Origin of the sequence: Niveispirillum lacus (assembly GCF_002251795.1) — a bacterium.
GTDB lineage: Bacteria > Pseudomonadota > Alphaproteobacteria > Azospirillales > Azospirillaceae > Niveispirillum > Niveispirillum lacus.
Map to the genome: position 1 here is coordinate 1 of NZ_NOXU01000025.1, position 191074 is coordinate 191074.

Below are 191074 nucleotides of genomic sequence, written 5' to 3' on the forward strand. Positions count from 1 at the left end.
CACGCGAACTGACTACACTGAACTGCAATCAAGTCGCACTTCAGCGTGACTCCAACGCCGTTGGGCCTCTCCTGCCATGGGCATGGGTGCCGCCGCCCCCTCGCGCGTCGGGCTCACACCTCCACCCAACGCCGCAGCAGATTATGGTAACAGTTTGTCAGGGTCAGGATGCCGGGATGATCGGGCATGTCCTTGTTCAAGGCCAAGATGGCCATGTCCATATCAAACAGGATACGGCGGTCGCCATCATCGCGTACCATGCTTTGCAGCCAGAAAAATGAACAGACACGGGCGCCGGCTGTCACGGGCCGCACATGGTGCAGGCTGGAGCTCGGATAAAGCACCATGTGACCAGCGGGCAATTTCACCGCATGATGGCCATACAGGTCCTCCACAACCAGCTCCCCGCCCTCATACTCTTCCGGATCACTGAAAAACAGGGTGCAGGACAGGTCGGTGCGGATGCGGGGGCCGCCGAACGGGGCTTGGCGGACGGCATTGTCAACATGGGCACCGAAATGCTGTCCCCCGGCATAGCGGTTAAACAAGGGGGGAAAGACACGGGCCGGCAGGGCCGCCGACATGAACAGCAGGTTCTTCGACAGGGCGTCGAGAATGATCTGCCCCAGGTGCTGGGCGACCGGATGGCCTTCCGGCAACTGGCTGTTTTCCTTCACCTTGGCGGATTGAAATCCCGCCGTGCCCTTGCCATCGACCCAATCGGCATGATCCAGGGCCTGTCGGCATTGCCGAACCTGTTCGGGCGAAAGCAGCGCGGGAATACTGATCATCATGACAAGGCACCCTAACCGAAAAGCGAAACACCGCTTGGATCAAGCATAATGCGATCTACTCTGATTTGCACTCTATGGCCTCTGAGAGAAAGGCAGCGGCCGCCTGAAGCCGCCGCTGCCCTGCCCCAGCTTCCAATCCCGTGGGACGGGCGGATCAGAAGCTGTAATTGACCGTCAGCATGGCGTTGCGCGCCTCGCCCGGTGTGGCCCAGCCGCTGGCCGCAACATTGCGGACACGGGTATAGTAGGTCTTGTCGAACAGGTTGTTGACGTTCAGACGCAATTCGACCTGATCAGTGACGAAGTAAGAGGCCGAGGCGCGGTGTACCCAATAACCGGGCACCGCATTCATCAGCGTGGTGGAATTGCTGGGATAAATCTTGCCCTGATAGGTGGCGCCATAGCCGAGTTGCACACCGGTGGGCAGGTCATAGGTGGTCCACAGGCTGAAGGCGTGTTTGGGGGTGCTGGTCAGCGGAGCACCCTTGCGGCCATTATTGGCGGCCAGCGCCGTGGCGCAGGCAGCAACCGTCGGGTTGGCCAGACAGAAGTCGGACACACCCTGCAGAACCTCGCTATCGAGATAGGTATAGTTGGCGAAGACGTTCCAGCCCTCGCTCACCATGCCGGCCACACCCAGCGCCACACCATCCACCCGCGACTTGCCATCCAACTGCTGATCCGGCACGGCCGGGTCGTTGGAGGTAACCTTGTAATTGGTGCGCTCGTTACGGAACAGCGCGGCGGTCAGGGCCAGGCGGGCATCCAGCAAATCCCACTTGGTGCCGATCTCGTAATTCTTGGCGGTTTCCGGATCGACATTGCAGGTGGCACCTGCGCCGGTCGCCGTACAGGCGCCGTTGACGGCACTCTGCGACGGGGTTTTGGAATTGCCGACGGCGATATAGACACTGCCATGGGGCAACGGCTTGAACACAGCCCCGGCACGCCAGGAGAACAGGTTCTCCTCATTGCGGGCCACCGGGGCCGCCGTGGTGGTCACGCCGCTGGTGGCATAGGTGAAGCTGGTGGTCTGGTAGCTGCCCTTATTATGCTCCCAACGCACGCCACCATTCAGCTCAAACTGATCGTTGAGCTGTACGCGGTCGAACAGGTACAGCGCCTGGTTCTCCAACTCGCTGTCGGCATCGGTACCCACGGCGAAATTCACCGGACCGTTCCAGACATTCTCGGGGTTGGCGATGGTGATGGGGGTAAAGCTGGCCGTCGGCACCGTGCCATTGGCATTGCGCAGGCGGTTGCCCGACTCCTGGTCAAAGTTCTCCGACGAGATCGACGCCCCCAGCACCAGATCATGGGTGATGCCGCCCGTCACGACCTTCGCCTTCAGGTCGGTCTGGTTATACAGCATCGTGGTGGTGGCATCGCGGGTGATCCCGCGATTGGTATTGGGCGTGTACAGGCCCGGCGTGGTGCAGGCCGCCCCCGTATAGGCATTGATGCCGCTGGACAGGCACCAGGTCCCTTGCAGGTAAGAAGTGGTCACGAACGCATCCACCTTCTGCCAACGCGACAGATTGCTGACCGACAGTGTGTCGTTGAACCGGTGGTCGATCTTCACGGTCCCGCTGTTAACCGTGCTTTCCTGGGTGTCGACATTGCGATAGCCGTAATAGGCTTCGCGGTCCGCACCTGGCAAAATGCCATTGGACACCGCGTTCAGGGCGTAGGGCACGCCATATTGCGGGATGTTATTGTCCTCCTGATGGAAATAGCTGAACGACACCTGTGTGTCGCTGCGCAGGCCGAGGGTCAGTGACGGCGCAAAGCCCCAGCGCTTGAATTCTTCGACATCGCGGCCGGGCACATCATTACGGTGCCACATACCATTGATACGCAGCGCGGTGTTATCATCCAGCTTCTGGTTCGCATCAACGGTGGCGCGATAGTAATGATCCGTGCCAATACCGGCACTGGCCTGGGTAAAGCTGTCATCCTTCGCAATCTTGGAGACAAGATTGATGGTGCCACCGACCGAGCCGGAACCCGAATAGACGGAGTTGGCGCCGTTGGTGACCTCCACCTGCTCCAGGTTAAAGCTGTCGGAGCGAACATAGGCACCGCTGTCACGCACGCCATCGACGGCAATATCACTGGTCGCGCTGTAACCACGCATCGTGATGCTGTCGGATGCGCCAACCCCGCCTTCGCCGGCGGCAAAGGTGATACCGGGCACGTTGGACAGGATCTCCCGCAGGTTCAGCAGGTTCTGTTCCTTGATCACCGTGCTGGGGATGACCGTGATGGTTTGCGGGGTTTCCCGCAGCGGCGCTGTATATTTCGGCGATGCCACCGTTTCCGGCTTGTTCGCCGGGGCCACCGCCTGCCCTTCCACCCCCAGCGTCGGGAGGATGACCGTCTTTTTATCACTTCCCGCAGCCGCCTGCTGCGCCATAACCGGGGCGGTCGACGCTGCAACACCGACCGACAGCGCGGCCATCAGGGCCATGCGCCCACGCATGACCTGGGAATGTGTGTTCTCATCCATGTCTTTAGACCTTTCATCCGGCATCATATGCCAATAATTCTTAGTCGCTTTATTAACGCGGCGGCCGGATCAGCGGCCGCGCCATCCCGTCGCGCGGACTATATTGCGAGCCATTCGCATTCGCAAACCATGAAGCGGGAAACACCATGCGATGGGCGCATGACTTAACCGGCTAGCCTGCATGGCTGCGTGGGTTCACCCGTGAATACCATAGCAGCTATAGATTGTTCCAAAGTCTAAATCGCACTTCCGGAACCAATGCCAAAATCTAATTTAGCCCTTCTTCCTCAACAGATTGCGCCCGTAGACCGAATGCAGTTAGCGTTAACCAACCGATTTATCATACCTTTGCAGCAGGAAATATTTACCTATCTTTACCATCTTCGGGAGAGTTTAGATCAGCAATTACAGATGAAATATCCTTGTATCACGCCTGACAAAGTTTATCCGTTGGGGCGATGCACGGAAATAACGGAAACGGTTCTGACGGTGTTGGTCCAGCGCCTGGCCCGGCCAACGGCGCCGGCTGAACGGGCGATGGCCGCCTTTGTGCGGTCTGGTGGCATTATCCGGCCGATCTGGGGCGCCTTGCGCGGCCAGTTTTTCCAAAATGCCACGCAGATGGGTGCCCTTTATGTGGATGTTGCCAATGATACCGTGACAGTGACCAAGCCGAAGGTAGAGATCTTGCCGCTGGCCAGGGCGGATATTGTCAATATCGCGGACCTGACGCATTTTGCCGAGATTGCGGGCAAATACTGGAACGCACAGATTGTTGCCAATCATGTGGCCCCGGCCCTTGCGCCCCTGCTGCCCATGCTGGCGATTTTCGGGGAACAGGAGGCCCGGCTGGTCTCTGTCTGCGATTACATGATCTCGCTGATGATGCGGGATCGTTTCCATATGGCGGAACGCTGGGTCGCCGAGATGCCCGCACCGCCACCTGCCCTCCTGGCGCATTACCGTACCCGCCTTCCGCCATGCCTGCGGGTGACCGAAGATCAGGATGGACGCGCCGCGGCGATCCTGGCCTGTCGTTCCAGCCGGGCACAGGGGCACTGGAAAGACCAGGCCTGGCTGCGGGCGCGCATGCAGGACATTGGCGGACTGGTCAATCTCTGAGGGGACGACCACGCGATCAGGGCGGGCTGTCCAGCGCGAACAGCAGGACCAGGCCCGTGGTTGCCGTCCCCTGCCCGATACCCGCCTGTCGCAGATCAAGGGATCGGCAGGCCGGGTCCATCGGGGCGGCCAAGGCGCTGTTGACGAAACGGGCAAAGGTCGCATCGGTCATTTCCCGGTTGCCACCCAGGAAAGCAGCCCCGCGCACCTGCCCGGTCGCGGGATCAAAATAGATGCCCACTTCCGCCCGATAGCTGCCCGCACCGGTCGGCAATGGCGGCGGTGTCCAGCAATCCATGATTTGGCTGCGCAGCAACGGGTTGGCCCGCCCGGACAGATCGTCGATCTTGGCCCAGTTCACCGGCGGTGCCGGCGCTTCCGTGATGGTCGGTTCCCCCTGCTGGTGGCTGGGGGGCAGCGCCTGCACCTTGGGGGTCGGGGGTTTGGCGCGCGGCGGCGCCGGCGTGGCGGCCTTTGGGGCCGGCTTGGGTGTCAGCGCGTCAATCCGGATTCGCGCCAATGCGGAAAAACGACCCGCCGGATAGGCCTGCAAATAGGCGTAGTATTCAGCCACATCCTTACTGTCGCGCACACTTTCCCAGAAAACCAGTTCGGGGTCAGCGGGGGCCGGGGCGACGGGCGGTGGCGCCACCGGCGGTGGGCTGCCGCAAGCCGTCACCAACAGCAGGCCGGCGGCAACAAGGCAGTGACGAAACAGACGGGTCACCGGCACATCCTTGGTTCTGGGGCAAGGTTCGCGAAAGAAAACCGACACGAAATAGGCGAAACCAGAGAGGGGCCGACGCTAGCGCTTGGCAGGTACCCCCCCGGGCGGGTTATAAATGAGCAATGTCCATCGCGGAAGGCCTGCCGAACGGGGACGGGCTTCAGACACCGGTCAAAAGGAAAAAACATGAAGCGGGCACGTAAGCGGGTTCTGGTTGCCGGTGGCGCTGGCTTTCTCGGCTCCCACCTGTGTGAACGTCTCCTGAAGGATGGCCACGAGGTTCTCTGCGTCGATAATTTCTTTACCGGCTCGCGGGAGAATATCCGGCATCTGCTCGCCAATCCCTATTTTGAAGTCATGCGCCACGACGTCACCTTCCCGCTTTTTGTGGAAGTTGACGAGATCTACAATCTGGCCTGCCCGGCATCGCCCATTCATTACCAGTTCAATCCGGTCCAGACCACCAAGACCTCCGTGCATGGGGCGATCAACCTTCTGGGCCTGGCCAAACGCACCAAGGCTAAGATCTTCCAGGCCAGCACCTCGGAAGTCTATGGCGACCCGACGGTCCATCCCCAGACCGAGGATTATCGCGGCAATGTAAACCCGATCGGTCCGCGTGCCTGTTATGATGAGGGCAAGCGCTGCGCCGAAACGCTGTTTTTTGATTACCACCGGCAAGCCGGGGTCAATATCCGGGTGGCCCGCATCTTTAATACCTATGGCCCGCGCATGCACCCCAATGACGGCCGTGTCGTATCGAATTTCATCGTTCAGGCCCTTCAGGGCCAACCCATCACCATCTATGGCGATGGCAGCCAGACCCGGTCCTTCTGTTATGTCGACGATCTGATTGACGGGTTCATCCGGCTGATGGCGGCCCCCGATGACGTGACTGGCCCCATCAATATCGGCAATCCGGGTGAATATACGATCCGGCAGTTGGCAGAGAATGTGGTGCGGCTGACAGGGGCAAAGTCTGACTTCGTGGTGAAGCCCCTGCCCCAGGATGATCCCTTGCAGCGCTGCCCCGACATCACCAAGGCACGGACCTTGCTTGATTGGCAGCCGACCATCCATCTGGAGGAAGGGCTGAAGCGGACGATTGCCTATTTTGCCGACCAGTTGGGGGTGGAGGTCGCCTGAGGCGCGCCGCCTACCCACCGTCTGCCGCTCCTATCTTCTCTCCGACATGCCCGGTATCAGGTGCCATGAATATCTTTGAGCTGTTCGCCGCTGCACAGAACATGGAACGGTCCGGGGACCGGGCTGGTGCCATTGCCCTTTACCAGCAATGGGCAGAGGAGAACCCGACAGACCCATCGCTGCACGCCTGTCATTTCAACCTGGGCACCTTGCTGCTGAATGCGGGCGAGGTCCATTCGGCCCTCTTGGCCTTCAACGAATCTGTGCGTTTGCGGCCCGACTTTATGCCATCGGTGATTTCTTTGGGCAGCGCGTTGGAGCGGTTGGGCCAGATGGATCTGGCGATCTCGTACTGGCGTCAGGCGGTCAACCAGCTTTCAACGGTCGCTTCAGATACGGTCAGCTACAAGGTGACTGCTCTGAAGCAACTGGCCCGTGTGTTGACACAACAACAGCAAGTGGCCGATGCGGAAGAAATGCTGCGCCTGTCGCTGGATGTGGCGCCTTACAATCGTGAGGAGCTGCAGCATTGGTTGAATGCCCGGCAACGGCTGTGCAAATGGCCGGTACCGTCACCGGTCGGGCCGATCAAGCCCGCCGAAATGGTCGCCGGCATGGCGCCACTGACCCTGGCCTATTACACGGACGATCCGATGCTGGCGCTGGCGGTGGCCGCCAACTATTGCCGCCGTGACGTGGGCTGGCCGGAGACCTTCAAGACCAGTGCGGATTTTGAAGGACGGCGGCGGCGGGAGGATGGGCGTCTGCGGATCGGCTATGTCTCTTCCGATCTGCGTGGTCATGCCATCGGTTATCTGACGTCGGAAATGTTTTCCCTGCACGACCGTTCGCGGGTCGAGGTGTTTGCCTTCTTCTGCGGGTTCCAGATGGAGGACCCGACCATGCTGCGCATCCGTGGCAGTGTCGACCACTGGTACGATATCAATGGCCTGGATGATGAAAAGGCCGCCGCCCTGATCGAGGAACTGGGCATTGATATTCTGGTCGATATTAACGGCCATACCAAGGATGCCCGGACCCGGATGCTGGCCCGGCGCCCCGCCCCGGTCATCATCAACTGGCTGGGCTTTCCCGGTACCGCCGGTAGCCCCTATCATCACTACATCATTGCCGATGATGTGATCATTCCGCCGGGGTCGGAGAGATATTACTCTGAACAGGTGATGCGCCTGCCTTGTTATCAGCCCAATGACCGTAAGCGTGTGGTGTCGCCCAAGGTGCCAACACGGGCCGATTGCGGGCTGCCGGAGGAAGGGACAGTATTCTGCTGCTTCAACGGCATGCAGAAGCTGACCCGTTTCACGCTGGAACGCTGGGTTGAAATTCTGCGCCGTGTGGACAATAGCGTGCTGTGGATTCTGGCGGCGGGCAAGGAATCCGATGGGCGCTTCCTGGAATTGATGGCGGCAGGGGGCATTGATCCATCCCGGATCATTTTTGCGCCCTATGCCGCCAATGCCGACCATATGGCCCGGTACCCGCTGGCCGATCTTTTCCTGGATAACAGCCCCTATGGGGCGCACACCACCGCGTCGGATGCCCTGTGGGCAGGTGTGCCCGTGCTGACGGTGCCCGGCCGTGGCTTCCATTCGCGTGTCTGCGCCAGTCTGGTGATGGCGGCCGGCATCCCGGAACTTGTGTGCCTGGACCCGCGGGAATATGTGGAAAAGGCGGTTCACCTGGGCAATGACCGTCCGGCACTGCTGGCCCTGAAACAGAAGCTGCTGGCACTGCGTGGACAGTCGGTACTGTTCGATACCGACCTGTTTGTCCGGTCGATGGAGGATCTGTTTGATCAGGTCTGGTCGGAATGGGAAGCCGGACAATTGCCGGTCCCTGACCTGACCAATCTGGACACCTATCTGGAAATCGGCAGCGCATTCGACCATGATTTAGAAGAATTCGCCTTCGTTGCCGATTATGAAGAACGGTATCGGGCCCGGATGGCGCATCGCCACGCCCTGACCCCGCAACCCTACGATACCCGCTTCTGGCTGCGGCCGGAGTGAGGAGATGGACAGCCCGCTCGCGCTTCTGCGGAATGCGTTGCACAGTGCGTCGCATCTGGCAACTGATCCGCAAGGTCAGGCGCCCTGGCGGGAATGGCTGCACGGGCTGACGGTCCCCGATATGCTGTCCCTTTCATTTGCTTGTCCGCCCGCAAGCCGCTCCTTGCTGGTGCAGATGCTGCACGGCTGGCTGCTTTTGCAGGGTGAAACCACACCGGCGATCGGGCTGGTCTGGTTCAACCTGGGTGTTGAACTGTCCAATCTGAATCGGCCGGTCGATGCCGCGACCGCCTACCAGAACGCGCTGATCCTGCGTCCTGACCTGTGGCAGGCTGCCGTCAATCTGGCCAATCTGCGGGAGGCGTCGGGGGACCTGGAGGGGGCCGCCACCCTTCTCGGACAGGCTTTGCAGGATGATGGGGCCCGGACCACGCTGCTGAACCAGCGGGGCCGGGTTTTGGAGGCGCAACGGCGGTTGGCCGACGCCGAAGGATGCTATTATCGCAGCTTATTGATCAACCCGGACCAGCCGGACGTGGTTCAGCACTGGGCCTTCGTCCGGCAAAATATCTGTGCCTGGCCGATCTTTGCTCCCCCGGTTCCCGGCCGCACGGCAGCAGACCTGATGGCGCAGTCCGGGGCGTTGGCCACCTTGTCCCTGTTTGACACGGTGGCGGCGCAACGGCTCGCGGTGGCCAATTGGCTCGACCGGCGCTGGGCCCGGCTGCTCGCGCCGACCCATCGGCTGGCCCCGGCGCATGGTTACGCCCATGACAGGCTGCGTATCGGGTATCTTTCATCGGATTTCTGCCGCCATCCGATCAGCTATCTGATGGCCGAACTGCTGGAACAGCACGACCGCACCCGCGTTGAGATTTATGGCTACTGTTCCAGCCCGGAAGATGGCAGTGACATCCGGGACCGCATCCTGGCGGCGCTGGACCATCGGCGGATGGTGCGGTCCTTGGATGATGAAACCCTTGCCCGCCTGATCCGTTCGGATGAGATCGACATTCTGATTGATCTGAACGGGGCGACGGCGGGCGACCGTCTAGGGGTGCTGCGCTGGAAACCGGCGCCGGTCCAGGCGACATATCTTGGCTTTATTGGGCCGGTGCCGGTGCCGGAACTCGATTACATCCTGACCGATGAATATGCCATTCCGCCGTCGCTGGCCGCCGACTATTGGCCGCGTCCGCTCTACCTGCCCGGTGTCTATCAGGCCAATGACAGCCGTGCGTTCCAGTTGCCACCGGTCAGCCGGGCGGCGGAAGGGCTGCCGGAGAAGGCCTTCATCTTCTGCTGCTTTTCCAATCCCTACAAGATTTCCGACAGGATGTTTGACGCCTGGATGGAGATTTTGCGCCGCGCACCCGGTTCGATCCTCTGGGTGTTGGCCGATAATGAATGGGCCGTGGCCCATATGCGGGCGCGCGCAGCAGAACAGGGTGTGGCGGCGGACCGTCTCCATTTCGCGGGCCGCACCGACCCCGCCCATTACCGGGCCCGCATGGCGCTGGCCGACCTGTTCCTGGATACGACCCCTTATAATGCCGGAACCATTGCCAGTGATGCCTTGCGCATGGGATTGCCGATCCTGACCCTGTCTGGCGAACCGTTTGCCAGCCGGATGGCCGGTAGTCTTTTACAGGCGATGGGGTTGCCCGACCTGATCACCACCACCATGGTTGATTATGTGGACCGGGCCGTCCGCCATGCAACGGATGCGGCTTGGCATGCGTCCGTCACCGCACGTGTCACCCCGGCGGCATGGCGGGCCACCCTTGGTGACACCGCCCGGTTCGCCCGCGGGTTCGACGATACCTTGGCGCAGGTCGCCCTTCGGGGGACGGTTTAACCGCCCCCCGATCAAGGCTCTTTCAGCGACTCATCCAGGCCACGCAGGATCGGATACAGGAAATAGGACATCAGGCTGCGGCTGCCGACCTTGATCTCTGCCTGCACCGACATGCCGGCGGTCAGGGTCGTACCCTGTGGCATCCGGTCCAGATGCATCGAAACCAGATCGACCTGCGCCCGATGGATATAGCTGGCTGACACCACCGGCATACGCAGGGCGTCGGACTGTTCGACCGTTCCGGGCGCGAAACTTTGCCGGCTGACCGAACGCAAGGTCCCTTTCAGCATGCCATGGCGTTGGAAGGGGAACGGATCGACCTTCACCTCCACCATATCGCCGGCCTTTACATAGCCGATATCGCTGGAACTGATGGTGACATCGGCGATCAGGGGCGTATCCAGCGCGACCAGGGTAATCAGCGCCTCGGCCTCGCGGGCGACAGCGCCCGGCGACATGCGGGCAACCTCCTGGACAATGGCGTCGGCGGGGGCGGCCAGTTCCACCAGATCATTGCGGCGCACGGCTTTGGCCAGATCTTCATCAACCTGGCTGGCCTGATGACGGGTCTCAACCAACTGTTCCAGCAACTGGCGTTGCCAGTCATCAATGAAATTCTGACGTTCAGCCCGGCGCGCGGTCAAGGTGGCCCGCAGCTCCTCAATCCGATTGGTCATGGTCTGCAGGCTGCGTTCCGCCTCCATCCGCGCCGCCTGTGACTCCAGCAATTGCAGACGTGAACCGGTCTGCGCCTTGAAAAGCTGGTCCCGGACATTCTCGACATCCCGATAAACAGCAAGCTGCCCTGTCAGGGCCTTCTGTTCATCCATCGTCGACCGCAGGCTGGCTTCCAGGCTGGCGATATCGCCGTCAAAACTGGCAAGACGGGAGGCATACTGGGCCTGGCGCCGACGCATCAGGCTGGTCTGCAACATCATATCCGGGTCGGGATCAGCGGCCATGCTTTCCGGCACATCCTTGCCCGCACTCTCCAGTTCCAGACGCCGCAACTGTGCAAACAATGACCGCTGACGGGACGAAAGGGCCGCGCGATCAGCTTCGGTGAATGTGGGGTCCAGCGTGGCCAGCACCTGACCTTTGCGCACGATGTCACCGGGCTGAACCCGCAACTCCCGCACCACCGACCGTTCGATCGGCTGCAGCAGGATGGGCGCGGCCTGGGTGACAAGGCGGCCCGGTGCCACCACGATCCTGTCCACCTGCACAAAGCAGGCGATGACCGCGATGATGACCAGCATCGCGGCGGCCGCCAGATGCGGCGCCCCCAGGATGGCCGGCGGCGGTTCGCGCACGATGATCTCAAGTTCCGTTTGGAACTCCAGAGCCTCGGGCGCCACGGGCATGCGGGGGGCCGGCGTGCCGACAAACAGCCGCCAGCGCTCGCGCAATGCCCGCCAGGGCCGCGTCAATGGATGTGCTGTGTCTGGGTTTCCCATAGGTGCCGGTAAATGTCGCAACGTTGCAGCAAGGTGGAGTGCGGGGCGCAATCGACCAACCGTCCCTGTTCCAGCACCATGATCTTGTCCGCCTTCACCAGCGAGGAGAGCCGGTGCGAGACGATGACCATGGTGCGGCCCTGGGCAATGCGGGTCAGGTTGCGCTGGACGATGGCTTCGCTGTCTGGATCAAGCGCGCTGGTGGCTTCATCAAAGATCAGCAGACGGGGCTTGGTGACCAGCGCGCGGGCGATGGCGATACGCTGACGCTGACCACCGGAGAAGTTGGACGCATTCTCCTCCACCATTGTATCATAGGACATTGGCAGCCGGTCGATGAATTCATCGGCACCCGCCATCTGGGCCGCCTGCAGGATTTCCTGAAATGGCGCGTCGGGCCGGGCGGCAGCGATGTTTTCGCGGATCGTGCCGTGGAATAGCAGATTGTCTTGCAGAACCACGCCGATGGATTGGCGCAGATGGTTGAGGTCGATATGGCGCAGATCAACACCATCCAGCTTGATCAACCCCTCCTGTGGCAGGTGGATTGACTGGATCAGGCGGGTGATCGTGGTTTTGCCCGATCCGGACCGTCCCACCACCCCAACCACCTGGCCTTCCTCAACCTCGAATGACACACGGTTCAAGGCCGGGCTGGCGCCGGGATTATACCGGAACGTCACCTCATCGAAGACCATCTTGCCGGTGATCACGGGTCGCGACTGGCGTGTATGGCCATGTCGTTCCGGCTCGCTGTTCATGACATTGCCCAGCATGTTCACCGACAGCTCGGCCTCCTGATACTCGTTGATCAGGGCCACCATCTGCAGCAACGGTCCGGTCACCCGGCTTGACAGCATGTTAAAGGCGATCAGGGCACCCAGGGTCAGGTGCCCGTCAAAGACCTGGACCGCACCGATCGACAGGATGGCGATCTGCATCACCTTTTCCAGGCCTGTGGTCAGTACACTGCCAAGGGCACTGATCCGGCCGACATTGGCATGTCGGCGCACCGCCTGCGCTACCTTCTGGTCCCAGGCAATCTGCCGGTTATTCTCCAGCACCAGGGACTTGACGGCACGCATGGAGTGCAGGGTTTCAACCAGATGGGCCTGCCGACTGGCCTCCGTTTCATAAAGACGGGCCAATTCCCGCCGGAACATCGGCACCATACAGCCGATGATCCCGGCAATGGCCAGCGAAAACCCGAGCACGACCGCCATGAGCAGCCCGCTATACAAGAACAGCAGCACCAACAGCACCGGCAGGGTGATGCAATCCAGGATCACCTGGAACAAGCGGCCGGTCAGGAAATGGCGCAGCTTCTCGGTCTGCTGCATGTGCCGGGTGAGGACACCGGCACTGTTGCGCTCAAAAAAGTGCAATGGCAGCGACAGAAGATGCTGGAAGGTCCGCGACGTCAGTCTTGCGTCGATTTTATTGGAGGCCAGAAGCATCAAGTTCTGGCGTACGTAACCGAAGAACCCGTCGAAAACCGTCAGCACCAGATAGACAATCACAATCACGAACAATGTCTGGTAGCTGTGATGCGGTACGACCTTGTCGACCAGAACCTGGAACATCATCGGCATGAACAGGCCGATAAGGTTGGCCATGAGCGTGGCGATGGCGACGCCCCGGAAAAACTTCGCGTTGCGAAGGATTTCAGGGAAGAACCAGCGAAAGCCGAAAGGTTGGGCTTCGTCGAGCAGGGCCCACACGCGCTTGGAAAGGATCACCTCCCCTGACCAATCGGCGACGAACTCGCTTTCCGGTACAAACCGCACCCCTTCGGCTTCACGCCTCGGGTCCAGAACCGCGGCGTGCATCACGCCTTCGGACAGCAGGGCATAGGCAAGGATTACCCAGTGCCCATCCTTCATGATCGCAATTGCCGGGTAGGCGCTACCCAGTTCGCAGGCCGACTTCCAACTCATACGCACATGCCGCCCTTTCAGACCGGCCGAACGCATGGATTTCAAAACACTGGTGACGTGATCGCCCTGCGATTCCTGCGGCAACTCATCTGGTGCCAACTGCACGCCATGATGCAGGGCAATCAGGAACAGGCAGCGCAATACCGTGATGTAAGGGGACAATCGCCACGTCCATTGGCAAGAAGGAAGCCATCCAAGTCGCGCAAACTAATGTGATTCTGTCGATTGCACGACAAAAAACGACGACACCCCGGCAAATTCGCCGCTACGGTACCGCCACATTCTTAGATTGCCCCCCAACCGGTCCCCCACCGGTCGCAATCGGGGTAGACCCAAGGGTTCCATGGTGTCTCGACCTCAAAAATGCAGGAGGTACACCTAATGTATCTTGACTCCTTTTATGGATGGGTATTCTATCCGCAATGACCCAAAAAATTTGGGCGCCTATACCAAAAGGGGAACGGACCCGGCTATTCGGCCAGCGCTCTTGCGCGCCGATACGGTGCGTGCTTTTACGGTAATCGGCTCCAGATTGTGGGTGCCCGCTTTTGAACTGGCATACTTGTTGCAAGTAAGTCCAGTTGAAATGTGGGCAAGGGTGTTCTTCCAGGCAGGGTTGACCATCCTCTTTGTCCACTACCCGCTATGACTCTGGAGTCAGCCATGTCGATCATTTCGTTCCTCACGACCACGCAGATCACGGCGTTGACCACAACGACGATCGCTTCGTGGACGACGACAGAGCTGCGGCAGCTCTCCTCGACACAAACCGGTGCGTTAACGACCACCCAGATCGCGGTGTTGTCGACCACCCAGGTTTCTGCGCTGGCGACCACCCAGCTTAGTGGGTTAACCACCACCGTAATCGCTGGGTTTGCAACCACCCAGTTGGGCGCCGTTTCGGCAACCAATCTCGCCACACTGACAACAACGCAGATCGCCGGGCTGTCAACCACCCAGGTCGGTGGGCTTCTCACGACACAGGTTCGCGCCCTGAACACCACGGTGATCGCGGGCCTGAACACCACACAAATCGGCGCCCTCACCACAACCCAGGTCGCGTCACTCACGACGACGCAGATTGCCGGTGTAGAAACCACCGACATCGCGGCGCTGAACACGACCCAGATTGCGGCGCTGACCACCACCCAGATTGTGGCCCTGAACAGCACACAGTTTGGCGCCATTGAGACAACCGATCTGGCCGCCCTGACCAGCACGCAGTTCCGGGTGCTGACCACGGCGCAGATCGCAGGCCTGTCGACCACCCAGACCGGCATCCTGACCACCACGCAGCTTTCTTCGCTGACCACGACCCAGGTCCGCGCGATCGAGACCACGGACCTCGTGGTTCTGACCACCACACAATTGGCCTCGCTGACCACAACCCAGGTGCCGGTCCTCAGCACGACCCAGGTCAGTGTGTTGACGACGACCCAGGTCGGGGGGCTGTCCACGACTCAGTTGGTGGCGCTGAGCGCTACCCAGGTTGGTTCGCTGACGACCACCCAGGTTGTGGTGCTGACGACCACACAGATTGGCAGCCTTGGCACGACGCAGGTTCGTGCGCTGAACACCACGCAGGTGGCTTCGCTGACCACGACCCAGGTCGGCGGTCTGACCACGACGCAGGTTGCCGCGCTGACCACGACCCAGATCGGCGGCATTGAGACGACCGATGTTGCGGCCCTGAACACGACGCAGATCGCCGCCCTGACCACCGGACAGGTGGCAGCGCTGAACACCACCCAGGTTGGCGCCATTGAGACGACCGATCTGGTGGCCCTGACCACGACCCAGGTCCGTTCGCTGACCACCGCGCAGGTTGCCAGCCTGTCGACGACCCAGGCCGGCGTGCTGACCACCACCCAGCTTTCTTCGCTGACCACGACCCAGGTCCGCGCCATCGAGACCACGGACCTGGTGGTCCTGACCACCACGCAGTTGGCCTCGCTGACCACCACCCTGGTTGCAGCACTCAGCACCACGCAGGTCAGCGCGCTGACCACCACGGCGGTCGGCGGCCTGACAACGACGCAATTGGTGGCTCTGACGCCTGCGCAGGTCGGTTCGCTGACGACCACCCAGGTTGTGGTGCTGACCACCACGCAGATCGGCGGGCTCGGCACGACGCAGGTTCGTGCGCTGAACACCACGCAGGTGGCTTCGCTGACCACGACCCAGGTCGGCGGTCTGACCACGACGCAGGTTGCCGCACTGACCACGACCCAGATCGGCGGCATTGAGACGACCGATGTTGCGGCCCTGAACACGACGCAGATCGCCGCCCTGACCACCGGACAGGTGGCAGCGCTGAACACCACCCAGGTTGGCGCCATTGAGACGACCGATCTGGTGGCCCTGACCACGACCCAGGTCCGTTCGCTGACCACCGCGCAGGTTGCCAGCCTGTCGACGACCCAGGCCGGCGTGCTGACCACCACCCAGCTTTCTTCGCTGACCACGACCCAGGTCCGCGCCATCGAGACCACGGACCTGGTGGTCCTGACCACCACGCAGTTGGCCTCGCTGACCACCACCCTGGTTGCAGCACTCAGCACCACGCAGGTCAGCGCGCTGACCACCACGGCGGTCGGCGGCCTGACAACGACGCAATTGGTGGCTCTGACGCCTGCGCAGGTCGGTTCGCTGACGACCACCCAGGTTGTGGTGCTGACCACCACGCAGATCGGCGGGCTCGGCACGACGCAGGTTCGTGCGCTGAACACCACGCAGGTGGCTTCGCTGACCACGACCCAGGTCGGCGGTCTGACCACGACGCAGGTTGCCGCACTGACCACGACCCAGATCGGCGGCATTGAGACGACCGATGTTGCGGCCCTGAACACGACCCAGATCGCCGCCCTGACCACCGCACAGGTGGCAGCGCTGAACACCACCCAGGTTGGCGCCATTGAGACGACCGATCTGGTGGCTCTGACCACCACCCAGGTCCGTTCGCTGACCACCGCACAGGTTGCCAGCCTGTCGACCACCCAGGCCGGCGTGCTGACCACCACGCAGCTCTCGTCGCTGACCACGACCCAGGTCCGCGCCATCGAGACCACGGATCTGGTGGTCCTGACCACCACGCAGTTGGCCTCGCTGACCACCACCCTGGTTGCAGCACTCAGCACCACGCAGGTCAGCGCGCTGACCACCACGGCGGTCGGCGGCCTGACGACCACACAACTGACCGCACTGACGGCGGCGCAGGTTGGTTCGCTGACGACCACCCAGGTTGTGGTGCTGACCACCACGCAGATCGGCGGTCTGGGCACCACCCAGGTCCGGGCGTTCAACACGACCCAGATTGCGTCCCTGACCACGACCCAGGTGGGTGGCCTGTCGACCACGCAGGTCGCCAGCCTGACGACCACGCAGATCGGTGGCATTGAGACCACCGACATCGCGGCCCTCAGCACCACCCAGATCACGGCGCTGACCACGACCCAGATTGTGTCGCTGAACAGCACACAGTTTGGCGCGATTGAGACGACCGATCTGGCGGCTCTGACCAGCACCCAGTTCCGGGTCCTGACCACGGCACAGATTGCGGGCCTGTCGACCACCCAGGCCGGCATCCTGACCACCACCCAGCTCTCCTCGCTGACCACGACCCAGGTCCGCGCCATCGAGACCACGGATCTAGTGGTCCTGACCACCACGCAGCTCTCCTCGCTGACCACGACCCAGGTTGCATCGCTCAGCACGACACAGGTCAGCGCACTGACCACCACCGGGATCGGCGGCCTGACCACCACCCAGTTGGGGGCACTGACGGTCACCCAGGTGCCGTCGCTGACGACCACCCAAGTTGTGGTTCTGACGACCACGCAGATCGCCAGCCTTGGCACCACCCAGGTCCGGGCGCTGAACACCACCCAGATTGCGTCCTTGACCACGACGCAGGTGGGGGGCCTGTCGACCACGCAGGTCGCCAGCCTGACGACCACGCAGATCGGCGGGATTGAGACCACCGACATTGCAGCGTTCAGCACCACCCAGATCACGGCGCTGACCACGACCCAGGTTGTGTCGCTGAACAGCACGCAGTTCGGTGCGATTGAGACGACCGATCTGGCGGCCCTGACCAGCACCCAGTTCCGGGTCCTGACCACGGCGCAGATCGCGGGCCTGTCAACCACCCAGACCGGTATCCTGACCACCACGCAACTGTCCTCGCTGACCACGACCCAGGTTCGCGCCATCGAGACGACAGACCTGGTGGTTCTGACCACCACGCAGTTGGCTTCGCTGACCACCACCCTGGTTGCCGCGTTGAGCACCACGCAGGTCAGCGCGCTGACCACCACCGGGGTCGGCGGACTGACAACGACCCAGTTGGGGGCCCTGACGGCAACCCAGGTTCCGTCGCTGACGACCACCCAGGTTGTGGTTCTCACCACCACCCAGATCGCCAGCCTTGGCACCACCCAGGTCCGGGCGCTGAGCACCACCCAGATTGCGTCGCTGACCACGACGCAGGTGGGCGGCCTGACGACGACCCAGATCGCTTCGCTGACGACGACCCAGATCGGCGGCATCGAGACAACCGATCTGGCCGCCTTCAACACGACGCAGATCACGTCGCTGACGACGACCCAGATTGTGGCGCTGAACAGCACCCAGTTTGGTGGCATCGAAACGACCGACCTCGCCGTGCTGACCAGCACCCAGTTCCGGTCGTTGACCACCACCCAGATCGCCGGTCTGACGACCACGCAGACGGGTGTTCTGACGACCACCCAACTGTCCTCGCTGACCACCACGCAGATCCGCGCGGTTGAGACCACCGATCTGGTTGTGTTCACCACGACCCAGTTCGCTTCCTTGACCACGACCCTTGTAGCGTCCCTGTCCACGACCCAGATCGCCGGCCTGTCGACCACGGTATTTGCCGGGATGACAACGACGGGTCTGGGCGCCCTGACCAGCACCCAAATCGTTGCCCTGACCACAACCCAGGTCACCGAGATCACCACCACCCAGATCGTGGATCTGACCACGACCTTCCTGCGGGCACTGGAAACGACGGACATTCCGTTCCTGGCCGTGACGACCACGGAACTGGCAATGTTGTCGACCACCCAGCTTCTGTCCTTGTCGACGTCGCAGATTGCGTCGCTGGCAACGACGTCGCTGGTCGGTATAACCGGTGGTCAGTTAATCGGATTGACCTCAACCTTCATCCGGGCGTTGACGACGACGCAGCTCGGTGTGTTCAACACCACCCAGATCGCTGCGCTGACAACCACCAATGTCGTGGGCCTGTCAACCACACAGATCTCCAGCCTGTCGACGACGCAGATTGGCGGTCTGGAAACCACCGATATTGCGGCGATGTCGGACGCACAGGTGGCGGGCTTCACCTCCACCCAGGTCGGCTCGATGACCACCGCGCAGGTTAACTCTCTGTTCCTGTGATCCTTGATTGAGTGTCAGGGCCGGCCCCCTCCTCCGGGAGAGGGCCGGCCCTTTCTTTTCCGGTCAGAACACCTCCATACGATCAGTCAGGTTGTCGTGTCGGGCCAATGCGTCCAGGATGCGGCCAGGCAACCGCGTTGGATGGCACCATGCATCATCGACAAATCCTGGACATGGCCTTGCGCGACCTGCCGGCCGAGAAGGCGGCCTACCTGTCACGGGTAGCGGACAACCTGTCGCGTGATCCTGTCCTTGATGAACGGTCACATCTGCTCTACCCGGTTCTGGCTGCGGCGGCACGGGGTATCGAACCGGTGCTGGAGCCGGCGGAATGTGCCACCCTGGTCACCGGCTTTCTGACCTCGCATGCGGAAGGGATTGCGCAGACGCTTTATTCAGCCGCTTATCTGCGTGATGGCGTGCGTGCCATGGCCCCCTGGGCCGCCCGGTTACAGGCGGATATCTCCAGTACCATTCTGGACCAGCTTGCCCAGGGACAATTACAACTGGCCGAACCCAAGGTCTGGCGGTTCCGCGCTGATGGCCGCGGCGACGCCGATTTTCCCTATGGGGATGAGGACCAGGAAATGGATTAAGCCCGTATGCCGGCCCGGTACGCGCGTGATGATGGGGTTCCACCGCAACAGCCGCCGCGCGCCGCTTCAGGCGCATGACCGAACCGGGCTGTCAGAGGATGGGGTTGGCAGGACAGGCGCCGTTCGGCCGGGAAAGTGCGGCACGGCGACCGGGGCGGGCCGCCGTGCCGTCAAGGTTCCGCAACTTCGCCCTGAACCGAAAATGGGCACGGCGGCGGGGCAGCCGGTGTGACGGCGGGAACGGAAACGATCCGACGGATGTTCCGCCCCGCGGGCGTCCTGTATGCCATCGGGCCTGTTGGTCGTCCGATGACATAGGCTGGGGTTTTGTCACCAAAGCCCCCAAAATCTGGTAGAAAACTAGCAAGACGCGGGCCATCTGCGGCCTTCGGGCCTTGATCGGCCGGAACGCGCTGTTTCCTTGGGCTATCGGAACGGAAACACATTCTCCGGAAACTGACCGCCCTTGCCTTTTGCAAACACACCTCAAAACATGACGGTTGTTGTTGCTGAACGCAACGCCCCATGCAATCATCCCGTCATGACCAGCCCTGCCCGCATCCTGATTGTCGAACCTGCCCCGTCTCTGTCACTGGCTTATGTGACAGCACTCAAACGCGACGGCCATGACCTGACCATTGTTGACACTGCCGCGGCGGCGCGGCGGGGTTTGGCGTCGGGTGGCCCGATCGACCTGCTGCTGATCAATCTGCAACTGTCGGATGGTGGCGGTATCGATCTTCTGCGTGAATTGACCATGAATGGGATGGCGCCGCGGGCCATTGCGCTGACGGCGCAGGGGTCGGTGCAGGCGGCGGTGGAGGCGATGCGCGCCGGGGCTGCCGACGTGCTGCTGCTGCCGGTGGGGACAGATCGTCTGCGCGGGGCCGTCACCGCCGTCCTGGCACAGCCTGTGGCATCGCGGGAGGCCGCCGCTGGCGCGCCCGGCAAGGGGGCGAAAGGGCGGGCGGCCAAAGCGCCGGCCATGGCCGAACCGGCGATCACCGAATATTCCTTCTATGGCTTTATTGGTGCGTCGCCACCCATGAAGGCTGCCTACCGCCTGATTGAGGCGGCGGCGCCTTCCAAGGCCACCGTTTTCATCACGGGGGAAAGCGGTACCGGCAAGGAAGTCTGCGCCGAGGCCATTCATCGCCGCAGCCCCCGTTCCGACGGTCCTTTCATCGCGATCAACTGTGCCGCGATTCCCAAGGATCTGATGGAGTCGGAGATTTTCGGCCATGTGAAGGGGGCCTTCACCGGGGCCAGCACCGACCATGCCGGCGCCACGCTGCAGGCGGATGGCGGCACCTTGTTCTTGGACGAAATTGGCGAGATGGACCTGTCGTTGCAGGCCAAGCTGTTGCGGTTCTTGCAGACCGGCATGGTCAAGAAGGTGGGCAGCGAAAAACTGGAGCCGGTGGATGTGCGCATTGTCTGCGCCACCAACCGCGACCCCTATGCCGAGGTACAGGCCGGACGTTTCCGGGAAGACCTGTTTTACCGCCTGCAGGTGATTTCCATTGAATTGCCGCCCTTGCGCGAACGCGGCGACGATATCCTGCTGATCGCCCGGTATTTCCTGGAAAAATATGGCAAGGAGGAGCGCAAGGCGTTCAAGGGTTTCTCCATTGAGGCCGAACGGATTTTGCAGACCTATGCCTGGCCGGGCAATGTCCGTCAGTTGCTGAACGTCGTGCGTAATGTGGTGGTGTTGAATGATGGGGATGAAATCAAACCCTTCATGCTGCCCCCCCCTCTGAACAAGCCGACCATGATCGTTCCGCCGATCCTGCAGGACCCGCGTTGGGCGGCTGTCGCGGGCCCCCTGGCCAGCCAGATCGGACAATCCTTTCCCTCCCTGGCTGCACCGCCGACGGGCCCCATGGCCGGTTTGGGCATTCCAGGGGTGCCGATTGCGGGCCTTGGCGCCGGTGGTGGGTCTTTACCGGTCCCCTCGCCGCCCCAATCGACCGGTGACGTGTGGCAGGAGGATGAACGGCGTATCCGCCCCCTCTGGCAGGTAGAGGAAGAAGCCATAGATGAGGCGATTCGCCTCTGTCACGGCAACATCACCCGTGCAGCGGCTTTGCTGGAAATAAATCCCTGCACCATTTATCGTCGCCGTCAGAAAAAGCGCCCAGGCTGAGCCTGAAACGGAAAGAAAGCCATGATCACAGAGATCCGGCACATCATCTTCTCCAATGACGAGTTAAAACTCGTGTTCCAGTCCGTTCCACTGGAGGGGTTTGACGCGACGCGCCGCATTACCCGCATTCAGGTGGTCGAGGGTCCGCCCCCGTCGATCCGGATTCAGAGCGAAATGGCGATGGGTGGCGCCCGTACCGAGCTGGAGGTGGAGAGTTACCAACTGGCCCGGCTGATGGTCGCTTACTGCCGGGACAAAAAAATTCCGCTGCCCAAGGATGCGTTGAAAACCATCCACGCCCAGGGGGACGCGCTGTGTTTTTCGATCATGAGCACGCTGGGCTGACCGACCGGACAGTCGTTGCCAATCGTATGGCGGTGGCTTGGAATCCGTTCCCCGGCGTCCTATATTGAGGGGGCCACGATCAGACAAGGGCAGAGATCATGGAAGTCAGTTCTTCCGCCGGCTATGCATCGGCCATCGGTTTGCTGAACACACGCAGTCAAATACAGGTTGATCAGGTTCGTGCCGCCTCCGATCAATCGCAGCAGGTGACTGACCTGCTTGCGGGTGGCGGATCGGCAACACCGGCCGCAACGGGCGGACGCGGCCAGATCGTTGATATCCAAGTCTGATCCGGCCATCTCAAGATTCTCCGTACCTCTAGGCCCGGTCGACCCTGTCGGCCGGGCCTTTCTGTTGGGCCGGTTTATATGCTTTTGGGCATCTGCCCGCACTTCCCCTATGCTTTGTGAATCCAAGCCGTTATCTTGTGCGGCACACAGGGTGCCCAGTGCGGGCATGGCGGAAGGGAAAAGGGCATGAGCGACATTTCCATTGGCGTTGGCGGTCCCGCTGACATGGGACGCATGGCGATGGATGCCGGTAACCATGCCGAAGCGGTGTCATTACTGCGGGAGGCGATCCTGGATGATCCCGGTGATGCCACCCTTCGGGCTGATCTGGGCGTCGCACTGGAGACCCTGGAAGATTATGATGGCGCCGCACAGGCCTATGCGGCCGCCACCGCCTTGGAACCGGACAACCCGATCTATCACTTCAACCAGGGCGCCGTGGCGCAGGCCCAGGGCCGTCCCCATGATGCTGCCGCCCATTATCTGGATGCGCTGGAACGGGAACCATTGTTTGCGGAGGCCTATTACAATCTGGGCACGCTGTTTTTTGATGCCGGCCATCTGGAAATTGCCGCAGAACATTACGGCAATGCCCTGAAGGCCCGCCCGGACTATGCGGAAGCGGCCAGCAATCTGGGGCTGACCTTGCGGCGGCTGGGGCGGCTGAATGACGCGGTGGAACAGTTCCAACTGGCCTTGAAGCTACGCCCCGACCTGACCATCACCCATTCCAATCTGGGCCTGACCTTGGCCGAAGTCGGGCGTTACGGTGAAGCCATCGCCTGTTTTGGCCAGGCCCTGGCCAATGACCCCGACAGTTCGGCGCTGCATATCAACATTTCCCTGGCATGGCGCGGTGTGGGGCGGTTGGAAATGGCGGCGGATGCTGCCTTGAAGGCGCTGCGTCTGGCACCCGACAGCACGGTTGCCCAGGTCGAACTGGGTTCTGTGGCGGCCAATCTGCGCCGTACGGGTGATGAGGCCGGGCTGCGTGAGCTGCTGGAAGCATGGCGCAGCATTGCCGGCGAGACAGCCCAATATCAGCACACGCTGGCCGCCCTGGGACAGGCCCCGACGCCAGCGCGTGCCGGTGATGCCTATGTGGCCCAGACGTTCGATGCGTCAGCCAAGCGTTTTGATGAAATGATCGGATCGCTGGGCTATGCCGTGCCGGCTGCGGTCGGGGCCGCCCTGTTGACACATCTTGGCGACGGCAAGGGGGACAAGGACATTCTGGATGCCGGTTGCGGCACCGGGCTGGCAGCCCCACACTTGGCGCCTTATGCCCGCACCTTGACCGGGGTTGACCTTTCGCTGTCCATGCTGCAGCAGGCCTTGCGTCGAGGCCTCTATTCCGCCCTGGATCAGGCGGAACTGGGCGCCTATCTGATTGCCCGGCCGGGCAGTTTCGATGTGATCTCGGCCAGTGACGTGCTCTGCTATTTTGGCGAACTGACAGAGATTTTCCGGTCGGCCGCCAACAGCCTGCGTCCGGGGGGATTGTTGATCCTTTCGGTGGAAGCCAATGGCACCGGACAGCCCTACCTCCTGCATGAGGGCGGGCGTTATGCCCATGATCCGGCTTATGTCCGGGCCGGTCTGACCGCAGCGGGTCTGACGGTGCTGGACCTGTCGCCCCTGGTGCTGCGGCATGAGGGCGGGGGACCGGTGGAGGGCGTGCTGGCCGTCGCGGCCAAGCCCTGATCCTGTTTTCGGACTTTTCCGGCTGGCCGGGGCATGCCATGTAGTCTGCCCCGGCCATTGTTTTTTCCATGATACGCGTGCGCCATGACCCAGAACGCTTCCGCCATCATTCCTGTCCTGTTGTCCGGTGGGTCCGGTTCCCGGCTTTGGCCCGTCTCCCGGGAACGGTTTCCCAAACAGTTGCTGAACCTTTGTGGCGACCGTACGATGATCCAGGAAACGGCCCTGCGTGTCGGTAGCGGGTTCGGCTTTGCCGATCCGATTGTGATCTGCAACCAGGAACACCGGTTCGCCATCGCCGAACAGTTGCAGGAAGTGGGCATCCGGCCCACCGACCTTGTGCTGGAACCGTTCGGCCGTAACACGGCCCCGGCCGCTGCGGTGGCGGCCCGTCTGGCGGCCCGCCGTGATCCGGCGGCACTGGTTCTGCTGTTGCCGGCCGACCATGTCATCCTGGCTCCGGAGGCCTTCCGCGCCGCAATTGCCATTGGCGCCCGCGCGGCGCAGGCCGGCAAACTGGTGACCTTTGGGATTCAGCCGACCAGCCCCGAAACCGGCTATGGCTACATTGAAAAAGGCGAGCCGGTGGCCGGTGCCGACGGCGCCTTTACCGTAAGCCAGTTCGCGGAAAAGCCGAAGCTGGAGGTGGCGCGGGCCTATTTGGCGGGGGGCCGTCATTTGTGGAACAGCGGCATGTTCTTGTTCCGCGCTGACCGGTTTGTGGCTGAACTGGAACGCCACGCCCCTGATGCCTTGCGGGCTGCTGACGCTGCCATCGCCGCTGCCCGTGCCGATCTGGATTTCCTGCGCCTGGACCCCGACACCTTTGCCCAGGCCCCGAACATCTCCATTGATTTTGCCGTGATGGAAAAGACGGACAGTGCCGCGATTGTACCCTGCGATATCGGCTGGACCGATGTCGGGGCGTGGAGCGCGCTGTGGGACATTGCCGGCAAGGACGTGGCGGGCAACGCTGTGCTGGGCGATGCGATCCTGGTGGATTCGCAGAATAATCTGGTCCGCGGTGAGGTTGGGCTGACGGCCCTGGTCGGTGTGAAGGATCTGGTGGTCATCACGACCGATGATGCGGTGCTGGTGGCCGACCGGGCGCGGGTACAGGATGTGAAGACCGTGGTTGACCGTTTGAAGGCCGATGGGCGCACCGAACGGCTGGACCATCGCCGCACCTACCGCCCCTGGGGATATTCGCATCTGGTGCATAAGGGGCCAGGCTTTGAAGTTCTGCGGTTGACCATCCGCCCCGGCCACAAGATCTCGCTGCAAAAGCATGCGCATCGTGCTGAACATTGGATCGTGGTGCAGGGGGAGGCCAAGGTCACCCTGGGCGAGGAAAAGCGTGTGGTCCGCGTGAATGAGAGTGTCTTCATTCCCGCCGGCGTGCCGCACCGTCTGGAAAATGACGGCCAGTGTGACCTGTGCCTGATCGAGGTTCAGACAGGCGAGCGGATCAGTGCCGATGACATCCAGCGGATTGAGGATCATTACGGCCGCGCCTGATCGCTGCTTTCCCCATTGACCCGCTATCATCGGGCAGCAACCATGGTGCGCCCTCGCCCGACGGAGCCACCATGTATCTTGATCGCCGCCACCTGCTGATCACCGCCCTGTCGCTGCCGCTGGTGCCGACGGCGCTGGCACAGGCTGGCGGCTCCTTGCTGGATCGTGTGCGCAAGGCCGGAACGGTGCGCATTGGTACGACGGGGGATTACTTTCCCTACTCATTCCGCGATGTCAGGACGGGTGGGTTCCAGGGGTATGAGATCCAGGTGGCCGAACGGCTGGCGGCGGATCTAGGGGTAAAACTGCTTCTGGTCCAGGCAACATGGCCAACATTGGTGGCCGGCCTGCTGGCGCGCAAATATGACATCGCTGCCACCGGTGTGACGGTAACGCCAGAACGGGCCAAGGCGGTTGCCTTCACCAAGGCCTATCTGCGGCCCCGTTTCATCCCTCTGATCCAGAAGAAGGATATGGACCGGTTCAAAAGCTGGGACGATCTGGACCAGCCAGGGATCACCATCGCCGTGCAGCAGGGAACGGCACCCGAAACCATGGCCCGGAAGGTCTTCACCAAAGCCCGCCTGCTGTCGGTTGCCGATCCGGTGATTGATTTCACCGAGGTGCTGGCCGGTCGGGCGCAGGCCGCCTTTACCGACAATCTCTATTTCCTGACCAAGATTGGGCGGGAATATCCGCAATTGACCATGCTGACCCAGGGCGCGCGCCCCGGCACCGACACGGAAAATGCCATGATGACCGCGCAGGGTGACCCGGTCTGGCTGGAATGGTTGAATGGCTGGGTCGATGCCCGTACGGCCGATGGTTTCTTCGACGGGCTGTTTCAGCGCTGGTTCGCGGACGCGGGGAACACGCCTTGAACAGGCGGGCGGCATGTCTGCTGCTGCTGGTGCCTTTTTTGTCGGGCTGTGCCGGTGATGGTTGGCACATTGTTGATCCGCGTACAGCCGAGGGTTGGGGGAACCTGTCATTCCTGATGGCCGGGGCTGGCCTGACCCTGGGCCTGTCGGCGACCGCGCTGTTGCTGGCCATAGGGATCGGGTTGCTGACCGCCATCGCCCGCAGCAGCCGGTGGCGCTTGCTGCGTATGACCAGCGGTGCCTATGTCGAACTGATGCGGACATTACCGCTGTTTGTCCTGCTGCTCTGGGTGTTCTACGCTCTGCCTATTCTGGTTCAGGGTTTGGCGCCCGACAGTGTCGGTTTCCGCGCCCTGGGCTGGATCGCTGACCTGACACCGTTCGCGGCGGCGTTAATTGCCCTGGCCCTGAATGCCGGAGCCTTTCTGTCAGAAATCTTCCGCGCCGGGATCGAAGGCGTGCCCAAAGGACAGGTGGAGGCGGCGCAGTCCCTGGGCATGGGCCGCTGGCTGACCCTGCGCCGCATTATCCTGCCCCAGGCCCTGCGCCGGATGCTGCCGCCCACGGTTGGACAGTTCATCCATACTGTAAAGGACAGTTCCCTGGCATCGGCGATCGGGCTGGCCGAACTCACCCGCCGCGCCACGGAATTACAGACCCAGACCTATCGGCCGCTGGAACTCTACACCCTGCTGGCGCTGGAATATCTGGTGATCCTGCTGATCTTGTCGCGGCTGTCGCGCTGGCTGGAACGACGCTGGGGCCAGGCGGTCTGACAAAGACCGATGGTCGGATTGTGAACTTTTGATCACTCGCTTTCTCTCCCCTTCTGCGTGAAAGCTCTGTTAGTCTGATGGTCTATCGGGTCCCCCGCAGGGGCGGGCCGGCAAAGGGGAGAGAGGCGCCATGAGCACCGTGACAACCGATTGCCTGCTTTACACCCGTCACAGTACCGAAGGCGTGGCGGAGATCACCTTTAACCGCCCGACCTGCATGAATGCCCTCAATCTGGACATGGCGGCGGCCTTCGCCGAGGCGGCCACGGCGGCGGCCAATGACCCGAAGGTGCGCGTCCTGGTCCTGACCGGACGGGGCACCAGTTTCATGTCCGGCGGCGATATTCATGCCTTCCATAAGCTGTTATCCGCCCCCGCCGCTGAACGGCGTGACCATATTGCGCGTCTGATTGATTTCACCCATCAGGCGGTGACCGCCCTGCGCCGGATGGAAAAACCGGTGATCGCCGGGATTCATGGTACCGCGGCCGGTCCCGGCATCGGCATTACCCTGGCCTGTGATCTGGTGGTTGCTTCTGATCGGGCGGTGTTCCAGATGGCCTATGGCCCGCTGGGCACCACACCGGAGGCCGGTGCCACCCATGCCCTGCCCCGTTTGGTCGGCTCTCGTCGCGCCGCCGAACTGGCACTGCTTGACCGCCGGCTGACGGCCCTGGAGGCGCTGGAACTGGGTATCGTGAACCGGATCTGTCCAGCCCCGATGCTGGCGGAGGAAACGCGCTGTGTGGCGCGTAAACTGGCGTGCGGTGCGGCCAACGCTTCGGGCCGGACGAAACGACTGCTGTATCTGTCGCTGGAACATAATTTCCAGCAGCAGTTGGCGGCCGAACGTGAAACCTTCCTGTCCGCGATTGACAGCGGCGAATTCGCCGAAGGCATCACGGCTTTTGTCGAACGGCGGAAACCGTTTTTCGGGCAATGCTGACAGGCCGGCGTTCTGGCGACCCCGGCACGCACGGCACCTCCATCACCAACGCAGTTGCAACTTAGTCGCAACTGCGATACCACCGGGTCAGAGAGTTTCCTCCCCGGGGGCGGATGATGACGAAGCGGAAAATTGGGTCGGCGCTGGTGGGTATGGCCCTGTCGGCGATGGTGGTCGGGCCGGCCCTGGCGGCACCGATGGTCAATGGGCATTCCCTGTCACCCTGGGGCATGTTCATGGCGGCCGACTGGGTGGTGAAATCGGTGATGGTCGGGCTGGCGGCGGCGTCGGTGGCGACCTGGACGATCTTTATCGCCAAGCTGCTGGAACTGTCGGCGGCCCGGCGGCGGGTGACAGCAGCACTGCACCGGCTGGACGCGGTCCGCGGCCTGGCAGAGGCAACCGCCGGTCTGACCGATGCACGTGACCCGGCGGCCCCGCTTCTGCGCGCCGTGATGGAGGAGATGGAACAGTCGGTCGACCTTCCCATTGACGGCATCAAGGAACGCGCGGCCAGCCGGCTGGAACGGATTGAAGCGGCCATGGCGCGCGCATCGGCACGTGGCACCGGTGTGTTGGCCAGCATTGGGGCCACGGCCCCGTTCGTCGGCCTGTTCGGCACCGTCTGGGGCATCATGAACAGCTTTATTGGAATCGCTGAAAGCCAGACCACCAATCTGGCCGTTGTGGCACCCGGCATTGCCGAAGCCTTGTTGGCCACGGCCATCGGGCTGGTGGCGGCCATCCCGGCGGTTCTGGTCTATAATGCCCTGACCCGGACCATCGGTGGCTATCGCGCCCAGGTGGGCGACGCGGCGGCGGCGGTGCTGCGGTTGCTGTCGCGTGATCTGGACCGTCGCGGGGTCAAGCCCCGCCTGCGCGCGGCGGAGTAAACGCGATGGCCGCAAAGCTGCGCACCGGCGGGGACGATGATCTGGCGGAAAATCACGAAATCAATGTCACGCCCTTCATTGATGTGATGTTGGTGCTGCTGATCATTTTTATGGTGGCGGCTCCCTTGGCCACAGTCGATATCCCGGTCGATCTGCCCGCCTCCAGCGCGCCGAGGGCCGAACGGCCGCCCAAACCCCTGTTCCTGTCGGTGAAGGCCGATCTGTCGCTGGCCCTTGATGAAGCACCGGTAGCGGACAAGGCGGGCTTGGCGGCCGCCCTGGATGCCAGGACAGGCGGGGATAAGGACCAGCGGGTGTTTTTGCGCGCGGATAAAACTGTGGCCTATGGCGACCTGATGGCGGTGATGAACAGCCTGCGGGATGCCGGCTATCTGAAAGTGGCCCTGGTCGGGTTGGATGGCACCGCCATGGGGGCTGCGCCGTGACGGCGGCGGCCCTGCCCGCCGGTGCGCTGCGCTGGCCCCTGGCATTCACGCTTGCGCTGGGCGCTCATCTGGCAGTGGCCGGTTTCATTGCCCTGAAACCACATTCCCCCGCAGTGGCGGATGCCCCGCCCCCACCGCCGGCGATCCTGCTGGATCTGACCCCACCGGTGCCATTACCACCGCCGCCGCCGCCGCCCCTGCCAAGGCCGGTTACACCGGTCTCCGCCCCCAAGCCACCGCCGGTGATCGACCGTGCCGTGGCAAAACTGCCACCACCGCCGAAGGACCCACCGCAGGTGCAACCGATGATGGAGGCGCCGGTGCCAACGCCGGCCCCGTCCGCGCCGCCATCGGCGCCGCAGCCTGCGGTCGATGCCCCGCCCCACCCCCTCCCGTCCGGCCCGCCACCGGATGCCATGGCCGCCTTTCAAGGACGGTTGATGGCCCATCTGGGCAAGCATAAACGGTACCCGATGGCGTCCCGTCAGCGGCGTCAGCAAGGCACGGCCTGGGTCCGTCTGACGCTGGACCGGCAGGGTCGGGTGGTCTCCCATCATCTGGAGCGTGGATGCGGGGTAGAGGCGCTGGATCGGGAGGCCACAGAACTGGTCATCCGCGCCCAGCCTTTACCCGCCATTCCGGCAGAAATGGGGCTGGAACAGATGGAACTGGTCCTGCCGGTGGAATTCAGCCTGCGTTGACCCTGCCGGCGGTCACTCCACCCTTAACGCCACCTGACCGGTAAAGGGACTGACGGCGATATGGCGGTATCGGATACCGGTTCGGGCGGCAAACTCACCCCAGGCCTTGAACTCATGATCCGCCCAGGTGCGGTTGCCGATAAATTCATCAAAGACCAGAACACTGCCCGGCACCAGCCTGGGCGCCAATTCACGCAGCACCGTCACGGTGGAACTGTAGATATCGCAGTCAATATTGGCAAAGCGCACGGGACCGGCATGCTCGGCCAGGAAACCCGGCAGCACATCCTCAAACCAGCCTTTGTGCAGCCGGACATGGGCAGGCATCGCGGGCAGGTCCGTCCCCTCGGCCCCCAGGCTGAAGGTGCCAGCCAGCTCATTGCCCCAGCCTTCCGGCAGGCCCTCAAAACTGTCAAAGCCATGGACGGCTTGGACTGTTGCCGCTGCAATGTGCCGCAGCGATGTCCCCCGCCGCACACCGAATTCCAGAACCAGCCCCGGCACCGCCGCCGCATTCAGGGCAAAGCGTAAAACATCCGCCGACAGGCCGAACAGCCGGTGATCCGGGGCCAGATGCGGGCGCAGGGCCCGTGCGCCATCCAGGATGGGGCTGTCACCGGGCCGAAAGCCGCTGGGTTCCTCGCCGGTCAGTATCTGGTAGGCAGCAAGGTAACCGGCATATTTGCGGTTCGCCCCCGGACAGGCGATGGCGCGGCGCAGCCGGTCCAGCGCGGCCGGCACCCCGTCTGTGCCGATCACGCAGGCATGACTGGCGAACCAGGACGCCGCACGACCGGGGGCGGCTGCAACGATGGCATCAAAATCGGCCAGCGCACCGGTCGCATCGCCCAGATAATGCAGCGACAAACCGCGCTGATAGCGGATAGCATCATTCAGGCGGCCGGCCCGTTCCTCGGCCATGACCAGATCGACGGCCGCCTCATAACTGGCGTCGCGGCGCAGGGCGTTGGCCAGGGCCTCGGTCACCGTCTGGTCTGCGGGGTCCAGGCGGTGCAGCTCGGCCAGAATCGGCACGGCCGCATGCATCTGACCCAACCCATCCAGGGACCGGGCCAAGGCAAACCGGAGGTCCCCATCGTCCGGCTGGTCCGCAAGGGCGCGGGTCAGCCACGCCCGCCCGCCGGCATGATCATTCAGCCCGACCAGGGCGCGGCCCAGCAGGCCGGACCCGGCGGCATCATCGGGCGGGCCCGATTGCATCAGCAGACGGCGCACCGCCCGGTAACGGCCGGCAGCCAGCAACGTGGTCGCCTGGAACAGGATATCGGGCGGGGTGGGCATGCAACTGGTCCGGTATCTCGATCAACGCCCATCCTGCCTAGCACGCCCTCCCCCGACACGTCATCCCAACACGCGGTACCAGGCCTTGAAGGCATTGGTGTAAAAACCGGCGCTGAACAATGTCCAGGCCCCAAGTCCGGGCGGCAGGGTAAAGGCGGATGCTGCCTTTTCAACGGTCATGCCCGCCGCATGGGCGCGCCGCGCCGCCGCTTCCACCGCGTCCAGCACCCCTAGATAGGGGGAGAGGTCCGCTGCATTGGACAAGGAACCATGCCCCGGCACCACCAGGGTGGCCGGATCAGCCAGGACCGCCCGCACGGCGGCGGACAGTTTCACCGGGTCGGCATCGACATAATTGGGGAAAATGCCATTCCACAGCAGATCGCCGCCAAAGATCACCCGTGGATCGTCCAGTTCCACCGTTACATCGCTGTCCGTATGGCCGGTGCGGGCCACCAGCCGAACCGTCCGACCCCCCAGATCCAGGACAGCCTCGCCTTCCGGCACGATCAGGGTGGGCAGCAGCACTGGTGCGGCCTTGGCGAAGGGGCTGCCCTCAACCGGCCGGGGCAGCCCGTTGCGTTGCGCCGACAGCGCCCCGGTCTGCGCCGTCATCAACAATTCCGGCCCGTCCGCACCCCGTCTGAACCCCGACAGCCCGCCGACATGGTCCAGATGGTAATGGGTGGCCACCACATGGGTGGGTCGGCGTCCGGTCAGCGCCAGCGCCTGATCGGACAGCCAGGCGCCACCGGCGGGTGTATTGAACCCTTCCACGACCAGGACCCCGTCGCGTCCGGCAATGATGCCACCATTGGACAGGGTGGTGCGGTCGCCGCGTCCGCCATCGGGCGCAAAGGGTGTGCTGATCACCGCCCAGACCCCGTCGGCCAGTTTTTCAATCCGGGCAAAGGCGCTGGTCACCACCGGGTCGGTCAGGGTCCGGGCCTGGGATTGTCGCGCCGTGGCGGTCCCTGCGGTCAGGGCGATGGCCACCCAGGCGCCGCATCCAAAGGCATGGCCGAAAAAACCGCGCCGATCACAGCCACAGTTCCCCATCATCAATCCCCCGCCGTTTGTCATGGTGCCTGACCATTGGACCCGCTCCGCTCTGGTCGCGCAAGCCCTGTCGGCGCTGGGATGATTGTTACGGATACGAACGGATGATTGAAGTTTAATTTCGCCAGAAGGAAATGAACGAACACGGACTGTTTTTATCTGTAACCAGCGGTTTAGGATTAGATTTCCCTAACCTTTCGCACAGTTGTCGTCAGCCATGAACCCCTATCTATTGATCCTCTACTGTTCAATGGGGCGGCAGATGACACCGTGGTGCGGACCCACGGCGCATCACTCTTGTCCACCCCCAATAAAGCCGGATGGGGCAAATCATGCGAATGGACAGGCTGAAAATCGCACATCGCATCTTCACGGGGCAGGGATTGCTGCTGTTCTTGTTGCTGCTTATTGGCGGTGGGGCCATTACCGGGCTTGCGATTATTGACGGCAGTTTCTCTGAGTATCGCCGCATCGCGCGCAACGCCAACCTGATCGCCGCGATTGATCAGCACGTGTCGCAGACGCGCATTTATATGAAGGATTTTCTCCTGACCGGGGATGAAGCCTTTGTGCCACGGATCGAGGCAGCGACCAAAAAAGTCGACACGCTGCTGTCGGAAGCGGACAAGACGTTGATCAATCCGGGTCGTCGGGCCATGCTGGCCGACCTGACCGCAACCTTCGCCGCCTACAAGTCGGCGATCGGCGATCTGGTGTCTCTGGATGCCAGAATCGACACGGCCACGGCCGACATCCTGGATAAGAACGGCCCGGTGGCCATGGCCAAGCTGGATCAGGCCCTGCGCCTTGCCGACAGTGATGGGGATGCCCGCGCCGCCTTGCTGATCGCCAATACGGAGCGGGATTTCCTCCTGGTCCGTTTTTTTATGCAACGTTTTGAGAATCGGCGGGACGAAGCCACGCAGGACGGGCTGACCAAAGCATTGGCGGACTTGGAAAAAAGCACGCAAGCCCTGGCCAATCAGGCACGCGGCGCCCGCCGCGCCCTGATCTTGGACATCGTGCGGCCTCTGACCACCTATCGTGAAGGTGCCAACACCAAGATGGGCCTGCTGCGGGAAGCAGAAACCATTGTCCAGACCCGGCTGAACCCGAACGGCGGCAAGCTCAGCAAGGTGGCGAATGACATTTCCGAATCTCAAACCGGACAGCAGAACCAGATTGGGCCGCAGGTTGTGGCCACCATTAACACGATTGAATCCAGTGCCATCGGTCTGTCCATCCTGTCGGTCCTGCTGGGGATCGGAGGTTCCCTCATCGTTGCCCGCTCCATCACTCGGCCGATCAACAGCCTGACCACCACCATGGGCCGGCTGGCCGAGGGTGACCTGTCCGTGAATGTCGGTTTCACCGACAACCGCGATGAGATCGGCGACATGTCGCGGGCCGTGGAAGTATTCAAGACCAACGGCATTGAACGCCGCCGTCTGGAGGAAGAGCAGGCCGTCGCCCGTGAGGCACGGGAGCGGCGGGCCCAGACGCTGGAAACGCTGATGAGCCGGTTCGATCAGGATGTGCAGGCCCTGGTGGGTGAACTGAGTACGGCCAGTACCCAGATGCGCGCGTCGGCCCAGTCCATGTCGGCCCTATCCGAACAGACGGCACAGCAATCGATGACAGTGGCCAGTGCCGCGGAACAGGCCAGTGCCAATGTACAGGCCGTGGCCACCGCAACCGAAGAATTGTCCAGTTCTTTGGGCGAAATCACCCGTCGGGTGGCGGAAAGCGCGCAGATCACGCGGGTGGCCTATGATCAGGCCAACGCCACCAACCAGACGGTCAATTCCTTGTCGGAAGCGGCGGGTCGCATTGGCACAGTGGTGCAACTGATCGCCGATATTGCGGGCCAGACCAATCTTCTGGCGCTGAATGCCACGATTGAGGCCGCCCGCGCCGGCGAGGCCGGCAAGGGATTTGCCGTGGTGGCATCGGAAGTCAAAAGCCTGGCAACACAGACGGCCCGCGCCACAGGCGATATCAACGAACAGGTGCAGCAGGTTCAGTCCGCCACCCAACAGGCGGTTGATGCCATCCGGTCGATCACCGGCACCATTGCCCGGGTGAACGAGATTGCGACCGCCATCGCGGCGGCAGTTGAGGAACAGGGGGCGGCCACGCAGGAGATTGCCCGCAATGTGCAGCAGGCCGCCGCCGGCACTCAGGATGTGACCGCCACCATCGACACTGTCCGTGCTGCCGCCGGCCAAACCGGACAATCGGCCGGGCAGGTGCTGAACGCAGCGGTCGGCGTGCAGAACCAGTCCACGCGCCTGACCCAGGTTGTCAGCAGCTTCCTGACCGGGGTTAAGTCCGCCTGATCAAACCGTTCCTGATGGGGGCAGGATCAGATCCCGCCCCCATCGCTGAATGCATAGATATCGTATGACGCCAAGGCCCGGCCGATATCGGCAATGGCCCGGTTCGCTGTCGGCAGGCGACCGCCCATGGTAATGAAGCCATGCACCATATCGGGATAAAGCCGGTGCAGAACCGGAACACCCGCTGCGGCCAGGCGCCCAGCATAGGCCCGACCTTCATCCAGCAACGGGTCGAACCCGGCGGTGATGATCACCGTGGGGGGCAGCCCGTCAAGCCGTTCGGCACGCAGCGGAGAGACTTGCCAATCACCCTGGGCCTCCTGCCCGGCCAGGTAATTCCGGATGTAACCGACATAGGCCTGGCGGGTGAGCAGATATCCATCAGACCGGGTGAAATGGCTGGGCAGGCTGGCCGTCAGATCGACCGCCGGATAGATCAGCACCTGGGTCTTCAACACTGGCCCGCCCGCATCCCGTGCCTTCAGTGCCAATATGGCGGCGATGTTGCCGCCCGCGCTGTCACCCGCCACGCCAATGGCCAAGGGATCAATGGCCAGCAAAGGGGCATGCGCGGCTAACCAGCGCAGGGCCGCCCAACCATCCTCAATCGCCGCTGGCCAGGGATGTTCGGGTGCCAACCGGTAATCGACTGCGACAATCGCATGGCCGGTCGCCACGGCCAATTGCCGGCACAGCGTGTCATGGCTGTCCAGGTCGCCCACGGTCCAGCCGCCGCCATGAAAGAACAGAAGGGCCGGCAGAGGACGGAAACCGAACGACGGACGATAAAGCCGTAGGGCCAGGGGGCCGCCCGGACCGGCAATCGTCTCATCCCGAACAGAGGCGATCTCAGGGGCCTGCGGGCCCAAGGCGCGGCGTACGCGGGTGAAAATGCGCCGGGTCTCGGCGATATCGCCGCCCCCATCCGCACTGCCCGCTATGATGCGAACCACATCCGCAACCTCGGGTGACAGCTCCGGTCCCACCTGAAACCCGGGCTTCTCCGGCACCAGACACAAGGACGCCGCACGGTGGGGAGCGGGGGCGATGGGCAGGATGGTGCCGGTCATGGTTTTTCTCCGCGTGGATGAAGCAGGGGCGACGGGGCCAGCGGTTTAAGAAACCGGCCCCGTCGCAGGAGAGGATCAGAAGCGCACGCGCGCGCCCGTCACCACGCCGAACACATCCTTGAAGTCGGCTGTTGGCGTGTCATAGCTGTGGTTGCGTACGCCGACATACAGGTCGGTCGCCCAGGCATCGACCGTCTGCACATAGGCCGCCCCGATGGCCTCGGCGTCAGCGCCGGCAGCCGTCAGGTCTTTCTGCTTATAGTAATCGACCGAGAAAGAGCTGGCACCCACCGGGGTCAGCTTGGCGATATAGCCAACCTTGCCATACCAGAAATCGCTGTTGCGCGGGCCCAGGTCACGGGTACCTGCGGCGGCGGTGACATTGAAGCCGCTGGCAAACTTCACCGACACTGACCCGTTGGACTGGGTGTCGAAACCGGTGCGGCTGTCATTATCGGCATAGGCGACGGCAGCCGCCACTTCCGTATCGCCGATCTTGGCATTGTAGCGGATGGCCCCGTCGGTAGCGCCGCCTTCCGTCACACTGGTCGACAGTTGCAAACCACCGCCGAAGGTCGGCGTGTCATAGCGCACGCGGTCTTCACGGTGCAGACCGTCGAAATTGTTGAAGGCGGTATTAACCGTGGCGCTGGCGGCACGGGTCCGCGTGTTCCGGAACGCCACACCACCAAAGGCCTGACCGATATCAGAGTAGCCCAGCATGGTAACGGTGCCGGAGAGATCAACCTCTGCGGTCTGGTTGCTGGCCGTGTCGCCCTGACCAACCCAGAGGCGGCCCAGACCCTTATGCTGGATCCAGAATTCGACCTTGCGCTCGTTCACCGAGAAGGCCCCACTATCGGTGCCGATGCCCGTGCTGCGTGTCGACGCGGACGAGGTTTCCAGTTCGATGTCGGTGCCGGCCGTCCATTGGTCATCCAGCTTGGCCTGACCGGCCAGCCGGATACGCGAGGAGGCGGTGGCATTGTCGGCATGGATCAGGTCGCTGTCGAACCCGTCATCGACCAGACTGACCACCCGACCAATCTGACCGGACAGGGTCAGCTTGACCCTGCTATTGCCAGACTGCGTCACCTGCGGTGCCTTAAAGGCATCGGCGGCCACCAGAGGGGCATCCTTGCTGGCCGGCGGGCCGGCCGGCGTGCTGGGCGCCTTTTCCAGCTTCTCGATACGGGTCAGCAACTCCTTCACCTGGGCGCGCAGGGCGTCAACCTCGGATGCTGATTGTGCAGAGGCTGGCAGGGCGAAGGCGGCGATGGCCGCACCGGTCAACAGGGCAGCGGTGGTGGAACGGAACGTCGTCATGTGATTTCCCTTCATCTTTTTAAGGTTTTTCTGCCGGAGGAAGGGGGCGCTGGAGGACATTCGGCATCCCTTGCAATCTTCCACGGGCGTGTTTATCCCCGTGCCGGCCACCCAATGGCGCCGGTTCCGGCCTCGGTTTCTGTCAATAATCATCGCCTGGCGGGTCAGTCGCCGCCGCTGGCGGGTCCTGAGGGGTCAGGGACAACAGGTCGTCATCGGGTGTCTCCTTCTGGTTTGGACACCACGAGGCTTCGTGGCGCTTTAGCGTTTGGTGACGCGGCGCAAGCTGTCAGGTCAAATGCCCGCGGATGGGTTTCAACACCATCGACATGAATATTGTCGATTAATTCCCATGCCGTCAATGGGGTTTTGTAAAATAAATGAAATCACATTTCACTAGTGTTGTATGGCAATCCAACCCGACGCGTTATGTTACACCCAACAAATGTTTGAATGGGAGGGTGCAATGGGTGAGGGATTGGCTATCGCCGGCAGTGCCGCCGCCGGGGGCAGCGTGAAGGATGAGGCGGCGATCCGCCGCGATCTGGCGGCAGCCTATCGGCTGACAGCCCTGTTCGGCTGGGACGATCTGGTCTTCACCCATATCTCCGCCCGCGTGCCCGGCCCCGACCATCATTTCCTGATCAATCCCTATGGGATGTTGTTTGAGGAGATCACAGCCTCCTCCCTTGTCCGTATCGACATGGACGGGAACAAACGGGACAACAGCCCCTATCCGGTGAACCCCGCCGGCTTCACCATCCATGCGGCGGTGCATGCGGCGCGTGACGATGCGGGCTGTGTCATGCACCTGCACACACCCGACGGGACCGCCGTGGCCACCCTTTCCGACGGGCTGCTGCCGCTGAACCAGACGGCCCAGTTGGTCCTGGCCGACTTGGCCTATCATGATTATGAAGGGGTGGCGCTGGACCCTGCTGAAATCCCGCGCCTGCAGCGGGATCTGGGGTCCAAATCCACCATGTTGCTGCGCAATCACGGCACCTTGACGGTGGGGGCGACCGTGGCCGAGGCATTCACCCGCATGTATTTCCTGGAACGGGCCTGCACGATGCAGGTCCGCACCCTGTCCATGGCGGGCCGGACGCTGCATGACACCGAACAAGGCGTCATCGACAAGAACATGGCGCTGGGCCGCATTGCCGTGGCACCCGCCGCCAACCAGTTGATCTGGCCGGCATTGCTGCGCAAGCTGGACCGTGTGTCGCCGGGGTATAGAGAGTAACACCATGGGTCAAAACCTTGACCCATGGTGACGGCGGCGACTGCCGCCGCGCCGCACATGCGGCGTAAGCCCAGCCGCCGGATGGCGGCGCCCGGCGTTTGAGGGAGCGTGAACAAGCCCTCACCAGCCCTTATCCGCCACATCCTCGACATAGACCAGCGCCCGACCCTCGGCCAGCAGCACCCCGTCCGGCCCATGGCAGGTGGTTTCCAGGTCGACCAGATGCTTGTCCGCCCGGATGCGCGTCACGGCCACCCGCGCTGTCAGCTCGCCGCCCAGCGGCACGGGTTTCAGGAACCTTGTCTGTTGCTTGAGATAATTGGTACCCGGCCCCGGCACCTTGACGCCCAGCAGGTAGGAGAAAAGCGCGCCCACCAGCGGTTCAGGCACCGCGCCGTTGGGCATCGCCGCCCCGCCCAGTGTCTGGTAATCAGCCACATCCTGCGCGGTAAAGGCCCGTTTCACGATGGCTTCATCGCCCAGCCGGATCATGCCGCCACTCCCATCTCAAACATTCCTTCACAGGTGATAATGCCATCCGCCACCCGCTGCACCTTCACGGCCACCTGCGCGATGCCATCGGCCTCCCCCACCAATTCGGCGGTGAAGCGCATCATTTCCCCCGTGTAGGTCGGGGCCGGAAAGCGCACATCCTTGGCGATCTGCCGCCCGTCTGGCCGCACCTGCCCCGCCAGTCCGCGCAGGATGGAGCATAAGAACAACCCATGCGCCACCGTCCGCCCGAACCGGGTACGGGATGAGAAATCAGGGTCAACATGGATAGGATTGTCATCACCCGACAGGCGGGCGAACAGGTCGAACTCGGCCTGCGTCAGGCTGCGGTCGATGCTGATATGGGTCGGGGGCATTTTCCGCTCACAAGATGGTGGTGGAATGCACTGCCTTGCCGGTGGTCGCCGGGGAGGCAGCGCAGGGAACGGGGATGTGGGGGATCACAGCCGATGTTTCTGCACCTTCCCCGCGGCCGTCCGCGGAAAGTCGGCCACGGCGACAAAACGCTTGGGAACCTTGAACGGCGCCAGCCTTTCGCGGCAGTACCGTGTCAGATCTTCAGTCGACGGCAGGGTCTGGCCGGGCCGAAGCAGGATATGGGCCTGCCCGACCTCCCCCCATTTTTCATCCGGGATGCCAATGACGGCGGCTTCCAGAATGGCGGGGTGCTGGGCCAGCACATTCTCCACCTCCGCCGGATAGACATTCTCCCCACCGGAAATGAACATCTCCTTGATGCGGCCGACGATGTAATAAAACCCATCGGCATCGCAGCGGGCCAGATCCCCGGATTTCAGCCAGCCATCAGCGGAAAAGGCGGCGGCGGTGGCGTCCGGTCGGTTCCAGTAACCGGGCGTGATGCCAGGGCCACCGAACCATAATTCCCCCGCCTGCCCTGGTTCCACATCCAGCCCGTCCGGGCCGACAATGCGTATACCGGCCAGGACCTGCGGTTTGCCCACCGATCCGATCTTCTCGGCCACCCGGTTCGGGTCCATGATAAAGGCGGTGGGGCCGGTTTCCGTCATGCCCATGCCATTGCACACCCGCACGCCGCGTTCCAGGAAACGCTGCACCAGCAGGTCCGGCAACGGCGCCCCGCCGCAGCCCCAGGACCGCAGGCGCGTCAGGTCGACAGAGGCAAAACGCGGATGCATGGCCAGCATCTGATAGACCGCAGGCACCCCGAACATGGCATCAATCCGGCCCGCGGCGACAAGGTCCAGCATCACATCGGCATCAAAGCCAGGCATGATCAGCACCCGCCCTCCCACGATCAAGGTGGGCAGCGTGTGCAGGTTGATACCCGCCGTGTGGAAAAGCGGCAGGAAATTCAATGTCGTGTCGCGGCCCGTCAGGCCTATGGGCTGCGAGATGTTGATATAATTCACCATGGCCATGGTGAAAGTATAGATCACCGCCTTTGGTTTGCCGGTGGTCCCGGACGTATAGAGCAGATACCAGATGCCGTCGGCCGGCCATTGGCGACGGCCAGGATGGCAGGGGCTTTGGTCGCGCTGGTCGACATACCCGACATCCAGGCCCAGAAGGGCGGGAACATCGGCTGCAAGCTCAGCCGCCACACCGGCATCATCCTCACCAAAGATCAGCAGGCCGGGGGTGCAGTCGGCCAGCAGGGGTCGGATTTCCGCCGCCGGCATGCGCCAGTTCAGCGGCACCAGGATCGCCCCCATCTTGGCGCAGGCAAATAACAGCTCGAAAAATTCGATACGATTGCGGCAGAGGATCGCGACGCGGTCGCCCGCGCCGATGCCCAGGGACAGCAGCAGACCGGCGGCCCGCGCCGCCCGCTCGTCCAGGCCCGCATAGGTCACGGTGCGGCCGGAGGCCACCTCTTCCAGGGCAATGTCGCTGCCGGCCAGTTCCGCGCGTTTGGCTGTGATGTCAAAGATGCACGGGATCAATTCCCACCTCCCCCGCGCGCCAGGGGCGACAGACCGAAGGTGATCAGTTCAGCGGCCGCAGCGGCCACCTCCTTGGCCGGTTTGTCGCTGCTCCACACCGCATAGCGCATGCCCAGGAACACACTCATCCCGATCAAGGCCCAGGCGCGTTCTTCCTCATGGCCCGGCCGGATCTCGCCCTTCTCGGCGGCCTGGGCCAGGTTACGGGTATAGGCGGCCGCAAAGACCTTGTAATAGTTCAGATAGGCGTCCTCGGCGACAAACTGCGCCTCCATGACGATGCGGTACAGGTCCTTGTGCTCACGCACAAACTCGATAAAGGCCTCCAGCCCCAACCGTTCCGCCGTCAGACGGTCGACATTGCCGGGCACCCGCTCGGCAATGTGCTGACGGGTCAGATGGCCCATATCATCGACCAGGGCGCGGAACACCTGCTCTTTACTGTCAAAGTAGGTGTAGAAGGTGCCCAGGGCCGCACCCGCCCGCTGCGTGATCCCGCTGATCGACGCTTCATGATATCCGCGCTCCCCGAATTCCGCCGCCGCTGCATCCAGCAGCTTGCGCAGCGTCCGTTTGCCTCTTTCGGTTCGCGGGGCCTTGGACGTTGCCGTCTCGTCGCCGCCCATGTTTTCCTCCCTGGCTGTAACTTGAATATTGACTCAGGTTTCGATTTGCCGCAAGCATGGGTGCAAGCCGGACGGGAGATCGATGAAACGATCCCCAGCAACCAGCCTTCCACGACCGGCACGGCCGGTCCAGGGCGGGATACACAACACCGGCGTGGGATGGAACGTTTACCCGTGGGGAAGTGTCGGCGCATGCCGTATCTGATCACCAGCGATCAGGCGAAAATCGCCTATGATGATGTGGGGCGCGGGCGCCCGCTGCTGCTGGTGCATGGCTGGGCCACGCATGCTGGTTTTTTCCGTCCCCAGGTCGAAGGCCTGTCACAGAGTTTCCGCATCATCAGTGTCGATCTGCGCGGCCATGGCCGCTCGCGGGCGGCAGAGGGGGATCTCTCGATCGACCTGCTGGCCCGCGACATTGTCGAACTGGCTGACCATCTGGACTTGAACGATCTGCTGGTCGTGGGCTGGTCGATGGGGGCCATGGTGCTGTGGCGGGCCCTGTTGGATGGGCTGTCATCGCGCGTGGCCGGCATGATCTCCATCGACATGGCGCCCCGCGTCATTAATGGCGATGGCTGGGACTTAGGGCTTCGCGGCAGTTCGGCCGCAAAGTCCGCACGGCAGAGCCCGGCTGCGATGATCGCCAACTGGCCTTCTGTCGGCCCGCGCGTCGCCGGCCGCATCTTCGCCGAAGGGCGGGAAGTGGAACAGGCCATCCTGCGCCGCTGGGCCGAGACGGAGGTGGCGGACAGCGACCCCGTGGCCATGGCCCGGCTGTGGGCCTCGCTGACCGCTCAGGATTTCCGCCCCCTGCTGCCTGGCATTTCTGTGCCTGTCCTGGTGACACACGGAAAACTGTCGCGGCTTTACTGCCAGGATACGGCACAGGCGCTGGCCTCCCTGCTGGCCCAGGCCGTCACCATCGGGTTCGACCGGTCGGGCCATGCCCCGCATCTGGAAGAACCCGATCTGTTCAACAGCACGCTGACCCGTTTCGCCGCCACCCTGCCTCCGGCGGGTGGTGCCGATGCACCTGGTGCCGGGCGGGATGAACCCGCCGGCGCTCAATGAGAATGAAAGGGAGAACCATGAAGACGTCGTTCGGTAAGTCCTCCATCACTGCTTTGCTTTGTGCTGGCACGGCGCTGACCAGCCTGGCGGCCCTGCCCGCCCTGGCGCAGCAGGCGCCGGCGCAGGAAACCGCCAGCGAAAGCATGCTGGGCGAAATTGTTGTCACCGCCCGCCGTCGTGCGGAAAGCCTGCAGGATGTGCCGGTCTCCATTTCCGCCTTTACGGCAGAAATGCTGGAAAATGCCGGCACGCCGGACATCACCGCGCTGACCAAGACCACCCCGAACCTGACCATGCAGGTGGCACGCGGTTCCAACTCCACCCTGATCGCCTTTATCCGCGGCGTGGGTCAGCAGGACCCGCTTTGGGGTTTTGAGCCGGGCGTAGGCCTTTATGTCGATGATGTCTATGTGGCCCGCCCGCAGGGTGCTGTGCTGGACATTTTCGACATTGAACGGATTGAAGTGCTGCGCGGGCCGCAAGGCACGCTTTATGGCCGCAACACGATTGGCGGTGCCGTCAAATATGTGACCAAGAAGATCGACGATGAACCCCATATGAAGGCCAAGGTGCAGGTCGGCTCCTACAAGCAGACAGACCTGATCTTGTCCGGCTCGTCCCCGGTCACGGAAACGCTGGGTGTCTCGGGCGCTGTTGCCCTTTACCGGCGTGACGGCTACGGCGATAACCTGACCACGGGTCAGGAACATTACGACAAGGACGTGTCCGCCGGCCGCCTGTCGGTGGAGTTCACACCAAATGAGGATGTGTTCATCCGTGTTGCTGCCGACAAGACGGTGGATGACAGCAACCCCCGCCACGGCTACCGCCTGTTCGCGACCCCGACTGTCCCGGTTCTGGACAGCGTCTATGACACGCGCGCCGGCCTGACCGGCAAGCAGAAGGTGAAGAACCAGGGCGCCTCGCTGACGGCGGAGTTCAACGTCAATGACGCGCTGATGGTGAAATCCATCACCGCCTATCGGGATGGCCGGTCCGACACCGTCATTGATTTCGACAACCTGCCCGCCAAGATCCTGGACATCCCCGCCTATTACGAGGATGACCAGTTGAGCCAGGAATTGCAGTTGGTCTATGAGGGTGACCGTCTGAAGGGCGTTGCCGGCCTCTATTACATGGATGCCCATGCCGAGGGTGCCTTCGACACGATCCTGGGGCTGGCCAATCTGACCACGCTGACCTCGGGTTCGGTGGATACCAAGTCCTACGCGGCCTTTGCCGACTTCACCTATGAACTGACCGATCAGGTCAAGGCTTCGGTTGGTGCCCGCTACACCTCGGACAAGAAGGAAGGCACCGTCTACCGCGTAAACTATGCCGGCCTGACCAGCCCGCTGTTTGGCGGCGCGGCGCGCAACCCGACACTGATCCGTTCCAACTACACCAACGAGCGGACCTTTGACGAATTCACCCCGCGCTTCAGCCTGACCTACGAGGCGACCAGCGACTTGACGCTCTACGCCTCCTATGGACGCGGCTTCAAGTCGGGCGGCTTCGACATGCGCGGTGACGTGATTTCCACGCCCGACACCCGCAACGGCTATGAACCGGAACTGGTGGATACCTATGAAGTTGGCTCCAAGTCCCGCTTCTGGGACGGTCGTGCCACGTTGAACCTGGCCGCCTTCTATTCTGACTATAAGGGCCAGCAGGTGACGACACAGGTCCCGTCGGGCACCACCGTGGTCAGCTTCGTGGACAATGTCGGTTCTTCCACCATCAAGGGGCTGGAAGCCGAAGGTCTGCTGGCCCTGACCGATGAGCTGACGGCCAATTTCGCCATCGGCTATATCGATGCGGAGTTCAAGAAGTTCCTGCGCTACAACCTGACCAGCCGGGCTTACGAGAACATCGCCAACACGGCCGTGTTCCAGAACACGCCGAAATGGACCGCCAATTTCGGCCTGACCTATGTCCATGACATGGGCACGGCCGGAACCGTTACCCTGACAGGCAGTGCCGCCCACCGCAGCGCCTTCTCCCTGTTTGAATTCCGCAATGCGCTGCTGGATCAGGGTGCCTACACGCTCTACGACCTGTCAGCGATCTGGACGGCGGAAAGCAACAACTGGTCGGTCGGCCTGCATGGCAAGAACCTGGGCAACAAGAAGTATCGCGTCGGCGGCTACAACTTCCCCGGTGCCCTGTTTGGTGACAGCATCATCGGCTTCTACGGCCCGCCGCGCACGGTGACGGCGACGGTTGAATACCGGTTCTGATACCGGCGGTTGGACCTGCTGACCGTTGCTACGCTGGCAACGGCCCGCCCTGGGTGCGGGGGTGACACATTTCGCTCACCCCCGCATCTGGAAACAGCGTTTTCGTGTGACCATCTCCCACACTGGCGCCGTGTCCCGGATGGGGCACGGCACCCCTTTTCCTGTCCCCTTTGAAAGGATCGTGATGACCAGCGCCGCGACCGACAACCAAACGACCGGTACCGCCTATCGCACTTACGTGCTGATCATCCTCATCCTTGTTTATATCTTTAATTTTATTGATCGACAGATTTTGGGCATCCTCGCCCCCTCGATCAAGGCAGAGTTGAATCTGACCGATACCGATTTGGGCTGGTTGGGTGGACCCGCCTTTGCGCTGTTCTACACAGCCATGGGTGTTCCCATCGCCATGCTGGCTGACCGGTTCAACCGCACCTGGATCATCACCATCTCCTTGGCGGTGTGGAGTGGGTTTACCGCGCTTTGCGGCACCGCCACGAATTTCTGGCAGCTCTTTTTGTTCCGGCTGGGTGTTGGTGTCGGGGAAGCCGGGGGTGTCGCCCCCTCCTATTCCCTGATCGCTGACTATTTCCCGCCCAAGGAACGCTCGCGCGCCCTGGCCGCCTACAGTTTTGGTGTGCCGATCGGCATGGCCCTGGGCATCCTGTTCGGGGGTCTGATCGCCAATGAAATCGGCTGGCGTTGGGCGTTCATCATTTGCGGGCTGGCGGGTCTGGCCCTGGCGCCGCTGCTGAAAATGACCGTGCGTGAACCGGTGCGCGGTGGTCTTGATGCTGTTCAGGCCAAGCCCAACGCGCCCAGCCTGAAGGTGGTCCTGGCCACCTTGTCGAACAAACCGTCCTTCTGGCTGCTGGCCTTTGGTGCCTCTTTCTCCTCGATCATGGGCTATGGTCTGGCCTTCTGGCTGCCCTCCTTCTTTGAGCGCAGCCACGGCATGTCGCTGGTTGACCGCAGCCTGTTTTTCTCCGGCATCGTGTTTATTGGCGGCCTGATCGGCATCTGGCTGGGCGGAACGCTGGGGGATCGGCTGGGCGGGCAGAACAAGGCCAATTACGCCCGTGTCCCGGCGACGGCTTTCCTGATTTCCGTGCCCTTCTTCTTCGGCGCGGTGAATATCAGCGACCCGATCTTCATGTTTGTGCTGTTTGTGGTGCCGCAGGCCCTCGCCCTGATGTGGCTGGGGCCCACCTTGTCGGCGGTCCAGCATCTGGTTGCCCCCAGCATGCGGGCGACAAGTTCGGCGATCTTCCTGTTTATCAACAACCTGATCGGTATCGGCTTCGGTACGCTGTTTCTGGGTTGGTTGTCAGATGTGCTGCGCGCCGAATATGGTCAGGAAAGCCTGCGCTACTCGATCTTGTACTGCCTTGGCTTCTATATCCTGGCCGCCATCCTGTTCTTCCTGGCATCCCGCCGCCTGACGCGCGACTGGCACCGGGAATAATCACAGGCCGGGCATCCCGCCTCCCCGGCAAGGGCTGGAGAGGCGGGAAGCTCACGCCACCCCGTTCGCCCCGAATTCTCGAAAACCAGGCCGGGCGCCTAATCGCGCCCACCAATCCGCCACCGCCGGCAGATACGGTCGCTCCATTGGCGTCATCTTCCAGCGGTTGGTGGACAGGCCCAGCACAATATCGGCCAGGGTAAAGTCCGGCCCCGCCACATAGGCCCCGGTCTTCGTCAGTTGCCCCTCCAGAATGCCCATCTGCCTGTTCCACCCCGCCACACCGGCTGCAATGGCATCAAGATCAGCAAAGGCGGGACTTTTACGGACCAGGGCCATAAAGGCATAGCGCCAGGCAGGGTTCAGCTCCGTGGCCTGCCAATCCATCCACATTTCCACCCGCGCCCGCGCCAGCGGGGCGCGTGGCAGCAGGTCCGCCCGTCCCGCCTCGGCGGCGAGAAAGCGGCAGATGCTGTTGCTCTCCCACAGATAGCCGTCAGCGACCTGCACCACCGGGACCTGGGCATTGGGGTTCATGGCGCGGAATTCGTGCGTATCCACAGGCTGGAAGCCGCTGCCCCAATCTTCGCGTACAAAATCGCGCCCCACCTCCCGGCAGGTCCACAGAACCTTGCGGACATTGATGGAGGATTCCTTGCCAAGAATACGCAATGGCTCGGTCATTTCTGTTCCGTATCAATTTTTATTCCGGTAACGGAATAAACTCTGTCTCGCCGGGGACTGTGGGGAACCGGCCATTACGCCAGTCGGCTTTCGCATCCTCAATGCGTTCCCTGGACGAAGAGACGAAATTCCAAAAGATATAGCGCGGGCCATCCATCGGCTCACCACCCAGCAGCAGCAGGCGGGTATTACACTCTGCTGTGACAGTCAGGGCATCACCCTCGCGCAGGACCAGCAACTGGCCCTGCCCGCCCTCTGCGGTAAACACATCGCCAGCGATGGTGATGCGCCCGTCGAACAGATAGAGGGCGCGTTCAGGATGGCTGGCCGGGATTTCCACCTTGGCCCCCCCATCCAGCAGCATCTCCATATAGATGGTCTCTGACAGGGTGCGGACAGGCGAGGTCTCGCCGAACAGGTCCCCGGCAATCAGGCGCATCCAGACGCCATGGTCGCTGATGATCGGCAGATCACCGGCGGGGTAATGGCTGAAACTGGGATCAATCTCCTCAAACCGCTGCGGCAGGGCGATCCAGCTCTGGATGCCGGCCAGATGGTTGCCCTGGGCCCGCAGGCCCGCCTCGGTGCGTTCGGAATGCACGATGCCCTTGCCGGCGGTCATCCAGTTGATGGCACCGGGCCGGATGGCCTGCACGCTGCCCACGCTGTCACGGTGCATGATCTCCCCCTCCGTCAGATAGGTGACGGTGGACAGGCCGATATGCGGATGCGGGCGTACATCCAGGCCGGTGCCGGCGGGGAAATAGCCCGGCCCCATCTGGTCCCAGAAGATAAACGGCCCCACCATGCGACGCTTTACACTGGGCAAGGCACGGCGCACCTCGAACCCACCCACATCATGGCTTTTCGGCACGATGATCAGTTCGACAGGGCTGCTGGTGGGCAGGGTCATGGGGCTTCCTCTTGGGTGTCGGCCGGCGGGATGGCGCGGGGACGGCCATTTTCGTCAATGGCGACAAAGGTAAACAGGGCCTCGGTCACCTTGAACCGCGCCTCGTCAAAGCGTGACCGGCGCCAGGCCTCGACCTGGATTTTCATCGAGGTGCGGCCAATATGCTCGATCAGGGCATAGAGGCTGACCTCATCTCCCACCGACACGGGGCGGTGAAACACCATCCCGTCCACCGCCACCGTGGCACAGCGACCGCGCGCCCGTCTGGCGGCCGCATTGCCCGCCGCCAGATCCATCTGGGCCATCAGCCAGCCCCCGAAAATATCCCCGGCCGGATTGGTATCGGCGGGCATGGCGATGGTCCGCACCGCCGGTTCGATGGGACAGCCATCGCTGGCCCGCATCACATCATCCCCCATGGGCCCCCCGGTATTTCTTTTGGAAAACAGGATGATGCACCGCTGACCCGCCCCTGTCGATCATGTTGGCCGCGACCGCGGCGCTGGTGGCGGCGCGCGGGGGAAGACGGACAAGCGTGGCACCCATGCCGCAAACACCCGATAAACATCCTTGCCACGCCCCCCGGCTATGGTCAAATAGCCGTTAAGAATTGCCCCGTGAAAGGCTGGCTGCCATGTCCGCGCGTGTCGCCCCCGTTTCCCAGACACTGGCCAATCTGGACCCGATCTGGGCCGCCCTGCGTAATGAAGCCGCACAGGCCGTGGCGGATGAACCGCTGCTGGCGGCCCTGTTTTATGGCGCGATTCTGAATCAGCCCTCGCTGGAAATGGCCATCATCCACCGGATTGCGACGCGGCTGGCGCATCAGGATGTGCAGGGCGAATTGCTGGTACAGGCCTTCACCGACGCGCTGAACGCGGAACCGGAGATGGGGCAGGATTTCCGCGCCGACGTGGCCGCCGTCCTGGACCGCGATCCGGCCTGCCATCGGCATATTGAGCCGGTTTTGTATTTTAAGGGCTTCCAGGCGCTGGAAACCCATCGCATGGCCCACCGGCTCTGGCACCTGGGGCGGCGTGACATGGCTTTGTATCTGCAAAGCCGCTCCTCCGTCGTTTTCGGTGTCGATATTCATCCCAATGCCCGCTTCGGGCGCGGCGTGATGATCGACCATGCCACCGGCGTGGTGGTGGGCGAGACCGCCGTGGTTGGCGACAATGTCTCCATGCTGCACGGCGTCAACCTGGGCGGCAATGGTAAGGATGATGGCGATCGCCATCCCAAGATCGGGTCGGGGGTGCTGCTGGGCGCCAATGCCAAGGTGCTGGGCAATATTCATGTCGGCGATTGCGCCCGTGTCGCTGCCGGCTCCGTTGTCCTGCGCGACGTGCCCCGCGCTACCACGGTGGCCGGGGTACCCGCGAAGATCGTGGGCGAGGCCGGCTGCTCCAACCCCGCCCGCGTCATGGACCATGTGTTCGCGGATTACAGGGACCAGGGCGCCGATATCTGAAATGACCTATACGATCCACGTGCTTGGTCCCGGTGATGCCGGTCTGCTGACGCAGGTGGCCGAGGATGTGTTCGATGATGAGATCGACACGGGCCTGCTGACGGCGTATCTCGCCGATCCGGGCCATGCCATGGCGGTGGCCGTGGAGAATGGCGTGGTGATCGGCCAGGGCCGCGCCATCTTGAACCGCCAGCCCGACGCTGCCACCGCCCTGTTCCTCGACAATCTGGGCGTCACCCCGGATCAACGTCGGCGCGGCATTGCCACAGCCCTGGTCAAGGCTCTGATGCAATGGGGGCACAGATATGGCTGTCAGTCCCTCTGGGTGCCCCTGGAAACCGACAATGCCGAAGCCCGTGCCTTCTACGCCAGCCTCGGCCTGCACAGCCGCCCCATCCTGATCGCCGAGGGGCCGTTATTGTAGGGCATGTCAGGTTTAACCCCTCATCCGTCATCCCCGCGAAAGCGGGGACCCAGCATAAGGCGCGGTTAGCGCCGATATGAGTCATGTCGCGGCTGTCGCCGCTCTTGCTGGGTTCCCGCGTGCGCGGGAATGACGGTTGGGACTGGGACAACCCAATTCCCTCTCGACGTGGACCAGAGCGACTTCGTTTGTTTCGCCCCAAAACCAAACCGGGGCACCACCGGGGCACCCTTGGGCGCCCCGGCCTTGCTCACTTCTCCACAAACGCCTTTTCGATCACGTAATTGCCCGGCGTATGCCCGGCGCCTTCCGTGAAGCCGCGTTCCTTCAGCAGTTCCACCGTCTCGGCCAGCACGTCCGGCCCGCCGCAGATCATGGCAACATCGTTGGCCGGGTCCAGCGGGGCGGCCTTGATATCCTCAAACAGCTTGTGGCTGCGGATCAGGTCGGTGATGCGGCCCTGGTTGCGGAAGGGTTCGCGCGTCACGGTGGGATAATAGGTCAGCTTGGCCGCCACTTCCTCGCCCAGGAACTCGTCGTTCGGCAACTCGTTGGTGATGTAATCATGATAGGCCAGCTCACCCACCGTGCGGCAGGTATGGGTCAGGATCAGGCGGTCATACTTGGCATAGACTTCCGGGTCGCGGATGATGCTCATGAACGGGGCCAGGCCCGTGCCGGTGGAGAACATATAGAGGTTCTTGGCCGGGACGAGAGAGCTGGTCACCAGGGTGCCCACCGACTTGCGGCCATGGATCACCGTGTCGCCCACCTGGATATGCTGCAACCGGCTGGTCAGGGGACCGTTGGGAACCTTGATCGACAGAAATTCCAGATGTTCGGCATAGTTGGGCGAGACAATGGAATAGGCGCGGGCCAGCGGCTTGCCATCCACCATCAACCCGATCATCACAAAATGGCCATTCTCAAACCGGAAGGCGGGTTCGCGTTCGCAGGTAAAGCTGAACAGCGTGTCGGTCCAGTGATGGACGGACAGCACCTTGCTTTCGATGAACGCGCTCATAGCCAACTTCCTTCGTCACGATCAGCCGGGGCAGAGTCCCGGCCATGATTCCGCATTGCCACGACAGCTAATGTACATAGGTCGGGCGTTCAACCGGGTATTTCACACCAGCATGCCCTATCAGCGCATGGCTGCCGTGTACACCCCCGATAAGTGCCTTTAACACCTACTTTACCTCTATCCCCATGTCATTGATAAACATCAAAATTTTGTCCGAGATTTAATCCCTATATTTAACCTAGGAATATTGGAGAAATAATATTTCACCTCGACACGCCGTAAAAACGGGGTCAAATCTCCCTCATTCCGCAGGTGCGGTAGGAGTGGAGCTGAACAATGGCTTTACGTGGATTTCCGGTGTCCCTGCCTTTGCAGGGGCAGAAGGTTCTGGTGGTGGGTGGCGGCGAACTGGCCCTGCGCAAGGCGCGGCTGGTGGCCAAGGCCGGCTGCCGCCTGACCATCATCGCCACGGACATCCATCCCGATCTGGTCAAATTGGCTGACCAGATCATCGAACGGGATTTCACACCCAGTGATGTGGAAGATCACCGGATCATTTTCGCCACCACCGACATTGACGAGATCGACCGTGCCGTGGCCGATGCCGCCAACAAGGCCGGCATTCTGGTCAACGTCCCGGACAAGCCCTCTCTGTGCAGCTTCATCATGCCGGCCATCATCGACCGGGAACCGATCACCATCACCATCTCGTCCGGCGGCGCCAGCCCTGTGCTGGTGCGCCGGCTGCGGGAACGGCTGGAAGCAGCATTGGAACCGGGGCTGGGCAAGCTGACCACCCTGCTGGACAGTTTCCGGACCGCCGTGAAGGCCACCCGCGACAGCGAGACGGCCCGCCGCCGTTTCTGGGAGGCGGTGATCGACGGGCCGGTAGCCCGCGACTTCCTGGCTGGCCGTGAACAGGCGGCCCGTGATGGCTTGATGGCCGCCGTCAACAACCCGGATTATGGCCAGGCCCGGACGGGCACTGTCGCCCTGGTCGGCGCCGGCCCCGGCGACCCGGATCTGCTGACCTTGCGCGCCCTGCGTGTGCTGCAGGATGCCGACGTCGTCGTGCATGACAAGCTGGTGGATGAGCGGATCATGGATTATGTCCGCCGCGACGCCCGCCGCCACTATGTCGGCAAATCGAAGTCGCATCACACCATGAGCCAGGATGCCATCAACCAGCTTTTGGTCGCCGAGGCACGGGCCGGCCACCGCGTGGTCCGGTTGAAGGGCGGTGATCCGTTCCTGTTCGGTCGCGGCGGGGAAGAGATGCAGGCCCTGCGCGCCGCCGATATCCCCGTCGAAATTGTCCCCGGCATCACAGCCGCCCTGGGCTGCGGGGCCTCGACCGGTATCCCCATCACCCACCGCGACCATGCGCCCGGCGTCACCTTCGTGACCGGCCATGGCAAGGACGGGGAACCGGACCTGGACTGGCAGGCACTGGCCCGCCTGCGCCATACGCTGGTTGTCTATATGGGTCTGTCGGCGACTGACATCATTGCCCGCCGGCTGACCGAGGCCGGGCTGCCGGCGGACACCCCGGCCGCCCTGATCGAAAAGGGCACAAGGCCGGATCAGAAGCTGATTACCGGCACCCTGGCCAATCTGGCGTCGCTGGCGGTGGCGCACGGGCTGGTGGGGCCGGCGATCATCATCATTGGCGATGTCGTCCGTCTGGCCGACCCCGCCCTCATCACTGCGCTGGTGCCCGAGCATCTGCGCGAAGCCGTCTGAGACAGGGAAGACCTTAGAGATGTTGGTCAAAGCCAAGGGAACCCAGCAATCCGTCGCCGCCAGCCGTCTTCTGGACGGGGAGGCCGTCTGGCTGGGTGCCGGCAATATCTGGGTAGAGGATGTGGCGCTGGCCGCCGTGTTCGACGGGGCCGACGCCATTGCCGAGGCGCTGGCCTTCGCCAAGGCCGAGGAAAAGCGCCAGATCGTGGTCGATGTCTATCCGCTGGATGTTGAGATCACCGACCAGGGCACCCGCCCCACCCATCTGCGCGAGCGTCTGAAGGGCATTGGCCCCACCGTACGCCGCGACCTGGGCAAGCAGGCCCGCCAGCCCGCCGCCTGACCCCGCACATGACAGAGATGACCGGCCCGACCCCCATGCCTGATACGCACAGCCCCGCCATCCGCAGCAATCAGCCCGCCGATGCCCACGCCGCCGTCTATCGCTATGACGAGTTTGACAAGACCTTCATCTTCGAGCGTGTGGAGCAATTCCGCGCCCAGGTCGAACGCCGCCTGAAGGGTGAGATCACGGAGGAGGAGTTCAAGCCCATCCGGCTGATGAACGGCCTCTACCTGCAGCTTCATGCCTATATGCTGCGCGTGGCTGTGCCCTACGGCATGTTGTCTTCCACGCAGGTCCGGCGTCTGGCCCGCATCGCACGGGTCTATGATAAGGGCTATGGCCATTTCACGACGCGCCAGAACATCCAGTTCAACTGGCCCAAGCTGGAGGATGTGCCCACCATCCTGCGTGAACTGGCCGAAGTGGACATGCATGCCATCCAGACCAGCGGCAATTGCATCCGCAATGTCACGACGGACCAGTTTTGCGGGGCGGCGGCGGATGAGCTGGTGGACCCCCGCGTCTATGCCGAAATCCTGCGGCAATGGTCAACGCTGCACCCGGAATTCACCTACCTGCCGCGCAAGTTCAAGATCGCCATCACCGGCAGCCCGAACGACCGCGCCGCCGTCCAGGTCCATGATATTGGCTTGATCGCCAAGAAGGACGAGGTGACGGGCCGCGTCGGCTTTACCGTCTATGTCGGTGGCGGCCAGGGCCGCACCCCCTATCTGGCGGTCAAGGCACGCGACTTTGTTCCGGTGGAAGAGATCATCGGCTATCTGGAAGCCATCCTGCGCGTCTATAACCAGTTGGGCCGGCGCGACAATATCTATAAGGCGCGCATCAAGATCACCGTCAATGAGATGGGGGCCGACAAGTTCATCGGCCTGATCGAGGAGGAATATGCCCGCCTGCCGCGGCAGAAATTCTATGTCGATCCCGCCATCGTCGATGCGATCCAGACCCATTTCGCTCCGCCCCCCTGGCTCGATCTGCCGGCCGTATCCGACAGTTTTGAGGCCGCCAAGCAAGCGGACCCGGCCTTTGCCCGCTGGACCCGCACCAATCTGACGGCCCACCGGACGCCCGGTTACGCCATTGCCACCATCAGCCTGAAGCCCATCGGCGGCATCCCCGGCGATATCGAGGCGGATCAGATGGAGACCGTCGCCGATCTGGCTGACCTGTACAGCTTTGGTGAGGTGCGGGTGACGCATGAACAGAACCTGGTTCTGGCCCATGTCCGTCAAGATGATCTCTACCCGCTGTGGCAGGCGCTGGATGCCGTCGGCCTGGGCACGGCCAATGCCGGCCTGATCTCCGACATCATCGCCTGTCCGGGCCTTGACTACTGCGCCCTGGCCAATACCCGCTCCATCCCCGTGGCGCAGCGGATTGCCGAACGGTTTTCAGACCTCGATCGGCAGCATGATCTGGGTGAGTTGAAGATCAAGATCAGTGGCTGCATCAATGCCTGCGGCCATCACCATGTCGGCCATATCGGCATTCTGGGGGTGGATAAGAAGGGCGACGAATTCTTCCAGATCCTGTTGGGCGGCGATGCCGGCACCAATGCGGCCTTGGGGGAGATTGTCGGCCCTGGCTTTGATTATGACGGCATCATTGATGCGGTCGAAACGGTGGTGAACACCTTCGTGAAGCTGCGCCAGCCCGGCGAGATTTTTATTCAGACGCTGGCCCGTACCGGCCACGCCCCGTTCAAGGAGGCTCTCTATGCCCGTGCTTGACCGTGGTCTGCCCATCGACGACCGCTGGACCGACCTTGCCGATGACCAGGAGATCCCCGCCGAAGGCGCCATCATCGTGTCGCTGGAACGCTGGCGCGCCGAACGCGACGCGCTGACGGCCCGGCGTGACGCTATCGGCGTACGGCTGAAGTCGAACCAGTTGGCGACCGAGTTGGCCGCCGACCTGGGGGCCTTGTCGCTGGTGGCCCTGGAATTCCCGAAATTCCGCGATGGACGCGCCTTTTCCGCCGCCCGGGAACTGCGCGAACGGTTTGACTATAAGGGCGAAATCCGGGCCTTCGGCCATATCATCCCCGACCAGTATCTGTTCCTGACCCGCGTGGGTGTGGACACGGTGGTGGTGCCGGCCGACCGTGTCGGCCCCGCCTGGGCGCATGCGCTGAAGGAAATCTCGGTGGCGTTTCAGCCCGCGCTGGGCCGGGAGGACGGCACTTCCGTGCTGCGCCGGCATCTGAAAGGCACGGTCCCGGCATGATCACCCATTTGCAGGCCCGCGCCCGCGACCTGAACGCCCGCTATGGCCATCTGACGGGGGTGGAACTTCTCCGCCCCCTGATCCAGACAGAGTTTAAGGGACAGTTGGCGCTGGTTTCCTCTTTCGGCACGGAAAGTGCTGTGCTGCTGCATCAGGTTGCACAGATCGACAGGGACCTGCCCGTGCTGTTCGTGAACACCCGTAAACTGTTTGGCGAGACCCTGCGCTACAAGCGCAAGCTGGTGGAAACGCTGGGCCTGTCCGGTGTGCGCGAACTGTCACCCTCGGTGGAGGCAGAGCAGGCCCATGACCGGGATGGTGTGCTCTGGCGCAGCAATAACACTGCCTGCTGTGATTTCCGTAAGGTGCGGGTTCTGGATGCGGGTTTGGCGCCCTTTGCCGCCTGGATCACCGGGCGCAAGCGCTATCAGGCGACCACCCGCCTCGAACTGCCCCTGTTCGAGGCCGCAGAGGGCAAGATCAAGATCAATCCCTTGGCGGGTTACACCCGCGCCGACGTAGAATCCTATCTCGACCGGCACGACCTGCCGCGTCACCCGCTGGAAGAGGATGGTTACCTCTCCGTGGGCTGTATGCCCTGTACTGACCGTGTCGCACCGGGCGAAGATATCAGAGCCGGCCGCTGGCGCGGCCAGGAAAAGACGGAATGCGGGATCCACCTGCCGCTGACGTCGCCAACAAATCTGGTGGGAGCCTCCTGATGAGCAACACAGATCAACATCTCGACCATCTCGATCAGCTCGAAGCCCAGAGCATCTATATCCTGCGCGAAGCGCGTGTGCGCCTGAAGCGTCTGGGCCTGCTCTGGTCACTGGGCAAGGACAGCAATGTCCTGATCTGGCTGTGCCGCAAGGCGTTCATGGGGGAACTGCCCTTCCCCGTGGCCCACTTGGACACCGGGTTGGAATTCCCCGAATCTTACGAATTCCGCAACCGCTATGCCCAGGAATGGGGCCTCAACCTGATCAAGGACGAGTGCCCGCCGATCGAGATGACGGACCCGACGCTGCCCCCCGGCACCCGCATCGCGGCCCGCAAATCGCTGGGTCTGGCCGCAGCCTTGGAGAAATATCAGTTCGACGGGCTGATCACCGGCATCCGCCGCGATGAACAGGCGACCCGCGCCAAGGAACGTATCTTCAGCCCGCGCGGGTTGGACGGCGCCTGGCAGGCGGCCCATCAGCCGCCGGAATTCTGGGACCAGTACACGATTGAGCGTCATCCGGGCACCCATACCCGCGTGCATCCGCTGCTGGCCTGGACCGAGGTGGATGTCTGGCGCTACATCAAGCGGGAGGAAATCCCCCTGGTGCCGCTGTACTTTGCCAAGGATGGCAAGCGTTTCCGCTCCCTGGGCGAAATTGGCATCACCTTCCCGGTGGACAGCCATGCCACCACCATCGACGAAATCATCGACGAGCTTGAAACCACGCGCACGCCTGAACGCGCCGGCCGGTCCATGGACCATGAGGCCGAAGATGCGTTCGAACGCCTGCGTGCGACGGGTTACCTGTAAGAAGTGGATGTAAAGATCATGGCGAACGCCGCACTCCGGATCGATAGCCTGTCGACCCCGGTACAGTCCCAAGGTGCCAATGTGAAGAAGGCCCCGCTGGCTCCCTATCCGATCGTCATTGTCGGCCATGTGGATCATGGTAAATCCACCCTGATCGGTCGCCTGCTGCACGATACCGACAGTCTGCCCGAAGGCCGTCTGGCGGAACTGAAGAAGGTCTCCGAACAGCGCGGCCTGCATATGGAATGGTCGTTCCTGCTGGATGCGCTGCAGATCGAACGGGATCAGGGCATTACCCTGGATACGACCCGCATCTGGTTCCGCACGCCCAAGCGCCCCTATGTGATCATCGACGCGCCGGGCCATCGCGAGTTCCTGCGCAACATGGTGACGGGGGCGGCGGCTGCGGATGCCGCCGTGCTGGTCACCGATGCCGAACGCGGCATTTCTGAACAGACGCGCCGCCATGCCTACCTGCTGTCGCTGCTGGGTGTGCGCAAGGTGATCGTGGCCGTCAACAAGATGGACTTGGTCGACCATGCCGAAGACGCCTGGAAAGGTGTGGCCGGTGATGTCAGCGACTATCTGCAAAAGCTGGGGATCGAACCGCTCTACGTCATCCCGCTCTCGGCCCGTCATGGCGACAATATCGCCGCCCGGTCGGAGAAGATGGCCTGGTATCGCGGCCCGACCTTGCTGGAGGCGCTGGATCTGCTGGTTCCGGCCGCCCCGCGCACCGAAGCCGCCCTGCGTTTGCCCATCCAGGATGTGTACCGTAAGGGCGACACCCGTCTGGCCGTGGGCCGGATCGAGACGGGGCGCCTGAAGGTTGGCGACAAGGTTGAAATCGCCCCCACCGGTCAACCGGCCACCGTCGCCAGCATTGATGCCGGCAAAGGGTCGGTACCGGAGGCGCGGGCCGGGCAGTCCGTCGCTGTCTCCTTCATCGAAGACGCAGCCCTGAATCGCGGGCAGATCATCGCCCCCGCCGGCCATATGCCGCACATCGCCACCACCATCCGCGTGCGTGCCTTCTGGCTGGACCCGGAAAGCCTGACGGCCGGCAGCCGCATCACCCTGCGTCTGACCACGTCCGAGCATCCGGTGGTGGTGGAAAAGTTCGAGCGTCTGGTCGATGTCGAACATCTGACCGATGGCGAAGGCTCAGAACTGGGTCAGGGCGGCATCGCGGAGATCGTGCTGCGCTCGTCTGCCCCCATCGCCTTTGACCATGCCAGCGACCTGCCGATCACGGGCCGCGCCGGTCTGGCGCGCGGCGGCCGTATCGTCGGCGGCTGCATCCTGCTGGGGGCCGCCAGCAATGTTACCGTCGCAGGCCCCGTGACTGCCGTGAACAACTCCGTCAACCGCGCCGCGTTTGAGGCACGAAACGGCCATCGCGGCGGTGTCATCTGGCTGACCGGCTTGTCGGGTGCGGGCAAGTCCACCCTGTCGATGGGCACACAGCGTCGTCTGTTTGACGATGGCTGGCGCGTGGCCGTGCTGGATGGCGACAATCTGCGCAAGGGCCTCAACAAGGACCTGGGTTTTGCTCCCGCCGAACGGTTGGAAAATGTCCGTCGCGTGGCGGAAGTGGCGAAGTTGATGGCAGAGACGGGCACTGTCGTGCTGGTCAGCCTGATCTCCCCCACCGTGGAACTGCGCGATCTGGCGCGCTCCATCGTCGGTGACGGGTTCCACGAGGTTTGGGTGAAGGCGGATGTCACCACCTGCGCCGCCCGTGACCCCAAAGGTCTGTACGCAGCCGCCCAGGCCGGCAAGATCCAGCAATTTACCGGCGTTTCGGCCCCGTTTGAGGCGCCGGCAAAGCCTGATCTGGTGCTGGACACCTCGGAAATGGACATTCCCACCAGCTCCGAGCTGCTGATCGCCCATATCCGCCGCCATCTGGCGTTGAGCCAGGCCGACGGCCACGCTGTCGGGATCTAACCTGCTCACAGTGAACAGCCCCGCACCGGGCAACCGGTGCGGGGCGTTTGTTTTCTGGGGGCTTGGTGGGTATCGCCGGCGATGGGGAAAGCCTGCCTCCCCGGCGAAGACCGGGCAGGCCGTTCCTGAATGTCAAAGGCGTAGCCCCCCGATATTCACCAGAGCCTAAAAGCCCACCTTACCCAGATCCTTCCACGCTACCACCTCATCCACCAGGACAAGGCCGGCGAAGGCGCCGAAATGCCCATATCCTTCCAGGAGCGGGCGGCGCATGTCCTTTGCCTTCCTTGCAACAAGGGTCAATTGGTAGGCATGGCCCTGTGCCGGCACAAAATCCCTGGGCTTGACCGTCTGATCATCCATGCTCAACCAGACCGTGGACCGAACCGCCAGCGCCGTCGACACAGCGTCCACATCTTCGTGAAAGACGGACCCTTCGAACCGGTTGATCCAGATGCCGCCTATTGTTTCCGGCTCTCGCAGGTCAACGCATCGGCGGTCGCCGATATAGACCTGAACCCGCGTGGTGCCGTGGACTTCCGGTACGAAGCAGTTTGCCGGTGCCGCCGATGCCGGTAGGGTGGCCATCAATAGCAGCAGTCCCAATAATATAGGCCGCATCGCACCCTCTGCTCACACCATCGGTCGATCGCGCTGTTCCACCAGGCTCAACCCCAGCGCCATGCAGGCCTGCAGCGCTTCACGATTGCGGGGGTGGATCGCCACAATCCGGTCAGCACCAAACTGCTGCATCCAGGTCGGCAATGGCGGCAACTCGCCTGTTGCATCCAAGGGCAGACCGCCCAAATCCAGTTTCAGATAATCCAGGGCGGCCAGGGGCAGATAACCCGGATCGGTGTGGCGGAGCGACAGATGGTCAATGGCGATCCGGCAGTCCCATAGACGCAGGGTATCCACCGCGTCGGCCAAACCATCCGCCGTCAACTCTGCATCAAGGGCCGAAATTTCGACAATCATGTTGCGCCGCTGCTCATAGGTCAGGTCGCGGACGAATTCCAAAAACACCGGACCCAGCACGGAACGCCATTGCAGGTTCAGGCTGTGGGCCGTGGCCAGCCGCGACGGCTCCTGCTGAAAATGCCGGATCACCCGCCGGTCCAGAACAGGGGTGATCTGCTGCAACAGCCAGGGGTCGCGTCGCAAAGGGGTGCCGACCGCCCGTTCGAGATGGTCAAGCGCCACGGTGACTTCGGCAAATTCCAGGGTCCAGGAACGGTCACGCCCCCAGCGCCAGACCGGACTTTCCCGCACCAAGGCAGAAACATCCGCCCCGACCAGCACCTTTTCATAGACCGCCAGCTTGTGGATACCGGCCAATTGCTGCTGTTCGGCGGCGGTCAGGGTCGGGGGTGGATCGGCCGTCACCGCCGGCGCCAGACGTTTCAACATGGCGGCCAGCCGCCCCGCATCATGGGGCAGGTGATAGATCGTGAAACGCGGCGCCCCCATATGCTGTTCGGAAAAATCGACCGCAACCGCCTTCAACTTGCTGATGAAGGGGTGGGCGTTCGTCTCCTCAAACAGGAAGACCTGGGTGTACCGGCCGACATCCACCACTTCCGGCTGGAACTGCGCAGCGAAATTGTCCAGCAGATTGACCACCGACTGCCGGAAAAGGGGGTTCTCGGCATGGGGGACCTCTGCCAGATCAACGACCACGGCCGTTCCCCGGCTGTTACCGTCGCTCAGCAGCCGCAACAATCCGGCTGTTCCCGTCAGCATCGCTTCGCCCCCGGCTTTGATAATCACGCGAGCTTAGCAAGGATGACACTGAAAGGTGCATATGGCGATGGTCTGACTATCCTTTTACGCTTCTACGGCGAAGGTCAGAGTGGCACTGTAGCTTTTCACCGCCACCGGCCCGTCCGCCGCCTCAACCCGGTGCCGGGACAGCAACAGGAAGGTGCCGTCCTGCGGCAGGGCGATACTGGCTTTGCCATCCTTGTCGGTCGTCACTGCAACGGCCTTGGCATCTTCTTCATCCGGCAGTGTCGGTCCCTGCAGGCTGATCGTCACACCCGGTACGGGCTTTCCGTCCAGCAGCAATTGCACCAAAAAGCGGCCTCCCGCGTCCAACCGGTTCGGATGCGACAAGGGCACAATCTCCAGCCCCACGCCGGCGGGCTTCAGGGCCTGGTCGTTGGCCGGGCCCTTGCTGACATAGACATCCGACCGCGTCATGCTCTGGGCATCTGCCACGCGGCTGCCGGCCGGCACTCCGTCACGCTCCCGCACGGGTTCCCACTTGCCATTCACCAGCGCCATCTTGCGCGTGGACCCGGTGCGCAGGCCCGTGGAGATGCGATAGGTGCCATTCTCCGGCAGATCCACCTCAAACAGCGCCAGATCCCGCAGATAGGTCACCGACGGCAGCTTCACCTTCGCCCCCGCCGGCGTCACGACATGATAATCGTCTGCCTTCATCACGATATCGGGCGTGAACATCTCTTCGGTGAACGATGCCTCCACCGTCACATGATCACGCTGCGGGGTGTTGAACAGGTTGGGCTTCAGATAGCCGGTATGGGCGGCGGCAGAACCGGCACACAGCCACAAGGCAACAACAGTGGCGGCAAAAGGACGGTGCATGAGGGTCTCCTTTGGGCACAGTGATGATTATGAATTAGACTTACTTGTACTCGCAGGTGGGATGATTGTCCGATGTCATCGGCCGCCGGCCTTAATACACATCCCGGCAGTACCGCCGTGCAGCAGCCAGGTCCGCCAGCATGTCGGCCCCCAGCAGGTCGGTCAGCACGGCATGCACCCCGCCCGCCATGCCCTCCAGGCTGCCGCAGACATAGAGGGCCGCGCCGTCGGCCACCCATGCCGCCACCCGATCCCCCGCCGCGGCCAGCAGATGCTGCACATAGACGGGCCGGTCGCCCTGGCGGGAGAATGCACGGTCAAGACGGGACAACGTGCCATCGGCAATCCAGGCCGACAGGTCGTCATCGAACAGGCTGTCATGCTGAGCCGTCCGTTCCCCGAACAACAGCCAGTTCCGCTGGTGACCACAGCGCGCGCGGTGTTTCAGATGGGCGCGCAGGCCGGCGATACCCGTGCCATTGCCGATCAGGATCAGGGGACGGTCATCCGGGGGGGGATGGAAACCGGGATTGGACCGCAGGCGCAGCCGGACAGGCCCCCCCACCGGGGCATGCCGTGTCAACCAGCCCGACCCCAGGCCCAACCGCCCGTCGGGCCCTGTCACCTGTCGGACCACAAGGTCCAGAAAACCGTCGTCGGGCAGGCTGGCGATGGAATAATCGCGGCTGGGGATTGGTTCGCGCCCCTCGGGCAGGGTGGTTCTGGCCAACCACTGGGACAGGGGCCGGGTCAGGCCGTCGCGGATTTCGGGCCGATCCCCGCCCCGCAGGCGCAGGGCAGCCGCGACACTGTCCGGGGGGTTGCACGGTTCCACCTCCGCAATATCGCCGGCCTGCCAATCGGCAGTGCCCGCCGCTGGTGGCGCCAGGCGCAGATGGAAGATGGCCGCGCCGGGGCTGCCAGGGTTGAGATGATGACGTTCGGCCAGCACCCATTCCTGGTAATCGCCCGGTGTCCAGATGGGAAGATGGACGGGGCCGGCCATCTGGCCCAGATGCTGCTGCCAGCGCCGCAAGGCGCCGGCGTCGCCATTATCCACCTCCACCATGTCGAACAGCGGCATGGCCCCCTGCTGGCGCAACCATCCATCAAGCGCATGGCCAAAGGCGCAGAACCGGGCATAGTCGCGGTCGCCCAGTGCCAACAGACCATAACGCAGCGACGACAGGGTGGCGCCTGTTCCCATGACCCGCCGCACGAACCCGGCAGCATGGTCGGGGGCGTCCCCTTCGCCGGTTGTCGACACGATGAACAGGGCCTGTTGCGCGGCGGCAAGACGGGCAGCATCAAGCCGGTCGATGGCGTCCGCCCAGGCCGCTTTGCCCGCAGCCGTCAAGCCGGCGACCGTCTGCCGGGCCAGCATTTCGGCAAAGCCCGTCTGGCTGGCATAGGCCACCAGGATACCAGCACCGCCGGCCGCCGGGCGATGGCGCGCCGCGTGACGGCGGAACGTCACCGCACAGAACAGGGCGTAAAGCGCCAGCACCAGGCCGGCCCATAGGTAACGCTCCATCACCCTTCCTCCGCGAGGGCCGCCAGGGCCGGGGTCATGATCTCGGCGATCCCCATCGGCGGTCGGCAGACAAACAGGGCCATGATCCCGCGCGCTGCCGCCCATTGCGGCCCCCTCTCTGGCCCCAGCACCATCAAGGCGGTGGCCAACGCATCGGCCATCATGCAGTCAGCATGCAGCACCGTGACCGCAGCCAGATCATCGGTCACCGGATAACCCGTACGCGGGTCCAGCGAATGGGACAGGGCCCGCCCATCCGGCCCCCGCATGAAGCGGTGGCAATCCCCACTGGTGGCCACGGCCCAGCCATGCAGGGCAATCCGTGTCGGCAGACCGCCTGACCGACCATCACGTCCCTTCACGGGTGCCAGGTCGACCCACCAGGGTGTGGCATCCTGCTTGATGCCCCAGCCCCTTAGCTCGCCACCAATATCGACAAGATGGCTCACCACACCACAGGTCTCCAGATACCGCGACACACAATCCACGGCATAGCCTTTGGCAATCGATGACAGGTCCAGGCGCAGGCCGCCCGGCTGCCACAGCCTTTCCGCCTCCACCTGGATCTCCATCCAGCGCGGACCTGACAGCAGGGCGTGGACCTGGCCCGCCGTTGGCGGGGTCGCCACTGGTCCCGGCGGTCCGAAGCCCCAGGCGTCAACCAACCCGCCAATCGCCGGATCATAGGCCCCGCCGCTGTCCACCGACAGGCGCAGGGCCGCCGACACCACTGCGCACAAGGACGGATCAACCGGCACCCAGCCGCGTGGGCTGTGATTGTACCGGCACAGGTCACTCGTCCGGTCCCAATGGCTCATCACTGCCACCACGCGGTCCAGGATGGCGACGATCCCCCGCCGCAGCGCCAAGGGTGCCGGCCCCTGTGGCGCGATCAGGGACACCGACCAATAGGTCCCCATGCTGGTCCCTGACAGGCGCAGAACCGGGGCATTCGCCGGCGGCAGTGCCGCCTCGGGCGCTGCTTCGGGCAGGATCAGGCGCAAGGCGCCGGCTTTGATAGGCGGGGTGGGCATGGTGAGGGGCAGGGCTCAACCGTTCGCAGCCAGAACTCCCACCTCCCCGACAAGAACCGGGGAGGCAACAGGGTGACAGACGCCCCTTACGGCGCCATCACCTCGAACGTGGCCGTGTAGGTTGCCGACCGTTTGCTGGCCTGCGGCACGCTGGTCTTTTTGTCTTCGGTCTGGGCGGTCATCCAATACATGCCCGCCGTCGGCCAGGTGACGGTGAAGGCACCATCCTTGTCGGTCTTCAGCTTCATTTCGCCCAGATCGTTGCGGTAGCGGATGCCGCCGGGAATGACCGTGACTTCAACATCGGATGCCGGTTTACCATCCAGCAGCAGTGTGAAACTGGCCTGTTCGCCGGCAACCAGGTCGTTGGGATGGGTGACGGGGGCCAGTTCCAGGCCCTTGCCCGTGGGTTTCAGCACGGTTTCGGTCGGCTTGCCTGCCGTGGCGAAGAATTCCAGGCGGCGCGCCCCTTCGGTCACCTGCAACTTCTCGGCATTGGCGGGCACTTCCTTGGCAAAACTGTCCACTGTACCGCGCCAGCGCTTGCGCTGCCCGTTTTCTTCCCAACTGGCCATGATGCCGGCACTGGCCAGCGCCACCTTATAGGTGCCGGGCTGGCTCAGATGAACATCAAAGGTGCTGCGATACTTGCCCGTGGCCTGGTTCTCTGCCGTGCCGGCACTGCCATCGGGGTTGGTGACCGTCAGCCCGTCCAGGCGCAGCGGCACATGTTCAAAATAAAACAGGTCGTTGGAGACGGCGGCATCGACCGTGATCCACGGGTCCTGGCCCGACAGGATGGTGGCCGATGGCAGCATCCATTGCCGATGCGCGGCGGCCGGGCCGGCGATGGATACGGCCAGGGTCAGTGCCAGCGTGGCGCGGGTCAGCAGTGACTTCATGGGGGAAAACTCCTTGATCCATTGATTGACAGAGCAGTTTCTGGCGAAGCGGAAACCGCTCCAGCGGCAACTGCCGCCGCGCCGCTGATGCGGCCTGAGGCCAAGCCGCAGATCGGGTGGCGGCGTTTGCAGAACTGAAAGGCGTTCAACCTTTGACCTCGACCGCGATACGGCCCAACTCGCTCTCACCCTTGGCCTCGGCCTTGACGGGCTTGCCGTTCCAATCGAACGGCACGCGGATCAATTCGCGCCCGCCCACCTCGCGCGCGGCCTCCACCACAAGCGCATAGGAACCGGGCTTCAACCCGTTCAGGGGGGCCTTGGCACTGTCCCAGGTCAGTCGGTTCTCACCCACAGGCAGCGTCGGGGCTGATACGCCATCCACCGGCATGGTCAGGTCGCGGCCAGACCGGCGCCACCATTGGCGCATGTCCTTCAGCCATTTGGTCCCCTCATTGTCGCGCATCTTCACATCGTAGCGGACGGTCAGGTTGGCGACGAACTGCTGGTCCGGCGTCTCAATCCAGGCCGCAACATAGGGGCGGTGATATTCCGCGACCTCCAGTTTGGGGATCTCTACCGTGACCGCCAATTCCCCCGCCATGACGGGGGTAACGGCCAGACCGGTCATTGAGAGCGAGAGAAGTGTGCGCATGGGTTCAATCCTGAAAGATCAGTGGATAAAGAGGATCAGCAACAGCACGGGCGCCACCAGACCCAGCCCGACCAGGGGCCAGGTCGTCGGGCGGTTGCCGGCATGCAGATGCAGCAGGAACAATCCGGTGATGCAGAAGACCAGACAGGCCACCGCGAACAGATCCAGGAACCAGGACCACACCGTGCCGGTCCCCCGGCCCTTGTGCAGGTCGTTGAGATAGGAAACCCAGCCCCGGTCCGTCACTTCATAGAGGACGGCGCCATCCTGGCGCGTGATGGTGGCCCAGCCATCGCCGCCGGGGCGCGGCAGAGCGATGTACAACTCATCCTCCGACCATTCCGGCACCCCGGCAGAGACATCGACATCCATCTCGGCAGCGAACCAGTCGATAATCACCGCCGGCACCGGTCCCGCGCCAACCGACAGGACCGGACGAAGCGCCTCGGGCAGAACACCCTCCATGGTCACGGTCTGGGGCTTGGCCTCCACATGCCGGGCATTGTTGAGCGTAATGCCGGTCGCTGCGAACAGCAGCATGCCGATCAGGCACAGGGCCGAACTGACCCAATGCCATTGATGCAGTTGCTTCAACCAGAAAGACCGCCGCCCCTGCTGCTCCACCCCCGACGCCATGACCTCAGATCACCCGCGATTGATAATGGATCGCAACTAAGCACGATTGAGAGTTATTCGCAATAACGAAACCGCACAGCGCCCATTCTGAAATCAGATGAAGGGTTTGTCTGACCGGGGCGTAGGTCCGGTGGCATTGCCGACCGGGCACCAAACCATGCCCCCAAGGCCCAAGCTGGGGCGGGCACAGGGTGTGCGCAGCAATCCCCCCCCTTGTAGCCTTGGCCCTGTAGCCTTGGCCCTGTAGCCTTGGCCCTGTAACCTTGGCCCTGTAACCTTGGGCCTGACCCATGCGAAGATGCGCATAACCACCCGTCGGGACCTTTACGTTGCGCGTCCTCTTTCTCCTGCTCTTCCTGGCAGCCCTCGCCCCCCTCCTGCCCGCCGCTGCACAGACCACCGACCTGCGCTGCGGCCCCGATCTTTATCGCCCGGGCATCCTGCTGACCGCGTCGCCCGTCTGCGGCTTGGTCTACAGCCAGCATCTGCCCGGCCTGGGCCGCCTGCATCTGGGCGCCTTCCATTCGCTTGACCGGTCGAAACCAGATGCGGCGGCCGGTCGGGTGGTTAATCTGACGGCCGGTACATTCACCCGCGTGACTGACGACTTGGCCACCTTCACCGATTATGGGTTACGGGTCGAGGATGGGCATGCGGCGGCGGCCCTCTATCATGATTTTATCCATTACATGTCGGACGATCTCCGCTTCTTCGCGGGCTATGAGGGGGTGCGGTTTTTCACCCGCTTCGCCCGCGCCTATGACAGCCTGCATGTCGCGGCGGAACAGAAAATCCGCCTGGATGACGGGCGTCTGACCCTTGATCTGGTGGCCATGGCCTACTGGACACGCAAGGGTGACGGCCCCGCGGCCGACAGTTTCTCCGGATTGAACCCCTGGGTTGAGGCAACATGGCAGCCCTGGCGCGACAACGGACCGCGCTGGCATCGGGTCCTGCGGTTCTATACCCAGATCGCGGGCTTTACCGGGCAGCCAGGCCGCCCTGGCCTCTATCTGACGGGCTTTGCTGGCGTCCGCACCAGTTTCTGATCCGGCTTGCCCCGCACCGCCCCCCTGTTGCATGGTCCGGCCGGCAAGGATCGGAGGGCCGAATGTTGGATACACTTTTGCGCGGCGTGACATTGACCGACCTGGAAGCGGCATTGGAACGGCTGGGCCTGCCCGCAACCCAGGATCTGACACCCGGCGGCGCGCCCATTCTGCGCTCGGCCATTGGTGGACTGACCTTCAATATCCGCCCCGGCGCACAGCTTGATCCCGAAGCCGCCCGCTTCGGCGATTATAATTTCAATCTGATGTTTCAGGTTCAGGCCCGTTTCGACGCCGCCATCCTGAACCAGTGGAACCGCCACAAACGTTTTGCGCGGTTCTCTTTGCGCGATGACTTTCTGGTCCTGGAAATGGACTGCTTGGCCGTGGGTATTTCTGGTGACCAGATTCTGGCCAGCCTTGAATTGTGGGGCCGGCTCGTGGTGGAGGCGCTCAACTTCCTGCGCAGCGCGCATGGGGCTGAGGCCGGGCACTCCTAACTGACCGTGTAGGGCACCACCCGTCTTTCATGCGCATCGACGCGCAGCGCCTTGCCGATGGGCGGAAAGGCGCGGTGACGGCAATCCTCGCGGTCACAGACCTTACAGTTGGACCCAATGGGCACCGCCGCATCGACATTGCGCAGATCCAGCCCGGCCGAATAGACAAGCTGGTCGGCATAGGCGATTTCGCAGCCTAACCCCACCGCCGCCTCACGCGGACGCGACAGGTAGGAATTGCCCTTGGCCACAACCGTGCGCGCGATGCACAGATATGTGGCCCCGTCTGGCATGCGTGCCTGCTGCACCAGAATGCGCCCCGGCTGGGCAAAGGCCTGATGCACATTCCACAAGGGGCACGCCCCGCCAAACCGCGCGAACTGGAACCGGGTGGCGCTGGACCGTTTGGCGATGTTGCCCGCCATATCCACCTTCACGAAATAGAAGGGCACACCTGGCATGCCCGGCCGCTGCATGGTGGACAGGCGGTGACAGACTTGTTCAAAACTGACATTAAAATGCGCTGACAACCGGTCGATATCGTACCGCATGCGCTGCGCCTCGGTCAGGAAACGCTTATAGGGCAGGATCAGGGCGCCAGCGAAATAATTGGCCAGCCCGACGCGCAGGATCGACCGCGCCTCGATGCTGGACAGGCCGGCCTCCGCTACCAGCCGTTCAATCTCCACCCCAAAGTCCAACAGCGCGATCTGATGGGCGGCAAAGAATGTCCGGCTTTCGCGCGGCGTGCCTTCCGAGACCAGCAATTCTTTGTCGTCCGGATCATACCGCCACAGCACATCATGGCGGGCCAGCATGGGCGACACGCGAATGGTCACCCCATGCCGGTCGGCCAGATGCTGGGCCAGATGCTCCAGCAGCCGGTCCTTGGAAAAATGCCCCCCCTCGAACAGCTCTTCGGCCGCATGGTCCAGCGTTTCAAAATGATTGCGCTGCTGCTGCACAAAGTCACGCACCTCGTCATAGGGAAAGGCCGCCGGCCCCGCCACCGCGTCCCCACCGCCCACCTTGTCGACCAGGGCCTTATATTCCTCATCCAGCCCCTGATAGGCGCGATAAAGCTTCAGCAGCGATCCCATGATGGCGGGGGCGGCCCGCACCGCATCGCGGATGCCCGCGAACGTCACCGACGCGTCGCCAAACAACGGATCGCCCAGCACCTCGCGCAGCTCCGACGCCAGCCTTGTGTCACTGTCATCGGCGAAATGGCTGGGCTCCACCTGGAAAAAGGTCGACAGGCGGATGACCGCCGCCGCTGACAGCGGCCGCTGGTTATTCTCGATCTGGTTCAGGTAGGAGGTGGACAGCCCCACCTCAGTCGCCAGTTGCGCCTGACTGATCCCGCGCGTCTCGCGCAGGCGACGGATACGTTCCCCGGCATAGATTTTGGCGGACATTTACATCTCAATCGATGTTTGACTTAAATCAGATTCAATGATATACGATCATATGTATTTAGTCTGCTTTTTTCTTTAATCATTTATCCGTCTTAATCAAGTAAATCAGGCAAATTAGGGCAAAAATGATCGCATGGTCTAAAAAGAGAGCGATTTCAAAATTTTTGGGATTGTCTTTATATGTAATTTCAATGAGCGCAATTGCGGGACTGTTTATTATTGACTGTCCATTGAACTTATGCTTAGGGCACAAAATAAAGTATTTTATTTATGGAGCTTCTTTTTTGTGTCTTATCTTGGGAATTTATATTCATTTGAATTATTCGACCGTTAAAATTAACGATATTTTGGAATATTCATCAAGTATTTTTGGTTATGTCGATATTCATTATCGCTTCGGTGCCTACGGGATTCCGTGTAAAGAGGTCAGCCATGGAGTTGCCACCGCCCAAGTAAAACAGATAATCGGAACTGTAGACGATCTTATTTTGCACATTTCATCTGGAGAAATTGATAGAAATTTAAAAATAAGAGTACACTCACAGCTATCCACTCACAGAAGAATGACAAAATATGGTTTCAAGCCGGTTCGAGTCCATGTGATAAGGGTTTGTCTTTGTGTTATTTCTACTTTTGTATTAACAGTTTTTGTATGTTTATTTTTCAAGAGAAAGGCACCACAATTTCCAAAAAATTGGAAGTATGAATGGGTTGCTACAGCACATACGATCACAAATCGTACGAGTCATCGCGTACCTTAAGATAGAATGCGAATTTGCAAAATTTGCAATTCACACTGGGAACCTTCGCAAATCCACACCCATCTACGCCTTCTCCCGCTGCCGCATAATTTGCAAACTCCGTCCAAACTCCCATGAACCATTCGACGGGGCGGATTTCCCATGCAGGACGTGCTGGTACGGTTGGAAAATATGCGGGCCGGCGCCCGGCTGGGTGGTGGTGAGAAGCGCATTGCCGGACAACATGCCAAGGGCAAGCTGACGGCGCGGGAACGCATTGAGATCCTGCTGGACGAAGGCTCGTTCGAAGAATGGGACATGTTCGTCGAACATCGCTGCGCCGATTTCGGCATGCAGGACCAGAAGGTCCCCGGTGACGGTGTCGTCACTGGCCATGGCACCATCAATGGCCGTCTGGTTTTCGTCTTTTCCCAGGATTTCACCGTCTTCGGCGGGTCGCTGTCGGAGGCGCATGCCGAAAAGATCTGCAAGATCATGGATCAGGCGATGAAGGTGGGCGCCCCCGTCATCGGCCTGAATGACAGCGGCGGTGCCCGCATCCAGGAAGGGGTGGCATCCTTGGGCGGCTATGCCGAGGTGTTTCAGCGCAATGTGCTGGCCTCTGGTGTCGTCCCGCAGATTTCCCTGATCATGGGACCCTGCGCCGGTGGCGCCGTGTACAGCCCCGCCATGACCGACTTCATCTTCATGGTGAAGGACAGCTCCTACATGTTTGTCACCGGTCCCGACGTGGTAAAGACCGTGACGCATGAGGTGGTGACGGCGGAGGAACTGGGCGGGGCCGTGACCCATACGGCCAAGTCCGGTGTGGCCGATCTGGCCTTTGACAATGACGTGCAGGCGCTCTTGGAAACCCGCCGTCTGGTGGATTTCCTGCCCTTGTCCAACCGGGAAAAGCCGCCCTCGCGCCCCACGCCGGATGTCGCCGACCGGCCGGAAATGTCACTCGACACCCTGGTCCCGGCCAATCCCAACAAGCCCTACGATATGAAGGAACTGATTTCGAAGATCGTGGACGAGGGCGATTTCTTCGAGATTCAGCCGGACTACGCCCGGAACATCATCACCGGCTTTGGCCGCATGCAGGGGTCCACGGTGGGCTTCGTGGCCAATCAGCCCATGGTGCTGGCCGGCTGCCTCGACATTGACAGCTCGATCAAGGCCGCCCGTTTCGTGCGCTTCTGCGATGCTTTCAACATCCCCATCGTCACCCTGGTGGATGTCCCCGGCTTCCTGCCCGGCACATCCCAAGAATATAACGGCATCATCAAGCATGGCGCCAAGCTGCTGTTCGCCTATGCCGAGGCCACCGTGCCCAAGGTGACCCTGATCACCCGCAAGGCCTATGGCGGTGCCTATGACGTGATGGCGTCCAAGCATCTGCGCGGCGACGTCAACTATGCCTGGCCCACCGCCGAAATCGCGGTCATGGGACCCAAGGGGGCCGTGGAGATCATCTTCCGTGGTGATATCGGTGACCCGGCCAAGATCGAGGCGCGGACCGAGGAATATCGCCAGAAATTCGCCAATCCCTTTGTGGCGGCGGGTCGCGGCTATATTGACGACGTGATCATGCCCCACAATACCCGCCGCCGCCTGTGCAAGGCGCTGTCGATGCTGAAGAACAAGCAGCTCCAGAACCCCTGGAAGAAGCACGACAATTTGCCGCTCTGATCCGACGCGCCCGCACGAAGAGGCACCGTACAATGTTCAAGAAGATCCTCATCGCCAACCGTGGCGAAATCGCCTGCCGCGTCATCAAGACCGCCCGCCGCATGGGCATCAAGACGGTGGCCGTCTATTCCGACGCCGATGCTGGCGCGCTTCACGTTGAGATGGCGGATGAGGCGGTGCATATCGGCCCCGCCCCGTCCGCCCAATCCTACCTGATCGCCGACAAGATCATTGCCGCGTGCAAGCAGACAGGGGCGGAGGCCGTGCATCCCGGCTATGGCTTCCTGTCGGAGAAAGCGCCCTTCTGCGAAGCGCTGAAGCAGAACGGCATCGTCTTTATCGGCCCCGATGTGCATGCCATCGGCGCCATGGGCGACAAGATCGAGAGCAAGAAGCTGGCCAAGGCCGCCGGTGTCTCCACCGTGCCCGGCTATCTGGGCGTGATCAAGGATGATGAGGAAGCGGTCGCCATTGCCCGCGACATCGGCTACCCCGTCATGATCAAGGCGTCGGCCGGCGGCGGCGGCAAGGGCATGCGGGTGGCCTGGAACGATGCCGAAGCCCGCGACGGCTTTCGGTCGGCCACCAATGAGGCGCGCAGCAGCTTTGCCGATGACCGCGTCTTTATCGAAAAATACATCACCGAACCGCGCCATATCGAAATCCAGCTCCTGGCCGACAGCCACGGCAACGCCGTCTACCTGAACGAACGTGAATGCTCGATCCAGCGCCGCCACCAGAAGGTGATCGAGGAAGCGCCCAGCCCGTTCCTGGACGCCGCCACCCGCAAGGCCATGGGCGAACAGTCGGTCGCCCTGGCCAAGGCGGTTTAATACCGCAGCGCCGGGACCGTGGAATTCATCGTCGACAAGGACCGTAATTTCTACTTCCTGGAAATGAACACGCGGCTACAGGTCGAACATCCGGTGACCGAAATGATCACCGGCCTCGACCTTGTCGAACTGATGATCCGGGTCGCCGCCGGCGAACACCTGCCCATTACCCAGGCCGATGTCGGCATCCATGGCTGGTCGCTGGAAGCGCGCGTGTACGCGGAGGAGCCGACCCGTGGCTTCCTGCCCTCCACGGGCCGCGTCACCCGCTACCGCCCGCCGGTGGAAGGCAAGCGCGAGGATGGCTCCATCGTCCGCGTCGATACCGGCGTGTATGAGGGTGGCGAGATCAGCATGTATTACGATCCCATGATCGCCAAGCTGATCACCTGGGCGCCCACGCGCGATCAGGCGACTGACGCCATGGCCGATGCGCTGGACGGGTTCCAGATCCGCGGTGTGGGCCACAATATCTCCTTCCTGACCTCGCTGATGCAAAAGCAGCGGTTCCGCGACGGCCGCCTGACCACCAACTTCATCGCGGAGGAGTACCCGGACGGCTTCCACGGTCTGACGCCGGACCCCACCGTGCGTGACCGGCTGCTGGCGCTGGCCACCGTGCTGCACCACCGCCGCGCCAGCCGCGACGCCATGATCTCCGGCCAGGTGGCGGGCCACGCCTTCCACGTGGCCCAGGATTGGGTGGCGCGCGCCGACCGCCAGAACCACAAGGCCCACCTGTCCTTCGCCGGCGGCGCCGCCACCGTCACGCTCGACAGCGGCCCGCACACGGTCCTGGGCGATTGGGAAATCGGCCAAAGCCTGTGGCAGGGCACCGTCGCCGGTGTCGCCATGACGGTGCAGGTCGATATCAAGGGCACGTCGCTCGTCCTCACCCATGGCGGCTTTGCCTTCGTGGTCGATGTCCTGACCCCGCGCGCCGCCGAACTGGCCGACCTGATGCCGGTGAAACTGCCCCCCGACATGTCCAAATACCTGCTGTCGCCCATGCCGGGCCTGCTGGTCTCGGTGTCGGTCAAGGAAGGCGAGGCGGTGAAGGCCGGTCAGGAACTGGCCGTGGTGGAAGCCATGAAGATGGAAAACATCCTGCGGGCAGAGGCCGACGGCACGGTCAAAAAGGTCCACGCCGTCAAGGGCGCCAGTCTGGCCGTGGATGAGAAGATCATTGAGTTTGAGTGAGCAATGCGGTGTTGGATAGCTTCCACATCCCCTCCCGCCCAACGTGCCTTCCCCGCGAAAGCGGGGATCCAGGGGCACAAGCCCAACGCTTCAGTGCAACCGGCCCTTGGACCCCCGCTTTCGCGGGGGAAGCAAATAGAGTTCTAATCCGCGCCACGACCGGAGCCTTCCCATGACCACCCAGTTCCCCCCCAAGACCCTCGCCGACTGGGAAGCGCTTGCGACCAAGGACGCCGGTACGCGGTTGGAAGATTTGGCACGCGTGGCAGTTGGGAGCTTGCTTCTGAATTTCAGTTCCCGGCGAGGCGAAACATGACAATCCGGCACCCTATCATCCTCATAGTGCTTCCGGTTGTTTTTGTCGCGATAGCTGCGCTATCGAACATTATCGCTTATGTCTCGATATTTTTGCTGATCGACAGTTTTATGGGTCCGGAAATTATCAGAGACACAGCGCCATTGTCCGTAGCAAGTACAGTCGTAGCAAGTTTGCCTTTTGGTTATTTGACCGGTTGGCTTTTCCGCTACGCTGCTCCCAACAATGCCATTCTCTTAGCAGGCCTAACCTCACTGGCGATTCCGGCCGTAATTATTTCTGCGATATCGTACATAATTTCTTCGTGGGAAACAGTAGGATGGTCTCAGGAATTGTACATTGGCGATGAGTATTATATTAAAATTCACACGTTGAACGCGATTACTTACTGCCTTTCGACGACATCTGCACTTATGTTTGGTGCCCGTCGCAAGGCCCCACCGCCTCCTCCCACTGCCTCCCCCGGAGCCTTCCCATGACCACCCAGTTTCCGCCCAAGACCCTCGCCGATTGGGAAGCGCTCGCCGCCAAGGACGCCGGTGCCGACGCGTCTCTCTCCGACCTGACCCGCACCACCGCCGAGGGCCTGGCCGTCAAGCCGCTCTACACCGCCGAAGACCTCGCCAACCTAGAGACCACCGGCACCCTGCCCGGCTTCGCGCCCTTCGTGCGCGGCCCGCGCGCCACCATGTATGCGGTGAAGCCCTGGACCATCCGTCAGTATGCGGGTTTCTCCACGGCCGAAGAGAGCAACCGCTTCTACCGCGCCAACCTGGCCGCCGGCCAGATGGGCCTGTCGGTGGCCTTCGATCTGGCCACCCATCGCGGTTATGACAGCGACCATCCCCGCGTGGTCGGCGATGTCGGCAAGGCCGGTGTGGCCATCGACAGTGTGGAGGACATGAAAATCCTGTTCGACGGTATCCCGCTCGACAAGATGTCCGTCTCCATGACCATGAACGGCGCCGTCCTGCCCATCCTGGCCATGTATATCGTGGCCGGTGAGGAACAGGGTGTCGACACGGCCAAGCTCTCCGGCACCATTCAGAATGACATTCTGAAGGAGTTCATGGTCCGCAACACCTATATCTACCCGCCCGAACCCAGCATGCGGATCATCGCCGATATCATCGAGTACACGGCCCACCACATGCCCAAGTTCAACTCCATCTCCATTTCCGGCTACCATATGCAGGAGGCCGGGGCCACGGCGGTGCAGGAATTGGCCTTCACCCTGGCCGACGGTCTGGAATATGTCCGCGCCGCCCTCGCCAAGGGCCTGAATGTCGACAAGTTCGCCCCGCGCCTCAGCTTCTTCTTCGCCATCGGCATGGATTTCTTCATGGAGGTGGCAAAGCTGCGCGCCGCCCGCCTGCTTTGGGCCAAGCTGATGCAAAGGCATTTCGCGCCTAAGGACGCCCGCTCGCTCGCCCTGCGCACCCATTGCCAGACCTCGGGCGTCAGCTTAACCGAGCAGGACCCCTACAACAACGTCATCCGGACCACGATTGAGGCCATGGCCGCCATCATGGGCGGCACGCAAAGCCTGCACACCAATAGCTTTGACGAGGCCCTGGGCCTGCCCACGCCGTTTTCTGCCCGCATCGCCCGCAATACGCAGTTGATCATTGCCGAGGAAACCCGCATCCCCCATGTGGTCGACCCCCTGGGCGGCAGCTACTATGTCGAACATTTGACAGTGTCGCTGGCCGAAGCCGCTGAAAAGCTGATCAATCAGGTGGAGGAAATGGGCGGCATGACCAAGGCCGTGGAAAGCGGCCTGCCCAAGCTGATGATCGAGGAAGCCGCCGCAAGGCGTCAGGCCCGCATCGACCGGGGCGAGGAAGTCATCGTCGGCGTCAACAAATACCGCCCCCAGAACCCCGAGACCGTCGACGTCCTCGACATCGACAATACGGCGGTGCGGGAGGCCCAGGTCGCCCGCCTGAAACAGATCCGCGCTACCCGTGACGAATCCCGGGTCCGCGAAACCCTGGCCGCCTTGACCAAGGCGGCGGCCGAGAAATCCGGCAACCTGCTGGCCCTGGCCGTCAACGCCGCCCGTGCCCGCGCCACCGTTGGGGAGATTTCGGACGCCATGGAAGAGGTCTTCACAAGGCATCGCGCCACCATCCGCTCCGTCTCCGGCGTCTATGGTGCCGCTTACGAGGGCGATGCCGGCTTCGCGCAGATCCAGAAGGACGTGGCCAGCTTTGCCGAGGCGGAGGGCCGCCGGCCCCGCATGCTGGTGGTGAAGATGGGCCAGGACGGCCATGACCGCGGTGCCAAGGTCATCGCCACCGCCTTCGCCGATATCGGCTTCGACGTCGATGTCGGCGCCCTGTTCCAAACCCCGGAGGAAGCCGCCCGCCAGGCCATCGAAAACGACGTCCACGTCGTCGGCGTCTCCAGCCTCGCCGCCGGCCACAAGACCCTGGTCCCACAACTGGCCGCCGCCCTGAAGGAACAGGGTGCCGGCGACATCCTCATCGTCTGCGGCGGCGTCATCCCGCCCCAGGATTACGAGTTCCTGCTGAACGCCGGCGCATCGGCCATCTACGGACCGGGGACCAACATCCCCAAGGCGGCGGCGGAGATTATGGAGATGATTAGGGGGAAGCGGGGGGCGTGAGGGGGCGCTTCCCGACGCTCAACTGATATAAGCGAGGATAAGTGCCGCCAGCCTATCCTCGCTCCCACCAAAACTCTCGATCATGGCGGATAAAACCTCGGCGGGGTCCAGCACGCCGTCATTCACCGCATAGCCCGCGTTGGCAGCCAGTAGCGTCAAAAAGGTTAGCTGTGTGCGCCCGTTCCCTTCACGAAACGGATGCACAGCATTGATTTCCGCCAGAAAATGCGCCGTACAGCGCGCAAACTCTGCAGGAGGAAGTTCCGCAACCACATCGGGATCGCCATATTCCCGGAAAGCACGCGCCAAATTGCCCTGGATATATTCCGGGTAACAAAACCAGTTCCCCGCCTTGCCCACGCGGATAGAGCGGATTTCCCCCGCCCATTCATACACGTCCTGAAACAGATGGCGGTGGATGCTCAGATAGTGCGCGACGTCGAGTTTACCGGCAGGAAGCGGCTCATCAGCCCGAATAAGGAAAAGGGCCAGTTCCGCCTCGTCCAGGGTTTCCTGATCCGTAATGTCCAACAGGTTGCGCAGGACTGTCGTGCCCGGCACCCACAACGGATCATCGGCCGCGCTATACAGCAATGGCGCTACTTCCGGCGCAGCGTTTCCAGAACCATCGCCCGGCGTTCATCCCCGGATAGTCCCTGCGCCGCCCCTTGCCGCAACGTTGCCGCCATCCGGCCCGACAGCGCCAAGCCCTCAACCGCACTGATCTTCTCCCCCCGCGCGCTGGTGAGGACAAACTGGCCGGTCCTGGCCGCCCGGCGGAGGTCGGTGCGATGTGCTTTCATGATGGTAATCTATCATGGTTGCGGGGTGACCGCCATACCATCTACCTTCACGATACTCCGTCTCGTCATCCCGGCGAACGCCGGGACCCAGGGGCCAAAGGCCCTACCTGTCGGCAGGTGTTTAGTAGCCCCTTCGGTGCCCCCTGAGAAATTGCCGCATTTCCTGGATTTCGCGTAAGTTAGGCGAATATGGAAAGGCCAAGCCCATTACAACCATGATACCGGCACTCGAGTTCAGCCGGAGCTTCAGCCATTACCACATAGTGGCATAACGCGACATACAGAATATCAACTTATGGATCTCATAATAAAGATAGCTGCTGACCTGACGCTATATACAGCTCCCTCTTAGTTGTTGCACTCCTAAAAACTCTATATGCAGAAGCTCTTTCTTGTTTTGAGAAAAACTCATCAACAGTCTTTATAGCTTCCTCTATACCGAGAACAGCCTCATCATAGATCTCCAAATTTCGGCGATCCCTCTCACATATCAAACTCATTTGGTACAGCACATGATATAGACCTTCCGTAAGCCAATGCTCTGAGAATTTAGCCAAATTCGATTCACGTAATGATAACAGCGCATCATTGCGTCGACGCTCAATTTCTTCGACCAGCTTGTGCGCAGTCAGGACTCTATTGGCTGATATTGAATCATCGAATATCAGGTCATAAAGTTCGCCAAATATTTGATTCGATGCAGTTTTTGCTTTATCTGGCATACGAAGATAGTAGGCCAACATAGATTTTCCGACTTTAAGACTGTCAATAATTTTTGACTTCTGCCGACCCAAGTGCTGATAACGCTTACGCTCATAAAAATACCCCATTTCGTTGAGAGCGGATTCCAATTTTAACTGAATAATATCATTTGAACGAATATCCCTACTTCTGATCGGAGTCTGGCTATTTGTTGCCTCCGCGATTTTCGACGTTATTTCTCTATCTGAAGTTTGAATTATCTTAACTAAAATTTTTACATCCTTAAGTTTTTCTGAATCTCCAGTAGCCGCTTTAAAAAGCGTATAAGACGTCTGTCCGCCATTAACAATTTGAAGATTCTTCATGCGAATTGGCGCATCTAAAAGCTTCGGAATATATGTAAAGCTATCAGATACTATTGTTATTCCGTTATTTAAATACCAGAATTCAAAATTATTTCTCGCAGTAGCACTCTCCAGTATTTTAGAATTTACGGAGTTATTTTCTCCAAGATGCTCTCTAATGTTCTCGTAGAATATATTTTTATTTATATGATGCTTATAATCTTTATCAGTTATAAGTTCGATTATGTCAATCGCTCTCGCCGTTATTGTCAGGCCACGCAGATAGCCGTTGGAATGCTCAATGCACTGGTCGCCAAACATCTTTAAATTACCATCAACTATCACACGGCTTTTCCCTACTATTTCGTCAGAAATACTCTCCAGATGATGTTCGCGTAATTCAATTACCTTGAATTTTTTGATCCAATTGAAGAAAAGACTGCGAGCCCCAGAATCCAAAGGGCTCATATTCGAGCACAAGTGTATAATAAAATATACGTCAGATTTCTCGATGATATCCCATATATTACTTATCTTATCGAACAGAATTGGATTACAAGATTTTTTAATAGACTCATCTTTTGATAATATATTCTCAAAAATGCATCTTATTTTGTCGGTTTCATTAAGCGGAAAATTACTTTTCACCTTTTCAAATTTTGAAGTGTACTTGAAACTAAATAAATGTATAGTAGTTCCATCGCTGTTTTCCTCAAAATGAATGGCGTCAATGCCATGATCGTTTGATCCATCAGTTATAAGAGACGGTATCTCGTCAATATCTATATCTAGAATCAAGTCCAAGCAGAGGTACGAGAATGCGTCTTGATCTTTTGACAAACCCAACGATTCTTTGATTAATTTTATTCTGCGTTCTACTTGATTCCAATTTAATATTGTGGCCATTTTCCCCTCCAGCACTAGAATTTAAATATGTTTAATCAAAAATCATTATCCCATTCACCCCAACACCTCCCTCAAACCCCACGGGCAAACCTCCGGAAACCGCCCCCGCGCCAACCCTGTTTCCGCCACCGCCATCAACACCGCCTTGCGATAGGCCACTCCCAACGCCAAATCCAGCCCCGCCCGCAGGCTGGGATTGTCGGTCAGAAGGTCGGCGATGTTGTCGCGTTGGACGGCGATGGTGCCCTCCCAACAGGCACCGCGCCGTTCGGGCTGGTAATCCCATTTCAACAGGTGCAGCAACAGGAGGGTCAGACGGCTGATCAACTCCCGCTTTTCACTGCGTCCTATGCTGTCGATTTCCTCAGCAAGATGGGCAATGTCGATTTCCGACAGTTTGCCGGCGCGCAGCAGCGCCGCCTGTTTCTGCGTCCAGGCGTAGAAGTCCTTTTCATAAAGGTCATACAGGCTGCCATCCATGGCATCGCCCTCCGCCGGTCCCGCGCCCCATAATGTGGCGCGAAAAACCCGCCCCGTCCACCCCTACCCGAAATCAGACAGGTCCCGCCGCGCCTGCGCCCTGACCAACACCTCCTCCACATCAAACAGTGCCCGCCCGCCGCTCTCCTTGCCCTCGTTCCAGGCTTGGCGCAGGCAGGCCAGTTCGTCCTGGCGCTGGGCGCGTTTAAGCTGCCAGTCGCGCACGGCCTCGCGCACAATCTCGCTGGTGGTGGCGTAATCGCCGGTCGCGACCGCGTCGCGCATGGCGGAAAGCTGATCGCCCGTCACGGCGACGCTGATCTTCTGGATGTCCGGCATGGGGCCAGGGTCCATTGGTGGCAACAGGTAGCAAAGAGGACGCCTATCACCCCATCCCGTCCACCCCTACCCCACCACCCTGATCGCCGCCGCCCCGCGCCGCAGGCGCAGCACGAAGCGCACATTCAGGACCAGCACCGCCACCGTCAGCCCGCCCAACGCCAGCAGCATCCAGGGCACCATATCCGCCCGGTCCTCGTCCTGCGCGCCCATCACAATCACCCCGGCCAGCGGGATCAGCGCACCCCAGAGGTGCATCATTTCCAGCGCGATCAGCCCGCCCGGCTGCGGTGTCATCAGGTGCAGGGGCCGGTCCATGGGCACATGGTTGCTGGCCATGGCCAACACCAGATGATAGCCGATACTGAGAATCAGGCAGACGCCGATCATCACCGCCACGCCCGCCACCGGCCCGACCAGCAGCCAGAGCGGAACCAGCGCCAATAGCAGCAGGACCGACAGCGCCACCAGGGCCAATGCCGCGCGCGGCAACCGCTCCACCCATTCCGGCTTCACCTGCGCCAACCGCGGCCACGCATCCACGAGCATGCGGATCGGGCCGGGCCGCACCGCCTCCCCGGTCAGCAGCACATTGTGCGAATGATAGATGTTCCCCTGATCATCACGGTACAGCGGCACGCGATCCCTCCGGTTCCCTGATCGTCCCCATCCGCCACCACTCTATCCCATTTCCCGCATACAGCGAAACTGCGCAAACTGTTGCACCCTTGCCGCCCCCGATGATAGGAATATAGTCTGTGCTTTTTCTCCCAACCGTCGGAGGCCCCTATGCCGAACCCTGCCTATCCCGAACCGCTCCCCACCGCCCCCGCCCTGGACCCGGCTTTTGAGGCGCTGACCAGTGCTGAACAGCGCCAGGCCTGGTGGCGCGGGTCGGATGATGAACAGGCGGTGCAGGCCGGCGATGATGTGGAATGGGCGACGGATGACCATTTCCCGTCCGGCCTGCACCGGTCGCGTCTGAAGGACGAGGATTGGGCGCGGGTCGCCTATTTCATTGCCAAGGGCGTGTCGGTGACAGAGGTGGCGCGGCATTTCGGCGTGTCGCGCACCACCATCTGGCGGGGGATGCAGCGCTCTGCGGGCCTGCGCCGCCGGGTCCTGTCGGAACGGCGGATGTTGCAGCGGGAAAGCGACCACCGGTTTGTGGCCCTGCGCGATGCGGTGGTTACCGGTCTGGCAGAGGCGATCAGCGCCGGCAATGTCCGTGTCCTGCTCTGGGCGGCCAAACGGCTGGATCTGGGGGGCTCCATCCTGCCGGCCACCGCCCCGTCACCCCACCCCATGCCCCCGGCCCCGGCTCCCCGCGCCACCGCCGATCATGGTGCCGGGGCACCGATGCCGCGCATCCGCCGCGCCCCGCCGGCCGTCCGGGCGATCCTGGCGGCCGCCGCTACCCAGGCCGACGCCAGCGTGAACCCCACCCCCGCACCGCCCCCCGTGGCCGCCTGCCCGCCCGCCCCAGAACCGGCACTGGCGTCAGCGGCACCCGCCACGCCCAGGGGCTCAGCCGGGCGCAAGGCCGCACCCGAACCCACGCCCCCACCAAAGCCCAAGACCAAGCCCAAGACCAGGGCAAAGACCCCGCCCGCCACGACACCGGCGCCCGTTCCCACCACAACGCCGGCTTCGGTCCCGCGCAAGCGGACGGCACGCGCCGTGCCCGCTGGCATGCCGATGCCCCCACGCCCTGCCGGTGCCGCCCGCCACCCTTGGCCACCGCTGCGCCGGCTGCTGGCCGGCCTGCGCCCGCCCTGTCCGCCCCTGGCCGAAGATCTGGATCGGCACGTCACGGACACGCTGCTGGAAAATTGCCGGTTTCAGGGCTTGGCGGCGCCGGTCTGTGACAATGACGGGCCGGTAAGCCCCTATCGCCCCTTGCGTCATTACCGCTGGCCCTGACCCGTGCGCGCTGCCGGCCCCGTGCAACAGGGGGTGTTTTTCTGTTGCATTGGGTTGCACCAGACCCCGCCGAACCCCACTGATGCATAGATCCGAAATCTACTATCCCGTGTATTTTTGGGTGACTTACTCCCCAAATCACCCTATCCTCCCCAACAGGGCGGGAAAAAACATGGGGGAGGGGTCAAGATGCGCGTGACACGGCGGGGATTGCTGGGTGGATTGCTGGCGGGTGGTACGGCCCTGGCCGGTCTGGGGGCGTTGCCCGGTGTGGCGGCGGCGGCGGACCGGGGGGCCCGACCGGCGCGCTATGTGCGCTATGATGTGGCCAGCCCCGACGGGCAGCGCATGCTGGAAGCCTATGCCAAGGCCATCACCCATATGCTGTCGCTGCCGGCCGACCATCCGCATAACTGGTTCCGCAATGCCTTTGTGCATTTTATGGATTGTCCGCATGGTAATTGGTGGTTCTATGTCTGGCACCGTGGCTATGTCGGCTTTGTCGAACAGACCGTGCGCCGGTATAGCGGCATGGATGATTTCGCCTTTCCCTATTGGGACTGGACGGAAAATCCGGCTTTGCCGCAGACCATGTTTAAGGGTCCCCTGACCCCCGTTGCCGATGCCTTTGCCCCCTTTACCAAGGATCTGCCCACCTTCACTGCCTTCATTCAGCCGGCGCTGAAGACCTATTGGTCCAAGCTGAACAAGGCACAGCAGGTGCAGCAGGGGCTGCGCGGTAACAAGAGCTTCGATGATCTGTGGAATGGGGTGACGGGTAATAACGGCACCGATCCGGGGGATCAGGCCTTTGCCATCACCCCACGCGCCCGCTACCCCACCCCCGATAACGCCGCGCTGCCGCCCTATCTGGCGGATCTGTGCAGCCCGACCGCCATCGCCGATGGCCTTGCCCCGCGATATTTTAATGCCGGCAACAAGCTGGACAGTTTCACCAGTTCCAAGACCGCGTCCCACAATGCCATGCCGGGCCAGCAGGGCATGTTTTTCTCTCTGTTGGAGGGCAACCCCCACAACAAAATCCATAATTACATCGGCGGCGCCTTCGATGGTCCCGACAGTTGGGGTGACGGTCCGTTCGGCAACATGACCAACAACCTGTCGCCCGTGGACCCGATCTTTTTCCTGCACCATTCCAACATGGATCGGCTCTGGTGGCTGTGGGAGGATAAGCAACGTCAGGCGGGCCTGCCGACCCTGCCCACCGACCCGACCGAACTGGCACAGTTCAAGTCAGACCCGTTCCTGTTCTTCTGGCGGGCCGATGGCACACCCGTGCTGGATGGCAAGGCCGGCGACTATATCGACCCTGCCCGCTTCGATTACCGCTACGAGGCACCGGTGGGTCAGCAACTGGTGGCCCAGGTTGCCGCCCTGGCAACGCCGGCGCTCCGCACCCGTGCTGCCCCCCGCCTGCTGGCCTCGGCGCCGGATGCCCAGGCTGTCGATGCGCTGGCCGCCTGGCCGCTGGGGGCGGGGGTCTCACAGCTTTACGCGCTGATCACCTTTGACCGGCCCGTCGCGGCCAACAGCCCGCGTGAATATGTGGTGCTGCTGAACGCGCCGGATGATGTAAAGACCGCCCCGCCGGGCAGCCCCTATTATGCCGGCTCCGTGGCCTTTTTCGGCGCGCCCATGCCGGGCATGACCCACCGCTCCACCTTCATCGTGCCGCTGCCGCCGTCCCTGGTGGCAAAGGCCGGGGGACGTCTGGACCTGCGCCTGGCCCCGCCCAGCCGCCGCCCCGACGCCCCCGCCCCCCTCATCCAGGCCCTGGAAATCCGGGGCTCGTAAGGGGGGTGAATACATCAAGGGTCATTCATCGTGACCCTTGATGTACGGCGCCGGGGGAAGATTACGTCTGCTCCTCATACTGTCCCAGCAGCCGACGAAGCCTTTCTGCTTCCGGCTTCAGGATACGATGATAGCGGAAGGTGAAGATGCCGCCCGACAGGCTGAACCCGATGCCGGCCAGCAAGGCAAAATCCCGCATATGGCTGCTACTCATCTTACCCACCTGGCCCAGTTGCGTCACGGCAAGACCCAGGGCCAGCAGGAAGATCGGCACCGCCACTGCCATCACCCGTATACGCCGCATCGCCCCTTCCGTCTGGGACAGCAGGGCGCGCAGACCTGCTGGCAGTGATGGGGCGGGCCCTTCCGGCATCCCGCCCTCACCGCGCCGCAGGATCGCGGCATAGACGGTCCAGGTGATGGCCAGCATCAGCAGGGCGGCCCATTCCCGCAGCAGATCGACATTGCCGCGCCAGACGATGCCGTACACCACCACCAGGCTCCACCCCGTCAGCACCACACCGATCAATCCCATGCGCAGCCTGAAATCGCGCTGCCGCCGCGCCACCGCCGCCAGGGCACTGTCGATAAGATAGAGACCCGCCGCCGCATCCGCGCGGTTGGCGGCACCGGTCCAGGCCCGTTCCAGCCTTTCCATATCCATGCTCATTTCCCTTCCTCTTCGGCTTCAATCTGGGATATAATTCCTGTCAAACGGGCTTTGGCGCGTGTCAGGCGGACACCGACATTATTTTCGCTCATGTCATGCATCTGCCCGATCTCGCGATAGGTCACCCCGTCCAGCGCCAGGATCAGGATGGACCGGTCCAGGGCCGGCAATTGCCGGATGGCGGCGTAAAGCTGGTCCAGCATCCGCACTTCCTGCGGATCGGCGGACAATGTGCTGCGCCGCATCGCCTCTGCCGCCGCCTCCCCATCGCGCAAGCGCCGGCCCCGCTGCCCCGCCTGCCAGGTCAGGGCGCGGTTATGGGCCACGCGGTAAAGAAAGGTGGCGGGCTGGCTGTCACCGCGAAAGGCGGGCAGGGCACGCCAGACGGCCAGCATCAGTTCCTGCAACGGGTCGGGCTGGTCTGCAGGCGCGGCAAAGCTGCGGGCAATGTGGTGCAGAAGAGGCAGGTGATCCTGCATCCATTGCCTGAACATCGCTTCCATGGCCCCGCTCATCATCCGCTCCCGTTCGATCCGATGGATTAGACAGGGGCCGGTGGCGAAACCTTACAGGACACCGAACAGATTCAGGCGGACCGTGCATTTTCCTGTGGCAACACGGCCGACAGGGTCGCGATCAGATGTTCCAGCTTGATCGGTTTGGCCAGGAAGGCCTGCATGCCGGCATCGCGGCATTGCTGGCGGATCTCGGGCGACAGGTTTGCGGTCAGCGCCACTATCGGAACCTGTTGCCCGCGCCCGCCCATGGCCCGCAACCGCCGCGCTGCTTCCAGACCGTCCATATCCGGCATTGACAGATCCATGATGATGGCATCGATATGCCGGTCCTGGACGATGGCGATGGCGTTGGTGCCATTGTCGGCCTGCACCACCTCGGCCCCGCGCTGCATCAGCAGTTCGGTGGCCACAAATCGGTTCACCTCATCATCCTCGACGATCAGGATGACCGGCGGACCATCAGCCCCCTGGGGCAACACTTCCAGAATTGGTGCATCCAGTCGTGGCCGATCCACGGGCAGCGGCACCAGTGGCAGGCACAAGGTGAACTGGCTGCCCTGGTCGGGATCGCTGTCAACAGTCAGGTTGCCGCCCAGCATCTCGGTCAGGGAGCGGGCGATCGACAGGCCCAGACCAGCCCCGCCGAACCGCCGCGTAATGGAATTGTCGGCCTGGCTGAATACGTCGAAAATCCGGTCCAGCTTGTCCGGGGCAATCCCAACACCGGTATCGACCACCTGGAACCGCACCCAATGCATGGGCGACGGGTTGGACAGGCCAGGCACCGCCCCTGGGGCATCTACCCGGTCCACCGACAGGGTGACCCTGCCCTGTTCAGTGAACTTGACGGCATTATCCAGTAAACACAGTAAAATCTGGCGTAACCGCTTGGCATCGGTCACAACCCCCGACGGCACCCCGTCGCCGGTACGCAAGGAAAGGGTCAGACCCTTACGTTCCGCACGGGGGCCGACTGTCGACATCAGGTCGCCCAGCAACAGGCCCAGATCGACCGGCCCCGTCTTCATCTCCAGTCGACGGGCCTCCAATCGCGCCATATCCAGTACATCATCAATCAGGGTCAACAGTGCCGTACTTGATCCCGCCATGACTTCCAGCAGGCGGATCTGCCCGGCATTCAAGTTATGGGTCTCCAGAATCTGGAGACAGCCCTGAATGGCGTTGATCGGCGTGCGGATCTCATGGCTGATGGTGGCCAGAAACTCAGATTTGGCGCGGTCAGCGGTCCGGGCCTGTGCTGCCGCCACCTCGGCAGCGGCGCGTTCGGCGGCCAGTCGGTCGATGATCCGCAGCAAGGCGGACGCCGACGCCCCCATGGTGATGGCGGCCACCACAAATGGCTGGGCGAAGGCAATGGCCTGATTGCCGATGGTCGCCGGACTGAACACATCCTCCGGCCGGGTCATCAGCATGTCGGCCAGATGGATAGAGTTGGCCAGCACAGCCAGCGTGACAGCGGACAGCAATACCCATTCCGGCAGGCGGCGCGGCTGCACCGATGCCAGCGACGCCAGAGCAACGATCAGGGTCACCTGGATGAACCCGGCATTCAAAAGCTGGCGCAACACCCCGTCGTTGCGGGTCAGAGCCACCGCCACCAGCAACAGCACCAGCACCCCACCGATGAGCCAGCGACGCCAGCGCAGCCTCTGGCCGGCATAAAGCGCGGCACCATGGGCAAATACGTAAAATACAAGGTTATAGAGCAGATCACCCAGAAGGCCCAAAGCCCCGCTGACCAGCGTGAAGGGCCCTTTCACGGCAAGGATCAGCGGGGAACTCAGCAGACACAGGATAAAGGCCGCCGCCCACCACAACGCATAGCTTTCCCGCCGACCATGCCACCAAATAACAGCTAGTAGCGCAGCACCGCCCATCAGCGGTGCTGCGTTGACCAGCAGCAAGGCGTATTCCAGGTTCATGGTCGGCAAAATGGCAAGGACAATCGTAAACAGAAGATTGCGCGCGGGGGCCATCTTGCAACAGGGTCGCTAATTAAGCAATCACCGCCACTCAATGGTTTCGTCAACAGCATCTATAGTCGGGAGTGCATAATATACCCAGCAGTTTCATGAACACATTAACATGGATTTTCATCAGATTTTCAGGATCGACTTGCATCAGAACCGGGGGCCTGATAGGCGCTTGGGCCAGGGGCCAGTGAGAAATCCAGCCTCTGGCGTATCCGGTCTTCTTACCCCACGCTTCTTTATGGCAAAACATGGATTGATATGATTCAAAAGCCTGCTCAATGGGCATAAACCATTGGGACAGATCAGAGGGCTGTGGCTTGGTACAGTCGGGAACTGCAAAATCCGGGGCGACAAAGATGATATCGATCATTCGCGGGCTGGTGTTGACGGTTGGATTGCTGCTGCTCGGCACGGCACCGGCTGCCGCCTTCCGCCTCATTCCCATCGAGATGGAGTTCGAGCCGGCAGGCCGGGGCGCCACCCAGATATTCCGGGTGGAAAATGACACACAACTTCCCATCGCCATCGAAGTCCACATTACCAGCCGGACGATGGGCCCGGACGGGGAGGATTTGCCATCCGAACGGTCCGATGAGTGGATCATCTTCCCTGAACAGATCGTGCTGGAGCCCAATCAAAGCCAGTCGGTCCGGGTACAATGGACAGGGACGGCCACACCCGACCGTGAACTGGCGTACCGGCTGATCGCCGAACAATTGGATGTCGATATCGGCCAGACGCCGACGGAGGGCGGCAAGGTGAAGCTGCTGGTGCAGTACAAGGCCTCTATCTATGTCACCCCACCGGGGGTGAAGCCGCAGATCAACGTGGTCAGCGCCGGCCCCCGCCAGTTGGTCGACGGCACGGTGATGGAGTTGCAGGTGCGCAATGATGGCACGGCCCACAAAATCTTAAAGGACCCGTCCCTGACAGTGTCGGCGGGCGGAAAGTCGGTCACCATCCCGGCCGATCGGCTGGGGGGGCTGGCGGGCGAGAATGTTCTGCCGGGCGTGACACGTGGTTTCCTGCTCCCCTGGCCAGGGGACCTGCCCAAGGGGCCGTTACAAGCCACATTGAACCTGCCCTGAGGTCCGGTCTCCCGTGCGCCGACCGCGTCCCCTGCTCAACAAACAACAGAGAAGGTTGGTGATCGCCTGGCCCTCGGCATTGGCGCTTGCCTTGGCCCCGGCGCGGCTGGCGGTGGGGGCGGGATCGGAAGCGGTGCAACCTGCGGCCGCCCCGGCACCGGCACCCAAGCTAACGGCGGACGAACTGTTCAAAAAGGCTTTCGGGCAGAAGAAACAGGCCGCCAGTCACAAGGCGGACATTCCTGTCTATTTTGACGGATTTGAAATCGGGCAGGTCCCTGCCCTGGTATCGTTGAACCCGGCCGAAACAGCGGTGGACCTGCGTAAGCTGGCCGATATCCTACGCCCTATCGCCCAGGATGAACCTTTGCAAGCCCTGCTGGCACAGGCAGGGCCTGACGGTTTGGGTATACCCTCGCGCATGATGCGGGCCGGCATCCAACTGGCTTATGATGGTTCAGACCAGTTGGTAAAAGTGACCGTGCCGGCAGCTTCGCGCAAACCGCGTGACCTCTCGGTGCTGGAACGGGGGGCGGCGGCCCGTGCCTACACCATCATTCCCCAGGCGGACCTGTCGGCACAGATGAACATGCGGGCCGCAATTGATTACCTGTCCGTACCCACGGGCCTCGGGGACGATGGTCTGGGTCCGCTCTCAGTGGCCCTTGAACCCGCCATCAACTGGAAGGGCTGGGTGGTGGAAGGAGAGGTCAATTACCGGGAAGATGCGGTCCGCACCCTGTCCCGCGGGCCAGTGCGTCTGGTCCATGACTTCACTGACCGGGGCATGCGCGCGCAATTGGGAGATCTCTCGGTACCGGTCACGGGCGCTCAGGTCGGACGGGCCATGGCAGGGGTGTCCGTCTCCAAGAATTTTTCAATCCGACCTTACGATCAGGTTCAACCTGGCGGTAACCGTGATTTTATCCTGGAAAATCCGTCAGTGGTGGAGGTGATTGTCAATGGCCGACCAACCCGGACCTTCCGGCTGGAACCCGGTCCCTATAATCTAAACAATTTCCCAGGTGCCTCCGGCACCAACGATGTGCAGATCCGCATCACCGACGCCTTCGGGCGGGAACAGACCATCGACTTTCCGTTCTTCTTTGACAGCCAGTTGCTGGCCAGCGGGGTGCAGGAATATGGGTACAGTCTGGGTGTGACGTCACAGGTGGTTGATGACCGCTATGTCTATGACGAAAAGGACCCGGTTCTCTCAGCCTATCACCGGGTTGGTGTCACCGACAATTTCACGCTGACACTGGGCACACAGATCGACAAAACCGAAACCAGCGTGACGGCAGAGGCGTTGGTGGCCACATCATTGGGAACCTTTAGCCTGGAACCTGCCGCCTATCTGCGTCGGACTGACTGGGGTCCGACTGAAACACCGGCGGACAAAAAACATGGATTCGGCGGAACCCTAAGGTACCGTTCCTATTCCAATGGAGCGTCGGTGCTGGACAGCCAGGCCATCACAGCGCAAATCTCTTACTTCGATCCCAGTTATCGCTCTTTCGGCTCTACCTTTTTGTCTAACACCAAGCTGGATGCGGCCCTGCGTGTTAGCCACCCGCTGTTCGCCGACATTACTGCTTCGCTGGGCGGCCGATACCGGCAGACACGCGGCAGCACAGAGGATAACAGCTACTCGGTTGACCTGGCGCTGCGCCGTCGCCTGTTCGACACCGGCAATATTGACCTGACCTTCAGCCATGGGCGCGATGGGTTCGGGGTAAAAGAAACCGGCCTGTACCTGACCACCCGTTTCATCTTCAGCGGCGGCCGGCAAAGTGCCGGACTGAATATCGATACAATCTCTCAGCAACAGCGCCTGGATTGGCGTTTCCAGTCACTCTACCCTGTCAATGCGCTATCGGGGGGCCTGGAACTTCTCAATGAAAAAGGAACGTCGGGTGACCGGGTGCAGGGCAACTTGTCCTACACTCATCAGCGGTTTGAAGCACAATTGCGCCAGGACACGGTAAGGCGAAGCCTGAACGATGCCAAAGGGGTGGAAAGCCGGACACAGCTCACGGCGGCAACGGCGTTGGCCTTTGCCGATGGGCATTTTGGCGTTACCCGACCCATCACCAATAGTTTTGCGATCGTGGTGCCGCATCCACGGTTGGCGGGCAAGGATATCGGCGTCGACCCGGTCGATGACCGTTATGTGGCCCAGACGGACTGGCTGGGCGTGCCCGTGGTTCCCAACATCTCGGCCTACCTCGTTCGCCCCATTCTGCTGGACGTACCAGACGCGCCCGCCAATTATGACCTGGGTGAAGATCGGCCGGCGGTGCAGCCGGGCTACAAATCCGGTACCATCATCACCATTGGCACTGATGCTGTGGCGTCGCTGACTGGCACATTGGTTACCCAAGATGGCAAACCTGCTGCCCTGATGTCTGGCATTCTCCGGCCTGTCGGTGTCAAGGAGGGCAAGGACCTGCCATTCTTTACCAACCGATCAGGCCTGTTCCGTATCGACAGTGTCCGGCCTGGCGACTGGCAGTTGATTGTGACCGGCGCGGAGAAAAAGCCCTTCCCCGTCACCGTACCCAAGGAAGCGGAAGGGGTGGTCAAACTCGACCCGATGCAACTGCCCTAACCGGTTTACGGTAACGGCAATCGTCACGGCCCCGATGACAGGAGTTTCTCAAGGTCCGGTCGCCGGTCAGCCCAGTCGGTGGCACATTGATAAGCATGACCCAGCGTCACCAGCACCGCTTCACGCCAGGGTGTCGACAATAGCTGCAGCGACAAAGGCAAACCGGCATCGTTGGCGCCACAAGGAACTGCCAGAGCCGGAAGGTTAAGCCAGTTGGCGATGCGAACAAACCGGCTGAACGGCAACCGCCCCTCATCTGCATCGGCCAGGGCGGGCGCGGCGATTGGCACTGTCGGGGTGGCAACGACATCGAAATCCTGAGCCCATGCATAGAACCGAGCCTGCTCCTGGGCCTGTATCCTGATCAGCCTGGAAATTTCTGCATCCGGGACGTCTTCGCCCCCGCGCAGCCTGTGCAGAACACCCGCATCCATTTCTGATCCGTGATGATGAACCCGGTGCTGCCATAGCCGCCAAGCACGCGCTGCCATCAGCAGGCCCGACGGCTCCACGCAAGCGGGCGGGTCGATAATCGGCGCTACCTCCATCAGTTTGGCGCCCAGCTGTTCCAACCGGGCCAGTGCCGCCAAGTAGGCGGCCCCGACGGCGCTATCCACCCCCGCCAGGAACCGGTCGGGCAGGATTGCGACAACCAGACCCTGTGGGCTGGCCATCAACGCGGCATCAGGATCAAACCGAGACTGTCGGGCCAGCTTTGGTCCGGGCTGTGCCGGTCCGGATGCGGGGTCCAGCATCGCCCCAAACATCCGCGCCACCCGTTCTACAGTCCTGGCCATGGGGCCAATCGTATCCAGTTCCGGACAGAGAGGCAGGCATCCCCCCACGGGTACCCGCCCGTGTGTCGGCTTGAGGCCGGCGAGATTATTCAAGGCCGAAGGGATACGGATGGAACCGCCGGTGTCGGTGCCCAAAGCAGCGTCGGCCAATCCCGCCGCGACCGCAACGGCAGATCCGCTAGATGATCCGCCGGGAACCCGGATTGTGGATGTGTCCCACGGGTTACGCGGGGTCGCCGTGGACCTGTTAATGCCCCAGGTCCCAAAAGCCAGTTCGACCGTGTGGGTCTTGCCCAGTGTGAGCATGCCGACCCCTGCCAGCGCAGCAACGGCGGCCGCAGTGGCCGGTGCATCGGCAATCACCGGGGTCCGGCATCCGCCAGCGGTGGGCAACCCCCGAAGGTCCAACAGGTCCTTAACCGCCAGGGTCAATCCGGCGAGCGGTCCCTGGTGAGTACCCTTTCTCAGCCGCCAGGCTTCTTCGCGCACCCATTCCTGCTCCACCAGCGCAAAGGCATGAAGCGAGCCATCGAACCGGGTGATCCGATCCAGGGCAGTCTCAGCGATATGAGAAAAATCAGGCATGGGAACAGGACTGGCTTCTGTCTCGGGATGACCCCATCATACCGATAGGGGCCAACCGATGCATGCTTTTGCTGAGGTGCTCCCCGTATTGCTTGGATTGCTGCTCTGGAAGCTGGCATTCTGTTTGCATCCACCGGTGGTGGTATCGTTGACGCCTGGAACAAACATGTCGATCCTTGTTCTGCTCTGCCGCATGACCACCGCCTTGACGCTGTGCCTGCCCTTGTCGGTGGCGGCTGCCGCAAAGGACAAGGACAGGTGCGACATTGACATCAGCAAGATCGACCGTATCGAACCTGTTGCCGAATATGACCCCTATGGCGGCAATGCCACCGGTTATCACGCGGTGGAACTTGAACATGAAGGTGGGCCGGCCTGTGCTCTGTTGGTCGGAATTGATGATGGCAATAACGGCAGTCGTGTCATGGAAAGCTCCAAGGACCGACTGGTCTATGACCTCTATAAAGACAGCCGCCTGGGCCAACGTGTGGACGATATCCGCGGCAATGAAAGCAATATGTTTGCTCTTGCCATGGACTCCAAGAACGACAATGCCTCTGTCCAGTTCTTCTCCAACATCCCCGGTGGGCAACTGGTGGCCAAGGGCACCTATTCCGATCGGGTAACGGTCAATGTTTATCAATTGCTGGAGGGCATCCCGGTAGGTCCCATCGCGTCGCGCACGGCACAGGTCCGCACCAAGGTCCGATCGGTGGTCAGCGCCAGCGTGATCGTCGATGGTGTTGAACGGCCTCTGAATGGCACGGTGGGTACCGTGGATCTGGGCGATCTGACACGCGGGGGTATCGGCCGGTTCGATCTGGATATCAGCGGCAATGGCGACTATTCGCTGTCCTTATCGTCACAAAATGGTGGGCAATTGGTGACGTCCGGCGGTGGCAGCATTGGGTACCAGCTTTATGTGTCCGGGCGAGCCGTCTCAATGGCACGTGGCGCCACCGTCGATTTGGGCGGCGCCGGGCGCTATGAGTTGCGGGTCGAAACCGCAGCGGCGGGGCAGGTCCTGGCCGGCACCTATAACGACAACTTGATCTTGACCATCACCGCTAACTGATCACACTCTGCCCCCGGACAAGACGGTCCTTGCCTCAACCCATCTCCCGGCATCACGGGCAGGGACCGTCAGGCACAACCCGTCACGGCGCGGTACAAACCGCCGTGGTTGCCCAGAATGGGCGGAAAGGACCGACCATGGGGCGGTTACTCGGTTCATCGGCAGGGTGTATCGCAGGCCTGCTTTTGCTGGCCTCCTCCACCGCGGCGCAAGGATCGGCCCAAGGAACCCTTACCCTGCGCGCAACTGTTACAACGACATGCGCTGTTACGCTTTCCACAGCGAATGCAACGCTGGACTTGAATGCCGGCGCCACCGCAATCCCCGTGGCAACAGTGGAAGAACGGTGCAACGCCGCCAATGGCTACACGGTTAGCCTGACCTCCAGAAATGGCGGGTCTTTGTCTTCCGGCACAGCCACCATCGCCTATACTTTGCAGTATGGTGACAGTAGCAGCAGCAACGGTACCCTCTCTGCTGCCCGTGACGTGACCGGCATGGGCCGCCAGACGGTGCTGTCAGTGTCCGTGCCACCCAGTACACAGCGACAAGCCGGTCAGTATGAAGATACAGTGACCATCGCCATCGCAGCCAAATGAAGGATGTACCGCCCGTGACAGTGCGCCCCCGCTTCCATCTGGCATTCCCTGTTCATGATCTCGCTGCTGCCCGTGCCTTTTACGGCGAAATGCTGGGCTGCCCGGAAGGGCGCAGTAGCCCGGAATGGGTGGATTTCGATCTGTTCGGGCATCAGATCGTGGCCCATCTGGCACCCGGCCAATGTGGGGATGACGATACCAATCCCGTGGACGGCCATGATGTGCCGGTGCGCCATTTCGGTCTGATCCTGGAGTGGGAAGCCTGGCACGCGCTGGCCGACCGTTTCCGCGCCGCGGATCAGCGTTTCATCATCGAACCTTGTATCCGCTTTCAGGGACAGGTGGGGGAGCAGGCGACGATGTTTCTGTTGGACCCATCGGGTAATGCCTTGGAGTTCAAAGCTTTCCGGGATGAAGCGATGATCTTCGCACGCTGATCCCTGCCCCTGACCTAAGGCCTATGTCGCAGGCAAAAGCCGATTTCCTTCCTGCGCACTTGCGATAGCCGCCATAGAGGATAATCTATGCGTTGGTGGGGAGTGGTGTGCAGGCCCCGCAAGCCAAGAGGCAAGCATGATGGCGGGTGATGACGGTCGGGGCTTTGGTTCGATGATCAAGCTCGCCCGTATGGGCGACGCACCCATCGAGCATGGTTCGGCGGAGCGGGCAGAGGCGCCTGTCACTGAGGTTTTGCTTTATGCAGACATCGCCCGTGTCATTGACCATATGCAACGCCGTTTGCACGATGTTGTACGGGTGGAACTGGGCCGCATCGGTGTCGATGATATCAGCCCGATGCAGGTGCTGATGCTGCTGAATATTGGCCACGATGAACTCACGGTCCGCGACCTAATGGAACGCGGTTATTATCTGGGCTCGAACGCCAGTTATAATCTGAAACATCTGGTCGAACAGGGCTATGTCGACCGGGGCGCCTCCGCCCGCGACCGCCGCGCCGCGCGACTGCGCCTGTCGGAAAAGGGGGAATGGCTGTGCGCAGAGATCGGCAAGCTGGAAGGCCGGCAGTCCGCCCAACTGCTGCGCAGCCCTGCCGATGCCCAGGATCTGGAGACCACATATCGCATGCTGCGTCGCCTTGAACGTATATGGGGCGATATTGTGCGTTATGACAGCCGTGGTCAGGACTGATCCATGATGATGCCCCCGACCAGCGGGGATGCCGAAGCCCCCTTACGCCCCATCCTGCGCTCCCGGCTGAACAGCAGCGACGTTGATCGCCTGCTGCACCAGCCCGGTGCAGCGCCACGGATTGACACCATGTCCAAGCTGGTCCTGGAGATGGAAGAAGGCGACCTCACTGACGCTGAAAAGCGTCTGGCGCTGGAAATCTTACGCGCTTTCGCTTCCGATGCGGAAGCAGAGGTACGGGCGGCTGTCGCCTGGCAGATCCATAACAGCCCGATCCTGACCGGTGATGTTGCGGAAAAACTGGCCCGCGACGTGGCGCAGGTGGCGGTGCCCATCCTGAAATACGTGGATAGTCTGCCAGAAGAGTTGCTGCTGGAAATCGTCGCGGAACGCGATCCACAGAAACAATTGGCGATTGCCGGCCGCCGGACAGTGTCGGCGGCAGTGTCAGCGGCCCTGGTGGAAACCGGCAATGTCGTCACCGTGGTGCATCTGCTGCGCAACCGGGGGGCGGCCGTGCGGGTGGCAACCCTGACCCGTGCCGCCGAGCGGTTCGGACAGTTTCGCATCGTTGCCGACAGCATCGCCGCCCGGCCGGAAGTGACGGTTGCCATCGTCGAACGTATGATTGCCCTGGTATCGGAGGATGTGCGTCTGCAACTGATCCGGGACCACAATATCGAGCCAACTCTGGCTAAACGACTGGCGGAGGGTGGGCGTGAAGCAGCGACCCTGCGCGTGTTACAACCGCTGCTTCTGTCGCGTGACGATGCGGAAATGGTGGCTAAGCACCTTTACCGCCAGGGACGACTGACACCGCAGGTCCTGTTCCGGGCCTTGTGCGCGGGTGATCTCGAACTTTTTGTCGCCGGCATGGCGGCGCGGGCCAACATCACTCCACAGGCGGCCGGCATCCTGGCCTGGGATGATGGTATCCTGGGGCTGCATTGCCTGATGGAAGCTGCCAATATTCCTGGCACCTTGACGGCACCCTTCCGCACCGCCCAGCAGGTAGCTCTGGAAACGGACTATGCCAGCGGGGAATGCACGCGGGAGCGCTACCAGCAGGTGGTGCTGGAGACCCTGTTCGACCGCTTCGCTGATACGGCGGAACGGGAGGTGGATGAGTTGCTGATGCAGATCTCCGATCAGCCCGGTATCGATATCGGCGCTGCCCTGAACCCCATGCGGGCCTGAGCCATGAAACTCACCTGCTTTGCCCTGCATGGTGAGCCACCCTTGTTGCGCCCCGCCCCGGCCACGCGCGACTGGATGGATGCAACACCTCAGGCCTATGCCTATCGTTGCCTGCCGCTGAACATCGCCAACGCTCATGGCTGGGAGGTGCTGTGCCGATCGGGTTTCACCGCCCATTGGGATGGGGGCACCTCCAAGGATGCCATCACCATCACCCCGGACCCCGGCACTGTTGCCCCGGCCATCAGCCATTTCGGGTCCGGTGTTCTGACTTTCCATATCGAGGCGGTGTTCCGGACCGAACCGGGATGGAGCCTTTATGCCCAGGGCCCGGTGAACTCCCCCAAAGATGGCATCGCCGCGTTAACCGGCATTATCGAGACCGATTGGGCACCCTACAGCTTCACCATGAACTGGAAATTCACCGCCCCCGGTCGTGTGACCCGGTTTATCGCGGGGGAACCTTTCTGCACACTTTTCCCGGTACAACGGCGCCTGCTGGAAAGCGTGGAACCAGAAATCCGCGCCATCCAGGATGAGCCGGAACTGGAACAACGATTCCAGGAATGGTCGGCAGGGCGCATGCGCTTCAACGCCGAGCTGGCCCAATCCGGATCCGCTGCCCAATCAGAAAAATGGCAGAAAAGCTACTATCTGGGCCTGAACCCCGACGGCAGCACCGCCGACCCTGATCATCTGATCAAGCTGCGCCCGCCGGGATTTGTTGACCGGCGCTGATGGCGCTCACACACCGGCGAACAAACCCGCGATTGTTGTGACCGCCCGCTCCGCCTCCGCCCGGTCAGGCACGGCGTCTTCAATGCCATAGCCATAATAGTCGTTGGCGCCCGTCACCTGAAAAACCCAGCCATCACGGCGTGGGACAAAGGAGGTCTGGTTGAAATAGAGACCGTAATGGACATCCCCGTCGGGGATCATGCGGGCCAACTGTCCGCGCACCGGCACCAGACTATCATCGCCGAACAGGGCCTTGGCCCCGTAACCGGTGCAATTGACCATGGTTTTCTGGGGCAGAACCGACAGATCGGTGACATTGTAGAATTCCCTCACCTCAATCTTGCCCCCCAGCGATAGATAACTGGAGAGAAGATAGTCGGAATAGGCCGCGATATTGAACATCAGACCCGAGGTTGTCAGCACCTCCCGATCGCCGAACGGGTGGTTGCCGGCCGGGTAAGTGATGCGCGGCGCGCGCAGGTCGGGCGTCATCTCCCGCGTCAGCCCATGGGCGAAAGCCGGGCGTTCATCGGGCACCGGTGGGGCGTTGGAGAAGAGGTTATGGGTATCAATCCATTCGATGGGTGTGCCCGGCAGGCCCAGAAGGGTCTGATACCGGTCATAACTGACCCGTGCCATTCGGGCCCATTGTGCCTTCATGTCCGCGGTGGCGTGCTGCTGCAGGGCCAACCGGCTTTCCGGTGACCAAACGCCTGTGGCCAATGATGAACGTGTGGCCGGCGGCAGATCGCGAGCGTAAATCGTTACGCGGGCACCAGCGCGCTGCAATTGCAGGGCTGTGGTCAGGCCGATGGCGCCGCAACCAATGACGGCAATGTCCTTCGCCCCGGTTGCCATCGCCAGATCAGTGGCCATACTGGCCGATCCCCAGGAGAGCGACCAGCCCGCGCCACCATGGCCATAGTGATGAACGAGTGCCTTGTCACCGAACGAGACTCGCTCAATACGAGGCCCTTGCGGCCGGAACGGGCGGGTACAGACTGTGATCTGGGTGATCCGGTCCAGCGAGGCCCGCAACGGTGCCAGGGTCAGCATAGGCCTCTTAACGACCGTTGCCACCTTACCCGGACCGGCGGCGCAGCCCGACAACAACGCCATGGATAGGGCCGCACCACCCCCGGTCAGCAGAGAACGACGGGCAAGGGAGGGACGGGTCATGGGTGGCCTGCTGGTCTTCACATGGATGTTGGCTTGGAAAGTACGCCATGAATATGCTGATCACCAAGCCGCAGGCCGGCTGTCGGGCCGGATATTTCCAAGGGCTTGTGGCTAGTTTTCCTAATGCCTGCCCTGACTACGTATTCACTCCGGGCACCCGTTGACGATGCAAGACACCCCCCGCATGGTCGCCATCAACAAAGCATAAATCTTGTGGGGGAACGGGACCATGCAGAAGCCCAGGCTGAGCCTGATCCAGATCTGGAACATGTCCATCGGCTTTCTGGGTATCCAGGTGGCGTTCGGTCTGCAGAATGCCAATGCCAGCCGCATTTTCCAGACGCTGGGCGCGGATATCAATGAGTTGGCAATCCTGTGGGTCGCGGCCCCGCTGACCGGCCTGCTGGTGCAGCCCATTGTCGGGCATATGTCGGACAAGACCTGGGGGCGGCTGGGGCGCCGTCGGCCCTATTTCCTGGTTGGCGCGGTGCTGGTCACCTTGTCACTGCTGATCATGCCGTCATCGCCAACCTTATGGTTCGCCGCATCAATGCTGTGGATCCTGGATGCCAGCATCAATATCACCATGGAACCGTTCCGCGCCTTTGTCGGCGACCTGCTGCCCGATGAGCAGCGGATGACCGGGTTTGCGGCGCAAAGCTTTTTCATCGGGGTGGGCGCCGTCGGTGCGTCGGCCCTGCCATGGATGCTGACCCACTGGTTCGGCATGGATAATACGGCAGCCCCCGGCATGGTGCCCCTGACGGTGCATATCGCCTTTTATGTTGGTGCTGCCGCTATCTTCGTCGCCGTGATGTGGACCGTGCTGACCACGCGGGAATACTCCCCTGAACAGGTGGCGGCGTTCGAAGCCGCACGGTTGGCGCAGCGCGGGGTGGACGCTGCCACGCGCGCCGAGCGTCCAGCCGGTGATTTCCGCCGCTGGGGCCTGATGTCGGTCCTGATCGGCGCCCTTATCACGGCGGGTGTGGGCGCGCTGGACCTGGAGAAGGAAGTTTACATCATGGGGGCGGGCCTGATCGCCTTTGGCCTGTGCCTGATGGTCCATGCCAGCCTGAAAGGATCGGGCAGGGCGGAGAACGGGTTCAGTGAGGTGATGGAGGACCTGTTCGCCATGCCACCGGTGATGCGCCGGCTGGCCGTGGTGCAGTTTTTCAGTTGGTTCGCCCTGTTCGCCATGTGGATTTACACCACCTCGGCAGTCACCGCCTTTCACTATGGCACCAGCGATACGGTCTCCCAGGCCTATAATGACGGGGCCGACTGGGTCGGGCTGCTGTTTGCCGTCTACAATGGCGTGGCCGCCATTGCCGCCTTCCTGCTGCCTTTCATGGCGCGGGGGATCGGGCGGCGCGGGGCCCACATGGTCAGCTTGTGCCTGGGTGGGGCCGGCCTGATTAGCTTCATGTTCATCAATGATCCGGCCCTTCTTTGGCTGCCCATGATCGGCGTGGGCTTTGCCTGGTCGTCGATCCTCTCCTCGCCCTATTCCATCCTGTCGGCGGCGGTGCCGGCGGCGAAGATGGGCGTCTATATGGGTATCTTCAATATCTTCATCGTGGTGCCACAGGTCCTGGCCGCCAGCATCCTGGGGGCAGTGCTGCGTGCCGGGTTCGGCGGGGAAGCCATCTGGGCGCTGGTGTTGGGCGGGGCCTCGATGATCCTGGCGGCCCTGTCCATGCTGGCGGTACAGGACGAGGGCTGAAGCAACCCCTTGCCTTCATTGCCGAAGCCGGTCAACCATGCAGCAACGCAGAATAAATCCGGGTGAGGCAAATCCATGTCCATGCATTCTATCTGGCGCCGCCGGCTGGCGGGGGCCGTGGCGTCAATTGCCCTGTTGACGGGGGCGGCCGGGGCCGAAACGGTCCTGATCCATGCCGGCACCCTGCTGGCCGTTCCGGGGCAGAAGCCGCTGAGCCAACAGACCCTGGTCGTCACTGACGGTAAGGTCAGCGCGGTCAAGGGCGGGTATCTGGATGCAGCCGCCGCTGGCGCACCAGCCGATGCCCGCACCATTGACCTGAAGAATGCCTTTGTTCTGCCTGGCCTGATTGATTGCCATGTGCATATCACGGGGGAGTTGGGGCCACGCTCGCAACTGGCCGAGGTCGAGGATGATCCGGAGGAGACGGTGCTGGACGGTGTCGTCTATGCCAACCGGACCCTGATGGCGGGCTTCACCACTGTGCGTGATCTGGGCTCGCCGGCCCGCACCGCCTTTGCCCTGCGCGATGCCATCAACAAGGGTGAGGTGGAGGGGCCGACCATCCTGGCCGCCGGCATGATGGTGTCCATCACCGCCGGCCATGGCGATGTCAATGGCTTCAGCGAGGGAGTGACCCACGCCCTGCGCCCTGAAAGTGTGTGCAATGGTGCCGATGATTGCCGCCGCGCCGTGCGCGAGCAGATCCGAAAGGGGGCCGATGTCATCAAGCTGGCCACCACGGGCGGTGTCCTGTCCAACATCGCCGCTGGCACCGGCCAGCAGATGTTCGAGGACGAGGCCAAGGCCATCGTTGAGACCGCCCATATGATGGGCAAGAAGGTGGCCAGTCACGCCCACGCAGCGGGTGGGATCAATCTGGCGCTGCGCAGTGGGGTGGACAGCATCGAACATGGGTCATACCTGGACCCGGAGAGCGTCAAGCTGTTCAGGGAGACGGGGGCCTATCTGGTGCCAACCCTGCTGGCCGGGCATACGGTGGTCAATATGGCCAAGAACAGCACCACCCTGACCCCCGCCCAGGCGACCAAGGCCCTGGCCGTGGGTGAGCGCATGAAGATGGCCTTCGGCAATGCCGTGAAAAACGGCGTCAAGGTCGCCTTCGGCACCGATAGCGGCGTGTCAGCCCATGGTACCAACGCTTACGAATTCAAGCTGATGGTCGAGGCCGGCATGACCGCAGCCGACGCCATCAAGGCCGCGACGATCAACGCCGCCGATCTTCTGGACCGTGGCAACCGCATCGGGACCCTGGAAGCTGGCAAGGATGCTGACATCATCGCGGTGGCCAAAAGCCCCATTGAGGATGTGACGGAACTGAGCCGCGTCCAGTTCGTGATGCGCCAGGGCACGGTGCATAAGCTGAACGGGGCGGCTGTGCCGTTCGTGCCGAAGACGTAAGACCGGAGGGCGTAGCGGGGATCGGTTCTACTGGACCGTCGGGGGTGAGTTGCCCTATTTTAGAAGTATAAACCCCCGACCCTGCAACCTTGCGCATGAGGCCGGCATGGCGCTCTATCAGGATGATCTGGGCAATCTCTATTGGTCCGACGCGGTTGGGGCGGTGATTCCGGCGCCAACCGACGCGGAACGGGTGCCACCGTGGGATAAGCCGTTTCATATTCATGGGCACCGGCTGGACAGCCTGCTCTGGTCGGGGCGGTTGGTCGGATGCATTTCCCTGCTGGCGGCGTTGGTGGCGCTGGTGCTGCTGATCAAGGGCGGGCGGGAGGAGGCCGGCCTGTTCCCGGCGCTGTCCGTCATGATCGTGCTGATTGGTCAGATGGTCATCGTGCGGCGCACCGGCACGCGGGTAGTGCCATCGACCGCCCTGCGCCTGCTGCGACCGCAGCCCTGGGGGGCGCTGTTGCTTGAACTGGCCGGCAAACTGTCCCTCGCTATCATGTTCTCGTCCATGACCGTGGAGTTTCTGAGCGCCGATGAGGTCGGTTTCTGGCGTCAGGCTGGGGCCGTGCTGATGGGATGTGGCACGCTGGTCTTTCTGGCGCAGGCGGGGTTGTTTTTGATGTCTTTGCTGCGCACACGCGTCCAGGCGACCTGACCCACAATGCCACTTTATCACGACAATCACGGCCAGCTTTACTGGCATGAGCGCGTCACGCCGCGACTGGAACCACCGGTTCTGTCGGCGGAGCGGGTGGCGCAGGGGATCAAGCCGCGCATTGCCCGGATACGCAGCGACCGGCGGGGTTGGCTGCGGGGCGGCTGTGTCGCCGCCATGGCGGGTGGGCTGGGCCTGACCGTAGTCGCGCTGCTGCTGGCGCAGCGGGACTGGCCTTTGGCGCTGGGCGTGTCGGTCGCGGGGTTCTTGTGGTGTGCGGCGCTGCGGCTGTTCTTCGTGACGGAGGTCTGCGCGCGCAGCGTGCCGTTCGACGGCGCGGTATGGCTGGCCCCGGAACAACCCTGGCCGCCACGCCTGCTGCGCCTATGCCTGATCCTGTCCTTCGCGGGGCCGCTTTATGTGCTGACCTGGGTCAAGGGGCTGGATGTCATGGATGGGGACGGGCCATCCATTTTCCTGGCGTTGGTCTGGGCATGGATGGTCTGGGGTCGGGTGAAGGCATTCCGGCGGGAGCGGCAGGCTCTTTCGGCCTTGCTGTCAGCGTCGGGATAAGCCGGTTGGCCGCGTGGGCCCCCAATCAACGGCGGGTCAACATGCCCATGACCAGATCCACCACCTTCTGGACATGGCGTTCTGTTTCAGCCGCCTCGGGGATGGGCCGCATGCCGGTAACGGTGCGATAGAACAGGTCACTTTGCATCATCCCGCAGAAGGCCTGAACCACGGACGGTACGTCAGGGCAATGCACGATTCCCCGGTCATGCAGATCGCTGAGATACCGCACCATTGCTGTCTGCAACGGATCGGGACCGCAGCGAAAATAGATCTCCGGCAAACGGGGGAATTTGATCCCCTCCCCCATAACCATGCGCCACAGACCCTGGGCCTCCGGGTCCATCAATACCCCCATCAGGCCGCGCGCGATGCGGACAAGGGTTTCACGGGGGTCCTGGCCCGGCTGGTGCGGGGTGGTGAGCGGTTCCATGATTTGCGCGCAGCGCTGGGTCACCATGGCCTCAAACAGGCCCTCCTTGCTGCCGAAAAGTTGATACAATGTCGACAAGGAGCCGCCTGAGCGCCGCACGATGGCGGACAGGCTGGCCCGCTCGAAACCATGTTCAAAAAAGATGGCAGCAGCGGCATCAATCATCGCTTGCCGCCGCGCCGCCATACGCGGCGTGTGGTCGGCAGAGTCGGTATCGGTTTGCGTGTTCATGGTCGTATCATCGCATCCCCGTCACACATCCCGCAACGGGGCGTGATGGCCGTCACTTGAAAACTGTAATGTACGTTACATTATCCTGACCATCCATACAGTGGTTCTTTCGGGGGGTGTCAGATGGTGGCGGTTCGGGGCGCCGGCAGTGCGCGGTGGGCAGGCACGGCATTGGCCGTGCTTTTTCCCTTTGTTCTGGCCGGGTGCGGCGTCAAGGAGGAGGAGCCGGTGCCGGCCCGGCCCGTGCGCGTCGCGGCGGTCAGTTTCACCGATGCCCATGCCGAACGGTCCTTCACCGGCATCGTGGTCCCCCGGACAGAGGTGCAGGCCGGGTTCCGGGTGGGTGGCCGCATCGCCACCCGTCTGGTGGAGGTTGGAGACCGGGTGAAACCGGGGCAGGTTCTGGCCCGGCTGGATTCGACGGACCTGGAACTGGCGCTGAAGGGGGCGGAAGCTCGGTTGGCCCAGGCTGAGGCCCAAGCGACACAGACCGCCGCCAATCTGAAACGCTATACCCCTCTGCTGGCTAGCGGTACGGTTTCGCAGGCACAGTTCGATCAGGTAAAGGCCGCGTCCGATGCCGCCGCCGCGCAGAAGCGGGAGGCTGAATCCAGCTTGGCCATCGCCCGCAACCAGCGATCTTATAGCGCACTGACCCTAGAACAGGGCGGGGTGATCACCGCCGTCCTGGCCGATGCCGGCCAGACGGTGAGCGAAGGGCAGACGGTACTGCGTATCGCCACCGATCAGGGCCGCGAAGTGGCCATTGACGTCGCAGAGGGCGATGTGGCGCGGCTGACGGTGGGCGGAGCCGCCACCATTGCCCTGTGGGCCGATGGTGATATCGCCCTGACCGGTACGCTCCGCGAAATCACCCCCGTGGCCGACCCGGCCAGCCGCACCTTCCGCCTGCGCGTCACCCTGCCCGCCGATGCGCCGGACACGGTGCGCTTGGGACTTACGGCCCGGGTCAGTTTCCCTGACGCCAACAGCCCAGCCTTAGCCCTGCTGCCTTCGGCTGCGCTGTTCCAACAGGGTGACAAGCCCGCTGTCTGGGTTCTGGCCCCGTCCAAGGACCGGGTGCAGTTGCGTCCGGTGGAAGTGGCGGCCTACCGCCCAGATGGGGTGGCAGTGAAGGCTGGGCTGAAGGAGGGTGAATTGGTGGTGACCGCTGGTGCCCACCGGTTGGATGCCAATCTGCGCGTGCGCGTCTGGGATGGGGGCCTGCCGTGAGCGGATTGAACCTTTCCGCCTGGGCCATAAGGCATCAGGCGCTTGTCCTGTTCATGATCGTGATGTCGCTGGCCATCGGCGTCTATTCCTTTGTAACGCTGGGGCGCGCCGAAGATCCGCAATTCGCCATCCGCACCATGGTGGTGACGGCACAATGGCCGGGTGCAACGGCGCGCGAGATGCAAGAACAGGTCACCGACCGGATTGAACAGACCCTCCAGCAGGTACCCAATTTCCATTTCACCCGGTCCTATGCGCGGCCGGGCGAAACGGTCATCTTCATCAACCTGCATGATTATACCCGTTCCGACACGTTGCCCGACATCTGGTATCAGGTGCGTAAGCGGGTGGGCGACATGGCCCACACCCTGCCCACAGGCGTCATCGGTCCGCAATTCAATGACGAATTTGGTGATACGTTTGGCATCATCTATGCCTTCTCCGGCGACGGGTTCAGCCAGACGGAGATGCGGCAGGTTCTACTCGCGGCGCGCCAGCGCCTGCTGATGTTGCCGTCCATCGGCAAGGTCGACCTTCTGGGTGTGCAGGACGAAAAGATCTATGTGGAGTTCGATACAGGCCGTCTCGCGTCACTGGGTGTGACGGTACAACAGATCGGACAGGCGCTGGCCGCGCAGAACGCCGTCAGCCCCACTGGCACCATCGATACTGGTGCCGACCTGATCCGGGTGCGCGTGACTGGCGCCCTGAAGACTGAGGAGCAGGTAGCGGCGGTACCGATCCAGGTCGGTGGTCGACTGCTGCGGCTGGGGGATATCGCCAGTGTCCGCCGGGCAGCGCAGGACCCGGCCGAAACCCTGATGCGTCATAATGGCGAGCCGGTGACAGGCTTGGCCATCGCTATGGCGGCCGGTGGCGACATCCTGAAGCTGGGCGATGCGGTCAAGGCCGAGATGAAGACCATTCAGGCCACGCTGCCGCATGGGATCGAAATCTCGTTGGTCGCCGATCAGCCGACAGTGGTGCGTGAAAGCATCAATGAGTTCGCTGCCGCCCTGGCCGAGGCGCTGGTCATCGTCCTGATCGTCACGTTCCTGTCGCTCGGCCTGCGTACCGGTGTCGTGGTGGCCCTGTCGGTACCACTGGTTCTGGCCGTTACCTTTGGGGTGATGAAGGCGGCAGGCATCGACCTGCATAAGATTTCCATCGGTGCCCTGATCATCGCTCTGGGCCTGCTGGTCGATGATGCCATCATCGCCGTGGAAATGATGATGGTGAAGCTGGAACAGGGCTGGGACCGGGCCAAGGCCGCAGCCTTCGCCTGGACCTCCACTGCTTTTCCCATGCTGTCGGGCACACTGGTGACGGCTGCGGGTTTTGTGCCTGTGGGCTTTGCCCATTCCGCAGCGGGTGAATATACCGGCGCCATCTTCTGGGTGGTGGCCACCGCTCTGCTGGTCTCCTGGCTGGTGGCAGTTATCTTTACGCCCTATCTGGGCTACAAGATGCTGCCGCAGAATCTCGAAGGCACCCATAGCGACGACCATAACGCCGCTTATGACAAACCGCTCTATCGCCGTCTGCGCGCCAGTTTGGTCTGGACCGTCAACCACCGCTACATTGTGATTGCAGCGACGGTTGGGGCGTTCGTGCTGTCCATTGCCGGATTTGGGTTTGTGCAGCAGCAATTCTTCCCCAATTCGGCGCGCCTGGAACTGGTGGTGGATCTGGAACTGCCTGAAGGCACCTCTATCGGTGTCACCCAGGCCCGTGTGAAAGAACTGGAAGCTGTTTTTGCGAAGGATGAAAGCATTGACAGTTTCAGTGCCTTTGTCGGGAATGGTGCACCACGCTTTTATCTTCCCCTGAACCAGGAATTGAAACGGCCAAATTTTGCGCAGTTCATTGTGGTGACCACATCACTGGAACGGACTGTGGAATTGGCTCGGACCCTGCCGCGTGATCTGGAAACCCGCTTTCCCGACGTGCGTACCCGTGTGGCCAGGCTGGAAAATGGACCACCCGTCGGCTATCCGGTGCAGTTTCGGGTCATGGGACGCGACCCGGAATTGTTGCGCACCATTGGCGGGGAACTGCGCGATCTGATTAGGGAGAACCCGCACACAACCGACGTCAACCTGGACTGGACGGAGAAGGTGAAATCCGTGCGGCTGGTCGTTGACCAGGATCGGGCCCGCGCACTGGGGGTCACCAGCCAGGATCTGGCCCTGGCGCTGCAGACGGTGATGACCGGCTACACCGCCACCCAGTACCGTGAAGGGATCGAGTTGATTGATGTGGTGCTGCGGGCAGGGCAGGATGAACGGGTGGCTGCTGACCGGTTGGCGGAACTGCGCCTGAGGGGACCGAACGGCCCAGTGCCGTTGTCGCAGGTGGCACGGCTGGAATTCGGGTTGGAGGAGGGTATCCTCTGGACCCGGTCGCGCGACCTGGCCCTGACAGTCCGGGCCGATCTGCGCGGGAATGTGCAGGCCCCAACGGTGGTAGCAGAGATCGAAGCTGTTCTGGGCCCGCTGCGTGATAAACTGCCCACCGGCTACCGGATCGAAGTCGGCGGGGCTGTAGAGGAAAGTGCCAAGGGCCAAGCGTCGATTATGGCAGTGATGCCGGCGATGGTTGTCATCATGCTGACCGTGCTGATGGTGCAACTGCAGAGCTTTCAGCGGGTGATATTGGTCTTCCTGACCGCACCGCTGGGTCTCATCGGTGTCACCATGGCCCTGCTGTTATTCAACCAGCCCTTTGGTTTTGTGGCACAGTTAGGGGTGATTGCACTGGCCGGCATGATCATGCGCAACTCCGTAATCCTGGTCGACCAGATCGAGCAGGATATTGCCGCCGGCCATGGCCGTTTCGACGCGGTGGTCGATGCCACCGTGCGGCGGGCCCGACCCATCGCCCTGACAGCGGCGGCGGCAGTGTTGGCCATGATCCCGCTGTCACGCTCAAGCTTCTGGGGGCCGATGGCGATTTCGATCATGGGCGGGCTGATTGTGGCCACAGCTTTGACCCTCTATTCCCTGCCCGCCATGTACGCGGCCTGGTTCCGGGTACGCAAGGATGAGACCGGGCCGACGGCCCCTGGCGGCTGGAACGCAGCGGATTAAAAAAGGCGGGGGAACCATCCCCCGCCTGTCTGCCCCCATCTGCCTTTGGATGGGGGAACGGTTACCTGAACACGCTCACGCGTCGCGGCCCATCTGTTCTTGAAGATAGTTCTGCAGACCGACCGACTTGATCAGCCCCAACTGCGTTTCCAACCAATCGATATGTTCCTCCGTATCCTCCAGAATGCGGCGGAAAATTTCTTTGGACTGGTAGTCACGCACACCTTCGCAATATTGCATGGCGTCCAGCAATTCGGTGCGGTTTCGGGTTTCGATGGACAGGTCACCCTCAAAACATTCCGGCACATTCTCGCCGATCTTCAGCTTGTGCAGATCTTGAAGGTTGGGCAGGCCTTCCAGGAACAACACCCGCTCGATCAGCAGGTCGGCATGCTTCATCTCACCGATGCTTTCCTCGTACACCTTCTTGCCAAGGCGCAAGAAACCCCAGTTCTTCAGGATCCGGGCGTGCAGGAAATACTGGTTGATCGCCGTCAACTCGTTGACCAGGATGGTGTTGAGATGGCGGATGACAGTGGTGTCGCCTTGCATGGGAACCTTCGCGGTGGATCAGGAGGAAGCAGCAGGGAACCATCGTTCCACTTGTGTCATACTGGCATGATCTGCACGCGCTGTCTCCTGATAACGTATTGCAATTGAAGGGAAAAGCGATTGATAACCAATCGCGAGCACCCACCTGAAAGGAATAGAATGGTCCCGCCCGAACGTTACCTGGAAGATTTCACCCCCGGCATGGAGTTGGAGTTTGGCGACCGGCTGGTGACTGCCGAGGAGGTGGTGGCTTTTGCGCGTGAGTATGATCCCCAGCCTTTTCATCTTGATGAGGAGGCGGGCAAGGCTACTCATTTCGGCGGGCTGGTGGCCAGCGGATGGCAGACGGCGGGCTTTATGATGCGCATGCTGGTGGATCACATGCTGTCGCCCAAAACCTCGCTCGGCTCGCCGGGGCTGGATGAACTTCGCTGGCTGAAACCTGTGCGGCCCGGTGACCGGTTGCGTGTGCGTGTGCGCATTCAGGAAGTGAAGCGTTCGCGCTCACGTCCTGAAATGGGGACCATTCGGCAAACGACGGAAGTGCTCAACCAGAAGGATGAAGTCGTCATGTCGACGATTTCCATCGGAATGGTCCGTGCACGGTCTAATCCGGAAATTTCCGCTGGTTAACTTGTTAAAGACACGCCATTTGGCGCTTTAAACATGCGCATGAAGGCCGGGTTATTCCGAATGGACTAGCCCGACCTTTTGCGACCCTTCCCAAAAGGTTGGGAAATCGCGTATGATGTCCCCCTGTCGGTGCAATGGGAGCCATCATGGCGCGCGAAGTGATTGATTTTTCTCCGGGGGAATGGGTGGAGGAACTGACCCCGCCCAAGCGGCGGTTTCAGATTATGGCCGTACATGCAAAACCGGGGATCAGGGCGCCGAATGTTGAACTGGCCATTGATGGCAATCCAGTCCACCGCCTCAGTCTGTCGATTTTTGCCCTTGCCGATTTGCAGCGTTTCCGTCGCGTCCGCTGACCCTTACGGTCTTCACACGACAAGGTAGGCCGCTGCACCAGCCAGAATGGCCAAAAGGCTGGGCCCGCCCACATAAAGGCCCAGCCGAATACCCCCGACCGAACCGGCCATCACGGCCTTGGCGGTGGTATTCACCCCCACTGCCAGAAGGATGGATCCGGCAGCCAGTTGTGCAAGGTCGGGTTGCTGCTGGCCCATGCGAGCCATGGCGATGGTGATGGCGTCAACATCGGCGATGCCCGATACGGCAGCGCCAAGCAACAGGCCAGCATCTCCCACAAACCGTCGCAGCAACTCAGCGCCGACCAGAACGACCGCGATGAACAGCGCGAGCTTTAAGGCGGTCGCCAGTTCCAGCGGGTTGGACAGGGACAAAGACGGGCTGTCCGTTTGCGCTGATACTGCCTTCCCATCCCGGAGCAGCATCAAGCCCGCAGCAAGGACCAGCACCAGCAGGGCGGCGACCGCCGGCACAGCCAGAGGCACCACCATCGCCCGATTGAGCAGACCTGTGACCAACACCACCCGCAATCCCATCACCGCGCCGGCAATCAGTACACCGGCGGCCAGTAGGGGCACGGCGCCGGGCTGCCGCTGCGCCAAGCGGGAAAGGGTCAGCGTGGTGGCGGTGGAGGAGGCAAGCCCCCCGGCCATGGCAGCAACCATCAGGCCCCGCTTCTGCCCAAGCAGCCTGACGGCGACATAGCCACCAAAAGAAATGGCGGCGATCATGATGGCCAGGAACCAGATTTCTGCCGGGTTCAGCACACCCCAGGGATCGATGGTGTGGTTGGGCAGCACCGGTAAAGCCAGAAAACTCATGGTCGCCAGGATCAGCACCGCGCGGATTTCCACCCACTGCAACCGACGCAGCCAGTCATGCAGAGGGTCACGCAGTGCCAGCAGCAAGGTGGCCGCCACCGCCACGGCCACGGCCACCCGCAACTCCCCCAGCGTGGCATAGGCCCCCAGCAGAAAAACCAGCAGCCCGGATATGACGCCGGTCACGGAATGACGCCCCTCCTCCCGCGATTCCAGCCAGTGGAAGGCCGTGAAGGCGCCGGTGAAAGCGAGGAACGCCACGCCCAGGAACAGCAAATTGTCCAAGGAATGGGTCAACAGGCCGGCGGTGCCACCCAGCAACCCTGTAATGGCAAAAGTACGCAGACCTGCTGCCCGCTGTCCCTCCGGGGCATCCCGCAGCCGCCAACCACGTTCCAACCCCACCAGCAGCCCGATGGCCAGCGCCACCGCCAGCCGTGTCAGAAGGTCGATTTCGTCCACTTTTCCCACACCTGCCAGCCGCCTCTTGGCATCAGCATGCCTATCAGCCCGGCAACCAGCAAGCGATCCGCATAAAAAACATATCTCGATATATCTGATATGCATCGTATGCTATCGACTTTCTTTCCGGGTACGCCGATATTCGATATATCGAGTTACACTCTGATGAGGAGATACGATATGCGTGGCTTCTTTGGCCGGGGCAAGGGCTTCGGCGACGAGGATGATGAGGATTTCCGTGGCTTTGGCGGCCCTGCCCGGCATGGCCATCCTGGACGGGGCGGCCGCCATGGGCGTGGGTTCGGCCATGGCGGCCTTCGGCTGGTGTTGCTAAAGCTTCTGGAGGATAGACCCCGCCATGGCTATGAGCTGATCAAGGAGATCGAGGATCGCTCACAGGGTCGCTACATCCCGTCGCCCGGTGTGGTTTACCCGGCATTGAGCTGGCTGGAGGATGGCGGGCTGATCATCATTGCTGCCGCAGACGATGGCCGCAAACTGGCGCGCATTACACCGGCGGGCCAACAATTCCTGACCCAGCAGGCGACGGAAGTGACCCGGCTTCTCGCCATCATGGATGGCGCCGGACCGGAACCTGATCGCGGGGGATTGCACGAATATGCCGCCTTATTCCGGGCCATGCATAATCTGAAAGCATCGCTGCGCACCCGTGGCCTGCGTCCTTTGTCAAAAACAGAGACTGAAACCATCGTCGATTGGATCGATGAACTGGCCCGCAAGATCGAGAGGCTCTGAGCATGCCCGACACTCTGCCGCCGATGCGCCAGCCACAGCGTTTACGGCACGACACCCGCCGCCGTAACCTGAAAGTGGTCAGCACCCGTGACCTGTCACCCTTTATGCGCCGCATCACCCTGGTCGGCGACATGTCGGGGTTCCAGTCTTCGGGTTTTGACGATCATGTGAAGCTGTTCTTCCCCGATCCGGCAACAGGGCTGATCGCCCTGCCCGGCGGTGATGTCAAACCGATTGCCCGCGATTATACACCCCGCGCGTTTGATCTGGTCGCCGGCACCCTGACCTTGGATTTTGCCTTGCACGGGGTGGCCAAGGACGACCCAGAGAACGGCGCCGGCCCGGCAACCACCTGGGCTCTGCATGCCGTACCGGGCGATACGTTGGTTCTGGGCGGGCCGCGCGGGTCCACTGTCTGGCCCAAGGATTACGCGCTGCATCTGCTGATCGGTGATGAAACCGCCCTGCCCGCCATCGGCCGCCGGCTGGAGGAACTGCCCGCCGGGGTGCGCGTGATCGTGTTGGTGGCAGTGGACAACCCGACAGCAACGCTCGACTTGCCCACCCAGGCCGATGCCACCATCCATTGGTTGTTCCGCGATCCCGCACATGGTGGTCACACGCTGACCGACGCGGTGGCACGGCTGAGTTTCCGGCAGACCGATGTCTTCGCCTGGGTCGCAGCGGAAGCCGAAGAGGTGCGGGTGATCCGCGATCTGCTGATCACCCGCCATGGTGTCAACCCGGAGCAGATGAAGGCCGCCGGCTATTGGCAGAAAGGTGGGGCTGGGGCCTGATCAGCCCCGCTTGCCCCGCAGCAACCGCCAGCTCATCCGGCCGACATAGAGCGCAATACAACCATAGACCACAATCTTGGAAACCGGATCGACCCAGGCTTCCACCTTGTCATAATGGTTTTCCAGCACATAACCCGCCGCGGTCAGAACCGTGGTCCAAACCAGCGAACCCAGCGTTGTCAGGGTCAGGAAAAGCGGCATACCCATCCGCGCCATGCCGGCCGGAACAGAAATCAGTGTGCGGATGGCCGGGATCAGACGGCCCAGGAATACGGCCTTCCGCCCATGCCGGCTGAACCAGGTAAACGCCATGTCGACATCGGGTGGGTCCATCGTCATGATGAAGCCGAATCGTTCCGACAGGGCCATGACGCGATCATAGCCAAAAAAGCGGCCCAGATAATACCAGGGCAAACCACCCAGCACCGACCCCAGGGTACCGACCAGCACCACCAGGATTGGGTCCATCTTGCCCTGCGCCGCCAGGAACCCGCCCAAAGGCATGATCAGTTCTGACGGAATGGGCGGAAAGATATTCTCCAGAAACATCAGGAACAGCAGGCCCCAATAGCCGAACTGCTCCACCAGGTTCAAAAGATTGTCGAACATGCTTCACGTATCCGGTCAACGCCCGCCTGCGCCGGAAGGGCGGGGAAGGCTGTAGCGCATCATGCGTGTCGCCGCCATGACAAAGGTGGAAATGCCATCCCTAACCTTTTGACACATGTTTGGACATACTGTGCCCGATGACCTAACCCGGATGGTCTATTCCTTAGGGAGAAATTTCCGCTATCATAGGGGCGTGGATAAGGCTATCCACCCGTTACTGCGTTCACTGGCGCCGCTCCTCCGGGGCATGGGCGGCCGGGTATTGTGGTAACCGGTTTCGGCGCCGTTCCCGTTGGAAACGGCGGCGCGTCGTGCAGGAGAGTGGCGATGGTATTGTCCAGGCGTGTGGCAGAGCCCCCCAAAGCCGGGGAATGGTTAGAAGAATTGAAGATGCCGCGGCGCCGGTTGCTGGTGCATGCGGTGCATCAGCACGCGGCCCGCCCGACGCATGTGGAATTTCTGGTAGAAGGCCGCAATAGCGACCGTTTGTCGCTGGCGCTGGAGGTGGTGCTTGATGCCACGCGTTTCCGTCGCCTGGGCCACAGTCAGCACGCTGCCTGATCCGGGATACCGACCGACAAGAACGCCGCCGGCCCCATATCAGGGCCCAGGCGGCGTTTTGATTCAGGCTGGCGACAAGCCGAACCAGTTGGCTGCGGCGCGGGCGGCCTGGGTAAAGCTGGGCTGCACCGGTCCCGTGGCCGGGTCAACCAGCATCAGATTGACCGGCAAGCCGAATTCTTCCACTTCCATCTGGTCGGCATCACGCCAGACCCGGCCATCATGGGCCAGATACTGCCGCGACTGTGTCCGTTGCAGCAAAGGGCGGATATCGCCCGACCACGGAAAGACCGGCTTACCGAGCGCCGCCGCAAAACCCATTTCATAAGCGGTGCCATCATCGACCGACGGCCCGCGAAACGGCATACAGTTGGCAATCACCCCATCGGCGCCATGGATCAGGTTGAGATTGGCCAGACGGATGCGGGCGGCAAACGCCGCTCCCCCCTCGTCTTCGGCAGGGGAGAGGGCATTGTCCATTGGGAAAACGCCCTCCAGCCCCATTTCTTCACAGATGGCTTTCATTGACGCCGCTGCCGCCAACGGATCAGGCAGGAACACATCAGGGCCCGCCAGATATAGACGGGGCGGCTTCACCATCATGACGCACCTCCGGCAATCTTGACCGGATCGACCCGGTACCGGGCAAACCCATCCGGGGCCGGCCCCTCATAGGTCAGTGCCGGTTGTTCGGCCAGCAGTTCCTGCGCCAGGGGCGAACTGTCGAAATAAAGGCGCACATCAGCCGGCAAGGGGGCGAAACGGAAGCTGCGGTCGGTCGACGGCTCCACCACACCCTTACTGCGGATATAATCAATGATGGCGGATTGAACCGTGTCGGGCGACTGATAGACCAGCGTACTTCCGTCCAGGCCGGGCACAGACCCACCGCCACTGGCGCGATAGTTATTGGTCACCACAAGGAAAAACTTCTGGTCATCGATGGGCTTGCCCTCGAACATCAGGTCCTTGATGCGGCGCGCCTTGTCATTGACCAACTTACCCTCGCGGTCAAACCGTTCGGGTTGGGTCAGATCGATGCTGTAGGTCACACCATCGATAATGTCGAATGAATAGGCCGGCACGCGGGTATTCACCAACGGCTGCGGTTCCTTCTTGGTGGGATCGATGACCGACAGGGCACGTGTCGACATTTCCAGCCAGTCGCGCACCTGTGCGCCCGTCAGCTTCACAACTGCCAGTTGGTTAGGATACAGGTACAGATCGGCCACATTACGGATGGCGACACTGCCGGACGGAATATCGGTATAGAAGGCGACACCAGGACGGCCGCCGGATTTAAACGGCGCCGCCGCCGACAGAATAGGCAAACCGGCATGTTCGGTACCGGCCAGAGCGCGCGCGACATAGGCGCGCTGGGCCTCCGCAACCAGTTCCACACCGGCGCTGTCCCCCAGATAGGAGAAATAAGAATGGATGCGGGCTGTCACCGTTCCCACAGGGCGGCGGACATAGTCCAAGGTACCCTGATGACTGGGGGCCAGCACCGCACCAACCTCGGCATCGGGTTCCGCCACCACCATGCGCCCATCCTGACGTTCCTGGATGGGTTTGGCCACAGCCGTACCATCCACGACCTGCCAACCCGCACCCTTCTTCTCCAGTTTCAGGTTGATCATGCCCAGATGGCTGCCATAGGACCCGGCCATGACCAACGGTTTGCCATTGACAGTACCCTTGACCAGATCGGCCTTGGGCAGGCCTTCATAGTCCTTGCCGGGGAAAACGCGATGGCTGTGGCCGGTGATAACGGCGTCCACGCCCGCCACTTCGGTCAAGGCGTTGGAGATGTTTTCTTCGCCCCCTTCGCGGGGGAAGAACGACAGACCGGAATGGGACAGAACGATAATGACATCGGCCCCTTCCTTCTTCATACGCGGGACATAGGCGTTGGCCATATCGATGATGTCACGGGTGGTGACGCGGCCTTCCAACTTGTCCTTGTCCCAGATCATGATCTGCGGGGTCAGCAGACCCAGAATGCCGACCTTTACCTTGTGCTTGGCGCCCTTATCATCGACCAGGGAGCGTTCCTGAATGACATAAGCGGGGTAAAGGGTGGGATCGTTGGCCGGGTCCTTGTCGCCGTCAACCTTGAAGACATTGCCGGCCAGAACGGGGAACTTGGCACCGCCATAAATATTGTGCAGGACATCAAGGCCGAAATTGAACTCGTGATTGCCCAGGACAGCCGCGTCATAACCCAACAGGTTCATGGTGGCCATGGCCGGATGCGCCGGTTTGTCCTTACCCACGCCGCGCTCACGGACGACCCAGTCACCCATCGGCGTGCCCTGGATAAGGTCACCATTATCGAGCAGCAGCGTGTTCGGGTTGGCTGCCCGGGCGGCCCGGATCAGGGGCGTAACCCGGACGAGGCCGACGCCAGCATCCGGCTTGTCAGCATAATAATCATAGTCCTCCAAATACATATGCAGGTCGGTCGTAGCCAGTACCTGCAAATCGATTCTTTCCTGTGCTGATGCTGGACTGCACAGCGCGAGGAACAGGGCGCCGGCTATCAGGGCGCCAGAACGGGAAAGACGAATCACGGGGCACGCTCCATCGGGCTCTGTTGCCGCCAGGCAGCAGGTGCAGCGCAACAATTCTGGTTAAGAAATGCAGGATACGCGGGTCTCGTGTCCTGGAACCAGCATGTTGCGCCGCAAAACTGTGGCGGTAATGATACGCTTGCTGAGATATAGCCGCTCAGGCCCCTGCAGGCATAGCTGCAGACGTGCCTGTCATGGAACTGTAATTTATTCGTTACCTAAGCGTCACGGGCATCTGGTGTTGTCCGCGCGATCCGGTCCGGCTTATTGGGGGCTCTTCGTATGACCATCGAAAAGAAGAAGGCGGCGACCATTCTCCGCCGTCAGCTATCCGCTTTGAATATCGGTACGGGCGCACTGGCGCTTGCCATTGCGTCTTCCTGGGCCATCCCGGCCGTGGCGCAGCAAACGACTTCGTCCATGACGGGCCAGATTGTCACCGCTGCTGGTGCCCCTGCCGCCGGGGCGGAAGTCACCATTGTCCATACGCCGTCCGGTACACGTTCGGTCACCAGCGTCAATGATCAGGGCCGTTTCCAGGCCGGTGGTTTGCGTGTTGGCGGCCCCTACACTGTGACCATCACAGCGCCCGGCTCTGAGCCGCAGGTACTGGAAGGTATCTTCATCTCGCTCGGCGAGCCGTTCGCCCTGGATCTGGCGCTGGGCAGCCAGATGGAAGAGATCGTGGTGTCCGGTCAGCGCATCGCCGCCAAGACGGTGGGTATCGGCACCAATTTCGGCGAGAGCCAAGTCAATAACGCCCCGTCGATCAGCCGCGATCTGAAGGACATCGTCCGCAACGATCCGAAGGTGTTCATCGACACCGGCAATTCCAACGCTATCCAAATCGCCGGCGCCAATAACCGCTTCAACAGCCTGACCATCGACGGCGTGAAGCAGAACGACGATTTCGGCCTGAACAATGGCGGCTACCCCACTCAGCGGTCGCCGCTGTCGCTGGAGACGGTGGAGGGCCTATCGGTCCTGACCGCGCCCTATGACGTGGAATATTCGGGCTTCCAGGGCGGCACCATCAACGTGGTAACCAAGTCGGGCGGCAATGATCCGCACGGCTCCTTCTATTATTTCTACGGCGACGAAAGCCTGTCGGGTGACCGCAGCGGCAGCCGCCGCAACCTGATCAGCCCGTACAAGGAAACCACCTGGGGCGGCTCGCTGTCCGGTGCGCTGGTGGAAGACAAGCTGTTCTTCTACACCAACTATGAAAAGTACAAGAACCAGGCCCCGGTGGTGTTCGGGACCCAGGATAGCGGCCTCGGCAACCCGATCCAGGGCGTGACCACCGCCCAGGTCAATCAGGTCCGGGAGATCGCGCAGCGCGTCTATGGTTATGACACGCTGGGTCTGGCCGATGGCAGCCTGCCGGAAGCAGATGAGAAGATCCTCGCCAAGATCGACTGGAACATCACCGACGATCATCGTGCCTCGTTCGCCTATCAGCGCAACAAGGGCAACAACATCATCGACGCTTCGTCCAGCACCAGCGCCAACCCGCGCACGCTGTCCTTGCAGTCGAACTTCTATGATCGCACCCAGATCATGGACAGCTACTCGCTCCAGTTGTTCTCCGACTGGACGTCAGACTTCTCGACCGAAGTGAAGCTGGCACGCAAGGAAGTCGAAAGCCTGCGTCTGCCGCTGAACGGTCTGGGCTTCGGCGAAATGCGCGTCACGACGCCGGGTGGCGGTCAGGTCGTGTTCGGTCCCGATATCTCGTCGCACAGCAACTACCTGACGACGACGACCGACAGCGCCAAGATCAAGGGCACCTACCTGCTGGGCGATCACAAGATCACCGGCGGGTATGAGTACGACAAGTACGACTACTTCAACCTGTTCCTGCAGCGCAGCCTGGGCTACTGGGAATTCAGCTCCATCGCGAATTTCGAAGCCCGCAATGCCTCGCGCTTCCGTTATGCCAATGCGCCGTCGGGCAATGCCGACGACGCGGCGGCCGATTGGCAGTACACGCAGCATTCGTTCTACCTGCAGGACACGTGGGATGTGACCCCGGATTTCCAGATCCAGGGCGGCGTGCGTTACGAGCTGTATGAGAACGCCAAGGAGCCGAAGGCCAACGCCAACTTCCTGTCCCGTTACGGCATCTCCAACACGGAGACCATCGACGGCAAGGATATCTGGCTGCCGCGTCTGGGCATCACTTACAGGCCGTTCGAAGACACGACGGTCCGCGGTGGCGCTGGTCTGTTCACGGGCGTGGGGCCTGTGGTCTGGCTGTCCAACAACTACTCAAATGACGGCGTGACCCAGCGTTCTATCGACGTCTCCCGTCCGGCCACCGGCACGCCGTCGGCCGCCGACGCGCTGCTGCTAAACGGTGTCACCGGTCAGGTGCCGGCCGCCGCAGTGGCCCGTCTGGCCAGCATCGGCGAAGGCTTTGTCAATGCGCTCGACCCGAACTACGAGCTGCCGTCGAGCTGGAAGTACTCCATCGCCATCGACCAATCGGTTGACATCCCCTATCTGGGTGACGACTGGCTGTTTACGGCGGAGGCGATCTACACCGAGGTGAAGAACGCCAACTTCTACCGGGACCTGCGTCTGGTGCAGACCGGTACAGCTCCCGATGGCCGCCCGATCTATGGCCAGCGCCCGCAAACCACCGTCAACGCGACCGGTGCCACCGTCACCCGCGCTGCCGGTTCGGACCTGCTGCTGACCAACACTAAGAAGGGTGATGGTCTGGTTCTGTCGCTGTATGTCTCCAAGAACTGGGAGACCGATTACGGCACCTTCGATCTGGCCGGCGGCTACGCCTACCAGAACGTGAAGGATGCCAGCCAGGGCACCAGCTCCGTTGCCGGCTCGAACTACGAACAGTTCGTGACGACGAACCCGAATGCCGATTTGCTGGACACGTCGAGCTATGAGCTGAAGCATCGCTTCAACGCCAGCACGACCTACAGCGTCGAGTATTTCGATGGCTACAAGACCTCGCTCAGCCTTTACGGTGAAGCGCGGTCCGGCAAGCCCTACAGCTATGTGTTCGGCTGCTCTAACACCCAGAATCCGTTCGGCGATCCGGCCTGCCGCAGCACCCGGTCGCGTCAGGCTCTGTATGTGCCGACGGGCGCTAGCGATCCGCTGATCGACTGGGCTGCCTCGTCGATCACCCCGGCGCAGATGGACAGCTATATCGAGCGGAACGGCCTGTCCAAGTATCGTGGCCAGGTCATGCCGCGCGGTGCGCTCGAAAGTAGCTGGATCTACTCGCTGGACGCAAAGCTGGCACAGGAAATCCCGGCACCGATCGAGGGCCACAAGGCCATCCTGACGATGGACATCACCAACCTGACGAACCTGCTGAACAGCAGCTGGGGCCGCAATCAGGAAATCCCGTTCTTCAACGCGGTGAATGCCATCAACGCCAATATCGTGAACAACAAGTACGTGTTTACAAACACGCTGCGTGAACCGTCGGAGACCGTGCGTAACCGCGCCTCGGTCTGGAAGATCCAGCTGGGTGTGAAGTACGAGTTCTGATCCTTCGCAAGCAGGATCAATGACTTGGGGAAAGGGCGGTCTTCGGACCGCCCTTTTTCGTTATGGCTGATCTGCGTTAGCAACAATCTTTCTATTTCGTCTGGGGAGTATCGGATCGACAGGCATTTTGATAAAATTGCGCCCATGATCGCTATGTCAGACACACCGGCCGAACGCCGCATTCATCCGCGCACACCGACGGAGCCCATCTATCTGATGGTTGCCGGCCGTCCTGCACGTTTGCTCGACTGGTCGTTCGGGGGCATGCGGGTGCGTCCGGAAGATCAGGGTGGCGGATTTGTCGTCGGGCAGCGTGTGGATGTCACCGTGCTGCGCCCCGATGGGCATAGCTGGACCCGCCTGCCCGTCACCATCCGCCATGTCGATCATGACGATGGCGGCGCTCTGGGCGTGATGCTGGTTGACCGGCTGTCAGCCTTCCCGCTGCTGCTGGAACTGTTCAATCATTCCCTGGCGCGCGCCTGACACGTGGCCAACCCGAAGGCACACGCTTTTTCTTGGGCGCCTGTTACGCTGCCCTGCCCCGGCGTTTTTCCGCCACCATATGACTTAGCAATGCTCGCAGGGCACCTGGGCGGACCGGCTTGTAAAGGATGCGGCAACCAGCCTGGGCCACACTATCCTTCACCGCATCGGTGCGGTCGGCGGTGATGACGGCGGCGGGAAGATCGGGACCATAAGTGGCACGGATCAGTGCCAGTGCCTCCAGACCGCTCATCCCATGATCGAGATGATAGTCGGTCAGCACCACATCAGGTACCCTACCGGCAATCGCGGCCACCGCGTCGGCCCCTGTCGCCCCCCACACAACTTCACATGACCAGCCGGACAGCAGGGCAATGGTGGCCTGGGCAATGGCCGGTTCATTTTCCACACATAAGACCAACGTGCCTTCCAAGCCCGTGACACTGGCGCCAGCGACTGGCCTTTGCGTATCGGCGGCGCGGGCGGCCAGCGGCACCTCCACCGCAAAACAGGACCCTTTTCCCACTACGGACCGCAGCGACACTTTATGATCCAGGATGGCCGCGAACCGTTCAACAATGGACAGGCCCAAGCCTAAGCCTTTGTCCCGGTCATTCTGGCTGTTACCCAGTTGCCGGAACTCCTTGAAAATCTCCTGGCGCTTTTCTTCCGGGATGCCGGGCCCGGTGTCCCAGACCTCAATGCGCAAAGCCCCCGTCACATGGCGGCAGCCAACAAGAATTCGGCCGCGCGGGGTATAGCGCAGAGCATTGGCCAACAGATTTTGGACAATGCGGCGCAGAAGGACAGCATCTGTATCGACCGTTGCCTTGCAGGGCACAAAGCGAAGTGCCAGCCCATGGCGCTGGGCCACAACGGCCAGCTCATCGGTCAGCGGCCGCAACACATCATCAATGATCACGGCGGTACGGTTGGGCTTAACCACACCAGTATCCAGCTTGGTGATGTCGAGCAGATCCCCAAGCAACTGTTCCACTGAACGCAGGGCCGCGTCGGCCTGGGTCACCAGCACATCCGGCCCCCTGTCCAGGGCGGCGGAGATGAACAGACGCGCGGCATGCAGCGGCTGGAGCAAATCATGACTGACCGCTGCCAACAGCCGGGTCTTGGATTGGTTGGCACGGTCGGCCTCTGACTTGGCAATGGCCAGATCGATAGTGCGTTCGGCAATGCCACGTTCCAGCCCTTCATTGGCAGCACGCAACGCCTCCGCCGCACGGTGCCGTTCGGTCACATCGGTATAGACAGCGACAAAACCGCCATCAGGCAGCGGGTTAGAGATGATTTCCAACACCGATCCGTCGGGGCGGGTGCGGTGAAAACTGTCAGGCAGGTCACGGCGCTTTGGGTCCAGACGGCGGGCAAACAGGGTTTCCGTCTCCCCCTCATCCCCGAATTCGCCCTGGCTTTGCAGATAAGCAACCAGTTCCCCCATGGGTGTTCCCACCTTGATCAACCCGTCCGGCACCTCCAGCATCTCCAGAAAGCGGCGGTTCCACAGGCGCAACCGGAAATCCTTGTCCACCGCGCAGATGCCCTTGCCAACATTTTCCAGGGTGGAGCGCATCAGGACATGCTGGTCCAGGATGACCCTCGACGCCTCGTCGATAATGGAGCGGGCGTCAGACCGCGACAGACGCCGGTCGGACAGCAAGCTCGCCACCACGACACGGGCTGAGGCAGAGCCGATGGCGCCGGCCAACAGCCATTCGGTGGCTTGCACCGCCTCCTCATCAATCCGGTCCTTCAGCCCGGCCTCAAAATCCTCATCCCCGCCATGGGCAACACGTTGGGCGACCAGATCGCGGAACACCGGTTCCGATCGCGTTCGGCCCACATAGCGCGCCGCTAACTCATAAAGGTCACCCAGGGTAGCACCCCGCGCCGGACGCACCCCGTCCTGCGCGTCATGGCGCATCGAAACAAAGCGCCGGGCCTGCTGCTTCTCCAGGTCGGACTGACCGGTGATGCCAGAGACAAGCGCGATCATGAACAGGTTGAGGCCCAGACTGGTCAAGGCGCCGTGGGCCAGCGTGTCCAGATCATGGATGCCGCCAAGACCGGTGGGGGTCAGCCAGTCCACGCCGAACAGACCTTGATCCATCAGATGGCCTGGCACCAGGCCAGCCACGGCGAAGGACGGGATCAGCACCGTATAGACCCAGGCGACAAATCCCGTGACCAAACCACAGATCGCCCCAGCCTTGGTCACGCGCCGAAAGAACAGGCCCATCAGCAATGCCGGCGCGAACTGAGCGACACCGGCAAAACTGACCGTTCCAATCGTGGCCAGCGGGAAGGTCGTGCCAATCATCAGATAATAAAGGTAGGCCATGCCCAGCAGGGCCACCACCGCCACCCGCCGTACTGTCAGCAGCATGGATTTGGGATCGTTCTGCCAGCGGCGCATGGCCGACGGAATGGCCATCAGGATCGGCACGATCAGATCGTTGCAGACCATGGTGGACAGGGCGACAGCACCGACAATGATCATGCTTGTCGCCGCCGAGAGGCCGCCCAGAAAGGCCAGTATCGCCATCCAATCATGGCCCAGCCTCTGTGGGATGGTGACCAGAAATGTGTCGGCATTGACGCTGCCATCAGGGAACATCATCAACCCGGCCAGCGCCACAGGCAGCACGAAGATATTGATGGCCACCAAATAAAGCGGAAACAACCAACTGGCGGTGCGGATGTCACCAACATGGGTGTTCTCCACCACCGTCACATGAAACTGACGTGGCAGGCAAAGAATGGCCAGGGCCGCCAGCAAGGTAATGGACCACCAGCTTGCCCCGAAATGCGGCGTCAACAGGTGCGCCAGTTTCGGATCACCGGCAGCCCGTTCAAAGATACCGGACGGCCCGCCCGCAACCGCAAACACAATGCCCGCCCCCACGACCAGGGCAGCCCCCAGCTTCACCAGACTTTCAGTGGATATCGCCATCATCAGGCCGCGATGATGCTCATTGGCATGGATATTCCGAACCCCGAACAGGATCGCGAACAGGGCCATGGCACAGGTGATGAGGAACGTGGTCTCGCCTGGGATATCCATCACCCGGTTGGCAAACGGATCACCAGCCAGCGCTTCCAGGCTGATGGTGATGGCTTTCAATTGCAGCGCGAAATAGGGCAACACCACCGTGACGGCCATGACGGTGATCAAGGCCGCCAGCACCCTGCTTTTGCCATAACGCGCGGAAATGAAATCAGAGATGGAGACGGTGTTTTCGGCTTTTGCCACCCGAACCATTTTGGCCAGGATGGGCCAGCCCAGGCTGAACAGCAGGATCGGCCCTACATAGATAGACAGAAAATCCCAACCACTGGCTGCTGCCCGTCCGATGGCTCCATAAAAGGTCCAGGAGGTGCAATAGACCGCCAGCGACATGGCATAAAGCAGCGGGGCCCGGCGCTCCTGCACCTCCGGCTGCTTGGTCGCATAACGGTCACCCCACCAGGCGATGGCAAACAAGGCCGCCAGATAGCCCAGCGCCAACCCCAGAATCGGCCAGCTCGACATGCATGCCCCCCCTTGGGCGCTCTTTGTTGGGCTTATCTTACGCCGATCGCGGGCGCGCCGTCATTGCGGGCGTTGGTCGGGGGCTACAGCCATCCTTGGCTGCGGGCAATGCGTGCGGCATCAATCCGATTGGTCGCCCCCAACTTCAGCACAGCTTCCGACAGATAGTTGCGAACCGTGCCAGGGGACAGATCCAGCAACAGGGCGATCTCCTTGTTGGTACGCCCCTCCTCCGCCAGCCGGATGATGGTGCGCTCCCGATCGGTCAGTGGGTCGTCGCCCGCGTCCCACATACTGGCCGCCAGCTCCGGCGCAATGGCCTTGCCGCCCGCAGCCACCTGCCGTAACGCCTGTGTCAGCATTTCCGGCGGCGCATCTTTCAAAAGGTAACCGCGCACCCCGGCCGCCATGGCCCGTTTCAGATAACCCGCTCGGCCAAAGGTAGTGACAATGACCACGCGGGTCTTCAACCGTTCGGCCTGGATAATGTCTGCGACTTCCAACCCTGTCATGCCCGGCATTTCGATGTCCGACAGCAACAGGTCGGGAGAGAGCCGACGCACGGCATCCAGCGCAGCGGCGCCATCGCGCGTCTGGGCCACCACCTCGATATCGCCATCCAACGCGATCAGCGCCGACAGGGCTGCCAGGACAAGGGACTGATCTTCTGCCACCACAACGCGGATCATGGGGCACCTGTATCGGGCATGGTCACCACCACCTCGGTTCCGGCGGAACCGGAATTGATCAACAGCGTCCCGCCTGCCGCTGCGACCCGCGCACGCAGACCTTGCAGCCCCGATCCTTCAATCATGGAACCCCCGTTCCCGTCATCCGTCACTGACAGTTGGACCCGCCCTGGCTGCGTGGCAATCAGAATGCGACAGGAAGCAGCCCCCGAATGGCGGACGACATTGGTCACCGCCTCTCGCATGACCATGGCCAGGACAGCGCCGGCGCCCTGCCCCAGCGTGTCCGGCCGTCCTTCGACTTGGAATTCAATGCCCGCGGCGCTACAGGCCAATCGGGCAGCATCCAGTTCCCGCGGAAGGCTGGCCACCATGCCGGTAACGGCGGCCCGAACTTCTACCAACGCCTCCCGCGCGGCTTGCGCGACGTCACGCATCTCTTGTTCCGCTTTTACCGGATCGCGGCCGGCCAGCCGGGCCGCCAGTTCTGCCTTGATCGATACCAGGGTGAGTGTACGGCCCAGGAGGTCATGCAGATCGCGACCGATCCGCTCCCGTTCCGCCAACGCTGCCAGTTGGCGCGCGGCATCCTGACTGACAAGCAACAATCGGTTTCGCTCCCGGATCGCGGCATTGGCCATGCCGGCGCCGGACGCCAGTGCCATCAGACCCAAACCGGGCACCCATGTCACCCACGCCCCACCCCGCCACAGGCCGACGACCAATGTCGTCAGCATAAAGGCGGCGATCACCGCCACAGCCTGTCGTGCTGGCCGCGTATCCGCCACCATGGCGGCGGCATAGATGGCGAGGACGGTCCATACCGCCCCGGTCCAAGTCAGAACAAAGGACAAGAGCAGCACAAACAGGGCCGCCACCCTTTTCGGCCCATCCTTCCACCGGTATCCCATCAGATACAGCGGCAGGAACAGGGCCAGCACCACCAGGATCAGGGGCAGCCTTGGCTCGTCCGGCACACGCCAGAGCCAGGGCCAGAACAGCAGGGGCAGATAGGCCAGCCACGGATATGGCCCGGTCCAGAATTGTTTCGGTGCAGCCACCCCGTCCAAGACCACCCCCCCAGCCCCATGATCGGCCACGATAGAGGGAGGGGTACGCTGCTGAAAAGTGACATCTGTCACCTTGGTCGGGTGACATGCGCCACTGCCCATCCCCACAGGGGAGCCCTAGGGTCAACACAAGTGGAACTGACGGAGGCGACAATGGACCGCGCAATGAACCCTATGATGGACAGCATGGTGCTACGGGCGCTGGTGGCCGCAGATCGGCGGGCAAGCTATCTGCGGCTCAGCGGTGGGTTTCCTGTGCCTCTGGCCGGTATGATCTATTGGCTGATTCTGGCCGGTGCCGGGCAGTTATTGGACTTCAAGGGCTGGTTGATGGTGGCTGTCTGGGGCAGCGGCCTGATCTTCCCGCTGGCCTTGCTACTGGCCAAGCTGTTCAACTGCCATTTCATTGGCGACCGCACGGCAGTGACAAATGTGTTGCTGCCTGCCTTCATTTCCATGCTGCTGTTCTGGCCGGTGCTGGCGGCCTCGCTGAGCATCAGCCCGGAACTGGCCCCACTGATCCTGGCCATTGGCATGTCAGGCCATTGGCCGATTATTGGCTGGACCTATGACCGTGTGGGCCTTTATGCGGGTCATGCTCTTATCCGGGCGCTGATAACCACCCTGATCTGGTTCTGGCTTCCGGACGCCCGTCTGACATTGCTGCCATTGTCGGTGGCGATCCTCTATGGCCTGACCGTGCTGGCTATCCTGATGGATGTGCGGCGGCTGAGGGACTAATAAGCTCACCCCTTCTGCACACCCGGCTTGTTTGGATCAACGGCGAACTTTGCCCGGCTGGACAGTTTGCCGCCCGGTAAAGTCACCTGATCCAGCACCTTCAGATCCATGGTCAGATGCTTCTGGGTGACCTCACAAAGGCCATAACCGCGCTGATCATTGATCAGTTTAATATGCGGATTCTCGGCCAGCATGCCTTTGGCATTGCGCCGTTCCATTCCACCATCGCCACCGGACGAGATGGACGTGACCACAAACTCCGAAGCAACAACGGCGCTGGCGGGGTCCTTGTCGTCGAAGACCACATTGCCGACAATGTTCTGATGCTCGTCACCCGTCAGAACAACGGCGTTACGGATGTTATTGCCCTGAATGTGCTTCAGCAGGCGGGCGCGGGCCACGCGATAAGGGTCCCAACTATCGAGGTTGCGGATATTGGCGTCACCGGGTTCCCGGTCGCACGGCATCAGCATCACCTGTTGCGCCAGAAAGTTGAAGCGTGCCTTGCCCTGCGCCAGCCCATCGAACAGCCATTGCTCTTGTGCCTCACCCAAAACGGTCAGATTGGGATTGTCGACATCCGGGCAGGCAGCGCGGAAACCGTCGCGGCAGGGCTGGTCGCTGCGATACTGGCGGGTATCCAAAACATGCATCTCGGCCAGATCGCCAAAGCTGAACTTCCGGTAAAGCTGCATCCGCGCCCCGTCCGGAAGCGATGTCCGGCGGAAAGGCAGATGTTCATAATAGGCCTGGGCCGCCGCTGCCCGACGCAGGTGGAAGATATCCGGCGGGGTATTGTCCCAATTGAAGTCGCTGACCCAATTATCCACAATCTCATGATCGTCCCAGACCGCAATCCACGGGGCGGCAGCATGGGCCTTCTGCAGATCGGTATCCAGCTTATACCTGGCATAGCGTCGGCGATATTCATCCAGCGAGACCGGGTCGGGCAGGTCGGCACGGCGCGGGCTAGGCACCGTATCTTCCAGATATCGGCTGAAATAGAAGGGCCTTGAGTGCCCCTCATAGATATAGTCGCCGTGGTGATAGATGAAATCCACCTCTTCACGGGCCAAGTGATCGAAAGCGGTGAACAGACCCTGGTCGTAATTCTGACAGCCGGCGATGCCGAAGCGCAGTTTCGACACAGGCGCGCCCGCAGCGGGCGCGGTGACCGCCCTGCCTTGCATGGACCGGTGGTCACCGCAGCGGAAACGGTACCAGTAGGGACGGCCCGGCAACAGGCCCGCGACCTCGACATGCACAGCATGGCCCAGCTCGGGATGGGCCATGGCCGTGCCCTTGGTCGCCACCTTGCGGAACAGTCGGTCCTCCGCGACCTCCCAGTCGACGGGGATGATGTCGCTGGACATGCCGTAGCCCGGTTCCAGTGGGCGGGGGGCCAGACGTGTCCAGATGACGAAACCGTCAGGCCAGGGCTCCCCCGACGCGACGCCTAACTGGAAAGGGTAATCAATGAAATTGACAGCCGCGAAAGCCAGACGTGGGTCGACGGGAATGGCCAGCGCCGCCACTGCCAGACTCCCAGCCCCCCGCAGCAGTTGTCGGCGGGACAGGGCGATGGTCGACGGCAGCACGGACTTCATCAAGGACAACCCACGAAAGATGACCACCACTGCCGCCAGGGTGACGGATCAGCGGGCGGACTTGGCGGCAAACAGACAAACCGGCCTTCCGGTTTCGTCACCCTTGCTTGTGACACCGGTGGAGCCGCATTGGCAAGTGTCCGATGGATTATAATAAAGTTACAAAGCAGACCGGCGCCACACCTGCAATACCCATAAGCGGGTATTTCAAGACCCTGGTATCATTCGCCTCCCCGGCAAAGGCCGGGGAGACAGGAACAGAATATACCCCTCACGCGCCGATTGCCCCCCCACCCTTCTTGGTGATCACGACCACTGACGGGCGTGCGGGCATATTGTCCTTGAAGTCGGGCCAGCGTGTACCTGGATCGGCGAAGGTGCCGTTACGGTTACCGGACTTGGTGACCCGATCCACGGCGTCTGATCCCGGATGCTGGACGGACACGAACAGTGTCTGGTCATCGGGCGTGAAGGTGGGACCCGTCAATTCCGCGCCAACGGGTGTGCGGAAGAACAGGCGCGCGGTACCACGCAGCGGGCCTTGTGTTTCCATGGCCCAGATGCCGTCGGACGACCCGGATGTCCATTGCCACTTGGACCCCTGGTCTGTGCCCACCCACAGGCGTCCCATACTGTCGAAGGCGCAATTGTCGGGGCAGGAGAACCAGCCATTTTCCGTGGTGGCCTTGTTGAAGCTGGCACCGGTCTTCGGGTCCGCTGGATTGCCGGCCTTGACCAGGATCTCCCATTTGAACTTAGACGCCGCATGGTCACCGCCCGGCGGGTGCATCTCGATAATATGGCCCCAACTGTTGGCCGCGCGCGGGTTGGCGGCATTGGGCCGGGACGCAGCCACATGATGGGGCAGATCAGGCAAACGGTCGTCATTGTTGGTCAGCATGACATAGACCAGCCCGGTCTTGGGATTGACCTCCACATCCTCTGGCCGGTCCATGCGGGTGGCGCCGACCAGCGTGGCGGCAATGCGAGCCGCGATGACCACATCGCCCTGATCCTTGAAACCGTTGGCGGGCGTCAGCGGCCCCTGCCCCTGTACCAGCGGCAGCCAGGTGACGGTGCCATCGGCATCGAACCGCGCCACCGACAGGGTACCGTCATCCAGCAGTGTCATGTTGGCCTTGCGGTCGGCCGGGTTGAACTTGCCCTTGGACACGAACCGATACACATGCTCGAACCGCTGATCATCGCCCATATAGACGACGACCCGGCCATCCTTGTTCACGGTGACGCCGGCCCCTTCATGTTTGAACCGGCCCAGCGCTGTCAGCTTGCGCGGCGTGCTGGTCGGGTCATAGGGGTCGATCTCCACGATCCATCCATAGTGATTCGCGCCATAAGGTTCCTTGTTGATATGGAACCGGTCCTGGAACCGCCCCCACTGGTACCAGGGCGATGGCACCGTCATGCGGTCATAATTGCGCTGTTCGGGGTGGGTCTGATCGACGGTCCCCATGAAATAGCCGTCGATATTCTCCTCACCCGACAGGACCGTGCCCCAGGGGGTGACGCCGCCCGCGCAATTATTCAGCATGCCGATGACGCTGCGCCCATCCGGATGCTCCTTGGTCTTCATGCGGACATGGCCCGCCGCCGGCCCTGTAAATACCATCTTAGTGTTGAGCGCGTTGATACGGCGGTTGAACTTGCCGCCCTTCACATAGGCCCACTTGCCATCCTTGCCCCGCTTGACCTCAACCAGGCTGCCACTATGGGCCGCCATCTCGATCTCCACGATTTCCTTGGTAACGGCCTCGGGCGGATAGCGATCCTGGCCTTCCGGGGCCAGACCGGGGAACATCATCTCGGCCTGGGTATATTCATGGTTCACCCACAGCAGCCCATGATCAGCACTGTTGGAACCCTGGGGCAGCGGGAAAAAGGCCGTGTAATCGCAATTATAGCCGAACTGCTGCAACTGGCTGGCGGCGCTCTGCTTGTACGGGTCAAAATCCGGGCTGTCGGCGAACAAAGGATCGCCCCACCGGATCAGGACATCCGCATCATAACCGGGCGCCACATGGTGCTTGGCATCAATACCGCGTGTCAGCTCCTCGAAGCTGAAGCCGAATCCAGCCTGCTTCCCGGCGGCCCCCGCCGCCTGCGCCTCGTCCGCCATCAGGACCACGGGCACAGCCGGGGCAAAAGCGGCGATCGCGCTCGTGCCCAGCAGGCCGCGCAGGATGTCGCGCCGACCCAGCCTGGCCTGAATCACCTCGCCAAAGGTCGGCTCACTGTCCGGCGACGCGCCCGTATCCTGGATGGCCTCAAACTCTGCATGGGTCAGGAAACGGTTCTCGGACATGGGTGCTCACTCCGACGTAAGAGGATGTTCTTCAGGTTGTTCACACGCTGCTGGATGGCCTCACCCAGCATTTAAGGACGTCAGTCACCTCTCCGGATCGATGACGATCACGAGAGGTGGGTATTACATACGCCCCGCAAGCTACAGTTATTTGACAGCCTGCTGCCAGACCTGAAGGGCGGCGATGTGACACAGGCGGCAGATTCCGCATCGCCAAAGAGACCGACAGGCTTTGTCACCTTGCCGTGCGCTTGCGAACTGGCTAGCTTCACAGGCTGGTATGATTGCTGGGACCCTTTCCCGGTGGCGCCCGTTTTGGGACTGCTGCCCGGGGTTCCCCTGTTCGGAACGGAGCCGATGAAGTTTACCCGTCGTGCCGCAGCCGCGGCCCTTGCCCTTTTCATGTCCACCGCCGCCACGGTCGCGCCCGCTTTCGGGTTCGAACCGGCCATCGTCTTCGACATGGGCGGTCGTTTTGACAAGTCGTTCAATGAGGGGGCCAATAACGGCGCCGAACGTTTCAAGAAGGATACGGGCACTAATTTCCGCTGGTTCGAGGTCACCAATGAGGCGCAGCGTGAACAGTTCCTGCGCCGTCTGGCCAGCCGCAATGCCGATATCATCGTCTCTGTTGGTTTCTCCATGGCTCCGTCGGTGGAAAAGGTGGCCAAGGAGTTTCCCAATGTCCGTTTCACCCTGATCGATGGGAAGGTCGACCTTCCCAATGTGCAGTCGATTGAATTTGCTGAACATGAAGGCTCCTACCTCGTCGGCGTTCTGGCGGCCATGGCATCCAAGACGGGGACAGTGGGCTTTATCGGCGGCATGGATATCCCGCTGATCCGCCGTTTTGCTTGCGGCTATGAACAGGGCGTGAAGGCCACCAATCCCAAAGCCAACGTCATCGCTAACATGGCCGGCTCCACACCCGCCGCCTGGGCCGATCCCACGCGCGGCAGCGAACTGGCCAAAAGCCAGTTTGACCGCGGGGCCGATGTGATCTTCGCCGCCGCAGGGCAGACCGGCATGGGCGTTCTGCAGGCGGCAAGCGATGCTGGTAAGCTGTCCATCGGTGTCGACAGCAACCAGAACTACCTGTTCCCTGGCAAGGTGCTGACCTCCATGGTCAAGCGCGTGGATATCGCCGCTTATGAGGCATTCAAGACCGCGCAGGACGGCACCTGGAAGGCGGGTCACCGCCGCCTGGGCCTGAAGGAGGATGGCGTTGGCTGGGCCTTTGACGACAATAACAAAGCGCTGATCACGCCGGCCATGAAGGCCGCCGTGGACAAGGCCACCGCCGACATCAAGTCCGGCGCCCGCACCGTCGCCAATTATGACGACGCCAAGGGCTGCAAGTACTGATCGTCCCCTGACTGATTTTTGCGCCTGAGCAGGACCCATGTCGGCCGCCCCCTCCTCCGCTTCCCCCGCCTGGGCGGTCGAACTTGTCGGCATCGACAAGCGATTCGGCCCGGTCCATGCCAACCGCGACGTGACGCTGCGTTTCGCCCCCTCCAGCATTCATGGGCTGGTGGGGGAGAACGGGGCCGGCAAGTCCACCTTGATGAGCATTCTGTACGGCTTCTATGAGGCGGATGCCGGAGAGATTCTGGTTCGCGGCAAGCAGGTTGATATCCGCACACCTCAGGATGCGATCCGCCTGGGCATTGGCATGGTACATCAGCATTTCATGCTGGTAGAGACCTTCACCGTTCTGGAAAACCTCCTGCTGGGACATGAGGGCGGACCGGTCCTGGGTCCCGCCATGGCCCGTGCGCGAACCGAAGTACAGGCGCTGGAACAGCAGTTCGGACTGGAGGTGCCGCTGGACGCGCTGGTCTGCGACCTGCCCGTCGGCGTGCAACAGCGCGTGGAGATTCTGAAGGCGCTCTATCGCGGGGCCGACGTGCTGATCCTGGACGAACCGACGGCCGTTCTGTCCCCGCCAGAGGTGGAGCAGTTGTTCCGCATTCTGGAACGGCTGCGCCAGCAGGGGCGTACCGTCCTGCTGATTACCCACAAACTGAAAGAGATTATGGCCATCACCGACCGGGTGTCGGTGCTACGCCGGGGTCAAGTGGTTGCGGAGTTTGTCACTGCCGAAACCGACCGTCAGGCCCTGGCCGATGCCATGGTGGGGCGCAAGACCTCGCTGTCGGTGGATAAGGCACCCGCGAAACCCGGCCCGGTCTTGTTGGCGGCACAGAACCTGAATGTCGTCGATGCGCGCGGGGTCACGACGCTGAAGGATGCCTGCCTGACCGTACGGGCCGGCGAGATTGTGGGCATCGCCGGGGTAGCCGGCAATGGTCAGTCAGAGTTACTGGAAGTTCTGTCCGGCATGTGCCGTTTCGTTAGCGGAACGGTTACGCTGAAGGGTGAAGATATCGGTCCAGCCACTCAATATGACGCGGCCGATGCCCGCCGCCGGGGCGTTGCCCATGTACCGGAAGACCGGCTGAAGCTGGCCGTGATCAAGGACTTTCCGGCCCATGAAAGTGCTATCCTGGGGTACCACCAGGATAAATCTTTGTCCAAGGGCTGGCGGCTGGATTGGAAGCGCACCATTGCCAAGACTGTTTCGTTAATGGAACAATTTGACGTACGCCCACCCAACCCTAATTTGCGCACTGCATTGTTTTCGGGCGGCAATCAGCAGAAGCTGGTCATGGCCCGCGAGATGGAACGGGAGCCGGATATCCTGCTGGTGGGACAGCCGACACGCGGTGTCGATATCGGCGCGATCGCGTTCATTCACCGTCAGCTTGTGTCGCTTCGCGACCGGGGCAAGGCCATCCTGCTGGTCTCGGCAGAGTTGGATGAGATACTGGCCCTATCCGACCGTATTCTGGTGATGTGCGATGGTGAGATCGTAGGCGAACTGTCGGCGGCAGAGGCGACAGAGGGCCGGATCGGGACGATGATGGCGGGCATTAAGGACAGCCCGACCGCTGAAGGGGTTTCGGCATGAGTGCGGGCGGTTCCGATAATCTTCCCTGGTGGGTGACAGGTCTGCTGCTGCCCGCAATCAATGTGGGCCTGGCACTGGCCGTCTCAGCCCTGGTCATTCTGGCGATTGGCGAGGATCCGCTGGGTGCGCTGGGGTCCATGCTGCGTGGCGCTCTGGGGACTGGTGAGGGCATTGGCTACACGCTTTATTACGCCACCAGCCTGATCTTCACGGCACTCGCCGTGGCCATCGCCTTTCATGGCGGCCTGTTCAATATCGGCGGCGAGGGGCAGGCCTATATTGGCGGTCTGGGGGTGGGTCTTGTGCTGCTGTCCCTGCCCGGCTGGCCCTGGTGGGCGGCACTCCCCCTGTCGGTGCTGGGCGGTGCGGCCTTCGGCGCGCTCTGGGCCGCGATCCCTGGCTGGCTGCAGGCCTATCGCGGCAGCCATATCGTCATCACGACCATCATGTTCAATTTCATCGCGTCCTCGCTGATGGTTTACCTGATGGTTAATGTCCTGATCAAACCGGGGCAGATGTCGCCGGAAAGCGAGGCGTTTAGCGCCTCTCTGTTTCTGCCCATGATGGCCGACATGATGGCCGGTATCGGGATTGAGATGGCGGCCTCGCCGCTGAATTTCTCGCTGTTCCTGGCGCTGCTGGCCTGTGTGGCTGTCTGGGCCTTTATCTGGCACACGCGCTGGGGCTTTGCCTTGCGTGCCACGGGCGCCAATGAGAACGCCGCCCTTTATGCTGGCATTGATCCAAAACGGGTCATCGTCGTGACCATGGCCCTGTCGGGTGCGCTCGCCGGCCTGCTGGGCGTGAATGAACTGCATGGGGTGCAGCACCGGCTGATGCTGAATTTCCCGGCGGGTCTGGGCTTTACGGGCATTGCCGTGGCCCTGATGGGTCGCAACCATCCTGCCGGCATCATCCCCGCCGCCCTGCTGTTCGGCGCGCTCTATCAGGGGGGGACCGAACTGGTCTTTGATTACCCGACCATCAGCCGCGAACTGGTGGTGGTGATCCAGGGTGTCGTCATCCTGTTCGCCGGTGCCTTGGAACATATGTTCCGTCCGGCCCTGGTGCGCCTCTTCTCCCGCCGCCCGGTGGCGGCTTCCAAGCCGGCGGGGGCCTGATCCCATGGACATCTTCCTGACGCTCCTGTCGCTGCTGGACAGCACGGTCCGCCTTGCCACGCCCTTGCTGCTGGCCGCATTGGCCGGCTTCTATTCGGAACGGGCCGGCGTGGTCGATATCGGGCTGGAGGGCAAGATGCTGGTCGCCGCCTTCGCGTCTGCCGCCGCTGCCGCCCTCTATGGTTCCGCCTGGATGGGTTTAGGGGCCGGCATTCTGGCATCGCTGCTTCTGGCCCTGCTGCATGGCTTTGCCTGCATCACGCATAGGGGCAACCAGGTCGTGTCCGGCGTGGCGCTGAACATCGTCGCGTTGGGTCTGACGGCGGTACTGGGCAATGCGTGGTTCCAGATGGGGGGGCGCACCCCCAACCTGCCGGCCGATGCCCGCTTTGGTGAAATCACCCTGCCCCTGGCCAACGCCCTGCAGGGCGTTCCCCTGTTGGGTCCCCTCTATGTTGAGCTGATCAGCGGCCATAACATCCTGGTTTATCTGGCGCTGGGCATCGTGCCCCTGACCTGGTGGATCGCCTATCGCACCCGCTTCGGCCTGCGCCTGCGCGCTGTGGGCGAAAACCCCGCCGCCGTGGATACGGGGCCGGCATCTCCGTCACCAAACTGCGCTATCAGGCCGTCCTGATTGCGGGCCTGCTGTGCGGCATCGCCGGCGCCTATCTGTCCACGGCCCAAGGGGCCGGGTTCCAGACCAACATGACGGCGGGCAAGGGCTTCCTGGCCTTGGCGGCCCTCATCCTGGGCAAGTGGAAGCCGGTGCCGACCCTGTTCGCCTGTCTGCTTTTTGCCTTCGCCGATGCGTTGCAGACGCGGTTGCAGGGTGTGGCCCTGCCCGGCATCGGCGAGGTGCCGGTACAGTTGATCGAGGCTTTGCCCTACCTGCTGACCGTCCTGCTCCTGGCTGGCTTCGTCGGTAAGGCGATCCCGCCCAAGGCCAGTGGACGGCCTTATGTGAAGGACCGGTAGAGGCGGCACCCAACCGTAGGCAGGGCGAGGCTCTGCCTCCCCCTAGCTTACGACGCCTCCGCCTGGGTCTCCGCCACCGGCGCCAGGGCCAGCTTGCTTGCCACAATCGCCGCCTGCGTGCGACTGACCACGCCCAGGCGGCGCAGGATCACCGTAACATGCGCCTTCACGGTGGTTTCCACCACGCCCATCTCGTACGCGATCTGCTTGTTCAGCTTGCCCTCGGCAATGCCGCCCAGCACCCGCAATTGCTGCGGCGTCAAGCCCGCCACACGGGCGGCCATGTCGGCATCGGCCACGGGGGCCTGGGCATGGGCCGGGGTAACCGGCACTGGGCAACCAGACGGCCCCGTCCAGAACAGCGCGGATAGCGTCACTGATGTGGGTGATGGGGGCGGATTTCGGCACAAAGCCGGCAGCACCATATTCCATGGCGCGGTGAATGGTGGCCGCATCTTCGGACGCCGACACCACAATGATGGGAATGGTCGGATGTTCATGGCGCAGCAGGGCCAAGCCGATCAGCCCATTCATACCCGGCATATGCAGGTCGAGCAGAATAGTGTCGATAGAGGATTCACGTTTCAGCGCCGCTTCGACATCGGCAAAACAGGCGGCCTCCACCGTGGTGAGATCCGGCAGAGTCCCCGCCACAGATTGGCATAAGGCAGCGCGCATCAACGGATGATCATCGGCCACCAGAACCCTGATCGACATTCCCTTTGCCCCTCCCAGTTATTCATGCCTGCGGCTGTTTCGCCGCTTTTTTGACAGGGCGATTCAATGCCCATCCGCCGCTGGACGCAAGCCCGCATTTCACAAAAAAGAATATGGCGGGTGGTCTTCACCACCCGCCAGGTTTTCAAGGGGAAATCATCAAGGACGCGACGGCCATTAATCGTCTGCGTAGATGTCGATATCCTTGGTTTCTTTCACGAACAGCAGGCCGATGACCAGCGTGCCGGCCGCAACAATGATCGGGTACCAGAGACCGGAATAAATGTCGCCGGTTGCCGCGACGATGGCCAGGCTGGTCGCCGGCAGGAACCCACCAAACCAGCCATTACCGATATGGTAGGGCAGCGACATCGAGGTGTAGCGAATGCGGGTCGGGAACATCTCCACCAGCATGGCGGCGATGGGGCCATAAACCAGCGTCACATAGATCACCAGGATGGTCAGAAGAACGACGACCATCGGCTTGTTGATCTTCTCCGGGTTGGCCTTTGCCGGATAACCAGCGGCCTTCAACGCGTCGCCCAGGCTCTTGTCGAATTCGGCGGCAGCGGTCTTCGGATCAGCCGGGGCGGCACTGCTGTGGGCGGGGCCATGCAGTGACACTTCCGTCTTGGTGGCAACACTGGCGCCATCATAGGCGGTGATGACGGTCTCACCGACCTTGATCACGGCCAGACTGCCAGCGGGGGCCGCCTCGTTAGAGTAGGGCACGCCCTTCTTCACCAGCGCCGACTTGGCGATATCGCAGGAGCTGGTGAATTTGGAGGTACCGACGGGATTGAACTGGAAAGAACAGCTTTCCGGATCGGCAATGACCACGACCGGCGAGGTGGCGACAGCCTGTTCCAACTCCGGATTGGCGAAATGGGTGATGCCCTTGAAGATGGGGAAGTAGGTGACAATGGCCAGGACCAGACCGGCCATGATGATCGGCTTGCGGCCAATCTTGTCAGCCAGGGTGCCGAACACCACGAAGAAGGGCGTGCCGATCAGCAGGGCGGCGGCGATCAGCAGGTTGGCCGTATAGGCATCGACCTTCAGGGTCGAGGTCAGGAAGAACAGGGCATAGAACTGACCCGTGTACCAGACCACCGCCTGACCCGCGACCAGACCAACCAGGGCCAGGATCACGATCTTGAGGTTCTTCCAGTTGCCAAAGGCTTCGGTCAGGGGCGCCTTGGAGTGCTTGCCCTCTTCCTTCATCTTCTTGAAGGCCGGGCTTTCGTTCAGCATCAGGCGGATCCAGACGGAAATGCCCAGCAGCACGATGGAGATCAGGAACGGGATACGCCAGCCCCAATTCTCGAAATCTTCCACGGACATGGAGGAGCGGCAAGCCAGAATGATCAACAGCGACAGGAACAGACCCAAGGTCGCTGTCGTCTGAATCCAGGACGTGTAATTGCCGCGGCGGCCATGCGGCGCATGTTCGGCCACATAGGTCGCAGCACCACCATATTCACCGCCCAGCGCCAGACCCTGCAGCATACGCAGGATAATCAGGATGATGGGGGCGGCAATGCCGATGGTGGCGTAATTGGGCAGGATACCGACGACAAAGGTCGAGGCACCCATGATCAGGATGGTGACGAGGAAGGTATATTTGCGACCAATCAGATCCCCCAGCCGCCCAAAGACCAGCGCACCGAAGGGACGCACAAAGAAGCCGGCGGCAAAGGCCAGCAGGGCAAAAATCATCGCCGCCGTTTCATTCACGCCGGAGAAGAACTGCTTGGCGATAACCGCCGCCAGCGAACCGTAAAGGTAGAAATCGTACCATTCGAACACGGTGCCAAGTGAAGAGGCGAAAATCACCTTCTTCTCTTCCTTGGTCATCGGGGCTGGTTCCGCCCCGCCCACTGCCACATTAGCCATGTGCCCTCCCTTTTGCGCAGATAGCGTCAAACGGACCGGCCCCGGCCTTTATGTGTGCCGCCCCACCGGGCGACCTTTTGTTGGGCGTCCGGGTCGATCCTGAGGATGTGACGATGGGACAGACGGAAGGTTAACGCAGCCCCGACCTTGGTCGCTTCGACCTTGGTCCAGAGGATTGAAACCATTGCGAAATTGGTGCGGCGCAACATAAGTCACAGATCGACCGCACTGGCTATTCAGCCCCCCTCCCGCTATTGACGATGAGGCCGCGTTTCGCGATGGAGGTCGAACGCAACACCGAGCAAAATCGACATCTGCCGCAGGTAAAGAGCGTCATCCTCCGACCATTCCCGAACACGCCCGCCTTGCTCACAGCACATCACCGCAAACGGCTTGCCCTGGGTGAACACGACATGGTCCAGCAGCGAGCGCACATCACGCTGTGCCAGATAGGGCCGAAGGCAGCTTGTCGCAGGATGGGTCAGGGCATCATCCGCCACCACCCTTCCTTCCTGCTGCAAGGCCAGGAAATACTGGGGACTGTCGGCCGACCGCAGGAACGTACCACGCAAGAGGCGTGCATCGCGGGCATCATAAAGGGCAGCGCACTCAATGCCGGTTCCATCTCTGTCGAAGAACCAGACGCTGCCGCTGCTGACACCCAGATCTTCCACAATATCCCGGCAGGCCGCTTCAAACACAGGCGAAAGATCTTCCGCCCGGCCCTGAAACACTGCCAGGGCTGCCCGTACATGTCGCATGCACGCCTCCGCCACAAGACCGCCCAGGGGCAATCCCTACAGCAGCGACACGATTATTCATGGTGAGGGCGGCCCACGCAACACCGTTGCTTGAAAATCGCATTCAGCCCATCAAGGCGGCGATGCGCCGTGACAGGGCCGCCAGATGCGCCCGCTGCCCGTCGGTCAGGCCAGCCGGCCCCACCTTAAGCTGTTCCAGGGCCGTCACTGTGCGATCCACCTGCCGCAAGGCCACTGTGACCCTGTCCGTGGACAGGCCTGCCGTGGCGGCATTGGCCGGCGCCTGGCTGGCCTTCTCGGACCGAATGGCACGCACCGTCAACGCCCCCTGACAGGCCCGGTCCCATAAGGCCATCTGACGATCGGGATCATCAATAGTCGCCAGTTCCACCAGCATCGACCGCGACACCTGCCGTTCATGCTGTGGATAGCTTTTGACAATGTCGGGGTGCAGGGTCAGCAGACGCAGGGTGGAACTGATCTGACCCTGTGTGCGGCCGATGGCCCGGCCCAGCGCATCCTGTGTATAGTGATGTTTGTCCATCAGCCTTTGCAGCGCCGCCGCCTCTTCCAGGGCGTTCAGATCCTGGCGCTGCAAATTCTCGATCAGGGCGATTTCATCGACATCGCCGCTAGTGATCAGGGCCGGCAGCCAATCCCAGTCCAGCCGTCTGGCCGCCCGCCAACGCCGCTCCCCGGACACAATCTCATACATCTCAGCATCGTCCGGTGCCGGGCGCACCAACAGGGGATGCAAAAGGCCGACGCGCGCCATGCTGGCTGCCAGTTCGTCCAGCGCGGCAAGGTCGAAATGCCGGCGTGGCTGGTCCGGCCGGGGCCGCAACTGTTGCAGGGCCAGCGTCAGAACGCGCGGTGACTGGCGGTCATCGTCGCTGTCGGCAAGGGTTTGTACCGGAAGGGGGGGCGTTGTCTGCACGCGTGGTGGGTCGGTCAGGTGGACATACCCTGGCATTAGAACAATCGTTCCCCGGCGTCAATCAAGGCGGTGAGGCACCAACCTGAGCGACGCCATCAAGCACTGGGCGGCAGCGGCATCGCTGGTCGACCGTATCACGACAGCAGCTTGTCCAAAGGAGTGAAAATCGGCTGTTCGGGCAGGGCCGCAAACGTAGAGGGCGTGACGGTCCGACGTTCATAAAGACAGACCGGTGTCCCGTCAGGCAGATGCATCGGCACCCACCGGGTCAAAGCATGACGCAGCGTCATGCCGCCCGGTACATATTGCAGCCAGATCAGGCGCATCGTAGCCATCACCATTTCGCCGCCATAGAACCGGCCCTGACTGTTCAGCAGGCTGTCGGCCTCCGCGGTCAGTTCAACATGCTGCCGCGTGCGCGGGGCAAAAAAGATATCACGCCCAAAAGGCTGTTCGGCGGCAAGCGCGTCACTCAGCTCCAGAATACGGCTGGGGGCGCCGACCTTCGGCGATCGGTCACAACGAAAAAGATAACGCCCGGCCTTGCTTTGCCTGATCATGCTGGAAAGGCGCGCCTCTTCCACGGGCTGCCCCAAGAGGTCACGCACCAGACGCTGCACAGTGCAATCGGGAAGGTCGTCCCCATTCTCCCAACTACGCAAAGAGCAGACCGACACGTTCAGTTGGGCCGCCATCTGGGCGATCGTCCAGAACCGGGTGCCGCGCACCATGCGCAACAGATCCGGCCAACAAACATCACCAGTGTCCACGATCTGTGTGTTCATGCTGTCCGGAATGAGAAACAGAATGCCAAATAGAGTTTATACTAGCTTCAGACTTCCTGCACAGCAGGAAAAGCGTAAAGCTAATTAAAATACGATGTGCTGTTGCACTATATTCACCGGCAGAGGGGGCGGCGACCGCCGCCACCCCACCTTGTCTCTCACACACTCTGCGACTTAGGCAGGTAATCCTGGGCAATCAACCAGAAATTCAGCGCCACACCGAACAGGCAAAACAGCATGCCACCCAAAAACATTCCTGTGTCCTGTGCACCGGCCGCCAGAAAAAGACCCAGGAAACCCAAGGCGATTCCGACCAGACGCAAAACAACATTAGTCACAATGTTTCTCCTTAGCAGGTTGCGAGGCGGGCACCGGCAGAGGGTGCCCGTCGTCAAAAAGGACACGGGCGCCAGCCCCGTCCAGGTCTTCAAACTGTCCGCTGCGCACGGACCACAGGAAGGCCGCCAAACCCAGCAGGCCCATACCCAGCGCAATCGGGATCAGGAACAAAAGGCTGGTCATCGACGCCCCTCCATTGGAGATGTTCGCGGGTGATCGGAAACCCTATTGGCAACTTTTGCGGCCGCGTCGGCGTGCGCGTGTAAGACCGGGGCAGGCGCCGGCGCCAAATGCAAGGACCGCCGCGACAGGCGCAGCGCATTGCCCAGAACCACCAACGACGAACTGGACATGGCGAGGGCCGCAATCAGCGGGGTGGCATGCCCCAGCATGGCAATGGGCACAGCGCACAGATTATAGAAAAGCGAAAAGCCCAGATTCTGCAGAACCAACCGGTCAGCCCGACGGGCCACGTCCAACAACTCTGCCACCGGGGCCAGTCGGTCGCCCTGAAACACGGCGTCGGCGGCATTCTGCGCCACATCCACCGCGCTGCCCGGAGAGGCTGAAACATCGGCTGCCGAGAGGGCGGCTGCATCGTTCAACCCATCACCGACCATCAGCACATGGCGACCCTCGGCCTTCATGGTTGCCAGGGCAGCAGCCTTGCCAGCGGGGTCGACCCCGGCATGGCTGTTACTGATGCCCAACCGCACGGCCATGGCGGTCACCACCGGTTCCCGATCGCCGGAAATCAGCGCCAGTCTGTAACCTTTGCGGCGCAGATCAGCCACCACCGCCAGGGCGTCAGCCCGCGGGCTGTCGGCAAAGGTGAACCGCACCGGTTGACGGCCAGGGCGGGACAGCCACAGTTCAGGCCCTTCGATCAAGCCACCGGGTACGCTGACCGGTCCGACGAACCCACGACGGCCCAAACGGACCATGCCGTCCGGCCCCGGCCATTCCAGCCCGGCGCCTGGCACCTCCCGCACCCCGTCGGCAACGGGCCCCGGCCCAGCGGCCCGTACGATGGCCCGCGACAGGGGGTGGCGGCTGGACCGGGCGAGGCGGGCCGCCAGATCCAAATCGGCACCATCACGGGCCGGATCGGGCAGAAGGTCCGGACGCCCCAAGGTCAATGTACCGGTCTTGTCAAAGACAATAGTATCGACCTTAGCCAACCGTTCCAGGGCAGTCGCGGATTTCAACAGAATGCCGCCGCGCATCAACCGCCCCGTCGCCACAACCTGTACCGCTGGTACCGCAAGGGCCAGGGCGCAGGGGCAGGTGATGATCAGGACGGCGACGGCGATAAACAAGGCCTCCTGCCAAGCGATCCCAACCCAGAGGACCCAGACCAAGAAGGTGGCCAAGGCGGCGCTATGCACCACGGGCGTGTAGGAACGGGCCACACGGTCGGCCAGGGCCACATAACGGGCCCGTCCCTGTTCGGCGGCTTCCATCAGTCGCACGATCTCAGCCAGAAGAGTGCCTTCACCCCGCGCAGACACCGTCAGACGCAGCGGCGCTGACAGGTTGACCATGCCGGCAAACAGGCGATCGCCGGGCCGGGCCGGTTGGGGATGGCTTTCCCCGGTGACCACCGAGGTGTCGATATCCGACACACCATCGGCTACGGTCCCGTCGACCCCGATCCGCTCTCCCACCGCGACCATGACTGTGGCCCCCACCGGCACCTGTGCGGGGGCTGTGGGTACGGCCATGCCGGCATCGTTCAACACCATCACCGGAGCGCGGCCCAGGGCCAGAAGATGTTCCGCAGCCCCCCGTGCCCGGCCGCGTGCACGCGCATCCAGGAACCGCCCGACCAGCAGGAAAAACAGCAGCATGACAGCGCCATCGAAATAGGCATGCGCCCCGTGCCGCGCCGTTTCCCACAAGCTGACACTGGTGGCCAGCGTCACGCCCAGGGAAATGGGGACATCCATATTTGTCCGTCCGGCGCGCAACGCATTCACGGCTGACCGGAAAAAGGGGCGGCCCGCATAGGCCACGATCGGGACGGCGATCAAGGCCGACAACCAATGCATCAGTGTGCGCGTCGCCTCCCCCATGCTGCCCGCATGGCCGGACCAGACGGACACAGACAGCAGCATGATATTCATCATGCCGAATCCGGCCACCGCCATGGCGCGCACCAGTTCCTTTTCTGCCTGCTTCTGGGGATCATCGGCCCCTTCCGTCCCGGCCACGGCCGGGCGATAGCCCAGGCGACGAACAATACCGGCCAGCCTTTCCGCGATGCCGGCCCCACCATCGTCCACGCCGGTGGCGCCCGTGCTGGTGTCGGTGTTCCGCCAGTTCACCAACAACCGGCGCGTTGTCAGGTTCATCCGCGCGGCGGTGACCCCCGGCGCCCGCCGCAACGCGCATTCGATGAGCCAGACACAGGCCCCACAGGTCACCCCATCCACCACCAAGCGCAAACAATACGACCCATCCGGCAACAACTCCACCGCCGCCGACAGGTCCAGTGGTACCGGGTCTTGCGCTGGCGGAATGGGTGCGGCCGTGTCGCGTCGGGCATAATAGGCATCGAGACCCAGATCATGGATCAGGCCATAAGCATCGGCGCAGGCCGGGCTGCAAAAACGCTCCCCCGCCACGACCGCCTGCCCACAATGGGCGCATCCCGGGCAAACACCGTGATCAGGCACAGGATTGATGGCAGGGGATGGGGTGGATGTCATTTGGGCACCATGATGCGCTGCACCAATAGGTACTGATCGTCGCCATGGCGCAGTGCCGCCTTCACATCCCATTGACCGGGATAAGGCGCATCCAGCCGAGCCACGAATCGCCCATCGCCAGTGGCTTCAAAGTCCAATGGCAGCGGGGCAGCATTGCTGACCGGCCGCTCCAGTCGACCGGTAATGCCGACATCATTCAGGGGCTGTCCATTCCGGTCCTGAAGACGCAGGACAAGCTGCCCGGCCTCGACATTCACCGACACACGCCAGCCCAGTGCATCCTGTCCCTTCTGGGCGGCCAACACATCATTGTAACGCACCCCCCGCTCATAGGGTTTCTCCACGGCAAGGCCGGAATAGGAGCTGAGCGCATAGGTCACCATCACCGCATTGACGGCGATGACAACCAGCATGGCTCCGACAAACACCCAGGGAATCCAGTTGCTTTTGCGCGGCTGATCGATGGTCATGGCCATGGCTCAATCCCTGTTGTGAGGGTTACGGAGATGGGGGCCGACAAACACCGCGTCATAGGCGTCGCCCTCCCCGCGCACCGGGTTGGTCAGCACAAATTCAATCTTCACCCGTTCATCCCGCGCCCGGTCGGGCGGGGCCGTCACAAAGACGCGGAAGGTGGCGACCTTGTCGGACTTGACGGGCAGAATCACCGACTGACCACCGCCAGCTTCGCCGACATCCTGAACCAGCAGATGTGCATCCTTCAGCCCTTTCAGGCTTAACAGAAAATCCACCGCCTCGCGGCGCTTGTTCAGCACCTTCAGGGTATAGCCGTTGCGCACGCCGCCATCCGACAATGTCACAAACAGCGGCGCGCGATCGCGCAGCACATTCACTTCCACCGTCGTCCGGAGCAGCAGGGCCGCCAGCATCACGGCGCCAACCAGGGCCAACAGGCCGGCGTAAATGATGGTGCGCGGGCGCACGATCTTCCATGGGGCGCGGCCGCCCTTGGCACGGGCCTGCTGGCGTGCCTCGGTATCAAAGGTGATCAATTCACGCGGACGCCCGACCTTGTCCATGATCTGGTTGCAACTGTCGATGCAAAGGCCACAACCGATGCATTCCAGTTGCAGCCCATCGCGGATATCAATCCCGGTGGGGCAGACGGTCACGCATTGACCGCAATCGATACAGTCGCCGCGCCCGTCCCAACTGGTGCCTGCCTTGTGCGGTCCGCGTGTCTCTCCACGCCAACGCTCATAGGTGACGACCATGGACTGGTCATCCAGCATGGCGGCCTGGAAACGCGGCCAGGGACACATGTAGGTGCAGACCTGTTCACGCGCCCAGCCGGCCAGGACATAGGTGGTGGTGGTGAACAGGCCCACGAAGAAATACTGGACCAGCGTCGCCTGACCGGTAAAGAACTGCACCACAAAGGTCGGCGCATCGTTGAAATACAGCGCCCAGGCCCCGCCTGTCGCCAGGGCGATCAGCAGCCAGGCCGTGTGTTTGGCCGTCCGTTTCACGATCTTCTCTGCGCTGATTGGCGCCTTGTCCAGGCGCATACGGGCCCCACGATCCCCTTCAATCCAGCGCTCAACCAACATGAACAGGTCGGTCCACACAGTCTGCGGGCAGGCATATCCACACCAGAGCCGCCCGAACAACGCCGTGACCAGAAACAAACCCAGCGCGCCCAACACGAGCAAGCCAGTGATGAAGTAAACCTCCTGGGGCCAGATCTCGATTCCGAACAGGTAGGCGCGCGGTGCGCCCATGTCGATCAGCAGGGCCTGGCTTGGCGCGTCCGGACCCCGGTCCCACCGCACCCAGGGTGCTAGATAATAGAGCGTGAGGCAGAAGATCAGCACCGCCCATTTGATGGTGCGGTACTTGCCCGTCACTGATTTAGGCTGCACCTTGACGCGCGCGGCATAAAGCGACGGCGGGGCCGCGACAGTCGCCGGCTTTGCCGCCGACTTACGCGCACCCTCAAACGCCGTCTGCGCCACATCCGCCGCAGCGGCCTTCTCCAGCAATGTCTCCGGCCCGGCCATCGGGGCACCCCTTGGCAACGATCATGAACAGTTCGGTGGGCAACCCACCCTGGCTGCACCCTAAGCCGGCGCGATAGGGGGCGCTTTGCGATAGATCAAATGACGGTAGGATGATTGGTCGCAGGATAAAGCGACGCACGGCAGCGCCCGGCCCCAAGTTTGCGCAGGCTACCGGACCGGCGCGGCAGACCACGGGGTAGTTCGCGTCTTTCGGTCGCATTAGACATTGCTGAAAGAAGATCAATCGCCATGATCACCAGCACTGCCTTGTTATTGGGCAATGACTGCCCTCAAGACGTGCATCGTCCGCATGAAATCGCGGCAATTAAGGGAAACACACGGCAGCAGTCACTATCCAGAAGTATATCGTATAATTTTTTGTCATATTTCACTGCACATCACCGGGTCTCCGGTGATAGTTTCAGGTCACTGATTGATATGGCTTGGGTTTGTTTTTGTTGCCGACCGAACAAGGGGCATAACAGGCCGGCTATATCCAATAAACTGCAATCATACGTCATGAACCGTGAGCTGCATGCCAAAGCAACTGACACTGCCCATCTCCAACGATCCGGGTAACGTAATCGACCACGACGCGTCACCGGAAACCATCATCGAACTGGCAAAGGAAGTCGCCGAAGTGTCGGCGGTGCGCACCAGTGCCATTGGCGATATCACCCGGCGGACCAAGATCCTGGCGCTCAATGCCAAGATAGAGGCCGCGCGCGCCGGCATTCATGGTGCTGGCTTCGGTGTGGTCGCGGCGGAGGTGCAAAACATCTCTTCTGAGATTGACCTTGCCGCGAACCGTATGCGTGATGAAATCGTCGGCAGCGCCACCCGTTTGCACCAGTTGGGGCAGGGGCTGGTCGGGTCCATGCGTGGACAGCGTCTAGCAGACCTTGCACTGAACATGATCGATATCATCGACCGCAACCTTTATGAACGATCCTGTGATGTGCGGTGGTGGGCGACCGACAGCGCCGTCGTGGATGCGTTAGAACATCCCGGTACCGTAACGGCTGACCATGCCGGTCAACGGATGGGCACCATCCTGAAATCCTACACGGTCTATCTCGACATCTGGATCGCCGATGCACAGGGGAAGGTGATCGCCAATGGCCGTGCCGACCGGTACCCTGTCGCAGGTCGATCAGTCGCCCAGGAAAGCTGGTTCCGCGATGCCATGGCGACACGCGATGGCACGGAATTCAGCGTCGCTGATGTCGCTCCGCATGACGGGCTGAACGGTCAGCCGGTGGCCATCTATGCCACGGCCATCCGGGCGGGCGGGGCCGAAAACGGGGCGCCCCTGGGGGTGCTGGGCATCTTCTTTGATTGGGCACCACAGGCCGGGGCGGTGGTAAAATCGGTCCGCCTGACAGAAGAGGAACGGTTGGAAAACCGGACCAAATGCCTGATCGTCGACAGCAATTTCCGTGTAATCGCGGCCAGCGACGAACGGTATCTGATGATTGGCCGTTACCCGTTGCAGACCGGTGGCAAGGATATGGGTTATTATCAGGCCGGTGACGGTACCCTGGTAGCCTTTGCCCTGACCCCTGGCTATGAGACCTACAAGGGGCTGGGCTGGTACGGATTGATCCTGCAACGCCCACCAGAGGTTGAAGCTGCGTGGAATGCGCGGCACGGTCACGCCTGACCCGGTTTGGACTGGCATTTTTAGACTTGGCACCGGCCATGCCCGCATCGGATAGAATGGGCACCTCCTGTCCATTCTATCTTCGGTCCCTGATGCCCTGCGCTGCCGAGCACCCCTCCTTGACCTGGATCGTCGTTCTGAACTGGAACGGGGCGGAAGATACGATCGGCTGCATCGACGCGGTGCGGACCTTGACAGGTGGGCGCTGGCGACTGGCCGTCTGCGACAATGCCTCTGGCGATGATTCGGTACCTCGCCTGCGGGCGGCATTGAGGGAGCGCTTTGGCGACCGGTTTGCCGAGCTGGCGGAAGCTGATGTAGCCACCACGACCCCACAGCATGACGTCTACCTGATCCGCAATGCCGGTAATTACGGTTATGCCGGCGGCAATAATGTTGGCCTGCGGCTGGCGATGCGTGATCCGGACATGGGGTTCGCGTGGATCTTGAATAATGACACGCTGCCGCAGCCGGGCGCCCTGGCGGCATTGCTGGGCCATGCAGCCGACCATCCGCAGCAAGGCATGATCGGCTCCACCCTGCTTTACGCCCATCAGCCCGACCTGATCCAGGGGGCGGGGGGCGCCCGCTATAATCGCTGGACCGGTCTTGTGCAGCATTTGGGGTGGAATCGCTCACGCACGGAAGCCGCAACCTTTGCTAACGCCCCCCTGGATTACATCATCGGGGCCGCCATGTTCATCCGGCGCGCCTGGCTGGAACAGATCGGCCTGATGGATGACAGTTTTTTCCTTTACTTCGAGGAAATTGACTATTGTCGGCGCGGTCGCCACCGGTTCGATCTGGGCTATGCCCCGGACAGTCTGGTGCTGCACAAGGAAGGCGGCACAACGGGCGGGCATCGCGACCAGATTAGCTGGCTGGCTGATTTCTATAATCTGCGCAATCGGCTGCGGATCACTTGGCGGCATTTCCCGTATGCCATGCCGACCATTATTGCTGGCCTGTGTGTGACGGCGCTGAACCGGCTACGCCGGGGTCAAGCAGACCGACTGCCCATGCTCTGGCGTATTCTCTGGCGGTTTCAGACCATCCGGTTCGAGGATGTACGGCGGCCGGGTTGAGCCCTGCTGTTGCCTGTCCGGGTCGGACAGTGCATAAAGCGGCCAGTCTCACTTCCGTACCCTGGGGCGAGGGGGCGGGCGGTGTGATGCCAATGCCCTTCCTTTGCCCCCTTCGCCGGATAGAATCCCATGCAAGTGACCAGATACGATATCGACGGCCTCGCCCTGCTGAAGCCGGCCCGGTTCGGTGACCATCGTGGTTATTTCGCCGAAACATACAGCCGCCGCCGCTTTAAGGAGATGGTCGGCGTGGATGTGGATTTTGTGCAGGACAACCATTCCCTCTCGCGGGATGTCGGCACGCTGCGCGGCCTACATTTTCAGCGTCCGCCAACCGCACAGGGCAAGCTGGTGCGGGTGGTGCGCGGGGCGGTTCTGGATGTCGCTGTCGATATGCGTCGCGCTTCCGCCACCTTCGGCCGGCATGTCGCTGTGGAGCTAACCGCCGAAGGGGGCGAACAATTGTGGATACCAGCGGGCTTTGCACACGCCTTCTGCACGCTGGTTCCGGATACGGAATTTGTCTACAAGGTGACTGACTATTACAGCCCCGCCGATGATGGCGGCATCATCTGGAACGATCCCGATCTAGGGATCGCTTGGCCCTTCCCGGCGGACAAGCTGATCCTGTCCGACAAGGACAGCAAACTGCCACGCCTGCGCGATCTGCCGCCGATTTTCTGAACCCGCTGACAAGAGTCCTGGAATGACCATGCTTTCCCCCAAAATGATCCTTGTCACCGGGGGCGCCGGCTTCATCGGTTCCGCCTTCATCCGCCATGCGGTGGGCGAAAAGGGCTGCGCCGTCGTCAATATCGACAAGCTGACCTATGCGGCCAATCTGGAGAATGTGCGGATAGTGCAAAACAGCCCGCTCTATCATTTCGAGCAGGCTGATATCTGCGACCGCCCCGCCATTGACGCAATTTTCGATAAGTATCAACCCGACGCCATCGTGCATCTGGCCGCCGAAAGCCATGTCGACCGCTCCATCGACGGTCCAGACGCCTTTATCCAGACCAATGTCGTGGGTACAGGCGTGCTGCTGTCGGCAGCACGCGACTATTGGCAGGGCCTGGACGGACAGAAGAAGGGCGATTTCCGCTTCCACCATGTCTCAACAGATGAGGTGTTCGGGTCGCTGGGCGATGAAGGGTTCTTTACCGAGACCACACCTTATGCTCCGCGTTCACCCTACTCGGCGTCCAAGGCATCCAGCGATCATCTGGTCGATGCTTGGCACCATACCTATGGGCTGCCTGTCGTCCTGACCAATTGTTCCAACAATTACGGGCCGTTCCACTTCCCGGAAAAGCTGATCCCGCTGGTCATCCTGAACGCCCTGGAGCGTCGGCCGCTGCCTGTCTATGGCAAGGGCGACAATGTCCGTGACTGGCTTTATGTCGAGGATCACGCCCGCGCTTTGTGGGAGGTGCTGACGCGCGGGCCGGTGGGTGAACGGTTCAATATCGGCGGCAATAATGAAAAGACCAATCTGGAGGTCGTGGAGCGTATCTGCGACATCCTGGATGACCTGCGTCCCGATGGAGAACCACGCCGCACGCTGATCACCTTCGTTAAGGACCGTCCCGGACACGACCATCGATATGCCATCGATGCCACCAAGATTCGGCAGCAGCTCGGCTGGGAACCGCAGGAAAGTTTTGAAACCGGCCTGGAGAGGACGGTTCGCTGGTATCTGGACAATGAATGGTGGTGGGCTCCCTTGCGGGAAGAAGCCCACAAGCGCCGCGGAGAGGGTAAAAAGAATGGCTAACCGCAAGGGCATCATCCTGGCTGGCGGCTCCGGTACCCGGCTTTATCCCATCACCATGGGTGTGTCGAAGCAACTGCTGCCGGTCTACGACAAGCCGATGATCTATTATCCGCTGTCGGCCCTGATGATGGCGGGCATTACCGATATCCTGGTGATCAGCACGCCCCACGACCTGCCGCAATTCAGCCATCTGTTAGGCGATGGCAGCCAGTGGGGCCTGAACCTGTCTTATGCGGTGCAGCCCAGCCCCGACGGGCTGGCCCAGGCTTTCATCATCGGGCGGGGGTTTGTCGGCAATGACCCGGCCGCCCTGGTGTTGGGTGACAATATTTTCTACGGCGACGGGTTCGAAAAACTGCTGGCCAACGCCCATGGCCGCGACAGCGGTGCCACCGTCTTCGCCTATCATGTCAACGACCCGGAACGATACGGCGTGGTCAGTTTCGACGGTGACGGCAATGCCCTCAGCATCGAAGAAAAGCCCAAGGCGCCGAAATCGAACTATGCCGTTACCGGCCTCTATTTCTACGACAATTCGGTTCTGGACATCGCCGCCACCATTAAGCCTTCGCCGCGTGGCGAGCTTGAAATCACCGACGTCAACAATGTCTACCTGCAACGGAACAAGCTGCGGGTCGAACGGATGGGCCGGGGCTATGCCTGGCTGGACACGGGTACGCATGACAGCTTGGTGGAGGCCACGCATTTTGTGCAGACAGTGGAGCGCCGTCAGGGTCTGAAGATCGCCTGCCCAGAAGAGATCGCGTTCCGTCGCGGCCTGATCACCGCGGACCAGGTGGAAAAGCTGGCCAAGCCGTTGCTGAAAAATGAATACGGCCAGTATCTGATCAAGATCCTGGCCGAAGCACGAGCCTGATCATCGGCTGCAACAACGGGAACATGCGATGAAGGTCCTGGTATTCGGCCGTGGGGGCCAATTAGCACTCGCCCTGCGCGATCAAGGCAGCGCCGCCGGTCATGACGTCACCTGCCTGGGTCGGGAGAGCCTGTCCATCGCCGATGGTTCGGCGGTTGCCAACGCGGTGCGTCGCTCCACACCCGACCTGATCGTCAATGCTGCCGCCTATACGGCGGTGGACAAGGCAGAGAGCGATGCGACGGAAGCCTTTGCCGTCAACCGTGACGGCACGCGCCACATCGCGGCGGCGGCGCGTGATGGCGATATTCCCTTCATCCATGTCTCCACGGACTATGTTTTCGCCGGCGACGGTGACCGGCCGTGGCGGGAGAATGATGTTACCGGCCCGTTGGGTGTATATGGTGCCTCCAAACTGGCGGGTGAGCAGGCCATGGCTGAACTGGGCCCCGCGCGGAATGCCATCCTGCGCACGTCCTGGGTGTTCAGCCCCTATGGCGCCAATTTTGTGCGGACTATGCTGCGTCTGGGTGCCGACCGCCCGGAATTGCGGGTTGTAGCCGACCAGCATGGGCGGCCGACCGCCGCACATGACATTGCCGATGCCATCTTGCTGTTGGCGCCCTTGGTGGCGAATGGCATGGCTCAGGGCCTCTACCATTTCGGGGGTGCTGAACCGACCACCTGGCATGGTTTTGCCCAGGCGGTTTTCGCCAGTGCCGCCCGGCATGGGCGGCCCGTTCCTATCGTACATCCGATCACCACCGCGGACTATCCAACCCCGGCCCGGCGTCCGGCCAATTCTGTTCTGGCTTGCGACCGCTATCTGGCTCTGCCCGGTGCCACCCTACCCGACTGGCGGGTGGGGCTGAACCGAGCGGTTGATACGCTGCTGGCGGCGGGCTGACCTTTGCACCCGCCTATCACCTTCAGCCATGACATCTTCACCTCCCAGATGGTGGGCGGCATCTCGCGTTATTTCTGCGAACTGGCCCTGGCCTTGTCCGATGGCGGCGAGGTGGTGGAAATCGTGGCCGGACGGCACCGCAATCATCACCTGAAAACCCTGGAGAGCACCAGCGCCGCAAAGGAACGGGGTTTGGTACGGGGCCGGTACGAACCGCCCATCCGACTGCCTGCCCAGTTGTTACGACTACGGAATGAAGCATGGGCAACGGCGCGGACCCGCACCGACGGCATCTTCCACCGCACATATTATCCTTTGCTCGACCTGGTTCCTGGCCGCCGCCCCCTGATCACCACTGTCCATGACATGGTGTGGGAGATGTTCCCTGGTGAGGCGCGCTCCTTTGCCATCAACAGCCGGCTCAAGCGGCGGGCTGTCGACCGTGCCGACCTGATCATTGCCCCAACCGAGGCAACCAAACGGGACCTTTGCCGCCTCTGGTCCTTACCGCCCGACCGGGTGCACGTGGTCAATCATGGTTTCACCGCCCCCGCGCTGCCGCCCGATGATGGTCAGCATCTGCTGGACGGCAAACCCTATATCCTGTTCGTGGGTCGGCGGGGGGGATACAAGAACTTCGCCCGTTTCGTACAAGGCTATGCCCGTAGCGTGTTGCCCGCGCGCGGTGTGCATCTGCTCTGTTTTGGGGGGGGAGATTTCTCGCCGGCGGACCATGCGCTGCTGGCCGCGGCGGGCATCACGGATCATGTCACCTGGATGGGCGGCGACGATGCCACCATGATGCGGGCCTATCGTGATGCAGAACTGTTCATCTATCCGTCACGCTGTGAGGGCTTCGGTCTCCCCGTACTGGAAGCAATGGCTGTCGGATGCCCGGTCGCCATCGCAAAGGAGGCTGAGGCGCTGGTGGAGGTGGCGGGCGATGCCGCTCTGACCTATGACGCCAGCGACATAGATGCCACGGTGCATCTGCTGGATACGCATGTCGGGGACGAGAGCGGGCGGGCGGCGCTGGCCGCACACGGCCGCGCGCGCATCGGTCAGTTCGGCTGGGAGCGCTGTGCGGCGGAAACGGCCGCGCTTTATGCCTTGTTGGCATGATGGACAGGCGGCTTCATTGATCGTAGGGTCGCGCCGAACAGTCAACCGGCGTCATTCGAGGACCGGAGGGAAACAAGTGACGATGCAGGCCCAGACCAGCCCCCAGGCCACCGATGCGGAAGTGATCTATATTGGCGACATCGTTATCTTTTTCCTGCGCCGCTGGACCGTGTTCCTGGCCGCCATCCTGCTGGCCGTGGGCGCCGCACTGCTTTACCTGTTCCTGACAACACCACTTTACAAAGCGTCCGCCACCGTAGGCCCGCCGACCTCTTCCAACAATTCATCGAAGGCTGGCGGCTTGGCCGCCCTGCCCTTTGGCCTCGGGTCTGCACTGGGTGATGGCGGTGGGTCCACCCTGCACAAGCAGTTTTTGCAGACGCTCAAATCCTATGATGTCGCCGCCAAACTGGCAGCCGACAAGGAGATGGTGCAGCGCCTGCTCGAACCCAAGGAGGGGGAGGCTGTTACGCCCAGCAAGATTTCCGAACGGCTGGACTCCCTGATGGTGGTAAACAAGCTGCGCAACGCGCCGTTGGAAGACACGACCTTCACGGAAATCACCTTGCTGCACGCCGACCCGGCCTTCGCGCAGAAGGTGCTGAATCAGGTTTTCGACCTGTCAGACACGATAATCCGTCGGCAGGTCCGGGAATCGAAAACTGCCCAGCGTGAGGTGCTGCTACGCTCCTTGGAACAGACCAGCAATTCTTACCAGCGTGACGCGTTGGTGAAGAACCTGCTGGAGGTCGAACATGAGTTGATGACCAGCCAGACGGATGAGCCTTTTTCCTATCGGATCATCGAAAGCATGCATGCCGGCGACCGCCCAGCGTCCCCGCGACGGCTGCTGACCCTGGCCGGTTCGATGGTGGTCGGCGGCATATTGGGGTTCCTGGTGGTCTGTGTGATGTTGTTCAACACCTACCGTCGCAATCGGGGCCGGATCGTTTGATATCAGCCCTCGGGTGTTTCGGCTTCACAACGCCGATGTCAGGCGTCACTGACCCTGGCCGCCACTGGGACAACCGCCGCCCCGTCTAGCGGCGAAGCCCTTCGGCCAAGGCCATCATCAGGGCGCCGACCCCCTTGGGATCATTAGACACCATCGGTTCGGACAGATAATAATCATAGCTGCCGTCGCGGTACGGGGCGTTACCCAGCCCCGCCACACCGCAGATACCGCCCAGTTCCGTTTCGGTCAGAAAATCCCGGATCACGGTACGCAATGCCGCCTCGCCCGCGCGCCCATGGTCAGCCGGCAGCAAGCCTAACCGTGACCCGGCCATCAGGGCATAGGCGATCATCAGACTGGCAGAGGTTTCTTCGTAATTCCCCCGCTCTCCGCCACGGTCAAGCACCTGCCACCACAGGCCGCGGGCACTGCGCACCGCCATCAAGGCGATGGCCGCATCCTGGAACATGGCGATCAGCGCAGCGCGACCGGGCCCGTCGAACGGCGCGGCCAGTTCGATGCAATCCACCATGGCCATCATGAACCAGCCCATGGCCCGGCCCCAGAAACAAGCGGAACAGCCCGTCACCGGGTCGGCCCAGAGTTCCTGACGGCTTTCATCCCAGCCATGGTAATAAAGTCCCGTGCGCGGGTCGCGCATGATGTCCCGCACCTGGGTAAACTGATGGACAACATCCTCCCAGGCATCGCGGTCGCCGGTCGCTACCGCCTGTGCCGTAATCAACGGCTGCGCCATGTACAGCCCATCCAGCCAGACCTGCCAGGGATAGATCTGCTTATGCCAGTAATTGCCGGATCGGGTCCGCGGATGGGTCCGAAGCTGTGCGATCTGGGTTTCGATGGCCCGTCGGAACCGTTCTTCGCCCGTACGGTCATAAAGCGGGAAGAAGACCTTGGCCGGCTTCACGTTGTCGATGTTATATTCGGTCGGATCGAACCCTTCGATGCTGCCATCCTCATCGACCCGTGCCCCCACCTTATCATGCACGAAGTCGGAAAATTCTGACCGGCCCGTCGCGTCGGCAAGGTCAAGGCAGCCCTTGAAGACACAGCCATCTTCATAATTCCAGGTCGGCTTGAAGAAAACCCATTCCGACAGGTAATAGCGCAGGAACGGCAGGACCTGCGGTCCGAAATGGCGAAAATCATGCATGATGGGTTTGGCACCAGGGACAGGTGAACCGGCGGCAATCTTCATTGATACGCCAACCGGAAACCGGTGTCATCATCAACAATCGGACGAGGGGGATCATCGGCGGATCACCCTTTGCAAGATGCTATTGATCTCTCGTTCCATGGCCAGCCCCGCCTCCTCCGGCGTCAGCATGCCATATCCAAGTTTCTCCAATATGTCATTGAACCCATCACGCACCCTTGCATGTTCATAATATCCAGACAGGACAATGCCGCGCGGCAGGCTTTCGATCTGTCGCTGGCCCTCAAGGGCCAACCCTGTCAACTGCCCATCCTCTTCCAGGATACGGCGGGCCGCCGCGCTGGCCGGCACCCCACGCCGGGCGCCCAGGGTCCGCACACCATCAGGATCATTCAGCAGAAACTGCAAGAGCAGCGCCGCCTCACGCGGGTGATCCGTATGACGGTTGATGGAATACAACATGGCTGGCTTGTACAGCAGGCCCGGATCAGTCGCACCGGGCAGAAGCGGATAGGGCGCCAGCACCATTTTCTGACCTGGCTCCAACGTCTCCACATATTTGCCGACAGAACTGGTCCATTGATAGATGCCGGCATAACGACCGGTGATCCAGGGCCGAGTCTCCTGCAACTGTACATGCCCGAAACTGGCCCGCTCGCGTGCTGACGGCACCACATGATTGTCAACCCACTGCTGGTACAGCCGCGCCGCTTCGATCAGCAGGTTGCGATCCGGCACAAGGCGCTTGGCGTCCTCGTCAATGAATTCCTGCTGGGTCTTCTGGCTCATCCAACTGTATAGCAGGGCCACCGTGTCCTGGAAGTTCATGTCCAGCGGGTAATAGTCCGGGCCTAACCGATCCCGGAAAATCGGCCCTGCCGCCATCAGCGTATCCCAACTGTCTGGTACGGCCAAACCCGCCTTGGCGAAGGTGGTCTTGTTAAACCAGAACAGCCGCGCCGTCATGTTGGGCGGCAGACCGTTCAGTTTGCCGCGTACCGACGACATGGAAATGGCGTCATGGTCGAACTGGGTCAGGTCAATGATGTCTGCCTGCTGTTGCAGGTTCAGGAACCCTTCCCCGTCGCGGGAAAACAGTTTGAGCCAATTCCAGTTGACGGTCATCACATCGGGTGCGGTGCCTCCGGCGATCTGGGTGGTCAACCGCTCCAGATGCCCGACCCAGCCCGTATATTCCGCCGTCACCTTGATATGGGGATATCGTGCCTCGAACAGTTCCAAGGCGCGCAGATGCGCCCGGTGGACGTCATTGCCACCCCACCAGGACATGCGCAGATGTACCGGCGCCCGCGCCACTGCGAGCGGCACGGGCAACAGCAGGCCGGCAGCCAGAAGAAGCCGTCTGGCGATGATCATCGCAAAGGCCCTCCCTTTGGCCAGATCGTTGCCCCCTTTGGTAACCGATTTCCTGGATGGGGAAAACCCGGTCCAGGGCCTGACCCATCGCCGGCACCGCGATTACGCCGTGGCGTAACGGCGGGCAACCAGCGCCGCCAGATCGGCATGGGCGGCGCTGCGTTCCTGCGCATTGGCAGTATCATTCTGGTAATAGCTGGTCAGCAACAGGGGTCCACCGGCGGGGGGCCACAGGATGGCGATGTCATTATTCATGGCACCATAGGACCCCGTCTTGTCACCGATACGCCACCCGCGCGGCAGTCCGGCCCGCAGGCGGGTGTCACCCGTCCGGTTGTCGATCATCCAGTCGGTCAGACGCTGACGAGAGTCCGGGTTCAAGACAGAGCCCATCAAAAGCGTGCGCAGCAGGCTGAGCATGGATAGCGGTGTGGTCGTGTCCCGCTCTTCCCCCGTCGGGACGAGGTTCATGTCGGGTTCGATCCGGTCGATGCGCGTCACCCGATCACCAATCTGGCGCAGGAAAGCGGTCAAGGCCGCAGGCCCACCGCTTTCCCGCATCAGGACATTCGCACCAGTATTGTCCGACTGAATCATGATCGCCTCGCACAGCGCGTCGATGCGCAAGCCCTGGCCGACATGCGGCTCAGTCAGGGGGGACCAGGAAACCAACTCATGTTTGTCAAACAACACCTTTCGGTCCAGTTGTTCAACACCCGCATCAACCCGTGACAAAATGAAGGCCGCCAGGAGAAACTTGAACGTGCTGCACAGGGCAAACCGCTCATTACCCCGCCATTGGGCGGCGGCGCCGGTCTGCATGTCCAGCATCGCCACACCCAGCCGCCCGCCGCGCACTCGTTCCAATTTGCCGATAGCTGAGCTTATATCTTCCAGCGGCGGGACATTAGGGCCCGCCCATCCGGGGAGCGCGAGACCAGTACCGGCCATTGCACCCAGAAATGCCATATTTCCAATAAATTGCCGCCGCGAACGCATCGTTTCCTCCCATATTGCATGCCCAGGCTATCCAGGCTGCCCCTTCCAGGCAAACTGTGATAAATCGCACCAAGCATTAGAAATTCTAGGCCATAGATGACCCGACCCCACCTTCCGCTGAATGCTCTGCGCGCCTTTGAGGCCTCTGCCCGGCACCTGTCTTTCACCAGGGCCGCTATCGAGCTCTGCGTGACCCAGGCGGCGGTCAGCCACCAGGTCAAGGGGCTGGAGGAACGGCTGGGCGCACAGCTTTTTCGACGGCTGCCGCGCGGACTGGTGCTGACAGATGAAGGCATGGCCCTGTTGCCCGGTGTCCGCGACAGTTTCGATCAGATCGCCCGCCTCCTCCACCGGTTCGATGGCGGGCCGGTGACCGAACCATTATCCGTGGGCGTGGTGGGCACCTTCGCAGCGGGGTGGCTGCTGGCGCGCATCGACGGGTTTCAGGAAGCCAACCCTTTCGTGGACCTGCGCCTGTCCACAAACAATAACCGTGTCGATATCCAGGCAGAGGGGCTGGACGCCGCGATCAAGTTTGGCGACGGCGCCTGGCATGGGATGGAAGTGCAGCCATTACTGGTGGCGCCAATGGCGCCGCTCTGCCTGCCATCGGTGGCCGCGCGACTGAAATCGCCGTCCGATCTGGCAGGGGAACGGCTTCTGCGCTCCTACCGGTCGGATGAATGGCCGCGCTGGTTTGCCGCTGCCGAGACACCCTGCCCGCCCCTCCGCGGGCCTGTCTTCGACAGTTCCTGGATCATGGTGGAAGCGGCATTACAGGGCCATGGTGTTGCCCTGGCCCCAGTCATGATGTTCAGCCGCGAGGTGGCGGCGGGCAGGCTGGTTCAGCCCTTTGCCACCACCATCACCCTGGGCCGCTACTGGTTGGTCTGGCCCAAATCACGCCCGCCGGGCCGCGGCCTGACCGCCTTTTCCGGCTGGCTGGCGGATCAATGCGGAAACTGGTTTACAGACGCGCCGCGTGCCAGCGCAGGTGATCTTCCATGAAGCTGGAAATGAAATAGTAAGAATGGTCGTACCCTTCCTGCATCCGCAGGGTCAGGCGGATGCCAGCCTTGGTACAGGCCTCTGCCAGCAGATGCGGCCGCAACTGGTTCTCCAGGAACCCATCCGCCGTACCCTGATCGACCAGCAATTCAGCAACCCACGCCCCGTCCTCGATCAAGGCCACCGCGTCATGCTGGCGCCAAAAGGCTTTATTGCTGCCCAGATAGGCCGGAAATGCCTTCTGACCCCAGGGTACCTGCGACGGCGCCACAATGGGGGCGAAGGCTGAGATCGATTTGAACCGGTCGGGATGGCGCAAAGCCACTGTCAGCGCACCATGCCCGCCCATGGAATGGCCGGTGATGCCCTGGCGCTCCAGATCGACGGGGAAATGCTCTGCCACCAGGGCTGGCAACTCTTCCGTCACATAAGACCACATACGGAAATGCGGCGCCCAAGGCGCCTCGGTGGCGTCCACATAAAAGCCTGCGCCCTGGCCTAGGTCCCAGGCGGCATCATCGGCCACGCCCTCGCCGCGCGGGCTGGTATCGGGGCAGATGATGATCAGACCCAGTTCCGCCGCCCAGCGCCGAAACTCTCCCTTCTCCGTGGCATTGGCATGGGTGCAGGTCAGGCCCGACAGGTACCAGATTACGGGGCATTTCACCCCGTCGGCCGCCTGCGGCGGGGTGAAGACGCTGAACACCATTTGCGTGCCGGTGGATGTCGAGGCATGGCGGTAAACGCCCTGCACACCGCCATGGGACCGGGTGGTGGAGACGGTTTCCAGGGTCATGGTCAATAAACCACCACGCTGCGGATGCTCTCACCCGCATGCATCAGGTCAAAGCCCTTGTTGATCTCTTCCAGGGTCAGGACATGGGTGATCATCGGGTCGATCTCGATCTTGCCCTGCATGTACCAATCCACGATCTTCGGCACATCGGTGCGTCCGCGGGCACCACCAAAGGCCGAGCCTTTCCACACGCGGCCCGTGACCAGTTGGAACGGGCGCGTCGAAATCTCCTTGCCGGCCTCTGCCACGCCAATGACCACCGACACGCCCCACCCGCGATGGCACGCTTCCAGCGCCTGTCGCATGACCAGGGTATTGCCGGTGCAGTCGAACGTGTAATCGGCCCCCCCCTCCGTCAATGCCACCAGATGCTGGACGATATCGCCCTGGATCTTCTGCGGGTTCACAAAATGGGTCATGCCGAAGCGCTGTCCCCATTCGGCCTTGCGGTCATTGATGTCGACACCGATGATCTTGTCGGCGCCCACCATGCGGGCCGCCTGGATGACATTCAGGCCAATACCGCCCAGGCCGAACACCACGACATTGGAACCCGGTTCCACCTTGGCCGTGTTGGTCACGGCCCCCACCCCCGTAGTGACGCCGCAACCAATATAGCAGGAGGACTGGAACGGCGCGTCTTCGCGGATCTTGGCGACCGCAATCTCCGGCAGGACGGTGAAGTTGGAGAAAGTGGAACAGCCCATATAGTGATAGATAGGCTGGCCCTTATAGCTGAACCGCGTGGTGCCGTCGGGCATCAGGCCCTTGCCCTGGGTCGCGCGGATGGCAGTACACAGGTTGGTCTTGCGCGACAGGCAGCTTTTGCACTGCCGGCATTCGGGGGTGTACAGCGGAATGACATGGTCGCCCGGCTTCAGGCTGGTGACCCCTGCCCCCACCTCCCGCACGATGCCGGCCCCTTCATGGCCCAGGATGGAGGGGAAGATGCCTTCGCTGTCGAACCCGTCCAGCGTGTAGGCATCGGTGTGGCAGATGCCCGTCGCCATGATCTCGATCAGCACCTCACCCGGCTTGGGCCCTTCCAGGTCCAGTTCGACGATCTCCAGCGGCTTCTTGGCCTCGAAAGCGACGGCGGCGCGGGTCTTCATAGCGGTTCTGTTCCGGTCATTGGGTCGGAGAAAACTCTATCCGGGCAGCGTGGCACGGACGGCATGGGGGCGACAATAGCTTGAATATCCCGGCAACGATCATGCAATTTAGCAAATGATTATTGCCATGTGGGAACAATCATGGGCTCCTGGGACGGGATCGACAGCTTCATCGCCGTCTGTGAAACGGAAAGCTTTTCTGCCGCCGCGACCCGTCTGGGTGTTTCCACCTCCCATGTCAGCCGGGAGGTGGCGCGGCTGGAGGATCGGCTGCAGGTGCGCCTGCTCTACCGAACGACCCGACGGGTCAGCGTCACCGATGCCGGCCGCACCTTCCTGGAACGCTGCCGCCGGCTGGTGGAGGAACGGGAGGAGGCATTCGCGGCCGTCAGCGAAAGCGATGGCGCCCCGCGCGGTCATCTGCGTCTCACCTGTTCCATTGCCTATGGGGAGCGGTTCATTGTGCCCCTGGTCAACCGCTTCCTGCTGTCCCATCCGCAATTGTCCGTCAGCATCGATCTGACCAACCGACTGGTGGATCTGGTGGGCGAAGGCTTTGATCTGGCGGTGCGTACCGGCGCCAGCCTGAATGACAGCCGGTTGATCGCCGTGCAGTTGACGTCCCGCCGTCGTTATCTCTGTGCTGCTCCCGCCTATCTGGAACAGGTTGGCGCGCCCGTCAGCCTCGATGATCTGGCCCGCCATGAATGCCTGACGGGGACCGCCGAACTCTGGCATTTCGATGATCATGGCCAGCAGGTCTCCTTCCGGCCCGCTGGCAATTGGCGTTGCAACAGCGGCTTTGCCGTGTTGGATGCCGCACGCCAGGGGCTGGGTCTTTGCCAACTCCCCGATTTCTATGTCGAAACGGACCTGGCCGCTGGAACCCTGGTCAGCCTGCTGGACCAGCACCGCCCACCCGATGAAGGCATCTGGGCCGTCTATCCCCACCGCCGCCACCTATCACCCAAGGTGTCATTGCTGGTCGACTATCTGAAACACCATGTCGGGCGGTTGTAGCGCCTTGGCGCTTCGCCGCCCATGCAGGCGAAACGCCGTCATTTAACCTGCATATCGACAGATCGCCGCCTTCCGATCGGCGGCGCCGGGCGGCACCATCTCCCCTAACAGTTTTCGGGAAACGGGGAGCAATATGAAGAACATCCTGCTGCTGGGCGCCGGCAAGATCGGCATCGCCATCACCCTGCTGCTGCGCCGGACCGGCGATTACACGGTCACCGTCGCCGACCACAGCGCCAACGCCTTGACGCGTTTTGCCGACCTGGGTGTGGACACGATCCAGTTGGACATTCATGACGGTGCAGCCCTGCGCGCGGCCATGGCCGGCAAATATGCGGTGCTGAACGCCCTGCCCTTCCACACCACGGCCACCGTCGCCTACGGCGCCTATGATGCCGGGATTCATTATTTCGACCTGACCGAGGATGTGGCCAGCACCCGCATTGTAAAGGAGGTGGCCGCCAAGGCCGGCAGCGCCTTTGTCCCGCAATGCGGTCTGGCTCCCGGTTTCGTCTCCATCGCCGCGCATGGCCTTGCCGCCGGCTTTGACAGCCTGCGCGATGTGCAGTTGCGCGTCGGCGCCTTGCCGCGTTATCCGACCAACGCCCTGAAATATAACCTGACCTGGTCCACCGACGGCCTGATCAACGAATATCTGAACCCGTGCGAGGCGGTGCAGGACGGCAAGAATGTTGAGCTGCCCCCCCTGGAAGACCTGGAAGAATTTGCACTGGAAGGTGTGACATACGAGGCGTTCAACACCTCGGGCGGCCTGGGTTCGCTGACCGAGACGCTGGCCGGCAAGGTGGAAAACCTGACCTACAAGTCGGTCCGCTATCCGGGCCATTGCGCCATCATCAAGTTGCTGGTGGAAGACTTGCGCCTGGGCCGCCGCCGCGACCTGTTGAAGGAAGTGCTGGAAGAGGCACTGCCCATCACCATGCAGGATGTGGTGTTGGTCTTCTGCACCGTCAGCGGCAAGCGCCATGGCCGCCTGGAACAGGAAAGCATCGTCCGCCACATCCATGGCGAGGAGGTCGAAGGCCATTTCCTGTCGGCCATTCAGATGAGCACAGCCGCCGGCATCTGCGCCATGCTGGACCTGCAGGCCGCCGGTCACCTGCCGTCCAAGGGTTTTGTCCGTCAGGAACAAATGCCGCTGGACCTGTTCCTTTCCAACCGTTTTGGAAAGGTTTATGCGTGACCCAAAATGGGGATGGGTGCCGTACCCGTCCCCATTTCCCATAAAGCATAAACAAACAGCCATCCATACCGGAGTTCCGCCCCATGTCCGCCACCGCCGCCCTTCTGGACCGTCTGGGCATTGCCCATCTCGTTGCCGACGGGGATATCGTGTCCCGCTCCCCCATTGATGGTGCCCGTCTGGGGGCCGTGAAAGCGCACAACGCCGCTGAGGTTGATGCCGCCCTGGCCCAGTCCGCCGCCGCCTTCAAGGCCTGGCGCACCGTCCCCGCCCCGCGCCGGGGCGAGTTGATCCGCTTGTTCGGTGAGGTGCTGCGCGAGCATAAGGCCGACTTAGGCGCGCTCGTCACGTTGGAAGCCGGCAAGATCGTCCAGGAAGGCCTGGGCGAAGTGCAGGAAATGATCGACATTTGCGACTTCGCCGTCGGCCTGTCGCGGCAGTTGCACGGCCTGACCATCGCGTCCGAACGTCCCCGTCACCGTATGGTGGAGACGTGGCAGCCGCTCGGCCCCGTCGCCATCATCACCGCCTTCAACTTCCCCGTGGCCGTCTGGGCCTGGAATGCGGCCCTGGCCTTGGTCTGCGGCGACCCGGTGATCTGGAAGCCCTCGGAAAAGACGCCGCTGACGGCACTGGCCACGCAGGCTTTGTTCGAAAAGGCCCTGGCCCGTTTCGGCGACGCGCCGGAAGGATTGTCGCAGTTGCTGTTCGGCCTGCGCGCGGTGGGTGAACAAATCGCCGCCGACCCCCGCGTGCCGCTCGTCAGCGCCACCGGTTCCACCCGCATGGGCCGCGAAGTGGCCCCGGTGGTCGCCAAGCGCTTTGGCCGGTCCATCCTGGAACTGGGCGGCAATAACGCCATGATCGTGACGCCCTCGGCCGATCTGAAACTGGCCGTGCGCGCCATCCTGTTCGCCGCCGTCGGCACCGCCGGTCAGCGCTGCACCACCCTGCGCCGCCTGATCGTGCATAATGACTGCTATGACAAGGTGGTGTCGGCGGTGAAGACGGCCTTCGCCGCCATTCAGCCGGGCGACCCGCGCCATGCGGGCACCCTGATGGGTCCGCTGATCGACAAGGCCGCCTTTGACGCCGTGACCAAGGCCCTGGAGGCCGCCAAGGCACAGGGCGGCACCGTGCATGGCGGTGGCCGCGCCCTTTCGGACATCTTCCCCGAGGCTTGGTACGCCTACCCCGCCATCGCGGAAATGCCGTCTCAGACGGAGATCGTGAAGCACGAGACCTTCGGCCCCATCCTCTATGTCCTGCGTTACAGCGACTTCGAGGAGGCCGTGGCGATGCAGAACGATGTGCCGCAGGGCCTGTCGTCCAGCATTATGACCCGTGACCTGCTGGAGGCGGAGCGCTTCCTGGCGCCCGATGGCTCCGACTGTGGTATCGCCAATGTTAATATGGGGCCCAGCGGTGCCGAAATCGGTGGCGCCTTCGGGGGGGAGAAAGAAACGGGCGGCGGTCGCGAAAGCGGGTCCGACAGTTGGAAGCAGTATATGCGCCGCCAGACCTCGGCTATCAATTACGGCACCTCGCTGCCGCTGGCCCAGGGGATTGAGTTCCCGGAGCTGTGATAGGATGCCGGGGCGGGTGGGCAACCATCCGCCCCGATGATCCGTTTTTTCGTTTTGCCAAGGCCCCCGATGGACGCCACCGACGCCCAACAGGATGCCGTTGATACGGCCCTGCTCGCCCTCCTGAAGGCCAATGCCCGCGAACCGGCGGCGTCGCTGGCCCGCAAACTCGGACTGGCGCGGTCGTCGGTGCAGGCCCGTATCGCCCGGCTGGAACGGCTGGGCATTATCCAGGGCTATACGCTGCGCCAGGATCCGGGCAGCAGCCGGCTGATCCGCGCCTATGTGCTGCTCTCCACCAATCCTAAGATGCTGTCGCGTATCGTGGCAGAGGTGAAGCGCATCACCGAGGTGGAAAGCCTGTCCGCCATCTCGGGCACCTACGACATGATGGCCGTCATTGCGGCGCAGTCGGTGCAGGATATCGACCGGGTTCTGGACCTGCTGGGGCAGGTGCAGGGGGTGGAACGCACCATGTCGTCCCTGGTCCTGTCGGACAAGTTCAGGCGATAGCGCGGCGCGCCAGCACTCCGACGAGATGCGCCCGATATGCCGCGTCGGCATGCATATCGCTGTTCAACCCCTCGGCGTCCAGCACCAAGCCATCCAGCGCATCCGCACTGAACCGTGCGCTCAGCGCCGCTTCCGCTGCGTGCCAGCGGAAGACGGAAGGCCCGGCACCCGTCACCGCCGCGCGAACCGCGTCCCCCCGCTTGGCGACAAATACGCCGGCCATCGCATAGCGGCTGGCCGGATTGGAAAACTTGGCATAGCGGGCATGGGAGGCGGCGGGGAAGAAGAGGGAGGTCATCACCTCGCCCGGCTGCAAGGCGGTTTCAAACAGGCCGGTGAAGAACGCACCGCCCGCAATATCCCGGCGGTCGGTGCGGATAATGGCATCCAGCGCGACCACCGCCGCCGGATAATCCGCCGCCGGGTCGGCATTGGCGATGGACCCGCCAATGGTGCCGCGGTTGCGCACCTGGGCATCGCCAATATGCGCCGCCAGATCGGCCAGCCCCGGCAGCACCGCGCGCACAAGCGCGTTACGGGCCACGGCGGCATGCGTCGCCATGGCGCCGATACGCACCCCGTCGCCCTCCGCCACAATCTCCCGCAATCCGGGAACGGCGGACAGATCCACCAGGGCGCTGGGCATGGCCAGACGCTGTTTCAGGGTGGGGATCAGGGTCTGGCCGCCCGCCAGGACCTTGGCATCCTCGTCCGCGATCAACAGCGCGACCACATCGGCCAGCGCAGTCGGGCGGTGATAATCGAACCCGTACATGGGCTTACCCTTCCCGCATGGCCTGGGCGCCAGCGCGCACAGCCTTGACGATATTCTGATATCCCGTACAGCGGCAGAGATTGCCCTCCAACCCTTCGCGGATCGTCGCCTCCTCCAGATCGCGGGCCGTCCGGGCCAACTCAATAGCCCCCATCACCATGCCCGGCGTACAGAACCCGCATTGCAGACCATGATGCTCCCGAAACGCCGCCTGCATCGGGTGCAAGGCCCCGTCCGGCCCCGTAATCCCCTCAATGGTCAGCACGTCGGCGCCATCGGCCTGGACCGCCAGTACGGCACAGCTTTTTACGGACAATCCGTCCAGATGTACCGTGCAGGCCCCGCACTGGCTGGTATCACACCCGACATGGGTGCCGGTCAGGCCCAGCTCATCGCGCAACAACTGCGACAGCAGCAGGCGCGGGTCCACCTCAAGGCTTACCGGTGCGCCATTCACGGTCAGAGTAATCGCAACGGACATGGGGCAAACCTCTCGCACTACAGCAGCCTGGGCCTTATCTGGCCCGCCGCCATACCCGTCGTCAATCCACCTCCTTCGGCGCCAGCAACAGATACATGGCCGGTGTCACCAGACGCGACAGCACCGTGGAAGAGATCAATCCACCGATGATGACCGCAGCCAACGGCGAATAGAGGCCCGAACCGCCCAGCGCCAGGGGCAGTAGACCGCCGATGGCGGTGACGGAGGTCAGCAGTACCGGCAAAAACCGTACCTCGCCCGCTTCCTCAATCGCAGCCTTCAGCGGCGTGCCGGCGCGGCGCAACTGGGTGGTGAAATCGACCAGCAGGATGGAGTTCTTGATCTCGATCCCGATCAGCGCGATGAAGCCGATCACGGCGGTGAAGGACAGGGTGTATCCAGTCACGAACAGCGCCACCATGCCGCCGATAATACCCAGCGGGATGACGCCGGCCACCACGGCGGTGGTGGCAAAACTGCGGAATTCCAGGATCAGGACGGCCATGATCCCGAACATAGCCACCAGGATGGCACCTGACAGGCCGGCGAAGCTTCGTGACCGGCTCTCTGCCTCTCCACCCGTCATCAACCGGTAACCCGGCGGCAAGGCCAGGGCTGAGAGCTGTTCGCCAATGGCACGGGTGACGCGGTCAGTGTTAAAGCCGGTGGCTGTGAAGGCCGTGATCGTCACTGCACGCTCACGGTTGAACCGATCAATGCGGGCAGGACCGGTGATAAAGTGCGGATCGCTGATCGCTGACAGCGGTACGGCCCCCGCCGCCCCCGGCACCCGGATATCGGCCAGCACATCCAGTTCATGCCGCCCCTCCATGGGCAGGCGCAGGGTGACGGGATAGTCATCGCCGTCGCTTTCCCGATAGGTCGCCACCGCTTCGCCGGACAGTGACAAGCGCACGGCGCGGTCCACCGCTCCCGCCGGCACACCCAGCACGCCCGCCTTGTCCAGGTCGATACCCAGATCCAGGTCGGTGCGGTCCAGGCGCAGCGGGTTGACCACGTCGCGCGATCCGGCCGTGCCCTCAATGATGGCGGTCACCTTGGCCGCCAGTTCCTTCAGGACCGGCAGTTCCGGGCCAAGGATACGGACCGCGATGGGCGCCTCAATCGGCGGGCCATTCTCGAACACCCGCACGATGATCTGCGCACCGGGATAGGCCGCCAACCGCGTCCGCAGCTTGTCCAGTTCCGCCGTGCTCTGCTTTCCCTTCCACTGCGTCAGGCCGACAAAGATCGCGCCATGGGTGGGGTCATCTTCGCGTGGGCTGATGTTGTAATAGATACGGGGATTGCCATGCCCGGCATTGGCCATGACAAAGCGCACATCCGGCATTTGCTTGACCTGTTCCTCAACGAACCTCACTGCCTTGTCGGTTTCCGCCAGCGGCGCACCGTCGGGCAGGTCGATCTCGATCAGGAATTGCGGAATATCGGCCGGTGGAAACAGGCTGAAACCGATACGCGGCACCAGGGCAATGGACCCCACAAACAGCAATGATGCGATCAGCACGGTGACGCCGGGCCTTTCCAAGGCTCTGTGCAGAACGGGGCGATAAACGGCATGGATGGCCCCCATCACCCATTGCAGGGCCTTGTTGCCCTCCGGGTCCTCGTGACGCGACAGGATGCGTGCGGCCAGGAACGGGATCATGGTCAGCGCCACGAATAAGGACGCGGCAACGGTGGCCAGCACTGACACAGGTAGCGACTTGATGAACTTGCCCGACCCTTCGGGCAGAAACATCAGCGGCAGGAACGCCAGCAACAGGGTGGCGGTGCAGCCCAGGACAGCGACGGCAATCTGCCGCGTGCCCTCAATCGCCGCTTCCTCCCGGCTTTTGCCCATGCGCAGGTGCCGGGCGATATTCTCGGTCACCACAATACTATCATCGACCAGCAGACCCAGTGACAGCACAAAGCCGGCAATGGATAATTGGTTCAACGTGAAGCCGGTGAAGTGCAAGACGGTCACGCCGATGGCCAGTGACAGCGGAATGGCCAGCATCACCACCAGCGATGCACGCAGACCCAGCGGGATCAGGGTGACCAGCACCAGTCCCAGCGCGATGGCGAAATCACGGAACAGGGTCGATAGGCGTTTGGCCACATTCTCTGACTGATCGAATCCACGCTCTAACTGGATATTGGGCGGCAGGGTTCGCTCAAACGCATCCAGTGCCTGATAGGTGGCTTTCTTCAGATCGAAGATATTCTGGCCCGGCTTCTGGTTGGCCGTGATGAAAACAGCCCGCTTGCCACTGAACCGCGCAATATGGTTGGCTTCATCCGCCGCCCAGGTGACCTCGGCCACATCGCGCACCCGTACCACGCGGCCGTCGGCCGCTCGTACAACCGTGTTGGCAATATCGTCCAGCGTGTCGAAATCGCCCTCGGTCTTCACCGTAAAGCGCCGTTCCCCGGCATGCAGGGCGCCCAGCGGCACCGCCGCCCCTTCTGCCTTCAAGGCATCGGCCACCGCCGTGACGGGCAGGCGCAGTTCGGCCAGTCGCCCCGCATCAATGGCGACACGAACCTCTGTCCGCTCTTCTCCCCATATCTCGCTTTCCCAGACGCCGGGAACCCGGTCGATGATATCGCGCAGATCATCGGCACGTTTGCGCAACTCCAAGGCCGACACGCCGTCGCCAACCAGGGCCACCTGCATGAAATTGGTCAGCGCTGTATTGAACTTCTTCACCTCCAGCCGGACCAGACCCGCTGGCAGGGTGGGGCGTATGGCATTCACCTCCCGCACCACCTGATCGTATTTGCGCTCTGCATCAGCGGACCAGTCGAACTCGACGGTGATCACCGCCACGCCGTCCCTTGTCCGCGAGGTGAGTTTGGTAATGTCATCCAGACTGTCGATGGCATCTTCCAGCGGGTCGGTGACCTGCTTTTCCAAATCAATCGTATCGGCCCCCGGCAGAACCGCGACCACCAGCACCGTGGGAATGGGAAAGCTGGGATCTTCGGCACGCGGGATGGACAGAAGCGAGCTGACGCCCATGGCGGCCAGCATGGCGAACAGGACCAGTGTGAATTGCCACTGGCGCACGGAGAAAGCGGCGATATTGCCCATGGCTTATTTCCCCGCCGGTGCGATGCTGATGGCACTATCGGGCCGCAGGTAGGCACCACCGGCGGAGACCACCTGTTCGCCTTCCGCCAGACCGGCCGCGACCAGCAGATCGGCACCACGCAGACCCGCCACCTTCACTTGCCGCCGTTCCACCCCCTTGCCATCGGCCTTTACGACATAAAGGGTGGCCAGATCGCCGAACCCTTCGATAATGGCCGACGCCGGTACGGCCAGAGGTGGTGGGGTATTGCCTGATTTCGGGGCGATGAACAGGGTGACGATGCGTCCACTGGACAGATCGGCCGGGGCTTCGGGCAGGGTCACTTCCACATCGAACACCCCGGTGCCCGTCGCGCTTTTGGCGGCGATGCGGGTCACCTGGCCCGTCAGCTTACCGTTGGGCAGGGCCAGTTCCACTGCATTGCCAGTGCCGATAAGGGCCACATCGCGGTCGGACAGGCCGGCGCGCACGATGACCCCGCTTTCTCGATCCCCAATGACCAGGGCCGTCGTGCCGGCGGGTACGATCTGCCCTGGTTCCAGCGGTCGGGCCAGAACCACGCCATCGGCGGGGGCCGAAATCTCCGACAGGCCGCGGTTGAAGGCGATGGCGTCACGGTCGGCCTGCGCCGTGTCCAGTGCCGACTTGGCGGCATCCACCCGCGCCTTTTCCACAAAGCCCTTGGCAACCAGCGGCAGCAGCCGGTCAAGATCCTGCCGCGCCTTCGTGACGCGCGCATCGGCGGCGCGCAACTGCGCATCCACCTCTGTCACCTGGATACGGGCCAGACGTTGGCCGCGCGTCACCGGATCGGCGATATCAACCTGGAACCCCTCTACCTTACCCGCCACCTTGAAGGAGAGCGGGATCTCCCGCTTGAAAGCGATGGTGCCGGTCGCTTTCACCCATTCCGCCTCTGGTGCAGGGCGCGCGGCACTGACTGTAACGGGTACAGGCGGGGTCGCGGGGGCCGCTTGTGCTGCGTCGGGATCATCCTTGCCGCATGCGGAAAGGGCCAGAACAAGGATCAGGAGAAGGGACGCGCGCAGCATGGCACACCTAACCTAACATCGATAAGTTTACGGTGTTAGGTTTAGTCCGGCTGCGCTATAGGTCAATAGGAATTTTGAGAGTTGATGGCATGGTTAACAAAAAAGGCACACGCGCTGTCAATCCGGGCAAGCGGACGCGGCTTCCCGCCGCTGAACGGCGCGCCCAGATCCTGGCTGTGGCCCGCGACCTGTTCGTGACCCAGGGATTTGAACAGGCCAGCATGCGCCGCATTGCCGATGCCGCTGGCATTACACCGACGGCGATTTACGATCATTTCGCAGACAAGGAAGCGCTGCTGACCGCCATCGCGGCAGACTTCTTTGATGGTCTGGTGGCGGCCATGACCATGCCGCCGGATGCGGCGACCGACCCGTTGGGCCTGCTGCGGCAATTGATGATCAATTATGTACGCTATGGACTGGCGCACCCGAACGAATACCGCCTGGTCTTCATGACCAGCCTGTCGCGCTTCGTGCCCACCTTGGGCCATCGCGGCCTGCCCTGCTCTGGCGTGGTGCCGGAAGAGGTGGCGCAGAAAACCGTTAAGGCCATGCAATCCTTCGGCATCTTGCAGACCGGGATTGAGCGGTTGGTGGCCGCCGGCCTGCTGCGTGGCGACGACCCGGAAGGCTTCGCCGACAGCGTCTGGGCCATGGGCCACGGCATCGTCTCCCTGATCATCACCAAGGGCGACAGCAACTTCACCCCCATCGACCGCTGGATCGACACATCCATCGGAATATTGATGGAGGGGATGCGGCCGCGTTAACCGACCCCGCCGCCCACCTCTTCCAGATAGACCTTGGCCATTTCCGCATAATGCGGCGCGATGGACATCTGCATCCGGATGTCATCCTCGGTCAGGAGGCGCAGGAATCTGGCGGGGCTGCCGCCCCACAATTCACCTGCCTTCACCCGCTTACCGGGCGTGACCAGGGCACCGGCGGCCACCATCGCCCCCGCTTCCACCACCGCGCCATCCATGACACAGGCCTTCATGCCGATGAAGGCCCCATCCTCCACCACACAGCCATGCAGCAGGGCCAGATGACCGACGGTGACATTGTCACCGATGGTGGTGCTGAACCGGTTGCGGGTGCAGTGGACGACGCTGCCATCCTGGATATTGCTGTTGCGGCCAATGCGGATGGCGTTGACGTCACCGCGAACGGTGACGCCGAACCACAGGTTGGTCCCCGCCCCGATCTCGACATCGCCGATGATGGTCGCATTGGCCAGAAAGACCGACGGGTCGATCACGGGCAGCTTGCCCCTGAAGGGCAGGATGGTGGGGATGGGACGGGAATGGATCACGGGAACACCGGCACGACATCCAGGCCCAAGGTCTCGTCAAACCCGTTCATGATGTTGAAATTCTGTACGGCCTGACCCGAGGCCCCCTTCATCAGATTGTCGATGACAGAGACCAGGATGGCGCGGCCCGGTATGCGGTCGGCGAAGACATTGATCAGCGACAGGTTGGACCCGGCGACATGGCGCGTCTGCGGGCCGACACCGGGGGCCAGCAGCTTCACGAACGCCGCACCGGCATAGGCCTTTTCCAGGGACGCCCGCAAGGCCGCCACATCCACCCCGTCCTTCAGGCGGACATAGGTGGTGGCCATCATGCCCCGGTTCATAGGGATCAGGTGCGGGGTGAAGGCGATGCGGATATCGCCGCGACCGGCGGCCCAGCCCAGGCTCTGCTCAATCTCTGGCGCGTGGCGGTGCGAGGCAATGCCATAGGCATGCATACCCTCCGCCACTTCGCAATAAAGGCTGCCCTGCTTGGCATCGCGGCCCGCACCTGACACGCCCGACTTGGCGTCGATGATGATGTCATCGGCGGAGATCAGCCCGTCCTTCAGCAGCGGCAGCAGCGGCAGCAGCGAAGCGGTGGGATAGCAGCCCGGATTAGCGACCAGCCTTGCCTTAGACACCTGTTCACGCGCCACTTCCGACAGGCCATAAACGGCGTTTTCTTGCAGATCGACGGCCTTGTGCGCGTGGCCATACCATTCGGCATAGGTATCGACATTGAACAGCCGGAAATCCGCCGACAGGTCACAGACGCGGACATGGGGCGGCAGGCCGGCGATCACCTCCTGCGTGGTGCCATGCGGGAGGCCGCAGAACACAAAATCCACCTCGTCCCAGTTCACATCGGCGATCTTGGTCAGGACCGGCAGGTCATAGGGGGCCAGATGGGGAAACACCTCGGCCACCGGCTTTCCGGCCGCGCGTTCGCCCGTCAGGGCCGTGATGCGCACACGCGGATGGCGCAACAGCAATCGCATCAGCTCGGCACCCGTATAGCCGGAAGCGCCCAGAATGGCGACGCGGACGGGAGTGGAGGCGGAAGCGGTGCTCATTGACGATGGTCTCCTGCTGAACGGATGGGCACCCAGATTGGCACCCGTCCGTTACAAATACAGCTTCATGCCCTCATGCGAAGCATCAAAGCCAAGGCGCTGGTAGAACCTGTGTGCATCGGTCCGCCGCTTGTCGGTGGTCAACTGCACCAGTCCGCAGCCGCGCGCGCGGGCCAGGTCGATGCAATTCTCCATCAAAATGGCGCCCAATCCCTTGGACCGCAGGTTGGCGGCCACCCGCACTGCCTCGATGGTGCAGCGGCGCATCCCTTTACGACCCAGGCCGCGGGCATAGTTCAGTTGCGCCATGCCCACCACACGCCCATCCAGATCCAGAATCAGGATTTCGGCATTGGGGTCCAGGATGATCTCATCCCACGCCTCATAATAGGGTTCCAGGTCGGTCGACTGCTCACGCCCCTGGCCCAGCAGGTCGTCGGTCAGCAGCGCCACCATCTCCGGCACGTCCCGACGCTGGGCCACGCGCACAACGATTTCATCCTTGATCGACATCAGGTCCCCCGGCTGATTACAGGGGGCAATGTACCAGGGATGACATCAGACAGGTGCCGATAGTTTATCGCGCAGCGCCCACTGCGAGCAATTGCGATGAATTCGCATTTTCAGGCTGGTATGTGCGAGTGATTTGCAGTAGCTTACCGCCATCGTTCTGGTGACCGGGGCCGCTGTCCGATCATGTATGTCTGCATCTGCAACGCCATCAACTGCAAGACCGTGCGTCATAGCGTGGAGAATGGCGCGTCCAGTGTGGCCAGTGTGTTCAAGGCTTGCGGCAAGACCCCGCAATGCGGCCGCTGTTTCACCACGATCCGGGAAATGGTGGGCGATGCCCGCCCCGCCCATGGCTGCACTGGCCATTCCCATGCCATCGCGGCGGAATAATCGGGGTCATTGACCTCAACAGACACGCAGTGTGGTCATGGAGCACGGGACCTTACCCTCTCCATAACGATTGCCGCGCTCGGCTCGTTCCTGCTTTTCTTCCTCGACCACGGCCTTCTCTGCTTCGATACGGCGGGCCCGTTCTTCCTGGATCTCCCGCAGGCCGGCATCATTTTTATCCAGGCGTCCCCCCAGCAGGCGCAGATGGCGCTCGGCCGCGACAAAGAGCGGCTCCTCGCTGGTTGAGCCATCCAGGCGCGGGGCCTCCTCCTCGCTGCCCGACACATACACCACCCGGAACAGGCCATACGCCTCCTCATGCCGGCCAATTTCCTGATGGATCAAAGCCAGTTGATAGCGGGCACCCATATCTTCCGGGTCCTCCTGGGCCAATCGGCCATAGAATTCCAGGGCCATGACGTAATCCCGCGCCTGCAGCGCCGCCCGCCCCCGGTCCGTGTCATCATTCATGAAAGGGTTTATCGGCTGCGCCCAGCGTGGTGACAGGCATCCCGGCAGAAGGACCAGAACGGACAGGGCCATGCACAGGGCGGGCAGACGGCGGATCATGCAATCCTCAAGATCGGAAAGACGCGGTTCGTCTTATCCTAGCACGATGACGTGATCCGTCACCGGTCGCGCGAAAGCATAGTGTCCAACGCGCTCCTGCTGACCTATCCTGGGAGCAATGAGACAGGGGTGGGCATGTTGCTGGACGAATCCGCCGCGCAAATCGATCACGCGATCCTGACGGCCGATCGCGGTATGCGGACCCTTCTCCTGTTCTGGTGGCACCTGAAGCGGGGCAATCCCGGCACCGCACTACCCACCCGCACCCAGATGGACCCCTGTGCCCTGCCGCGGTCCATCCTCCCGGTCATGTTCATCTATGAACGTCTTGGGGATGGACGATTGCGTTGCCGCCTGTCAGGGACCCGCCTGCGTGACCTGTTCGGTCAGGATGGCACAGGTCTTTGTCTGGACCAGTTGATCATCCCGGCCGCTGTGCCCGGACGCAGCGCATTGTTCCATCAATGCCTGGATAGCGGGCTGCCCTTGTTCTATCGCGGTTTCCTGGGGCCGGCTGGACGGAGCTGGCGGGGGTTCAACCGTCTGCTGCTGCCGGTATCGGTCAAGCCGGGCGCAGCGGCAACACAGATCATGGGCATGGTCCGCGTCTTTGACCCACCGCCGGGCGCCCCTGCACTGGACGGTGCTGACAGTGACGGTCTGCTCAGCGCCCGGTTGCTGGACGATGCCACCTGCGCCAGCCTCGCCGGGACCTGACCGGCAAGCGTTCCCCTTGATCAATCAGGCCCGACGGTGCGCGGGATCACGCGGCTGCCAGCACCGGTGCCGTTGCCTCATCCAGGCGAAACTGGACCCGCAGGACACCATTCTCCGTGCTGACGGTACGCCCCCGCAGGGAGCCGCAACTCAGTCCCATCAACACCACCTCATCCCCTGGGTCCACCGAAAGGGTTGTGCGGATGGCCGCCCCGGCCGCTGACAGATCAGTGATACGCCCCGGTTGACGCCCGCCCCTTGGCCCCGACAGTTCGACGGCCAGATCAACAATCCGGCGTTCATAGGCGCGGCGTTCACCGGCCCTGTCCATGGCTGACAGGAAATCCTCCACCTCCTGGCGCAACTGTTCGGCCTGTTCAGACAGTTCCCCGGCCGCGGCGTGCAACTGTGACGAAGCCGAAAGGGTGAACTGCGCACCCTCACGCACCGCGCCAATGCTTTCCGATACCTCGCCCGTGCGCCGCGCCGCTTCATGAACGTTACGGCTGATCTCGGCGGTTGCGGCCTCCTGTTGGTTAACCGCACCGGCAATCGCGCTCGAATTCCGACCGATATTATCAATAATGTCGGCAATGGTCGCAATCATACCAGCGGCATCGTCGGCCGCTTCTTTGACCGCCCGGGCCTGGGTGCTGATATCCTCCGTGGCCCGCGCCGTCTGTCCGGACAGGTTCTTGACCTCGCTGGCCACGACGGCAAAACCCTTGCCGGCCTCGCCGGCACGGGCGGCCTCAATCGTAGCGTTCAGGGCCAGAAGATTTGTCTGGCTGGCAATCTCACTGATCAGGCTTACAACACCCTGCACATTGGCCACAACCGCTGACAATTCGCCGACAACCCGTCGGGCATTGTGGGCCTTTTCCACAGCTTCAGCGGTAATCCGGCCGGTAATGCCCACCTGCCGACCGATCTCTGCGCTGGACGCGGACAGTTCCTCGGTCGCAGCCGCGACGGTCTGTGCATTGTCGCGGGCAACCTGGGCGCTGTCGGCAACAGTGGTGGACTGGTGTCCCGTCATTTCCGCCTGCTGCTGCAACCCGCCGGATGTCGCCTCCAACTCGGTCGCTGCCGCCGCCACCGTGCGCAGTTTACCCGCCACCGCTAACTTGAAGTCGCGGGTCAGCACCTCCAGCGCGGCGCGGCGGCGTTCCTTGGCCTCCTCCTCCCGCTGCTTGTCCTCCTCCAGCGCGCGGGCGCGCAGGGCATTCTCGCGGAAAATGGCGATCGCACCGGCCATGGCGCCAATCTCATTGGTGACCTTGGCATCAGGCACCTCGACTTCCAGTTTTCCCGCCGCCAGATCCCGCATAACATTGGTCAGGGCCGACAAGGGGCGGGCCAGGGTCCGAGCCACGGCACTGGCACAGGCCGCCGATAGGCCCCCCAACACGATCACTGCAATTATCTGGATCAACAGCATCTGCCGATGTTTACGGCCTACATCATCCAGATAGACCCCGGACCCGATGACCCAGTTCCATTCCGGGACCAGCATGACAAAGGAGATTTTGTCCACCGGCTCGTCAAAACCGGGTTTGGGCCATTTATAAGGCACAAAACCCGCCTTGTCAGGACCGGTTGCCACCCGGACCATATCGCGGAACATCAGCGTTCCCGCCGGGTCCTTGAAGTCTGACATGTCCTTGCCATCCAGGTCGGCCTTGATCGGATGCATGACCATTCGATGGGCAGTGTCATTGACCCAGACATACTCGCCATCAAAACGCATCGCCTTCACAGCCGCCAGCGCACGGGCCTGGGCTTCTGCCCGGCTCAGGGTTCCAGCCTGTTCCTGGGCGGCATAGGATGTGACGATACCCCTGGCCGCCGTCGCTGCCGCCTGAGCACTGCTGTTATAGCGTTCCTGGAGCTGTGTATATTGCTGCTCACTGGTCAGGGCCGCAAACGCCATCAGACCAATTAGCAAGATCATGACAATCAAACCCAGCCGGGTTGAGATAGCACTATTATGAAACCACTGCGAAATATTCACCAACCACACCATTTTACCACCCGCCGAAGCCCTGGAATTTGTGAATAGCTATTCATGTCTCTGCGGTCGCCTGTATCATGGATGTCACTTTTTCAAGCAAGGTTGATTTTTTTGATTGGCGCCAAAGCGGGGTTCATCTGTGGTTAACCCAACCGCCAATGTCTTGATCTGGCGGGATCTTATGATCAGATTGTGGGAGGCGCATTGGGTTGCAGTCGGACGGTGTGGCGAACGATGCGTCACTCCGCCACAGGCAACGATCACTCCACTCTGCAATCAGGGATTACAATGGTGGCACCCTTCACCTTGCTGGGTCTGGATCATATCGTCCTGCGGGTCTATGATATCGACCGAATGCTGGGGTTTTACCAGACCGTCCTGGGCTGCACCCTGGAAAGGGTGCAGGCTAAAATTGGCCTTTATCAATTGCGGGCCGGGCGGCAACTGATTGATCTGATCCCCTTGGACGGCGAGTTGGGCCGGACAGGTGGGGCCGGGCCGGGACCGGAAGGCCGAAACCTGGAGCATTTCTGCCTGGAAATCACGCCTTTCGACGATCGTGTTATTCGCGCACATCTGGCCCGGCATGGCGTGACCATGGGCAGCACGGCTATCCGCAACGGGGCAACAGGGGAAGGTCCGTCGATCTACCTGACTGATCCGGAAGGCAATACCCTTGAATTGAAAGGAACGCCGTAAGCGGGCACCGGCCTAGGGGGCGGCCCGGCGAGGGCGCCCTATCGCAAGGATGTTTGAGGGCGATGGTTGCCCCACGCGCCACACTGTGCTGCCGAACCACCGGTAGTCGCTGCGGCCGATTGAAACCGTCTGATCGGTCCAATCACGGGAACGCCGCCTTAGCAATGACGCCAGCCGCCGACCCCCAGGTCTGTTTCCGCCCCTTCAAGGCCAAGAAGGTCGAGACCCGGTTCGCCCTCCACCACCTTGCCGATGCGGGTCACCTTGATCCCAGCATTAATGCCAGCGGCAGCAATATCTTCGGCCTTGTCAGCCGGGGCGGTGAAGGCAACTTCGTAATCATCGCCGCCAGTCAGAACAACCCGGCGCAGGGCCGGCACCCCGACCAGCAGACGCAGGGCCGCGCCGGACAGGGGGACGGCTTGAGTATCCACCTGTAAGCGCACCTTGCTGGTCACGGCCAGATGCCGCAGGTCTGCAACCAGCCCGTCTGAAATATCGAGCGCCGCCGTCCCAAACACGCGCAAAGAGGCAACAAGGTCCAGGCGGGGCAACGGACGGTGCAGGCGCGACAGCAGATAGGCGCGGTCACCCTCCGGTATCGGCTGGGTTAACGCCCCTTGCACCAACCGCAGCCCCAGGGCGGCATCGCCGATGGAACCGGTGACGAACAGGGCATCACCCACCCTTGCACCCTTACGGCGGATCATCCGATTGCACGGCACCAGACCCAGAGCCGTGACGGTCAGCGATAATGGTCCGGATGTCGAAACCGAATCACCGCCCAGCAGGTTGATCCTGAATTGGCGCTGCGCCTCGCCCAGCCCCTTGGCAAAAGCCTCGACCCACTCATCACCGATCGTTTTTGGTAAGGCCGTGACGAGGGAATAGGCCAACGGCTCCGCGCCCTTGGCGGCCAGATCCGACATGTTAACGGCCAGGAGCTTCCAGGCAAGGTCGGCCGGATTGTCATGGGGCAGGAAATGCACGCCAGAGACCATGGCATCGGTGGTCACCACCAATTGCTGATCATAGGGCACGTCCAGAACAGCGGCATCATCCGTCAGATCAAAGGCGCCGGGTACGCCCATGGCCAGGGGCCGGAAGAACCGTTCGATCCGGCCGAATTCACCCAGACTGACAGGCGCGCCTTGGTCGGTCACAGCTCGCCGCCCTTGCCCGCCGGCTTGGTGTTCATCTCGCTTGCACGCAGGATGCGGGCCAGCTTGTCCAGAACGCCATTGACCATACCCGGCTCTCGCCCCGCGAAGAACGCGTGAGCGACGTCGATATAGTCATTAATGATGATGTGGGGAGCAACGGCAGTATTGGCCAGCAGTTCCCAAGAGCCCGCCCGCAGAATGGCGCGCAGCAGCAGTTCCATGCGGTCCAGCGACCATTGCCGGTCCAGCAGACCGCCCAGATGCTGATCCACTTCGGCCAGACGGCCCTGCACCCCACGCACGATATCCGCGAACAGGGTTGGGTCGGCGGTCACAAACTCCTCGCCATCCTGTTCCTGGCCGATGCGGTGGCGGGCGAATTCATGGATCACCGTATCACTGGAGGCACCGGCCAGATCAATCTGGTAAAGGCCCTGAACGGCAGCCAGACGGGCAGCCGAACGGCGGGCCTTGGCAGACCCGGTGGGCTTGATCTTGGGCGCCGGTTCAGGGGCGACCGGGGGGGTGATCTTCTTGCGCGGCGGCATCTTGGAACCTGGAAACTCAGCGTGAATAAAGACGGAACTGTTTTTTCAGTTCGATCATCTGAAGGCAGGCATTGGCGGCAAAACCGCCTTTGTTCTTCTGGTTGACGGCGGCGCGGGCCCAGGCTTGCTCGTAATTTTCAGTGGTGAGAATGCCGTTGCCGATAGCCAGCGTATGGCGTAGGGCCAAATCGGACAGGCCGCGGGCGCTTTCCTGACAGACATAGTCATAATGCGTCGTCTCGCCCCGGATGACGCAGCCAAGCGCCACATAGCCGTCGAAACGGCGACGACCGGAATAGAAATCCATAGAGCGGACGGAGAACTGAATGGCGGCAGGGATCTCATAGGCGCCGGGCACCTGAAAAATCTCGTAGGTGGCACCGACCGCCTCCAGAGCACCGACGGCGCCCTTCACCAGCTCGTCCGCGAGGTCCTCATAAAAACGAGCCTCAACGATCATGATATGGGGCGCGTCAGCCATGGGGGCCATCCAGTTGGTCATGGTGGAAGGATCAGAAGGGGGTGGGTATGGCCCGTTGGCCGACAATGGTCAACCCATAGCCTTCGAGGCCCACCACCGTCTTTTTGGTATTGCTCAGCAGCACCATATTCTTCACGCCCAGATCATTCAGGATCTGGGCACCGATGCCATAGTCGCGCAGCTCCCCGTTCAGTTCGCCATTGCCATTATCAATGGCGCGCAGCCGGTCGGCCAGGGAGAAGGGCTGAGCATCGCGCATCAGAACGATGACACCGCGCCCTTCCTCGCCGATCGCCTTCATGGCTGCTTCCAGGCTTCCCACCGGCCCATGCCGGCTGTCGGCCAGGAGATCTTTGACGATGTTCAGGGAATGCATGCGCACGGGCACCGGCACAGCGTCATGGATATCGCCCTTGACCAGCGCGATATGCTCCGCCCCGCTGATGCGGTTGCGATAGACGATCATTTCAAAGCGGCCGCCGAAATGGCTATCCAGCACGGTGCGGTAGGAGCGTTCGATGATGGTTTCCGTGCGGCGGCGATAGGCGATCAGGTCGGCAATCGTGCCGATTTTCAGCCCATGCAACTGCGCGAACTTCACCAGGTCCGGCATGCGGGCCATGGTGCCGTCATCATTCATGATCTCGCAGATCACGCCCGCCGCCGGCAGGCCGGCCAGACGGGAGAAGTCCACCGACGCCTCAGTATGGCCCGCACGGACCAGCGTGCCGCCATCGCGCGCCAGTAGCGGGAAAACATGGCCGGGCGTGACGATATCGCGGCTATCGACATTCGGGTCGATGGCGACCTGGATGGTCCGGGCACGATCGGCAGCACTGATGCCGGTTGTGACGCCCGTCCGCGCCTCGATCGACACCGTGAAGGCCGTCTGATGGCGGGTGCCGTTCTGCTGTGCCATCAGGGGCAGACGCAGACGTTCATTCATCGGGCTGTCAATGGCCAGACAGATCAGGCCGCGGCCGAAACGGGCCATGAAATTAATGGCTTCCGGCGTGGCGGCAGAGGCGGGGATGACCAGATCGCCCTCATTCTCCCGGTCTTCATCATCGACCAGGATGAACATGCGGCCCTGGCGGGCCTCCTCGATCAGCTCCTCGGTGCTGGACAGCACGGGACGGTCGTCCTCGGTCAGACGGGTTTCGATGGCCGACATGTCGTTAAGCGTCCTTCCCCACCAGCCGCGCGACATAACGCGCCAGCATGTCCACTTCCAGATTGATGCGTGCCCCCGGCCCGATCAGGCCGAAGGTCGTCTGTTCTGCGGTGTGCGGGATGATGTTGACGCCAAAAACATCATCATCAACCTCGTTCACTGTCAACGACACACCGTTCAAGGCCACAGAGCCCTTGGCCGCGATGAACCGCTTCAGGCTCTGCGGCACGCGGAACCGCCAGCGCTGGCTGTCACCATCAGGCGTGACAGACACAACCGTGCCCACCCCGTCGACATGGCCATAGACCAGATGGCCGCCCAGCTCATCGCCCAGCTTCAGCGAGCGTTCCAGGTTCAGCGGCGTGCCGACAATCCAGTCGCCAACCGTCGTCTTGGCGATGGTTTCAGCGGACACATCCACCCGATAGGCATCGGCCAGCTTCTCCACGACGGTCAGGCAGACCCCGTTGGAAGCAATGGACGCGCCCATGGCCACGCTGTTCAGGTCGAACCGCGTTTGGATGGTCAGTCTCAGGTCGCCACGGCGCTCGATCTCCACGACGCGGCCGACATCGGTGATGATTCCAGTAAACATGGGCATAACCTAGGGCTTGACGCGTCAATGCGCGAGGGGGCGATGGATGCGCGGGGCGCATGGCGGGATGGGGGTAATGGGATGCGCGGCGGAACAGGCTACCGTCAATCCACCCACTTCACCGCCAGCTTCTGGAAAATATCCACCAAACCGGGTTCACTGACCAGCGCCACGGCCTCATCAGGGGTGAACCATCGCCGTTCCCGCTGTCCCTGTTCCGGCCAGTCGGTAAACTCTGTCATCACCTCAAGTGCATGGACTGTTACGTCGCAGGTGACGGTCGACCCATCATCCATGCGCTTTTCATACGTATATTCGCCGACAGGCCTTTTCTTGATCTTGCCGCGCACGCCCGCTTCCTCGAACGCCTCAATGGCGGCCATGTCCTGCGGCTCAATATTTTTTTTGGCCCAGCCTTTAGGGATGATCCACCGCCGCGTCTCGCGTGATGTGACCAAGAGGATCTGCGGGCCGGTTTCGGTCATGCGGAACGGCAGGGCCGCATGCTGGACAGTATGTTTTCGATCACCCATTGACTAATTCTACACCCCGAACGAACCGCCTGAATAGCTATCCGTTCTTGGTTGCGACGGATAATCACCCAGTATCCTGGCCTAACATGATTTTTTTGTGACAATTACATTACAACGCCATGCTGTTCAATGTTACACAGTTGGTCAGGCAGACGCTACGTGCCGCCGACATCCGATAGGATATGATAAAGACTATCACGATGGGCGTGGAACTGCGGCGTCTGGTCCTGGTCGCCCTGGAGATCGTCTTCGACGGGTTGACGTCCCTGTTCTGACCCGGTCACCATGGCCCTGTTCTGCAAACAGGAACTGGTCATGCTGCGATTTGTTTATCTTCTCGCCTGTCTGCTGCTGTCGGTTCCCACACGGGCCGCCGATCCACCGCCCGTCTTGACGTACAAGGACATGTTGGCCAGGCCGGCAGTGACAGGTGGACTTCGACTGACCTATGGCAGCGATGCGCAACAGTTCGGCGATCTCTGGCTGCCGTCCAGCCCCGGCCCGCACCCGGTCCTGATCCTGATCCATGGCGGTTGCTGGCTTGGGGATGTGCCCGCCTTCGATCTGATGAACCCTATGGCCAAGGCACTCAGCACCGCAGGGGTGGCCGTCTGGAACATCGAATATCGCCGCTTGGGTCAAGACGGCGGGGGTTATCCCGGCACCTTCCAGGATACAGCCGCAGCCATCGACCATCTACGCAGACTAGCAGGACAGCATCGACTGGATTTGTCGCGGGTGGCCGTCGCCGGCCATTCCGCCGGTGGTCATCTGGCTGTCTGGGCCGCAGGACGCGCACGGCTGCCGGCGGACAGCCCGTTGAAAACGCCCAACCCGCTGCCCCTGCGCGGTGTTGTCTCCCTGGCCGGCATTGTTGATCTGCGGGATTATCGGGAACGGGGCCCTTCCGCCTGCGGCGGGCCCGCTACGGTGGACCGGCTGATCGACGCCGCCCGTCGCGGGGATGCTGCCTACGCCGATACCTCACCGGGCGAAGCCCCGGTTACCGACTTGGCCCTGACCCTTATTTCCGGCACACGCGACATCATCGTCCCCCCCACCTTCGCGCAGCATTATGCAGCAAAGGCTGGTGGCCCCGATCTGCGGGAGCTGGAGATTGATGACGCCGGACATTTTGAGCTGATCGACCCGCAATCAGCGGCCTGGCCGGTGATCCAGGCCGAGATCCGCGACCGACTGCGACGATGATACCCAATCACGGGATAATGAACCGCGGGGTGGCGGTGCTGGCGATGGAGGCCCAGGGAACGGTCCCGATCCTTGCGGCCGGGTATAGGGGTCAGAATCTCAGCGTTGCTGCCACCCGCCATGTCCGGCCGCTCAGGGGTTCATACTCACCATCCCCTTCGACATCCCACCCATCGGCGTTGAACAGGTTCTGCACCTGGGCGCGCAGGGCCATGGCCTGCTCCCCCAGCATGATCTCCCGCCGTACACCCAGATCGACCAGGGTAAAGGCGGGGGCATCGGCCAGATTGTCCCCGCGCGCCGTTGTCCGCGCCCGATGGTCAACTGTCATGTCGACCGACAGCCCGTTCAGGAAGTCGGGGGCGTAATCGACACTGCCTTGCCATTGCAGCGCGGTCTGCCCCACGGGCCGCCGCCCAATCAGCCCAGTGCGCACCTCCGGCCCCGACACGACCGGATCCAGTAGCACCGCGCCCAGCACGACCGACAGGCCCGGCACCGGTTCCCCGGACAGAGAGGCCTCCACGCCGCGATGCCGGACCTGGCCCAGGAAACCATAAAGGCCGTCCGCGTCCACCCCATCATAGGGACGGCGCACATCAAAGGCGGAACTGGTTAAGGTCAAGGGCCCCAGCCTCAGGCGCAGCCCCAATTCGCGTTGTGTCGTCTGCACGGCGGGCAATACGCTGTTCCGATTGATCGCGGTGATCGGAGCAGATCCGCTTTCTTCCAGCCCGCGTGAGTAGCTGGCATAGGTGACAATCCCCTGATCGAACCGCCAGGCCACCACCGCATTATAAAGCCATGGCGCCGAGGTGCCCCGCGCACGTCCCCCGGCACCCGGCCGCGTGGTTTTGGTATAGTCGGCCTTCTGCACACCGGCACCAATATCCAACCGCCCGTCCCAGGACAAGTTATAGGCCAACCCCAGTGTATATTGCTGGACCCGGTCACGATCCTGCGGCCGGTCAAAGGCAACAGCAGGCCGTCGGACAACGGGCGGCTGGTCAAGCGGCCAGCGGCCATAGGCGATGTCCACATCACCGCCCTTGCGGCTTTTTTTGGTGAGGCCACGCCCGGCGAGGCTTAGAGTATGACCCGCCTGCCCCGACAGCCATTGATAGGCGACCGATGCCTCGCCCGACAGGGCAGCGTAGCGGGTTGCGGGCAACAGGACATGCAGCATTTCGCCCTCCCGCGTCTGGTTTACCGACAACAAGGCAAAAGCGTCATAAGGCAGGCGCTGCACCGACCGGAACAAGCCGGCGCGTGCCACCAGACCGTCGGCCAGACCGGCATCCAGAATGACCCCCTGATTTTCAACCGCATAGGCCCAGTCACCCCAGGCCAGGCTATGGTCCACGTTGCGGTCGATCCGCGGTGGCAGGTAGGGGCCTTCTGGAAGGTAGCTGGGCACAACTTCGCTGTCGCGCATCTGGTCCCAATCGGCAAAGGCCGTCAGGCTCACATCGTCGCTGATCTGCCAGCGCGGTACAAAACCCGCCGACCATGCCCGCTGATCCCCACCAAAATCACCATTCTGGTCAGGATAGGCCGCCAGCCCAGCGGCCAGACTGAAGCGGCCGTCGGCGCTGACATAACCGGTGTCCAGGTGCAGATAGGGCGAAAGGTGCGGGTCGATGCCCAGCACCAGTTCCGCTCCCGTTTCACTCGGGCGACGTAAGGACAGGTCGGCAATACCCGATGGTGCGGGAAACAGCAGGCCGACCGTGTTCAGGCCGACACGAATGCTCGTTGCCTCCACCACCCGGTCTGACAACATTCCCTGTTGCGAAATGTACAGCCCTTCCACACGGACATTACCGGCACTGTCGGGGCTGAACCCACGCACATTGCCGGCATCATACAGGCCGATGGACTCCGTCCCCACCCGCAAGCCGAACGCATCGGTCGCGTTGCGGACGACATTGTCATCGCTGCCATCCTGCGCCCAGGCCGTTGCTGCCCCTATCAGCAGGGCCGCTGCCGAGATTGCCAGCGACCGGGCGGAAAACGTCACACCAACCATGGGATCACTGCCTATTTTTGGTTAACCCTTTTTTTTAAGCGAGGTGCATATAGCACAGGCCCAATACATCCGTCATCGGATATATTTAGCCGGCGCGCTGTTCAAGCGGGGACCTTTTTCAATCACCCTATGCGATTGAACAGTTTCGCAAAACCGCATCCTTGGGTTAGCTGTGGAAAGTGCGCGCGCGACAGGAGAAGGCGAAGTGACCGCGGACCGCCCTGTGGTAAGTCGGCTGACGGCCGGTTATGTAATTGCCTTGACGCTGATCGCGTTCCTATCTGGCGGGGCCCACCTGCTGCTGGATCATGTCATTGCCGAACAGCACGACGCTGCCACCATCATCAATGTCGCGGGTCGTCAACGCATGTTGTCGCAGCGTATTGCGCTGCTGAGCACTGATCTGCGCCAAGGCGATGAGAGCGCTCGCCAACCCTTGCTGGATGCCATCGGCCTGATGCGCCAATCACAAGACGCGCTGGTGCATGGTAAGGGTCTGGGCATCACCAACCCGTTACCGCCAGAGGCGCGATCACATTATTTCGATGGTCGTACCGGCCTGGACCTTGCGGTCCGTACCTTTCTGGGTGAGGCGGAACGCTTTGCCATCAACCGCGATGAACTGGCCTATCAGCGCGTCCACAGCGCGGCGCGCAGCACCCTTCTGCCCACCCTCGATCATGCGGTCGGTATTTTTGAAGCCAAGGCCAATGGCCGCACGCACTGGCTGCAACAAGCACAGCAGGTGGTGATGGCCATTCTGCTGACCACAGTTCTGGCGACGATGGTATTGATTTTCCGCCCCCTGGTGACCCGGTTGCGGCGTTATGTCGGGCGCTTGTTCGATCTGGCCCGCAGCGACAGCCTGACCGGTCTGCCCAATCGCCGTTTCCTGGTGGATGCCGGAGAGGCCGCGATCATCCAGGCCCGGCGCGACGGCGCCGATCTGTCCTGCCTGATGGTGGATCTGGACCATTTCACGGCAATCAATGACCGGTACGGGCGTGCCACCGGCGATGCCATCCTGATCCGTTTCGCCGACATCGTACAGACAACGCTGCGCCAGGGCGATCTGATCGGTCGCACGGGGGGTGAAGAATTCACCATCCTGCTGCCGGGCGCGGGAGAGGCCGGGGCTTTGCTGGTCGCTGAGAAGCTGCGCAGCCTGCTGGAGTCCGACCGCAGCGACGGGCTTCCGGCCTTTACCACCAGCATCGGTGTCAGCAGCCTGTCGGGCGACGACCGGGGCCTGACCGACCTGCTGTCGCGGGCCGATGCTGCCCTTTATGTTGCCAAGGGGCTGGGCCGAAACCGCGTGCGTTTTGAAGCCGCGCGCCCGTCCAGCCTGTATGGCGCCGTCCACATGGCGTGAACGACGCCTTTGGTCCCCCGCACCATGGGCTTCAATCCAGTCCGGTCAGCGCCTCCCGGATTGTTTCCACGATCTGATCGATCTGTGCCGTTTCCACGATCAGCGGCGGTGACAGGGCAATAATGTCGCCCGTGGTGCGGATCAGTACACCCTTTTCGAAACATTTCAGGAAGGTACTGAAGGCACGCTTTGTTGGCTGCCCAGGCAGGGGGTCCAGTTCAATGGCGCCGATCAGGCCCAGATTGCGGATATCGACCACATGCCGCGCATCCTTCAGTGAATGCACCGCTGCCGCCCAATAGGCATTCAGATCGGCTGCCCGCGTCAGCAGCCCTTCATCCTTATAGAGTTTCAAGGTGGCAAGACCGGCCGCCGCTGCCAGCGGGTGGCCGGAATAAGTGTAGCCGTGAAACAGCTCGATCATATGCTCCGCCCCGGTCATGAAGGCGTCATAGATCTTCTTTTGGAAAAACACCGCCCCCATGGGAACCGTGGCATTGGTCAGGCCCTTGGCCGCCGTGATGATATCAGGGACGACACCGAAATAATCGGTGGCAAAGGGCGTGCCCAAGCGGCCGAACCCCGTGATCACCTCATCAAAAATCAGCAGCAGCCCGTGCTTGTCACAGATGGCGCGCAGACGTTCCAAATATCCTTTGGGCGGAACCAGCACACCGGTTGAACAGGCCACCGGTTCCACGATGACGGCGGCGATGGTGCTGGCATCATGCAGCGCCACAATGCGCTCCAACTCATCCGCCAGATGCGCGCCCCATTCCGGCTGGCCTATGGAAAAGGCCTGCCGTGACCGGTCATGCGTATGCGGCAGATGGTCAACGCCAGGCAACATGGCGCCGAACGCCTTGCGGTTGGTGACGATACCGCCAACGGAAATGCCGCCGAACCCGACACCATGATATCCCCTTTCGCGCCCGATAAAACGGGTGCGTTGTCCTTCACCGCGCGCGCGGTGATAGGCCAGCGCCACCTTCAGGGCCGTATCCACCGATTCCGACCCGGAATTGGTGAAGAATACATGGTCCAGACCAGCGGGCAGCAACGCCGTCAGTTGCGAGGCAAAGTCGAACGCGCCTGGATGGCCCATCTGAAAAGCCGGGGCATAGTCCATCTCCGCCGCCTGCGCCTGGATCGCTTTCACAATCTCCGGCCGGCAATGGCCAGCATTCACGCACCACAGGCCTGCCGTGCCATCGAGCACGCGGCGCCCATCATCGGTGCGGTAATACATGCCGCTGGCAGAGACCAGCATACGCGGCGCCTGCTTGAACTGCCTGTTCGCGGTGAAGGGCATCCAGAAAGCGTCGAGATTGTTGGTGGACGGGTGCGCTGATCCGGTCACGACACACGGGCTCCATCTTGTTCACGATGGGCGCAAGGATGACATAGAACTGTTGGGCGGTGTGCAGGAAGTTCGCGGGTGGCGGCTGTCACAAGAAATGAACCGCTAGGAAATGGTGCTCGCTACCGGACTCGAACCGGTACGCCCCGAAGGACAACAGATTTTAAGTCTGTGGCGTCTACCATTCCGCCAAGCGAGCCCGCGACAATGAACCGGAAGCTAGCCGAAGGCAGCCCAGGATTGCAAGGCCCGAGGTTGTCCGCCACATTGCCATCACATGCCGTTCAGAAAGGCCCAGCCAGGAGGCTAGGGCAACAAGAGGTGATACACCATGCTGATCCGCGACGCGGTCGACAGCGACGCTGCCGCCATCGCCGCCATCTATAATGACGCCGTGGTCAACACAACTGCCATCTGGAATGAGGTGACGGTGACGGCGGACAACCGTGCCGCCTGGATGGCGGATCGGCGGCGGATGGGGTATCCAGTGCTGGTGGCCGTCGACGACAGGGAGCAGAGCGTGATCGGTTACGCCTCATTTGGTGACTGGCGCGCCTTTGATGGCTATCGCCAGACGGTTGAACATTCCGTCTATGTCCGGCATGACCGGCGCGGTGGCGGCATCGGCCGGGCATTGCTGCTGGCCCTGGTCGACAGGGCACGTGGGATCGGCAAACATGTGATGGTCGCTGCAATCGAAGCGGGGAACAGGAGCTCCATTGCTTTGCATGAAAAGTTGGGCTTCCAGCGCACAGGCCTGATGCCGCAGGTCGGCATGAAGTTCGGGCGCTGGTTGGATCTGGCCTTTCTGCAACTGATCCTGGACGACCGCCCCACTCCGGGGGCGTGAACGCAGATGGCAAGCCACAGAACGGGCACGGGGGGGGGCCTTGCAGGCCTGTCCCTCCCACCCCACATGCGGAAGATGACAGAAAACCAGATCCTGGCCCTCATTTCCTCCGTCTTGGTGCTGATCCTGCTGTTACGCGGGTCGCGGCTGCCAAACAGGGGGGTGCTGCCACAGATCGCCATCTGGTTGGCGATCTTCGCGTTGCTGGGCCTCAGCTATAAGGTGTTTCAGCCAACCTGATGGCCCGCCAGCCTCACACGGCTGGTGGAACACCCGTCTTGGCCGGGCGGCGGCGATATTTGCGCCACCGCGACAGCAATTCGTCGAACGGCTTCAGCAGGCGATCCTGCAACCCCGGATCGCCTTCCAGCTTGCCAAAGACAAAGGCCCCCGCCTCCAGCGTTGATACGCTTTCCTTGCGCGGTTCCTTGCGGACATTGCCATAAGCGGAGCGGAAGTCGGGATGAATGACGATCCGGCGCAACTTCAGCATCCAGGCATTGCGCCACCACAGGGTCTTGGCTTGGGCCCAGGTCCCGTCGATCAGGACAATGCCTTCCAGATCGGACAGAATCAGATCGCTATCGGGGGCCACATCCTTGCGCCCAAACACGGCGATGCCGCCGCGCGGCACCTTGGCCACTTCTTCTTTGGCGCCCATGAACAGTACGCCCCAGCGCTTGGCCTCTACCTGCCGACCCAGCGCCTTTGACAAGGATGGCCAGGACAGGCCGATCTTCACAACACTGTTTTCAATCTGGCCAGCCAGCAGCCGGGCGGTGCCCAGTTCCACATCCTGTTCCTGCGGGTGCATCAGGATCAGCAATTGCAGGCGCGTGCGTTCGGGTACCAGATCGGCGCACAGGCACAGTTCCTGGGGCTTGCCACAGCGGGTGCAGGGCGGCGGCGGGGCGGGCGGCGGCGGAAGGATCAGATCGTCTTCATGCATGGTGAGAGGGACCATAGCGCATCACGCGCCCGCATGGCAGGGGGTGGGCACGCAATGCGGCCATGGCAAGGCGTACGACCGCGGACCCCATCCATGCTTGCCACAGGCCCCAGACATTGGGATGGCGGATTTGCCGCGCAGGCCGGGCATCGTGTAAGGTGGCGGCCTGATAGTGGTTCCCGTTCTCGAAAGTACCGTTCACGATGACCCAGGCCGAAACCGCCGACGAATACGAAGACACGCGCTCGATCAAGCTGCACAAGCCCGACGATTTTGACGGCATGCGCCGGGCGGGCCGTCTGGCTGCCGCCACGCTGGATTACATCGCACCTTTCGTGGTTCCTGGCGCAGTGACAGAAGAACTGGACGACAAGATCCTGGCCTTTGTGGAGGCCAATGGCGGTAAATCAGCAACCGTGGGTTACAAGGGCTACACCAAAGCCTCCTGCATCTCCATTAATCATGTGGTCTGCCACGGCATTCCAGGACCAAAACGACTGGTGAACGGCGATATCGCCAATATTGACGTGACGGTGATCGTGGATGGCTGGTTCGGTGATACCAGCCGCATGTATATGGTAGGCGATGTGCCACTGAAGGCCCGCCGGTTGGTCGACGTAACCTATGAAGCGATGATGCGCGGTATTTCAGTGGTGAAGCCGGGCGCAACGCTGGGCGATATCGGCCATGCCATCCAATCCTATGCCGAGAGTTTCCGCTATTCTGTGGTGCGTGATTTCTGTGGCCATGGTCTTGGCCGCGTCTTCCATGATGCACCCTCGGTGCTGCATTATGGTCAGAAGGGCCGGGGGGCCGTTCTGGAAGAAGGCATGTTCTTCACCATCGAACCGATGATCAATGCCGGCGGCTATGCGGTGAAGGTCCTGTCCGATGGCTGGACTGCGGTAACGCGGGACAAAAGCCTGTCGGCACAGTTTGAACATTCAATCGGCGTCACCAAGGATGGGTTTGAGATTTTCACCCTCTCCCCCGCCGGGCACACCAAGCCGCCTTACGCGTAAATCCCGTTCCGCTTCCCGTCTGGCATCCATCGCAACCCACTGCTACACTTGTAGGCTGGTGGGGTGCGATGGTCATACACATCATGAGTGTGGCGGGATGGCAGTGAAACGCGCAGGCAAGGCCCGACTGGACGACACAGGCGGACGGGCACTGGTGCCCGATGATGATCTGTTGGGCGCCCTGCTGGCCGGCAAACCTCCCCCGACCCGCCTGCAATCAGCCGCCGAGGCCGCGCCGGAAGAAACAGAAAAGCCGCACTTTCATGGCCATCGCGACCGGCTGCGCCAACGCTTTTTGACCGCCGGTCCCGATGCCCTGGCGGATTATGAATTACTGGAACTGCTGCTGTTTCAGGCTATCCCCCGCAAGGATATCAAGCCGCTGGCCAAGGAACTGATGGCCGTCTTCGGATCACTGTGGGCAGTGACGCAAGCGCCGGCAGACAGCCTGCGCAACCGTTTCAACTTTTCCGATGCAACCATTGCCCATATCCGTGTCGTCGGGGCCATCAGTCTGCGCATGGCGCGGCAGCAGGTGATGGGCCAGCCGATCCTGTCCTCCTGGCAGAGACTTTTGGATTACTGCGCCGGGGCCATGGCGCATGAACCGGTGGAACAGTTCAGGCTGCTGTTCCTGGACCGCAAGAACACTCTGATCGCCGACGAGGTACAGCAGCGCGGCACCGTGGACCACACGCCGGTCTACCCACGCGAAGTGGTTCGGCGCGCGCTGGAGTTGGGGGCCAGCGCCGTGATCCTGGTGCATAACCATCCAAGCGGCGACCCCACCCCCAGTCGCGCTGATGTCGAGATGACCAAACAGATCGTATCCGCCGCCACGGCCCTGGGCGTGGTCATTCATGACCATGTCATCATCGGCAAAGGTGGCAATTATGTCAGCTTCAAGAGCGCCGGCCTAATGTAAGGGCGGGCCGCCAGAGGAGGGCGGAGAACGCCGGAACCGCTGACCTGAAGCTGACTTCCCCGCCGCAGCAAAATATTAGGTTGTAGCGCAGCAGCGGGATCCTTGCACAAAGCAATGATTGTTGAATTATGCAACATGCATTTTTCCAATTTGCATTATGCAACATGTCGGCGTGTGGGTAATCCTACCTGATAGGCCCAGAAACCCTCAACTTCCACGCTTCGCCATCACTTGGCACG

The 191074-nt window shown here is 62.0% G+C and carries 170 protein-coding genes, 1 tRNA gene and 2 pseudogenes; 90 read left to right on the forward strand and 83 right to left on the reverse strand.

What is annotated here, in order from left to right:
• Positions 1 to 113 precede the first annotated feature (113 nt).
• Both CHU95_RS07105 and CHU95_RS07110 read right to left on the reverse strand, forming a co-directional pair.
• Entirely contained in the window at positions 114 to 794 is a 681-nt protein-coding gene (locus tag CHU95_RS07105) for a Fe2+-dependent dioxygenase (protein ID WP_094455170.1), read from the reverse strand.
• A gap of 154 nt (positions 795 to 948) precedes the next feature.
• A complete protein-coding gene (locus tag CHU95_RS07110; protein ID WP_207762409.1) occupies positions 949 to 3303 on the reverse strand; it encodes a TonB-dependent receptor in 2355 nt (784 codons plus the stop codon).
• A gap of 489 nt (positions 3304 to 3792) precedes the next feature.
• On the opposite strand from CHU95_RS07110, the gene CHU95_RS07115 reads away from it, so the two are divergent.
• Complete coding sequence (locus CHU95_RS07115) at positions 3793 to 4425, forward strand: hypothetical protein (RefSeq protein ID WP_133065461.1); 633 nt, start codon at positions 3793 to 3795, stop codon at positions 4423 to 4425.
• A gap of 16 nt (positions 4426 to 4441) precedes the next feature.
• Here CHU95_RS07115 and CHU95_RS07120 read toward each other — a convergent pair whose 3' ends face one another.
• The gene (locus tag CHU95_RS07120) at positions 4442 to 5152 is read right to left on the reverse strand and encodes a hypothetical protein (RefSeq protein WP_133065462.1); all 711 of its coding nucleotides are present in this window, start codon (positions 5150 to 5152) and stop codon (positions 4442 to 4444) included.
• 186 nt (positions 5153 to 5338) lie between these two features.
• Between CHU95_RS07120 and CHU95_RS07125 the strand changes: the two genes are divergently transcribed.
• The 3 genes from CHU95_RS07125 (at position 5339) to CHU95_RS07135 (ending at position 10186) form a co-directional block, all read left to right on the forward strand.
• Entirely contained in the window at positions 5339 to 6298 is a 960-nt protein-coding gene (locus tag CHU95_RS07125; RefSeq protein ID WP_094455175.1) for a UDP-glucuronic acid decarboxylase family protein, read from the forward strand.
• Between the two features lie 65 nt (positions 6299 to 6363).
• Positions 6364 to 8328 (forward strand): O-linked N-acetylglucosamine transferase, SPINDLY family protein, encoded by a 1965-nt coding sequence (locus CHU95_RS07130; protein ID WP_094455177.1) that lies wholly within the window; start codon positions 6364 to 6366, stop codon positions 8326 to 8328.
• Positions 8329 to 8332: 4 nt separating this feature from the next.
• Entirely contained in the window at positions 8333 to 10186 is a 1854-nt protein-coding gene (locus tag CHU95_RS07135; RefSeq protein ID WP_094455179.1) for an O-linked N-acetylglucosamine transferase, SPINDLY family protein, read from the forward strand.
• A gap of 11 nt (positions 10187 to 10197) precedes the next feature.
• Here CHU95_RS07135 and CHU95_RS07140 read toward each other — a convergent pair whose 3' ends face one another.
• Together CHU95_RS07140 and CHU95_RS07145 are read right to left on the reverse strand one after the other, a co-directional pair.
• Positions 10198 to 11616 carry an HlyD family type I secretion periplasmic adaptor subunit gene (locus tag CHU95_RS07140; RefSeq protein WP_165772067.1) on the reverse strand — a complete coding sequence of 473 codons (1419 nt, stop codon included), beginning with the start codon at positions 11614 to 11616 and terminating at the stop codon, positions 10198 to 10200.
• Positions 11613 to 13742 (reverse strand): peptidase domain-containing ABC transporter, encoded by a 2130-nt coding sequence (locus CHU95_RS07145; RefSeq protein WP_094455183.1) that lies wholly within the window; start codon positions 13740 to 13742, stop codon positions 11613 to 11615. The genes CHU95_RS07140 and CHU95_RS07145 overlap by 4 nt, the downstream gene beginning before the upstream one ends.
• Before the next feature lie 501 nt (positions 13743 to 14243).
• On the opposite strand from CHU95_RS07145, the gene CHU95_RS07150 reads away from it, so the two are divergent.
• From CHU95_RS07150 to CHU95_RS22380, 14 genes are all read left to right on the forward strand, one after another.
• Positions 14244 to 19007, forward strand: coding sequence for a beta strand repeat-containing protein (locus CHU95_RS07150; RefSeq protein WP_133065463.1), 4764 nt, complete (start codon positions 14244 to 14246; stop codon positions 19005 to 19007).
• Positions 19008 to 19156: 149 nt separating this feature from the next.
• Complete coding sequence (locus CHU95_RS07155) at positions 19157 to 19603, forward strand: hypothetical protein (protein ID WP_094455187.1); 447 nt, start codon at positions 19157 to 19159, stop codon at positions 19601 to 19603.
• A 28-nt stretch (positions 19604 to 19631) separates the two neighbouring features.
• Positions 19632 to 19835: a hypothetical protein gene (locus tag CHU95_RS22055; protein ID WP_133065464.1), complete on the forward strand. Its 204-nt coding sequence runs from the start codon at positions 19632 to 19634 to the stop codon at positions 19833 to 19835.
• A 309-nt stretch (positions 19836 to 20144) separates the two neighbouring features.
• On the forward strand, positions 20145 to 21752 hold the full coding sequence (locus tag CHU95_RS07160) for a sigma-54-dependent transcriptional regulator (RefSeq protein WP_094455461.1): 1608 nt from the start codon (positions 20145 to 20147) through the stop codon (positions 21750 to 21752).
• A gap of 21 nt (positions 21753 to 21773) precedes the next feature.
• Positions 21774 to 22097 carry a hypothetical protein gene (locus CHU95_RS07165; RefSeq protein ID WP_094455189.1) on the forward strand — a complete coding sequence of 108 codons (324 nt, stop codon included), beginning with the start codon at positions 21774 to 21776 and terminating at the stop codon, positions 22095 to 22097.
• 98 nt (positions 22098 to 22195) lie between these two features.
• The gene (locus CHU95_RS07170; RefSeq protein ID WP_094455191.1) at positions 22196 to 22387 is read left to right on the forward strand and encodes a hypothetical protein; all 192 of its coding nucleotides are present in this window, start codon (positions 22196 to 22198) and stop codon (positions 22385 to 22387) included.
• Positions 22388 to 22573: 186 nt separating this feature from the next.
• Complete coding sequence (locus CHU95_RS07175) at positions 22574 to 24091, forward strand: tetratricopeptide repeat protein (RefSeq protein WP_094455193.1); 1518 nt, start codon at positions 22574 to 22576, stop codon at positions 24089 to 24091.
• A gap of 84 nt (positions 24092 to 24175) precedes the next feature.
• Positions 24176 to 25609, forward strand: a complete 1434-nt coding sequence (locus CHU95_RS07180) for a mannose-1-phosphate guanylyltransferase/mannose-6-phosphate isomerase (RefSeq protein WP_094455195.1) — start codon at positions 24176 to 24178, stop codon at positions 25607 to 25609.
• A 71-nt stretch (positions 25610 to 25680) separates the two neighbouring features.
• The gene (locus CHU95_RS07185; protein ID WP_094455197.1) at positions 25681 to 26490 is read left to right on the forward strand and encodes a transporter substrate-binding domain-containing protein; all 810 of its coding nucleotides are present in this window, start codon (positions 25681 to 25683) and stop codon (positions 26488 to 26490) included.
• On the forward strand, positions 26487 to 27266 hold the full coding sequence (locus CHU95_RS07190; protein ID WP_207762410.1) for an amino acid ABC transporter permease: 780 nt from the start codon (positions 26487 to 26489) through the stop codon (positions 27264 to 27266). Before CHU95_RS07185 ends, CHU95_RS07190 begins: the two co-directional genes overlap by 4 nt.
• 130 nt (positions 27267 to 27396) lie before the next feature.
• On the forward strand, positions 27397 to 28212 hold the full coding sequence (locus tag CHU95_RS07195) for an enoyl-CoA hydratase/isomerase family protein (RefSeq protein WP_094455201.1): 816 nt from the start codon (positions 27397 to 27399) through the stop codon (positions 28210 to 28212).
• Between the two features lie 113 nt (positions 28213 to 28325).
• Positions 28326 to 29105: a tonB-system energizer ExbB gene (gene exbB, locus CHU95_RS07200; RefSeq protein ID WP_094455203.1), complete on the forward strand. Its 780-nt coding sequence runs from the start codon at positions 28326 to 28328 to the stop codon at positions 29103 to 29105.
• A gap of 5 nt (positions 29106 to 29110) precedes the next feature.
• A complete protein-coding gene (gene exbD / locus CHU95_RS07205; protein ID WP_094455205.1) occupies positions 29111 to 29551 on the forward strand; it encodes a TonB system transport protein ExbD in 441 nt (146 codons plus the stop codon).
• Positions 29548 to 30252 (forward strand): energy transducer TonB family protein, encoded by a 705-nt coding sequence (locus CHU95_RS22380; RefSeq protein ID WP_094455207.1) that lies wholly within the window; start codon positions 29548 to 29550, stop codon positions 30250 to 30252. Before exbD ends, CHU95_RS22380 begins: the two co-directional genes overlap by 4 nt.
• 12 nt (positions 30253 to 30264) lie before the next feature.
• Here the strand turns inward: CHU95_RS22380 and CHU95_RS07215 are convergent, their stop codons facing one another.
• Both CHU95_RS07215 and CHU95_RS07220 read right to left on the reverse strand, forming a co-directional pair.
• Positions 30265 to 31554, reverse strand: a complete 1290-nt coding sequence (locus CHU95_RS07215; protein WP_094455209.1) for a class I SAM-dependent methyltransferase — start codon at positions 31552 to 31554, stop codon at positions 30265 to 30267.
• A 60-nt stretch (positions 31555 to 31614) separates the two neighbouring features.
• Positions 31615 to 32616, reverse strand: coding sequence for an MBL fold metallo-hydrolase (locus CHU95_RS07220; protein ID WP_165772068.1), 1002 nt, complete (start codon positions 32614 to 32616; stop codon positions 31615 to 31617).
• A gap of 329 nt (positions 32617 to 32945) precedes the next feature.
• Here CHU95_RS07220 and CHU95_RS07225 point away from each other — a divergent pair, with 329 nt between their 5' ends.
• Entirely contained in the window at positions 32946 to 34952 is a 2007-nt protein-coding gene (locus CHU95_RS07225; protein WP_165772069.1) for a HAMP domain-containing methyl-accepting chemotaxis protein, read from the forward strand.
• Positions 34953 to 34978: 26 nt separating this feature from the next.
• Here the strand turns inward: CHU95_RS07225 and CHU95_RS07230 are convergent, their stop codons facing one another.
• Together CHU95_RS07230 and CHU95_RS07235 are read right to left on the reverse strand one after the other, a co-directional pair.
• Positions 34979 to 36022 carry an alpha/beta hydrolase gene (locus CHU95_RS07230; protein ID WP_094455215.1) on the reverse strand — a complete coding sequence of 348 codons (1044 nt, stop codon included), beginning with the start codon at positions 36020 to 36022 and terminating at the stop codon, positions 34979 to 34981.
• A gap of 75 nt (positions 36023 to 36097) precedes the next feature.
• Entirely contained in the window at positions 36098 to 37348 is a 1251-nt protein-coding gene (locus CHU95_RS07235) for a porin (protein ID WP_165772070.1), read from the reverse strand.
• Positions 37349 to 37814: 466 nt separating this feature from the next.
• Between CHU95_RS07235 and CHU95_RS07240 the strand changes: the two genes are divergently transcribed.
• A complete protein-coding gene (locus CHU95_RS07240; RefSeq protein WP_094455219.1) occupies positions 37815 to 38594 on the forward strand; it encodes a class II aldolase/adducin family protein in 780 nt (259 codons plus the stop codon).
• A gap of 120 nt (positions 38595 to 38714) precedes the next feature.
• On the opposite strand, the gene CHU95_RS07245 is transcribed toward CHU95_RS07240, so the two are convergent.
• From CHU95_RS07245 to CHU95_RS07260, 4 genes are all read right to left on the reverse strand, one after another.
• The gene (locus CHU95_RS07245) at positions 38715 to 39086 is read right to left on the reverse strand and encodes a hotdog family protein (RefSeq protein WP_094455221.1); all 372 of its coding nucleotides are present in this window, start codon (positions 39084 to 39086) and stop codon (positions 38715 to 38717) included.
• Positions 39083 to 39463, reverse strand: a complete 381-nt coding sequence (locus CHU95_RS07250) for a MaoC family dehydratase (protein WP_094455223.1) — start codon at positions 39461 to 39463, stop codon at positions 39083 to 39085. Before CHU95_RS07250 ends, CHU95_RS07245 begins: the two co-directional genes overlap by 4 nt.
• Before the next feature lie 84 nt (positions 39464 to 39547).
• Positions 39548 to 41032 (reverse strand): acyl-CoA synthetase, encoded by a 1485-nt coding sequence (locus CHU95_RS07255; protein WP_094455225.1) that lies wholly within the window; start codon positions 41030 to 41032, stop codon positions 39548 to 39550.
• Positions 41029 to 41658 carry a TetR/AcrR family transcriptional regulator gene (locus CHU95_RS07260; protein WP_094455227.1) on the reverse strand — a complete coding sequence of 210 codons (630 nt, stop codon included), beginning with the start codon at positions 41656 to 41658 and terminating at the stop codon, positions 41029 to 41031. Before CHU95_RS07260 ends, CHU95_RS07255 begins: the two co-directional genes overlap by 4 nt.
• Before the next feature lie 192 nt (positions 41659 to 41850).
• Between CHU95_RS07260 and CHU95_RS07265 the strand changes: the two genes are divergently transcribed.
• From CHU95_RS07265 to CHU95_RS07275, 3 genes are all read left to right on the forward strand, one after another.
• Positions 41851 to 42732: an alpha/beta fold hydrolase gene (locus CHU95_RS07265; protein ID WP_165772071.1), complete on the forward strand. Its 882-nt coding sequence runs from the start codon at positions 41851 to 41853 to the stop codon at positions 42730 to 42732.
• Positions 42733 to 42749: 17 nt separating this feature from the next.
• Positions 42750 to 44972: a TonB-dependent receptor gene (locus CHU95_RS07270; protein ID WP_094455231.1), complete on the forward strand. Its 2223-nt coding sequence runs from the start codon at positions 42750 to 42752 to the stop codon at positions 44970 to 44972.
• Between the two features lie 184 nt (positions 44973 to 45156).
• Positions 45157 to 46437, forward strand: coding sequence for a spinster family MFS transporter (locus tag CHU95_RS07275; RefSeq protein ID WP_094455233.1), 1281 nt, complete (start codon positions 45157 to 45159; stop codon positions 46435 to 46437).
• 51 nt (positions 46438 to 46488) lie between these two features.
• Here CHU95_RS07275 and CHU95_RS07280 read toward each other — a convergent pair whose 3' ends face one another.
• The 3 genes from CHU95_RS07280 to CHU95_RS07290 are packed head-to-tail and all read right to left on the reverse strand — an operon-like array spanning position 46489 to position 48453.
• Positions 46489 to 47121, reverse strand: a complete 633-nt coding sequence (locus CHU95_RS07280) for a glutathione S-transferase N-terminal domain-containing protein (RefSeq protein WP_094455235.1) — start codon at positions 47119 to 47121, stop codon at positions 46489 to 46491.
• A 19-nt stretch (positions 47122 to 47140) separates the two neighbouring features.
• Positions 47141 to 48034: a pirin family protein gene (locus tag CHU95_RS07285; RefSeq protein ID WP_094455237.1), complete on the reverse strand. Its 894-nt coding sequence runs from the start codon at positions 48032 to 48034 to the stop codon at positions 47141 to 47143.
• On the reverse strand, positions 48031 to 48453 hold the full coding sequence (locus CHU95_RS07290) for an acyl-CoA thioesterase (RefSeq protein ID WP_245837935.1): 423 nt from the start codon (positions 48451 to 48453) through the stop codon (positions 48031 to 48033). The genes CHU95_RS07285 and CHU95_RS07290 overlap by 4 nt, the downstream gene beginning before the upstream one ends.
• 215 nt (positions 48454 to 48668) lie before the next feature.
• On the opposite strand from CHU95_RS07290, the gene cysE reads away from it, so the two are divergent.
• Both cysE and CHU95_RS07300 read left to right on the forward strand, forming a co-directional pair.
• Positions 48669 to 49508, forward strand: a complete 840-nt coding sequence (gene cysE, locus CHU95_RS07295; protein WP_094455239.1) for a serine O-acetyltransferase — start codon at positions 48669 to 48671, stop codon at positions 49506 to 49508.
• Position 49509: 1 nt separating this feature from the next.
• The gene (locus tag CHU95_RS07300; protein WP_165772072.1) at positions 49510 to 49932 is read left to right on the forward strand and encodes a GNAT family N-acetyltransferase; all 423 of its coding nucleotides are present in this window, start codon (positions 49510 to 49512) and stop codon (positions 49930 to 49932) included.
• A gap of 250 nt (positions 49933 to 50182) precedes the next feature.
• Here CHU95_RS07300 and CHU95_RS07305 read toward each other — a convergent pair whose 3' ends face one another.
• Positions 50183 to 50956, reverse strand: a complete 774-nt coding sequence (locus CHU95_RS07305) for a ferredoxin--NADP reductase (RefSeq protein ID WP_094455243.1) — start codon at positions 50954 to 50956, stop codon at positions 50183 to 50185.
• Positions 50957 to 51292: 336 nt separating this feature from the next.
• Here CHU95_RS07305 and cysG point away from each other — a divergent pair, with 336 nt between their 5' ends.
• The 7 genes from cysG to cysC are packed head-to-tail and all read left to right on the forward strand — an operon-like array spanning position 51293 to position 58779.
• Complete coding sequence (gene cysG / locus CHU95_RS07310; protein WP_094455245.1) at positions 51293 to 52699, forward strand: siroheme synthase CysG; 1407 nt, start codon at positions 51293 to 51295, stop codon at positions 52697 to 52699.
• A gap of 19 nt (positions 52700 to 52718) precedes the next feature.
• On the forward strand, positions 52719 to 53042 hold the full coding sequence (locus tag CHU95_RS07315) for a DUF2849 domain-containing protein (protein WP_094455247.1): 324 nt from the start codon (positions 52719 to 52721) through the stop codon (positions 53040 to 53042).
• 35 nt (positions 53043 to 53077) lie between these two features.
• Positions 53078 to 54796, forward strand: a complete 1719-nt coding sequence (locus tag CHU95_RS07320; RefSeq protein ID WP_094455465.1) for a nitrite/sulfite reductase — start codon at positions 53078 to 53080, stop codon at positions 54794 to 54796.
• Complete coding sequence (locus tag CHU95_RS07325; RefSeq protein ID WP_094455249.1) at positions 54783 to 55292, forward strand: DUF934 domain-containing protein; 510 nt, start codon at positions 54783 to 54785, stop codon at positions 55290 to 55292. The genes CHU95_RS07320 and CHU95_RS07325 overlap by 14 nt, the downstream gene beginning before the upstream one ends.
• Positions 55289 to 56014 carry a phosphoadenylyl-sulfate reductase gene (locus CHU95_RS07330; protein WP_094455251.1) on the forward strand — a complete coding sequence of 242 codons (726 nt, stop codon included), beginning with the start codon at positions 55289 to 55291 and terminating at the stop codon, positions 56012 to 56014. Before CHU95_RS07325 ends, CHU95_RS07330 begins: the two co-directional genes overlap by 4 nt.
• Positions 56014 to 56829: a sulfate adenylyltransferase subunit CysD gene (gene cysD, locus CHU95_RS07335; protein WP_094455253.1), complete on the forward strand. Its 816-nt coding sequence runs from the start codon at positions 56014 to 56016 to the stop codon at positions 56827 to 56829. The genes CHU95_RS07330 and cysD overlap by 1 nt, the downstream gene beginning before the upstream one ends.
• Before the next feature lie 18 nt (positions 56830 to 56847).
• Positions 56848 to 58779: an adenylyl-sulfate kinase gene (gene cysC, locus CHU95_RS07340; protein ID WP_094455255.1), complete on the forward strand. Its 1932-nt coding sequence runs from the start codon at positions 56848 to 56850 to the stop codon at positions 58777 to 58779.
• 165 nt (positions 58780 to 58944) lie between these two features.
• Here cysC and CHU95_RS07345 read toward each other — a convergent pair whose 3' ends face one another.
• The 8 genes from CHU95_RS07345 to CHU95_RS07380 form a co-directional block, all read right to left on the reverse strand.
• Positions 58945 to 59367, reverse strand: a complete 423-nt coding sequence (locus CHU95_RS07345; RefSeq protein ID WP_094455257.1) for a hypothetical protein — start codon at positions 59365 to 59367, stop codon at positions 58945 to 58947.
• 45 nt (positions 59368 to 59412) lie between these two features.
• On the reverse strand, positions 59413 to 60522 hold the full coding sequence (locus CHU95_RS07350) for an EAL domain-containing protein (RefSeq protein WP_094455259.1): 1110 nt from the start codon (positions 60520 to 60522) through the stop codon (positions 59413 to 59415).
• An 84-nt stretch (positions 60523 to 60606) separates the two neighbouring features.
• A complete protein-coding gene (locus CHU95_RS07355) occupies positions 60607 to 61389 on the reverse strand; it encodes a DUF4198 domain-containing protein (RefSeq protein ID WP_094455261.1) in 783 nt (260 codons plus the stop codon).
• Between the two features lie 91 nt (positions 61390 to 61480).
• Entirely contained in the window at positions 61481 to 62923 is a 1443-nt protein-coding gene (locus CHU95_RS07360) for a sulfite reductase subunit alpha (protein WP_094455263.1), read from the reverse strand.
• Positions 62923 to 63957, reverse strand: coding sequence for an FAD:protein FMN transferase (locus CHU95_RS07365; RefSeq protein WP_094455265.1), 1035 nt, complete (start codon positions 63955 to 63957; stop codon positions 62923 to 62925). The genes CHU95_RS07360 and CHU95_RS07365 overlap by 1 nt, the downstream gene beginning before the upstream one ends.
• Before the next feature lie 86 nt (positions 63958 to 64043).
• Complete coding sequence (locus tag CHU95_RS07370) at positions 64044 to 64859, reverse strand: DUF4198 domain-containing protein (protein ID WP_094455267.1); 816 nt, start codon at positions 64857 to 64859, stop codon at positions 64044 to 64046.
• Between the two features lie 145 nt (positions 64860 to 65004).
• Positions 65005 to 65514, reverse strand: coding sequence for a DUF2271 domain-containing protein (locus CHU95_RS07375; RefSeq protein WP_094455269.1), 510 nt, complete (start codon positions 65512 to 65514; stop codon positions 65005 to 65007).
• A gap of 18 nt (positions 65515 to 65532) precedes the next feature.
• Complete coding sequence (locus tag CHU95_RS07380; RefSeq protein ID WP_094455271.1) at positions 65533 to 66150, reverse strand: PepSY-associated TM helix domain-containing protein; 618 nt, start codon at positions 66148 to 66150, stop codon at positions 65533 to 65535.
• Positions 66151 to 66479: 329 nt separating this feature from the next.
• On the opposite strand from CHU95_RS07380, the gene CHU95_RS22385 reads away from it, so the two are divergent.
• Positions 66480 to 67199 carry a hypothetical protein gene (locus CHU95_RS22385; RefSeq protein ID WP_165772073.1) on the forward strand — a complete coding sequence of 240 codons (720 nt, stop codon included), beginning with the start codon at positions 66480 to 66482 and terminating at the stop codon, positions 67197 to 67199.
• A gap of 62 nt (positions 67200 to 67261) precedes the next feature.
• Positions 67262 to 67699 carry a YbjN domain-containing protein gene (locus tag CHU95_RS07390; protein ID WP_165772074.1) on the forward strand — a complete coding sequence of 146 codons (438 nt, stop codon included), beginning with the start codon at positions 67262 to 67264 and terminating at the stop codon, positions 67697 to 67699.
• Here CHU95_RS07390 and CHU95_RS07395 read toward each other — a convergent pair.
• Positions 67696 to 69117 (reverse strand): helix-turn-helix domain-containing protein, encoded by a 1422-nt coding sequence (locus CHU95_RS07395; RefSeq protein ID WP_094455277.1) that lies wholly within the window; start codon positions 69115 to 69117, stop codon positions 67696 to 67698. The genes CHU95_RS07390 and CHU95_RS07395 overlap by 4 nt on opposite strands.
• A 125-nt stretch (positions 69118 to 69242) precedes the next feature.
• Here CHU95_RS07395 and CHU95_RS22070 point away from each other — a divergent pair, with 125 nt between their 5' ends.
• The 4 genes and pseudogenes from CHU95_RS22070 (at position 69243) to scpA (ending at position 76533) form a co-directional block, all read left to right on the forward strand.
• Positions 69243 to 69878, forward strand: coding sequence for a hypothetical protein (locus CHU95_RS22070; protein ID WP_133065468.1), 636 nt, complete (start codon positions 69243 to 69245; stop codon positions 69876 to 69878).
• Positions 69879 to 70019: 141 nt separating this feature from the next.
• Positions 70020 to 71552, forward strand: coding sequence for an acyl-CoA carboxylase subunit beta (locus CHU95_RS07400; protein ID WP_094455279.1), 1533 nt, complete (start codon positions 70020 to 70022; stop codon positions 71550 to 71552).
• 32 nt (positions 71553 to 71584) lie between these two features.
• Positions 71585 to 73585, forward strand: a pseudogene (locus tag CHU95_RS07405) (acetyl-CoA carboxylase biotin carboxylase subunit).
• 791 nt (positions 73586 to 74376) lie between these two features.
• Positions 74377 to 76533 (forward strand): methylmalonyl-CoA mutase, encoded by a 2157-nt coding sequence (gene scpA, locus CHU95_RS07410; protein ID WP_094455281.1) that lies wholly within the window; start codon positions 74377 to 74379, stop codon positions 76531 to 76533.
• Positions 76534 to 76551: 18 nt separating this feature from the next.
• Here scpA and CHU95_RS07415 read toward each other — a convergent pair whose 3' ends face one another.
• From CHU95_RS07415 to CHU95_RS07440, 6 genes are all read right to left on the reverse strand, one after another.
• On the reverse strand, positions 76552 to 77064 hold the full coding sequence (locus CHU95_RS07415) for a Fic/DOC family protein (RefSeq protein WP_207762411.1): 513 nt from the start codon (positions 77062 to 77064) through the stop codon (positions 76552 to 76554).
• 68 nt (positions 77065 to 77132) lie between these two features.
• Positions 77133 to 77336, reverse strand: coding sequence for a hypothetical protein (locus tag CHU95_RS07420; RefSeq protein ID WP_094455285.1), 204 nt, complete (start codon positions 77334 to 77336; stop codon positions 77133 to 77135).
• 302 nt (positions 77337 to 77638) lie between these two features.
• Positions 77639 to 79288, reverse strand: coding sequence for an AIPR family protein (locus CHU95_RS07425; RefSeq protein ID WP_133065469.1), 1650 nt, complete (start codon positions 79286 to 79288; stop codon positions 77639 to 77641).
• 54 nt (positions 79289 to 79342) lie between these two features.
• Positions 79343 to 79768 (reverse strand): DUF29 domain-containing protein, encoded by a 426-nt coding sequence (locus CHU95_RS07430; RefSeq protein ID WP_094455289.1) that lies wholly within the window; start codon positions 79766 to 79768, stop codon positions 79343 to 79345.
• 63 nt (positions 79769 to 79831) lie between these two features.
• Positions 79832 to 80107 (reverse strand): ribbon-helix-helix domain-containing protein, encoded by a 276-nt coding sequence (locus tag CHU95_RS07435; protein ID WP_094455467.1) that lies wholly within the window; start codon positions 80105 to 80107, stop codon positions 79832 to 79834.
• 66 nt (positions 80108 to 80173) lie between these two features.
• On the reverse strand, positions 80174 to 80746 hold the full coding sequence (locus CHU95_RS07440; RefSeq protein ID WP_094455291.1) for a hypothetical protein: 573 nt from the start codon (positions 80744 to 80746) through the stop codon (positions 80174 to 80176).
• Between the two features lie 150 nt (positions 80747 to 80896).
• Here CHU95_RS07440 and CHU95_RS07445 point away from each other — a divergent pair, with 150 nt between their 5' ends.
• Positions 80897 to 82030, forward strand: a complete 1134-nt coding sequence (locus CHU95_RS07445; protein WP_094455293.1) for a helix-turn-helix domain-containing protein — start codon at positions 80897 to 80899, stop codon at positions 82028 to 82030.
• A gap of 189 nt (positions 82031 to 82219) precedes the next feature.
• Positions 82220 to 83845 (forward strand): tyrosinase family protein, encoded by a 1626-nt coding sequence (locus CHU95_RS07450; protein WP_094455295.1) that lies wholly within the window; start codon positions 82220 to 82222, stop codon positions 83843 to 83845.
• Positions 83846 to 83906: 61 nt separating this feature from the next.
• On the opposite strand, the gene CHU95_RS07455 is transcribed toward CHU95_RS07450, so the two are convergent.
• From CHU95_RS07455 to CHU95_RS07465, 3 genes are all read right to left on the reverse strand, one after another.
• On the reverse strand, positions 83907 to 84515 hold the full coding sequence (locus CHU95_RS07455; RefSeq protein WP_133065470.1) for a hypothetical protein: 609 nt from the start codon (positions 84513 to 84515) through the stop codon (positions 83907 to 83909).
• On the reverse strand, positions 84512 to 85018 hold the full coding sequence (locus tag CHU95_RS07460) for an RNA polymerase sigma factor (protein ID WP_207762412.1): 507 nt from the start codon (positions 85016 to 85018) through the stop codon (positions 84512 to 84514). The genes CHU95_RS07455 and CHU95_RS07460 overlap by 4 nt, the downstream gene beginning before the upstream one ends.
• Positions 85019 to 85101: 83 nt before the next feature.
• Complete coding sequence (locus CHU95_RS07465) at positions 85102 to 87030, reverse strand: response regulator (protein WP_094455299.1); 1929 nt, start codon at positions 87028 to 87030, stop codon at positions 85102 to 85104.
• Positions 87031 to 87383: 353 nt separating this feature from the next.
• Here CHU95_RS07465 and CHU95_RS07470 point away from each other — a divergent pair, with 353 nt between their 5' ends.
• Both CHU95_RS07470 and CHU95_RS07475 read left to right on the forward strand, forming a co-directional pair.
• Positions 87384 to 88115, forward strand: a complete 732-nt coding sequence (locus CHU95_RS07470; RefSeq protein ID WP_165772075.1) for a fimbrial biogenesis chaperone — start codon at positions 87384 to 87386, stop codon at positions 88113 to 88115.
• A gap of 58 nt (positions 88116 to 88173) precedes the next feature.
• A complete protein-coding gene (locus tag CHU95_RS07475; RefSeq protein WP_094455303.1) occupies positions 88174 to 90726 on the forward strand; it encodes a fimbria/pilus outer membrane usher protein in 2553 nt (850 codons plus the stop codon).
• Between the two features lie 23 nt (positions 90727 to 90749).
• Here the strand turns inward: CHU95_RS07475 and CHU95_RS07480 are convergent, their stop codons facing one another.
• A complete protein-coding gene (locus tag CHU95_RS07480) occupies positions 90750 to 92108 on the reverse strand; it encodes an amidase (protein WP_094455305.1) in 1359 nt (452 codons plus the stop codon).
• A gap of 166 nt (positions 92109 to 92274) precedes the next feature.
• On the opposite strand from CHU95_RS07480, the gene CHU95_RS07485 reads away from it, so the two are divergent.
• From CHU95_RS07485 to CHU95_RS07510, 6 genes are all read left to right on the forward strand, one after another.
• On the forward strand, positions 92275 to 93183 hold the full coding sequence (locus CHU95_RS07485; protein ID WP_165772076.1) for a spore coat protein U domain-containing protein: 909 nt from the start codon (positions 92275 to 92277) through the stop codon (positions 93181 to 93183).
• Between the two features lie 137 nt (positions 93184 to 93320).
• Complete coding sequence (locus tag CHU95_RS22390; protein ID WP_165772077.1) at positions 93321 to 93782, forward strand: hypothetical protein; 462 nt, start codon at positions 93321 to 93323, stop codon at positions 93780 to 93782.
• A gap of 14 nt (positions 93783 to 93796) precedes the next feature.
• Complete coding sequence (locus tag CHU95_RS07495; RefSeq protein WP_425435955.1) at positions 93797 to 94219, forward strand: VOC family protein; 423 nt, start codon at positions 93797 to 93799, stop codon at positions 94217 to 94219.
• A gap of 136 nt (positions 94220 to 94355) precedes the next feature.
• Positions 94356 to 94931, forward strand: coding sequence for a MarR family transcriptional regulator (locus CHU95_RS07500; RefSeq protein ID WP_245837938.1), 576 nt, complete (start codon positions 94356 to 94358; stop codon positions 94929 to 94931).
• A 3-nt stretch (positions 94932 to 94934) separates the two neighbouring features.
• Positions 94935 to 96128 carry a DUF2336 domain-containing protein gene (locus CHU95_RS07505; RefSeq protein WP_245837940.1) on the forward strand — a complete coding sequence of 398 codons (1194 nt, stop codon included), beginning with the start codon at positions 94935 to 94937 and terminating at the stop codon, positions 96126 to 96128.
• 3 nt (positions 96129 to 96131) lie between these two features.
• Positions 96132 to 96866, forward strand: a complete 735-nt coding sequence (locus tag CHU95_RS07510; protein ID WP_094455313.1) for a DUF6065 family protein — start codon at positions 96132 to 96134, stop codon at positions 96864 to 96866.
• A 6-nt stretch (positions 96867 to 96872) separates the two neighbouring features.
• On the opposite strand, the gene CHU95_RS07515 is transcribed toward CHU95_RS07510, so the two are convergent.
• Positions 96873 to 98045 (reverse strand): FAD-dependent oxidoreductase, encoded by a 1173-nt coding sequence (locus tag CHU95_RS07515; RefSeq protein WP_245837942.1) that lies wholly within the window; start codon positions 98043 to 98045, stop codon positions 96873 to 96875.
• A gap of 229 nt (positions 98046 to 98274) precedes the next feature.
• Between CHU95_RS07515 and CHU95_RS07520 the strand changes: the two genes are divergently transcribed.
• The 4 genes from CHU95_RS07520 to CHU95_RS07535 all read left to right on the forward strand — a co-directional run bounded on the left by CHU95_RS07520 (position 98275) and on the right by CHU95_RS07535 (position 102427).
• Positions 98275 to 99771 carry an MFS transporter gene (locus tag CHU95_RS07520; protein WP_094455315.1) on the forward strand — a complete coding sequence of 499 codons (1497 nt, stop codon included), beginning with the start codon at positions 98275 to 98277 and terminating at the stop codon, positions 99769 to 99771.
• A 75-nt stretch (positions 99772 to 99846) separates the two neighbouring features.
• Positions 99847 to 101193 (forward strand): metal-dependent hydrolase family protein, encoded by a 1347-nt coding sequence (locus tag CHU95_RS07525; RefSeq protein WP_207762413.1) that lies wholly within the window; start codon positions 99847 to 99849, stop codon positions 101191 to 101193.
• A gap of 106 nt (positions 101194 to 101299) precedes the next feature.
• Positions 101300 to 101854, forward strand: a complete 555-nt coding sequence (locus CHU95_RS07530) for a hypothetical protein (RefSeq protein WP_094455317.1) — start codon at positions 101300 to 101302, stop codon at positions 101852 to 101854.
• 6 nt (positions 101855 to 101860) lie between these two features.
• A complete protein-coding gene (locus CHU95_RS07535; protein ID WP_094455319.1) occupies positions 101861 to 102427 on the forward strand; it encodes a hypothetical protein in 567 nt (188 codons plus the stop codon).
• 25 nt (positions 102428 to 102452) lie between these two features.
• Here the strand turns inward: CHU95_RS07535 and CHU95_RS07540 are convergent, their stop codons facing one another.
• Positions 102453 to 103091: a TetR/AcrR family transcriptional regulator gene (locus CHU95_RS07540; protein WP_094455321.1), complete on the reverse strand. Its 639-nt coding sequence runs from the start codon at positions 103089 to 103091 to the stop codon at positions 102453 to 102455.
• A gap of 123 nt (positions 103092 to 103214) precedes the next feature.
• Here CHU95_RS07540 and CHU95_RS07545 point away from each other — a divergent pair, with 123 nt between their 5' ends.
• Together CHU95_RS07545 and CHU95_RS07550 are read left to right on the forward strand one after the other, a co-directional pair.
• On the forward strand, positions 103215 to 104324 hold the full coding sequence (locus tag CHU95_RS07545; protein WP_094455323.1) for an efflux RND transporter periplasmic adaptor subunit: 1110 nt from the start codon (positions 103215 to 103217) through the stop codon (positions 104322 to 104324).
• The gene (locus CHU95_RS07550) at positions 104321 to 107413 is read left to right on the forward strand and encodes an efflux RND transporter permease subunit (protein WP_094455325.1); all 3093 of its coding nucleotides are present in this window, start codon (positions 104321 to 104323) and stop codon (positions 107411 to 107413) included. Before CHU95_RS07545 ends, CHU95_RS07550 begins: the two co-directional genes overlap by 4 nt.
• A 75-nt stretch (positions 107414 to 107488) precedes the next feature.
• Here the strand turns inward: CHU95_RS07550 and bfr are convergent, their stop codons facing one another.
• Positions 107489 to 107965 (reverse strand): bacterioferritin, encoded by a 477-nt coding sequence (gene bfr / locus CHU95_RS07555; protein ID WP_094455327.1) that lies wholly within the window; start codon positions 107963 to 107965, stop codon positions 107489 to 107491.
• A 159-nt stretch (positions 107966 to 108124) separates the two neighbouring features.
• On the opposite strand from bfr, the gene CHU95_RS07560 reads away from it, so the two are divergent.
• Both CHU95_RS07560 and CHU95_RS07565 read left to right on the forward strand, forming a co-directional pair.
• Positions 108125 to 108598 carry a MaoC family dehydratase gene (locus CHU95_RS07560; RefSeq protein ID WP_094455329.1) on the forward strand — a complete coding sequence of 158 codons (474 nt, stop codon included), beginning with the start codon at positions 108125 to 108127 and terminating at the stop codon, positions 108596 to 108598.
• A gap of 146 nt (positions 108599 to 108744) precedes the next feature.
• The gene (locus CHU95_RS07565; RefSeq protein WP_133065471.1) at positions 108745 to 108954 is read left to right on the forward strand and encodes a hypothetical protein; all 210 of its coding nucleotides are present in this window, start codon (positions 108745 to 108747) and stop codon (positions 108952 to 108954) included.
• Positions 108955 to 108966: 12 nt separating this feature from the next.
• Here the strand turns inward: CHU95_RS07565 and CHU95_RS07570 are convergent, their stop codons facing one another.
• Positions 108967 to 110238 carry an MgtC/SapB family protein gene (locus tag CHU95_RS07570; RefSeq protein ID WP_094455333.1) on the reverse strand — a complete coding sequence of 424 codons (1272 nt, stop codon included), beginning with the start codon at positions 110236 to 110238 and terminating at the stop codon, positions 108967 to 108969.
• A gap of 180 nt (positions 110239 to 110418) precedes the next feature.
• Between CHU95_RS07570 and CHU95_RS07575 the strand changes: the two genes are divergently transcribed.
• Entirely contained in the window at positions 110419 to 110994 is a 576-nt protein-coding gene (locus CHU95_RS07575) for a PadR family transcriptional regulator (protein WP_094455335.1), read from the forward strand.
• 2 nt (positions 110995 to 110996) lie between these two features.
• Positions 110997 to 111791: a siderophore-interacting protein gene (locus CHU95_RS07580; RefSeq protein ID WP_094455337.1), complete on the forward strand. Its 795-nt coding sequence runs from the start codon at positions 110997 to 110999 to the stop codon at positions 111789 to 111791.
• Here CHU95_RS07580 and CHU95_RS07585 read toward each other — a convergent pair whose 3' ends face one another.
• The gene (locus tag CHU95_RS07585; protein WP_094455339.1) at positions 111792 to 112400 is read right to left on the reverse strand and encodes a DedA family protein; all 609 of its coding nucleotides are present in this window, start codon (positions 112398 to 112400) and stop codon (positions 111792 to 111794) included.
• 327 nt (positions 112401 to 112727) lie between these two features.
• Between CHU95_RS07585 and CHU95_RS07590 the strand changes: the two genes are divergently transcribed.
• Positions 112728 to 112961, forward strand: a complete 234-nt coding sequence (locus tag CHU95_RS07590; protein ID WP_094455341.1) for a hypothetical protein — start codon at positions 112728 to 112730, stop codon at positions 112959 to 112961.
• A gap of 63 nt (positions 112962 to 113024) precedes the next feature.
• On the opposite strand, the gene CHU95_RS07595 is transcribed toward CHU95_RS07590, so the two are convergent.
• Both CHU95_RS07595 and CHU95_RS07600 read right to left on the reverse strand, forming a co-directional pair.
• Positions 113025 to 113564, reverse strand: a complete 540-nt coding sequence (locus tag CHU95_RS07595; RefSeq protein ID WP_094455343.1) for a nucleoside 2-deoxyribosyltransferase — start codon at positions 113562 to 113564, stop codon at positions 113025 to 113027.
• A complete protein-coding gene (locus tag CHU95_RS07600; protein ID WP_094455345.1) occupies positions 113561 to 115534 on the reverse strand; it encodes a bifunctional 2',3'-cyclic-nucleotide 2'-phosphodiesterase/3'-nucleotidase in 1974 nt (657 codons plus the stop codon). Before CHU95_RS07600 ends, CHU95_RS07595 begins: the two co-directional genes overlap by 4 nt.
• A gap of 282 nt (positions 115535 to 115816) precedes the next feature.
• On the opposite strand from CHU95_RS07600, the gene CHU95_RS07605 reads away from it, so the two are divergent.
• Both CHU95_RS07605 and CHU95_RS07610 read left to right on the forward strand, forming a co-directional pair.
• Entirely contained in the window at positions 115817 to 119059 is a 3243-nt protein-coding gene (locus CHU95_RS07605) for a TonB-dependent receptor (protein WP_094455347.1), read from the forward strand.
• A gap of 153 nt (positions 119060 to 119212) precedes the next feature.
• Positions 119213 to 119545, forward strand: coding sequence for a PilZ domain-containing protein (locus tag CHU95_RS07610; RefSeq protein ID WP_207762415.1), 333 nt, complete (start codon positions 119213 to 119215; stop codon positions 119543 to 119545).
• A gap of 43 nt (positions 119546 to 119588) precedes the next feature.
• On the opposite strand, the gene CHU95_RS07615 is transcribed toward CHU95_RS07610, so the two are convergent.
• From CHU95_RS07615 to CHU95_RS07625, 3 genes are all read right to left on the reverse strand, one after another.
• A complete protein-coding gene (locus CHU95_RS07615; protein ID WP_094455351.1) occupies positions 119589 to 123092 on the reverse strand; it encodes a hybrid sensor histidine kinase/response regulator in 3504 nt (1167 codons plus the stop codon).
• A gap of 83 nt (positions 123093 to 123175) precedes the next feature.
• On the reverse strand, positions 123176 to 123781 hold the full coding sequence (locus CHU95_RS07620) for a response regulator transcription factor (protein ID WP_094455353.1): 606 nt from the start codon (positions 123779 to 123781) through the stop codon (positions 123176 to 123178).
• The gene (locus CHU95_RS07625; protein ID WP_094455355.1) at positions 123778 to 124953 is read right to left on the reverse strand and encodes a sensor histidine kinase; all 1176 of its coding nucleotides are present in this window, start codon (positions 124951 to 124953) and stop codon (positions 123778 to 123780) included. The genes CHU95_RS07620 and CHU95_RS07625 overlap by 4 nt, the downstream gene beginning before the upstream one ends.
• A gap of 63 nt (positions 124954 to 125016) precedes the next feature.
• Between CHU95_RS07625 and CHU95_RS07630 the strand changes: the two genes are divergently transcribed.
• A complete protein-coding gene (locus CHU95_RS07630) occupies positions 125017 to 125592 on the forward strand; it encodes a DUF7010 family protein (RefSeq protein ID WP_165772078.1) in 576 nt (191 codons plus the stop codon).
• A gap of 5 nt (positions 125593 to 125597) precedes the next feature.
• Here CHU95_RS07630 and CHU95_RS07635 read toward each other — a convergent pair whose 3' ends face one another.
• Positions 125598 to 127199, reverse strand: coding sequence for an alkaline phosphatase D family protein (locus CHU95_RS07635; RefSeq protein WP_094455479.1), 1602 nt, complete (start codon positions 127197 to 127199; stop codon positions 125598 to 125600).
• Between the two features lie 271 nt (positions 127200 to 127470).
• Positions 127471 to 129522, reverse strand: coding sequence for a PhoX family protein (locus tag CHU95_RS07640; protein ID WP_094455359.1), 2052 nt, complete (start codon positions 129520 to 129522; stop codon positions 127471 to 127473).
• A gap of 357 nt (positions 129523 to 129879) precedes the next feature.
• On the opposite strand from CHU95_RS07640, the gene CHU95_RS07645 reads away from it, so the two are divergent.
• The 5 genes from CHU95_RS07645 to CHU95_RS23130 are packed head-to-tail and all read left to right on the forward strand — an operon-like array spanning position 129880 to position 134595.
• Positions 129880 to 130887 (forward strand): BMP family lipoprotein, encoded by a 1008-nt coding sequence (locus tag CHU95_RS07645; RefSeq protein ID WP_094455361.1) that lies wholly within the window; start codon positions 129880 to 129882, stop codon positions 130885 to 130887.
• A gap of 37 nt (positions 130888 to 130924) precedes the next feature.
• Positions 130925 to 132496 (forward strand): ABC transporter ATP-binding protein, encoded by a 1572-nt coding sequence (locus CHU95_RS07650; protein WP_094455363.1) that lies wholly within the window; start codon positions 130925 to 130927, stop codon positions 132494 to 132496.
• Complete coding sequence (locus CHU95_RS07655) at positions 132493 to 133617, forward strand: ABC transporter permease (RefSeq protein ID WP_094455365.1); 1125 nt, start codon at positions 132493 to 132495, stop codon at positions 133615 to 133617. Before CHU95_RS07650 ends, CHU95_RS07655 begins: the two co-directional genes overlap by 4 nt.
• Before the next feature lie 4 nt (positions 133618 to 133621).
• Complete coding sequence (locus CHU95_RS23125; protein ID WP_342744709.1) at positions 133622 to 134254, forward strand: ABC transporter permease; 633 nt, start codon at positions 133622 to 133624, stop codon at positions 134252 to 134254.
• The gene (locus CHU95_RS23130; RefSeq protein WP_342744710.1) at positions 134137 to 134595 is read left to right on the forward strand and encodes an ABC transporter permease subunit; all 459 of its coding nucleotides are present in this window, start codon (positions 134137 to 134139) and stop codon (positions 134593 to 134595) included. The genes CHU95_RS23125 and CHU95_RS23130 overlap by 118 nt, the downstream gene beginning before the upstream one ends.
• A gap of 47 nt (positions 134596 to 134642) precedes the next feature.
• Here the strand turns inward: CHU95_RS23130 and CHU95_RS22855 are convergent, their stop codons facing one another.
• The 11 genes and pseudogenes from CHU95_RS22855 to ccoG all read right to left on the reverse strand — a co-directional run bounded on the left by CHU95_RS22855 (position 134643) and on the right by ccoG (position 144762).
• The gene (locus tag CHU95_RS22855) at positions 134643 to 134927 is read right to left on the reverse strand and encodes a helix-turn-helix domain-containing protein (protein WP_245837948.1); all 285 of its coding nucleotides are present in this window, start codon (positions 134925 to 134927) and stop codon (positions 134643 to 134645) included.
• 94 nt (positions 134928 to 135021) lie between these two features.
• Positions 135022 to 135312: pseudogene (locus CHU95_RS22860) on the reverse strand (response regulator); the annotation flags it as partial.
• Between the two features lie 177 nt (positions 135313 to 135489).
• Positions 135490 to 137208, reverse strand: a complete 1719-nt coding sequence (locus CHU95_RS07670; RefSeq protein ID WP_094455367.1) for an MFS transporter — start codon at positions 137206 to 137208, stop codon at positions 135490 to 135492.
• 251 nt (positions 137209 to 137459) lie between these two features.
• Positions 137460 to 137969: a GAF domain-containing protein gene (locus CHU95_RS07680; protein ID WP_094455371.1), complete on the reverse strand. Its 510-nt coding sequence runs from the start codon at positions 137967 to 137969 to the stop codon at positions 137460 to 137462.
• 103 nt (positions 137970 to 138072) lie between these two features.
• Entirely contained in the window at positions 138073 to 138942 is an 870-nt protein-coding gene (locus CHU95_RS07685; protein ID WP_094455373.1) for a ParB/RepB/Spo0J family partition protein, read from the reverse strand.
• Positions 138943 to 139040: 98 nt separating this feature from the next.
• Positions 139041 to 139691 carry a helix-turn-helix domain-containing protein gene (locus tag CHU95_RS07690; protein ID WP_094455375.1) on the reverse strand — a complete coding sequence of 217 codons (651 nt, stop codon included), beginning with the start codon at positions 139689 to 139691 and terminating at the stop codon, positions 139041 to 139043.
• Positions 139692 to 139849: 158 nt separating this feature from the next.
• The gene (locus CHU95_RS07695) at positions 139850 to 140029 is read right to left on the reverse strand and encodes a hypothetical protein (RefSeq protein ID WP_094455377.1); all 180 of its coding nucleotides are present in this window, start codon (positions 140027 to 140029) and stop codon (positions 139850 to 139852) included.
• Complete coding sequence (gene ccoS / locus CHU95_RS07700) at positions 140022 to 140213, reverse strand: cbb3-type cytochrome oxidase assembly protein CcoS (RefSeq protein ID WP_094455379.1); 192 nt, start codon at positions 140211 to 140213, stop codon at positions 140022 to 140024. The genes CHU95_RS07695 and ccoS overlap by 8 nt, the downstream gene beginning before the upstream one ends.
• Positions 140210 to 142741 carry a heavy metal translocating P-type ATPase gene (locus CHU95_RS07705; protein ID WP_094455381.1) on the reverse strand — a complete coding sequence of 844 codons (2532 nt, stop codon included), beginning with the start codon at positions 142739 to 142741 and terminating at the stop codon, positions 140210 to 140212. Before CHU95_RS07705 ends, ccoS begins: the two co-directional genes overlap by 4 nt.
• Entirely contained in the window at positions 142738 to 143217 is a 480-nt protein-coding gene (locus CHU95_RS07710; RefSeq protein WP_094455383.1) for a FixH family protein, read from the reverse strand. The genes CHU95_RS07705 and CHU95_RS07710 overlap by 4 nt, the downstream gene beginning before the upstream one ends.
• A 3-nt stretch (positions 143218 to 143220) precedes the next feature.
• Positions 143221 to 144762: a cytochrome c oxidase accessory protein CcoG gene (ccoG, locus tag CHU95_RS07715; RefSeq protein WP_094455385.1), complete on the reverse strand. Its 1542-nt coding sequence runs from the start codon at positions 144760 to 144762 to the stop codon at positions 143221 to 143223.
• 535 nt (positions 144763 to 145297) lie between these two features.
• Between ccoG and CHU95_RS07720 the strand changes: the two genes are divergently transcribed.
• From CHU95_RS07720 to CHU95_RS07755, 8 genes are all read left to right on the forward strand, one after another.
• Complete coding sequence (locus CHU95_RS07720; protein ID WP_094455387.1) at positions 145298 to 146425, forward strand: methyl-accepting chemotaxis protein; 1128 nt, start codon at positions 145298 to 145300, stop codon at positions 146423 to 146425.
• Positions 146426 to 146544: 119 nt separating this feature from the next.
• Complete coding sequence (locus CHU95_RS07725; protein ID WP_165772079.1) at positions 146545 to 147510, forward strand: glycosyltransferase family 2 protein; 966 nt, start codon at positions 146545 to 146547, stop codon at positions 147508 to 147510.
• A gap of 129 nt (positions 147511 to 147639) precedes the next feature.
• Complete coding sequence (rfbC, locus tag CHU95_RS07730) at positions 147640 to 148194, forward strand: dTDP-4-dehydrorhamnose 3,5-epimerase (protein ID WP_094455391.1); 555 nt, start codon at positions 147640 to 147642, stop codon at positions 148192 to 148194.
• Between the two features lie 28 nt (positions 148195 to 148222).
• Entirely contained in the window at positions 148223 to 149287 is a 1065-nt protein-coding gene (gene rfbB / locus CHU95_RS07735; RefSeq protein ID WP_094455481.1) for a dTDP-glucose 4,6-dehydratase, read from the forward strand.
• Entirely contained in the window at positions 149280 to 150164 is an 885-nt protein-coding gene (gene rfbA, locus CHU95_RS07740) for a glucose-1-phosphate thymidylyltransferase RfbA (RefSeq protein WP_094455393.1), read from the forward strand. Before rfbB ends, rfbA begins: the two co-directional genes overlap by 8 nt.
• A 28-nt stretch (positions 150165 to 150192) precedes the next feature.
• Positions 150193 to 151071 carry a dTDP-4-dehydrorhamnose reductase gene (gene rfbD, locus CHU95_RS07745; protein ID WP_094455395.1) on the forward strand — a complete coding sequence of 293 codons (879 nt, stop codon included), beginning with the start codon at positions 150193 to 150195 and terminating at the stop codon, positions 151069 to 151071.
• Between the two features lie 3 nt (positions 151072 to 151074).
• A complete protein-coding gene (locus CHU95_RS07750; RefSeq protein WP_094455397.1) occupies positions 151075 to 152193 on the forward strand; it encodes a glycosyltransferase family 4 protein in 1119 nt (372 codons plus the stop codon).
• Between the two features lie 82 nt (positions 152194 to 152275).
• On the forward strand, positions 152276 to 153148 hold the full coding sequence (locus tag CHU95_RS07755; protein WP_245838033.1) for a Wzz/FepE/Etk N-terminal domain-containing protein: 873 nt from the start codon (positions 152276 to 152278) through the stop codon (positions 153146 to 153148).
• A gap of 85 nt (positions 153149 to 153233) precedes the next feature.
• On the opposite strand, the gene CHU95_RS07760 is transcribed toward CHU95_RS07755, so the two are convergent.
• The 3 genes from CHU95_RS07760 to bla form a co-directional block, all read right to left on the reverse strand.
• A complete protein-coding gene (locus CHU95_RS07760; protein WP_165772081.1) occupies positions 153234 to 154322 on the reverse strand; it encodes a glycoside hydrolase family 88/105 protein in 1089 nt (362 codons plus the stop codon).
• A 96-nt stretch (positions 154323 to 154418) separates the two neighbouring features.
• On the reverse strand, positions 154419 to 155702 hold the full coding sequence (locus CHU95_RS07765; RefSeq protein ID WP_094455403.1) for an ABC transporter substrate-binding protein: 1284 nt from the start codon (positions 155700 to 155702) through the stop codon (positions 154419 to 154421).
• Between the two features lie 102 nt (positions 155703 to 155804).
• On the reverse strand, positions 155805 to 156569 hold the full coding sequence (gene bla, locus CHU95_RS07770; RefSeq protein ID WP_207762417.1) for a class A beta-lactamase: 765 nt from the start codon (positions 156567 to 156569) through the stop codon (positions 155805 to 155807).
• 228 nt (positions 156570 to 156797) lie between these two features.
• On the opposite strand from bla, the gene CHU95_RS07775 reads away from it, so the two are divergent.
• Positions 156798 to 157709, forward strand: a complete 912-nt coding sequence (locus tag CHU95_RS07775; RefSeq protein ID WP_094455407.1) for a LysR family transcriptional regulator — start codon at positions 156798 to 156800, stop codon at positions 157707 to 157709.
• Here the strand turns inward: CHU95_RS07775 and fghA are convergent.
• Both fghA and CHU95_RS07785 read right to left on the reverse strand, forming a co-directional pair.
• A complete protein-coding gene (gene fghA, locus CHU95_RS07780; RefSeq protein WP_207762418.1) occupies positions 157669 to 158505 on the reverse strand; it encodes an S-formylglutathione hydrolase in 837 nt (278 codons plus the stop codon). The genes CHU95_RS07775 and fghA overlap by 41 nt on opposite strands.
• A gap of 2 nt (positions 158506 to 158507) precedes the next feature.
• Positions 158508 to 159617, reverse strand: a complete 1110-nt coding sequence (locus CHU95_RS07785; protein WP_094455409.1) for an S-(hydroxymethyl)glutathione dehydrogenase/class III alcohol dehydrogenase — start codon at positions 159615 to 159617, stop codon at positions 158508 to 158510.
• A gap of 141 nt (positions 159618 to 159758) precedes the next feature.
• Here CHU95_RS07785 and CHU95_RS07790 point away from each other — a divergent pair, with 141 nt between their 5' ends.
• The 4 genes from CHU95_RS07790 (at position 159759) to CHU95_RS07805 (ending at position 163940) form a co-directional block, all read left to right on the forward strand.
• Positions 159759 to 160637 (forward strand): LysR family transcriptional regulator, encoded by an 879-nt coding sequence (locus CHU95_RS07790; protein WP_094455411.1) that lies wholly within the window; start codon positions 159759 to 159761, stop codon positions 160635 to 160637.
• Between the two features lie 133 nt (positions 160638 to 160770).
• A complete protein-coding gene (locus CHU95_RS07795; RefSeq protein WP_094455413.1) occupies positions 160771 to 161841 on the forward strand; it encodes a saccharopine dehydrogenase family protein in 1071 nt (356 codons plus the stop codon).
• An 83-nt stretch (positions 161842 to 161924) separates the two neighbouring features.
• Positions 161925 to 163427 (forward strand): L-piperidine-6-carboxylate dehydrogenase, encoded by a 1503-nt coding sequence (gene amaB / locus CHU95_RS07800; protein WP_094455415.1) that lies wholly within the window; start codon positions 161925 to 161927, stop codon positions 163425 to 163427.
• A gap of 69 nt (positions 163428 to 163496) precedes the next feature.
• On the forward strand, positions 163497 to 163940 hold the full coding sequence (locus tag CHU95_RS07805; RefSeq protein WP_054170369.1) for an Lrp/AsnC family transcriptional regulator: 444 nt from the start codon (positions 163497 to 163499) through the stop codon (positions 163938 to 163940).
• Here CHU95_RS07805 and CHU95_RS07810 read toward each other — a convergent pair.
• The 4 genes from CHU95_RS07810 to CHU95_RS07825 all read right to left on the reverse strand — a co-directional run bounded on the left by CHU95_RS07810 (position 163930) and on the right by CHU95_RS07825 (position 169349).
• Complete coding sequence (locus tag CHU95_RS07810; RefSeq protein ID WP_094455417.1) at positions 163930 to 164715, reverse strand: FAD binding domain-containing protein; 786 nt, start codon at positions 164713 to 164715, stop codon at positions 163930 to 163932. The two genes, CHU95_RS07805 and CHU95_RS07810, sit on opposite strands and share 11 nt — an antisense overlap.
• A 4-nt stretch (positions 164716 to 164719) precedes the next feature.
• The gene (locus tag CHU95_RS07815) at positions 164720 to 165196 is read right to left on the reverse strand and encodes a (2Fe-2S)-binding protein (RefSeq protein ID WP_094455419.1); all 477 of its coding nucleotides are present in this window, start codon (positions 165194 to 165196) and stop codon (positions 164720 to 164722) included.
• 61 nt (positions 165197 to 165257) lie between these two features.
• On the reverse strand, positions 165258 to 168296 hold the full coding sequence (locus tag CHU95_RS07820; RefSeq protein ID WP_094455421.1) for an efflux RND transporter permease subunit: 3039 nt from the start codon (positions 168294 to 168296) through the stop codon (positions 165258 to 165260).
• A 3-nt stretch (positions 168297 to 168299) separates the two neighbouring features.
• Entirely contained in the window at positions 168300 to 169349 is a 1050-nt protein-coding gene (locus CHU95_RS07825) for an efflux RND transporter periplasmic adaptor subunit (RefSeq protein ID WP_094455423.1), read from the reverse strand.
• An 89-nt stretch (positions 169350 to 169438) separates the two neighbouring features.
• Here CHU95_RS07825 and CHU95_RS07830 point away from each other — a divergent pair, with 89 nt between their 5' ends.
• Positions 169439 to 170119 (forward strand): TetR/AcrR family transcriptional regulator, encoded by a 681-nt coding sequence (locus CHU95_RS07830; RefSeq protein WP_094455425.1) that lies wholly within the window; start codon positions 169439 to 169441, stop codon positions 170117 to 170119.
• On the opposite strand, the gene CHU95_RS07835 is transcribed toward CHU95_RS07830, so the two are convergent.
• Genes CHU95_RS07835 through CHU95_RS07845 form a run of 3 tightly spaced genes read right to left on the reverse strand, consistent with a single transcriptional unit; the run spans position 170116 to position 172235 of the window.
• A complete protein-coding gene (locus tag CHU95_RS07835) occupies positions 170116 to 170664 on the reverse strand; it encodes a gamma carbonic anhydrase family protein (RefSeq protein WP_245838024.1) in 549 nt (182 codons plus the stop codon). The two genes, CHU95_RS07830 and CHU95_RS07835, sit on opposite strands and share 4 nt — an antisense overlap.
• Positions 170661 to 171722: an N-acetyl-gamma-glutamyl-phosphate reductase gene (argC, locus tag CHU95_RS07840; protein WP_094455427.1), complete on the reverse strand. Its 1062-nt coding sequence runs from the start codon at positions 171720 to 171722 to the stop codon at positions 170661 to 170663. The genes CHU95_RS07835 and argC overlap by 4 nt, the downstream gene beginning before the upstream one ends.
• Before the next feature lie 51 nt (positions 171723 to 171773).
• Entirely contained in the window at positions 171774 to 172235 is a 462-nt protein-coding gene (locus tag CHU95_RS07845; protein ID WP_094455429.1) for a GNAT family N-acetyltransferase, read from the reverse strand.
• 183 nt (positions 172236 to 172418) lie between these two features.
• Between CHU95_RS07845 and CHU95_RS07850 the strand changes: the two genes are divergently transcribed.
• Complete coding sequence (locus CHU95_RS07850) at positions 172419 to 172625, forward strand: (2Fe-2S)-binding protein (protein ID WP_094455431.1); 207 nt, start codon at positions 172419 to 172421, stop codon at positions 172623 to 172625.
• 15 nt (positions 172626 to 172640) lie between these two features.
• Here CHU95_RS07850 and CHU95_RS07855 read toward each other — a convergent pair whose 3' ends face one another.
• A complete protein-coding gene (locus CHU95_RS07855; RefSeq protein WP_094455433.1) occupies positions 172641 to 173195 on the reverse strand; it encodes a tetratricopeptide repeat protein in 555 nt (184 codons plus the stop codon).
• An 81-nt stretch (positions 173196 to 173276) separates the two neighbouring features.
• Between CHU95_RS07855 and CHU95_RS07860 the strand changes: the two genes are divergently transcribed.
• Positions 173277 to 173912, forward strand: a complete 636-nt coding sequence (locus CHU95_RS07860; protein WP_133065474.1) for a PAS domain-containing protein — start codon at positions 173277 to 173279, stop codon at positions 173910 to 173912.
• A gap of 46 nt (positions 173913 to 173958) precedes the next feature.
• Here the strand turns inward: CHU95_RS07860 and CHU95_RS07865 are convergent, their stop codons facing one another.
• Entirely contained in the window at positions 173959 to 175866 is a 1908-nt protein-coding gene (locus CHU95_RS07865; RefSeq protein WP_165772082.1) for a cache domain-containing protein, read from the reverse strand.
• A 348-nt stretch (positions 175867 to 176214) separates the two neighbouring features.
• Here CHU95_RS07865 and CHU95_RS07870 point away from each other — a divergent pair, with 348 nt between their 5' ends.
• Complete coding sequence (locus CHU95_RS07870; RefSeq protein ID WP_094455437.1) at positions 176215 to 176625, forward strand: VOC family protein; 411 nt, start codon at positions 176215 to 176217, stop codon at positions 176623 to 176625.
• Between the two features lie 158 nt (positions 176626 to 176783).
• On the opposite strand, the gene thiL is transcribed toward CHU95_RS07870, so the two are convergent.
• The 6 genes from thiL to CHU95_RS07900 all read right to left on the reverse strand — a co-directional run bounded on the left by thiL (position 176784) and on the right by CHU95_RS07900 (position 181119).
• A complete protein-coding gene (gene thiL, locus CHU95_RS07875) occupies positions 176784 to 177788 on the reverse strand; it encodes a thiamine-phosphate kinase (protein ID WP_245838027.1) in 1005 nt (334 codons plus the stop codon).
• Positions 177785 to 178336, reverse strand: a complete 552-nt coding sequence (gene nusB / locus CHU95_RS07880) for a transcription antitermination factor NusB (protein ID WP_094455439.1) — start codon at positions 178334 to 178336, stop codon at positions 177785 to 177787. The genes thiL and nusB overlap by 4 nt, the downstream gene beginning before the upstream one ends.
• A 16-nt stretch (positions 178337 to 178352) precedes the next feature.
• A complete protein-coding gene (locus tag CHU95_RS07885; RefSeq protein WP_094455488.1) occupies positions 178353 to 178817 on the reverse strand; it encodes a 6,7-dimethyl-8-ribityllumazine synthase in 465 nt (154 codons plus the stop codon).
• 31 nt (positions 178818 to 178848) lie between these two features.
• Positions 178849 to 179991: a 3,4-dihydroxy-2-butanone-4-phosphate synthase gene (ribB, locus tag CHU95_RS07890; RefSeq protein ID WP_094455441.1), complete on the reverse strand. Its 1143-nt coding sequence runs from the start codon at positions 179989 to 179991 to the stop codon at positions 178849 to 178851.
• Positions 179992 to 179995: 4 nt separating this feature from the next.
• On the reverse strand, positions 179996 to 180586 hold the full coding sequence (locus CHU95_RS07895) for a riboflavin synthase (RefSeq protein ID WP_094455490.1): 591 nt from the start codon (positions 180584 to 180586) through the stop codon (positions 179996 to 179998).
• A 104-nt stretch (positions 180587 to 180690) separates the two neighbouring features.
• The gene (locus CHU95_RS07900) at positions 180691 to 181119 is read right to left on the reverse strand and encodes an NUDIX hydrolase (protein WP_094455443.1); all 429 of its coding nucleotides are present in this window, start codon (positions 181117 to 181119) and stop codon (positions 180691 to 180693) included.
• A gap of 315 nt (positions 181120 to 181434) precedes the next feature.
• Here CHU95_RS07900 and CHU95_RS07905 point away from each other — a divergent pair, with 315 nt between their 5' ends.
• Positions 181435 to 182328 (forward strand): alpha/beta hydrolase, encoded by an 894-nt coding sequence (locus tag CHU95_RS07905; protein ID WP_165772083.1) that lies wholly within the window; start codon positions 181435 to 181437, stop codon positions 182326 to 182328.
• A gap of 91 nt (positions 182329 to 182419) precedes the next feature.
• Here CHU95_RS07905 and CHU95_RS07910 read toward each other — a convergent pair whose 3' ends face one another.
• Positions 182420 to 184357 carry a TonB-dependent receptor domain-containing protein gene (locus tag CHU95_RS07910; RefSeq protein ID WP_094455447.1) on the reverse strand — a complete coding sequence of 646 codons (1938 nt, stop codon included), beginning with the start codon at positions 184355 to 184357 and terminating at the stop codon, positions 182420 to 182422.
• A 205-nt stretch (positions 184358 to 184562) separates the two neighbouring features.
• On the opposite strand from CHU95_RS07910, the gene CHU95_RS07915 reads away from it, so the two are divergent.
• Positions 184563 to 185729 (forward strand): diguanylate cyclase, encoded by a 1167-nt coding sequence (locus tag CHU95_RS07915; RefSeq protein ID WP_133065475.1) that lies wholly within the window; start codon positions 184563 to 184565, stop codon positions 185727 to 185729.
• Between the two features lie 31 nt (positions 185730 to 185760).
• On the opposite strand, the gene aptA is transcribed toward CHU95_RS07915, so the two are convergent.
• Together aptA and CHU95_RS07925 are read right to left on the reverse strand one after the other, a co-directional pair.
• On the reverse strand, positions 185761 to 187089 hold the full coding sequence (aptA, locus tag CHU95_RS07920) for an omega-aminotransferase AptA (protein ID WP_483869925.1): 1329 nt from the start codon (positions 187087 to 187089) through the stop codon (positions 185761 to 185763).
• Positions 187090 to 187202: 113 nt separating this feature from the next.
• Positions 187203 to 187288: transfer RNA gene (locus CHU95_RS07925), tRNA-Leu, on the reverse strand.
• A 132-nt stretch (positions 187289 to 187420) separates the two neighbouring features.
• On the opposite strand from CHU95_RS07925, the gene CHU95_RS07930 reads away from it, so the two are divergent.
• On the forward strand, positions 187421 to 187939 hold the full coding sequence (locus tag CHU95_RS07930) for a GNAT family N-acetyltransferase (RefSeq protein ID WP_094455451.1): 519 nt from the start codon (positions 187421 to 187423) through the stop codon (positions 187937 to 187939).
• A 75-nt stretch (positions 187940 to 188014) separates the two neighbouring features.
• Positions 188015 to 188179: a hypothetical protein gene (locus tag CHU95_RS22395; RefSeq protein WP_165772084.1), complete on the forward strand. Its 165-nt coding sequence runs from the start codon at positions 188015 to 188017 to the stop codon at positions 188177 to 188179.
• 13 nt (positions 188180 to 188192) lie between these two features.
• Here CHU95_RS22395 and CHU95_RS07935 read toward each other — a convergent pair whose 3' ends face one another.
• The gene (locus tag CHU95_RS07935; RefSeq protein ID WP_094455453.1) at positions 188193 to 188888 is read right to left on the reverse strand and encodes a tRNA-uridine aminocarboxypropyltransferase; all 696 of its coding nucleotides are present in this window, start codon (positions 188886 to 188888) and stop codon (positions 188193 to 188195) included.
• A gap of 203 nt (positions 188889 to 189091) precedes the next feature.
• On the opposite strand from CHU95_RS07935, the gene map reads away from it, so the two are divergent.
• Together map and radC are read left to right on the forward strand one after the other, a co-directional pair.
• Positions 189092 to 189910 carry a type I methionyl aminopeptidase gene (gene map / locus CHU95_RS07940; RefSeq protein WP_094455455.1) on the forward strand — a complete coding sequence of 273 codons (819 nt, stop codon included), beginning with the start codon at positions 189092 to 189094 and terminating at the stop codon, positions 189908 to 189910.
• Between the two features lie 97 nt (positions 189911 to 190007).
• Positions 190008 to 190835: a RadC family protein gene (gene radC / locus CHU95_RS07945; protein WP_094455457.1), complete on the forward strand. Its 828-nt coding sequence runs from the start codon at positions 190008 to 190010 to the stop codon at positions 190833 to 190835.
• The last annotated feature ends 239 nt before the right edge of the window (positions 190836 to 191074 follow it).

What these genes read in the sequence shown, in the direction of transcription:
- CHU95_RS07315 (WP_094455247.1), top strand. Translation starts at nt 52,719, where the DNA reads ATGTTGGTCAAAGCCAAGGGAACCCAGCAATCCGTCGCCGCCAGCCGT.
- CHU95_RS07710 (WP_094455383.1), bottom strand. Translation starts at nt 143,217, where the DNA reads ATGGCCATGACCATCGATCAGCCGCGCAAAAGCAACTGGATTCCCTGG.
- CHU95_RS07760 (WP_165772081.1), bottom strand. Translation starts at nt 154,322, where the DNA reads ATGCATGATTTTCGCCATTTCGGACCGCAGGTCCTGCCGTTCCTGCGC.
- CHU95_RS22395 (WP_165772084.1), top strand. Translation starts at nt 188,015, where the DNA reads ATGACAGAAAACCAGATCCTGGCCCTCATTTCCTCCGTCTTGGTGCTG.
- ccoS (WP_094455379.1), bottom strand. Translation starts at nt 140,213, where the DNA reads ATGACCAGCCTTTTGTTCCTGATCCCGATTGCGCTGGGTATGGGCCTG.
- CHU95_RS07390 (WP_165772074.1), top strand. Translation starts at nt 67,262, where the DNA reads ATGTTGGATACACTTTTGCGCGGCGTGACATTGACCGACCTGGAAGCG.
- cysE (WP_094455239.1), top strand. Translation starts at nt 48,669, where the DNA reads ATGTCCGCGCGTGTCGCCCCCGTTTCCCAGACACTGGCCAATCTGGAC.
- CHU95_RS07275 (WP_094455233.1), top strand. Translation starts at nt 45,157, where the DNA reads ATGACCAGCGCCGCGACCGACAACCAAACGACCGGTACCGCCTATCGC.
- CHU95_RS07305 (WP_094455243.1), bottom strand. Translation starts at nt 50,956, where the DNA reads ATGAGCGCGTTCATCGAAAGCAAGGTGCTGTCCGTCCATCACTGGACC.
- CHU95_RS07885 (WP_094455488.1), bottom strand. Translation starts at nt 178,817, where the DNA reads ATGGCTGACGCGCCCCATATCATGATCGTTGAGGCTCGTTTTTATGAG.
- CHU95_RS07590 (WP_094455341.1), top strand. Translation starts at nt 112,728, where the DNA reads ATGGTATTGTCCAGGCGTGTGGCAGAGCCCCCCAAAGCCGGGGAATGG.
- CHU95_RS07265 (WP_165772071.1), top strand. Translation starts at nt 41,851, where the DNA reads ATGCCGTATCTGATCACCAGCGATCAGGCGAAAATCGCCTATGATGAT.
- fghA (WP_207762418.1), bottom strand. Translation starts at nt 158,505, where the DNA reads ATGACCCTGGAAACCGTCTCCACCACCCGGTCCCATGGCGGTGTGCAG.
- CHU95_RS07325 (WP_094455249.1), top strand. Translation starts at nt 54,783, where the DNA reads ATGCCCGTGCTTGACCGTGGTCTGCCCATCGACGACCGCTGGACCGAC.
- CHU95_RS07230 (WP_094455215.1), bottom strand. Translation starts at nt 36,022, where the DNA reads ATGACCGGCACCATCCTGCCCATCGCCCCCGCTCCCCACCGTGCGGCG.
- CHU95_RS07365 (WP_094455265.1), bottom strand. Translation starts at nt 63,957, where the DNA reads ATGCCCACCCCGCCTATCAAAGCCGGCGCCTTGCGCCTGATCCTGCCC.
- CHU95_RS07430 (WP_094455289.1), bottom strand. Translation starts at nt 79,768, where the DNA reads ATGGATGGCAGCCTGTATGACCTTTATGAAAAGGACTTCTACGCCTGG.
- CHU95_RS07615 (WP_094455351.1), bottom strand. Translation starts at nt 123,092, where the DNA reads ATGTCGAGCTGGCCGATTCTGGGGTTGGCGCTGGGCTATCTGGCGGCC.
- CHU95_RS07625 (WP_094455355.1), bottom strand. Translation starts at nt 124,953, where the DNA reads ATGGGCAGTGGCGCATGTCACCCGACCAAGGTGACAGATGTCACTTTT.
- rfbD (WP_094455395.1), top strand. Translation starts at nt 150,193, where the DNA reads ATGAAGGTCCTGGTATTCGGCCGTGGGGGCCAATTAGCACTCGCCCTG.
- CHU95_RS07110 (WP_207762409.1), bottom strand. Translation starts at nt 3,303, where the DNA reads ATGGATGAGAACACACATTCCCAGGTCATGCGTGGGCGCATGGCCCTG.
- cysG (WP_094455245.1), top strand. Translation starts at nt 51,293, where the DNA reads ATGGCTTTACGTGGATTTCCGGTGTCCCTGCCTTTGCAGGGGCAGAAG.
- CHU95_RS07455 (WP_133065470.1), bottom strand. Translation starts at nt 84,515, where the DNA reads ATGAGCATGGATATGGAAAGGCTGGAACGGGCCTGGACCGGTGCCGCC.
- CHU95_RS07610 (WP_207762415.1), top strand. Translation starts at nt 119,213, where the DNA reads ATGTCAGACACACCGGCCGAACGCCGCATTCATCCGCGCACACCGACG.
- CHU95_RS07285 (WP_094455237.1), bottom strand. Translation starts at nt 48,034, where the DNA reads ATGACCCTGCCCACCAGCAGCCCTGTCGAACTGATCATCGTGCCGAAA.
- CHU95_RS07345 (WP_094455257.1), bottom strand. Translation starts at nt 59,367, where the DNA reads ATGGCCACCCTACCGGCATCGGCGGCACCGGCAAACTGCTTCGTACCG.
- CHU95_RS07815 (WP_094455419.1), bottom strand. Translation starts at nt 165,196, where the DNA reads ATGTCCGTTGCGATTACTCTGACCGTGAATGGCGCACCGGTAAGCCTT.
- CHU95_RS07525 (WP_207762413.1), top strand. Translation starts at nt 99,847, where the DNA reads ATGTCCATGCATTCTATCTGGCGCCGCCGGCTGGCGGGGGCCGTGGCG.
- CHU95_RS07510 (WP_094455313.1), top strand. Translation starts at nt 96,132, where the DNA reads ATGAAACTCACCTGCTTTGCCCTGCATGGTGAGCCACCCTTGTTGCGC.
- CHU95_RS07900 (WP_094455443.1), bottom strand. Translation starts at nt 181,119, where the DNA reads ATGGGTGATCGAAAACATACTGTCCAGCATGCGGCCCTGCCGTTCCGC.
- CHU95_RS07270 (WP_094455231.1), top strand. Translation starts at nt 42,750, where the DNA reads ATGAAGACGTCGTTCGGTAAGTCCTCCATCACTGCTTTGCTTTGTGCT.
- CHU95_RS07535 (WP_094455319.1), top strand. Translation starts at nt 101,861, where the DNA reads ATGCCACTTTATCACGACAATCACGGCCAGCTTTACTGGCATGAGCGC.
- CHU95_RS07540 (WP_094455321.1), bottom strand. Translation starts at nt 103,091, where the DNA reads ATGAACACGCAAACCGATACCGACTCTGCCGACCACACGCCGCGTATG.
- CHU95_RS07290 (WP_245837935.1), bottom strand. Translation starts at nt 48,453, where the DNA reads ATGGGGGATGATGTGATGCGGGCCAGCGATGGCTGTCCCATCGAACCG.
- CHU95_RS07605 (WP_094455347.1), top strand. Translation starts at nt 115,817, where the DNA reads ATGACCATCGAAAAGAAGAAGGCGGCGACCATTCTCCGCCGTCAGCTA.
- CHU95_RS07635 (WP_094455479.1), bottom strand. Translation starts at nt 127,199, where the DNA reads ATGAAGTCCGTGCTGCCGTCGACCATCGCCCTGTCCCGCCGACAACTG.
- CHU95_RS07130 (WP_094455177.1), top strand. Translation starts at nt 6,364, where the DNA reads ATGAATATCTTTGAGCTGTTCGCCGCTGCACAGAACATGGAACGGTCC.
- CHU95_RS07160 (WP_094455461.1), top strand. Translation starts at nt 20,145, where the DNA reads ATGACCAGCCCTGCCCGCATCCTGATTGTCGAACCTGCCCCGTCTCTG.
- rfbC (WP_094455391.1), top strand. Translation starts at nt 147,640, where the DNA reads ATGCAAGTGACCAGATACGATATCGACGGCCTCGCCCTGCTGAAGCCG.
- CHU95_RS07585 (WP_094455339.1), bottom strand. Translation starts at nt 112,400, where the DNA reads ATGTTCGACAATCTTTTGAACCTGGTGGAGCAGTTCGGCTATTGGGGC.
- CHU95_RS07380 (WP_094455271.1), bottom strand. Translation starts at nt 66,150, where the DNA reads ATGGCGTCGGGGGTGGAGCAGCAGGGGCGGCGGTCTTTCTGGTTGAAG.
- CHU95_RS07685 (WP_094455373.1), bottom strand. Translation starts at nt 138,942, where the DNA reads ATGCCAGGGTATGTCCACCTGACCGACCCACCACGCGTGCAGACAACG.
- CHU95_RS07580 (WP_094455337.1), top strand. Translation starts at nt 110,997, where the DNA reads ATGCCCGACACTCTGCCGCCGATGCGCCAGCCACAGCGTTTACGGCAC.
- CHU95_RS07175 (WP_094455193.1), top strand. Translation starts at nt 22,574, where the DNA reads ATGAGCGACATTTCCATTGGCGTTGGCGGTCCCGCTGACATGGGACGC.
- CHU95_RS07235 (WP_165772070.1), bottom strand. Translation starts at nt 37,348, where the DNA reads ATGACGACGTTCCGTTCCACCACCGCTGCCCTGTTGACCGGTGCGGCC.
- CHU95_RS07155 (WP_094455187.1), top strand. Translation starts at nt 19,157, where the DNA reads ATGCATCATCGACAAATCCTGGACATGGCCTTGCGCGACCTGCCGGCC.
- radC (WP_094455457.1), top strand. Translation starts at nt 190,008, where the DNA reads ATGGCAGTGAAACGCGCAGGCAAGGCCCGACTGGACGACACAGGCGGA.
- CHU95_RS07215 (WP_094455209.1), bottom strand. Translation starts at nt 31,554, where the DNA reads ATGCCCACCCCGCCCGATATCCTGTTCCAGGCGACCACGTTGCTGGCT.
- CHU95_RS07135 (WP_094455179.1), top strand. Translation starts at nt 8,333, where the DNA reads ATGGACAGCCCGCTCGCGCTTCTGCGGAATGCGTTGCACAGTGCGTCG.
- scpA (WP_094455281.1), top strand. Translation starts at nt 74,377, where the DNA reads ATGACCACCCAGTTTCCGCCCAAGACCCTCGCCGATTGGGAAGCGCTC.
- ccoG (WP_094455385.1), bottom strand. Translation starts at nt 144,762, where the DNA reads ATGGCCGGGCCGGAGACATTGCTGGAGAAGGCCGCTGCGGCGGATGTG.
- CHU95_RS07620 (WP_094455353.1), bottom strand. Translation starts at nt 123,781, where the DNA reads ATGATCCGCGTTGTGGTGGCAGAAGATCAGTCCCTTGTCCTGGCAGCC.
- CHU95_RS07865 (WP_165772082.1), bottom strand. Translation starts at nt 175,866, where the DNA reads ATGATCTTGCTAATTGGTCTGATGGCGTTTGCGGCCCTGACCAGTGAG.
- CHU95_RS07150 (WP_133065463.1), top strand. Translation starts at nt 14,244, where the DNA reads ATGTCGATCATTTCGTTCCTCACGACCACGCAGATCACGGCGTTGACC.
- CHU95_RS07400 (WP_094455279.1), top strand. Translation starts at nt 70,020, where the DNA reads ATGCAGGACGTGCTGGTACGGTTGGAAAATATGCGGGCCGGCGCCCGG.
- argC (WP_094455427.1), bottom strand. Translation starts at nt 171,722, where the DNA reads ATGAGCACCGCTTCCGCCTCCACTCCCGTCCGCGTCGCCATTCTGGGC.
- CHU95_RS07420 (WP_094455285.1), bottom strand. Translation starts at nt 77,336, where the DNA reads ATGAAAGCACATCGCACCGACCTCCGCCGGGCGGCCAGGACCGGCCAG.
- CHU95_RS07855 (WP_094455433.1), bottom strand. Translation starts at nt 173,195, where the DNA reads ATGATCCGCCGTCTGCCCGCCCTGTGCATGGCCCTGTCCGTTCTGGTC.
- CHU95_RS07810 (WP_094455417.1), bottom strand. Translation starts at nt 164,715, where the DNA reads ATGTACGGGTTCGATTATCACCGCCCGACTGCGCTGGCCGATGTGGTC.
- ribB (WP_094455441.1), bottom strand. Translation starts at nt 179,991, where the DNA reads ATGTCGGCCATCGAAACCCGTCTGACCGAGGACGACCGTCCCGTGCTG.
- nusB (WP_094455439.1), bottom strand. Translation starts at nt 178,336, where the DNA reads ATGCCGCCGCGCAAGAAGATCACCCCCCCGGTCGCCCCTGAACCGGCG.
- cysD (WP_094455253.1), top strand. Translation starts at nt 56,014, where the DNA reads ATGAGCAACACAGATCAACATCTCGACCATCTCGATCAGCTCGAAGCC.
- CHU95_RS07320 (WP_094455465.1), top strand. Translation starts at nt 53,078, where the DNA reads ATGCCTGATACGCACAGCCCCGCCATCCGCAGCAATCAGCCCGCCGAT.
- CHU95_RS07755 (WP_245838033.1), top strand. Translation starts at nt 152,276, where the DNA reads ATGCAGGCCCAGACCAGCCCCCAGGCCACCGATGCGGAAGTGATCTAT.
- CHU95_RS23125 (WP_342744709.1), top strand. Translation starts at nt 133,622, where the DNA reads ATGGACATCTTCCTGACGCTCCTGTCGCTGCTGGACAGCACGGTCCGC.
- CHU95_RS07905 (WP_165772083.1), top strand. Translation starts at nt 181,435, where the DNA reads ATGCTGCGATTTGTTTATCTTCTCGCCTGTCTGCTGCTGTCGGTTCCC.
- CHU95_RS07105 (WP_094455170.1), bottom strand. Translation starts at nt 794, where the DNA reads ATGATGATCAGTATTCCCGCGCTGCTTTCGCCCGAACAGGTTCGGCAA.
- CHU95_RS07690 (WP_094455375.1), bottom strand. Translation starts at nt 139,691, where the DNA reads ATGAACACACAGATCGTGGACACTGGTGATGTTTGTTGGCCGGATCTG.
- CHU95_RS07245 (WP_094455221.1), bottom strand. Translation starts at nt 39,086, where the DNA reads ATGATCCGGCTGGGCGATGAAGCCATCGTGAAACGGGCCTTTACCGCG.
- CHU95_RS07260 (WP_094455227.1), bottom strand. Translation starts at nt 41,658, where the DNA reads ATGGGCGGCGACGAGACGGCAACGTCCAAGGCCCCGCGAACCGAAAGA.
- cysC (WP_094455255.1), top strand. Translation starts at nt 56,848, where the DNA reads ATGGCGAACGCCGCACTCCGGATCGATAGCCTGTCGACCCCGGTACAG.
- CHU95_RS07645 (WP_094455361.1), top strand. Translation starts at nt 129,880, where the DNA reads ATGAAGTTTACCCGTCGTGCCGCAGCCGCGGCCCTTGCCCTTTTCATG.
- CHU95_RS07350 (WP_094455259.1), bottom strand. Translation starts at nt 60,522, where the DNA reads ATGCTGACGGGAACAGCCGGATTGTTGCGGCTGCTGAGCGACGGTAAC.
- CHU95_RS07850 (WP_094455431.1), top strand. Translation starts at nt 172,419, where the DNA reads ATGTATGTCTGCATCTGCAACGCCATCAACTGCAAGACCGTGCGTCAT.
- CHU95_RS07185 (WP_094455197.1), top strand. Translation starts at nt 25,681, where the DNA reads ATGTATCTTGATCGCCGCCACCTGCTGATCACCGCCCTGTCGCTGCCG.
- CHU95_RS07650 (WP_094455363.1), top strand. Translation starts at nt 130,925, where the DNA reads ATGTCGGCCGCCCCCTCCTCCGCTTCCCCCGCCTGGGCGGTCGAACTT.
- CHU95_RS07530 (WP_094455317.1), top strand. Translation starts at nt 101,300, where the DNA reads ATGGCGCTCTATCAGGATGATCTGGGCAATCTCTATTGGTCCGACGCG.
- CHU95_RS07125 (WP_094455175.1), top strand. Translation starts at nt 5,339, where the DNA reads ATGAAGCGGGCACGTAAGCGGGTTCTGGTTGCCGGTGGCGCTGGCTTT.
- CHU95_RS07825 (WP_094455423.1), bottom strand. Translation starts at nt 169,349, where the DNA reads ATGCTGCGCGCGTCCCTTCTCCTGATCCTTGTTCTGGCCCTTTCCGCA.
- CHU95_RS07165 (WP_094455189.1), top strand. Translation starts at nt 21,774, where the DNA reads ATGATCACAGAGATCCGGCACATCATCTTCTCCAATGACGAGTTAAAA.
- CHU95_RS07170 (WP_094455191.1), top strand. Translation starts at nt 22,196, where the DNA reads ATGGAAGTCAGTTCTTCCGCCGGCTATGCATCGGCCATCGGTTTGCTG.
- CHU95_RS07330 (WP_094455251.1), top strand. Translation starts at nt 55,289, where the DNA reads ATGATCACCCATTTGCAGGCCCGCGCCCGCGACCTGAACGCCCGCTAT.
- CHU95_RS07515 (WP_245837942.1), bottom strand. Translation starts at nt 98,045, where the DNA reads ATGACCCGTCCCTCCCTTGCCCGTCGTTCTCTGCTGACCGGGGGTGGT.
- CHU95_RS07195 (WP_094455201.1), top strand. Translation starts at nt 27,397, where the DNA reads ATGAGCACCGTGACAACCGATTGCCTGCTTTACACCCGTCACAGTACC.
- CHU95_RS22070 (WP_133065468.1), top strand. Translation starts at nt 69,243, where the DNA reads ATGATCGCATGGTCTAAAAAGAGAGCGATTTCAAAATTTTTGGGATTG.
- CHU95_RS07805 (WP_054170369.1), top strand. Translation starts at nt 163,497, where the DNA reads ATGGACGCCACCGACGCCCAACAGGATGCCGTTGATACGGCCCTGCTC.
- CHU95_RS07820 (WP_094455421.1), bottom strand. Translation starts at nt 168,296, where the DNA reads ATGGGCAATATCGCCGCTTTCTCCGTGCGCCAGTGGCAATTCACACTG.
- exbD (WP_094455205.1), top strand. Translation starts at nt 29,111, where the DNA reads ATGGCCGCAAAGCTGCGCACCGGCGGGGACGATGATCTGGCGGAAAAT.
- CHU95_RS07935 (WP_094455453.1), bottom strand. Translation starts at nt 188,888, where the DNA reads ATGCATGAAGACGATCTGATCCTTCCGCCGCCGCCCGCCCCGCCGCCG.
- CHU95_RS07785 (WP_094455409.1), bottom strand. Translation starts at nt 159,617, where the DNA reads ATGAAGACCCGCGCCGCCGTCGCTTTCGAGGCCAAGAAGCCGCTGGAG.
- CHU95_RS07435 (WP_094455467.1), bottom strand. Translation starts at nt 80,107, where the DNA reads ATGCCGGACATCCAGAAGATCAGCGTCGCCGTGACGGGCGATCAGCTT.
- bfr (WP_094455327.1), bottom strand. Translation starts at nt 107,965, where the DNA reads ATGCAAGGCGACACCACTGTCATCCGCCATCTCAACACCATCCTGGTC.
- CHU95_RS07505 (WP_245837940.1), top strand. Translation starts at nt 94,935, where the DNA reads ATGATGATGCCCCCGACCAGCGGGGATGCCGAAGCCCCCTTACGCCCC.
- CHU95_RS07460 (WP_207762412.1), bottom strand. Translation starts at nt 85,018, where the DNA reads ATGGAAGCGATGTTCAGGCAATGGATGCAGGATCACCTGCCTCTTCTG.
- CHU95_RS07565 (WP_133065471.1), top strand. Translation starts at nt 108,745, where the DNA reads ATGGCGCGCGAAGTGATTGATTTTTCTCCGGGGGAATGGGTGGAGGAA.
- amaB (WP_094455415.1), top strand. Translation starts at nt 161,925, where the DNA reads ATGTCCGCCACCGCCGCCCTTCTGGACCGTCTGGGCATTGCCCATCTC.
- CHU95_RS07720 (WP_094455387.1), top strand. Translation starts at nt 145,298, where the DNA reads ATGCCAAAGCAACTGACACTGCCCATCTCCAACGATCCGGGTAACGTA.
- CHU95_RS07370 (WP_094455267.1), bottom strand. Translation starts at nt 64,859, where the DNA reads ATGAAGTCACTGCTGACCCGCGCCACGCTGGCACTGACCCTGGCCGTA.
- CHU95_RS07910 (WP_094455447.1), bottom strand. Translation starts at nt 184,357, where the DNA reads ATGGTTGGTGTGACGTTTTCCGCCCGGTCGCTGGCAATCTCGGCAGCG.
- CHU95_RS07250 (WP_094455223.1), bottom strand. Translation starts at nt 39,463, where the DNA reads ATGCCCCCGACCCATATCAGCATCGACCGCAGCCTGACGCAGGCCGAG.
- CHU95_RS07870 (WP_094455437.1), top strand. Translation starts at nt 176,215, where the DNA reads ATGGTGGCACCCTTCACCTTGCTGGGTCTGGATCATATCGTCCTGCGG.
- CHU95_RS07575 (WP_094455335.1), top strand. Translation starts at nt 110,419, where the DNA reads ATGCGTGGCTTCTTTGGCCGGGGCAAGGGCTTCGGCGACGAGGATGAT.
- CHU95_RS07425 (WP_133065469.1), bottom strand. Translation starts at nt 79,288, where the DNA reads ATGGCCACAATATTAAATTGGAATCAAGTAGAACGCAGAATAAAATTA.
- CHU95_RS07795 (WP_094455413.1), top strand. Translation starts at nt 160,771, where the DNA reads ATGAAGAACATCCTGCTGCTGGGCGCCGGCAAGATCGGCATCGCCATC.
- rfbB (WP_094455481.1), top strand. Translation starts at nt 148,223, where the DNA reads ATGCTTTCCCCCAAAATGATCCTTGTCACCGGGGGCGCCGGCTTCATC.
- CHU95_RS07895 (WP_094455490.1), bottom strand. Translation starts at nt 180,586, where the DNA reads ATGTTTACTGGAATCATCACCGATGTCGGCCGCGTCGTGGAGATCGAG.
- CHU95_RS07445 (WP_094455293.1), top strand. Translation starts at nt 80,897, where the DNA reads ATGCCGAACCCTGCCTATCCCGAACCGCTCCCCACCGCCCCCGCCCTG.
- CHU95_RS07240 (WP_094455219.1), top strand. Translation starts at nt 37,815, where the DNA reads ATGGGTGAGGGATTGGCTATCGCCGGCAGTGCCGCCGCCGGGGGCAGC.
- CHU95_RS07480 (WP_094455305.1), bottom strand. Translation starts at nt 92,108, where the DNA reads ATGCCTGATTTTTCTCATATCGCTGAGACTGCCCTGGATCGGATCACC.
- CHU95_RS07485 (WP_165772076.1), top strand. Translation starts at nt 92,275, where the DNA reads ATGTCGATCCTTGTTCTGCTCTGCCGCATGACCACCGCCTTGACGCTG.
- CHU95_RS07520 (WP_094455315.1), top strand. Translation starts at nt 98,275, where the DNA reads ATGCAGAAGCCCAGGCTGAGCCTGATCCAGATCTGGAACATGTCCATC.
- CHU95_RS07930 (WP_094455451.1), top strand. Translation starts at nt 187,421, where the DNA reads ATGCTGATCCGCGACGCGGTCGACAGCGACGCTGCCGCCATCGCCGCC.
- CHU95_RS07790 (WP_094455411.1), top strand. Translation starts at nt 159,759, where the DNA reads ATGGGCTCCTGGGACGGGATCGACAGCTTCATCGCCGTCTGTGAAACG.
- CHU95_RS07630 (WP_165772078.1), top strand. Translation starts at nt 125,017, where the DNA reads ATGAACCCTATGATGGACAGCATGGTGCTACGGGCGCTGGTGGCCGCA.
- map (WP_094455455.1), top strand. Translation starts at nt 189,092, where the DNA reads ATGACCCAGGCCGAAACCGCCGACGAATACGAAGACACGCGCTCGATC.
- rfbA (WP_094455393.1), top strand. Translation starts at nt 149,280, where the DNA reads ATGGCTAACCGCAAGGGCATCATCCTGGCTGGCGGCTCCGGTACCCGG.
- CHU95_RS07220 (WP_165772068.1), bottom strand. Translation starts at nt 32,616, where the DNA reads ATGATGGGGAACTGTGGCTGTGATCGGCGCGGTTTTTTCGGCCATGCC.
- CHU95_RS07705 (WP_094455381.1), bottom strand. Translation starts at nt 142,741, where the DNA reads ATGACATCCACCCCATCCCCTGCCATCAATCCTGTGCCTGATCACGGT.
- CHU95_RS07465 (WP_094455299.1), bottom strand. Translation starts at nt 87,030, where the DNA reads ATGGCCCCCGCGCGCAATCTTCTGTTTACGATTGTCCTTGCCATTTTG.
- CHU95_RS07845 (WP_094455429.1), bottom strand. Translation starts at nt 172,235, where the DNA reads ATGTCGATCAAGGATGAAATCGTTGTGCGCGTGGCCCAGCGTCGGGAC.
- CHU95_RS07450 (WP_094455295.1), top strand. Translation starts at nt 82,220, where the DNA reads ATGCGCGTGACACGGCGGGGATTGCTGGGTGGATTGCTGGCGGGTGGT.
- CHU95_RS07640 (WP_094455359.1), bottom strand. Translation starts at nt 129,522, where the DNA reads ATGTCCGAGAACCGTTTCCTGACCCATGCAGAGTTTGAGGCCATCCAG.
- CHU95_RS07680 (WP_094455371.1), bottom strand. Translation starts at nt 137,969, where the DNA reads ATGCGACATGTACGGGCAGCCCTGGCAGTGTTTCAGGGCCGGGCGGAA.
- CHU95_RS07395 (WP_094455277.1), bottom strand. Translation starts at nt 69,117, where the DNA reads ATGTCCGCCAAAATCTATGCCGGGGAACGTATCCGTCGCCTGCGCGAG.
- CHU95_RS07830 (WP_094455425.1), top strand. Translation starts at nt 169,439, where the DNA reads ATGGTTAACAAAAAAGGCACACGCGCTGTCAATCCGGGCAAGCGGACG.
- CHU95_RS07225 (WP_165772069.1), top strand. Translation starts at nt 32,946, where the DNA reads ATGCGAATGGACAGGCTGAAAATCGCACATCGCATCTTCACGGGGCAG.
- CHU95_RS07775 (WP_094455407.1), top strand. Translation starts at nt 156,798, where the DNA reads ATGACCCGACCCCACCTTCCGCTGAATGCTCTGCGCGCCTTTGAGGCC.
- CHU95_RS07300 (WP_165772072.1), top strand. Translation starts at nt 49,510, where the DNA reads ATGACCTATACGATCCACGTGCTTGGTCCCGGTGATGCCGGTCTGCTG.
- CHU95_RS07360 (WP_094455263.1), bottom strand. Translation starts at nt 62,923, where the DNA reads ATGGAGCGTTACCTATGGGCCGGCCTGGTGCTGGCGCTTTACGCCCTG.
- CHU95_RS07765 (WP_094455403.1), bottom strand. Translation starts at nt 155,702, where the DNA reads ATGATCATCGCCAGACGGCTTCTTCTGGCTGCCGGCCTGCTGTTGCCC.
- CHU95_RS07355 (WP_094455261.1), bottom strand. Translation starts at nt 61,389, where the DNA reads ATGCACCGTCCTTTTGCCGCCACTGTTGTTGCCTTGTGGCTGTGTGCC.
- exbB (WP_094455203.1), top strand. Translation starts at nt 28,326, where the DNA reads ATGATGACGAAGCGGAAAATTGGGTCGGCGCTGGTGGGTATGGCCCTG.
- CHU95_RS22055 (WP_133065464.1), top strand. Translation starts at nt 19,632, where the DNA reads ATGATGGGGTTCCACCGCAACAGCCGCCGCGCGCCGCTTCAGGCGCAT.
- CHU95_RS07280 (WP_094455235.1), bottom strand. Translation starts at nt 47,121, where the DNA reads ATGACCGAGCCATTGCGTATTCTTGGCAAGGAATCCTCCATCAATGTC.
- CHU95_RS07560 (WP_094455329.1), top strand. Translation starts at nt 108,125, where the DNA reads ATGGTCCCGCCCGAACGTTACCTGGAAGATTTCACCCCCGGCATGGAG.
- CHU95_RS22390 (WP_165772077.1), top strand. Translation starts at nt 93,321, where the DNA reads ATGGGGCGGTTACTCGGTTCATCGGCAGGGTGTATCGCAGGCCTGCTT.
- CHU95_RS07655 (WP_094455365.1), top strand. Translation starts at nt 132,493, where the DNA reads ATGAGTGCGGGCGGTTCCGATAATCTTCCCTGGTGGGTGACAGGTCTG.
- CHU95_RS07500 (WP_245837938.1), top strand. Translation starts at nt 94,356, where the DNA reads ATGATGGCGGGTGATGACGGTCGGGGCTTTGGTTCGATGATCAAGCTC.
- CHU95_RS07595 (WP_094455343.1), bottom strand. Translation starts at nt 113,564, where the DNA reads ATGATGGTGAAGCCGCCCCGTCTATATCTGGCGGGCCCTGATGTGTTC.
- CHU95_RS07670 (WP_094455367.1), bottom strand. Translation starts at nt 137,208, where the DNA reads ATGGCTAATGTGGCAGTGGGCGGGGCGGAACCAGCCCCGATGACCAAG.
- CHU95_RS07375 (WP_094455269.1), bottom strand. Translation starts at nt 65,514, where the DNA reads ATGCGCACACTTCTCTCGCTCTCAATGACCGGTCTGGCCGTTACCCCC.
- CHU95_RS07470 (WP_165772075.1), top strand. Translation starts at nt 87,384, where the DNA reads ATGATATCGATCATTCGCGGGCTGGTGTTGACGGTTGGATTGCTGCTG.
- CHU95_RS07545 (WP_094455323.1), top strand. Translation starts at nt 103,215, where the DNA reads ATGGTGGCGGTTCGGGGCGCCGGCAGTGCGCGGTGGGCAGGCACGGCA.
- CHU95_RS07180 (WP_094455195.1), top strand. Translation starts at nt 24,176, where the DNA reads ATGACCCAGAACGCTTCCGCCATCATTCCTGTCCTGTTGTCCGGTGGG.